The organism is Serratia sp. CY74737, assembly GCF_052166775.1.
GTDB lineage: Bacteria > Pseudomonadota > Gammaproteobacteria > Enterobacterales > Enterobacteriaceae > Serratia > Serratia ureilytica.
The window spans coordinates 562,340-790,577 of record NZ_JBJNOF010000002.1; the positions used below are offsets into that span (position 1 = coordinate 562,340).

A 228,238-nucleotide genomic window follows, 5' to 3' on the forward strand; every position below is an offset into this window, starting at 1 on the left:
GGCGGGAGGTAACATGACAGAGCGTAGGTGCGCGCTGCGGCTGGGATTTCGGGCCCCTGGCATGTAGAATGCGGCGGTCAGTTTCGCGGGTGAGTCCCTGATTATCTCCATTTTACAAAAGGTAGAAGAAATGAAGTCTGAAAATAACGCTAATAACAATGACTTAAAATCATCTCCAATCGTTGTGGCGTTAGATTACGCCGATAAGAACGCTGCGCTGGCGTTCGCCGACCGTATCGATCCGCAAGACTGCCGGCTGAAAGTGGGCAAAGAAATGTTCACGCTGTTTGGGCCGCAACTGGTGCGTGATCTGCATGGGCGCGGTTTCGACGTGTTTCTCGACCTGAAATTCCACGATATTCCCAATACCACTGCGCATGCGGTAGCCGCAGCGGCCGAACTGGGCGTTTGGATGGTTAACGTCCACGCCAGCGGCGGCGCGCGCATGATGACTGCCGCTAAAGAAGCGCTGGCGTCATTCGGGACGGATGCGCCGCTGTTGATCGCCGTAACCGTGCTCACCAGCATGGAAGCGGAAGACCTGCGCGGCATCGGCATCGAGGCCAGCCCGGCGGAACACGCAGAGCGCCTGGCGCGCCTGACCCGCGACTGCGGGCTGGACGGCGTGGTATGTTCGGCACACGAAGCGCAGCGCCTGAAGGCCGCCTGCGGGCAGGCTTTCCAACTGGTGACGCCGGGGATCCGCCCTGAAGGCAGCGCGGCGGGCGATCAGCGTCGTATTATGACGCCGGTGCAGGCGCAGGCCGCCGGCGTGGACTATATGGTGATTGGGCGTCCGATCACCCAATCTGCGGATCCGGCCGCGACGCTGCGCGCGATCCGCGCCTCTTTGGCCTGAGGAAGCGATGATGAATGACGATAACAGCCGTCTGGTGTATTCCACGGACACCGGTCGCATCAAGCAGGAAGAGGTTAAACCGCAACGCGCCAAGGGCGATGGCGTTGTGCGCATCCAGCGCCAGACCAGCGGCCGCAAGGGGAAGGGCGTGTGCCTGATTACCGGCGTCGATCTGGATGATGCCGCGCTCGACAAACTGGCGGCCGAACTGAAAAAGAAATGCGGCTGCGGCGGCTCGGTGAAAGAGGGAGTCATCGAGATCCAGGGCGATAAACGCGATCTGCTCAAACAGCTGCTGGAAGCCAAAGGCATGAAGGTCAAACTGGCGGGCGGTTGAGGCGAATCGCCATGCCGCAGTGCAATGCTGCGGCATGGCTAGAGGTTGTTGCTGCCGGGGGTTAACCCGTTAACGGCGAAAGAACCATAGACTTAAAGTAAAACAGACCTGAAATCATCGTTATTGGTTAATACGTCAAAGCGCCGAGGCGCTTTTGCCCGCCTGTCGGCGGAGGAGCATCGGGCAGGTTATTTGCCAACCTGGTGACCGATGATGCCGCCCACCGCAGCCCCACCCAGCGTGCCCAAAGCGCTGCCGTTGGTCAGCACTGCGCCGCCGACTGCGCCGGCGCCGGCGCCGATAGCGGTGTTGCGATCGCGTTTGGACATGTTGGAACAGGCGCTCAGTGAAAACGCCAGAGTCAGAGCCAGAGCGGCGGTGGCGAAACGTTTATTGATAATCATCATAATGACTTCTCCTTAGCATTGGCTATATGGAAGTGCCCTATAAGTATAGGCGTTAACCATAAATCAGGCCTGCTGTTGATTCCCATGCGGTATCGATATAAAAAATGGCATTTTTGTTAACGGCCGAATAATTAGCGGGTTACGGCCCAAAAGTTACCGAAGCTGAGTATAGGTTTCTCGGGAAGGATAAACAGGTAAATAGTCTTAAAATCCCGCTGCGCAAGGGAAACGGCGGGCGGCGTGGCCCGCGCGGCGCGTTATTCGTTGACCAGCTCCACCTGTACGCCCTGACGTTTCAGCTGATGCTGATACTCCAGCGCCAAACGTGAATCGGTGATCACCCGGCTGATTTGCCCCGGCTGCGCCAGCGGGTTAGGCTGGATCTGGCCGAATTTGCTGGAATCCGTCAGCACGATATTCTCCACGCCCTTGGCCAGCACCGCGCTGACCACATCGGCGCGCATCATGTCGCGGCCGGTAAAGCCGGTTTCGGCCTGAAAGCCGTCAATGCCGATAAACGCTTTGTTGAAATGCACCTGCTGAATGCACAGCCGTGTGAGCGGGCCGACCACGGTTTCGCTTTTCTTCTGGTACATGCCGCCCAACACAATCACGTCGCAGTCGGTTTCTTTGAGCAGGTTGGCGATGTAGTGGCTGACGGTGATCAGCGTAATGCGCTTGCGTTCGGCGATGTAGCGCGCCAGCAGGGCATTGGCGCTGCCGCTCTCGATAAAAATCGTCTCGCCGTCGTTGACCTGCGCGGCGGCGTACTGCGCCAATCGTTGCTTAAGGGTGAAATTGGACATCATGCGGGCGTCGACGTCGTCGCTTTCCAACGCCACGGCGGAGCCGTGCACCCGCTTCAGATAACTGCGTTTTTCCAGCAGGTTGAGATCCTGCCGGATGGTGACTTCCGAGACGCCCGAAGCGCGCGCCAGCTCATTGACGCTGATCCGGCGGCGATCGTTAACCAACTGCAATATGGTCTGTTGTCGTAAATTCATATCGGCCTGATGATGCGGCCGCCAAGGCGCGGCCGCTAAGAGTCAAAGGTTTAAAGAGTATGTTCTGTGCGCGCAATAATATCATCCTGCGCCTCAGGGGATAATGCGGTAAAGAAGGCGGAATAGCCAGCTACGCGAACCACTAAATCACGATATTGGTCAGGGTGTTGCTTCGCCGCCAGCAGCGTTTCGCGCGACACGATGTTGTACTGCACATGCCAGCCGCGATAGCTCTCGAAGAAGGTGCGCAACATCAGCATCAGCTTCTCCCGATCGCGCGGGTTGTCCAGCGTCGCCGGGTTCAGCTTTTGATTGAGCAACACGCCGCCGAGGATCGCCTCGGTCGGCAATTTGGCGAGCGAATTAAACACCGCCGTCGGCCCCAGGTGGTCGGTGCCGGACGCCGGGCTGGCGCCTTCCGCCAGCGGCGCGTGCGCCTTGCGGCCATCCGGCGTGGCCAGGGTGGCAGCGCCGAAGGGCACGTTGGCCGAAATCGACGAGGTGCCGGCGTAATAGCCGCCGCCGATCGGCCCACGGCCGAAGCGGGTGTTGCGGTACTGTTTCAGTTCTTCGATGTAGGTTTGGTAGGCGCGCACCAGCAGCCGATCGACCTCGTCCACATCGTTGCCGTATTTGGGCGCAGCGTTAAGCAGCCGCTGGCGCAGCTGTTCGCCATCCAGCCCGGCGAAGTCTTCGGCCAGCGCCGTCGCCAGCTGCTGCTGGCCGATCGCCCCTTGGTCGAACACCAGTTTGCGCACCGCCGCCAGGCTGTTGCCCAGGTTGGCGATGCCGACCTGCAGGCCGGAAACCCAATCGTATTTGGCGCCGCCTTGCTTGATGCTTTTGCCGCGTTCAATGCAGTCATCCACCAGCGCGGAGCAGAGGATATCGTGAGCGTTCTCCTCCAGCACGCTGTCCACCACGCATTCGATCTCAATTGACTTGCGCGTGTAGTAGCGGATTTGCCGATCCCAGGCGGTTAAGACCTGCTCGAAATCGGCGAAGTTTCCTTTGGACAGCGCCTGTTCCTGCGGCAGGAAAATCTGCCCGGACGTGGCGTCGCGGCCTTGTTCCAGCGCCGCCAGCAGCACGCGGGCGAAGTTGATGAAGCTCATGCCGGTGCAGCGATAGCCCCATTTGCCGCCGACGGCGGTCTCGATACAGCCGATGGCGGCGTAGTTGTAAGCGTCCTGCGGTTCGACCCCCAGCTTGATGAACTCGGGAATGACGATTTCGTCGTTATTGAATGCCGGCATGCCGAAACCGCAGCGGATCACCTGTACGCAGGCGTCGAGGAAATCGGCGCTCATCCCGGCGTGGTAACGCACGCTGAGGTTGGGCTGGGTGGAGCGCAGGCGGCCGCAGGATTCGAGAATGGCGTAGGACAGCGGATTGACCGCGTCGCACGGCCGGCCATCGACCAGTTTTTGCCCACCGATAGTGACGTTCTGGTACAGCGGGCTGCCGGCGGAGGCCTTGGAGTGCGAGCCGGAGCGGATCTTGTTGACCTCCAGCAGCTTCAGCCAGCAGCTGTGCAGCAGCTCGATGGCGTCTTCCCGCGCCAGGTTTTGCTCCAGCTCCACGTCGCGCCGATACCAGGGATAGAGATACTGATCGAGGCGGCCAAAGGAAACCGAATGGCCGTTGGATTCGATCTGCAACGTCAGCTGGATGAAATAGCACAGCTGCAGTGCCTGCCAGAAGGTTTGCGGCGGGCGATGGGCGATCAGGTCGCAGTTGTCTGCGATAGCCAGCAGCTCGGCGCGCCGCCAGTCGCGGGCTTCGTTTTGCGCCATGTCGCGCGCCAGGCGGGCGAAGCGCAGGATGTGCCCGCTCAGCGCCGTCAACACAATATCGATAGCGTTGAGAAACTGCGCCTTGTGCAGATCTTCCCACTCGGTCAGACGCAGGCGGCTGCGGCGCGCGCGCACTTTTTCACGCAGGCCATCGAGGCCTTGTTCCAGCAGCAGCGGGAAGTTGACCGCCAGATGGGCGTCGCCGGAGGTCATATTGCCCTCGGCCTTGATGATGCCGGTGGCCAGCAACGCCTTCTGTTCGTCGGTGAACATGCCGTAGCAGCGATCCTGCACCGTTTGGCCGCGCCACCAGGGGCACAGACGATGCAAAATTGCCTTGTTCTCGTCGCTGACCGAAAAACCGGCGCCCGGCCGGTCGGCCAACTGGTCTATTTCGTTTTCTATCCAGCCGACGGTGTATTCGGGGAAGATCGGCGCGGCGCGCAGCTCGCTGGCCTGGTTGCCGACGATCAGCTCGTCGTTGGCGATCCAGATGCTGCGTTTCGCCAGATGGTTGGCCAACGCCAGGGCGCGGCGCACCGGCAGCGGCTTGTCCTGATGCTGCTGATAGGCCTCGGTATAGTGCTGCGCGCGTTCGGTGCACACCGGCGGTTTGACGATGTGAATCAGCGCATTCTTATGCGCCTGGATACGGGCGCTCAGGGTAGTCAAATCCAACGTGGTCATAGTGTTATCCTCGCAAAATGGCGGTCAGGCCCTTGGCGCCGGCATAGTCTTCGGCGAAGGCCAGCAGGTCGGGTGCGTCCAGTGGCGTGCGGGCGGCATGGTAGGGTTCGCCGAGCAGGTGGTACTTGTTGATGCCAAGCGTGTGGTACGGCAGAAAGTGGATCTCCGACACGCCGATCTCGTCGGCGGCGAAGTCGACGATGGCACGGACAGAGCGGCGATCGGCGTTGAAATCGGGGATCAGCGGCACACGGAGGGTCATTGGTACGCCGTGCGCCGCCAGCCGACGAAAATTGTTCATCACCCGGCGGGCGGAACCGCCGGTCCAGGCTCTGAAGCGCGCTTCGTCGGTGTGTTTGAGATCGGCCAGCAGCAGATCCAGCCACGGCAGCGAAGGGGCGATATAACGCCATGGGACGTGCAGGCAGGATTCGACGGCGGTGTGGATGCCGGCATCGCGGCCGCGCCGCAGCAGGTCCGCCGTGATGTCCGGCTGCATAAAGGGTTCACCGCCGGACAGCGTTAAACCGCCGCCGCTGCGCAGGTAGAAAGGCTTATCCCGCATCACCTCGGCCATGATATCGTCAGGGTTGATCGGGCTGCCGCACAGGCTGAGCGCGCCGGTCGGGCAGGCGGCGGCCAGGGCGGCATAATCGTCTGCGCTAATCAGCTCGCGTTGCAGCGTCAGCGGCCCGTCGGTGCGTTGCAGCCCTTGCGGACAACGCTCGGCGCACAGCGTGCAGCCGCTCAGGCACAGGCGCTCGTCAAACAGCAGGTCTGCGTGGCGCGAACGGCTTTCCGGGTTCTGACACCACCGGCAGCTCAGCGGGCAGCCTTTTAAAAAGACCACGCTGCGGATGCCCGGGCCGTCATGGGTCGAGTAGCGCTGCAGATTGAAGATCATGAGTCACCCGTTTGGCGTTGCTGTATCTTTCGCCATTAAAGATGTTTCGAATGAAAGTTGAGTTGATTTTGATCAAAAGTTAGCACGGTTTTTGCCCTATGATGATCAGAGTTTGAATCCGCCTACAGAACATGACACAGGAGTCCGTGATGGAGCTTTATCTCGATACCGCCGATGTGACCGCGGTAAAACGCCTGGCGCGCATTCTGCCGCTGCACGGCGTCACCACCAACCCGAGCATCGTGGCGAAGGAAGGCAAGCCGATCTGGGAAGTGCTGCCCGCGCTGCGCGACGCCCTCGGCGGCACCGGCAAGCTGTTCGCACAGGTGATGGCGACCGATGCGGAACGTATGGTGGCGGAGGCGGCGCTGCTCAGCCAGCGGGTACCGGGGCTGGTGGTGAAAATCCCGGCGACCGCTGAAGGGCTGGCGGCGATCAAGAAGCTTAAAACGATGTCCATTCCGACGTTGGGCACCGCGGTGTACGGCGCTGCACAGGGGCTGTTGGCGGCCTTGGCCGGGGCGGAATATGTGGCGCCTTACGTCAACCGGGTGGACGCGCAGGGCGGCGACGGCATCGAAATGGTGCACGAGCTGCAGCAGCTGTTGAGCCTGCATGCGCCGTCGGCGCAGGTGCTGGCCGCCAGTTTCAAAACGCCGCGCCAGGCGCTGGAGTGCCTGTTGGCGGGCTGCCAGGCCATCACGCTGCCGGTGGACGTCGCGGAGCAGTTCCTGAATGCGCCGGCAGTGCAGGCCGCGGTCGAGAAATTCGAACAGGATTGGCAGGGGGCGTTCGGCTCCACGCGGTTAGGCTAAAGCCAGTAAAAAGGGCGCCGCGGCGCCCTTGCTTGATGCTCGGTTCGTTTAGCTGCGGCCGGCCTCTTCCCTCAGCGCGGCGCCGACCTCGTGCGCCGTCGGCTGTTCGGCGCGCAGCGCCCGGCGGATCGCGAAGAAGGCGGCGATCAGCATGGTCACCGCCACCAGCATAAAGAATCCGCACAGCGCGGCGTTGATCTGGTTGCTGAATACGATGGTTTCCATGTCTTTCAACGATTTGGCCGGCGCAATGATCGTGCCTTGCTCGATGCCGGTGGAGAACTTCTTCGCCTGCGCCAGGAAGCCGATTCTCGGTTTTTCGTGGAAGATCTTCTGCCAGCCGGCGGTCATAGAGGTCACGAACAGCCAGGCGGTCGGCAGAATAGTCACCCAGGCGTAGCGCTGCTTTTTCATCTTGAACAGCACCACGGTGCCGAGGATCAGCGCCATCGACGCCAGCATCTGGTTGCCGATACCGAACAGCGGCCACAGGGTATTGATGCCGCCGAGCGGATCGACCACGCCCTGATACACGAAGAAACCCCAACCGGCCACCGCCACCGTGGTGCCCGCCAGGTTGCCGAACCAGGAGCGGTTATTGGCCAGCTGCGGCACCGCCACGCCCACCAGATCCTGTACCATAAAGCGGCAGGCGCGGGTGCCGGCGTCGACGGCGGTCAGGATGAACAGCGCTTCGAACAGAATGGCGAAGTGGTACCAGAACGCCATCATCGCCCGGCTGTTGAACACCTCACTGATGATGTGCGCCATACCCACGGCGAAGGTCGGGGCGCCGCCAGCGCGCGACAGGATGGCGTTCTCGCCCACCTCTTTGGCGATCAGCGCCAGCGTTTCCGGCGTGACGATAAAGCCCCAGCTGTTAATGACCTGCGAAGCATTTTCCACCGTGGTGCCGATCAGCGCCGCCGGCGAGTTCATGGCGAAGTAAACGCCCGGATCCAGCACCGAGGCGCAGATCAGCGCCATGATGGCGACGAAAGACTCCATCAGCATGGCGCCGTAGCCGATAAAGCGAATGTGGCTTTCGCGCTCTATCAGCTTGGGCGTGGTGCCGCTGGAGACCAGCGCGTGGAAGCCGGAAATGGCGCCGCAGGCGATGGTGATGAACAGGAACGGGAACAGGGCGCCGGCGAACACCGGGCCGCTGCCGTCGATAAAGCGCGAAACTGCCGGCATTTTCATCTCCGGCATGGCGAAGACGATGCCGATGGCCAGGCCGATGATGACGCCGATTTTCATAAAGGTGGAAAGGTAATCGCGCGGCGCCAGCAGCAGCCACACCGGCAGCACCGAGGCGACGAAGCCGTAGATCACCAGCACCCAGGTCAGGGTGGTGCCGTGCAGCGTGAAGAACGGCCCCCAATAGGGATCTTGCGCCACGTTGCCGCCGTAAACGATCGCCAGCAGCATCAGCACGAAGCCAATCACCGAAATTTCAGCGATCTTGCCCGGCCGGATAAAGCGCATGTAGATGCCCATGAACAGGGCGATCGGGATGGTGGCGGCGATAGTGAACAGCCCCCACGGGCTGTCGGCCAACGCTTTCACCACCACCAACGCCAGCGCCGACAGGATGATGATCATCACCCCCAGCGCGCCGAGCATGGTGATCACCCCGGCGAACGCGCCCAGCTCTTGCTTGGCCATTTCCCCCAGTGAACGCCCGTCGCGGCGCGTGGAGATGAACAGCACCAGAAAATCCTGCACCGCGCCGGCCAACATAACGCCGACCAGGATCCAGATGGTTCCCGGCAGGAAGCCCATCTGCGCGGCCAGGATCGGCCCCACCAGCGGCCCGGCGCCGGCGATGGCGGCGAAGTGGTGGCCGAACAGCACCCATTTGTTGGTGGGCACGTAGTCCAGGCCGTCGTTGTGGCGTTCGGCCGGGGTCAGACGGCGGTCATCCAGTTCAAAGACCTTGTCGGCGATGAACCGGCTGTAGAAGCGGTAGGCGATGCTGTAGCAGGCGACGGCGGCGACCACCAGCCAGACGGCGTTGACGTGCTCGCCGCGGCTGAGCGCCAGCATGGCGAAGGCGAAGGCGCCGACCAACGCCACCAGCAGCCAGATAAGTCCGGACCTGATGTTTCTCATGAAATAACTCCTTGGCGTGCAGAGGTAAAATCGACGTTGTTATTAGGAATGACGTTTTAACAGTAGAAGTTTTGCCGCCGAACCGCGGCAGGTCGGATGAGAAATGTGAAGCAGGTGGGGTTTTAGTGTAAAAACAACGTGATGAAACCGCGTTGGCGCAGGCTGCCGCCCACGCAATCCTCGGCAGTTATTCATTCTGCATTTTCACGGCGCGTACAGCGAATCATCGTCGTTTTTTATTCGGGCACGGCGTCTGGCGAATTATTATTTTATCTGTCGAGGCGTGCCGAAATAAAATCATCCGTGCCGTGTTATACCTTTATTTCAACCCGCAGGTTTAATCATTCATAAAATAAATAATAAAGTCACGAAAGGAATTTAATTATGATAAATAAAATCATCGAAGGGTATTTACCGCAGCTCACGGCCATTCGGCACGATATTCATCAACACCCTGAACTGGGTTTCGAAGAGTTTCGCACCAGCGATCTGGTGGCGGATTATCTGAATTCGTGGGGCTATGAGGTGCACCGCGGATTGGCGGGCACCGGCGTGGTGGGCACGCTGCGGGTGGGCGACGGCGTTAAACGCCTAGGATTGCGTGCCGATATGGACGCCTTGCCGATCGAGGAGAACAACGGCAAGCCCTGGAGCAGCAGCGTGGCCAACCGCATGCACGCCTGTGGCCATGACGGCCATACTACTATGCTGCTCGGCGCCGCGCGCTACCTGGCGCAAACCCGCCTTTTCAACGGCACGCTGCATCTGATTTTCCAGCCGGCGGAAGAGATGCTGAACGGCGGCGCGCGCATGGTGGAACAGGGGCTGTTCGAACGCTTCCCCTGCGATGCCATCTTCGCCATGCACAACATGCCGGGGATGCCGCTCGGCGAATTCTTCTTCCGGCACGGCCCGTTCATGGCCTCGATGGATCAGTTCAACGTGCGGGTGCAGGGGCGCGGCGGCCACGGCGCCATCCCTCAGCTGGCGGTCGATCCGGTGCTGGTGGCCTCGCATATCACCGTCGCGCTGCAGAGCATCGTTTCGCGCAATATCGATCCGCTGGAAGCGGCGGTGATCACCGTTGGCAGCATCAAGGCCGGCGAGGCGGCCAACGTGATCCCGGACAGCGCGGAGATGAAGCTCAGCGTACGCTCGCTGGATCGCCAGGCGCGCGCTACGCTGCTGGCGCGCATTCCGGCGCTGATCGAAGCGCAGGCGGCAAGCTTCGGCGCCCACGCGACGGTGGAACACGTTAACGGCACGCCGGTGTTGGTCAACGACGAAGCGATGACCCGTTTCGCCCATCGCGTGGCGCAGCAGCAGTTCGGCGCCGCCCGCGCACACTACGGCGCCAGGCCGCTGATGGGCAGCGAAGACTTCGCCTTTATGCTTGATGCGCATCCGCAAGGCTGCTACCTGATCATCGGCAACGGCGACGGCGAAGGGAGCTGCATGGTGCATAACCCGGGATATGACTTTAACGATGGGTGTCTGGCGGCCGGCAGCCAGTATTGGGGAGCATTGGCGGAAGCGTATTTAAAATAAATTCGAAGAATAATAACAGGGAAGATAATGATGAGTGAAAATACGGCGGCGACGCAACCAACAATAAACGCGCCCGCGAGGGTAGGCGGCAAGAAGGTGATATTTGCCGCCTCCTTCGGCAATGCGCTGGAGTTTTTCGATTTCGGTATCTATAACTTCTTCGTTATTTATATCAGCGTATTGTTTTTTCCCCCCTCGAGCGATCCCAATTTGGCGTTGCTGTTGGCGTTCGCCACGTTTGGCGTCAGTTTTTTCATGCGGCCGCTGGGCGGCATTCTGATCGGCGCCTATGCCGATCGCCATGGCCGCAAGCCGGCGATGATCCTGACGATTTCACTGATGAGCCTTGGCACGGCGATGATCGGCTTTGCGCCGACCTACGCCAGCGCCGGCTATTGGGGAACCGTCACGCTGGTGGCGGCGCGTTTGATCCAGGGCGTGGCGGCGGGCGGCGAGGTGGGCGCATCGATGTCGTTGCTGGTGGAGTCGGCGCCACCTAACCGGCGAGGCTTCTATTCCAGCTGGTCGCTGGCGACACAGGGCATCGCCACCGTGGTCGGCGGTGTCACCGCGCTGGCGCTCAGCGCGGCGTTGCCGGCGATCTCCGGCGAGCCGAACGCCATGGCCGAGTGGGGATGGCGCATTCCGTTCTTTATCGGCGTGGCGCTGGCGCCGCTCGGTTGCTGGCTGCGTCTCGGATTGGAAAGCGACCAGCCGCCGGTGTCGAGGGCTCATGAACCGCCGGCGCAGCTGCGACGGCACTCGCGGGCGGTGGTGCTCGGCGTGATGCTGACCATTGGCGCCACCGTCGCCACTTACATCTCGATGTATTATCTCGGCACTTACGCGGTGAAATACTTAGGCATGCCGCAAGCCTACGGCTACGCCGCGATGCTGCTGGCGGGGCTGGTGACCTTCGGCGGCAGCCTGTTGGTTGGGCACTGGTGCGATCGCTATGGCCGCTTGCCACTGATCCGAGGCTCGCGCATCGCTATATTGATCGTGGCCTTGCCGGCATTTTGGTGGCTGAGCGCCGCGCCGCATCCGGCGGTGCTGCTGCTGATTGTCGCGATATTGGTCGGATTGACCACGCTCGGCTCGGTGCCGACCATGCTGATGATTTCGGAGCTGTTTCCGCAGCGCATTCGCGCATTGGGGTTTGCGTTGGTCTACAGCCTCGGCGTGGCGATTTTCGGCGGCTTCGCCCAATATATCGCCTCGCAGTCGATCGCGTTGAGCGGCTCGCTGCTGGCGCCCGCCGTCTACCTGATGCTAGCGACGCTGGCTTCGTTGGCGGTGCTGCCATTGCTGCGTGAAACCGGCGGTGATCCATTGCGCTAGCGAGCGCGGGCGAAAAAAAAAACGCCGGCGGTTTTCACCGTCGGCGTTTGGCGTCGCTACCGTTTCAGGCTGGCGTTCAGGCCGCCGGCCGGGCGATCACGCTGCGGGTTTCCATGCGCACTTCGGCGATGGTGACCTGCAAGGTATCGCTTTGGCGATAAACCACTTCGCCTTTGATCTGCACGGTGCCGGTTTCCTGGCTGCACTGCATCTCGTCACGCACCGCGTGAATAAACGGCGCCGGGATGAAGGCAACCGCGCCGTTGTCCAGCAGGCGCACGCGCAGGCCGCCGCGTGTCACGTCGATGATCTCGGCGTTGAAGCGGGTATCGGTACCGGCCTTGTCCTGCAGGAAGCGGGCGTACAGCCAGTCGCCGACGTCGCGTTCCGCCATGCGGTTCAGGCGGCGGCGTTCCGCCAGCTGCACCGTCACGTCATCCTGCGGTTTTTCCGCCGGCTGCTGGTTGATGATCGCCTTCAGCAGGCGATGATTGACCATATCGCCGTATTTACGGATCGGTGATGTCCAGGTGGCGTAAGCCTCCAGCCCCAGACCGAAGTGTGGCCCCGGCGTAGTGCTGATCTCGGCGAAGGTCTGGAAGCGGCGGATGCGGCTGTCGAGGAACTGGGTCGGCTGCGCATCCAGGTGGCGGCGCAGTTCGCAGAAACCGTCGAGGGTCAGCAGCTTCTCGGCTTCGGCTTCGACGCCGTTGGCCTGCAGTACGGTGACCGCTTGCTCAACCAGCGCAGGATCGAAACCGGTGTGCACGTTGTACACGCCGAAGCCCAGGCGATCGCGCAGCACGATGGCGGCGCAGACGTTGGCGGCGATCATGCACTCTTCAACGATGCGGTTGGCGCTGCGGCGCTGCTCGGTAACGATCTCCAGCACATCGCCTTTTTCACCCAACACGAAGCGGTAGTCCGGGCGATCTTTGAATACCAGCGCATGCTGGTGGCGCCAGGCGTTGCGCGCGTCGCAAACGCGTTTCAGCAGGGTGATCTGTTGCGCGATGGCGTCGCTCGGCGGTTGCCAGCCGGCAATGCCGTCCAGCCAGTCGGAGACTTCGTCGTACACCAGTTTGGCTTTGGATTCGATCTCGGCAGCGAAGAACTGAATATCTTCGCCCAGCGCGCCGTCGGCGGCGATGGTCACGCGGCAAGCCAGCACCTGACGGCGCTCGTTAGGCCGCAGCGAGCACAGGTTGTCCGACAGATCGCGCGGCAGCATCGGGATGTTGAAGCCCGGCAGATAGTTGGTGAAGGCGCGCACGCGGGCGATATCGTCCAGCTTGCTGCCTTGTTCTACGTAGGCAGTAGGATCGGCGATGGCGATGGTCAACTGCAGCGAACCGTCACCGTTGTCGGTCACGTACAGCGCATCGTCCATGTCTTCGGTGCTGGCGCTGTCGATGGTGACGAATTCGAGCGCGGTCAGATCTTCACGCACCAGCGCAGCGTCCGGCTCGCTGAGGGCCTGCATCTCCGGCGCCTCTTTTTCCAGGTTGTGACGCGCCAGCGTCACCCACCACGGGGCGAAATGGTCTTCACCGTCGGTGATAAACAGGGTCAGGTCGGCGTTGAAGCCGCGATCGCCTTTCAGCGGATGGCGGCGCATTTCCGCCACCGCCCAGTCGCCGGCCTGGAAGTTGTGGGTCAGTTCACGCACCGGGCGGCACGGAATCGCGTCTTTCAGCAACGGATGATCGGGCACGATGGACAGACGATCGTCGCGCTTTTGCACGCGGCCGACAAAGCGCGACAGGAACGGCTCGACCAGGGTTTCCGGCTCGGCGATTTCGCGCTCTTTCTCGGTGTGCAGGGTGGCGATAATGCGATCCCCGTGCATGACTTTCTTCATGTACGGCGGCGGAATGAAGTAGCTTTTTTGACCGTCTACTTCAAGAAAGCCAAAGCCTTTCTCAGTCCCTTTCACTACGCCTTCAACGCGCGGGGTCTGAGAGTGAAGTTGCTGTTTTAGCTGCGCCAGCAGCGGGTTATCTTGAAACATATCGTCCAGTGAATGGGTTGTGAGTGGCAAGATTTGCGGCTGACAGTTTTACGCGAATCACCCGCTGCGAGCAAGCCTAACGTCACGGAACCCCGCGTTGCCGCGCGATTTTGCGCAAGATTGGTCAATCGAAGGGCGAACGATGAAAAACCCCGGCGCGCAGGCCGGGGTGAAGGAGGGGGGCAATCAGTCCTGCAGCGGCGTCGGCTGCAGGATTTCAATCCAGTAATCGTCCGGATCGCGAATGAACGCGACGTAGTTCATGCGGCCTTCATGCAGGCGTTTCTGGAAGGTGACGCCCAGGCGCTCAAAACGCTCGCAGGCGGCGCGCACGTCCGGCACCGTGACGCACAGGTGGCCAAAGCCGCGCGGCTCGCCGTTGCCGTTGTGGTAATGGAAATCCGCCTGATTTTCGGTGCCGTGGTTATGGGTCAGCTCGAGAATGCCCGGTTGGCTCAGCGCCCAGCGTTTGCGTTCGTCGTCATCCTGCGGGATCTGCTCGCGCGGGCTGCGCGTCAGGTAGCAGATGGTGAAGGCGGCCTCTTTGAATTCTTCCAGATAGACCGGGGTAAAACCCAGTACGCGAGTGTAGAAATCCAGCGCTTTGGTCAGGTCTTTCACGCGGATCATGGTGTGGTTGAACACGTAACCGTCGGTTACCGCGTCCGGTTGGGCCGCCACGCCGGGCAGCGTCAGTAAATCATTCAGTGGCATCAGTGCTCCTCCTCAAGGTGTCGACAGACTGTAGATGAAATCGATGCTAATCTAAAGTGATTGTTTTTAACTAAAACGCTAACTAAAAGTGAATGATAGATGAAGCTGAGCCAGCTGAAGTTTTTCTGCACCGTGGTGGAACACAAAACCATCGCCGCCGCCGCCCGTGAGCTGCACTGCGTGCCTTCCAACGTCACGCTGCGGCTGCGCGAGCTGGAAGAGACGTTGGGCGGCGAGCTGTTTTTCCGCGATAAAAACCGGCTGTACGTCAATCCCAAAGGCCGGCTGTTCTATCAACAGGCGCGCGACATCGTGGCGCAGGCGGAGCGCAGCAAGCAGCTGTTCGCCGGAGAACATCAGCATGGGCTACTGAACCTCGGAGCGCTGGATTTCTCGCTGGTCAGCCATTTGCCGGCGCGCATCGCCCGGCTGCGCCATTTACAACCCCATCTGCAGATCAACGTGCTCAGCTGCGATTCATTGGTGCTGGAGCGCATGCTGATCGACAGTACCCTCGATCTGGCGATCACCGACGGCCCGATTGAACATCCGTTGCTGGCCAGCCAAAAGGCGTTTGACGAACGGCTGGTGATGCTGATGCCGGCTGATGCCGGGCAGCCCGATGCCGCCACGCTGGCGGCGCTGGAATTTTACACGTTCAGCCGCGAATGCTCGTTCCGCCTGAAGGTGGATCACTGGCTGGCCTCGCGCGGGCTGAAACCGCGTATGACGCTGGAAATGGAGTCTTATGCCGCGATGGCGGCCTGCGTGCAGGCAGGTTGCGGCGTCGCCTGCGTGCCGGGTTCTTTGCTGCCGCAGATTTTGCCCGCTCCGGGGCTGAAGGTGGTGGAAATGGGCGAGGAGGGCGTGAGCGATCTGTACTTCGTCTGGCGACGGCATCAGCTGTCCGACGAATTACAGACCATCCTGGCGATATTGAAGCGCCCGGCGTGAACCGGGCGCGCGTTTTCAGGCAATGCGCAGCGAGGGTTGCTGTTCGCTGCGGCGAATCGCCACCGGGATCGACTTCGACGTCGGGGTGCCGGTGCCGTCGCCGAAGCTGGCCAGCGGCACCAGCGGGTTGGTTTCCGGGTAGTAGGCCGCCAGGTTGCCACGCGGAATGTCGTAACTCACCAGCTTGAATCCGTCCACTTTACGCACCACGCCATCGTTCCACAGAGTCTCTATCTCAACCCGTTCGCCATCCTGCAGGCCCAGCGCCGCCAGATCTTCCGGATGGATGAACAACACTTCGCGCTGGCCGTAAACGCCGCGGTAGCGGTCATCCAGGCCATAGATGGTGGTGTTGTACTGATCGTGCGAGCGCAGCGTTTGCAGGGTAAACGGCGCTTGCACGTCGCCCAGTTGCGGGAACAGGGTCGCCGGCAGCGCGGCGGCGCTGAATTCCGCCTTGCCGCTCGGCGTGGCAAAGCGCAGTTCGGCGGCGGCATTGCCCAGGTAGAATCCGCCGGGCTGCTCGCAGCGACGGTTGAAATCCTCAAAGCCGGGAATGGTGGCGGCGATATGATCGCGGATCAGCGAGTAGTCGTCGGCCAACTCCAGCCAGTCCAGCTGCTGCGTGCCCAGCACCGCGTCGGCGATGCCGCAGACGATCGCCGTTTCCGAACGTTGGGTATCCGCCAGCGGTTTGCCGATGCCTTCCGAAGCGTGAACCATGCTGAAAGAATCTTCGACCGTGATGTACTGCGAGCCGCTGGCCTGCATGTCCAATTCGGTGCGGCCCAGCGTCGGCAGGATCAACGCGTCTTTGCCGGTCACCAGGTGGCTGCGGTTAAGTTTGGTGCTGATGTGTACCGTCAAATCGCAGTTGCGCAGGGCGCGGGCGGTGCGCTCGGTGTCCGGCGCCGCGGCGGCCAGATTGCCGCCCAGCGCGATCAGCACTTTCACTTCGCCGCGCAACATCGCTTCGATCGCTTCCACCGTGTTGTGGCCCACCGCGCGATTGGCGGTGAAGTTAAAGTGGTGTTCCAGGCTGTCGAGCAGCGCCTTGGGCGACTTCTCGTCAATCCCCATGGTGCGGTTGCCCTGGACGTTGCTGTGGCCGCGCACCGGGCACAGACCGGCGCCCGGTTTGCCCAGTTGCCCGAACAGCAGTTGCAGGTTGGTGATTTCACGCACCGTCGCAATAGAGTGCTTATGCTGAGTCACGCCCATCGCCCAGGTGCAGATCACCCGCTCGGCGCCCTGGTAAGTGGCCGCCGCCTGGCGCAATTGCGCTTCGCTCAGGCCCGATTGTGCGGTAATGGCCCGCCACTCGGTCGCATCCACTTGCGCCAGGTATGCCTCCACGCCGACGCTGTGCCGTTCGATAAACGCCAGGTCGAACAGGGGGGGCTCACCGGCGGCCAGCCGCTGGCGGTGGGTTTCCAGCAGCGCTTTCACCATGCCGCGCACCGCCGCCATATCGCCGCCCAGATTCGGTTGGTAATAGGAGGAGCTGATCGGCGAGGATTTGGGCGTCAGCATCTGCACCGGATCCTGCGGATCGGCGAATCTTTCCAGCCCGCGCTCGCGCAGGGTGTTGAAACTGACGATGCGCGCGCCGCGTCGGGCGGCGTTTTTCAGGCTGTGCAGCATGCGCGGGTGGTTGGTGCCGGGGTTTTGACCGAACACGAAGATGGCGTCGGCTTTTTCGAAGTCATCGATGCGGATGGTGCCTTTGCCGACGCCGATGCTTTGCTTCAGCCCGACGCCGCTCGCCTCGTGACACATGTTGGAGCAGTCGGGGAAATTGCTGGTGCCGAGCATGCGGCCGAACAGTTGATAAAGGTACGACGCTTCGTTGCTGGCGCGGCCCGAGGTATACAGCTCGATTTGGTTCGGGTTGTCCATTGCGTTGATGTGCCTGGCGATCAGCGCCAGCGCGTCCGGCCAATGAATAGGCTCATAGTGGTCGGTTTCGGCGTTGTAGCGCATCGGATGCGTGAGGCGCCCCTGATATTCGAGGAAATAGTCGCTCTGCTGCTGCAGGGTGCTGACGCTGTGCGCGGCGAAGAACTCAGGCTCGACGGCGCTGCGCGTCGCTTCCCAACTGACCGCCTTGGCGCCGTTTTCACAGAAGCTGAAGGTGCTGTGGTTGTCGTCGCCCCAGGCGCAACCGGGGCAGTCGAAGCCGCGCGCCTTGTTGACGCGCATCAGGTTGCGCATGTTTTTTAGGGTTTGTTTACTGTCGAGGACAAAGCGGGTGGTGGCTTCAAGCGAACCCCAGCCGCCCGCTGGGCCGGTATAAGGCTTGATTGACGGTTTGAATTTCATGGTGACACTTCGCAGGTGGTTGTAGCTAAAAAGTAAACGCTTTTTTATGCGTCTTGCGTATTTATGTCACAAGTTTAGGGGCGCGGCAGGCAGGCGTCTAATCGAATGGGGCAATGGCGGCATAGAGCATATCTATCGCAGGCGGACGCTGACCTAAACAAATGGTTGCATAAAGACACCCGCTGCAAAAGAGTAATGGTTTCACCTGAAAGTGAATTCATGCAGTCTATCTCGCGGATTATATTGGCATTTTATTTAGCCTGCGGGCCTGAGGAACACAGCGTGAAGCGTTCAGTATCAGTGGTGATCGGCGGTATCTTACTGCCTTTAGCGGCGCAGGCGGCGGAAACGGCGTCCCATTTTCCCACCATGACCCCACCGGCGATAGACGCCGCCTCTTACGTATTGATGGATTACACCACCGGCCAGGTGCTGGCTGCCGGCAATGCCGACGAGCGGCGCAATCCGGCCAGCCTGACCAAGCTGATGACCGGTTTGGTGATCGATCTTGCGCTCGATGAGCATAAGATTGGCCTCGACGATGTCGTCACCGTGGGGAAAGACGCCTGGGCGCAGGGCAACCCGGTGTTCAAAGGCTCCTCGTTGATGTTCCTGAAGCCTGGTGACAGGGTCACGGTGCGCGATCTCAGCCGCGGCATCATCATCGATTCCGGTAACGACGCCTGCGTGGCGATGGCGGACTATGTGGCGGGCAGCCAGGCCAACTTCGTCAAGCTGATGAACGAGAAGAGCGCGCAGCTGGGCCTGCAGAACACCCATTTCGAAACGGTACACGGGCTGGATGCGCCGGGCCAGTTCACCACCGCCGGCGATCTGGCGGTGATTGCGCGCGCCATCATCATGAGCGAGCCGGCGGAATACCATATGTACAGCGAGAAATCGCTGACCTGGAACGGCATCACGCAGCAGAACCGCAACGGCCTGCTGTGGGACAAGACCCTGCACGTCGACGGCCTGAAAACCGGACACACCGCCTCGGCCGGCTTCAACATCATCGCTTCCGCCACCGAAGGAGATCGCCGTCTGATCGCCGTGGTGATGGGCGGCAAAAGTTCAAAAGGCCGCGAGGAACAGGCGCGCAAGCTGCTGAGCTGGGGGCTGCGCGACTTTAGCACGGTACACCTGTTTAGCGCCGGCCAGAGCCTGGGGGAAGAGCCGATCTGGTACGGCGAAAGCCACCGCTTGCCGGTCGGCAGCGCGCAGGACCAGTCGCTCAGCCTGCCGAAAAACGAGGCGGACAAGCTGAAGGCGCAGTACGTGCTCAACGTTGCGCGGCTGGAAGCGCCGGTCAACAAAGGACAAATCGTCGGCGAGATCCGCATCAGTGACAATGGCCAGGTGGTGAAAACCCTGCCGCTGGTGGCGCTGCGGGCGGTGCCGCAGGGCGGCGTGTTCTCGCGCCTGGCGGATTACGTGAAGCTCAAACTCTGACTCACCGGGCGGGCGACGGCGCCCGGTGGTATACTGGTACGAATGCCGATCATTGAGCCGCGCTATGGATATTAAACAACTGATTTATCTGTGTAATTTAGAACGGGAGCGCCACTTCGGCCGGGCGGCGGAAGCCAGCTTCGTCAGCCAGCCGACGCTGTCCATGCGATTGAAAAATCTGGAAAAAGAACTGGGCGTTTCGCTGATTAACCGCGGCAACCATTTCGGCGGCTTTACCGCCGAGGGCGAACGGGTGTTGGCGTGGGCGCGCGAGATCGTCTCGGTCTACCAAGGGCTGAAACTGGAGGTGGAGTCGCTCAAGCACGGCTTGCACGGTACGTTGCGCCTCGGCGTGGTGCCGCAGTGCAGCATCTCGGTGGCGGAAATGCTCAAGGCGGTCAGCGAACGTTATCCCCATCTTGATTATCGGTTGGCGGTGCTGAGCGCCGATCAACTGCTGGAGGCGCTGACGGCGCACACCGTAGATATCGGCATCGGCTTTTTCGAGCTGTCGACCTTGAAAGAACTGCATTTCCAATCGCAGCCGCTGGTGGAAACCGGCGTCGAGCTGGTGTTTCATCCGCAGCATTTCCCTAAGCTGGTGGGGGATGCGCCGTTGCCGCTGGAGGCGGTGGCTGCCTTGCCGCTGTGTCTGGCCGAGCCGACGCGTTATTTCCGCCGCTATCTCGATCAGCATTTCCGCGACGCTGGATTGACGCTGCACCCGCGGCTGGAAACTACCTCTATCTTCCAACTGCTGGAGGGGATTTTCGTCGGGTTGGGCTGCGGGTTGTTCCCGCGCGGCCAACTGCAATCGCCGCTGATGCCGGCATTGCAGCGGCGTCCGGTGGCCATCGCCGCCATGCCGCGTCATGCGGCGGTGGTGGTCGATATGTCGGAGCGCGCCACGCCGTTGGCGCAGAAGTTTTTCGATGCCGCCAGCGAGTGGTTGCGGCGGCAAAATGGATAGAAAAATTTAAGTTTATCCCGTGCCCGGCAATGATTATGGCCCCTAGGGGCCATAATCATTTCTCTTCTAATGGTTGCTGAAATACGTGTTAATTGCCGACGGTAATAGTCGGATCCCAATAGAAGTAACCTAATAGTTTTTGGTCTCCGCCGTTTGGTCGATAATAAAGGCCAAATTGAATGCAATAGTTTTCCGTGCCGGTATTGGTGATGTCAGCCTGTATGAACCAATAGGTTTGGTTGGTGAAGGTGACGGGGAATACGGTATTTTGCGCAGGCATCATCGAGCTGCGCGTGTACATTTTGAATGTCGGGTTGGAGAAAACCTGGGTGCCGCTGCCAAACTGCGGCAGCCCATAGATCAGGACGCCGGCATCGAAATTTGCCGATTCGGAAGTGCCGGTCCAACGGATGACGTCGCCGACATTGGCTTTAAAATTCAGGTCCGCCGTGCCGGAGCCGCCGATCACCTGTTCGGAAGTGACGACCATATAGGCATATTGGTGGCCGATGCCCGTCGGGCTGCCGGCATCCTGACTGGGGTTTTTATTCTCGAATGCTTCTATCAGCGCATCGGTATCGATGACGACAATAACGTTAACGATATTGTTGCTGGATTTAAGTTCTTGTTCAGACATAAGTTAGCCTCACAATATTTTTTGCTGTGATAGAAAGTGAAAATAATGGGGTTGATGGCAGCCGTTTATTGAATGGATATTTAAAATGAGGAGTGGCAACGGCGCTATCGGCTTAATCATAGAGACTAAATAACAAGGCAGCCACCGGTGAAAATGTAGAGAAATTAATCGGTGTCTCTATTAATTAGCAGGGTTAAAACCTTGTTTTGATGATTCTGAGATAAATGCAGTTACAGAATGAGAGGCGAGCACGAACTGCCTATTATCCTGTTTACAGTGATAATTTTCTCGAAGTGCGACGGGAGAATAAAATAGAGAAAAATGGAGTTTAATACTAATTTAATTAAATTATTTGGTTTTAAATTTGAAATTTAAATGATTATTGATATTTATCTCTCAAAAGGACGGGCGATGAGTTAGCGGCAAAATGGGCCGCCAACTCATTGATAGATTACAGGGCAGTCTGTGCCGGTTCCGCATCGCCCAGCGTTTGGCGCAGGCGGTTTTCCCAGGCGTAGAGCGCGACGGTGAGGATCACCTCCAGCGCCTGCGCTTGATCGAGGCCGCTGTTGAACAGCGGCTGCACGCTCTGCGGGGTGAACTTCTCAGGTGCGCGAGTCAGCTCGGCGGCGGTGCGCATCACTGCGAGTTTTACCGAATCTTCGGTATACGCCAGCCCCTGAGGCAGCCCGGCGAACAGCGCCTGAACCAATCCCTCATCCTGCAATTCTTGCGCGACGGTGGCCGCGCAGTAACGGCTGCCGTTGATGCGCGAGACCGCCAGCGTCGCCAGCGCCTTGAGGCGACTCGATAACCCATATCCTTCGGCATTGATGCCGTTGAACACCCCGTTGCGCTCGCGCAGGGTGGCGGCGTCGTGGGCTAACAGCAAATAATAAGATTCGGCGCGCGCCTGCGGGTGACTTTGATCCAACACATCAAGCTGTTCGGCGGCGGCGGTTTCCGCGTCGATCGGTGGCAGGCGGGCAGACCAATTCAGTTCGTCGGCGCTGAAAGCGATGCCATCGGCGTCTTCGACGTTAGGAAAGCCGGGCACCACCACCGCCGGGCGGCCGGCCAACGCCGCGACGCCGGCGACCACGCGCGCTTGATAGCTGACAAAACCGATCACCTGCGAAAAGGTGACAATATCCGCCGGGCTCAGCCCGACGTCGGCGAGCTGTTGCAGCGCCTTGCGGCAAATCAGCGTGGGCTGGCTGGCAAGCTGGCGGGCATATTGGGTGATCTGAGCAAGGCGGATATTGCTTTCCCGGGAGGCGTCCGGGCTGTGCAGCGGGGCGAGGCGGGCGGCGTAGTGGCTACAAAGCGATTGCACGCCCGTCACCTGAGCGACGGTCAACGCGGTGCTGAGGCGATCGTAGGGTGACAATGTCACGTATCGTGACAGCGGCACCTGGTCGGGAAACAGCGCGTGGTAACCGGCCAACGAGGCGCTGAACACCCCGGCGCGAGCGCTGAGCGCATTGTTTAAGGCTTCATCGGCGAAAGCGCCCAGCCCCAGCAGAAAGCGATCGCGAAGGGGGGCCGCCTGGGGTTCCAGCGGCGCATCGCCCCGCACGCTGCTTTGGGTTTCGTGATACCACTGGGCATTATGTTGTCGACGGAGTCGTTCCATAGGGTCAATCCTTAATCATGATCAACAACCGCCGCTGCGCGCGGCAGCGTCGGCTGGACAAAGAGGCAACATGCCCGCAGGCGGGGCGAAAGGCGGTTTTAGCGCAGCTCATCACAGCAGAGGGCGTGGCCGTAAACAGAAAAACCGGCTGCCAGCGTGAGCAGAAACTGCGTAAGGCGGCGATGGCGAATGCTGTTCATCAGTGCGATATCCTGTCGTATGAGAAGTGCAACGTAGGGGATATCCTCACCGATCGCCCTGGCGAGATAAAATAATGTTACGGACTAATCAATAACTGAAAGGAATAAAATATAAGGATATATAACAAGAATGTAATTTGCATGTGCGCTTTCTTGCTAAGCGGCAGGCGCGCAAGGCGATAAAAAACCCGCCGCAGCGGGTTTGGAGGTGAAGGTGTGACTCAGAAGCGGCCGCCGTCGCGCCGCCAGGCATCGGCGGTCAGCGCCTCGCCGAAGTGGCTGGCGATAAGACGCTTGGTCAATTCGTGCAGCGGCGCCGCCAAGACCTCCGCGGTGCTGCCGCGTTCGACGATTTCCCCTTCGTGCATCACCAGCACCTGGTCGCTGATATGCTTCATCATGCCGAGGTGCTGGGTGACATAAATATAGGAAATGCCGTGTTTTTCCTGCAGCTCCAGCATCAGATTGATGATTTGCGAGCGCATCGACATGTCCAGCGACGCCAGCGCCTCATCGGCGACGATCACCTTCGGTTGCAGGATCAGCGCGCGGGCCAGCGCGACGCGCTGTTTTTGCCCGGAGGCCAGCATGTGCGGATAGTAGTAGGCGTGATCCGGCAGCATGCCGACCTGGCGCAGCGTTTGGTTGATACGCTGCTCGCGCTCGGCGGGCTCAAGATCGGTGTTCAGCCGCAGCGGCGCATCCAGCAGCTGGCCGATGCGCTGGCGCGGGTTGAGCGAGGTGCTCGGATCCTGAAAAATCATGCGAATACGCTGGCTGCGGTAACGATAATCGCCGAACGCCAGCGGATGATCGTCGATCAGCAGCTCGCCGGCGGTGGGTTCCACCATGCCGGAGAGCATCTTCGCCAGCGTGGATTTGCCGGAGCCGTTCTCGCCGATCACCGCCAGCGTCTGGCCTTCGCGCAGGGTAAAGCTGACCGATTTCACCGCCTCGACGTGCTGGCGGCGAAACAGCCCAGTGCGGTAGCGGTAGGTTTTGCTCAGGTTGCGCACTTCCAACAGCGTTTCCATGTTATTGCTCCTCCATGTTCAGCGGGAAGTGGCAGGCGAAGAAGTGGTTTTTGACCGGGCGCAGGCGCGGCGTTTCGATGCACTTCTTCTGCGCGTAAGGGCAGCGCGGCCCCAGGCGACAGCCGATCGGCAGGTGTTCCAGCGAAGGAATGGCGCCCGGCAGCGTATTCAACCGGCTTTTGTGCGGCAGCGAGCGGCCGAAGTCCGGCATGGCGCGGATCAGCGCCTGGGTGTAAGGGTGGTGCGGCGCCGCCAGCAACTCTTCGCACTGGGCGCTCTCCACCGTTTGCCCGCAGTACAGCACGTTCACTCGATCGGCCCACTTGCTCATCATCTGCAGGTCGTGGCTGATCAGCAGAATGGTGGTGTTGTTGTTCTGGTTGAGGCGCGCCAAAAGACGGAAAATCTGCGCCTGCGTGGTCGGTTCCATGGCGTTGGTCGGCTCATCGGCGATCAGCAGACGCGGTTGGTTGGCCAGCGCGATGGCGATCATCACTTTCTGGCACTCGCCTTCCGTCAGCTCGTACGGGAAGCTGCCCATGATGTCGTCATGATCCTTGATGCCGACGCGGTGCAGCAATTCGATGGCGCGGCGTTTGCGCCAGTTGAAGCGCTGCCACCAGTGGCCCTTATAGGTCCAGCCCGGGATGGCCTGCGCAAGCTGGCGGCCGATGCTCTCGGAAGGATCGAGACAGGACTGCGGCTCCTGGAAGATCATTGAGACGTTGTGGCCCACCAGCTTGCGCCGCTCGCGCGGGCTCAGCTGCAGCAGATCGATGTCGTCGAAACGAAAGCGATCGGCGGTAACGCGCCAGTTGTCTTTGGTTACGCCGCAGATGGCCTTGGCGATCAGGCTCTTGCCGGAGCCCGATTCGCCCACCAGTCCGCGCACTTCGCCCTCGGTCAGCGTCATGCTGACGCGATCGACCGCCTTGACCGGCCCTTCGGCGGTCATAAATTCAATCGTCAAATTGCGGATATCGAGTAACGGCATTATTCCACCCCGGCATTGATTGCGCGGCGCATACCGTCGCCTAACAGGTTAACCAGCAGCACGCTGACGAGGATGGCCGCGCCGGGCAGCATCACCGTCCAGGGCGCGACGTACACCAGCTCGAGCGAATCGCCGAGCATCGCTCCCCATTCCGGCGAAGGCAACTGCGCGCCGAGATCGAGGAAGCCGAGCGCGGCGATATCCAAAATGGCCATCGACAGCGCGCGGGTGAACTCGGTCACCAGCACCGCCGCGATGTTCGGCATGACCGCGTACCACAGGATCTGCAGCGTGGAAGCGCCGTCAAGCCGGGCCGCCACCACGTACTCTTTCTCCAGCTCATCGTGCACCGCGCTGTAGATGGTGCGCACCATGCGCGGCAACAAGGCGAGCCACACCGCCAGCATGGCGTGTTCAAGTTTGGGGCCGATAAACGCCACCACCACGATAGCCAGCAGCAGCGACGGAATCGACAGCAGGGTATCGAGGATGTGATTGAGCACCGCCGAGCGTAGCCCGTGGGTGACGCCGGCGAACACGCCGAGGATCACGCCGCAGAACGCCGCGGCCAGCGTCACCGCCAGCGCGGAACCGAAGGTGGCGGCGGTGCCGGTCAACAGGCGGCTGAGGATGTCGCGCCCGAGATCGTCGGTGCCGAGGAAGAACGACACGTTGCCGTAGCGCGACCAGGACGGCGGCAGCAGTTGATAGCCGAGGAACTGCTGATCCAGCGCGTAGGGCGCCAGCAGGCTGCCGAACAGCGACAGCAGCAACAGGGCGATCACGCCGTAAAAACCGATCATCGCCAGCGCGTCGCCGTAGAAAATCCGCCAGGTGTAGCGCAGCGGGCTCGGCATCTTTTTCTCGCGGTATACGTTATCGAAGGGCATACCATTCCTTATGTTTCAGCGGGTTGGTTGCCGCACCCAGAATGTCGGCCAGAACGTTAATGGTGATCACCAGCGTGCCGACCACCATCACGCCGGCGGAGATCGCCGCATAGTCCTGTTGGCGAATGGCGTTGATCAGCCAGCGGCCGAGGCCCGGCCAGCTGAAGACCACTTCGGTGATCATCGCCAGCGTGAGCATGGTGGAGAACTGCAGCCCCAGTTTGGGCACGATCGGCGGCAGCGCGTTGTGCAACACGTGGCGACGAATGATGGTGAAGCGCGACAGGCCGCGGGTGGCGGCGGCCTTGATGTAGTTTTGGCTCAGCACGTCGTCGGTGCTGATGCGCATCAGCCGCACCACTTCGGTGGTGGGCGCCACCGCCAGCGCGGCGATCGGCAGGATCATGTGGCGCAGGGCGCTGCCGATCATCTCGGCGCGATACGGCGAGTCCGACAGCCAGGCGTCGATCAGCGCGAAACCGGTGATGGGCTTCACCTGATACAGCAGATCGAAACGGCCGGAAACCGGCAGCCAGCCGAGATGCAGCGAGAAGAACAGCATCAGCAGCAGCGCCAGCCAGAACACCGGCATCGAAAAGCCCAGCAGCGCGAAGGTGCTGATGGCGGTGTCCTGCCACTTGCCGCGCAGCACGCCGGCGATGATGCCCAGCGGAATGCCGATAAACAGCGCCAGGGCGAAGGCCAGCAGGCACAGTTCCATGGTGGCCGGGAACACTTCGCGCAACTGTTCGCTGATCGCCTGGCCGTTGATGCTGGAGACGCCGAAGTCCCAGTGCAGCAGGCTGACGAAGTAGAACTGATAGGCGTCCAGCAGGGCGGCGCCGTTCAGCGGCGCGCGCGGCGTGAAATAACTCAGGCTGAAGCTGACCAGCGTCAGGAAGAACAGCGTGATCAGCAGCAGCAGAATGCGGCGCAGGGTAAAGATAATCACTTTTTCACCTCCGGCGCGGATTCACGGTACACCCCGGCGAACGAGGCGTTGCCGAACGGGCTCAGCACCAATCCCTTGATGTCGTAACGATAGGCCTGCAGGCGCAGGGAAGACGCCAACGGCAGCACCGGCAATTGCTGCTCAAGGATTTTCTGCGCCTTGCGGTAGTTGTCGATGCGCTGAGACAGCTGCTGCGACAGCAGCGCGTTCTGCAGCACTTCGTCGAAGCTCGGGTCACACCAGTGAGCATAGTTGGTTTGCGAACGGATTGCCGCGCAGCTCAGCAGCGGCCGGAAGAAGCTGTCCGGATCGTTGCTGTCGGTGGCCCAGCCGGTCAGGGTCAGATCGTGGTTCATCTCCATCAGGCGCGCTTCCTGAAAGCGGCCCTCCACCGGCACGATGGTGACGTTGATGCCCACCTGGCCGAGGTCGGCCTGGATCAGCTCGGCGGTTTTCAGCGGGCTCGGGTTGTAAGACTGCGAGGCGGTCGGCACCCACAGCTTCAGGTTCAGCTGGCCGACGCCGGCCTGCCGCAGCATCTCGCGAGATTTGGCCGGATCGTACTCGGTGACGTGCGCGTCGTTGTCATAGGCCCAGGAGGCGCGCGGCAAGATCGAGGCGGCGGTTTCCGCCGTGCCGTAATAGATCGACTGCATCAACCGCTGGTTGTTGATCGCCAGCGAGATCGCCTGGCGCACATTGAGGTTGTCGAGTGGCGGTTTGCGGGTGTTGAACGCCAGATAGGCGATGTTCATCCCCGGACGCAGCGTCAGGCGCAGGCGCGGATCGTCGCGCAGGATAGACAGCTGGCTGGCCGCCGGATAAGCCAGCACGTCGCATTCGCCGGTCAGCAGCTTGGAGAGGCGGCCGGTGCCGCCGGCGCCCAGATCGATCACCACCTGCGGCATGCGCGGCAGCCCTTTCCAGTAGGCGGCGTTGCGCGCCAGGCGAATATATTGCCCCGAGCGGTATTCGTTGAGCAGGAACGGGCCGCTGCCGACCGGCTCGCGGTCGATCAGCTCCTGATGGCCCTCACGCGTCAGCAGATCGGCGTACTCGGCGGACAGCACCGGCGCGTAGTGGGTCGCCAGGTGCCACAGGAACGAGGCGTCCGGCGACTGCAGGCGAATCTCCACCGTATAGTCGTCGAGCTTTCTCACGCTCTGCACCGAATCGCCGAACTGCAGGCTGTCGAAATAGGGGTATTCGCCGCCGTTCACGTCGTGATACGGGTGTTTCTGATCGAATACGCGGGCGAAGCTGAATACCACGTCGTCGGCGTTCATCTTGCGGGTGGGCGTGAACCAGGCGGTGGTCTGAAACGGCACGTCCTTGCGCAGATGGAAGCGGTAGGTGGCGCCGTTGTCCAGCACCTCCCAGCTCTGCGCCAGCTCGGGGATCAGGCGATAGGTGTAGGGGTCGACGTCCAGCAGGCGATCGTACAGCTGGGCGGCCAGGGTATCCACCGTCAGGCCGCTGCTGGCCATTTGCGGGTTGAAGGTATTCAGTATGCCGCTGACGCAATAAACAAAGCCGCTCTGGCGAATGTCCGGCAGCGGCGCCGCGCTGGGCGCGGGCGGTGTTGTCGCGGCCAGGGCAGAGCCCGTCAGGCACAACGACAGTATCCAAAAGGGTAAACCACGCATAGAGGCTCATGGGTTAATCAGCAATAGCGTTAGTGTATCGCACTCTGACCAGCAGCCCAATCCATTGAGCAAAATCGCTGAGTTTTCTGCGACTTGATTGATCAGCCCGTTCAGCGGCAAGAAAAAAGTTTTTCATGTTATGTTATAATATAACAAAATCATGTTACCGTTCCCCGGCAAAGTCACAATAACGCAAGGGGATGTATGAACGAAGTTGCACTTCCACCACGCCGTTCGCTGCCGGATGCTCAGGCATGGCGCGGCGAAATGAGTGATGTCGGGCTCGATTGGGTCGGGATGCAAGGGATCGCGCTGCCGCTGGAGCTGGCCGGCAAGCCATTGATGGCGAAGGTCGACGCCGGTATCAACCTGCGCGCCGAAGCGGCGGGCGAGCGCGGCATTCACATGTCGCGGCTGTATCTGGCGCTGGACGAGTTGACGCAGGGCGAGCTGACGCCGCAGCGCATCGGCCGAACGCTGCAGGCCTTTTTGGCTTCGCAGCCGGAACACAGCGATCGCGCCAGCTTGTCGATCGGCGGCGAGCTGTTGCTGTCACGCCCGGCGCTGCTGTCGCCGCAGCGCGGCTGGAAAGCCTATCCGCTGCGCATCGAGGCCACTCTGACGGATACGCTGACGCTGGCGCTGACCGTCGGCGTGCCTTATTCCTCCACCTGCCCGAGTTCGGCGGCGCTCAGCCGTCAGTTGGCGCAGCAACAGTTCCAGTTTGATTTTGAACAGGCGGCGGAGCGGGTCAGCCAACGGCAGGTGAGCGAGTGGCTGCTGGAGCAAGGGATGCCGGCCACCCCCCACAGCCAGCGCAGCTGGGCCTGGATCACCGTGACGCCTGAGAATGAACGGGCGTTTGAGCCGGTGAAACTGATTGACCGCATCGAACACGCGCTGGGCACGTCGGTACAAACGCTAGTGAAACGCTGCGACGAGCAGGCCTTCGCATTGGCCAACGGTCAGAACCTGATGTTTTGCGAGGACGCGGCGCGCCGTCTGTATCGCATGCTGCGCAGCCAGTGCGACTACCGCGCTTTTTCGCTGCGCGTCGAGCATCAGGAGAGCCTGCATGCCCACAATGCGGTGGCGGAGCTGAGCTGGCGGGGAGAACACCATGCTGCGTAAAAATCCCAGCGGCCATCTGCCGCAGGTCTCGCCGCTGGCCTACATCGATCCCACCGCCATTATTTGCGGCCGGGTGATCGTCGAAGACTTCGTTTACGTCGGCCCTTATGCGGTAATTCGCGCCGATGAGTTGAACGCCGTCGGCGACATGGAGCCGATCGTCATCGGCTCGCACTCCAATATTCAGGACGGCGTGGTGATCCATTCCAAGAGCGGGGCGGCGGTGACAATTGGCCGTTACAGCTCGATCGCCCACCGCGCCATTGTGCACGGTCCGTGCCGCATCGACGATCGGGTGTTTATCGGCTTCAACAGCGTGCTGTTCAACTGCCACGTTCAGTCCGGCTGCGTGGTGCGCTACAACGCGGTGGTGGACGGCGTGACGCTGCCGGAAAACCGCTATATCCCCTCGACCGAGCGCGTGGGGCCGGACAGCGACCTGTCGCGCTATCGCCAGGTCGATCGCAGCGCGCTGCAGTTTTCGGAAGAAGTGGCCGCCACCAACGTCGAACTGGTGCGCGGTTACCAGGCATTACGCAATGAATTTTAATGAGGTCCCCATGAAACAACTTCCCGTGACCGTGCTTTCCGGCTTTCTCGGCGCCGGCAAGACCACGGTGCTGAACCACATCCTGAACAACCGGCAGGGCATGCGCGTGGCGGTGATCGTCAACGACATGAGCGAGGTGAATATCGACGCTGCGCTGGTGGAGAATGAAGTGCGCCTCGATCGCCAGCAGGAGAAGCTGGTGGAGATGAGCAACGGCTGCATCTGCTGTACGCTGCGCGAAGACCTGCTGGTGTCGGTGCGCGAGCTGGCGCAGGAGGGGCGTTTCGATTACCTGTTGATCGAATCGAGCGGCATCTCCGAACCGCTGCCGGTGGCGGAAACCTTTACCTTTGAGGATGAAACGGGCGAAAGCCTGTCGCAGTTCGCCCGGCTGGATACCCTGGTGACGGTGGTCGACGGGGTGAATTTCATCCGGCAATACCAGCAGGCGCAAAGCCTGCAGGAGGCCGGCCAAAGCCTGGGCGAGGACGATCTGCGCAGCGTGGCGGACCTGTTGATTGAGCAAATTGAATTCTGCGACGTGATCCTGGTAAGCAAGACCGATCTGTTGACGCCAACGCAGCAGGGCGAAGTGATGGCGCTGCTGGCCAGCCTGAATCCCGACGCCCGCATTGTGCCGATCGCGCCGGGCAAACTGCCGCTGGAGGCGGTGCTGAATACCGGCAGCTTCAGCTTTGAAAAGGCGCAGCAGGCGCCCGGCTGGCTGAAAGAGCTGCGCGGCGAACACGTGCCGGAGACGGAAAGCTACGGCATCAGCAGCTTTGTCTATCAGGCGCGGCGGCCGTTTGCGCCGGACAAGTTCTACCGCGTGATCAACGGCGACTGGGGCGGCGGCAAGCTGCTGCGTTCGAAAGGCTTCTTCTGGCTGGCGACGCGGCCGCGGCAGGCCGGGCAGTGGAGCCAGGCCGGCGGCATCGCCCATTATGGCCTGGCGGGCACCTTTTGGCGCGCGATCCCGCAAGACAATTGGCCGCAAGATCCGCAAACGCGGGCGCATATTCAGGAGAAATGGGTGGAGCCGTTCGGCGACATGCGCCAGGAGCTGGTGTTTATCGGCCAGCACTTGCAACAGGCGGCGATCGTGCGTCTGCTGGACGACTGCCTGCTGAGCGACGACGAAATGGCCGCCGGCGTGGACTATTGGCTGGAGATGGCAGACCCGTTCCCTGAGTGGTAATTGCGCAATCTTCGTGTGGTAATGAGAAAAATTCTCAACAAAGTGCTTTACAGACGATACTGATAACTATTATCATCGCCTGGCAGTTCACGGAAGGCCACAGTTTGCGGCTCTGATGTGGAAGGCACGACATTGCTCACATTGCTTCCAGTGTTTTTTAAGCCAGCTCGGGTGCTGGCTTTTTTTTTGTCTGTTATTCTTCGCCTTGCTCGCCGTTTTGCAGCAGCGCATGCTTTTTCAGCATGCCGCGTAGCTGATGGTAGGTGAGCCCCAGCAGCTGCGCCGCCTTGCGCTGGTTGAATCGCCCTTGCTGCAGCGCTGCTTCGATCAGCGCCTTCTCTTGCTCCAACTGCCAGTTTTTCAGCTCGAGCGGCAGCGCCGGCAACGCGCCGGCGCCTTCAGGGGCAGGCGTAAGCGGTGTGGCCTCGCGTGGCGCAAACGGGTTGATGACGATCTCATCCAGCGGGTTGTCGCTGTCGCCGTGACGATAGACCGAACGTTCCACCACGTTTTTCAGTTCGCGCACGTTGCCCGGCCAGCCGTAGTTGAGCAACGTCTGCCTGGCGCGTTCGGTAAAGCCGGGAAACAGCGGCAGCCCCAGCTCGCGGCACATTTGAATGGCGAAATGCTCGGCCAGCAGCATGATATCGGGCCGCCGTTGGCGCAGCGGCGGCAGCTGCACCACGTCGAACGCCAGCCGATCCAGCAGATCGGCGCGGAACTTGCCCGCCGCCGCCAGCGCCGGCAGATCGTCGTTGGTGGCGCACACCAGGCGCACATCCACACGCAGCGGCTGGCTGCCGCCCACGCGCTCCAGCTGGCCGTATTCGATCACCCGCAGCAATTTCTCCTGCACCAGCATCGGCGCGGTCGCCAGCTCATCGAGAAACAGCGTGCCGCCGTCGGCGCGCTCGAAGCGGCCCAGATGACGTTTCTGCGCACCGGTAAAGGCGCCGGCCTCGTGGCCGAACAGCTCGGAGTCCAGCAGGTTTTCATTCAGCGCCGCACAGTTGAGCGAGATGAACGGCCCTTGCCAACGGTTGGAGAGGTAGTGCAGACGATGGGCGATCAGCTCTTTACCGGTGCCGCGCTCGCCGATCACCAGCACCGGTTTGTTCAGCTTTGCCACCTGGGAGACTTGCTCCAATACTTCGACAAAGGCGTTTGCTTCGCCCAACAAATTCTCTGGCTGTTCGTTCATGATGAAATTCGCCAATGTTTGGTGAAAATAATCACTCTACAGCAAGCGCGCAGAGAGTCAAAAATAAAGAGTTGTTGTTTTTCAATGATATAAAAGTTGGCACGGGTTTTGATTATCTCTTTGGGCAAGCTGTACGACTTAACGCGGCGCTTCAGACGCCATCAGAACCAAGAGGAAGTGAATTATGGGTATTTTTTCTCGTTTTGCCGACATCGTGAACGCCAACATCAACACCCTGCTGGACAAGGCGGAAGATCCGCAGAAGCTGGTGCGGTTGATGATCCAAGAAATGGAAGACACGCTGGTTGAAGTTCGCTCTACGTCGGCGCGCGCGCTGGCGGAGAAAAAGCAGTTGCTGCGTCGCATCGAGCAGGGTGAAGGCCAGGTAAGCGACTGGCAGGAAAAAGCCGAGCTGGCGCTGCGCAAAGATAAAGAAGACTTGGCCCGCGCGGCGCTGATCGAAAAACAAAAGGTTGCCGACCTGATCGCCACGCTGACGCAGGAAGTGGCGACCGTAGAAGACACGCTGGCGCGCATGAAGAGCGAAATTGGTGAGCTGGAAAACAAGCTGACCGAAACCCGCGCGCGGCAGCAGGCCCTGGCGCTGCGCCATCAGGCCGCATCTTCCTCGCGCGAGGTGCGCCGTCAGCTCGACAGCGGCAAGCTGGATGAGGCGATGGCGCGTTTCGAACAGTTCGAGCGTCGCATCGACCATATGGAAGCCGAAGCGGAAAGCATCAGCATCGGTAAAAAGAAGTCGCTGGACCAAGAGTTTGCCGAGCTGAAGGCCGACGACGCCATCAGTGAGCAACTGGCGGCGCTGAAAGCCAAGATGAACCGCTCCGAGTAAGGCGAACCGCGGCCACACGCTGGAGGTGGCCGCCTATCCAGGATCCGATAAGAAGGAATAACAATGAGTGCTTTATTACTTGCCATTCCGCTGACAATTTTCGTGCTGTTTGTCGCGCCGATTTGGCTTTGGCTGCATTACAGCAATCGGCAACATACCGGCATCCAGCTGAGTCAGCAAGAAATGCAGCGCCTGGCGCAGCTGGCGGAAGACGCCAAACGCATGCGTGAACGCATTCAGGCGCTGGAAGAGATCCTCGATGCGGAACACCCGAACTGGAGACAGTCCTGATGAGCATGACGCTGGGCAGTAAAAAGCTTTATCGCGTTCCCGAAGAAGGCATGGTGAAAGGCGTCTGCGCCGGTTTGGCCCACTATTTCGACGTGCCGGTGCGCCTGATCCGCGTGATGGTGGTGCTGTCGCTGTTCTTCGGGCTGTTCTTCTTCACGCTGGTGGCCTATATCGCGCTGGTGTTCGTGTTGGACGAAGCACCGGCCAGCCGCTTCGAAGGCGAGCATCAGAAGACGCCGCGCCAGCTGCTCGATCAGCTGGAGTATGAGCTGGGCAGCGGCGAGCAGCAGCTGCGTCAGGTCGAGCGCTACGTGACGTCCGATACCTTCGGCGTACAGAGCCGTTTCCGCAAGCTGTAACCCTTCTTGCGATGCCCGGCCTGCGCAGGCCGGGTATCTCGCCGCCGTCATCCCGTTGAAGGTCATCTTAATCGTCTTGTGCCGGAGGGCATTGTCATGAATAAAATTGATGTCGCGAACGCCACCAGAACGGGTGGATTTAAATCAGGAGCGGCGGCAATGTTGAAGACATTGGCTAAAGTCATCATCATAGCGTTATTGAACTATGGCCCGGCGGGCGCCGCCGGCTGGCTGTTGAAGACCGTCGGCCGCAAACCGGTGCGCTTCGTGCTGGCGCTGGTGCTGGAACCGCTGTTCCGTAAAGGCCTGAACAAGGCATTCGGGCGTTACGTGGCGGGAGAGAAAATGCCGCCCAAGTAGGGCGGCATGATATCGTTCATTCAACTCGCTTCGGTGACTTTTGTCCCCGGGGTTGCCAAATAGACCCAATTCGAACCGTTGCTTATGATTGCCTGTGCCGATGGATTTGCTGCGGTATTGGTGCAAAAAATAGCGGTGCCTTTGCAAACATTCGCAGCAGGAAGTTGAGCAAACGTCATGGAAGATAAGCTCGTGCCGAAACGACTGATGCGACTGGAGGGGCGCCACCCGGTAGTCGTTTTCACCCAGCTATAGATGGCGCCTTCTTCGTCACCGGCCACAGCAGTATTGAACCATTCGGAACCAATGGGGCGCATTACGCCGCCGAGCTCTTTGGGGCCGTCGGCGATCCGTACTGCGGTATAGTTGGATTTTCCAGGCTGATATGAACAGCCGTAACTGGTGCTGATGGTCGTGTTGCCTTCAACGTCAACGTCAATGACCGAGCCAGCCCCCGATCGCGAGACATAGTAAAAATCTCCCGAGCAACGCCCGCCGAGGAAACGTAGATTGCTGGTATTGCTTTTCACGCTGCCATACTGGCAGTCGACCAAATCGATACGTGGGTTGGCTCCATCTTCTGTCAGAGCAACGTTGCCGGAAAAGTGGGTGTCCGAAATAGTACTTGGATAAGCAGGGTATCGCCAGGTCAAACTGGCTAGTCGGCAATTGCTGATCATGGCTTTTACACTGGATGAAAAGTCCATATCCTGAAGCCAGCACCCATTCATGAAAACATTGAATTTTTTGCCTGATGCTGCGTGAGTAATGTTCCCTCCTCGATTAATATTTGTAGCATATAAAACACCGTATCCAGAGCTATAGACTAAGTGTTTTATCTCTGATGCCTGAATTTCATTGAGGTAAACTTCGCCAGAATTATTCATATATAATAGACAGCTGGCATTGGGATTGTTGCCGATCAATTTTTGAAGCGGGCCGGTTCGATGTTCCATATGTAGGTTTTTAAACCAAAGTCCTATTCCGCCATTAACATAGATAGTCGGGCTTATCAAATTGGCTTCCCATTGACAGTCTTCGAATCGTAACATGTTGCAGTGGTCATTTTGCATTGTTGATGTTAAATGAATGGGGGCAAGAAGCATCTTATTGAAGTCAGTGATGTCCAGGTAGTTATCATAATCTCCCGACGTTCTGCCGCAGCCTTGAACCTCGACGAATTTGAAGTAACTATCCTGAACCTTATCTAAATAAAGACCGGCTCCCCGACAGTAAAGAATGCTTACATTCTGGGCGTGCACATAGCTTGCGTATTTTATACTCAGTCCGCAAATCGTCTTGTTATTTCCCCTTAGCTGGAAGTTTCTGAAACTGACACCGCTATAGGTTATTTCTCCCTGAGCGGCGTCGATGGTTATAATCCCTGTTATATCAGTCTGTTTTGCCAAGTCTTGTCCGTTGTAGACGAGCACGGCACGACCGTTGTAACTGCTTTCACCGTAAAGGGAAATTCCACTGTTGGCTGGAAAGACGACCGGTGTTTTAATATTCCAATAGCCGCTTGGAATCTTTACGGAGCGTTCACCTCTGATCAGTGCAATGTTTTGAATCAGGGGGCCATTATCGTCAAGAGTAAGATCACATCCCCCGTCGTATAAAGAAAGCTGGGTTAAGTCATTACGATACCACGCTGCTGGGGATTGATTGACTTTAAGCGTCGAATAGCCACCGTCGTCAATGGCATTTACCGCGTTGGTATGTCCTGTAAATACACCGCCACCTTTACCCTTTCCTTGATAATACTCGGTTAAGATTATGCGTTGACCGTCATATTCTGGTTGGGTGTTTTTAAGTGTTGCCATCGAATTTATAATGGTCAGGCCGCGCTCGAAATTAATTGTGCTCATCGGATTCTCCGGTTAGTATTCGTATTGACATAAACGTTTTGATGAAGGGGTTGTATCGTTAGTACGAGTGATTGTGATTATTCCTGTGGGGGTAATACTATCTCGTCTTTGTATAGGGGGCGATATTAGGTTGCTCGGCTATGTCTTACACAAAGCGTTGTCGGTTAAGTTGAGAAGGTGGCAATTTTCATCTGTGGCAAATCTCACTCTGCTTGTGGCTATAATAGTGAGCATAGGCCATGTGGTTAGCGAAGTGTTACCGTGTAACTGCATGTTTTAGTGAATAAAAGGATGCGACTCCAGGCAAAATGAAACGACTGCAAAATGAGTTAACCTCGCTGGTCAACCGCGGAATGGATCGCCATCTGCGCCTGGCGGTGACCGGCCTGAGCCGCAGCGGCAAAACCGCCTTTATCACCGCCTTCGTCAATCAACTGCTGCATGTGCACAGCGGCGCGCGCATGCCGCTGTTTTCACCGGTGCGCGAAGAACGCCTGCTGGGCGTCAAGCGCATCCCGCAGCGCGATCTCGGCATCCAACGTTTCACCTACGACGAAGGGCTGGCGCAGCTGTACGGCGCGCCGCCGTCCTGGCCGACGCCGACGCGCGGCGTCAGCGAAATCCGACTGGCGCTGCGTTACCGCTCCAACGACTCGTTGCTGCGCCATTTCAAAGACACCTCGACGCTGTACCTGGAGATCGTCGACTATCCGGGCGAATGGTTGCTGGATCTGCCGATGCTCGAGCAGGATTACCTGGCCTGGTCGCGGCAGATGACCGGGCTGCTGCAGGGGGAACGCGCCGAATGGGCCAAGCCCTGGCTTGACCTGTGTAAAACCTGCGATCCGCTGGCCCCGGCCGACGAAAATCGCCTGGCGGCGATCGCCCAGGCCTACACCGATTATCTGTTGCGCTGCAAAAGCGAAGGTCTGCACTTCATTCAACCGGGCCGTTTTGTGCTGCCGGGCGACATGGCCGGCGCGCCGGCGCTGCAGTTTTTCCCGTGGCCCGATGTTGCCGCGGTGGGCGAGTCGAAACTGGCGCAGGCCGACAGACACACCAATATCGGCATGCTGCGCGCTCGGTTCAATTATTACTGCCAGTCGATCGTCAAAAACTTCTATAAAGAGCATTTCGTCCGTTTCGATCGGCAAATCGTGCTGGTTGACTGCCTGCAGCCGCTCAACAGCGGCCCGCAGGCGTTCAACGACATGCGCCTGGCGCTGACCCAACTGATGCAGAGTTTCCATTACGGCAAACGCACGCTGTTTCGCCGCTTGTTCTCGCCGACCATCGACAAACTGATGTTCGCCGCCACCAAGGCGGACCACATCACCGCCGATCAGCACGCCAATCTGGTGTCGTTGCTGCAGCAGCTGGTGCAAGAGGCGTGGCAGAACGCGGCGTTCGAAGGCATCAGCATGGATTGCGTCGGCCTGGCCTCGGTGCAGGCGACCGAGAGCGGCATTGTCGATCATCAGGGGCAGCGTATTCCGGCGCTGAAGGGCAATCGCCTCAGCGACGGCGTGCCGCTGACGGTGTTCCCCGGCGAAGTGCCGGCCCGTTTGCCGGGGCCGGCGTTCTGGCAGAGCCAGGGATTCCACTTCGATGAGTTTCGCCCGCGCGCCATGAGCGTGGACAGCCCGTTGCCGCATATCCGTCTGGATGCGGTGATGGAATTTTTACTGGGAGACAAATTGCGATGAGCGAGCCGATCAAACCGCGTATCGATTTTGACGAGCCGTTGCAGCCGCCGCAGGAACCGACGTTGCGCGCCGGCGTCGCTTTCGACGCCGAGCAGGCGGAGAGCTTCTTTCCGGCGGCGCCGGAGCTGCAGCAGGAGGAGGAAGAAGGGCGCGCCGAGGGCATCATCAACGCTGCGCTGAAGCCGAAACGCAGCCTGTGGCGCAAAATGGTCACCGCCGGGCTGGCGCTGTTCGGCGTCAGCGTGGTGGCGCAGGGCGTGCAGTGGGTGCATACCGCCTGGGTGCAGCAGGACTGGATCGCCATGGGCGGCGGCGTGGCCGGCGGCCTGATCGTGTTCGCCGGCGTCGGTTCGGTGGTCACCGAGTGGCGGCGTTTGTATCGGCTGCGCCAGCGCGCGGAAGAGCGCGACGTGGCGCGCGAGCTGTTGCACAGCCACGGACTGGGGCAAGGGCGCGAATTCTGCGAGAAGCTGGCGCGCCAGGCCGGGCTGGATCAGGGGCATCCGGCGCTGCAGCGTTGGCAGGCCTCGCTGCATGAAACCCAAAATGACCGTGAAGTGGTGGAGCTGTACGCCAAACTGGTGCAGCCGGTGCTCGACAACCAAGCGCGGCGCGAAATCAGCCGCTCCGCCGCCGAATCGACGCTGATGATTGCCGTCAGCCCGTTGGCGCTGGTGGATATGGCGTTTATCGCCTGGCGCAACATCCGTTTGATTAACCGTATCGCCGCGCTGTACGGCATCGAACTGGGCTACTTCAGCCGCATTCGTTTGTTCCGGCTGGTGCTGCTCAACATCGCCTTCGCCGGCGCCTCCGAACTGGTGCGCGAAGTGGGCATGGACTGGATGTCGCAGGATCTGGCGGCGCGGCTGTCGGCGCGCGCGGCGCAGGGCATCGGCGCCGGGTTGTTGACCGCGCGGCTGGGCATCAAGGCGATGGAACTGTGTCGCCCGCTGCCGTGGCTGGAAGGGGAGAAACCGAAGCTTGGCGATTTCCGCAGCCAGCTGATCGGCCAATTGAAAGACACGCTGAAAAAGAGCGACGGCAAGGCCAAATAACCCCGCGACGGCGCTCCTGGCAGCGCCGTTATTTCACCGGCACCAACGCCGGACGTAATCGAGACTTGACGATAGTCGATCCCCCTGTGCTTGCGTGATAAATACCTGCAAAATTAAATCTGTTTGTGATAACTCTCTGTTTGTGGGCTAAAATGACGCCGATGCTGTTATTCGCTTGCGTTTAAAATCAGCAACCACGGCAATAAATCAGAGTTCTGTCAACTTTTGCTGACAGATCGCTTCTACCGCCCGGTGCGAGGGAGTATCATCATCGCTAACGATCCCCGCACCTGCAGAGATAAGGCCAACACTGATGCGTTTGGAAGTATTTTGCGAAGACCGCCTCGGTCTCACTCGAGAATTACTCGATCTTTTGGTATCGCGCAGCATTGACTTACGTGGCATCGAGATTGATCCCATCGGCCGCATTTACCTCAATTTCTCCCAGCTGGACTTCGATACTTTCCGCGCGCTGATGGCGGAGATCCGCCGCATCGCCGGCGTGACCGACGTGCGCACCGTCAGCTTTATGCCTTCCGAACGCGAGCATCGCGCGCTGCGTGCGCTGCTGGAGTCGATGCCGGAGCCGGTGTTCTCTATCGACATGAAGGGCAAGGTCGAGCTGGCCAATCCGGCGGCGCTGGCGTTGTTCAGCCTGAACGAAGACAAGATCCGCAACCAGACCGCCGGGGCGTTGATCGGCGGCTATAACTTCAGCCGCTGGCTGGAGAGTGAGCATACGGCGCCGCACTCAGAACGGGTGGTGATCCGCAGCCAGGACTTCCTGATGGACATTACGCCTATCTATCTGGAGGACGAACAGCAACAGCCGGCTGCGGTCGGCGCGGTGGTGATGTTGAAGTCCACCGCGCGCATGGGCCGCCAACTGCAAAATCTGTCGGTGAACGACGATACCGAATTCGATCACATCGTCGCGGTGAGCGCCAAGATGCGTCACGTGCTGGAGCAGGCGCGCAAACTGGCGATGCTCGATGCGCCGCTGCTGATCGTGGGCGATACCGGCACCGGCAAGGATATTCTGGCTCGCGCCTGCCACCTGCGCAGCCCGCGCGGCAAACAGCCGTTCCTGGCGCTGAACTGCGCCGCGTTGCCGGATGACGTGGTGGAGAGCGAGCTGTTCGGCCATGCGCCGGGCGCTTATCCCAACGCGCTGGAAGGCAAAAAGGGCTTCTTCGAGCAGGCCAACGGCGGTTCGGTGCTGCTGGATGAGATTGGCGAAATGTCGCCGCGCATGCAGACCAAACTGTTGCGTTTTCTCAATGACGGCACGTTCCGCCGGGTCGGCGAAGAGCATGAGGTGCACGTCGACGTGCGCGTGATCTGCGCCACCCAGAAGAACCTGACCGAGCTGGTGCAGCGCGGCGAATTCCGCGAAGACCTCTATTATCGCCTCAACGTGCTGACCATCACCATTCCGCCGCTGCGCGAACGTCCGCAGGACATCATGCCGCTGACCGAGCTGTTCGTGGCGCGCTTCGCCGATGAGCAGGGCGTGGCGCGGCCCAAGCTGGCGAACGATCTGGGCAGCTTCCTCAGCAAATACGGCTGGCCGGGCAACGTGCGCCAGCTGAAAAACGCCATCTACCGCGCGCTGACGCAAACCGAAGGCTACGAACTGCGGCCGCAGGATATCGTGTTGCCGGAGTTCGAGGTGGAGATGTCGCTGGGCGACGAGGTGCTGGACGGTTCACTGGACGACATCAGCAAGCGTTTCGAGCGCTCGGTGCTGACGCGCCTGTATCGCACCTATCCCAGCACCCGCAAGCTGGCGAAGCGGTTGGGCGTTTCCCATACCGCCATCGCCAACAAGCTGCGCGAGTATGGCCTGAGCAGCCGCAAAGGCGGCGCTGAGGGCGAAGAATAAAAAAGGCGCCTTGCGGCGCCTTCCAGTGTATCCAAAGCCGGCGTTCGCCGGCTTTATTATTTCAGCGCTGCCAGCGCCGCGTCGTAATCCGGCTCGGTGGTGATTTCGTTCACCAGCTCGCTGTACAGCACGTTGTCCTGGCCATCCAGCACCACGACCGCACGCGCGGTCAGGCCCGCCAATGGACCTTCGGCGATTTCAACGCCGTACGCCTGTTTGAACTCGGCGCCGCGCAGGGTGGACAGCGTGACCACGTTGCTCAGGCCTTCCGCGCCGCAGAAACGAGACTGGGCGAACGGCAGATCGGCGGAGATGCACAGCACCACGGTGTTATCCAGGCCGCTGGCCAACTGGTTGAATTTACGCACCGACGTCGCGCAGACGCCGGTATCGATGCTTGGGAAGATGTTCAGGACTTTGCGTTTACCCGCGAAGCTGCTCAGCGCTACGTCTGACAGGTCTTTGGCAACCAGCGAGAAGGCCTTGGCCTGTTCGCCCTGCTGTGGCAGTTTGCCCGCTACGCTGACCGGATTGCCTTGAAAATGTACTGTCTGAGTCATTGCTAGATTCCTTTTACAGGTGTTTATACAAAGGGTATGAACCTGATGAAACGGCGCGCCGGCGGCGGCTGTTAACATCAGGTTCACACCCTGACGCCAGTTTATGACAAGCGGGGCGGATTGGATATCAAAGTTTGCTAAATAGTTGTATATATTAGGCTGTTCTATAAAACATCACCGGCGCATCAGCCTGCCTGGATGCGCAGTTTTCGCTCAGGAGCCGTTATGAGAGACATGCGTTTTTACCCGGAAGCCTGGCCACTGCACACCGCCTTCGTGATCGCGCGCGGCAGCCGCACCGAAGCCAGGGTGGTGGTGGTCGAAATCGAACAGCAGGGCGTGCGCGGCGTCGGCGAATGCACGCCGTATCCGCGCTATGGCGAGAGCGAGGAATCGGTGATGACGCAGCTGGCTGAGATGGCGCCGGCGATCGCGCAAGGCATCACCCGCGAGCAGCTACTGACGCAGATGCCGGCGGGCGCGGCCCGCAACGCGCTGGACTCGGCGCTGTGGGATTTGGAGTGTGGTCTGCACGGGCAGAGCCTGTGGCAGCGCAGCGGCGTGACGGCGCCGGCGCAGATCCGCATGGCGCAGACCGTCAGCATCGGAACGCCGGAAGCGATGGCCTTCGCCGCGCGTGAGCTGGAGCGGCAGGGCGCCACGCTGCTGAAGATCAAACTCGACGATCACTATATCAGCGAGCGGCTGGTGGCGATCCGCGCCGCGGTGCCGCAGGCGACGCTGATTGTCGACGCCAATGAATCCTGGCAGGCGGAAGGGCTGGCGGCGCGCTGCCAGCTGTTGGCCGATCTCGGCGTAGCGATGCTGGAGCAGCCGCTGCCGGCCGGTGACGACGCCGCATTGGAACACTTTATTCATCCGCTGCCGATCTGCGCCGATGAGAGCTGCCACACCCGCGCCGATCTGCCGCGGCTGGCGCAACGCTATCAGATGGTCAACATCAAACTGGACAAAACCGGCGGCTTGACCGAGGCGCTGGCACTGGCGCAGGCCGCGCGCGAACAGGGATTCGCCATCATGCTCGGCTGCATGTTGTGCACGTCGCGGGCGATATCCGCCGCCTTGCCGCTGGCGCCGGCGGCGCGTTTCGTCGATCTGGACGGCCCGACCTGGCTGGCGCGGGACGTCGAACCGGGTCTGGCGTTCGAATGCGGGGCGATCGTCGATCTCGCCCCGTAGGGATTAATTCGGGTAGGTCAGCAGTTCGGTCATGGCGTCGATGTAGCGCTCGCTGGCGGCATCGGCGGAGATCGGCGGGAATTCGGCGGTGATGCACGGCAGCGACAGATCCGCGCACCAGCTGCCGAACGAACCGGGCGTCTCATAGCCGACGCTGGTCACTAGCGGGAGTTCGAACTTGTGCGACAGCCAAACGCCGAGCCGCGAGCTGGCGGGATCTTCGATGCAGGCCAGCGGCTCATGGAACGACACCACCCAATGCGGCTTCAGGCGATGGATCAGATGACACAGCGCCTGGGTTTCCGGTTCGGAGCCGGGGCGCCCGCCGGTGGAGAGCCTGACGTCGCGCACCGGCGCCGCGCTGTTCCAGCGATAGACGGTGTCCCCGGAGCGCCAGTTGGCGGCCGGGAAGTTGCGGTTCAGATCGACGCCGTTGGCATTGGCGCGCAGCCCCAGCTGACAGCCGTCGGGGTTGACCGCCAGCACCACGTGGTGGCGCAACTGTTCGGGGGCGATGCTGCGCAGCGCGCAGGACAGGGTTACGATGGCGGCGCTCTCATCGCCGTGGGTGCCGGCGATGATCAGCCCGGTTTCCGGGCCGCTGACCGCCGCCGGGAAATAGAGCAGCGGCGCGCCCAGCAGCGAGCTGCCGTAGTTCTCTCCTGCGACGGCCAACTGGCCACGTTCACTGCGCGGTCGATGTTCGGTCATGGTGTTGTCCCTGAGTTAAAGGCCGAGAGTCATTGTCATTTTATTCAGTGTATTACGCTTTGAGACATCTTTCCCATCGCAATTGTGCGGCGTTTGCGCGATCTGTGATGCGGTAGCGGTGAAAACGCCAATTAAACCGCACCTGGCCTGAGGCTGTTGTTATACTAACGGCAGAGCTAAGCCAATCACCCGCAAGAGGATTTAACATGCCAGTAGCCAGAATCATCGCCAGCTATAGCGAAAATGAAAATGACACCATCACGCTGCTGTGCGGCGTAGACGCTGAAAACCAGATCCGTCAGGGGGAATGGTTCGGCGTGGTGAAAAATGACGACGGGCGCGGGGACGAATCGAACTATCCGTTCACCCTGCATATCGATTACCAGAAAGATGCCTTCTATCTCGACTACGGCTACGACGACGCGGATGCGCGTCAGCTGCAAAAAACCGATATCTCGGCCCGTCCGCTGGCTGAGAAAGGCTTTTTCACCGTGTTCGATGAAGAAGAGGGTGAAGAGTTCAGCTACCGCATCAACAGCATCCACTTGTACGACTGACGGTCGCTGCCGTAATCCCACCCGTGCCGCCCTGCGCCGCACGGGTTTTTTATCGCCTGAATCGCACTTTTTGCAACTTCTCGCCCGCGGGCTCTAGGCCGGATGGATCTTGTGCTATATGATAAAAAATTCAGATGGTTAACGGGGGACAAATCATAATGACGGGAAAAAAAATGCAACGGGGTTTTCGTTTGGCGCTTTGCGCGGCGGCGATCGGCGCCTGTATGAGCAGCGCCATGGCGGCGCAGGTTCCCCCGGGCACCGCGCTGGCGGACAAACAGGAAATCGTGCGCCACATTAAAGACGAACCGGCCTCGCTCGATCCGATCAAAGCGGTTGGCTTGCCGGAGGCTCAGCTGGCGCGCGATCTGTTCGAAGGGCTGGTCAATCAGGACGCCAACGGCAAAGTGATCCCCGGCGTCGCCACCCGCTGGCAGACCAGCGACAATCAGACTTATATTTTCCATCTGCGTAAAGACGCGCGCTGGTCAAACGGTGACCCTGTCACGGCAAAAGACTTCGTTTACAGCTGGCAGCGGCTGGTAGAACCGAAAAATCTGTCGCCTTTCGCCTGGTTCGCGCAGCTGGCGGGGATCCAGAACGCCGAGCAGATCATCAGCGGCAAACTGCCGGCCGATCGCTTGGGCGTATCGGCGCCGGATGACTACACGCTCAAGGTGCAGTTGGACAAGCCGGTGCCGTACTTCGTCAGCCTGACGGCCAACTTCAGCCTGTTCCCGGTGAACAAGGCGGTGGTGGAAAAATACGGCAATGACTGGACCAAGGTCGGCAATCTGGTGGGCAACGGCGCGTTCAAACTGCAGGAGCGGGTGGTGAACGAGAAGCTGGTGCTGACGCCTAATGACCATTACTGGGATCATGCGCGCACCGTGCTGACCAAAGTGACCTTCGTGCCGATCAACCAGGAATCCAACGCCACCAAGCGTTACCTGGCGGGTGACATCGACATCACCGAATCCTTCCCGAAAAACATGTATCAGAAGCTGCTGAAAGATATCCCGGGGCAGGTGTACACCCCGGATCAGCTCGGCACCTATTATTACGCGTTCAACACCCAGCGTGCGCCGACCAACGACGTGCGGGTGCGTCAGGCCTTGTCCTACGCCATCGATCGCAAGATTATCGCGGAGAAAGTGTTGGGCACCGGTGAAAAACCGGCTTATCACTTCACGCCGGACGTCACCGCCGGGTTCAAACCCGAGGCGAGTTTGCTGCAACAGCAGCCGCAGGCGGAGCTGGATGCGCAGGCCAAGGCATTGCTGCAGGCGGCCGGTTACGGCCCGAACAACCCGCTGAAGCTGACGCTGCTGTATAACACCTCGGAGAGCCACCAGAAGATCGCCATCGCCGTGGCCTCGATGTGGAAGAAAAAGCTGGGGATTGACGTCAAGTTGCAAAACCAAGAGTGGAAAACTTACATCGACAGCCGCAATACCGGCAATTTTGATGTGATCCGCGCCTCCTGGGTGGGTGACTATAACGAGGCGTCGACCTTCCTGTCGCTGCTGACCTCCACCCACAGCGGCAATATCGCCAAGTTCAAGAACGCGGACTACGACAAGCTGCTGGCGCAGGCGGGGCGGGAAACCAACCCGGCGGCGGTGACCGCCGATTACAACAAGATGGAACAGATCATTGCCGATCAGGCGCCAATCGCGCCGATATACCAATACACCAACGGCCGCCTGATCAAACCGTGGGTAAAAGGCTACCCGATCACCAATCCGGAAGACGTGGCCTATAGCCAAACGATGTATATCATCAAACACTGAGTGGGCTTATTTATCGCCCCCGCGCAATGCGGGGGCGTTATTTTCTCGGCGGCGAAACCACGAGGCTAATTAATTTTTCCACGCGATAAACCCCGTTTAATAATAAACAGGGTTGCCATCATCACATTAATATTGTCTATTTCAGAGAGCGGTTACGCTTACAGACAGTCCCGCATGGCGTCCACCACTACGCGGCCGCTCATATCGGTCTGAGTAATGCGGTAGCTGGTGGGATAAGAACGACGGGTACTGAAACGATCGTGGACGGAGACCTTGCCAATCTGCAGGCCGGCGGCGTTTTTCACCACAAACTCACTGATCTCTTCCTGGCCCTGGTTTTGCAAATGGATATTGCTGATTTTTTCCAGCGTATCGCTGGCGTTTATTTTTAAATGGTCGCGTAACATAACTACCTCCTCGTAGTGAGAAAAGTATATGCCCCTAAAATTTGCGCTGAAACAGCTTTGTGTTGATTTATTATTATCATTTTGAATTAAAATTGATAGCAATATGTTAAGTCATAATAATAACGGCATTACCAGCGCTTTATCGGCGATATTGTCTGATTTATCGGCAATGGTTTATTTCAATGCCGTTATTATTAGTCTGCATTAATGGAGAACAGCGCTTGCCTGGCCGCCGGCGCGTGAAAGACGCAGGCGACGTTGTGTCCGCAGCCGGGAACGAGGGTTAACCGATGCGGCTTCTCCGGCGCCAGATAGCGCCGGTCATAGTCTGCATAGGCCAGGGCGCGCTGCAACCGGTAGGGGCCCTGCAGCTGGGCGGCGCAGGATTTGTCGAGTATGCGATAGTAGGCGCCCGGCGCGGTGCCGGTATCACCGTCTGCGGCCAGGTAGGTGATATCCGCCGCCGCATAGCGCCGGCGGGCTGCGTCGGCGGTGCGCTGCAGGTGAGCGGGAAGCGCTTCCGGACCATATTTCCACTGGTTAGCCTGTGGGCACTGGCCGGCGTCCAGCGTTTGCCAGCGGAAGCGACAGGTTTTTTCACTGCCGCAGCGCTCCGGATGAAGGGGCTGGGGACGCAGGTTGTCAAAATAGAGCCAGCTGCCCGGATCGGCGACGACATAGCGCAGGCGCACTCCGTCCGGCGGGTCGGCGAAGCCGACATAATGCTGCACGAATTGGGCGCCGGCGGAGAAACCGGCGACGGTGATCGACTGCAACGACGGCCAGCGCCGTTTCAGATCGGCCAGCAGGTTATCCATGGCGTTGAACGAGCCGGTGTTCTCGCCATTATCCAAACCACCTTCGATCCAGGAGCCGCAGCGCCACAGGGCGTCCCCCTCTTGCGGCGCCGGTAGCCCGGCGGAACGGCAGCGGGCGGCAAGCGTTTCCGGCACCTGGAACAGCGGGGCGACCAGCAAGCTGTTGTCTCCCGCTCCCTGCGCGGCGTCGATCGCCGCTTGCAATGTCTTGGCGACATCGCGCGGGTGGCCGTGCATCACCACCAGCGCGGTGCGCGGCTGGGGGGAGTGAGCGTGCGCGACAAAATAAGGCAGTGAACCCGCCGCCGTCGGCGCGTGATAGGGCGTGGCGAGGCGTTCTAACACCGGCTCTGCACGAGCCGATTGGGCGAACAGCAGCAGGGCGGCCATTGCGATGCAACGCAGGCGGCGCATTCTCGTCAGGTTCGGCGCAGCGCAGCGCGCAGTTGTCTCAGGACTTCCCGGCATCGTTGTTCCTCACGCGCTCGTTGATAGTAGCGATAAAAGGCGCGTTCCGAACTGAGGTTGCCCGCGCGTGCCAGCTGCCTGAAGGTCAGGTATGCCAGGCTGAACATAATGATAATAAATAATAAACCGGGGAACAGCAGCTGCCAGCCGTCGATGATGCGCGCATTAGGCAGATAGCGGAGTGAATAGGGCGTAATCAATACCCCTAACTGCTGCAGTCCCCATTGAGTCAACGCAGGGAACAGCACCAGCAACGTAACGAACACCAAATACAGCAAGAAATAGCGACAGGAAAGCAAGAAACGCTTGAACGCGTTATTGGCGCTTGGCCGCAAAACGAAGCCTGCGGGCGTGGCGCGCAAGATTTGCTGACGGCCACCGGTGAAACGATAGCGTTCCAGTGCCGCTACGCTATCCGGCAATGCCAGCAGCAGCTGCAGTGTAACAAGGCCGGCGCTGCGGTTGCCGATATAGTCGCGAAATCGCAACAGACGTATGGGGGCGCTTTGGGGCTTCTCGACGGATTCGAGCAGGTTTAACAGCTTATCGTGGTTTTCCCGCCGAATGCGAAAAGGCGTTTTGACCACGGCGATAAACAGCGTAATGACGGTCGGTAAGACGATTTTCAAGATATCTGCGGTGCTGATTTGTAACATGCGAGTTTCCTCTCGGGCTGTCTTGCGTTCCTTTCGGCAGAAGTATAGACCACGCTTATGGGACAACATGAAAACTGGCGTTACAGCTTGGTCTTTGATCTCCAAGGCGTTAACGCTAGACTCAGCAACATAAGCAAGACTGAGGGGATAAATGAATGGATGTGATTGAGGGGAGCGAGCTGCAGGTCGCCGACGCGGTTTACGCCTACCAGCTGGATGGCAAGGGCGGCGTCACGCCGATCGAGCGGGATGACAAGATCACCTGCGACGCGCCTTGCTGGCTGCATCTTGATTACGCGCACCCGGCCAGCGCCGAATGGCTGAGCACCACGCCGCTGCTGCCGGACTCGGTGCGCGAAGCGCTCTCCGGCGAAAGCTCACGGCCGCGCGTCAGCCGCCAGGGCGAAGGCACCATGATCACGCTGCGCAGCATCAACTTTAACGCCAACTCACGGCCGGACCAGTTGGTCACCATTCGCGTGTACATCACCGATAAACTGATTATCTCCACGCGGCACCGCAAGGTGTATTCCATCGATCAGGTGGTGAACGATTTGCAAAGCGGCGCCGGGCCGACCAACAGCGGCAACTGGCTGGTGGAGATTTCCGATGCGTTGACCGATCACACCAGCGAATTCATTGAGGATCTGCACGACAAGATTATCGATCTGGAGGACGCCTTGCTGGAACAGCAGGTGCCGGAGCGTGGCCAGCTGGCGTTGATCCGTAAACAGCTTATCGTGCTGCGCCGTTACATGGCGCCGCAGCGTGACGTTTTCGCACGGCTGGCCAGCGACCGCCTGCCGTGGATGAGCGACGACGATCGCCGCCGCATGCAGGACATCGCGGATCGCCTGGGGCGCGGGTTGGACGATCTGGACGGCAGCATCGCGCGCACCGCCATCTTGTCCGACGAAATTACCACGGTGATGGCCGACGCGATGAACCGCCGCACTTACACCATGTCGCTGTTGGCGATGGTATTTTTGCCGACCACCTTCCTGACCGGGCTGTTTGGCGTCAACCTTGGCGGCATACCGGGCGGCGGCAACCCCTTCGGTTTCGCGGCATTTTGCCTGATGCTGGTCGGGTTGGTGCTTGGCGTCGCCTGGTGGCTGAAGCGCAGCCGCTGGCTGTAGGCGAAAATGACGAAAACCCGGTTAACATTGAGCAAAATCAACATTTAGCCGGGGGAAATGGGGCATGATCTCTCTCGCAGGTGAATGCAACGTCAAGCGATGGGCGTTGCGCTCCATAATTGTCTTACTTTCTTATTTTTGAATTACTGCATAGCACATTTGATTCGTACAATGCCGGTTTAATCACCGGCATTTTTTTTATTCGATTTCTCTCTTCCTCAGGCCGCGCTTTCATCCCAGAAGCTGGCTTCAATCTTGTGCCCATCCAAATCACGGACAAAGCAGCCGTAGTAAGCCTCACCGTAGTGCGGCCGCGAACCGGGCGCGCCTTCATCGACGGCGCCGGCCAGCAGCGCCTGGCGATGGAATTCATCCACCTGCTGCTTGCTGGTCGCGAAAAAACCGACGTGCGTGCCGTTGCCGGGTGAAGCGGGCTGGCCGTCGATCGGCACCTGCAGCCAGAACTCCGGGTAGTCGCGGCCATAACCGATCGCGCCGGGATGCTCCAGCACCCGTCGGCAACCCAAGGCGGCCAGCGTGCGATCGTAAAAGGCCGCGGCGGCGACGAAATCGTTCGAGCCCAGCGAGACGTGGGACAGGCAGGGGGTGATATTCATTGCGCGATCTCCATATGACTGTATAAATGCACAGTATAGGGTAAAAACGGCATCGCCCAGCAAATTATGCGCAAACTGTGAACAGGATCGAGATCGTCGAGAGAGGGAAAAGGTCGCCGCTCGCAGGGTGGCGAGCGGCGAGGGGACTTATTTGATTTCCAGCACGTCCAAACGCGCCGGCGCAGGCGCCGCGTCGTCCGAATCTTCCGGCTGCCAGCCGACCGGCTGCATCGGAATGTCTTCGCGATCGAAGGCCAAATCGCCGCCGTCCACCACCGCGCTGCCGTGGTGAATGCCTTTGAAATCAAATAGATTGATATCGCTCAGGTGCGAAGGCACTACGTTTTGCATGGCGCTGAACATGGTTTCCAGCCGGCCTGGGTAACGTTTGTCCCAGTCGCGCAGCATGTCGCCGATCACCTGGCGCTGCAAATTAGGCTGAGATCCGCACAGATTGCATGGAATGATCGGGAACGCTTTGGCGATCGAGAAACGCTCGATGTCTTTCTCGCGGCAATAGGCCAGCGGGCGAATGACCACGTGCTTGCCGTCGTCGCTCATCAGTTTGGGCGGCATGCCTTTCATCTTGCCGCCGTAGAACATGTTGAGGAACAGCGTCTGCAGAATATCGTCGCGGTGGTGGCCCAGCGCGATCTTGGTGGCGCCCAGTTCGGTGGCGGTGCGATACAGAATGCCGCGGCGCAGGCGCGAGCACAGTGAACAGGTGGTTTTGCCTTCCGGGATCTTGTCTTTAACGATGCTGTAGGTGTTTTCTTCGACGATCTTGTACTCCACCCCCAAGCCTTCCAGGTAAGCAGGCAGAATATGCTCAGGGAAGCCGGGCTGTTTCTGGTCGAGATTCACCGCCACCAGCGAGAAATTGATCGGCGCGCTCTGCTGCAGATTGCGCAGGATCTCCAGCATGGTGTAGCTGTCTTTGCCGCCGGACAGACAGACCATGATGCGGTCGCCTTCTTCAATCATATTGAAATCGGCGATCGCTTCGCCCACGTTGCGGCGCAGGCGCTTTTGCAATTTGTTCAGGTTGTACTGCTCTTTTTGGCTAACGGATTGCTTTTCTGACATTTAAATCGTGCTCATTCTCAATGGGGGGCACTAGGGGCATGGCGTTGTAGACCGCGAGTTTACCATTCAACCGGCCGATTTTGATCATTATTCATCATCCAGCTTCCACGCGCCCGACGCGAGGCCTGTATGGTACGGATTGCGCGCAGGAATGCCAGCAGGTTTTATTGCCACGCCTTACGTCAACGGTAAAAGATCAGGGCGCGAATCGCTCGCGCCTTGAGGGAGGTTACTCAGCGGCGGACTTTTCCGCCTTGCCGGCCAGCAGGCTGAGGAAATCGTATTTCTCCTTCAGCTCTTTCTCGGCGGCCTGATACAGCGCGCTGGCTACCTCCGGCTGCTGCGCGTTCAGGCGACGGAAACGCTGTTCTTTCAGCAGCGTTTCCGACAGGTTGCTGTTCGGCGGCCGCGAATCCAACGCCAATGCGGCCTTGCCCTCGGCGCTGCGGCGCGGATCGAAGCGGTACAGCGGCCAGAAGCCGGTGGCGGTCAGCTGTTTCATCTGATCGTGGCTGAGCGCCAGATCGTAGCCGTGCTCTTCGCACGGGCTGTAGGCGATGATCAGCGACGGCCCCGGATAGGCCTCGGCCTCCTGAATCGCTTTCACCGTCTGGTTGAGTTGCGCCCCCAGCGAGATCTGCGCGACGTAGACATGGCCGTACATCATCATGCTGACGCCCAGATCCTTGCGCGCCTTGCGCTTGCCGTGCTCGCCGAATTTGGTCACCGCGCCGAGCGGCGTGGCCTTCGACTGCTGGCCGCCGGTGTTAGAGTAGCACTGGGTGTCGAGCACCAGCACGTTGACGTTCTCCGTCAGGCTGAGGACGTGATCCAAACCGCCGAAGCCGATGTCGTAGGCCCAGCCGTCACCGCCGATCAGCCAGATGGATTTATCCACCAGATAGTCGGCGTCGGTCGCCAGCTGGCGCGCATCTTCACCTTCAATACTCGCCAGCAGCGCGCGCAGTTCGGCGATTTGCTTGCGGCGCGGCTCCGGCGCCACGTCTTCCATCTGCAGGGCATTGACCAACTGCTCCGGCAGCTGCGGCGCCAGCGAATTCAGCAGGCGCAGCACCCGCGCGCGATGTTGATCGACCGTCAAACGGAAGCCCAGGCCGAATTCGGCGTTGTCTTCGAACAGCGAGTTGGCCCATGCCGGCCCGCGCCCTTCGGCGTTGGTGGTGTACGGCGTGGTCGGCAGGTTGCCGCCGTAGATCGACGAACAGCCGGTGGCGTTGGCGATCAGCAAACGGTCGCCATAGAGCTGGGTCAACAGCTTGATGTACGGCGTTTCGCCGCAGCCGGAGCAGGCGCCGGAGTACTCGAACAGCGGCGTGATCAGCTGAGAGGTGCGAATGTCGATGCGTTCCAGCTGCGCCGTATCGATTTCCGGCAGCTGCAGGAAGAAATCGTAGTTGTCTTTTTCCGCCGTCAGATTATCGAGGCGTGAGGCCATATTGATGGCCTTGATCTCCGGGTTCTGGCGATCTTTCGCCGGGCAGACCTCGACGCACAGGTTACAGCCGGTGCAATCCTCCGGCGCCACTTGCAGCACGTATTTTTGCCCGCGCATATCGCGCGCTTTGACATCCAGCGACTGCAGGGAGGCGGGGGCGTATTCCATCTCCGCCGGCTGCACGACCTTGGCGCGAATGGCGGAGTGCGGACAGGCGGCGACGCAATGGTTGCACTGGGTGCACAGGTCGGGCTGCCAGACCGGGATCGCTTCGGCGATGTTGCGCTTTTCCCACTGGGTGGTGCCCACCGGCCAGGTGCCGTCCGGCGGGAAGGCGGAAACCGGCAGCGCATCGCCCAGTCCGGCCAGCATCGCGGCGGTAACGGTTTTGACGAAGTCAGGCGCGGCGTCCGAGACCACCGGCGGGCGCATCGGGCTGCTGTCGTCGACCGGCTGCAGCGGGATTTCAATCAGCGCGCCGCGGGTGGCGCCCAGCGCCTGCCAGTTGCGCTCGACGATCTCCTGGCCTTTGCTGCTGTAGCTGCGGGCGATGGCGTCCTGCAGCTGTTGCAGCGCCACGTCGCTCGGCAGGATCTGCGTCAGATGGAAAAACGCCATCTGCATGACGGTGTTGATGCGCGCGCCGAGCCGGCATTCACGCGCCAGCTTGGCGGCGTTGATGATGTAGAAACGCGCCTGGCGTTGATGTAACAGCGCCTGTACCTCCTGCGGCAGGCGCGACCAGACTTCGTCGGCGCCGTAAGGGGTATTGAGCAGGAAGGTGCCGCCGGGTTTGAGGCGCTCAACCATCTGGTACTTATCGATAAACTGCAGCTGGTGGCAGCCGACGAAATCCGCCTGGCTGACCAGATAGGCCGAATTGATCGGCTGCTCGCTGACGCGCAGGTGCGAGACCGTCAGGCCGCCGGCCTTTTTGGAGTCGTAGACGAAATAGCCCTGCGCATACAGCGGCGTGGCGTTGCCGATGATTTTGATGTTGTTCTTGGTGGCCGAGACCGAGCCGTCGCTGCCCAAACCGTAGAATAGCGCTTCCAGCGAGGCGCGCTGCGGCAGGATTTCGTCGCTCAGCGGCAGCGAAAGGCCGGTGACGTCATCGAAGATGCCGACGGTGAAGCGCGGGCGCGGCTGCGGCTGGGCCAGCTCGCGAAACACCGCCAGCGCGCAGTCCGGGCCGAACTCCTTCGACGACAGGCCGTAACGGCCGCCGATCACTCGCGGCAGCGTGGTGCGCTCGCCCCGGCTGTAGGCTTCCGCCAGCGCGGTCATCACGTCCAGATACAGCGGCTCGGCCAGCGCGCCCGGTTCTTTGGTGCGATCGAGCACCGCGACGCTGCGCACGCTGTCCGGCAGCGCGCCGAGCAGGTGTTTGGCGGAGAACGGCCGGAACAGCCGCACTTTCAGCACGCCGACTTTTTCGCCGCGGGTCAGCAGGGTGTCGATCACCTCTTCGCAGGTGCCGGCGGCGGAGCCCATCACCACCACCACGCGTTCGGCTTGCGGGTGGCCATAATAGTCGAACGGCCGGTAGTGGCGGCCGGTGAGGGCGGCGAAGGCCTCCATGGCGTCGATCACGTGCTGGTCGGCGGCGTCATACCAAGGGTTGGTGGCCTCCCGCGACTGGAAATAGGTGTCAGGGTTGGCGGAAGTGCCGCGCACCACCGGATGATCCGGCGAAAGCGCCCGGCGGCGGTGGGCGTCGATCGCCGCCTGCGGCAGCATGTGCCGCAACGTATCGTCGCTGAGCGGTACGATTTTATTGATCTCGTGCGAGGTGCGGAACCCGTCGAAAAAGTGGATGAACGGCAGGCGCGCGTTGAGGCTGGCGGTCTGCGAGATCAGCGCGAAATCCTGCGCTTCCTGCACGCTGCCGGCGCACAGCATGGCGCAGCCGGTCTGGCGCACCGCCATCACGTCAGAGTGATCGCCGAAGATTGACAACGCGTGCGTGGCCACGGTGCGCGCGGCGACGTGCAGCACAAACGGCGTCAGCTCGCCGGCCAGTTTGTACAGCGTCGGGATCATCAGCAGCAGACCCTGCGATGAGGTGAACGAGGTGGACAGCGCGCCGGTCTGCAAGGCGCCGTGCACGGTGGCGATCGCGCCGCCCTCCGACTGCATTTCCACCACTCGCGGGATATCACCCCAGATGTTTTGCCGGCCATCGCCGGACCAGGCGTCCGCCTGCTCCGCCATGGTGGAACTTGGCGTGATAGGGTAGATGGCAATCACTTCGTTGGTGCGATAGGCCACGGAAGCGACTGCATTATTACCATCTGTAGTTATCATCGACATTACCTTTTCATTGCTCACAAAGCCGCGAAAGCGCACTTTCGCAGTAATGGAAAAAAGTCTAACAGAGGGTTTGAACGCGGCTTTATCGCGTTTGTGTGGCGGGCGATAAATCGGCAAGCGTATCCGGCATCGCTATTTGCATCGCCGGTTGAGATCACTTCAATAAATTGTTTTCGCCGTTTAAAGACAATTTATTTCCGGCGCGTCATAATTACGCATCGGTAAACTGACAGAAGAAAACCATGAGCGGATTTATGTATTTGACGATGGCGATAGTCGCGGAAGTGATCGCCACCACCATGTTGAAAGCCTCCGAGGGCTTTACCCGTCTGTGGCCGTCGCTGCTGGTGGTGCTGGGCTACGGCGTGGCGTTTTGGGGGCTGTCGATGGTGGTCAAGAGCATGCCGCTGGGCATTGTGTATGCGATTTGGTCGGGCATGGGGATCGTGCTGGTGTCGGTCGCGGCGGTATTCGTTTATCAGCAAAAATTGGATTGGCCGGCGATTGTCGGCATGGGATTAATTATTGCCGGCGTGCTGGTAATTAATTTACTGTCGAAAGCCTCTGTGCACTGAATGTTATTTTGATGTAAAAAAAACCGGCGTGACAGCAAGTCGCGCCGGTTGAAGAATTCAGCCATCATTCACTGAAAATAGTGGAATGCTAATTAGTTAGCGCCGTCAGCATAGACGCAAATATCATCCTCTCCGGTAGCAAAAAATGCGCCGTCACGCCGAAAGCACGCGGGGTTAATTAATACCGATATCATGCGAAGAAACCCCGTCGCCGGCAACGGTGACGTTATCACTTTCTCTCTGCGGCCGGGGCGGGCGGTGGGGGCCGCTGTCACGTTTAACCTCCCGTATTGGAGGCGGAAATATTCTGCAAACAAAATAAATGTCCGGCCGGTGCAAAAAAACCACAAATAATGGCCGGAATATATTTTCATTATTTATATATCGAGCTAGATTAAACAAGTTTGCATCAAAGATAGCGAAACGTGTCCGCCAAGTGACGCGCGTTATCGGCAATGGCGATTTTACACAGCGCAGTTCCGGGTTCAGGAGTGGGATAATGACGACATCAAAATGGCTGCTTGCCAGCGCCGTGCTGCTTTTAGCCGCCTGCAGCAGCAACAACGAAGAGCCAGTACAGCAGGGCAACAGTGCCAGAATCAATACGTTGCAGACCAGCGCCGGTTGCGCGGCGGTCGGCGGCGTCACCACCATCGCGCACAACTTGAACGGTGAAGCGTTGCGCATGTGCCAGATGCCGAACGGCAAACAGTGTGAGGAACGCACGCTGGGCCTGGGCAGCTGCGCCGGGTAAGCCCACGGCGCCAGGCCTGGCGTTCAGAATCAATATACCCAGTCGCGCAGGGCATAAACCAGCGTGTGGCCGCTGCCGTTGAGCGTCAGCTGCTGCGCGCTCAGCGTCACTTCGGCGCCGTTTTCCAGCACGGTGCCGATCACCCGATCCCAGCGATTGCGCTGCTCATCAGGGCACAGCCTGCGCGTCGAGGCCAACGGTTTTACCGTCAGTACGCCGTCGCGTAATTGCCCCTGGCCGAAAAAGCGGTTGCACATCGCGCCGGACACATGCAGGTTCTCGCCGAACTCCAGATTGAGCAGGACGCCGCCCGTTGGGGATTTTGCCGCTTCGCCATCGACGCTCTGCAACACGAAATTATGATGCATCAGATCGCCGGGCGTAACGGTCGCGGGTGGTTTCATGCTGCATCCCCCCAAGACCAGCGCCGCAAGGGCGGCCATCGTTGTTCTCATCGTCGCGCTCTCAAATAAACAGGGCGCCGCAGGGGGCGCCCCGAGATGACGTTCACGCGTTCAACTGGTTCGGGCAGGCTTCGCCGCGATCCAACTGGCTGATGTTCTGCAGCGTGGTTTGCGAAATGCTGGTCAGCGCCTCTTCGGTCAGGAAAGCCTGATGGCCGGTGAACAGCACGTTGTGGCAGGCCGACAGGCGGCGGAACACGTCATCCTGAATCACGTCGTTAGACTTGTCTTCAAAGAACAGATCGCGTTCGTTCTCGTAGACGTCCATCCCGAGCGCGCCGATTTTTTGCTGCTTCAACGCGTCGATGGCGGCGGTAGAGTCGATCAGCGCGCCGCGGCTGGTGTTGATCACCATTACGCCGTTTTTCATCATTGCGAAGGCGTCGGCATTCAGCAGATGGTGGTTTTCCGGCGTCAGCGGGCAATGCAGGGTGATTACGTCGGATTGCGCGTACAGCGTTTTCAGGTCGACATACTCTGCGCCCAGTTCCAGCGCCTGTTCGCTGGGGAACGGATCGTAAGCCAGCAGCTTCATGCCGAAGCCTTTGAGAATGCGCATCGTCGCCACGCCGATTTTACCGGTGCCGATCACGCCGGCGGTGCGATTGTGCATGTTAAAGCCAATCAGCCCTTCGAGAGAGAAATTGGCGTCGCGGGTGCGTTGATATGCGCGGTGAATACGGCGGTTCAGGCACATCATCATGCCTACCGCGTGTTCCGCCACGGCTTCCGGCGAGTAGGCCGGCACGCGCACTACCTTGATGCCCAGCGCTTTGGCGGCGTCCAGATCGACGTTATTAAAACCGGCGCAGCGCAGGGCGAGAATTTCGACGCCCAGCGCCGCCAGTTCTTCGAGCACTTCACGGCTACCGTCGTCGTTGACGAAGATACACACCGCCTTGCAACCGGCGGCCGTTTTGGCGGTTTTTTTACTGAGTAAAAAGTCGAAGAATTCCAGCTCATAGCCAAACTGCTGATTCACCAGTTCGAGATATTTACGGTCATACTGTTTGGTGCTGTATATCGCCAATTTCATCGTGGTTTCTCCACCGTGATTTTGTGATCAATTTAACAGATTTTAGTAAATTCGACAATTGGTTAGCCACGCTGCAAGGCTGCTGTGGGCTGGCGGCGGTGAAGGGAAGGCGACGGTGAGGCGGGCGACAAAAAAATCCCCACGGGGGTGTGGGGAATGGCTTCTCTAGTACACAGTTAGCTAGCAGCTAAACTTTTATTAGAATGCTTGCAAGACTATTAATCATCAACGGTAACAACAATAACAAAAGTCTGAAAACTGTCCTATTTATGTGATGTATATGTAACGAAAATCTACAACTCCGCGCGCGCTTGCGCCAAAAGGGTGCAAATCGCCTCTGCGACCGCGCTCAGCTTCACCCTATGTCAAATTCGTGCCATCATTATTGTCAATTCAGGCATAGACTTAACCAATGCCTAACACAGGAACGAAGCAATCATTTAATGACCAGGCGATTGAAAGTATTCATAGGGACGGTGGCGGGCTGCGCAATCCTGGTGCTGGCGTTGTGGCAAACCTTGCCGCGCTGGCTGCCGGGGGTGTTATCGCATTGGTTGCCGGCGGGAAGCCGACTGGAGTTGCAGGGCAAATTGCATTGGCGCCAGGGCGGCCTGACGTTGGCGGGGGCGCGTTTCACCGCGCAAGATTGTCTGCTGGCCAGCGTCGGGCCGACGCGGCTGGCTTATCGGCAAGGCCGCTGGCAGCTGTCGAGCGATAAGGTCAGCGTCGATAGCGCCTGTTTGTCAAAACTGCCGGGCGGCGACGCCAACAGCGCGCCGCTTGCGCTCGATCAACTGCAGCGGCAGCTGCCGCCGCTGGATCTCACCATTCATGACCTCACGCTCATTCCCTGGCAGCGTTATGCCGGGAAGCTGCAGCTTTCCTCCGGCTCTGACGGGCAACATCTGCATTATCGGGGGCCGAATATCAGCGCCGAGGCGCAGCTGGATGAAAAACAACAGCTGACGTTGCACAGCCTGACCGTCATTCCGCCCAACAGCGCGCAACCGCTGCGCCTCGCTGGCAAGATAACCATTCCGCTGGATCTGGCCAGCCTGCCGACGCAGGGCGCGCTGCAGGGTGAAATGCAGACGGCCTATCTGGAAAAACCGGTTTTGCTGGATATGCGCTGGCAACAGCAGCAGGGCGTGTTGACGGTGAGCGAGAAAGGCGACGATCGGCCGCTGGCGGTGCTGCCGTGGGAAGTGACCCCGCAGCGGGTCAGCATCAAGCAGGGCGAGTGGCGTTGGCCCTACAGCGGACAGCCGTTGAACGGCGGCCTCAGCATCGCGCTGCACGACTGGAGCAAGGGACTGGATGAAACGGAGATCAGCGCGCGGCTGAACGTGATCACGGCCGGCCACAACGGCAAGGGCAATGCGGTGCTGACGCTTGGGCCGGGCAAGGTGGGGCTGACAGACAGCGATCTGCGGTTCCAACTGACCGGCCAGGCCAATCTGGCCGACTTCTCCGCTACCGCGTCGATCCCGGGCGTGCTCGGCGGCAGCATTCTCAACCCGACGCTGGTTCTGCATCCGGGTTCGTTGCTGCGCCTGTGGGGCAAGGTGACGCCGGAAATGACGCTGGAAGAGGCGCGTTTGCCGCTGGCGGGCGTGAAGGTGACCGCTGCCGGTATTACCGGCCGCCTGCAGGCGATTTTGAGCGCCAGCGACAGTTACTGGGGCCGCTTCAAGCTGCATCTGGACGGCCAGGCGCAGGATTTCTGGCCGGACAAGGGCCACTGGCAATGGCGCTACTGGGGCAATGGCCGCTTGCCGCCGCTGCAGGCCGCCTGGGACGTGGCCGGCAGCGGCAGCTGGCGCGACAGCGAGTTGGTGCTCGATAAACTCTCCACCGGCTTCGATAAGTTGAAGTACGGCCTGGTGACGGTCGCCGCGCCGCGCTTGAGCCTCAACCAGCCGCTGCGCTGGCGGCGTGATGAACAAAGCCCGCAGTTCAACGGTGAGCTGCAGCTGGCGGCGGATAAGGTCAGCTTCAGCGATGGCGGTTATCTGCCGGCGCCGGTGCTGGCGCTGCAGATGAACGGCCGTTCGCCGGACAGTTTCCAGATGCAGGGCAAGCTGCAGGCGCAACAGATCGGTCCGATCGCGCTGCGCGGCCGTTGGGACGGCGAACGTCTGCGCGGCGAAGGCTGGTGGCCGAAACAGTCGCTGAAGGTCTTCCAACCGCTGCTGGCGCCGGATCTCAATCTCACGCTGCGCGACGGCGAGTTTTACGCGCAGTCGGCGTTTTCCGCCGCCCGCGAACAAGGGTTCGAGGCCGGTGGCCACTGGGTGGTGAAAAACGGCGGCATGTGGCTGAAGGACGGGGAGATGAGCGGCCTGGATTTCATCCTGTCGTACCGGTTCAAGCAGCATCACTGGCAATTGGGAGCTAAACAGCCGGTATCGCTGCGCATCAAGTCTTTCACCAACCTGTTCGAGATGCAGAACATTTCCGCCGATTTGCAGGGCACCTATCCTTATAGCGAAGGGCAGCCACTGACGTTGAGCAACGTCGGCGTGGACATGCTCAACGGGCATATCAGCCTGTCGGCGCTGCGGTTGCCGCAGCATGAAGCCGCAGTGCTGAAGCTGGACAAGGTCGATCTCAGCGCGCTGTTTACCGCCCTGAAACCGAAGCAGTTCGCCATGTCCGGCCGCGTCGACGGCGAGTTGCCGCTGTTCCTGAACCATCCGAAGTGGCTGGTGCAAAACGGCTGGATCGCCAACGCCGGCACGTTGACGCTGCGCCTGGACAAAGACATGGCCGACGCCATCGGCAGCAACAACCTGGCGACCGGCGCGGCGATCGACTGGCTGCGCTACATGGAAATCAACCGTTCGCATGCCCGGGTCGATCTCGACAACCTGGGCGAGCTGACGCTGAGCGCGCGCATCGACGGCATCAACCCGCAGAAAAGCGCCAAGCGCGAGGTGATCCTGAACTATCGCCATCAGGAAAACGTGTTTCAGCTGTGGCGCAGTTTGCGCTTCGGCGACAATTTACAGGAGTGGCTGGAGCAGGCCCTCTCACAACCTGGGGAGCAACAATGAAAATCATGAGTGTGTCGACGCTGGCAGCGGTGCTGTGCGTTTCGCTGCTGAGCGGCTGCGTGCCGCGCATCGAGGTGGCGACGCCTAAGGATCCGATCACCATCAATATGAACGTCAAGATCGAACATGAAATTCATATCAAGGTGGATAAGGACGTCGAAAACCTGCTGAAAACCCAAAGCGGTCTGTTCTAGGAGCCGACATGAAAAAACGTTATTTGTGGCTGGCCGGCTCCGCCTGGCTGTTCAGCGGCCTGGCGATGGCGCTGACGCTGGATGAGGCGAAGCAGCAAGGGCGGGTGGGGGAAACCCTGAGCGGCTACATCGCGCCGGTGCAGCAGGACGCCGAAACTTTGGCGCTGGTGAAGCGCATCAACGCCGGCCGCGCCGAGAAGTATCAGGAAGTGGCGGACGGCAACCATATCGCCGTCGATGAAGTGGCGCGCATGGCCGGCCAGAAGCTGGTGACGCGGGCGCAGAGCGGCGAGTATGTGCGCGGCATCAACGGCCAGTGGCTGAAGAAGTAAAAAAAAGCGCGCCGTCTGGCGCGCTGAATGATACGGATAGATGATTATTATGAGGGTAGTGCAGGTTTGACAAGGCTTGCCTCTTGTCCGGCAGGGGCATGGCGCCCCTGCGCAGGCTCTTACGCGGCAACCACCTGAGACAGGGCCGCTTTGGCGTCTTCCTGTGCTTTGGTCGCCACTTCCGGACCGTAGGCGATGCCTTCCGCGAAGACGAACTCCACGTCGGTGATGCCGATGAAGCCCAGGAACAGACGCAGGTAAGGTTCCACCAGGTCGGTTGGGGTGCCTTTATGAATGCCGCCGCGGCTGGTCAGGATCACGGCGCGTTTGTTTTTCACCAGGCCTTCCGGACCGTTTTCGGTGTAACGGAAAGTCACGCCGGCGCGGGCGACCAGATCGAAATAGTTTTTCAGCTGGGTCGGGATGTTGAAGTTGTACATCGGTGCGGCGATCACGATGACGTCATTGGCCTGCAGCTCGGCGATCAGTTCGTCCGACAGGGCCAGCGCTTCTTGTTGACGCGGAGTCAACGGAGCATCGGAAGGACGCAGCGCGCCAACCAGCTCGCCGTCCAGCACCGGGATTGGCTGTGCGGCCAGATCGCGCACGGTGATGGTGTCGCCGCTGTGGGCGTTGCTCCATTGCTCTACGAAGAAATCGGCCAGTTGGTTAGACTGAGAGTAGGTCGCCAGGATGCTTGATTTCAGAACCAATACGTTGCTCATCGATAATTCCTTACGTTGTGACAGTGACATCAGGACTCAGCGTCCCTTGCATGAACTACATGCTATTCACATTCCCCCAACAGTGATAGCGCAATATTTCGAGATCTTCGTTCGATTTTATTGAATAACCTGCCGAGGCGTTACTCGCGAAAGTAGGGGGAAAACGCCGTTTGTGATAGGCTGTGCGGCTAAAGCAAAAAAATCGCTAAAAAAACATTAAACCGTTGCTAAGCCTGGTCTTGGCCACGATGAAACAAGGAACACCGAACGTGAAATCTCCGCTCGAGGCACTGCCGGCCCAACTGGGCGAGCTGATGCTCCGCGATCAACAACGCCTGCGTCGTCGCCTGCAGGGCGCACGAAAAATCAAAAATCCCGATGCCCAGCTGGCGGTCGCCGCCGAAGTGGAAAGCGACATCGCGACGGCGCGGCAAAAAGTGCAGGCGCGCGCCGCGTCTTGCCCGCGCATTACCTATCCGGAAAGCCTGCCGGTCAGCCAGAAAAAGCAGGACATCTTAAACGCTGTCCGCGACCACCAGGTGGTGATCGTCGCCGGGGAGACCGGCTCGGGGAAAACCACCCAGTTGCCGAAGATCTGTCTGGAGCTGGGGCGTGGGGTGAAAGGGCTGATCGGCCATACCCAGCCGCGCCGCCTGGCGGCGCGCACCGTCGCCAACCGCATCGCCGACGAGCTGGAAACCCCGCTCGGCGGCAGCGTGGGCTACAAGGTGCGCTTCAACGATCAGGTAGGGGAAAACACCCTGGTCAAGCTGATGACCGACGGTATCTTGCTGGCGGAGATTCAGCAGGATCGCCTGCTGATGCAGTACGACACGCTGATCATCGATGAAGCGCACGAGCGCAGCCTGAATATCGACTTTATTCTTGGTTACCTGCGCGAACTGCTGCCGAAGCGCCCAGATCTCAAGGTGATCATCACCTCGGCGACCATCGATCCGCAGCGTTTCTCGCGCCACTTCAACAATGCGCCGATCATCGAGGTTTCCGGCCGCACCTACCCGGTGGAGGTGCGCTACCGTCCGGTGGTCGACGACGGCGACGATACCGACCGCGACCAGCTGCAGGCGATTTTCGATGCGGTAGATGAGCTTGGGCGTGAGGGGCCGGGCGACATTCTGATCTTCATGAGCGGCGAGCGCGAGATCCGCGATACCGCCGACGCTTTGAACCGTCTCCATTTGCCGCACACCGAGGTGCTGCCGCTGTATGCGCGCCTGTCGAACAGCGAGCAAAACCGGGTGTTCCAGTCGCACCACGGCCGCCGCATCGTGCTGGCCACCAACGTGGCGGAAACCTCGCTGACGGTGCCGGGCATCAAATACGTCATCGATCCGGGCACCGCGCGCATCAGCCGCTACAGCTTCCGCACCAAGGTGCAGCGCCTGCCGATCGAGCCGGTGTCACAGGCCTCCGCCAATCAGCGTAAAGGGCGCTGCGGCCGCGTGTCGGAGGGGGTGTGCATCCGTCTGTACTCCGAACAGGATTTCCTCTCGCGGCCGGCATTTACCGATCCGGAAATTCTGCGCACCAACCTGGCGTCGGTCATTCTGCAGATGACCTCGCTGGGGCTGGGCGACATCGCCGCGTTTCCGTTCGTCGAGGCGCCGGACAAACGCAACATTCAAGATGGCGTGCGCCTGCTGGAAGAGCTGGGGGCGATCACCACCGCCGATAACGGCCACTATCAGCTGACGCCTCAGGGCCGGCAGCTGGCGCAGTTGCCGATCGACCCGCGTCTGGCGCGCATGGTGCTGGAAGCGCAGAAGAGCGGCAGCGTGCGCGAGGTGATGATCATCACCGCCGCGCTGTCGATTCAGGATCCGCGTGAGCGCCCGATGGACAAGCAGCAGGCCTCGGATGAAAAACACCGCCGCTTCGCCGACAAAGACTCGGACTTCCTGGCGTTCGTCAACCTGTGGGATTATCTGCAGGAGCAGCAAAAGGCGAACTCCTCCAGCCAGTTCCGCCGGCTGTGCCGCAACGATTTTCTCAACTACCTGCGGGTGCGCGAGTGGCAGGATATCTATACCCAGCTGCGCCAGGTGGTGAAAGAGCTGGGGCTGCCGATCAACAGCACGCCTTCCGACTACCGCAGCGTCCACACCGCGCTGCTGACCGGCCTGTTGTCGCACATCGGCCAGAAGGATGCGGACAAGCAGGAATACACCGGCGCGCGCAACGCCCGCTTCTCGATCTTCCCCGGCTCCGGCCTGTTCAAGAAGCCGCCGAAGTGGACCATGGTGGCCGAACTGGTGGAAACCAGCCGCCTGTGGGGGCGCATCGCCGCGCGCATCGAACCGGAATGGATCGAGCCGCTGGCTCAGCACCTGGTGAAACACAGCTACAGCGAACCGCACTGGTCGAAGTCGCAGGGGGCGGTGATGGCCAGCGAAAAGGTCACGTTGTTCGGTCTGCCGATCGTCGCGGCGCGCCAGGTCAATTACGGCGCCATCGATCCGCTGCTGTGCCGCGAGCTGTTTATCCGCCATGCGCTGGTGGAGGGCGACTGGCAGACGCGCCATGCTTTCTTCCGCGATAACCAAAAGCTGCGCGCCGAAGTGGAAGAGCTGGAGCATAAATCGCGCCGCCGCGATATTCTGGTAGACGACGAAACGTTGTTCGGCTTCTACGATCGCCGTCTCCCCAACGACGTGGTGTCCGGCCGTCATTTCGACAGCTGGTGGAAGACCGCCGCCAAACAGCAGCCCGACCTGCTGAACTTCGAAAAAGAGATGCTGATCAAGGATGGCGCCAACAAGATCAGCGCGCTGGATTACCCGAACTTCTGGCATCAGGGCAACCTCAAACTGCGGCTGAGCTATCAGTTCGAACCAGGGACCGACGCCGACGGCGTGACGGTGCACATCCCGCTGCCGATCCTCAATCAGGTGGAGGAGCAGGGGTTCGAATGGCAGATCCCCGGCATCCGCCGTGAGCTGGTGATCGCGCTGATCAAATCGTTGCCGAAACCGGTGCGTCGCAACTTCGTGCCGGCGCCGAACTACGCCGAAGCGTTCCTTGGCCGCGTAACGGCGCTGGAATTGCCGCTGCTTGACGCGCTGGAGCGCGAGCTGCGGCGTATGACTGGCGTGACCGTGTCACGTGATGACTGGCAGTGGGATCAGGTGCCCGATCACCTGAAAATGACTTTCCGCGTGGTGGGCGAGAAAAACCAGACGCTGCGCGAAGGCAAAGATCTGGCCGCCCTGCGCCTGCAGTTGAAAGAGAAGGTGCAGGAGACGCTGTCGGCGGTGGCCGATGACGGACTGGAGCAGAGCAACCTGCATGTCTGGAGCTTTGGCCAATTGCCGGCGTTCTACGAGCAGAAGCGCGGCGGCTATTCGATGAAAGCCTATCCTGCGCTGGTGGATGAAAAGGACAGCGTGGCAATCCGCCTGTTCGACAGCGAAAGCGAACAGCAACAGGCGATGTGGCAGGGCACGCGCCGCCTACTGTTGTTGAATATTCCTTCGCCGATCAAATATCTGCATGAAAAGCTGCCGAACAAGGCCAAGCTGGGGCTTTATTTCAACCCGTACGGCAAGGTGCTGGAGCTGATCGACGACTGCATTTCGTGCGGCATCGACAAACTGATCGCCGAACACGGCGGCCCGGTTTGGCAGGAGGAAGACTTTGCACGGTTGCAGGAGCAGATCCGCGCCGAGCTGAACGACACGGTCGTTGAGGTGGCCAAGCAGGTTGAACAGATCCTGACGGCGGTCTTCAACATCAACAAACGGCTGAAAGGCCGGGTGGACATGTCGTTGGCGCTGGCGCTGTCGGACATCAAGACCCAGCTCGGCGGGCTGGTCTACCGCGGCTTCGTCACCGGCAATGGATGGAAACGGCTGCCGGACACGCTGCGCTACCTGCAGGCGATCGAACGGCGATTGGAGAAACTGGCTATCGATCCGCACCGCGATCGCGCGCAGATGCTGCGGGTGGAGCAGGTGCAGCAGGCGTGGCAGCAGTGGCTGAACAAGCTGCCGCCGAAGCGACAGCAGGAGGAAGAGGTGAAAGCGGTGCGCTGGATGATTGAAGAACTGCGTGTCAGCCTGTTCGCGCAGCAGCTGGGCACACCTTACCCGATCTCCGACAAGCGCATTCTGCAAACCATCGAACAGCTTTCGGGCTAAGCTCAGGCTCGCCGGCCGGCAAACGGCCGGCGCAGCGCAAGTTGAAATTCAGGGAACAGAGAAACAGCAACGGCGCTTAATGCGCCGTTGAGCTACTTGCCTGCCGCCAGGGCGTCCAGCGCCTCGCGGATGCCGGGCACTGCCAGAGCGCGGTTATCGGCGCGGTAACGATCTTTCGCCGCCGGTGCCGAACTCTGGATGGCGATCAGCTGCCAGCCGTCGGCGGTTTTCAGCAGCAGCGGTGAGCCGCTGTCGCCGGGCAGGGTATCACACTGGTGCGACAGCACCCCTTGCTGGGCCCAGCCGGTCACCTTGCAGTTTTGGTGGCTGTAGAGGTCATCAAGATGGTCCTCCGGGTAGCCCGCCTGGGTGATCAGCCGTTTGGCCTGTTTCAGGGCCTGAGTCAACGCCTTGCTGTCGCCTTGCCACAGCGGCAGCGGGGCGATCGGCAGCGGCGTTTTGTCTTTCAGCCGGATCAGCGCAAAGTCATAAGCGGCGGCGGCGGGCGGCACGATCCAGCCGTCGCCGTCCGGTTTCAGCTTTTTGCCCAGTTTGCTGTCGACCAGGGTTTCAATATTGTCGGTTTGATACTGCCATGATTTATCGCTCGCCACGAAGCGCAGGGCGACGGCTTTATCCAATTGTCCCGGCGGCGCCAGCACGCAATGGCCGGCGGTCAGCGCCAGGTGTGGGGAGATCAGCGTGGCGGTACACAGATTGCCGCTGGCGGTTTCGACCTGGCCGATGGCTTGCCACGGCTGGGCGGCGGTATCCGTGACCTTGATTCGTTCATCTTTGCCGAAAAACAGACGCGTTTGCTCGGCCTTGGACGGGCCGTCGGCGCGTGCCGCCTGGGAGGCGATGAGCGGGAGTGAGCACAGCAACAGTAAAACGGATATGCGCATAGATCTCTTGCCTGACAAATACGGATCATCCATAAACACACTGAATGCTAACTATAGACTGATTTAGCAGCCATGTGGATGGGCAATAACTGATTTTTCAATAATTTCCCGCCGGCGAGGCGACAGGCTACAGATAAAAAAAGACGGCGATCAGTCCACAGAGGATCAGGGCGGTCAGAATGATCTCGAACAGGTAGCGGCGCAGCATCAATGAGAACCCCCCGGATGAAAAAACACCCGGTGAACCGGGTGTCGTGCACGTCAAGCCTGAAGCGGTGAGGGGAACCTCACGACATTACGCTTTTTTGTGGCTGGCTTTCTTGTGGTGCTTTTTAGCCGCCTGAGCTTTTTGCGCCGGGGCTTTTTTGCCGGCTTTCTTGTGATGCTTTTTGGCCGCCTGAGCTTTCTGTACCGGGGCTTTCTTGCCGTGGTGTTTCACCTGAGCTTTAGCCGGCGCAGCGGTGGCGGTGGTTGCGGTAGCCGCAGGTGCGGTAGTGGTGGCAGCCTCGGCAGCGAAAGCCACGGAAGACAGACCCATTGCAGCGGCAACAACCAGAGCTAATACTTTTTTCATCGCAGAATCCTCAACATGACTTTTGGGTATCAACCCCACTGCGGGGCCGTTGAGATGATAGTAGGCAAACGGCGTCCGGCTTTCCGTGAGTGATTGGTTTCGGCTTGTAACCTAATGTACAGGGCGGCGGCGGCAGCGGCAGGAGGGATTGCTGCTATAATGACCGTCAGGCTCGATAAAAGGGATTTAAAATGAACGAGATAACGGTTCGTTGTGGCGTGACGGAACAGGGTGAGGTGCCGCTGGCCTATGAAGACTGGGGCGATGAGGCGCATCCGCCGCTGTTGTTAATCATGGGCATCGGCGCGCAGCTTTTGCTGTGGCCTGACGATTTCTGCCGCGCTCTGGTCGCCAAGGGATTTCGGGTGATCCGCTACGACAACCGCGACGTCGGCCTTTCCGGTAAAACGCGGGCGCAGCGCAAGACGCCGCTGTGGCTGTTGATGTTGCGTGCCCAGTTCGGCTGGCAAACGCCGGTGCCTTATACCCTGGCGGATATGGCGACGGACGCAGCGCATCTGCTCGATCATTTACGCATTCCTCAGGCTCATGTCCTTGGCGCCTCGATGGGGGGGATGATCGCCCAGGTGTTGGCCGCCGAATACCCGCAGCGCGTCGCCTCGTTATGCATCTTGTTTTCCAGCACCAATCAACCGCTGTTACCGCCGCCGGCGCCTTCGCTGCTGTGGTTGCTGGTGCGCCGGCCTGCCGCCGATATGACGCTGCAGCAGCGCCAGGAAGGGATGAAGGCCTTTCTGCGCGCGCTTGGCACCGCGACTTATCCGCCGGAGGAGGCGGAGCTGGATGCCCTGGTGAAGCGGTTGCTGAAGCGGGGCGTGGATCCGGAGGGCATGCAGCGGCAACTTTCCGCGCTGCTCGGCAGCGGCGATCTGCGGCGTTACAGTCGGCGCATCGCCGCGCCGACGCTGGTGATTCACGGCGATCGCGATCGGCTGGTGCGCAAGGCCGGCGGGGTGGCGATCGCTCGGGCCGTCGCCAACGCCAGATTGCAGATTATGCCGGGCATGGGGCATGATCTGCCCGCCGCGTTGAGACCACAACTGGTGACGATGATCGCTCGTCATGCGCTGGGATGAGAGGCAGATAGGGGCGCTGCTGTTTATGGTTTTAGTTACAACATACTGTTGGTGAGTAGCAACCCGCCACCCTGTAGCCAAGGCGTTGCCGGCAAGGAAAACGCGCTATGTAACATTATTAAGTCAAGCAGGGGAAAAAGGGCGCGGCCGTGGCCGCGCACGGGGAGAGATTACAGGTAGCGGTTTTTCAAATGCTGGCGGAAGTAGCGCGGATTGAGCTCTTCACCGGTTGCATTGGCGATCAGCGTGTCGGTCGGGAAACGGCTGCCGTGGCGCCAGATGTTATGCTGCAACCAGTGGAACAACGGCTGCAGATTGCCGGCGGCGATGTCCTCATTCAGCGAAGGCAGAGCCTGACGCACGCTGTGGAACAGCTGCGCGGCGTACATCGCGCCGAGGGTATAAGTCGGGAAGTAGCCGAAGGCGCCGTCGGTCCAGTGGATATCCTGCATGCAACCGTTGCGGTAGTTGCCGATGGTATCGAGGCCCAGGTAAGCGTGCATCTTTTCATTCCACAGCGCCGGAATGTCCTCCACTTCGATCTCGCCTTCGATCAGCGCTTTTTCAATTTCGTAGCGCAGGATGACGTGAGCGGGATAGCTCACCTCGTCGGCGTCGACGCGGATCAGGCCCGGTTTCACCCGCTGGTTGAGGCGAATGAAGTTGGCTTCTTCCAGCGCTGGCTGTTCGCCAAACTGCGCGGTAACCAACGGACGCAAGATTTTCAGGAATTCATTGCCGCGCGCCAGCTGCATTTCGAACAGCAGGCTCTGCGATTCGTGGATGGCGGTGGAGCGAGCCAGGGCGACCGGTTGGCCGAGCAGATCGCGCGGCAAGTTCTGTTCGTAACGGGCGTGGCCAGTCTCGTGTACGATCCCGAGCAGCGCGGTCAGGAACTCTTTCTCGTTGTAACGCGTGGTGATGCGCACATCCTCCGGCACGCCGCCGCAGAACGGGTGGGCGCTGACGTCGACGCGGCCGTTGTCGAAGTTGAAACCGAGCAGCTTCATCACGCTCAGGCTCAGCTGGCGCTGGGTGTCCACATTGAACGGGCCCTGCGGCGCCAGGCAGGGTTCATTGGCCTGTTTGGCCACCACGCGCTGCAGCAAATCCGGCAGCCAGGTTTTCAAATCGCCGAAGATGCGATCGAGATCGCTGCTGCGCATGCCCGGCTCATACAGGTTGAGCAGGGCATCGTAACGGCTGGTGCCGGCCGCCTGCGCGCGGATCTGCGCCTCTTCCCGGCTGAGTTTGACCACGTCGCGCAGATTCTCCGCGAAGCCATCCCAGTCGTTGGCCGGGCGCTGGGCGCGCCAGGCGTGTTCACAGCGGGCGCCGGCCAGCGATTTGGCTTCGACCAGCGACGCCGGCAGCAGCACCGCGTCTTCATACTGGCGGCGCATTTCGCGCAGGTTGGCGCGGTCGATCTCGTCCAGCGTCTCTTGCTGCGCGCGATCCAACAGCGCGCCGGTGCTTTGTGCCGTTAAAATCTGGTGCTGCAGCACGCTCAATTCGGCCAGGGCTTCGGAGCGCGCCTTGCTGCCGCCAGGCGGCATCATGGTTTGCATGTCCCAACCGGCGATGGCGGACAGGTGGCCGAAACGCGACAGCCGGCTAAAAAGCGCGCGCAGGTGATCGTAAGCAGACGTGTTGGAAGGTGCAGATGTCATTATTATTCGGCTCCAATGAGAAGGGTCCGGCGGTATTACGCCAGATCGGCTTTTAAACTGAATGTCGGCTTCACCGGCCAGCAGAAACGGAAGCTGGCGCCGCCGAGCGAACTGCCTTCGACGAACACCTGTCCCTGGTAGGCGACGGCGATGGAATGGACGATGGCCAGCCCCAGCCCGCAGCCGCCGGTGGCGCGATCGCGGCTGGGATCGAGGCGAACGAAAGGCTCGAACACCCGCTCGCGCTCTTCCGGCGGGATACCCGGCCCGTCATCTTCGACCTGCAAACAGGCGAGGTCACCGTCGAACCACAACCCAACGCGCAGGCGCTGCTCGGAATAGCGCAGCGCGTTGTTGACCAGGTTATCGAGCACGCGCTCCATCAGGCGCAGATCGACGCCGCCGAAATCGCCGACGTGCGGGATGTCGAGCTGGATGTCGCGTTCCTGATGGATAAGGCGGATATCATCGACCTTGTCCTCCAGCCACTTTGGCAGATCGATGGGTTCAATGTTTAACGCAACCTGCGGCCGATCCAGGCGGGCATAGGTCAGCAGCTCGTCGATCAGCGACTCCAGTTGGCCGATATCGCGGTTCAGCGCCTGCTGCTCGCCTTCGGACAGGTTATCGCTCATCTCGAGCCGATAGCGCAGGCGCACCAGCGGCGTGCGCAGCTCGTGGGCGATGCCGTCGATCAGCTGTTTCTTGCTGGCGATCAGGGTGTTGACGTTGTCGGCCATCTGGTTGAACGCCACGCCGAGCCGGCTCAGGCTGGAAGTGGGATCGAAGTGGGTGCGTTCATCCAGATGCCCGGCGCCGAGCCGCTGAGCGGCGTTTTCCAGTTTGAGCAGGTCTTGCCAGTGCGGCCGCATCCACAGAAACACCGGCAGCGCCAGCGACATGCCGATAAACACCAGCAACACCAGATCCAGCAGACGCATCTGGTGCAGATAGAACAGATAAGGAATGGGGCCGACCACCAACACATAGTGGCTGCGCGGAATGCGTTGCATAAAAGTGTACTGATCGTCGAGGGCGATGATTTCACCCAGCCGCAGCCGCTTTTTCAGATCCTCGCTCAGTTCCTGTTTGCCGAGCGGTTCGATATGAAGCTTGAACGACAGATTGAGATCCAGCGTGGCGATAGTTTTGTTCCAGTCCTTCAGCGGAATTTCGCGCAGCTCGCTGCGCATCAGGTACAGCGAGCTTTTCATCAAATCGTCCATCGACTGGCGGCCGGCGCGCTCGGCGGTCACCTTGTACACCAGGCCGACCAGCATCGCCATCACCAGAAAACAGACGAACAGCAACAGGAAGAACTGGACGAAAAGTTTTCTCATTGTTGCACCGATGCCCAGGCGTTAGGGGCGAACAGATAGCCCTTGTTGCGCACCGTCTTGATACGGAAAGGCTCCAGCGCGTTGTCGTACAGTTTGCGGCGCAGGCGGGAGATCGCCACGTCGATGCTGCGGTCCATGCCGTCGTAGCTCACGCCGCGCAGGTTTTGCAGCAGCGCCTCGCGATCCATGATCTGCCCGGCGTGGGTCGCCAGCTCCCACAGCAGATCGAAATCTGAGGTGGACAGGGTGATGGTTTCCTCGCCCAGCGTAACCTGACGGTTGACCGGATCGATGCACAGCAGCCCGAAATGCAGCGCGTTATGCTGGGTAAGCGGCTGAACCGACTCTTCTTTCGGCTGCTGGCTGTGTTGACGCAGATGCAAACGCAGGCGCGCCAGCAACACCGCCGGCGGCGTGGTTTTCAGGATATAGTCGTTGGCGCCCATCTCCAGCGACAGGATATGGTTCATGTCGCTGTCGAGCGAGGTCAGCAGCACGATCGGGCCGGGGAAGGTGGGGCGCAGATCGCGGCACAGCGTCATGCCGTCTTTGCCGGGCAACATGATGTCCAGCAGCACCAGATCGGGTTGCTCGCGCTCGATGCGCGCTTGCGCGCTGTCGCCGCGCGGTTCGATCAGCACCTCGATATCGTGTTTGCCCAGATAGGCGGCGATCAGTTTGCCGACTTCAGGATCGTCTTCCACAAAAACAATTTTATGCATATGCCCGTGTTTTAATAAGAAAAGCGGATTTCAGCATAGCGCGGCCCGCGAGGTTGCGCCAAGCGGATCTTTGCGTCAGCGCAGCGGCCGCCCGCCGTCGACGCCGTGGGTGCGGCCGGTGACGTAGCGGCTCTCCAGCAGGTAGTTCACCAGATTGACCACTTCGCTCTCGCCCGGCGCGACCTTCATCAGCGATTTCGCCAGCGCCTGCCGACGATAAGCTTCGTCGTCGCCCGGATTGAAGATGATCAGCGCCGGCGCGATGGCGTTGACTTTGACTTCAGGCGCCAATTTGCGGGCGAACGACCGGGTCATGTTGTCCAGCGCGGCTTTGCTGGCGGCGTAGGCGATATGCTTGTCGCTGCCTTTTTCCACCACATAGTCGGTCAGATGGATAATGTCGGCGCCGGCCTGGCCCTGGCCTGTCAGGCAGGACTCGAGCAGTTGATTGAGCAAATAGGGCGTGTAGACGTGAATTTGCAGCATCGCCGCCATGACCTGTTCCGGCGGCACCTCCGGTGACTCCGCCTGCCAGGCGCTGGCGTTGTGGATCACCGCGCGCAGCTTGGGCGCGGCCTGCCGCACCTGATCGGCGAAACGATAAATGCCTTCATGGGTGGAAAAATCGCCCTGAATGCAGCAGGCGCCCAAGGCTTTCAACTCGGCCATCGCCGGATATTCGCTGCGGTAGGCGATGATGACCGGAACGCCGCGCTGGAGAAACGCTCTGGCGAGCGCCAGCCCTATGCGCCGTGCGCCGCCGGTAATCAGCACCGGGGCGGAGTTGTGGTGTTCCATTGATTAAAGCTCCTGGACAGACTGGCAAACAATAGGGGAATTATGCCATCATACGGCGGAAAGTCGTTAAAGCTTCGCATGATTATCCATTTCTGGATATAAGATCCCCAATGCATTTCAGGTTGCCCCCGGCGGCGGCTTGAAAGACCACGGGTTAACACTGGCCATGAGAGGAATGAGGGGATGAACAGCAATCACCTTGCATCCATCGCGCGCAGTGAGAAAATCTGTTTCGACTATATGGATTTTCTGTCCGCATCGTGCAGGAAGCACTGGCGCTTTGTTGATGCTATTTATGGTGTGATGCCGATCTTCGGCATGGTGTTGAAATCGCGCGTGACCACCTCGCAAACGCGCAAAGAGCAGTTAAAAGAGTTGGCGCTGCAGGTGGTGTCGACGCAGGTCAGCGATGAAACCAACATCGTGCGCCTGATTGACCTGGCGCAGCAGCAGGGCCTGGCGGTGTTTGATATTCAGTTGCCTTATGCGCTGGAGGCTCAACAACTGGCGGCCATTCAGAAAGAGTGTGCGGAAGGCATTGCGATTACTCTGGTGGGTGAACGCATGACCGTCGCGATCCCTCCCAAAAGCTGACCGGGCATCAACCCGGCCGCCCGTTCATGGTTAGGCAATTGACTCGTCGCGATGGCCTAACCATGAACGTGATGTCTCACGCCGCATGACGGCCGGCGTCTAGAGCTGGGTCCCGGCATTCGGGCCGGAGCGCAGGGTATAAATACTGTCTATATGAATTAACACCGCGTACTTCGGCGGCTTCATTCCGTTTTTTTCCGCAAACGTCAACGCATCGTCAAACGGCTTGCCCGCCAGAAACAGTTCGGGCGTGCCAACGAAGCGGTAACCGTCCAGCGCCTCGCGATCGATGACCACAACGGCCATTTTCGAGCCGGCCTTGATGTTTTTCAGCGTTTGGCCACCGGTATTTTCGTTGTAAATCAGCGTACGGTCATCATAGAGGCGCAAAGAGCGCTTGGGGCCGATATCGGGAACGCCGTTCGGGCTGCTGGTCGCCTGCACAGGCAGCTGTTTAGCCAGCATCTTCTTCATCTCGTCATTCAATTCATTCATTACAGATGGCCCTCAGATTGGTGTGTCACTTTTAATGCAAGGTAGCGGAAGCGTTGGCCGCCGGTGCGCAGACGCTGGTTTCCGGCAACCGGTGTTCGCGCAGCAGGTGCAGGGTTTCAATCCTGAAACGCAGCAGGTGCCGTTCGGCGATCTGCTGCATCTGTTCGCACAGCGACGTATCGTCCAACAGTTGCTCGATAGCGACTCGGGCCTGATGAACATGCAGCTCGACGCCGCGCAGAGGCTTCTGCCGCAGGCGCAGATGGGTAATGTTGTTGAACGTGACGATCAGCGCGGCAAGGGCAGACTCGAAAATATTCAGCGCTTCAAATCTGGCGGTATAGTCCGCATTCAGCCAGGGCTTCTCGGCGATGATCGCCTGAGCCCCCTCCAGCGCCTGTTGATAGCGCGCCATCGCCTGGCGATCGTGCCGCTGATTAAACGCCATATTGCCCTCGGCGATCAGCGCCTCCCAGGCGGTAAACAAAGGTAATGCGTGCAGCAGTTTCTCAGCCATGAAATGCCTTCCATTTTCAACCTGTCTTCATCCGCCGCCTGACGCCTCTCGCCAGGGGCACTCGCGTCTTACCATTAACCAATAAATGATAATGATAATTAATTGCATTTGAGATCGCAAGCGTGGCGCATGGCTGACTGTGCAAAGGGGGGAACGCGGTAGCAGGGGAAAAAGAGGAAGCAAAATGCGGCTGACGGGCAGCCGCATTGACGGGACACTTTAGTGCAGCATAAACCAGCCGGCGGGCAGCGTGGCCACCAGCAGCAGTAAGATGCTGCCTTTTTCCAGGCGATTCAGCAGATTGATATCCTGATGGCCGCGGCGGGCGTACATGAACACCAACAGGCCCGGCGCATACAGCAGCACCGACATCAGCAGGTGCATCAGCCCGGAAGCGTACAGCAGCCATAAACCATAGACGCAGGCGCCGGTGGCGGCGAAGATCAGGCGCTTGTCGCGACGACGGTAAGCCACCTTGAACAGAAATGCGCCGACCAGGAAGTAAGGCACCAGGATCATTTCCGACGCGATGGTCAACAGCGAGTTGTAGTTGCTGCCGGTCAACCAGATCAGCACCAACGCCAGCTGCACCGCGATGTTGGTCAGCCACAGCGAAGACGATGGGGCGTGATGGCGGTTCTGTTTGCCGAACACGCGTGGAAATGCGCCGTGCTGTGCGGCCAGCAGGGGGACTTCCGCCGCCATGATGGTCCAGCTGAGGTAGGCGCCGCACACGGAAATGATAAGACCGGCGGCGATGATTACGTCTCCCCACGGGCCAATCAGTTCCACCATCAGCACTGCCATCGACGGGTTGCGCATGTCGGCCAGTTCGCTGCGCGGCACCACGCCCAGCGACAGCAAGGTGACCATCAGATACACCGCCAGCGCCGACAGCACCGCCAACATGGTCGCGCGGCCTACGTCCTTCTTATTGCGCGCGCGCGCGGAAACCACCACGGCACCTTCCACGCCGATAAACACCCACAGGGTGATCAGCATGGTGTCCTTGACCTGTTCCCATACCGGCTTGCCGAGGGCGATCCCCTGGAAGTCCAGCGTGAACACGTCCATTTTAAAGGCAATCGCCGCCAGAACGGCGAACATCCCCAGCGGCAGCAGCTTGGCGAGAGTGGCCGCAAGATTGATGCTGGCGGCGGTTTGCACGCCGCGCAGCACCAGGGCGTGCACGATCCACAGCAGGGCGGATTCGGCGATCAGCGCCTGCCAGGTATTGCCGTCACCGAGAATAACGTTGCCGCCGCGATCGGTGAAAATGCTCAATGCCGCGAACACGATCACCAGATACGAGACGTTGGCGATCACGGCGCACAGCCAGTAACCCCAAGCCGAGCAGAAGCCCATCAGCTCGCCGAATCCCTCTTTGGCGTAGGTGAAGATGCCGCCGTCCAGATCCGGGCGCAGACGCGTAAGCAACAGCATGGCAAACGCCAAAAACAGAATGCCGACGCCGGTGATCCCCCAACCCAGCAGCAGCGCGGCGGGGCTGGCGACCTGCGCCATGTTTTGCGGCAGACTGAACACGCCGGCGCCCAGCATTGAGCTGAGCACCAAAGCGGTTAGCGCGGTAAGACCGAGTTTTTTTTCCAATGACGGATCCTGAACGCAGAATAAACAACTGGAAGGGAACTGCTTGGCGGCAACAATGTGTTAACAACCATTGCGCTAATAGACAATAGCCCTAAAAATTGGCGCAAATTCTACGGAGGGATGATTAGAGATGCAATGATTGAATATGCGGAATTTACAAAAAACTATTCAACGAGCGGCGAAAAGAGCGGCAATAAAAACGGGCAGCTCAAGGGCTGCCCGATGGTAAACCGAAAAGCGGGTTTTATTTGAACAGATCGGCGCTGACGGTCAGGTTGCCGCCGCTCTTGTTCTGCCACTGGCGAGTGACGTGGTAGTACTTGGCGCCTTTCTCGGCCGCGCGTTTCGCCACTTCGGTGGACACGTCAGTCATGCTGTTGAAGTGGCCGGTGAAGGTGACGGAATCGAATGGCACCATCTGCGCGGCGGTGACGTTGTTCACTTCCTGAATCTTGGTGCCGTTAGGCAGCGTGACGGTATAGCGTTGGCCGGTAGAGGACTGGGTTTCGAAGAAACGGCCCACTTCGCGGCTTGGTGAACCGGAAGACGCGACGCCAGGAATTTCGACTTTCGCGGCTGCGGCGCCGCCGGCGGCCAGCGCGGCGCGGCCGGCGTCAGAATCGGCCGGGATGGCGTCCGGGCTCTGCACGCGGCGTTTCGGCGCATCGGCCTTATAGATGTAGGCGGTGACGAACTGGTTGCCGCCGGAGTTGGCGTCAACCTGGCGCACGATGAAGAACGAGGCGGCGCCTTTTTTCTGCGCTTCTTTGGAGATGGCGTCGTTAATGTCCGGCTGGCTGCGGTAGAAACCGCTGACGCTCACGGTATCGTAAGGCTCCAGCAGGTAGGCTTCCTCTTTAGGCAGTTCATTCACGCCGTTAAATACGCGGTATTTTGGTGTTTTGCTCACTTCTGGCGCATCTTTATGGTAAAGGTCTGCGGTGACGCGCCAGTTGCCGCCGTTATTGCTGTTGTTGCTGTCCTGGATATAGAAGGAATCGGCACCCAGTTTGTCTGCACGGCGGGATACGGCGTCGACGGCTTCATTGATCGCATTGAAGCGGCCGGTAATCGTGATGCGATCAAACGGCTTCAGCGCCGCTGCTTTCTCAGGAGTTAACTCTTGCGCCGCATGAGCGGACAGCGCGGTGAGTGATAACAAGGCTGACGCGATGATCGTGGTCTTCAGCTTCATAAAAAATCCTTTCGCCTAGCGCATTAACGTTTATAACGTACTGAACTGTTTAAGTGTAATTCAGCCGTCAATTATTACATGTAATTCTGAAAACTGTCTCAGCATTTTATGTTATCCCGTGCGACAAATCCTTGACGGTGACGCGGGTCGCACGGATGGCGCCGCCGCCATAAGTTTCCATAATAAAGGCTTTGGTGTCATTAGTGTTAATTATTCACAAAATGATAACTTTTATGCGTATCCTCCCCGCATGGCGATAAATCGTTACGCCGGGCGCAAACCTCTAACCATGCAGAATGTGCTGTTCTGTATGCATTTTTTCACTGTAAATTGCGATTTGTCATATCGCGCCCGGCGTTTTTATGTAAAAACAGGGCTGAATGCGTAAGCAATTATGGATCATCGACCTTATTTTCAGTAGGTTATAGTTGGCGTCTGAAATCAGTGCGGGCAAGTTGACGCCTCGCTCGCCGATGGCGCCGTTCTATGGGCAGGAAAATAATAAACATCATCCAAGACAGGTGAGAAGGGAACATTATGCGTATTGGTGTACCAAGAGAGCGGTTGGCCAATGAAGCCCGGGTCGCAGCCACGCCGAAAACGGTGGAACAACTGCTGAAGCTGGGTTTTACCGTCGCGATTGAACGCGGGGCGGGCAAACTGGCCAGTTTTGACGACGTCGCCTACGAAGCCGCCGGCGCGGCGCTGGTCGACGAAAACGACGTGTGGCAGTCGGATCTGATCCTGAAAGTCAACGCGCCGCAAGACGACGAGATCGCCTTGATGCGCGAAGGCAGCACGCTGGTCAGCTTTATCTGGCCGGCGCAAAACCCCGAGCTGATGGCCAAGCTGGCGGCGCGCAACGTCACCGCGCTGGCGATGGACTCGGTGCCGCGCATCTCGCGCGCCCAGTCGATGGATGCGCTGAGCTCGATGGCCAACATCGCCGGCTACCGCGCCATCGTCGAGGCGGCGCATGAGTTCGGCCGCTTCTTCACCGGCCAGATCACCGCCGCCGGCAAAGTGCCGCCGGCCAAGGTGATGATCATCGGCGCCGGCGTGGCCGGCCTGGCGGCGATCGGCGCTGCGGGCAGCCTCGGCGCCATCGTGCGCGCCTTCGACACCCGCCCGGAAGTGAAAGAGCAGGTGCAGAGCATGGGCGCGGAATTCCTCGAGCTGGATTTTGAAGAGGAAGCGGGCAGCGGCGACGGTTACGCCAAAGTGATGTCCGAAGCCTTTATCAAGGCAGAGATGGCGCTGTTCGCCGCACAGGCGGCGGAGGTTGACATCATCGTCACCACCGCGCTGATCCCGGGTAAACCGGCGCCGAAGCTGATCACCAAAGAGATGGTGGCGTCGATGAAGCCGGGCAGCGTGATCGTCGATCTGGCGGCGCAAACCGGCGGCAACTGCGAACTGACCGTGGCCGACACCATTACCATGACCGACAACGGCGTGAAAATCATCGGCTATACCGATCTGCCGAGCCGCTTGCCGACACAATCTTCGCAGCTGTACGGCACCAACCTGGTCAACCTGCTGAAGCTGCTGTCGAAAGAGAAGAACGGCGAGATCGATATCGATTTCGACGATACGGTGATCCGCGGCGTTACCGTGGTGCGCAGCGGTGAAATCACCTGGCCGGCGCCGCCGATCCAGGTTTCCGCCCAGCCGAAAGCGGCGCCCGCCGCCGCACCGGTCGCCAAACCTGAAGCCAAGCCGACCTCGCCGTGGCTGAAGTACGGCCTGATGGCTCTGGCGATCCTGCTGTTCGGCTGGCTGGCGGACGCAGCCCCGAAAGAGTTCCTGTCGCACTTTACCGTGTTCGCGCTGGCCTGCGTGGTCGGGTACTACGTGGTCTGGAACGTCAGCCATGCGCTGCATACCCCGTTGATGTCGGTCACCAACGCGATCTCAGGGATTATCGTGGTCGGTGCGCTGCTGCAAATTGGCCACGGCGGCTGGGTGAGTTTCCTCTCCTTTATCGCCGTGCTGATCGCCAGCATCAATATTTTCGGTGGGTTCACCGTCACTCAGCGCATGCTGAAGATGTTCCGCAAGAACTAAGGGGTAACAAATGTCTGGAGGATTGGTTACAGCTGCATACATTGTTGCCGCTATTTTGTTTATTTTCAGCCTGGCGGGCCTGTCGCGTCATGAAACGTCGAAGCAGGGCAACCTGTTCGGCGTCGCCGGCATGGCGATCGCGCTGATCGCGACCATTCTGGGGCCGGATTCCGGCAACGTCGGCTGGATCATCATCGCCATGATCATCGGCGGCTCGATCGGCGTCTATCTGGCGAAGAAGGTCGAGATGACCGAAATGCCGGAGCTGGTGGCGGTGCTGCACAGCTTCGTTGGCCTGGCCGCGGTGCTGGTCGGTTTCAACAGTTATCTGGATCACGGTGCGCCGATGGAGCCGGTGATGGCGAATATCCATCTGACCGAAGTGTTCCTCGGCATCTTTATCGGTGCGGTGACCTTCACCGGGTCGATCGTCGCCTTCGGCAAACTGCGCGGCATCATTTCTTCCAAGCCGTTGATGCTGCCGAATCGCCACAAGCTGAACCTGGCGGCGCTGGTGATCTCGTTCCTGCTGCTGGTGGCGTTCGTGCGCACCGACAGCGTGGGCTGGCAGGTGGTGACGCTGCTGCTGATGACGGCGATCGCGCTGGCGTTCGGCTGGCATCTGGTCGCCTCGATCGGCGGCGCCGACATGCCGGTGGTGGTGTCGATGCTCAACTCCTACTCGGGGTGGGCGGCGGCCGCGGCGGGCTTCATGCTGAGCAACGATCTGCTGATCGTCACCGGCGCGCTGGTGGGCTCTTCGGGTGCGATCCTGTCTTACATCATGTGCAAGGCGATGAACCGCTCGTTTATCAGCGTGATCGCCGGCGGTTTCGGCAGCGACGGTTCATCCACCGGCGATGCCGAAGAGATGGGCGAATACCGTGAAACCACGGCGGAAGAGGTGGCCGAGCAGTTGAAAAACTCCACCTCGGTGATCATCACCCCGGGCTACGGCATGGCGGTGGCGCAGGCGCAGTATCCGGTGGCGGAAATCACTGAAAAACTGCGGGCGCGCGGCGTGAAGGTGCGCTTCGGCATTCACCCGGTCGCGGGGCGCTTGCCGGGCCACATGAACGTGCTGCTGGCAGAGGCGAAGGTGCCGTACGACGTGGTGCTGGAGATGGATGAAATCAACGACGATTTCCCGGATACCGACACCGTGCTGGTGATCGGCGCCAACGATACGGTGAACCCGGCGGCGCTGGAAGATCCGCGCAGCCCGATCGCCGGCATGCCGGTATTGGAAGTGTGGAAAGCGCAGAACGTGATCGCGTTCAAACGGTCGATGAACACCGGCTACGCCGGCGTGCAGAATCCGCTGTTCTTCAAGGAGAACACCCAAATGCTGTTTGGCGACGCCAAAGACAGCGTGGAAGCGATTTTGCGGGCGTTGCAGAAGTAAAATTGGGCAACCAAAGAAAAACGGGCCGCTTTTCAGCGGCCCGTTTCTTTATGCGCGAAGCCTAATCTTCGTCGTCGTGTTCGTCGTCTTCATCCGCCTCGATCGGGCAGTTGAAGTTTTCCGGTTTAATCACCAGCAGGTCGCATTTCAGATGATCGATCACATGTTCCGCCGTGTTGCCGATAAAGGCGGCTGAAATACCGGTGCGGCCCAGGGTGCCCAGCACCACCACGCCGGCCTGCAGATGTTCGGCCAGATCGGGGATCACCTCTTCCGGCAGGCCTTTTTCCACGTGGGTGAACTCTTCCTTAATGCAGAATTTTTGCCGCAGCGCCTTCATGGCGATCAGATGCTGGCCGCGAATGGCGTCGTTGTAGACGCTCGGGTCGAAGTCGGGCAATTCGATGGCGATGTTGATCGGGGTAACGGGATAGGCGCCGACCAGGTGAACCTCGGTCTGGTTGACGTTTTGCGCCAGTTCGACGGTTTCTTGCACCAGTTTGATATTGAGCGGGTCGTGATAGGGTTCTTCGCTGGCCAGATTGACCGCCACCAGCGCCTTGCCGCCTTCCGGCCAGGGCTGGTCTTTCACCATCCACACCGGGCAAGGGCATTTGCGCAGCAGGTGCCAGTCGGTGGGGGTAAAGATCACCGACTCCAACCGGTCGTGTTGGTGCGCCATTTTCAGCAGCAGGTCATGTTGGCCGGAAAGCACTTCCTGAATGATGGCTTCGAAGGGGCGGTTATGCCAGACCACTTTGATTTCGATCGGCACGCCGTCGTTGAGATAGAAGCGGCACTGCTCGTTGATCCAGGCGGCGCGTTGGCTGATCACACCTTGCCGCATCGCCGTTCTTTCATCCGGGGAGAGCAGGGTCGTCATTTCGTAAGAGAAGTCATAGATGGGCAGGAAGGCCTTGATGCGCCCGCCGTTCCGTTTTACCAGGTACACGGCGCGGCGCAATGCCGGCTGATCGTCCTGATTGGGGTCAATAGCCACCAGAAGATTCTGATACTTCGCCATAGGGCCTCCTTACAGCTGAAATCAACAGTCTGTTAATTTACAGAGTAACCCAACATTGAAAAACAGAACAACAACAGAAGCGTGCCGGATCAACAATTTCGGGGAAATGGTGATCCGGCAGGAGAATCAGGCGTTGACGGTCACGTTGATACGCGGCGTACCGGCCAGCACCGACAGGGCGTCGGCGTTTTCGATGGTGATGTATTTGCCTTTCACGCTGAGGATTTCGCTTTTCTGGAAGCGGCCCAGCAGGCGGCTGATGGTTTCCACCGTCAGCCCAAGGTAGTTGCCGATGTCGCCGCGGGTCATGGTCAACCGGAACTCACGCGGTGAGAAGCCGCGCTCCGCAAAGCGGCGCGACAGGTTGTAAACGAACGCCGCCAGGCGCTCTTCGGCGTTTTTCTTCGACAACAGCAGGATCATGTCCTGGTCGCCTTTGATCTCGCCGCTCATCAACCGCATGATCTGCTGACGCAGGTTCGGCATTTTGCCGGACAGATCGTCGAGGGTTTCGAATGGGATCTCGCACACCATCGAGGTTTCCAGCGCCTGAGCGAAGCTTGGGTGCTTCAGACCGCCGATGGCGTCGAAGCCCACCAGGTCACCCGCCAGGTGGAAACCGGTGATCTGCTCGTCGCCTTGCTCGGTGATGGTGTAGCTTTTGATGGTCCCGGAACGGATCGCGTACAGCGATTTCAGCTCGTCGCCGGCCTTGAACAGGGTCTGGCCTTTCTGGATGGGCTTTTTCCTCTCGATAATGTTGTCGAGCTGGTCCAGCTCGTGGGCATTAAGGGTGAAAGGAATGCACAGCTGGCTGATGCTGCAGTCCTGGCAATGGATCGCACAACCACCAGACTGGATACGACGAATCACGCGTTTTTCCGGGATCATAGATTACGCTCATTCAATAATTGATATGAGTCAATTTTAACATCTTTTGCCGCAGCTGATAAGGGTAGCATTAGTCTGAATAGGGGCATTGTGTGCGAATTTTACGCACACATGCCGCCGATTATTCTGTAGGGGACTGAAGTTATGAGTATTATTTGTGACTTATGCGTTTTATTCACACAAGTTATTCATGGGGCCCAGCGGCCGGCGAGCGTGGCGTTGAGCAATGGGCTTTATTAAGCGTCGCCAAACAATGGCGCCGGATAATCGCCTGGCGCGGCTACAGCAGGCTTTTAGGCAAGTAGCCTTCGTGCTGCAGCAGCCATTGTTTGCGCTGTACGCCGCCGGCATAGCCGGTCAGTGCGCCTTGCGAACCGATCACTCGGTGGCAGGGCACGACGATGCTGATCGGATTTGAACCGTTGGCCATGCCGACTGCGCGCGAGGCGGTCGGACGGCCGATGCGTTGCGCGAGCTGGCCGTAGGTCAGGATCTCGCCGCAGGGAATTTGGCGCAGCTGTTGCCAGACGGTGCGTTGGAACTCGGTGCCGGCGGTCATCACCGGTAACCGATCGATAATGCTCAGTTCACCGGCGAAATAGCGCTGCATGGCGTCGGTCAGCCCGCTGGGATCGCGCTGTTCGCGCAGGGTGAACCGATCGGCGCGGTAGTGGGTATTCAGCAGCTTCATCAGGCGCGCTTCGTGATCGGTCCAGTCAATCGCCCGCAGGCGCCCCTGTTCATCGGCAATCAGCACCAGTTCTCCCACCGGCGTGGCGGTACGATCAATCAAAAAAGTCTGCATCTGGATCACTCCTCGGTTTGGTAGGGCGATTATCGCATGAAATGGAAGGGAGCGATGGCGGATTTCGGACATGCTGATGGGCGACCGCAGGGTCGCCCGAATAGCCGGCTTACGGTAAGGCGGGGAGTTATTGTGCGATAAATTTATAAAATAAATTTATAAGTCATCAAGACAAGTTGTGTCTTGTTTATTATTTCAGCAGGCAGTAACGCTTTGTGGTTACTTATAGCTGATGGTCACGCGCTTTAAATGGGGATCGTTATTCACCATCTCAGTGCTGACGGCAGAAACTAATTCTTTTGGCATCGCTTTTAACGAAGAGGATATATACCCGTTCTGATATTCCGTCACTTTACCGAAGCAGCTGGAGATAAGTTTTTCATCCTGATGTTTGACGGTGCATGCAGGCGTGGTAATGGCGCCGGTGAAGCGGACGACGCCAGAGGCGACCTGGCTGCCGGAAAGCGGTTTTGCTTGCAGAGCGAAGGGCAGAATGACCAATGCGCTTAATACGGCTAAGTAATGGTTCATACGCTGTTCCTTTCAGAGTAAAAACACTGCCAATTAAAAAACAAGCGCGCTTGTTTTCATCAAATAAGCTATTTCGCTTGGCGAAATAAAAACGAATGGGCAAAAATCCTACTGCCTGCATTCAATGAATTTGATAATAGAGAGGTAGGATGAGTAAAACCATGATTTGGATCATAGTGAAGACCGGTTAATGGTTTCAGGCGCGGGCGGGATAACAGGCTGTGATCGTTCTCTCAGGAAAGCGGAAAATGGCGGGATGTTTTCGCCCCCGTGGTGCAGCCACTGAAACCGGGGGCGGGCGTGGGGTTACAGCATGCCGCTGCTGCCGCAGATGCGGATCTTTTCCGCCACCACTTCTTTCATCGCCAGCTTGCCGGGGACGATGTATTTGCGCGGATCGTTGGCGTCCGGGTGCTGTGAAAAGTAGCTTTTTACCGCATCGGCGAAGGCGATTTTCAATTCGGTGGCGACGTTGACCTTGCAAACGCCGAGCGAAATCGCGCGCTTGACCATTGCTTCCGGAATGCCGGAGGCGCCATGCAGCACCAACGGCACGTCCACCTGTTCGCGGATCAGCGCCAGGCGTTCGAAGTCCAGCTTCGGTTCGCCGTGATACAGGCCGTGGGCGGAACCGATCGCCACCGCCAGCGAATCGATGCCGGTGGCGGCGACAAACTCGCGTGCCGCCACCGGGTCGGTATAGAAGCTGTCCGCCGTATCGACGATCAGATCGTCCTCTTGCCCGCCCAGGCGGCCCAGCTCCGCCTCCACGCTGGCACCGTAGCGATGGCACAGGGCCACTGCGGCGGCCACCTTGGCGATATTCTGCTCGAACGGCAAATGGGAGCCGTCGATCATTACCGAGCGGATGCCGCTTTTCACCTTGTGCTCGATGTCATCGAGCTCTTCGTGATGATCCAGATGCAGCGCCAGCGGCAGATCGTAGCGGTGCGCGGCCGCCTGACAGATACCGATCAGGTAGTCGGTGCCGGCATAGCTGAAGGTGCCGGGCGTGCCGGCCATGATCACCGGCGAGCGCAGTTCGGCGGCGGTCTCCGCCACCACCTGCACGGTTTCCAGATTGTGAACGTTAAACGCCGGAACGGCGTAACCCTGGCGCTGCGCCTTGAGCAGCATGTCTCGGTTGGCTATCAGATACATGGGATCTCCTTACAGCTCGGGGGAAGGAAAACGGTAAATCGTCACGCCTTTCACCACCCGGTTAACCTCGCCGGTCGGGCAAGGGTTGTCTGGGGTCAGCCCCAGCGCCAGCGAACTCTCGAAGGCCAGCATTTGGGTGAACAGCAGATACGGGAACAGCAGCCAGATATCGTCTGCCGCATCGTGCATATGCAGCAGGGTATCGGCGAGGGGGTGGCGCTCGCCGGTCAATCCGACCAGCTGCATCGCCTGCCCATCGCGCTGCAGTTCGTTCCATAGATCGCGGTCATACTGGCGGGCGTAGTCGTCGCGCGAGAACATCAACACCACCAGCGTCTGGCCGTCGACCATAAATTTCGGACCATGACGCAGGCCGAGCGGCGAGTCGTAGCGCGTAACGATGCGCCCGGCGGTCAGCTCCAGCATCTTGAGCGAGGCCTCTTCGGCGAGGCCGGTAAAGCAGCTGCCGCCGAGGGTGATGTAGCGGCGGAAACCGCCGGCGGCCAGCGCCTTCACCTGCGGCTGCAGCGTTTCTCGCAGAGCGCGGCAGCGCTGCACCATGGCATGCAGCGGCGCCTGGGCGGCCTCGAGCGACAGGGGGCCGAGCAGCAGCGCGGCGCTCAGCATCATGCAGCTGAAGCTGGAGGTCATGGCGAAGCTCTGATCGTTAGAACCTTGCGGCATCACCAGCGAACAGACGTTGTCGCGCCGATGCGCATACTGCGCCAGCTTGCTGTCCGGGTTGCACACCAGCATCAGGTGGTAGCTTTCCGGCAGCAGTTGGTCGGCCAGCTCCACCGTCGCCACGCTCTCCGGGCTGTTGCCCGAGCGGGCGAAGGAGACCAGCAGCGTCGGCCGCTCAGGGTCGAGATACTGCAGCGGGTTGGCGACGATATCGGTAGTGCCGTAGGCCACCACGTTGCGGCCGGTGCGTTCGCGCAGCCAGGGGGCCAGGGCGCGGCCGGCGAACGCCGAGCTGCCGGCGCCGCACAGCACGATCTGCAGGCGCGGATTGGCCAGCAGCGGCGCCAGAAACGGCTGCCATTGCGCCTGTTGATCCTGCAGCTGCCGGTGCAGCGCCGCCCACAGATCCGGCTGTTGCCAAATTTCTGCGGCGGTGTGCCAGGCGTTGCGCTGCTTCAGCCAATTCGCCTCGTAAGAGAAATACGCGTTCATGATGACAGCTCCTTAAAAAGCCTCGGTTAACGGTCGGCGATAATCACGTCGATCCCTAAAGGGTGTAGCGCCTGCAGACAGTGTTCCGGAATGCGGCTGTCGGTGACCAGGCGGTGGATCTGGCCGATGTCGCGATCGTGCAAAACTTGTGCGGCCAAATTTGCTGGCGTCGGCGAGGGTGTGTTTGACGTCGCGATTGATGCGGATGGTGACGCTGGAGACCGAAAGCAGCTGGCTGAGCGGTTCCACGCGCACCGCGCCTTCGCGGCACAGCGGGCCGATAATTAATTCCCGGTGTTTTGCGGTAGTGATCATTAACGCAGACTCCTGATTTACCTGTAGCCGTGCCCGACCGCGGCTTAATAAGCCGCAGCGATACCGACCGGAGCGCTTTCAGTTGTTCGTGGCGAATTACAGCAAACGAAACACTGAAATGCAATCGATTAATTTTAAAATATCTATATCTATCAGTTGGTTATATTTGTTCTTGCTTTCATTTGAGCGCCAACCGAAAGCTGCGTCAACGCAAAGTGAAAACGGCAAATTCGTTATTTTTCAGTCGACAATTCCCGGCATTTAATTATTCAGTCCGTCGAGGCCGAAAGCCGCAGCGATAATTCGGCAGCCGCCGGGCTTTCACTGTTTTTTTATGCCGGCGCGTGTAATAGCGCCGCATTGCAGCGGGTGAGGGTGAACGACAGCGGCCATGCGTTTCCCTCCGGCGATCCGTTCGTGGCCCATCCCGGCGAGGATCTGCAGCCGATAGCGCCTGCGTGAGGCGGTGAACCGCCGCATTGAAGCGTTGCTGGCGCCGATGTGAGGGGAAGTGGGGGCGAAAATGCGTCTTTCGCTCCCAAATCGCCATTACTTTGCTATACCTGATAGTCGATGGATTCATTTTATTGTCATGTGACTGACATGTCAGAGTCATGGCTCTGGCTTAAGTTTGCAGCGACTACGTCAGGAGATAACGCGATGTTCAGCCTGGATTCTCTGTTGCAAGATGCATTTCCACACCGCAATACCCCTGCCTGGCAGCGCAGCCTGCTAAGAACCCTTCTCTTCGAAAAAGAATTCAAACAGTTCGCCGCCGACTATCCCCACCTGAAAGGGCTCGATCTGATCGAGCAGGTGGTGGACTACTTTAACCTCAGCTGCGAGCTGGTGGACGGCGATCTGGAAAACATCCCCAGCCAGGGGCCGGTGGTGCTCGTGGCCAATCACCCGATCGGCTCGCTCGACGGACTGGTGCTGTTGCGCGCCGTCGCGGCGGTGCGGCCGGATGTGAAAGTGGTGGCCAGCCAACTGCTGACCTACATCGAACCGCTGCGCAACCTGTTCGTGCCGGTGGATAACGTCGCTTATAAAACCAGCCGCAAACAGATAGAAGGCATGCAGCAGCAGCTAGACAATCAGGGCGCGCTGATCCTGTTCCCGGCCGGCGAAGTGTCGCGCATGAGCCCGAAAGGCATCCGCGACGGCCACTGGCATACCGGTTTTCTGCGTCTGGCCGCCAAGGCGCGCGCGCCGATCGTGCCGATTCATATCAGCGCGCGCAACAGCAACCTGTTCTACTTTACGTCGCTGGTCTACCGTCCGCTGTCGACGCTGCTGCTGGTGCGTGAAATGTTCCAGCAGCGGGGCGGGCGCATCAGGATCCGCATCGGCGGCCGCGTGCCGTTCGCCAACTGGCACGACGGCCACACCAGCGCCAAGGATCTGGCGGAGCGCTTTCGCCGCCACGTGTATCGCCTGGGCCAAGGCAAACCGGGGCTGTTCGCCAGCGAATCGCCGATCGCGTTGCCGGAAGAGCGTCTGGAGCTGAAAAAGGCGCTGGCGAACTGCGAACGACTGGGGGTGACGCCGGACGGCAAAACCATCTATCTCTATCGCCGTCACGATGAAGCGCGCACGCCGATCCTGCGCGAGCTGGGGCGCCTGCGCGAGATCGCTTTCCGCGCGGTGGGGGAAGGTTCCGGCCGCCGCCGCGATCTGGACAGCTACGACGACGATTATTATCACCTGGTGCTGTGGGATGAAGAGGAGCTGGAGATCGTCGGCGCCTATCGTTTTATCCCCACCGCCGAACAAATCGCGCGTAAGGGCCTAGAGAGCATCTACAGCAACAGCCTGTTCCACTATGACCGCGATATGGAACCGATCCTGGCGCAGGGCATCGAACTGGGGCGCAGCTTCATTCAGCCGGCCTATTGGGGCAAGCGCGGGCTGGACTATTTGTGGCTGGGCATCGGCGCCTATCTGTCGAAATACCCGCAGTATCGCTATCTGTTCGGCCCGGTATCCATTTCCGGCGGCATGCCGCTGGCGGCGCGGGATCTGTTGATCGCCTTCTATCGGCTCTATTTCTCGCCGGACCACGCCTTCGCGCAGTCGCGTCGTCCTTATCCGGCGTCGTTGCCGCAGGTGCTGGCGCAGTTTGCCGGGGATAACTACCAGGAAGATCTGGTGCGGCTGAAGAGCCTGCTCAGCAACATCGGCTGCTCGATCCCGACGCTGTACAAACAGTACACCGAGCTGTGCGAACCGGGCGGGGTGCAGTTTATCGACTTTGGCACCGATCCGGCCTTCAACAACTGCATCGACGGCCTGGTGCTGGTGGATACCTCGCGGCTCAAGCCGTCGCGTTATCAACGTTATATTGCGGTGCATCAGCCGCAGGAAGCCGAGACGGCATGATCGGCGTCTGACTCATGCCTTTTTGATCTAAGCACGACCTTGGGGCCGGCGATGGGATAGCGCTACGATAAACGTTTTGCTTTCCACCGCCGGAGCCTTTCATGCCTCATTCGTTTATCCCGCCGTTATTGTCCGCCGATGAACCGCCCGCCGCCGCCGTTGAAACCCCGCGCGGCAAAGCGCCATTTTTGCTGCTGTGCGATCACGCCGGCAAGGCGATACCGCAATCCCTCGGGGATCTCGGCTTACCGCCGGGGGAGATCGAGCGCCACATCGGTTGGGATATCGGCGCGCTGGGCGTATCGCGCCATCTGAGCCGCCAACTGGACGCCACGCTGATTCATCAGCGTTACTCACGGTTGGTGATCGACTGCAACCGGGCACCCGGCATCGCCAGCTCGATCCCTCACTTGTCTGAACTGACGCCCATCCCCGGCAATATCAGCATCGACGCCGAACACGCGCTGGCGCGTGAGCGCGAGGTATTTTTACCGTATCACCACGCTATCGACGAGTATCTGGGGCAACGCCAACTGCGCGAACTGCCGACGGCGGTGATCGCCATGCACAGCTTCACGCCGGTGTTCAAGGGCCAATCGCGCCCCTGGCAGGTGGGGCTGCTGTTTAACCGCTACCCGGAATTTGCGCTGCTGTTGGCTGAACTGCTGCGTGAAGAGGGGGATCTGCAGGTGGGTATTAACGAACCTTATGCGATGACGGACGCCACCGATTACACGTTGCCGGTGCACGCGGAGCGCCGCGGTTTGCCTTACGTCGGCATCGAAATTCGCCAGGATTTGGTCGCTGACGAACACGGGCAACAGGCATGGGCGAAACGTTTCGCGCGCCTGCTGCCGCAGGCCTGGCAACGCTGGCAAATTTGACTTTAGGAATATTCCCAGAGATGATAACCGTAAGGAATACGTAAGACGTCATTAGAAAAAAAGTCAGGAGACACGTGTGGAGCACAGCGATAACGGACTGTTTATCAAACGGGAGCGTTTTGAAGTTCTGGCGATTCTGCGAGAAATTTGCAAACAACGCACGCCGCTGCGCGTAGAAAATCAGCAGCACCGGTTTCAAAGTCTGTTATTGAGCGTCGGGCCGGACAATATCGTGTTTAGCGGTGAGGAAGCCTCGAGCGCCATCGACGGCGCTTGCACCATCGTGATTGAAAGCAACGACGCCAAAATCGAGTTTTCCGTCCCCCAGGCGGAGCTGACCGAACATCAGGGCGTACAGGCCTGTTCGACCCGTCTGCCGCAGGAGCTGGTCTACATTCAGCGCCGTCGCCAGTTCCGCATCACTACGCCGCACTGGCGCCAATTCTTTTGTACCGGCGAATACCCGGACGGCACGCCGTACGAGCTGCGGATCCACGATCTCTCCGCCGGCGGCGTCGGTTTACGCTTCGACGGCCCGCTGCCGGATTTCTTCCAGCCAGGCTTGCAGTTCAAGAAAGCGGAGCTGGATCTGGGCAGCTACGGCAGCTTCAAGGTCAACATGGAGCTGGTGGTGGTCAACGACGATCAGGAAACCGACGATAACGACCAGGTGGTGCACTTCTCGCGCCTGTCATGCCGCTTTCTTAAGCTCGGATTGGCGATGGAGCGCAAAATTCAGAGCGCCGTGTTCGCCTTCGAGCTGGATTTCAACAAAAAGAAAAAACGCTGATAGTTATCAGGGGCAGTGCGCTGCCCCTCTGACTCGCCTGCGGCCTTAGGGGTTAAGCGCCCGCAGGCTGCCGATCTCTTCCCAACCGAAATGCGCCGCTTCGGCCAGTACGCCGCAGACTTCATCGCTGGCGGCAACCACTGCCGCGTCGAGCGCAGCGCCCTGCAGCAGATGGCTGACCAGCAACGCGGTGAACAAATCGCCGGTGCCTTTGACCGCCGATTTGACCTTCGGATGAGTAAAGCACTGCGTTTCCTGCCGGGTGACCAGCATCAATCCCACTTCGTCTTCGTGTTGCGCTACGCCCGGTGCGCTGGTGACCAACACCCATTCGGTGGTGTCGTTCAACAGCGCCTGCGCGGCGTGTTGCGTCTGCTCGCGGCTGCTCAGTTGCCGGCCGCACAGCTGCTCCAGTTCGAAACCGTTCGGCGTCAGGCCGTTGGCCAGCCGCAGGAACGGCGAGCGATAGCAGTTGACGATGCGTTCATCCACGTAGATCCCTTCACCGTAATCGCCCATCACCGGATCGATATAGATTTTTATCTGCGGATTGAGCGAGCGCACCCGCTGCAGCCAGTTGGCCAGAATATGGCACTGCATCACGTCGCCCAGGTAGCCAACGATCACCGCCCGTGCGCGCTTCATGACGCCGCGGGCGATCAGGTCGTCGAGAAAACCGCAGAACCAATCGCCGGAGATGACGCCGCCGTGCGGTTTGCCGTAATAGGGTGGGCAGCCGAACAGCACGCTGGGCACCTGCAGCGCCTCCAGTCCCTTTTTCAGCAGAGCGCGGTAGGCGATGCCGTTGCCGACGCTGCCGTAGACCACCTGAGATTGAATGCTGATCACGTCGATAGACGGTGACCGCAAAGGTGAAGCCTGTTGCATGAGTTACTTCCTTGGTTCGTTGTTATCCAGCCAGCGCGCGAACACCTGCCGCGCGCGCTGTTCCAGCTGCGCGCCGTGGCGCGCGGCCTGGTCGCGCAGGGTCTGGGGCGCGATGCCGGCCAGTTCCAGCTCGCAGGCATGGCCAATCAGCCAGCGTTCGATATCGCGATAATCCGCCTCTAAATGGAACTGCAGGCCGAGCGCGAACCCCTGATAGTCGAAGGCCTGATGCGGGCATACCGCCGTGCTGGCCAGGCAGCGGGCGCCGTCCGGGATCATGAACATATCCCCGTGCCAGTGCAGCACCGGCGTGTCGGCCAGCGGCGCCAGCACCGACTCCTCTTCCGCCGGCGGCGTGGTCAGCGGGGCGAAGCCTATCTCTTTCACACCGAGCGAAATAACCTCAGCGCCCAGCGCCTGGGCGATCACTTGTGCGCCGAGGCAAACCCCAAGGGTCGGCCGCCGCTGCCCCAGGCGCTGTTTGACCAGCGCGAATTCATGGTCGAGAAAATCATACCGCTGCTCGCCGGAAAAGTGCTGAGCGGCGCTGATCGGCCCGCCGAGCACCACCAACAGATCGGTCTCTTCATTATTGATAGCACGAATATCATCGCGGCCGGCATCGTAATAATCGATCTGATAGCCGCGCAGTGACAGCAGGGAACCGAGGATGCCCAGGTTTTCAAAGTTGACGTGCCGAATGGCGACGGCTTTTTTCATTGTTTAACCTCGCTAGCGTGAGTGAAGGGGATCAGCGCCAGCGACTCGCCCAGCACCGTGATGCCCTGCGCGCCGCTCTGGTAGACGATGCGGCGTTCGCTGACCTGGCTGAGCTGCACCTGATAACCCTGTGCGGCCGGGAACAGCGCGCAGGCCTGCTCCAGCTGATCGGCTGCCCACGGGGTGAACAGCTGCAGGCGGGCAAAGGCTTTTCCTGCATACTGAATGTCGAGCACGTAATGTTTATCCATGGAACCCCTTACTTTTGGCCGCAGAAGCTGCTAATCTTATTTGAACTAGTACAAAAGGATTTATGTATGACTTCATTGTATGCAAAAGGCTGCGGCGCTGTCCAGATTGCCGAGCAGATCGCCGCACGCATCAAAAACGGCGCGCTGCGGCCGGACGAACTGTTGCCACCGGTACGCCAGCTGGCGGCGGAGCTGGAGGTCAATCCGAATACCGTGGCCAGCGCATACGCCAGATTGCGCGATGCCGGCCTGGTGGCGACGCGCGGGCGGGCGGGTACGGTGGTGCTGGAGCGGCCGCTGGCGGCGGTGAGTGCGGCCTATGCGCCGCGCCAGGTGCCGGCGGGGATGTGCGATCTGGCCAGCGGCAACCTGGATGCCGCTTTGCTGCCGGCGCTGAGGCTTGGCGCGGCGGAGGTGTTCCCGCAGCAAAACGGCTATGACATCAGCGGCGACCTGCCGGTATTGACCGGTCTCGGGTGTGAGTGGCTCGGGCGCCAGGGCGTGGCCCTGGGGGAACCGGCGGTGTTTTCCGGCGCGTTGGACGCGATGGAAAAGGCGCTGCGCTGCCATGCGCAGCCTGGGGCGGCGGTGTGGGTGGAAGATCCCTGCTGGCCGCCGCTATTGACGCTGCTGCGTCACCTGCGCCTGCGGCCGCTGCCGCTGGCGGTGGATGAACAGGGCTGTCGGCTACCGGAGAGTGGCGCGGCTGACGCGGTGATCCTGACGCCGCGCGCCCATAATCCGACCGGCGCTTCGCTTTCAGCGCAACGTGCGCAGCAGTGGCGAGGTTTTCTGCGCGGCCATCCGCAGTGTCTGGCGATCGTCGACGATTTCTGGGGGCCGTTGTCGCAACAGCCGCTGCATCTGCCGTTCGACGGCGATCGCGGCCTGTACGTGCTGTCGCTCAGCAAGTTTCTCAGCCCGGATCTGCGCATCGCGTTGGCCTGCGGCAGCCCGACCTTGCTGCAGGCGATGCGCGCCGATCAGTACATCAGCGAACGCTGGGTCAGCCATATCTTGCAGCAGATCGCCGCCAGACTGTGGGAACAAGCCTTGCAGGAAGGGCAATTGCAGCGGGCGCAACAGGCGTATCAGGCCAGACGGGATGAGCTGGTCCAGCGGCTCAATGCGTTGAATCACACGGCGCTCGCGGTAGGTGAAGGGCTGCATCTGTGGGTGCCGGTGCGCTCGGAAACCGCCGCCGCGCAACTGATGGCGCAGCGGGGGTGGCTGGTGCAGGGCGGTGAACCTTTCCGCCTGAAGTGTGGTCCGGCGCTCCGCGTCAGCCTGGCGAACGTCACGCCGTCGCAGTTGGCGCCGCTGGCACAGGATCTGTCCGAAGCCATGCGGGCGGCGGCGGCGATCAACTAAGCCGGCGTCAAACTCTCCTCCGCCAGTAACTGCAGCGAGGCTAACCGGGCGGCCGGTTCGGCGATCGGCGTGTCGATGATGAACTCTTCCACGCCGTACTGTTGTTGCAGCTGCGCCAGTTGCTGATGCACCTGCTGCGCGGTGCCGAGCAGAATATGGCTTTCCCGCGGCTCGATGCGGTAGTCGGTGGCGGCGGCCTGCTGCACGAAACTCTCCGCCTGCGCCAGGCTGCCGACGGTCACACTCTGCTCACCGGCAATGTGCACGCGGTATTGCCGAATGTCGGCCGCCAATGCCGCTGCCTGTTCCTCGCTGGGGGCCACGATCGCCGCCACCGCCAGCAGCGCCTTGCGGCCGCCGCTGTGTGCGGCGTAGTGCTCCAGCGCGTCGCGGATATCCTGCGGATTGCCGTTCAAATGCGCGGCGAACACGAAGGCCCAGCCGGACTCGGCCGCCAGCGTTGCGCTTTCTTTACTGGCACCGAGCAGAAAACGCTGCGCGCCCTGCGGCGGCAGCGGTGTGGCGCTCAGGCCGGGCTCGGCGTCGTCGTTCAGATAGGCGGTCAACTGCGACAGCTGCTGAGGAAAGTCCGGCTTGCGTTGCCGATCGTGGGCGGCTTGCAGCGCCTGGGTTGCGAGCGGCAGCCCGCCGGGCGCTTTGCCCACCCCGAGATCGACGCGTCCCGGCGCCAGCGCCGCCAGCAGGTTGAAGTTTTCGGCCACCTTGTAGGCGCTGTAGTGCTGCAGCATCACGCCGCCGGAGCCGATGCGAATGCGCGTCGTCTGGCCGAGCAGGTAGCCGATCAGCACTTCCGGCGACGGGCAGGCGAGCTGCGGCGTGTTGTGGTGCTCAGCCAGCCAGAAACGCCGATACCCCCAGCGTTCCGCCCGTTGCGCCAGCTGCAGCGTGCGCGCCAGCGCCTGCGCGGCGCTTTCCCCGTCGGCGATCGGGCTTTTTTCCAATATGCTCAAGGCATAAGCCATTTTTCCCGCTCCTTTCATCATTAGATATGCCTGACAAATACCATGCGGGCGGCGCGCGGCTTAATACTGATTGGCGATAGGATATTCCATTGATCCAAAACGGATTTGGATATGCGCAGAACGGTAAAGCGCCGCGATTTTACCGCTCCAGCCAGGCCTTCAGACGAATGGCGTCACGGTAGTGGCCGTAGCGCGGCTGCGCGCCAAGCAAGATCATCACCACCGGCTGCCCTTTGATGGTGGTGCGCATCACCAGGCAGTGACCGGCCTCGTCGGTAAAGCCGGTTTTCTGCAGCTGGATCTTCCAGGCCGGGTTGTTGATCAGACCGTTGGAACTGCGATAGACCAGCTGGCCGCGGCCAGGATGCACGATCTGCTGCTTGTCGGTGCTGAAGCGGCGAATCAATGGATAGCGATAGGCGTGATTGACCATTTTCAGCAGATCGCTGGCGGTGGCTACGTTGCGCGGCGTTAGCCCGGTCGGATCGTAGAAACGGGCGCGTTTCATGCCGATGGCGCGCGCTTTCTGATTCATTTTCGCCACGAAGGCCTTGCGCCCGCCGGGATAACTGCGGCTCAGCGCCGCGGCGGCGCGGTTTTCCGAAGACATCAGGGCGATGTGCAGCATGTCGCGGCGGCTGAGCACCGAGCCGATGGTCAGCCGCGAATGGGTTTTTTTCAGCAGATCGCGATCGGCGGCGGTGACTTTGAGTTGACTGCCCATGGGGCGTTTGCTGTCCAGGGCGACCATGGCGGTCATCAGCTTGGACAGAGACGCGATCGGCAGCACGCGGTTCGGTTGCTTCTGATAGAGCGTTTTTCCGGTACGCTGATTGACGACCAGCACCGATTTGGCATTCAACACCAATGGCGGCGCGGCGGCATGGGCGGGTGCCAAAACGAACAGCAGGCTGAACAGGGCGGCGGCGCCGAAGCGCCGGACGGACAGACGGAGAACAGGGAGAAATAAAAGCATAGCGACGGCAATAGTGACCCTAAGTGATTAAAAAATATCAAAAGAGTCTGCCCGGCAAATGTGAAGGAAATAGGGTGATAATCGCTCAAACTGTTACAGCAATCCCTTTTGCCGCAGCGTGAAGCGGGTGGCTTCGTTCAGATCGTAGTCCGCCAGGCGTTCGCGCGGCACCCAGGCGTAGTCGTCGAATTCATCGTTGATCGTCACGTCGCGGTTGGCGGCGTGGCAGTCGAAAATCAGGTAAATCATGTAGATTTGTTCCCGGCTGCCGTCGGCGTAGGTTTTGATGCGCACGTCGTCGCGGAAGGTCCAGGGCGTGATGCTGTCGAGGATCAGCGCGGGGCCCAGCTCTTCGCGCACTTCGCGCCGCAGCGCTTGCTCTATCCGCTCACCCGGCTCGACGCCGCCGCCGGACAGCGCCCACTGGCCGGGAAATACGCCCTTGTGCGCGGCCATTTTGCACAGCAGGAAGGCGTTATCGTTTTCAATCAGCGGGCAGACAATGATGCGTTGGCGCATGGAGGACTCCTGTCAGAAAGCAAAGCCGCAGGATAGCAGATTTGGCGGCGCAGGGCGGGAAGGTCGATCGCATTCTGTGCGGCGGCGGGAAATCCGGTCGGTGTCTGTCATGGGGTTGCCTCCGGCTTTGTTTTCTTCAACGGGAAATCAATCGCAGATGTTATTAAGTATCAATTCGAATAATTTCGCGTCAGGATAAAGCAGGGATTTTAACCTATCATGGAGTTGATAACGTATGCCTAATGGAATAAAACCGCTGTGCCTGATGACTCTTCTGCTGCTGTCGGCCTGCCACAGTGCGCCGGTCAGCCAGCCCCCTCAAGACGCCACGGCGACAGCCCCTATCGATGCCACCAAATCGCTGTTCCCGCTGGGGAACTATTCGCAGTCTGTCGATAAATGGTTGCCGCCCGGTCCGCAGCGGCGGGTGCCCGTGATGGATGCCGCCACGCAGCAACGTCATTTTTCCGCCCTCAAATCTCACTATTTTGGCATGGGGCCGAACGATGAATCCCCCTGGAATCCGCATTACATCGCTGCTGTCCTGAACCGCGAAGCGGAAAGCCACCGTGATGCCGCAATGGATAAATACCTTGGCAGTGGCAGTGTCTCCTGGGGGGAAAACTTCAGGACTCACACCGACCGCTGGAAACAGCAAGTCAGAGATAACGCTTCTACGGACATTAGCCAGGTTTATCATTCTTCGGCCCGAGGCATTGCGGTCAGGGAGACGCTGGTCAGGATCCTGCCGACGGACGATCCGGCTTATGACGACCCTCGCCTGGCTGGACAAGGTTATCCCTTTGATAATTTGCAGGATTCGTCTATCCGCCCCGGCACTCCGGTATACGTTATTACGCAAAGCCGCGATAAACGCTGGAAATACGTCATGTCGCCTACGGTGATCGGTTGGGTGCATAGCGAAGACATCGCGGCGGCGGATCAGCGGTTTGTCTCCGAATGGCTGGCGCTGGCGGGGAAAAATCTGGGGGCATTCATTAAACAGCCGGTTTCGGTGCAATCGGGCGGCCAGTTTTATTTTACGGCGCGCCACGGCACGATTCTGCCATTTTACCGTCACCGACAGGGCCTTTTTGTGGTCGCCGTGCCGGTACGCCGAGAGGATGGCCGCGCACAGATGCGCCGGGTCGTTGTCAAGAAGGGGGAATTTGCCGCCATGCCGTGGAAAATGACGCCCGAACATCTTGCCGTACTGATGCGGTCAATGAGCGGCAGGCCTTATGGCTGGGGGAACTATAACTTCAATAATGACTGCTCCGCCGAACTGCGCAGTCTGTTGATGCCTTTTGGCCTCTTTCTTCCCAGAAATTCCGCCGCGCAGATACAGGCGGCCACCCGGGTGGTTGATCTTGCTCAAGCGAACACCAGTGAACGGCTGCGCTATCTCAAAGATCACGGCAAACCCTTTACCACGCTGGTTTACATTCCGGGCCATATCATGCTGTATATCGGCAATGCGCTCGTTGACGGCCAGGTTGTGCCGATGACGTACCAGAATATCTGGGGGCTGCGCCCGGCAGATTCAAAGCGCCGCAGCATTATCGGCGGCGCAGTCTTTTTCCCGCTGCTGGCGACCTATCCTGAAGATGCGAGCCTGATGTCGCTGGCGGGCAAGGCGCAGTTCAAACTGGGATTTATTGAATAGCCCATTCTTTAGCTGATAAAGCGACCGCGAATGCGGCCGCTTGTTGTGCGGCGACAAATCGAACTGTGCTAATTGCCTAGCCGGCGCTGGATAATTTTATCGTGCTCATCCGTCAGGTTAGCGTAATTCCAAATAAATAATCCGCCAAGGTTAAAGTCCAAAACCTGATCGATAAAGTAATTTAAATTCCAGTCGGTCAATCCTTTGGTCGTCAGGGCCAGAATGCATTTTTTATTTTCGGCCCCGTTCGCCAACGATTGTTTTAATGCCGGGATCACATTAGCGAGAATATCGTCATTGCTCCACATCGCTGCCGCATAACAGTAATGGATAAAGCGGTCGCATTGGTCTGATTGAATGATTTTTCTGACTTTCTCGTTGAGCTTGTTGCCATTTTCCGTATTGGGGTGGTTGTAAGAATAACCGGCAATAAAACCAAAGCTGGTCTCTTTCCCGGCCTCTTTTAGCCGTTTCATGGCTTCGATGACCCGTTCGGTGTTCATATTGCATTCGTCATCAAAATCGACGCCATCCCAGCCCCGATCGACCGTGGCCGCGACGATCCTCAACACTTCATCCTCATTGGCCGGCTTTTGCTGCGGGGAGCATCCGCCGCCGCCGTAAACCCATAGCGTCTTTCCGTTAAAGCCGGGAAGCGTATCGGGTTTGTTTTGTTTTTCCGGGCTCCATCCTGGCTGGGCTGAGGTGCCTGTGGTTAAGCCATCAAGGTTGGTTACCATGCCGTACATCATGACATCGAACGCTTTATGCGGTTGGCCAGCCAGAGACTGGCTCCATCCGCCCGTAATAAACTTGTTCATTGTCGTTATCTCCTTATTGAGCGTGTTCCTTAAATGAATGTGTCTTGCATGATGGAGGGTATCAGCCGCTATATTCATTTAGCCATTGTGCGGTTGCTGAACGGGCAAGGGATGAAAACTTTTTAAAATGAAATGACGTTTTTATGACGGAAATATTAATGAGCAAGAGCGTTGAAAATCATTAACGCCGAGCGATAAAGATTGTTATAACAGCGTGGACGATCTGGGCTAACGGCAATAGGCAGGATAAGGCGTTATGGTGCAAAGGGCAGCGGAAAAGATGCACAAGCTGGATTTTGATGATGAAGTGACCGGGCTGATCTACGGCCATGCGTTTCGCTCCGGCGAGCCGCCGGCGCGCCTGAACTCGCAGCAGGTTTGCCTGGCTTACCAAACGTTGTCGCCCGGCGACGGTTTTATCTGGCTGCACCTCAATCTCAACCACGCGGCGGCGGAGAAGTGGCTGAAAAACCATTTCGCCATTTCCGATTTTTTCTTTCACGAAATTCGTCACGGTTCCCACACTACGCGCATCGAGCGGCAGGGCGACGATCTGTTCGCCGTCCTCAACGACGTGATCTTCCACCCTGAAGACAACAACCCGGAAACGGCGACGCTGTGGCTGTATTGCCGCCGTGGGCTGGTGGTGACCGTGCGTCATAAACCGGTGCGATTGATAGAGCGGTTGCTGGGCCGCCTGACGGCGCTGCAGCTGGCGTCGTCCACCGAACTGCTGGCGCATCTGCTGGAAGAGCAGGAGGATGTGCTGGAGCAGGTGGTGCGGCAGGCCAACCAGTATGTCGATACCATCGAGGATCGTCTGCTGACGAGCCGCGTTAAACGCAACCGCGCCGAGCTGGGGCGCATGCGCCGCATGCTATTGCGCTTTCAGCGCCTGTTGGCGCCGGAGCCGGCCGCGTTGTTTCGCCTGTTGAACCGGCCGCCGAGCTGGCTGAGCCGTGAGGTGGTGCAGGATCTGCGGCAGTTTACCGAAGAGTTCACCGTGGTGTTGAACGATCTCGCCAGTCTGACCGAACGCATTCGGCTGCTGCAGGAAGAGCTGGGCGCCAAACTGATGGAGCAGAATAACCGCACGCTTTACACCCTGACGGTGATCACCGTGCTGGCGTTGCCTATCAACATCGTCGCCGGTTTTTTCGGCATGAACGTCGGAGGGATACCGCTGGCCAGCAATCACCACGGTTTTATCCTGCTGGTGTTGCTGGTCGGCAGTTTCACGCTGATCGCCGGTTATCTGGCGTTCAGGCGCAGGGACGAGTCGTAATTACAGGCGGGCGCGGTACTCTTCTTCCAGCCGGGCATGGGTGCTCCAGAACGGCTGCGGCGCCCGATCGTGCAGGCGATCCAGCAGAATATCCAGATGGGTATGCCAGCCGCCGGCGACGCTGAGCATCTCGTCGCGGTTAGCCAGGCGCCGGTGGGTGACCGTCAGCAGCACCGCGTTTCCCTGTTCCGTCAACTCGAAGGTCACTTCGGAAGGGCGCCCCTGCTCCTGTTCGGCCCAGGTAAAGCTCAGCAGGCGCGGCGGGAACAGGCAGGTGATGTGGCCGCGGTTGCTGACACAGCCGCCATGCTGTTTGTACTTGGCCGGCGGTTGCTCGTGCTCGCCCGCCAGATCGGAGTTGCGAAACTCCAGCTCCAGCGGCGCGCCGTTTTCCAACTTCATGGCGCCGGCAGCCAGCCAGGTGGCGCGCTTGTCGGATTCGGTCAGGTAAGCCCACACCCGCTCGATGGGGCCGGGCAGCAGCCGCTGGATGCGCAGCGTGCCGGGTTCGATAATCATGCCGTAATCATTCATGGTTCACTCCTTGGGAGGAAGCTGTTCGGGCTGCAGCAGCGCCTGTTCGAGCGCATCCAGCCGTTCAGTCCAGAAATGTTCATAGGTTTGCAGCCAGTGCATGGCCTGCGCCATAGGCTCGGGTTCGAGCCGGCAGATATGGTTTCTTCCTTGCACGGTGCGTTGCACCAGGCCCGCATGTTCCAGTGCTTTCACGTGCTTGGAGGCGCCGGCGAACGACATCTGCAACGGCGCGGCCAGTTCGCCGATGCTGCGTTCACCGCCGGCCAGCGCGCGTAACATCGAGCGGCGGGTCGGGTCGGCCAGCGCATGAAAAATGGCGTCCAGCTGTGAGGAAGATAATTCAACCATATGGTTGAATATAGATCAGGCGGGCTAATATTCAACCGTTTTGTTGAATATTTTTTGCCCCGGCGCCAAACCGGGGCGAGGATCAGGCGTCGGCGTGCGCCAGCAGGGCGTTGAGCAACACGTCGGCGCCGGCGGCGGCCCAGGCGGGAGTGATATCTTCCCGTTCGTTGTGGCTGATGCCGTCCACGCAGGGAATGAAAATCATGGCGGTCGGGGCGACGCGGTTAAGGTAACAGGCGTCGTGGCCGGCGCCGGAAATCATGTCGCGATGGCGATAGCCCAATGCCTGCGCGGCGTGACGCACGCTGCCAATACACCCCGGATCGAAGGCGATCGGGGGATACTGGAAGATGCGCTCGGCCCGGGCGGCCAGGCCGCCGCCGTTGACCTCGTTTACCGCCGCCAGTAGGCGCTGCTCCATCTGCGCCAGAATAGCCTCCTGCGGATGGCGGAATTCGACACTGAAAAAGACGCGCCCCGGCACCACGTTACGCGAATTGGGGGTGATTTGCGCCATGCCCACCGTGGCGCGCGCGTCGGGCGCGAAATCCCAACCGATGCGGTTGACCGCCGTGACCAGCGCCGCAAAGCCGAGCAGGGCGTCGCGGCGCCGATCCATCGGCGTGGTGCCGGCATGGGCGCTGAAGCCGACGACCTCCAGTTCATACCAGCGCTGCCCTTGTGCGGCGGTGACTACGCCGATGTCGAGATGCTCCGCTTCCAGAATCGGCCCCTGTTCGATGTGCAACTCGAAGGCGGCATGGATCGGCGTACCGCCCACCGGATACTCGCCGGCGTAGCCGATGCGCTCCAGCGCGTCGCCGAGGCTGACGCCGTGCTCGTCGCGGCGCGTCAGGCCGTATTCCAGGTTGAATACCCCGGCGAACACGCCCGAGGCGATCATCGCCGGCGCGAAGCGCGCGCCTTCTTCGTTGGTCCAGTTGATCACTTCAATCGGGCGTTCGGTGACGATCTGCCGATCGTTAAGGGTACGAATAACCTCTAATCCGGCCAGCACGCCGTAGATGCCGTCGAAACGGCCGCCGCGGGGCTGGGAATCACCGTGCGAGCCGGTGACGACCGGCGCCAGCTCGGGGCGAGCGCCTTCACGCCGCAGGAACATGTTGCCCATTTTGTCGACGCGTACGCTGCAACCCGCCTCCAGCGCCCAGGCGCGCAGCTGATCGCGCGCTTGCCGATCTTCTTCACTCAGCGCCAGCCGGGTGACGCCGTTATTGGCGATGGCGCCGAACTGCGCCATCGTCTGCAGGCTTTGCCACAGGCGCTCGCCGTTGACTCGATACGTCATTGATCTTCTCCCGGCGTTTTAGCGGTGTAGCGGAAATCGCAGCAGGGGGCGCCGGACATGATGGTCTGGCTGCGCTGCAGGTCGACGTCAGGGGCATAGCCAACGATAAACTGACTGTCGCGGGCGCAGGAGAGCAGGTGGCCGATCTCCCCCAGCCCCATCTCGTGATACATCTCGGCGTAGCGGCAGCGGGTGACGTTATAGTCGAAGTGCTGCGCGTCCTGATTGATCACCTCGACGCGCAGCGCATCGTCTTTTTCCCACAGGTACTGCAAGGCGGCGAAGCTGCGCAGATCCGCGCCGTTCGGTTCCTGGGCGGCGAACTGTTTGCCCGCCTCGATGGCGGCATTCTCGATGGCTTCGCCGATCACCGCCTGAGCGCGCGCCTTGCCGATTTCACGCACCAGAATCTGGTAGATCGGCTTGATGATCTCCGCCTCGATCTTTCTGCGGGCCAAAATGCCCAATTCGTTTTTTGCACAGCTCATCGCCTTGCTCCTCTTGATTTATTGTGACTTGGCGCCGCCCAACACGGTTTGCGGCTGCCATTTGCCGTCAACCACCCGGTACAGGGTGAAGCTCGGCTGTTGCAGGTTGCCTTGCGCATCGAAGGCGATGTCGCCGGTGACGCCCTGGTAATGTATGGCGCGCAGTTTCGGCAGATAATCGGCCGGATTGGCCGAATCGGCTTGCTCAATGGCGGCGATCAGCACCCGGGTGGCGTCGTAGGCGAAGGGCGCATGCAGTTCGATGTGGGTGTGATAACGATCGCGGTAGGCTTGTTCAAACGCCTTGCCGCCCGGCATCTGTTCCAGCGGCAGCCCCGGCTCCAGCGCGACGACGCCTTCGCCTTCCCGCTGCGCCAGCGTCAGGAAGGTTTGGCTGACGAAGCCGCCGGCGCCCATCAGCTGCGCGTTCATGCCCAGCTGTTTCAGTTTGCGCGCCAGCGGCGCCGCCTGCGAATCCACGCCGCCGAAGAAGATCAGATCGGCGTTTTTACTGCGGACGGTGGTCAGTACGGCGCTGAAATCAACGGTCTTGTCATCCACAAACTCACGGGTGACCGGCTGCACGCCCTGGGCCTGCAGCGATTTGATAAACTCGTCCGCCAGCCCCTGGCCGAAAGCGGTGCGATCGTCTATCACTGCGATGCGCTTGGCTTTCAGCGTCTTCACCGCATATTGCCCGGCGTAGTTGCCGCCGTCGTCGTCGTGGCCCATCACGCGAAAGCTGGTGTCAAAACCTTGCTGCGTGTAGCCGTGACCGGTCGCCACCGGCGCCACCTGAGCGATGCCGGCGTCGTGATAGATGCGCGCCGCCGGGATGCTGGTGCCGGTGTTCCAGTGGCCGACCACGCCGGCGACGCCTTCGTCGACCAAACGCTGCGCCACGGCCACGGCGGTGCGCGGGTCGGACTGATCGTCCTCGGACACCAGCTTGAAGGTGACCGGTTTGCCGTTCAGCGTCGGTTTCTGTGCGTTAGCGTCGGCGATCGCCAGCCGTGCGCCGTTTTCGAGATCTTTGCCGATGCGCGCGGAAGGGCCGGTCAGCGGCCCGGCAAGACCGATCAACACGGTGTCGTCCGCCAGCGCCGGGAGGCTCAGGATCATTGTCATGGCGGCCAGCGCCAACGGCTTGATGCGAATGTTCTGCTGCATGTCATACTCCTGGTGCGGTTAAAGGTAACAACGGTTATTCACCCAAATAGATCCGTTTGATTTTTTCATCGTCCAGCATGTCGGCGGAGCGGCCGCTGTGGCTCAGGCTGCCGCTGTCCAATACGTAGGCGCGATCGGTGGACGCCAGCGCCAGGCGGGCGTTCTGCTCGACCAACAGCAGCGTGACGCCGTCACGGGCTAACTGCTTGATGACCGAGAAAATGGCCTCCACCACAATCGGCGCCAGCCCCATCGACGGTTCGTCCAATATCAGCAGCCGCGGGCGGCTGAGCAGCGCGCGGCCCATCGCCACCATCTGTTGTTCACCGCCGGAAAGCAGCCCGGCCGGTTGATGCAGGCGCTCGCTCAGCCGTGGGAAGGTGGCGCACACGCGTTCGAAATCTTGCCGCACCGCCGATGCGTCACGCCGCGCATAGGCACCCAGCTGCAGGTTTTCTCGCACCGTCAGGCGGGTGAAAATGCCGCGTCCCTCCGGCACCATCACCAGCCCTTGTTGCAGCAAGCGGTGCGGCGGCATGCCGCGAATCGAACGGCCGTCGAACAGGATGTCGCCCTCAAACGGCTGCAGGCCGGTCAGCGCCCGCAGGCTCGAGGTTTTGCCCGCGCCATTGGCGCCGATCAGCGTCACCTGTTCGCCGGCGCTCACCGTGAAATCGATGCCTTTGACCGCATGAATGCCGCCATAAGACACTTTGAGTCGTTTAACGCTCAGCAGGGCTTCAGACATGCGCGCCGCCTCCCAGATAGGCTTGAATGACCGCCGGTTCGCGCCGCACCTGAGCCGGTTCGCCTTCGGCGATCGCTTTGCCGTAATCCAGCACCGTCAGCCGATCGCACAGACCCATCACCAGCTTGACGTCGTGTTCGATCAGCAGCAGCGTTTTGCCGCTGTCGCGGATGCGCAGCAGCAGTTCGCGCAGCGCCACTTTTTCTCCGGCGTTCATGCCGGCCGCCGGTTCGTCCAGCGCCAGCAACCGGGGCTCGGTCGCCAGCGCGCGGGCGATCTCCAGCCGCCGCTGATGGCCGTAGGCGAGATCGCCGGCGCGGTAATGGGCGAATTGGCTGATGCCGACGTACTCCAGCAGCGCATGAGATTTATCGCGCACCGACTGTTCCTCCTCTTTCGCGCGCCGGTGCCGGGCGATCGCTGCCCACAGGCCGTTGCGGGTGCGCACGTGGCAGCCGACCATCACGTTTTCCAGCACGCTCATTTCATTGAACAACCGCAGGTTTTGGAAGGTGCGGGCAATGCCGGCCTGCGCCACTTTGTCGATCGCCTGGGGCTTATAGCGCTGGCCCGCCAGGCGGAACTCGCCCGCGTCGGCGCGATACAGGCCGGTGATCAGGTTGAAGCAGGTGGTCTTACCGGCGCCGTTCGGCCCGATCAGGCCGTAGATTTCCCCCTGGCGGATGCTCATGCTGACGTCATCCACCGCCGTCAGGCCGCCGAAGCGTTTGCTGATATGGTGTAAAGCGAGCAGCGGCGTCATGCGGCGTTCCCCCGTGCGTGGCGGGCCGGCCACAGGCCCGCCGGGCGATACAGCATCACCAGGATCAGCGCCAGGCCGTAAAACAGTTGGCGGATGATTTCCGGGTCGATCAGCACCTGGCCGAACAGCGCCTGCTGCAGCGGCCCCATGCTGCTGCGCAGCAGCTCCGGCAGGGCGGCCAGCAGCAGCGCGCCCAGGATCACGCCGGGGATGTGCCCCATGCCGCCGAGTACCACCATCGCCAGTACGGCGATCGATTCCTGCAGGGTGAACGATTCCGGCGACACGAAGCCCTGAAACGCGGCGAACAGCGCGCCGGCCACGCCGCCGAAGGTGGCGCCGATGGCAAAGGCCAGCAGCTTGAAGTTGCGGGTGTTGATGCCCATCGCCCGCGCGGCGTCCTCGTCTTCGCGGATCGCCGTCCATGCGCGGCCGATGCGCGAGTTCTGCAGCCGCAGGCTGATGAACAGGATCGCCAGCAGCAGGGCGGCGAACAGGTAGTAATACAGGTACAGGCCGGAAAAACGCACGCCGAACCACTCATGCATGCCGGAAAACTTCAGGCCGAACAGGCTGGCCGGATCGATGCCGGAAATGCCTTTGGGGCCGTTGGTGAGGTTGACCGGGCGATCCAGATTGCGCATCAGAATGCGCACGATTTCGCCGAAACCGAGCGTGACGATCGCCAGATAATCGCCGCGCAGCCGCAGCGTCGGCGCGCCGAGCAGGATGCCGCAGGCCGCCGCCAGCAGCGCCGCCAGCGGGATCAGACCCAGCATCGACAGGTGCAGCCCGCCGGGGAACCACTGCAGCAGCAGCGGGAATTGCTGTGTCAGATGCGGTGACGACAGCAGCGCGGCCAAATAGGCACCGACGGCGTAAAAGGCGATAAAGCCCATGTCCAGCAACCCGGTCATGCCCACCACGATGTTCAGCCCGAGCGCCAGCATCAGGTACAGCAGGGCGAAGTCGACGACCCGCACCCAGTAGTTGCCCCCGGCGGCGCCCGCCACCCAGGGCGCCAGCAGCAGCGCGAGAATGAACAGCGTCAGCCCCAGCCTGGCGCGGCGCGGCGTGGCCAGAGGAACGGGAGGAGTCAAAACGGTCATGGTGATGTCCTTATGCGCGCGTGGCGATGCGTTCGCCCAAGAGCCCGGAGGGGCGGAAGACCAGCACGGCGATCAGCACCAGAAACGCGAACACGTCCTGGTAGTTGCTGCCGAACACGCCGCCGGTCAGCTCGCCGAGATAGCCGGTGCCCAGCGATTCGAACAGCCCCAGCAGTAAACCGCCGAGCATTGCGCCGCGCAGGTTGCCGATGCCGCCGAGCACGGCGGCGGTAAAGGCTTTGATGCCGGGTAAAAAGCCCATCGAGAAGCCGGCGTTGCCGTAGTTGCTGGCCATCATGATGCCGGCTACCGCCGCCAGCGCGCCGCCGAGCGCGAAGGTCAGAACGATGATGCGGTCAGGACTGATGCCCATCAGGCCGGCGACCTGCGGGTTTTCCGCCGTGGCGCGCATGGCGCGGCCGAAACGGCTGTGTTCGACCAGCAGCCAGAGGCCGGCCATGACCGTCACGGCCACCGCCAGCGTGACGATCGCCGTGCCGGTGATCACTGCCGGCGCATGCCCGCCGCTGCCTGCGGTCAGGGCGATGGGCGTCATCGGCAACAGCTGCGGAAACATCAGGGGATTGCGTGACCAGATCAGCATCGCCAGGGTTTGCAACAGCAGCGAGACGCCGATGCCGCTGATCAGCGGGGCCAGGCGCGGTGCATTGCGCAACCGGCGATAGGCCAGACGTTCGATCGCCATCGAGGTGATGGCGCAGACGGCCATGGCGAACAGGGCCGCCAGCAGCAGCGTGGCGTAGGGCGGTAACGCGGGAAAGTGATGTTGCAACACGCTTATCGCCGACAGCGCGCTCAGCGCACCGACCATCAGCACGTCGCCGTGCGCGAAATTGATGATGCGCAGGATGCCGTACACCATGGTGTAACCGAGCGCGATCAGCGCATAGATGCTGCCGAGCATCAAACCGTTGACGGTTTGCTGTACCAGCGTATCCATAGAGAGAGTCCGGAGATAATGAGTCAGGAGGGTCACAGTAGAGAATTTAAAAAAATTGTAAAATACGGAAAAATACTTTCTTATACAAAAAACGAGTGATTTTAATGTTTTGATTTTTATGTATATTGAATCCATTCCTTCAGTGTCGATTTCCCAAAAACAGTCAATATATGAAAAAAACAGAACAGTACGATGAGCCATTGCCGATGCTGCCGAACGATCCGCCGCTGCGCGCCGTGCGGGCGTTCGAAGCCATCGCGCGCCTGGGGGGCATCAGCGCGGCGGCTAACGAGCTGATGATTTCGCCTTCGGCGGTCAGTCATCAACTCAAAACGCTGGAGGCATTTTTGCAGATGCCGTTGACCGAACGGCAGGGGCGTAACCTGGTGCTGCGCAGCGAGGGGCGGGAGTATTACCGTTCGATTCGCTCGGCGTTCAACGTGCTGCGCCAGGCGACCGAACACGTGCGCGAGCAATCCGCGTCGCGGCAGGTGACCATCAGCCTGATCCCGCTGTTCGGCATGGGCTGGTTCATTCCGCGGCTGCGCGGTTTTCTGCGCGAAAATCCGGATATCGACATCAATGTGGTCTACGCCAACCACCGCAATTACCTGAGCGACGCCGCCGATCTGTCGATCCGCTTCGGGGTCGGGCAGTGGACCGGCTATCGCAGCGAGAAGCTGATGTCCGGCAAAATGGTGCCGGTGTGCAGCCGGGCATTCAGTAAGCTGCATGGTTTGCTCGATACGCCGGAGCAGCTGGCGACGCTGCCGCTGCTGCACGACGAGGAGCGCAATACCTGGATGCAATGGTTTCAGCAGGCCGGCGTCAAGCGCCCGCTGCGCAGTATCGGCCCGATGTTTGAGGACGGATTGTTGACGTTGGCGGCGGTGCAGGCGGGGCTAGGGTGCGCGTTGATGCGTGAACCGTTAATCGCCCAGTACCTTGAAAGCGGTGAGTTGATCAAAATGTTCGATCTGCCGATCGACGACGGCCGCGATTATTACCTATGCGCTCGACTGGATAGCGAGCTGTCGCAGGAAGGCGAAAATCTGCGGCAGTGGCTGCGCCGCGAAGCCGATGAGAGCCGGTTCGGGTAACGCCGGGCGGAAACAGGGGGAGCCGGACGTTCATTTCACTTTCCCACGACGCACGCCGCGCCAACAGGAAAGTGCTAGGCCCTTCAGGGTGGGCGTTTTTAAACCGTTGCTCACCGGCGATGATTGCTGAAGCTTCAACGCGCGCTACTGTCACTGGCGAAGATGACGGCTATGCTTAACTTGCCGATCACGTGGCGCGACGGCCATAAAGTGACAATAATTCCCACTCTCAGCGCAACGTCAAGGAGCGAGCAGATGTCTGTCGGCAATGATACGGAAACCGTGAATAAGACGGGGCTGGCACCGCTGGCGTTGGGCGCATTGGGCGTGGTGTTCGGCGATATCGGCACCAGCCCCCTGTACACCCTGAAAACCGTGCTGTTTCTCTCTGGCGATGCGCCTTCGGCGCCGGTGATCCTTGGCCTGCTGTCGCTGATATTCTGGACGCTGGTGATCGTCACTTCTCTCAAATACGCCATGTTCGCCATGCGCATCGGCAACCGCGGCGAGGGCGGCATCATGGCGCTGATGTCGCTGCTGGTCAGCAAGCGAAAATCCCGGCCGCTGGTACTGTTCGCCGGCCTGTTCGGCGCCGCGCTCATTTACGGCGACGGCGCCATCACGCCGGCCATTTCGGTGCTCTCGGCCCTCGAAGGGCTGAACATCGTGCTGCCGGCGTCGCAGCCCTATATTCTGCCGGCGGCGGTGGTGATTTTGCTCAGTCTGTTCGCCATTCAGCCGCTGGGTACAGCGCGCATCGGCCGCGTGTTCGGGCCGATCATGGCGCTGTGGTTCCTGTCGATCGCTGCGTTGGGCGTGTGGGGCATCATCCAGCATCCGGCGGTATTGCTGGCGCTGAACCCGCTCTACGGCATTCACTTCCTGTTCTCCAACGGACTGACCAGCTTCCTGGTGCTGGGCGGCGTGTTTTTGTGCGTCACCGGCGCCGAAGCGCTGTATGCCGATATGGGGCATTTCGGCAAACGGCCGATTTGGCTGGCCTGGTTCGGCATCGTTTTTCCCAGCCTGTTGCTTAACTACGCCGGTCAGGCCGCGCTGATCCTGAGCGGCGCCGATGTCACGCAGAACATCTTCTTCCGTTTATGCCCGCCGGCGCTGCTGATCCCGCTGGTGATCCTGGCCTGGCTGGCGACGATCATCGCCAGCCAGGCGATCATCAGTGGTGCGTTTTCCATGACCCGGCAGGCGATCCAACTGGGGTGGCTACCGCGGCTGCGGGTCAGGCAAACCACCGAGGAAAGTTACGGGCAGATCTACATTGGCGCCATCAACTGGTTGCTGATGGTGGTGACGCTGTTCCTGACCGTGTTCTTTAAATCGTCGGACAATCTGGCCGCCGCCTACGGCATCGCCGTCTCGTTGACCATGATCATGACCACCGGCCTGCTGTTCGTCGCCATGCGCGAGGTGTGGCGCTGGGGGCCGATCGCCAGCCTGATGGTGGCGGGCGGTTTCTTCGTGGTCGATTTGAGCTTCCTGACGGCCAACATGACTAAAGTACTGCAGGGCGGTTATATCCCGCTGCTGTTGGCCGCCGCGGTCTATACCGTGATGCTGGTCTGGCATCGCGGGGTGCTGGCGGCCGCGCGCACCCTCGGTGAAACGACAGTGCCGGTAGAGGATTTCCTGGAGAAAATCCGCCGCGAATCCGTGCCGCGCGTGCCGGGCACCGCGGTATTCCTGACTCGCAGCCTGCAGGGGACGCCGCCGGTGATGAAATGGCAGGTCAAGCGTAACGGTTCGCTGCACGCCAACGTGCTGGCGCTCACCATTGCCATCGTCAATGAGCCGCGGGTCTCGAATGCTGAACGGTTGGTGATGCGCGAGCTGTCGCCGGGATTTTGGTGCGGCGTGGCCAGCTATGGCTTTATGGAGCGGCCTAACATCCCGCAGCTGTTGCAGCACGTCGAGGCGCAGAAATCCGGTCTGAACTTCGACGAGGCGACCTACTATCTCGGGCACGAGACCGTGGTGCGCCGCGAAGCGAACGATCGGTTGCCATCCTGGCAGCGCAACCTGTTCGCGCTGATGGTGCGCAACGGCATGCACGTCACGGATTATTACTACCTGCCCAGCGATCAGGTGGTGGAGATTAGCCGCCGCGTGCCGGTATAGGGCGCGAAAAAGGCATCGCCGCAATTGCGGCTTGCATCACACAACGCGGTTTGCATTTCATTCCTGGCCGCCATAACCTGACAAGAAACGGATTGTTACTGACGCGATCAGGCAAAACCTAACTTCTCTCCCGGCATCGAACATGGCCGGATGGGCGGTTAGGTTTTTTTTTGCAAAAAGGAGAAGGGAATGAAACTTGTCGTCGCTAATGATTACCAGGAAATGAGTGAGTTGGCCGCCAGCCTGTTGTTGAGTTACATGCTGCGCCCGCAGCGCGTCAATCTGGCTATCACCGCCGGCTCGACGCCTAAACGGATGTATGAGTTGTTGGCTCCGCGCATCAAGGGCCACGCGGAATTCGCCAACGCGCATTACTATAATTTCGATGAAATTCCTTACGCTGGCCGATCGGGCTATGGCGTCACCATGGAGAATCTGCACCGTATGTTCTTTGGCCCGGCGGCGATCCCCGAGCGGCAACTGCACGTTTTGAATTCGGACAACTACCTGCAGCACGATCGGCGTATCGCCGAAGATGGCGGGCTGGATGCAATCGTGATGGGCGTCGGAGCGGACGGGCATTTCTGCGGCAATCTGCCGGGCACCACCGCCTTCGAAGACCGCACCTGTCGGGTGCCGGTTTCCGCCAGGCCGGATCTGGCGGACATTTTGCTCAAAGAGGTGGGCGGCCGCACTGAATGGTTGCCCGATCATTACGTCACCCTGGGGCCTGCAAGCGTGATGGCCGCCAAAAAGCTGGTGCTGCTCGTCAACGGTTCGCACAAAGCGGACATTTTGCTGCGCATTGTCAGCGGGCCGGTGGAGAGCGGGGTGCCCGCCAGCATTTTGATGCTGCATCCGGACCTGTTGATTATCGCCGATCGGGAGGCCGCGGCGCTGCTGCCTTAAGCGTTCACCCGGCGCGTCTCGCCTCAGAACCAACGGTCATAACCTGCAACCAAAGCGTCTTTCCCTGCGGCGCAGAATCAGGCTAGAGTGCGTTTTTTCATGCGCCTGGGGGATTCCGATGCTGTTCGATTTAAACCAGCAGGCGGCCGAACTGCCTGAGGCCTGGCGCTCTGCCGTGCTGGGCCGCGTCGGTGCGGCCAATATCAAAGTGCTGCGCATGGACGCGCGCAGCATTGCGGATGAAGTGCATGATTACAGCGAAGGGTTGCTGGTGATCAGCGGCCACCTGCGGCTGCAGGTGGCGGGGGAAGAAGTGGTGGTGCGGGCCGGTCAGCTGTATCAGGCCGCGGCCGGCGTGCCGCACCGCGTGTTGCCGGGCAGCGAAGGCACGCTGGTGATTGTCGATTTGCCGGAAGATTAAGCGTCGCCCAACGCCGTCAGCGCCACGTTTACCGCCGCCAATAACCGCGCCTCGGTGACGCCGTCACGCGCCTGAATCGACAGGCCGTGCAGGAAGACGGCGAAATAGTCACCCAGGCTGTCGGCGTCGGTGTCGGCCGGCAATTCGCCGGTTTGCACCGCCTGCCGCAGCCGTTCGACGATCTGCTGCGTGCGCTGCAGCCGATGCTCTGCCAGCCAGGCTTTGAGCCCGTCGTTTTCCGCGCTGACGCTGGCGGCGGCGGAGACCACCATGCAGCCTTGCGGCAGATCGGGCCGACTATAGAGCCGCACGGCGTCTTCCAGCAGGCGTTTGAGCGCCGGGCGAATGCCGCTTTCCGTCGCGAAGGCGCGATCGGCGAAGCCCCCTTCGGCGGTTTCATAACAGGCAATCGCCTCGCGAAACAGCTGCTCTTTGGAGCCGAACGCTTTGTAGATGCGCGCGGAAGCGATGCCCAACTCCGCCACCAGATCCGACATCGAAGTGCCTTCGTAACCTTGCCGCCAGAATAAGTTTCGCGCCTTCAATAGCGCCTGTTCGCGATCGAACTCGCGCGGTCTGCCTGCCATTCGCTGCTCCAATTTACCTGCCATTCAGCGACATAGGATCGCTTAAATCGGCGGGAATACCAATGCCTTTATAAATTTCGCTTGCGGTCGCCGCGCTTTGCTCCTATTGTTTGTCAATCGACAACCAATAGGGGTTTACGATGAAAACCCTCAAAGGTCCAAGCCTGCATCTCGCGCAATTCAGCGATGACGCGGCGCCGTTCAACAGCTTGCCCGCCATTGCCGAGTGGGCGGCGCGGACCGGTTTTACCGCCTTGCAGATCCCGGCCTGGGATCGGCGTTTATTCGACGTGGCCACCGCAGCGGAAAGCCAAACCTACTGCGACGATTTGACCGGCATGTTGGCGGAGCAGGGGTTGGTGGTCAGCGAACTGACCAGCCATATCTTCGGCCAGCTGATGGCGGTGCACCCGGCTTACGATGCGCTGTGCGACAGCTTTGCGCCGCCGGCGCTGCAGGGCGATCCCAAGGCCCGAGACGAGTGGGCACGGCAGCAAATGCTGCTGGCGGTGAAGGCGTCGGCGCGGCTGGGGCTCAGCGAACTGGGCACCTTTTCCGGTTCGCTGGCCTGGCCCTATCTATTCCCGTTCCCGCAGCGCCCTGAAGGATTGATTGACACCGCGTTCAACGAGCTCGCCAAACGCTGGCTGCCGGTGCTCGACGCCTGCGAGGAGCAGGGCATCAATCTGTGTTATGAAATTCACCCGAGTGAGGATCTGCACGACGGCGTGACGTTTGAGATGTTTCTGCAGCGCGTCGGCAACCATCCGCGTTGCCGGGTGTTGTTCGATCCGAGCCACATGGTGCTGCAGCAGCTTAACTATCTGGAGTTTATCGATATCTATAAGGACGTTATCGGCATGTTCCACGTTAAGGACGCCGAGTTCAATCCGACCGGTCGGCAGGGCATATACGGCGGTTATCAGTCCTGGATCGATCGCGCCGGCCGTTTCCGCTCGCTGGGCGACGGCCAGGTCGATTTCAACGGCATTTTCTCCCGTTTGACGCAGTATGGCTATCAGGGCTGGGCGACGCTGGAGTGGGAATGCTGCCTGAAAAATCCGCAGGACGGCGCTCGCGAAGGCGCGGCCTTCATTCGCGATCGCATTATCCGCGTCACCGACAAAGTGTTTGATGACTTCGCCGGTGCGCCGGTCAATCCTCAGCAGATCAATGCGTTGCTCGGCATTCGCTGAGCCTGACCCCACAGGGAGTTAACCCCATGAAACACAGTCAAAACGAGATCCTGTTGCAGGATCTCGCGGCGGAACACGTCTATACCCAGGTCAACGGCCGGCGCCTTCACTGCGTGGTGGCCGGCGAAGGGCGGCCGGTGCTGCTGATCCCCGGCTGGCCGCAAACCTGGTACACCTGGCGTTATGTGATGCGCGCCTTGGCGGCGGCCGGTTTTCAGGCGATCGCCGTCGATCCGCCGGGCATCGGCGACTCTGACAAGCCCGCGGGCGGCTACGACACCGGCAGCATCGGTGCGGCGTTGCACGCGATGATGGCGCAGCTGGGCCATCAACGTTACCAACTGGTCGGCCACGATATCGGCATGTGGATCGGTTACGCCATGGCGAGCGATTTCCCGCAGGCGGTGGAGCGTCTGGTACTGACGGAGGCGGTGATCCCCGGTCTGGCGCCGCCGCCGCCGATTTTCGTCGCGCCGGAGGAGAATATCTTCCTGTGGCATTTCATGTTCAACCAGCTGGCGGATTTGCCGGAGACCCTGACCCAGGGGCGCGAGCGGGAGTATCTTGGCTATATCTTCAACCGCTGGTCTTATCGGCGCGATCGGGTGGCGGCTGAGGTCTATATCGCCGCCTATTCGGCGCCGGGCGGCCTGCGCGCCGGATTCGACTATTACCGGGCGATCCCGGAGACCGTTCGCCAGAACCGGCTGCGCGCCGCCACGCCGTTGACGATGCCGGTGTTGACGGTGGGAGCGGAGCACGCCACCGGCGACGCGCCGCTGACGACGCTACGGGGTAATGCGCGCGATCTGCGGGGCGAAACGGTCGCCGGCTGCGGCCATTTCATCACCGAGGAGTGTCATGAGGCGTTTATCGCACTGATTACGCCGTTCCTGGCGGGAGAGCAACATGCCGCTTGATGAACGCATCGCCGCCTTTTTGGCGGCGTCGGCCGACGCGCTGCCACCCGCGTCGTTGGCGGACATGCGGGCGGCCACGGAAAGCGGTTTGCGTCTGCTGCAGGGCGCACCGCAACCGAGCGGCGGCGTCAGGGATTTTACGCTGGTCGCCACCGATGGGCACCGGATTGCGCTGCGCGCCTATCTACCGGCGGGGGAAAGGTGCGCTGCCGCACAACCGGCGATGCTGTTCGCCCACGGCGGCGGCTGGTGCCTCGGTTCGCTGTCGCTGTATGACCAGCCCTGTCAGGCGCTGGCTAACGCCACTGATCGGGTGATCCTGTCGGTCGATTATCGACTGGCGCCGGAGTTTCCTTTTCCACAGCCGCTGGAAGATGTCTATCAGGCGCTCTGTTGGGCGGCGCAACAGGCGCCGCAGTTAGGGATTGACGCTGACCGTCTGGCGGTGGGTGGTGACAGCGCCGGAGGCAATCTGGCGGCGGCGGTCGCGCTGTTGGCGCGGGATCGCGGCGGCCCGCACATTGAACGTCAACTGCTGCTGTATCCGGCGCTCAGCCGCGAAATGGCGACGAAGAGCTATCGCGAATTCGCCGAGGGGCATTTTTTGACGCGCGACGCGATGGTGTTTTGTTGGCAGCAGTACCTGGCCCAGCGACGCGATCCGAGCGCCGAGCCGCTGCACGCCGCCACGCTGCGCGGATTGCCGCCGGCCACTATCCTGAGCTGCGAATATGATCCGCTGCGCGATGAGGCCGAACTGTATGCGCAGCGGCTGCGTGAGGCGGGTGTGGCGGTTCGCTGTGAACGGTTGCCGGGCATGGTGCATGCCTGCATTCACATGTTGGGGCTGACCCCGGCGGCGCGGCGCCTGTTCGAGTTGGCCGGTGAGTAAAAAAAAGCCCCGCATTGCGGGGCTTCTGGCTATTCATCCGACGTGCGATTAACGGCCGGCGACGGTGACAAAGCGCGTTTCCAGGTAGGATTCGATCGCTTCGCTGCCGCCTTCGGTGCCGTGGCCGGAGTCCTTCACGCCGCCAAACGGCGTTTCCGGCAGGCCGAAACCGATGTGGTTGATGCTCAGCATGCCGCTCTCCACGTCTTGCCCCAGCGCATTGACGGTGGCGATGTTGCGGCTGTAAGCGTAGGCGGCCAGCCCGTACGGCAGGCGATTGGCTTCGGCGATCGCCTCGTCGTAGGTGGCGAACGGGCGTAGCAGGGCGACCGGGCCAAACGGCTCTTCCGACATGGCGCGCGCGCTCAGCGGCACGTCACGCAGCACCGTCGGCTCGAAGAAGTTGCCTTTGCCCGCCACGCGTTTGCCGCCGGTGCTGGCCTTCGCCCCGTCGGCGATAGCGTCTTGCACCAGCGCCTCGATATTGTCGACGCTGCGGCCCAGCACCATCGGCCCCATCGTCACGCCGTCTTCCAGCCCGTTGCCGAGCTTGAGTTCACGCACCGCGGCGGTGAATTTCTCCACGAAGACTTCATAAACGCCTTGCTGGATCAGGAAGCGGGTCGGGGCGATACAGACCTGGCCGGCGTTGCGGAACTTGGATTGCGCCAGCTCTTTGGCCGCCGCGTCGAGATCGGCGTCGTCGAAGATCAGCACCGGCGCGTGGCCGCCCAGCTCCATGGTGGCCTTTTTCATATGCTGGCCGGCCAGCGCAGCCAGATGCTTGCCCACGCGGGTGGAGCCGGTGAAGGAGATCTTGCGAATGGTCGGATGCGGGATCAGGTATTCCGAGATTTCCGCCGGGGTGCCGTACACCAACGCGATCACCCCGGCCGGAATGCCGGCGTCGGCGAAGGCTTTGATCAGCTCAGCCGGTGAGGCCGGCGTTTCTTCCGGGCCTTTGACGATGATTGAACAACCCGCCGCCAGCGCGGCGGACAGCTTGCGCACGATCTGGTTGATCGGGAAGTTCCACGGCGTGAAGGCGGCCACCGGGCCGACCGGCAGTTTCAGGGTTTGCTGCTGCACGTCGCGAGCGCGGGACGGAATAATCTGCCCGTAGGTGCGGGTGGCTTCGCCGGCGAACCACTCGATCACGTCGGCGGCGTTGAGAATTTCGATTTTGGCCTGCGCCACCGGCTTACCCTGTTCCTGCGTCATGATGGCGGCGATGGCGTCGGCGCGTTCGCGCAGCAGCGCAGCGGCTTTGCGCATCAGGTTGGCGCGCTGGTGTGCGGCGGTGTTTCGCCAAACGTTAAACCCGCGTTCGGTGGCGGCCAGCGCCAGATCGAGATCCTCTGCGGCGGCGTGCGCCACTTGACCGATGATCTCGTCGGTAGCGGGGTTGGAGACCGGCAGGGTTTTTCCGGCCAGCGCGCTGCGCCATTGTCCATCGATATACAGTTGAGTATCCGGATACATTGTTGCCTCTTGTTTGCGGAGTGTCAGGGGCCGATGAGCTTCGCGATGCGGCCCGTCTGAAAGGGACAGGGACTTTAACCCTACGCCGAATGGCGCCGATCGTCCAGGCGAGGGGCACGAAAGGACCAGGGCGGCTACTCAACCGGCGATGTTTTGGCTATGCTGAGCAGATTGTCAGCACGGATGAGGAGGTCGGGTGCAAGGGGTTCCACAACAGTTTCCGTTCGAGAAGGACTGCGCGCAGTTCCGGCATTTGTCGCATCTGCCTGGCGTCGAACTCTATCAGGCGCATATCGAACGCTATGCCTTCGAGCCGCATACCCACGACGCCTTCGCCATCGGCACCGTGGACACCGGGGCGGAGCGTTTTCGCTATCGCGGGGCGCAGCACCTGGCGGCGCCGGGCGCGCTGGTGCTGATGAATCCTGACGAGCTGCATACCGGCGAAGCCGAAACGCCGGGCGGTTGGTGTTACCGCATGCTCTATCTGGCGCCCGAGGCGCTGGAGCAGCTGTCCGGCGATCGGAGCCAGTGGTTCACCGATGCGGTGCGCCACGATCCGCGGGCGGCGCAGCGCCTGTCCGCCATTCTCGCCGCGCTGTGGCAAACCGACGATCCGCTTACGCTCGACGGCCTGCTGTTGGAAGCGGTGGCGTTGCTGCAACCGCACATCCGCACCGGGCGCCGGGAGAAAGCCGAGGCGGCGCACCGTTTCGAGGTGGTGAAAAGCTACCTGCACGATAACTTCGCCGAGGCCATAACGCTCCACCAACTGGCCGAGCTGGTGTCGCTCAGCCCGTACCATTTCCTGCGCAAGTTCAAGGCCGAATATCACGTCTCGCCGCAGCAGATGCTGATGGCGATCCGGCTGTCGCAGGCCAAACGCATGCTGGAGCGCGGCATGCCCGCCGCACAGGTGGCGGCGGCGGCGGGGCTGACCGATCAGGCGCACCTGACGCGCGCCTTCGCCAACCGTTACGGCGTCACGCCAGTGCGTTTCCAGAAACAGGTGAAATTGGGCTAAAACAGCAACCTGCTACAATAATTCCTCCCCGCGTTTTCGTTACTCTGCCGCTGTCTTGTCGGGCGGGTTGGCCGCACCGACCGTTTGTCGGAGTCGTTATGTTCATTGGCGTTGTATTTGCCCTGGCCGCCGGGCTGATGTGGGGATTGATTTTCGTCGGTCCGTTGCTGGTGCCGGACTATCCCGCCGCGCTGCAGTCCACCGGGCGCTATCTGGCCTTTGGGCTGATCGCCTTGCCGCTGGCGTGGTTCGATCGCCGCCGCCTGCATAAGCTGCGGCGCCAGGATTGGTGGGAAGCGCTCAAGCTGACGGCTATCGGCAATCTGCTGTACTACCTGTGCCTGGCCAGCGCCATTCAGCGCACCGGTGCGCCGGTGTCGACCATGATCATCGGCACCTTGCCGGTCGTGATCGCCATTTGCGCCAATCTGTTTTACGGCCGGCACGACGGGCGCCTGGCCTGGGGCAAACTGGCGCCCGCACTGCTGTTGATCGTCTGTGGATTGGCGTGCGTGAACGTCGCCGAGCTGCGCGGCAATGCGGTGCCGATCGACGGCTGGCGCTATCTCAGCGGTCTTGGGCTGGCCGTGTTGGCGGTGGCGTGCTGGACCTGGTTCCCGCTGCGAAATTCACGCTGGCTGCGGGAGAACCCGACGCAGCGTCCGGCCACCTGGGCCACGGCCCAAGGGCTGGTGACGCTGCCGCTGGCGCTGCTGGGCTATCTGGCGGTCTGCGGTCAGTTGGCGTTGAGCGAGCCGGCGTTCGCCTTGCCGTTCGGCCCGCGCCCTGAGGTGTTTATCCCTCTGATGCTGATCATCGGCGTGTTCTGCTCCTGGCTGGGGGCGCTGTGCTGGAACGAAGCCAGCCAGCGGCTGCCGACGGTGTTGGTGGGGCCGCTCATCGTGTTCGAAATTCTGGCGGGGCTGGCGTATACCTTTCTGTTGCGCCAGGCCTGGCCGCCGCTGCTGACGCTGGCGGGCATCGTCTGTCTGATCGCCGGCGTGGTGTACGCCATGCGCATCAAACCGCAGCCAGTGGTGGTGGCACTGGAGGACAAGCCGAGGTGACGCCCGCCGTGGCGGCGGGCGTAAGGGTTAACGCTTGCTGTGGTGAATGATCTCTTCGGCCACGTTGCGCGGCGCTTCGGCGTAGTGGCTGAATTCCATGGTGTAGGTGGCGCGGCCCTGCGACATCGAACGCAGGGTGGTCGAGTAGCCGAACATCTCGGACAGCGGCACCTTGGCGCGAATTTCCTTGCCGCCGCCGCCCGGGATCTCTTCCATGCCCTGCACCAGACCGCGGCGTGAGGAGAGATCGCCCATCACGTTGCCGGCATAATCCTCCGGCGTTTCCACTTCCACCGACATGATCGGCTCGAGGATCACCGGATCCGCCAGGCGGCAGGCGTCCTTGAAGCCGAAGATCGCCGCCATGCGGAACGCCTGTTCCGACGAGTCGACGTCATGGTAAGAACCGAAGGTCAGGTGCACCTTGACGTCCACCACCTGATAACCGGCCAGCACGCCGTTATTCAGCGCCTCGAGCACGCCTTTTTTCACCGCCGGGATAAACTCGCCGGGAATGACGCCGCCCTTGATCTCATCGAAGAACTCGAAGCCTTTGCCGGGTTCGTTCGGCTCGACGGTCAGCACCACGTGGCCGTATTGCCCTTTACCGCCGGATTGGCGCACGAACTTGCCTTCCACGTCGGCCACCCGTTTGCGGATGGTTTCGCGGTAAGACACCTGCGGTTTGCCGGTGGTGGTCTCCACCCCGAACTCGCGGCGCATGCGATCGACGATAATCTCCAGGTGCAGCTCGCCCATGCCGTAGATAATGGTTTGGCCGGATTCTTCATCGGTGCGCACGCGGAACGACGGATCTTCCGAAGAGAGCCGCTGCAGCGCGATGCCCATTTTCTCCTGATCGCCCTTGGTCTTCGGCTCGATCGCCTGGGCGATCACCGGCTCGGGGAAGGTCATGCGCTCCAGCGTAATGATGGCGCCGGGATCGCACAGCGTATCGCCGGTGGTGACGTCCTTCAGGCCGACGCAGGCGGCAATGTCGCCGGCGTGCAGTTCGTCGATGTCCTTACGATCGTTGGCGTGCATCTGCACGATGCGGCCGATACGCTCCTTTTTGCCCTTGATTGGGTTATAAACGCTGCTGCCTTTGGCCAGCACCCCGGAGTAGACGCGCACAAAGGTGAGTTGGCCGACGAACGGGTCGGTCATCAGCTTAAACGCCAGAGCCGAGAATTTTTCGTTGTCGTCGGCTTTGCGAGTGATGATTTCATCGTGTTCGCCGTGGCCCTCCATCGGCGGCACGTCGAGCGGCGAGGGCATCAGCTCGATCACCGCGTCCAGCATGCGCTGCACGCCTTTGTTGCGGAACGCCGATCCGCACAGCATCGGCTGGATTTCGCCGGCGACGGTGCGCACCCGCAGCCCGTGAACGATCTCCTCTTCGCTCAGCGGCACCTGATTGAGGTATTTCTCCATCAGTTCTTCCGACGCTTCGGCGGCCGCTTCAATCATGTTTTCACGCCACTCCTGCGCCGATTCGCGCAGGTCGGCCGGGATCTCTTCGAAGCTGAAGTTCATGCCCTGCGAGGCTTCGTCCCACAGAATGGCTTTCATCCGCACCAGATCCACCACGCCGCTGAAGCGGTCTTCGGCGCCGATAGGAATAACGATCGGCACCGGGTTGGCTTTGAGGCGCTCGATCATCATTTTGCGCACGCGGAAAAAATCCGCGCCGATGCGGTCCATCTTGTTGACGAACGCCAGCCGCGGCACTTTGTATTTGTTGGCCTGGCGCCAGACGGTTTCCGACTGCGGCTGGACGCCGCCCACCGAGTCATAGACCATGACGGCGCCGTCCAGCACGCGCATCGAGCGCTCCACTTCAATGGTGAAATCGACGTGCCCGGGGGTGTCGATGATATTGATGCGGTGCTGCGGATAATTATGCTGCATGCCGTTCCAGAAGCAGGTAGTGGCCGCCGAGGTGATGGTGATGCCGCGCTCTTGTTCCTGCGCCATCCAGTCCATGGTCGCCGCGCCGTCATGCACTTCGCCCAGCTTGTGGCTGACCCCGGTGTAAAACAGAATCCGCTCGGTGGTGGTGGTCTTGCCGGCATCGATATGCGCGGAGATGCCGATATTGCGGTAACGTTCGATAGGGGTGGTGCGAGCCATAATCAACCTTTCTTAGCCGCGTGAAGGAGAGCGGCTTAAACAGCATGGATAATGATGATAATCCTCATAGGGTTATCCGTCGGATCGCAGAGCCTTGCTCTGGTCACAAACTAATCGTAGTTGAAGGCGTTGGTTTTTTTAAGCGATGGTTGTGATAGATGAAAGTTTGCACGCACAACGGCGCCGGCGCAGAAAAGGGCGAAAAAAAGGCCCGTAACGGGCCTATTGTCGAACGGCGCATTCGCCGCTTATTTGCGTCCCAGCAGGAAGCCGAAAACGATGCCGACTGCCGCCGCAACGGCCACGCCGGCCAGCGGGTTGGCTTCCACCTGCGTTCTTACGCTGTCCGCTGCATCACGGGCGGCATAGCTGGCCTGGGAGGCGTACTTGCGCGCCGCGCCGCGCACCTGATGCTCCGGCGAATCGACGGCTTTACCGAACGCTTCTTCTACCGCGCCTGCGGCTTCATTGGCTTTGTCTTCCGCTTTACCAAACATGCTGCTCTCCTGTTCCTTGTGGGTTAACGAACTCTAAGCCTAGCAGGTGAACGGCGTTTTTTGCAGCATTCTGTGCGTTATAAGATCAATCCGAGCAAAGAAAAGTCTTTCCATACGCACGGCGTCGGCTTCACCCGCGCGTTTTTTTATGTTCTATTGGCTAGCGGTTTAACCGAGTATCGTTACCCTTTGACCGATTCGTTGAGTTGAAAGGACTCCCCATGTCAGTACTGCGTATTCTGGCGCTGCTCGCCGCGACCGCCGCCGCGTTGCCCGCCCAGGCCAAACCTGCGGCTCACGGCGCGGCACCCGAGAACGGCGTTCGTTGGCAATCTTGTCTCAACAGCGGCTTTCAGCGTTGGTTCGATGAAGCGCCGCCGGCGGGGCTGCGCTGCGGCTACCTCGACGTGCCGTTGGCTTACGCTACGCCTCCCGCCCATTCGGCGCAGGCGGGGGAACCGACCGTGCGTCTGGCGCTGACCCTGCTGCCCGCCACCGGGCCGAAAAAGGGCAGCGTCGTGGTGATCAGCGGCGGGCCGGGCCTGCAGGGGATCAATCCTTATCTCGGCAACGACGCCCACGTCGCCAAACTGCGTAAATCCTACGACATCATCGGTTACGATCCGCGCGGCGTCGGTCAATCGACGCCAAAAATTTCCTGCCAGGTGGCCGAAGGTGACGAACTCCCTGAACCGGACGACAACGACGTGGCCGGCGCGGAGAACCAGACGCGCACCCTGATCGCCGCCTGCATCAAACAGACCGGCGCGGACGTGCTGCAACACATCGGCACCGACGAGGCGGTCAACGATCTGAACGCGATCCGCCATGCGCTGGGCGAACCGGGGCTGACGGCGGTGGCGTACTCTTACGGCACCAAGGTGGCGGCGCTGTATGCCGAACGTTTTCCGAAGAAAACGCGCGCGCTGGTGCTGGACGGGGTGGTGGATCTGGCGGAGGACGATTTCACCCAGCGCATGAATCAGGAGCGAGGCTTCCAGCAAAGTTTCCTGCGTTTCGCCGCCTATTGCGGAAAAACCGACAGCTGCCAGCTTGGCGGCGGCGCCAATCAGGCGCTTCAGCGTTATCACGCTTTGCTGCGCAAGCTGCATGAGCAGCCGTTCGTCACTGCGGCGGGCTATGAAATCTCCGCCGACGATGTGCTGACGGTGACGCGTTCGCTGCTGTTGTGGCCGGAGCGCTGGCATGAACTGGCCACCGTACTGCGCCAGCTCGATGCCGGCATCGCCGGGCAACAGGTTTCCGATCTGATCGACGAAAGCTATTCTCCGGATGCCGATGATGCCCTGAACGTCATCACCTGCGCCGACGTCGCCAACCCAACGGCCGATCCGCAGCTGTTGCGCAGGCAGCGGCAGGAGATCAATACCGCCGCTTTATATGCCCACTATCTGCCGCTGCACGAGTATCCGCTGGAAATGTGCGATCTGTGGCCGTACCGCGGCAAAGATCGGCCGCACATGCCGGTGGCGTCCGCCGCGCTGCCGCCGCTGCTGTTCGTCGCCCAGCGCTACGATCCAACCACGCCGTACCGCAATGCCCAGGTGATGGCCGCCGCCTTTAAAAGCCCGCTGATCACCCGCGAACGCGACGGACATACGTTGGCGCTGAACGGCATCGACAGCTGCGTCGACGAAAGCGTGGTGGAGTATCTGCTGGCGCCGAAAAAGCCGCGCCGCGACAAGGTTTGCCGCTGAGGAGGCCGGGCGTTGGCCCGGCCTGACAAGCCAAGTCGCGCGTGTTTTAGAATTTCACCTCTTCCGCCAGCGCCAGCGTCACGAACGGCCCCGACAGGGTCTGGTTATGGTGACGAATAATGGCGTCGGCGCCGAGCGCCGCCGTGTCCGAACAGCTATGGGCATCGGCGGCCAACACCAGGTCAAATCCCAACTCCGCGCCGCGCCGACACGCGGTGTCTACGCAGTATTGCGTTTTCATTCCCGAAATCACCAACCGACCGATGCCGGCTTGCTTAAGCCGCTCCGCCAGGCCAGTCCGGTAAAAACAGCTGGGATGGGTTTTATCGATGAACCAGTCGGCTTGCGCATCGGTGTCGAGATCGGGGTGAACTTGCCACAGTGGACTGTTTACGGCGATAGGTGAACCTGCCGGGCCGGTGTGGCGAATAAACACCACGAGCGCATTCGCCACGCGTGCGGCGCGTATCAACGCATGGGTCTTCGCCAGAAGGGTTTCGGCGGCGAACGGCGGATCGTCCGGCGAGGCGAACAGGCCGACTTGCATGTCGATAACCAGCAGGGCGCTGCGTGGTGCGGGGATAGTTGGCATAGGTCTTCTCCGTAATGAAATTGCCGGCGGGCACGGAGAAATAAAAAACCCCGGCCATGGCTGGCGGGGCTTGGGGATACGTCGTTAGCTGTTGCGCACCCGTGCAGCCCGCCATTGCGTGGCGGTTGCGGTGGTGGTGGTGAGGGCGTGCGCGATGCGATTCATGCCATTGATAATGCGCGGTGGCGAGGGGAACGTCAAGGGTCGCTCCCACACTCTCAGCCGGTGAAAATATGCGCTTGCCCCATCACGTTGAGACTGACCTGCGCCCCGGGCCGCAGGCCTTCGCGGCTGACGGTTTTGATCTCGAGCTGCGCGCCGTCGGCGGCCATTTGCAGATTGAGGGTGGAGACGAAGCCGGCGAAATCGATGCCGGTGATCACCGCCTGGCCGCGCTGCGCCGGATCGGACAAACCGATTTGAATCTGCTCCGGACGCAGCATGATGCGCGCCGAGCCGCTGCGTTGGCGATCGTCGACGGCGATGCGCCCCAGTGCGCAGTCGGCCCAGCCGTGCGCCAGCTCGGCGGTCAGCACCAGCGTTTCGCCAAGGAAACTGGCGGTCGGTTCATCGACCGGGCGCAGATAAAGATCCTGCGGCGCGCCCACCTGCGCCAGCCTACCGTTGCGCATGACCGCCACCTGATCGGCGAACGACAGCGCCTCGCTCTGATCGTGGGTGACCAGGATCGACGCGACTTTGGCCTCCGTCAGCAGTTCGGCCACCGCTTTGCGGGTGGCGGCGCGCAGGCCGGTATCCAGCGCCGAGAACGGCTCATCCAGTAACATCAGCCGCGGTTGCTGCGACAAGGCGCGCGCCAATGCGACCCGCTGTTGCTGTCCGCCGGACAGCTCGTGCGGCCACAGGGCGGCCAGGCGACGATCCAGCGCCACCATCTCCATCAGCGCCTCGATGCGACGCTGTTTCTCGCGCTTGCTGCCTTTGAGGCCAAAACCGATGTTGCCGGCGACGGTAAAATGCGGGAACAGCGCGCCATCCTGCGGGACGAAGCCGATGCCACGCAGGTGCGCCGGCACCCAGCCGCCGCCGTTGCCCATCGCTTGCCCCTGCAGCAGAATTTGTCCGCCGTCGGGGATTTCAAAACCGGCGATGATGCGCAGCAGGGTGGTTTTGCCGGAGCCGGAAGGGCCGACGATCGCCGTGCGGCTGCCGGCGGCAACCTGCAGGTCGATGTGTTCCAGCACCCTGATGGCATTGTAAGATTTTCCGATACCGTGCAGTTCGAGCGTGCTCATAGTCCCGCCGTACGTTTAGATTGAGAGTAAAGAAGCCAGGTGAGCGGCAGCGACAGCGCCACCATAATCAGCGCATAAGGCGCGGCGGCGACATAGTCTATCTCGCTGGTCAGCGCCCAGAAACCGGTGGCCAGCGTGCGGGTGCCGTTCGGCGCCAGCAGCAGCGTGGCGGTCAATTCATTGGCGATCGCCAGGAACACCAGCGCGGCGCCTGCGGCGGCGCCCGGTGCCGCCAGCCGCAACGTGGTGCTCCACAGCGCCTGCGCCGGCGACTTGCCCAGGCTGCGCGCCACGTTTTCCAATTCCACCGGCGCCTGCGCGATGCCGGCGCGCAGGTTGATCAACGCTCGCGGCATAAACATCAGCAGATACGCCAGCAGCAGGGTGATCTCGGTTTGGTAAATCGGCCGGAAGCTGTGAATGGTGATGGTCACCAGCGCCAGCGCCACCACGATGCCGGGCAGCGAACTGGTCACGTAGTTGCAGCCTTCCAGCACCCGGTACAGGCGGGCCGGATAGCGCACCGACAGCCAGGCCATCGGAATGGCGCACAGCGTAATCAGCAGCGCGCCAGAGGCGGACAGCGACAGCGTTTGCCACAGCGCGGGCCACAGATCGGCGTTGCGCCATACGTCGAGGCCGCCCAGCCATAGCCAGCGGACCAGGGTGATGAAAGGCACGCCCAGCGCCAGCGCGGTCAGCGCGATAGGCAGCAGCAGCGCCAGCGCGGCGAGCGGCGCTGAGAGGCGACGCGGCGTTTGGCTGCGGGCGCTGCCGGAACCGACGCGGGCATAGCGGGCGCGGCCGCGGCTTATCGCCTCAAGCAACAGCAGCCCCAGGCAGCACAGCACCAATACGCCGGCCAGCATGTTGGCCGCCGGGCCGTTGAAGGTCGACTGGAACTGATCGAAGATGGCGGTGGTGAAGGTATCGAAACGGATCATGGCGTACAGGCCGTACTCCGCCAGCAGGTGCAGCGCGATCAGCAGCGAACCGCCCCAGACCGCCAGCTTCAGCTGCGGCAACACCACGCGGAAAAACACCGCCGGCGGCCGGGAGCCGAGCGAGGTGGCGACGTCTTCGATACCGGGATCCAGACGGCGCAAGACCGCGGCGGCCGGCAGGTAGATAAACGGAAAATAGGCGAGCACCGAGATGAAAACGCCGGCGCCCAGGCCGTGCATCGACGGCACCAGACTGATCCAGGCATAGCTTTGCACAAAGGCCGGCACCGCCAGCGGCGCGGTCGCCAATACCGCCCAGAGACGGCGGCCCGGCAGCGTGGTGCGTTCGGTCAACCAGGCCAGGGCCACCCCCAGCACGGCGCAGATCGGCAGCGTCAGCACCACCAACAGCAGGGTATTCAACAGCAGTTCCGCCACGAGCGGGCGGAAAACCAGAGCTTTGACCGTTTGCCAGCCGGTTTCAAACGCCACGCCGATAACGAATCCCAGCGGCAGCAGCGCCAGCAACGACAGCAACACGGCGCAGGCCACCACGATCGGCCCCGGCCGCAGGTGACGAGGGATAGTGGAATAACGCCGCGCGGTCTGCGCGGCGTGGGTACTCAGGTTTGACATAACGATCAAAAACTCTCGGTTTGCCGGCGGGCCTTACAGCAGGCCGGCCTCGGTCATCAGTTCGACAACTTTCTTACTGTTCAACTGCGCGGCATCTACCTTCGGCGCGTCCAGATCTTTCAGCGGCACCAGTTTCGGGTTGGAGGCCGCACCGACGCCGACGGCGTATTCGAAGGCATTGTTGGTGCGCAGGATCTCCTGGCCCTGTTTGCCGGTGATCCACTTGATGAACGCCTGCGCCTGCTGCTGATGCTTGCTGGAAGCCAGCACGCCGCCGCCGGAGATGCTGACGAATGCGCCCGGATCCTGATGTTTGAAGTAGTACAGCTTGATGTTTTTGCTGTTCTCGCCGGTTTTAGCGCCGTCGACGAACGGGTAGTAATGATAGATCACGCCGCTGTCGATCTGGCCGGCATTGACCGCTTTCATCACCGTGCTGTTGCCTTTATAGGCGGTAAAGTTGGTTTTCATCGCTTTCAGCCAGTCCAGCGTTGCTTTCTCGCCTTTCAGCGCCAGCAGCGCGCTGACGATCGCCTGGAAATCGGCGCCCGATGGCGAAGCGGCCCAGCGGCCTTTCCATTCCGGCTTGGCCAAATCCAGCAGCGACTTCGGCAACTGCGCGTCGGTCAGCTTGGCTGGGTTATAGACGAATACGGTAGAGCGGGCGGCGATGCCGATCCAGCGGCCGTGGCTTGGGCGATATTGCGGCTCTACCTGGGCCAGCGTGGCGGCGTCGAGCGGGGCGAACAGCTTGGCGTTATCCACCAACACCATCGCCGGGGAGTTTTCCGTCAGGAACACGTCGGCAGGCGAGGCGCTGCCTTCCTGCACCAGCTGATTGCCCAGTTCGCTGTCGCCGCCGTTGCGCAGCGTGACTTTGATGCCGGTGTCTTTGGTAAAACCGTCGACCCAGGATTTCACCAGATTTTCGTGCTGGGCGTTGTAAATAACGATGCCCTGGTCGGCGGGGGCCGCCTGAGCGCCGAAGGCCAGCATCATCGAGGAGGCGAGCAGGGCCACGGGGCCGAGGGATGAAATACGCAGCTTCATGCAGTTATCCTTTTTAGCGTTCGAATGAGGAAAACGAATATCGCCTGGCAAGCGCAAGCAGCCCGATTTTAGCCAAGAACATCCATAATGATAGTGAAAACGATTCGTATTAAATTATTTTTGACGATCGCTCACAAAATGAATTGCCCTAAGGATACGTTAAGCTTCGGCTGGAATAATCTGTACTGATTGCCCGCATTATTTCTCTCCCTGCTTTCAAGATGTTGGTTCGGCCATGCCGGCCCTTGCACCCGCGCTGTTGCTTATCGTCATCCTTTATCCAGTACTTTCTTGATAATGAAAGAAATTCAACACCGCTTTTGGTTATGACTCATAGCGATTAATGATTTAATGTATTCCACTGCCACATTGCATATTGAACGCGATAAAACACTCATCAGGGATATCGACGTGAAATATTCATTCAATGGCAAGAAACTGGCTGGTTTAATCCTCCTGGCTTTAAACGCAACGATCGCTCAGGCGGCGGAGGTGCCGGCGGGCGCTAAACTGGCGCCGGTACAGGAATTGGTGCGCGCCAACGGGTATGAACCGGCGACGCTGGATCCGAACCTGGCCGAGAGCAATGTGGAGTTCTACATCTTCAACGATCTGTTCGAAGGTCTGCTGCGAGTCGGAAAAGAGGGCGAAGTGATCCCGGCGCTGGCGCAGAAATGGGAGCACCAGGGCAACGTCTGGACTTTCCATCTGCGGCCGCAGGCCAAATGGTCGAACGGCGATCCGGTGACCGCCGACGATTTCGTTTACAGCTGGCGGCGCCTCACCGATCCGAAAACCGCGTCGCCTTACGGCAGCTATCTGGCCTCGGCCTATGTGCTGAATGCGGCGGCGATCAACGCCGGCAGCAAACCGCCGAGCGAGCTGGGCGTTAAAGCGCTGGACGCGCACACCTTGCAGGTGACGCTGTCTGAGCCCAACGCCTACCTGCTCAAACAACTGGTGCATTTTCCGGTTCTGCCGGTCAACCGCAAGGTGGTTGAGCAATATGGCAAAAACTGGACTCAACCGGCGCATTTTGTCGGCAACGGCGCGTTTCGCCTCAGCGAGTGGGTGGTGAACGAAAAAGTGGTGGTGGAACGCAATCCGCTGTATTGGGATAACGCCAACACCGTGCTCAGCAAGGTGACCTTCCTGCCGATCCAGGGGTTCCCGGAGGTGGCGCGTTTCCGCGCCGGCGAGGTGGAATTGGGCTATACCACGCCGCCGGAACTGTATCAGCAGCTGAAAAAAACGCTCGGGGATCAACAGTTGGTGACCTATCCGCTGCTCTCCACCAGCTATTTTGCCTTCAATAACCGGCAGACGCCGTTTAACGACGTGCGGGTGCGCCAGGCGCTGAACCTGGCGCTGGACAAAGAGATTATCGCCGGCAAGGTGCTGGGATACGGCCAGCAGCCGGCCTGGACCTTTACCCCAACGGGGGCGGGCGGCTATCGCCTGCAGGCCGGCGCAGCGGCCGGTTTGACGCCGGAACAACGCCACGCCCAGGCGAAAAAGTTGTTGGCGGAGGCCGGTTTCAACGCCGAGCATCCGCTGCGCTTTACCGTGTTGTACAGCAATGACGCCACCATCAAGAAGATCGTCATCGCCGCCGCCGCCATGTGGAAAAAGAACCTCGGGGTGGAGGCCGGCTTGCAAAGTCAGGAGCGTAAAGTGACGCTGGATAATATCAACCGCGGCCAGTACAGCGTAGCCTTTACCCGCTGGCTGGCGGATTACGACGATCCTTCTACCTTCCTGAATGTGTTCCGCGCCGACAGCAGCGAGAACAGCCCCAAATACCGCAACCCGGAATACGATCGCATTCTGCATCAGGCGACGGCGGCGCCGACACCGCAGCAGGTGCAGCAGTATTTTCAGCAGGCCGAGGCGGTGCTGGCCGTCGATACGCCGGTCGCGCCGGTGTACTACGAAGCCAACGCCACGCTCATCAAACCCTACGTCAAGGGGATTGACTTCACCCGACAGGGCGCCCTATACGATAAAAACGTCTACATTCTCACGCACTGATAAATATAAAAACGGCTGATTTATATCAGCCGTTTTTATAGATTCGCGTTTAATAAAAATATCCTAAATACTCCATAAACGACGGGCAATCTTTTCTTCCCGCCGGATAAAACAACGCCTATACTGCGCCGGTAGTTTATATGCAGTATCTCGTTTGGCGAGGCTCCTATACAAACACAGGTTACTGATCTGACGACATCGAGAGATGCCCAAGGTTAAGACAGGCTTTATCGGATTAAGGTTCAGCCCAAAGTAACTTCCGAGCAACAATTCGGATACGTTGTATAGTGCTAAAACCTGGACGCGGAGATAGGCAGTCTGCACTCCCTCTGTGGTTACGCCCCTATGCGATTCGCTGTTGAAGTTCACAACAGAAATAGGGACTGACAAAATGATCAAGTCACATCAATACTCTTCTTCTCCGGCGCTGCGCGCGACTGAAACGCTCGATGAAACTTCGGTCGCCGGTTATATGAACGCCGATTTTATTACCGTTCCCGCGACGATGACGGTCACGCATGCCCGGGAATATTTACTTTCACAGCTAAAAACGGACGAAATTCCTACCCGGGTCTTTATTACCGCGGACGATTATCATTTGCGCGGCACGCTGTCGGTGAAAAAACTGCTGCAGTGCGAAGAACAGGATAAAGCGGTCGGCGTAATGATGGATTACAGCTATTTCCAGGTTTCACCCGATGACGATCGCAACGACGTGGCGCATCTGCTGGGCAAAGGCGGTTTGGACGTGGTGCCGGTCGTGGCCAACAACACGCTGGTCGGCGTGCTGGGCGAGCGCGAGATCGCTCGGCTGGTCGAAGATGAAAACACCGAAGACGCGCAGCGTCAGGGCGCGAGCCTGCCGCTGGACAAGCCTTATCTGGAGACCAGCCCGTGGGCGCTGTGGCGCAAACGCTCGGTGTGGCTGCTGATGCTGTTCGTGGCCGAAGCATACACCGGCAACGTGCTGAAAGCGTTTGAAGATCAGCTCGAAGCGGCGATTGCGCTGGCGTTCTTCATCCCGCTGCTGATCGGCACCGGCGGCAACAGCGGCACCCAGATCACCTCGACGCTGGTGCGCGCCATGGCGCTGGGCGAAGTCAGCCTGCGCAATCTGGGCGCGGTGATCCGCAAAGAGGTCACGACCTCGCTACTGATCGCCGTCACCATTGGTCTGGCGGCCTGGGTGCGCGCCTGGATCATGGGCGTCGGCATGGAGGTGACGCTGGTGCTCAGCCTGTCGCTGGTGGCGATCACCGTATGGAGCGCCATTGTTTCGTCGATCATCCCGATGCTGCTGAAACGGCTCGGTATCGATCCGGCGGTGGTGTCGGCGCCGTTTATCGCCACCTTTATCGACGGCACCGGCCTGATTATCTATTTCAAAATTGCCCAGCACGTCCTGGGAATTTAAACGGGTTCCGCGCTTGAAAGCGCGGGAATGTTGAAAAAAGAGGAGGACGTTAAAAAACCATGGATACCTACCAACCCCGATATTTAACGCAAGGGGATTTTATCGATAACATTTAACCTGAGGACAAAACAATGGGAAACATGACTATTTTTATGGGATTCCTGGCAATGATCAGCTCACTGGGCCTGTTGGCGGCCTATATGAGCACCAAATGGGATGATTGATGAACGCTAAAGATCCGCCTAGATGCATCCTCCCCATAACCGCTATTTATTATGGGGAGGATTTAGCGGCGCGCTGAACGCGCGGCCTGATACGGGAGTTGATAATAATGACGATTCTTATTCTGGGATTGCTCTACGCCATTTTAATGATTTCGGTGGGTGTGAATGAGATTTATTTTTATTCCACCGGAAAATCCAATTTTCTGACTAGCCTCATGCTGACTTTCTCTGGCAGTATGCTGCTGATCGCCTTTGTCTGGCAATTATCCTCTAAAGTAAAAAAATAAATCACCGTCCGAATGTGAGCAGCATAATGCAAAATGAAAAACAGGCCGTGGCCAGAAACTCGATGATCGCCAGCGGGTTGCTGGCCACGGGCAAATTCGTCGCCGGCATTTTTACCGGCAGTATTGGCCTGATATCCGAAGGGATCCACTCTTTCACCGATTTTATCGCCACCAGCATCACCTGGCTGGCGGTGCGCATCAGCGATAAACCCGCTGATGACGATCACCACTTCGGCCACGGCAAGGTGGAAAACCTGGCGGCGCTGTTCGAGGTGTTGCTGTTGCTCGGCGCCGCCGGTTGGATCGTCTACGAGGCGGGCGGCAGCCTGCTCGGACAACCGCATGAGATAGTCGCGGCGCCGGTGGTGATCGCGGTGCTGCTGATTTCCATCTGCGTCGATTTTTTCCGCGTGCGGGCGCTCAACCGCGTCGCCAAGGCGACCGACAGCGCGGCGCTGGAGGCGGATGCGCTGCATTTCTTCTCCGACATGCTTTCGTCCGGCGTGGTGCTGCTGGGCATGGTGTTTGTGCTGCTGGGCTTTGGCCGTGCGGACGCCATCGCCGCGCTGATCGTCGCCGGTTTTATCTTTGTCGCGGCAATCAAACTGGGTAAACGTTCCTTCGACTCGCTGATGGATGCTGCGCCCGCCGGGGCCACCGAGGCGATTCGCGCCACGCTGGACAGCTTCCCGGCGGTGCTGGCCTGCGACAGCGTGCGTATTCGCAACGCCGGCGCCGTACTGTTTGTCGAGATCACGGTGGCGGTGTGCCGCACCTTGCCGCTGGAGCGCATCGATGCGTTGAAGCGAGAAATCGTCGAACGGCTGCGGCAGCAGTATGCCAAGGCGGAGTTTACCGTCATCGCGGTGCCGCAGACCCGCAGCGACGAAGACATGGCGACGCGCATTCGGGCGATCGCCGCCAATCACGGCGCGCAGGTGCAGAACGTCACCTTGCAGCAGTTGCCGACGCACATGGCGATCGGCATGGATCTGGCGGTGCCGGCCAACGCCAGCGTGGCGCAGGCGCATGATATTGCCACGGAGATAGAAGGGATCCTGCGTCAGGCGATCGGCGAGGACACCGAGATAGAGACCCATCTGGAGCCGCAGACGCCGCACTGGCTGGCCAGCGAGGATGTTTCCGCCGCCGAGCTGGCCGATATCCGGCTGATTTTGCAGTCGGCGCTGGAGCAGGGGGATAAGGTGCAAGACGTGCACAACATCCGGGCGCGCAGAACCGACGGCGGCATCATCGTCAACTTCCACTGCCGGGTGTCGCCGGCGGTAACCATCGCCGCCGCGCACGATGCGGTCGATCGGGTCGAGCGGCGGCTGCGCGCGCTTTATCCGGCCATCTCACGCGCGATAGGGCACGTCGAGCCGATCAAGCCCGGCGTTTGAATCAGCTCGGCCAATTGCGGATAGAGCGCCGCGTTGGCCAGCAGCAGCGGGTTGCCGCGCCGCAGCCCGTTGTGATGCATAAAGTCATTCGCCACGCCGCCGGCTTCGCGCGTCAGCACCAGTCCAGGCAGGCTGTCCCAGGCGTTCATATGCGGTTCGTAATAGCCCAGCAGCCGACCGGCGGCCACCTGGGCGGTCATCAACGCGCCGGAGCCGCTGCGCACAAACATGCCGCCCGCCTGCAGCAGGCGACAGAGAAAACCGCTGAATTCCGCCGCCGAGGCGCGAGGTGATATCCCGACGCCCATCACGCCATCCGCGACGCTGCGCCCGGCATGCACGCCGATCGGTTCCCCGTTGAGGAAAGCGCCTTGGCCGCGGCAGGCGCGGAACATCTCGCGGTGATTGGGATCGTAAACCACGCCGATCGTCGGCTCACCGTCGATCACCACGCTTATCGCGATACACCAGGTATGCAGCCCGTTCAGGAAGCAGGCGGTGCCGTCGATCGGATCGACGACCCAAAGGCAGGCCGCGCTATCGTTGGTGCCGCCGCTCTCTTCGCCGAGAAACCCATCCAGGGGAAACCGCCGGTTAATCATGCGGCGGATCAGCGCCTCGACGCGGCGGTCGGCCTCGCTGACCACGTCCTGCAGGCCCTGTTTAAACTCGACGGCCAGGCTTTGCCGGCGTTGGTAAAAGCTGAAGGCGAGATCGGCGGCGGCGCGGGCGATCTCACGCGCGAAGCGGTAGCGCGCCTCGATGTCCCGTGGAGAGAGTGACGTCATGGAGTGCCTGATAACGAAAAAAAGGAATGGCAGTAGCCTGCCAGAGAATGATGAAAGTAATGTGTCGCTCAGCGCTGCGGATAACAAAAGCGCTGCGTGTCGCGCCTCAAGCCGCCGGCGGCACACGGTTTTGCAAAGAGGAAAAAACAGGCCGCCGGGCGGCCTGTGAGATTGATGACAAACCTTATACCCTTGCCGGGTTGGCAGAGAGCACCGAATAAAAAACAAGGAAAATCAATTTATTGATTTTCGACTGATCACCACAAAGAGGGGAAAAACCACGCTTTTTCCCCTCTTTGTCAATAGCCTGACAGGCCGCCGGGCGGCGGCCTGTGGGATTAGCCCAGATGCAACCGGGCGGTGATGTCGGCAATCTCGCGGCGCCAGCGCGCCTGAAGCTCCGGTTTTTGATGCTTCGGTTTACGCGCCAGGTCGGCCTCCAGTTTGCTTTCGAGGGCAAACAGGGCGGTCAGCAACGCCTCTTCGCCTTCCAACTGCGGGTTTGGCGTCGGGGCGTCTGCGTTGGCCTCGTGCGCCGTCGGCAGCGCCGGCGTTTCACCCGCCAGACGCTGGTACACCGGCGCCAGATCGTGCCACTCCTCCAGTTTTTGTTGGTCTATCAGCCAAAAGCGGTTGCAGCTCTGTTCGATCAGCATCCGATCGTGGGTGACCAGCATGACGGCGCCGGGGAACTGACGCAGCGTTTCCGCCAGCTCCTCTTTGCCCGCCATATCCAGGTGGTTGGTGGGCTCGTCCAGCAGCAGCAACGAATGGTTGGCCAGCGTCAGGCCGACAAACAGCAGCCGTGAACGCTCGCCGCCGCTCAACGAACGGATCTGCTGATGGTGGCGCAGGTAAGGGAACCCGGCGCCGATCAGCGCCATTTTCCGCTGTTCCTCGGTCAGCGGCGCAAACTGCGCCAGCGCTTCGCTCAACGTGTCTTCATCGCGCAGCTGTTGCAGGCTCTGATCGTAATAGCCGATACGCACGCGCGGATGGAACAGCGCCGGGCGCTGCGTTTGTTGCTGATACTCGCGCCACAGCAGGCGCAACAGCGACGATTTTCCGCAGCCGTTGCGCCCGACGATGGCGATGCGATCGCCGCTTTTCACGCGCAGATGTTCCAGGCTGAACAGCACCGGCGCATCCGGTGCCGGGCGCACCGCCCAGTGCGGCAGCGCCAGCAGGCGATCGGCGTCCAGCGCTTCTCCCTGCAGCCGCAGCCGCCATGGACTGCCGGCGGTCAGGGTGGTCTGTTCTTCCTTCAACCGATCGACGCGCTTCTCCATTTGCTTGGCCTTGCGCGCCAGATCTTCGTTGTCGTAGACCTTGCCCCAGGTCGCCAGGCGCTTGGCGCTTTTTTCCACCCGGTCGATTTCCTTTTGCTCGGCGTGGCGCCGCTGTTCGTCCGCGGCGTCCTGTTCCGCCAGCGCGGTGCGCGCCGCAGAGCAGGGCAAACGGAAGAACTGCAGCGTTTTGTCGCGCAGGATCCAGGTGCAGTTGGTTACCTGGTCGAGCAGATAGCGATCGTGCGACACCAGCACGAAGCTGCCGGTCCAGTTACGCAAGAACTGTTCCAGCCACAGCAGCGTGGGCAGGTCCAGGTGGTTGCTGGGTTCGTCGAGCAGCAGCAGATCGGGCTGGCGGATCAGCGCGCGCGCCAACAACAGCCGCGTATGCTGGCCGCCGCTGAGGGTGCCGGCGGTCAGCATCCAGCTCGCCGGTTCAAACCCCAGCTCGGCCAGTAGCGCTTCGCAGCGCCAGCGTTCGCTGAGGTGTTGGCCCGCAGGCAGCCGCGCCAGAACCGTATCCAGCAGGGTGCTGGCGTGCAGTTCCGGCGGCAGGTGCTGCTCGATGCGCGCCATCAGACATTGATGTGACAATGTCACCGTTCCGGTGTGCGCAGGCAGGTCGCCGCTGAGAATTTGCAGCAGGGTGCTTTTGCCGCAGCCGTTATCGCCGATCAAACCGATGCGGTCGCCTTTTTTCAGGCTGAAGGAAATCTCGCTCAGCAGGACGCCGAACGCGTTGTCGTAACCGACAGATTGTGCAGACAGTAATGTGCTCATTGCTTACTCAAGAGTTACAGGCATGACAATGCCTATCGTCAAATATTGCTGACGATAACCCGGTAAGCCGGAGGGAAGATCCTGGATTTTAGTAAGCTTCGCTCAAGCTGGGTTATCGCAGCGCGATACCGGTAATGCTTGAGCGGCGACGATTACCAAAGAAGTGTGAGTGAAAAACCAATTCACACGTCAGCATAGTAAGTCTCCTTTTGTTGGTTTCAGGTTAATCGGTGGCTGGATTATAGAGCGCTTCATGCCGTATCGCCAGTGTAAAAGCGCCTGAATAATCAGCAAGCTAAGGCGAGCGCGGGCGCGTGGCACACAATGGGAATAATTACTGTATTTCGGCCGACATTAAGCAGCTATTATAATTAGCGTTTATGGTTAAGCGACGGTTCATCCGCCGCCTGTTCGTCTGTCTATCAGATAATGATGCTGAGCACTGAATTTATGTTAAAGCCTCGCCCGTTCCTGCTGTTGTTATTATTGCTGTTGGGTATGCAACTGACGCCGTTCGCCGCCGTCGCCGCTACCCAGGATGATCCCGCCGCCGAAAGCGCGCCCGATCCCGCTACGCAGTTGAAAGCCGCGCAAAAGCAGTTGGACAGCATGAAGCAGCTGGTTTCCAAAGCGACGACCGACACCCAGCTCAGCAAGCTGCGGTTGGCGACGGACGATCTGGTCGCCAGCATGGATAAATTGTCCGCCGATCTGCAGCCGGTTCAGGAAAAACTGCAGGCGCAGCTGGACGTGCTGGGGCCGGCCCCGGCGGCCGGTGCGCTGCCGGAAACCCCGGCCGTCGCCCAGCAGCGCAATGCGCTGAACAGCAGCAAGAAGCAGTTGGACGATGCGGTAAAACGCGCGCAGGCCATCAAGACCAGCGCCTTCGACCTGGGCCAGCAGATCAGCGATCTGCGTCGGGTGGCGTTCAAAACCCAACTGGCGCTGAACACCGGCAGCATTTTGGGCGTCAAATTCTGGACGCCGGTCGTGCAGCCGTCAGCGGATGACGTGCAGCGGCTGAACCAGTTCAACGCTGAGATGAAAGCGGCCTGGGACGCCAGTTGGCAGGACGAATGGCGGTACGGCACCCTGGCGTTGCTGGCGCTGGCGGTGATCGTCTGGTCCTGGGGGCGCTATTTGTCCGAGCGTTTCCTCGCCTGGGTCAGCATTCGCTTCCTGCCGGACGGGCGCCTGCGCCGCAGCTTTATGGCCATCATCACCGTGGCGGTGACGGTGATCACCACCTCGATTGCGCTGAACCTGCTGTATTACGTCTTTATCCGCGTGCAGCCGCTGCCGGTCATGTTGGAAGACTTCGCCGAAGGCTTTAACCGTCTGGGGATTTTCTGCGCGCTGATCGCCGGGCTGGGGCGTGCGGCGCTGTCGCTGAATCGCCCGTCCTGGCGTTTGGCTTCGCTGGACAATGAAGTGGCCGCCGGGCTGCGTTACTTCTCGCCGCTGCTGGCCGGCCTGGCGCTGGCGTTCGGCACCGTGGAGCTGATCAACAACGTCGTCAGCGCCTCATTGGCCACCACCATCTTCGGCAACGGCCTGGTGGCGGGGCTGATCGGCATGGTGCTGCTGGCGGCGCCGCTGCGCGGCCAGCGCATTCGTCGCCGTCTGGAGCAGCAGGGCGCGCACCTGGAAAAACGCACGCTGGTCGGCGGGCTGGTGCATATCGTCACCCTGGTGTGTTCGGTGGTGATCCTGCTTTCACTGCTCGTGGGCTATATCGCTTTTGCCCGCTTCCTGACCTACCAGCTCATCTGGGTGGTGCTGGTGCTGATGGCGTTCTACTTCATGGTGCTGTTCGCCACTGACCTGTGTGCCGCGCTGTTTTCGCCGCAGACCGTCAGCGGCAAGATGCTGAAGAAAACGCTCAGCTTCAAGGATCGCCATCTGGAGCAGGTGGCGATCATCACCACCGCGCTGGCCAAATGTTCGCTGTTGCTGTTGATGATCGTCGCGTTGTTCAACGGCTCGTTCGGCAGCACCACGCCGGGCTCGCTGATGGAGAAAATCGTCTCGATCCTGACCGGCGAAGGCTTGCAGCGTTTCAACATCGTGCCAGGCAACCTGCTCAACGCCGTGATCTGCCTGGCGATCGGCATCTACATTCTGCGCGCGGTGCGGCGCTGGCTGGGCTCTGAGCTGCTGCCGAAGACCATTTCGGACGTCGGCATTCGTGCCTCGCTGGTGACGCTGTTCAGCAATATCGGCTATGTGCTGGTCATTCTGATCACCCTGGCGGCGCTGGGCATCCAGTGGAGCAACCTGGCGTGGATCGTCAGCGCCCTGTCGGTCGGTATCGGTTTTGGTTTGCAGGAGATTGTGAAGAACTTTATTTCCGGCCTGATCCTGCTGACCGAACGCCCGGTGAAGGTCGGGGATATGATCGGCATCGGCGGCGTGGAAGGCGACGTGCGGCGCATCAACGTACGCGCCACCGAAATTCAGCTCAGCGACCGCTCCACCATGATCGTACCGAACTCGCAGCTGATCTCACAGAACGTGCGTAACGCCACCATGGGCAACGCGCAAGGCGTGGTGACCATTGCGCTGACGTTCCCGACCTCGATCGATCCGGAGCAGGTGCGCAATATCCTGCTGAGCGCTTACAACGAGTACGAAACCATTCTGGAGACGCCGGCGCCTTACGTGCGCTTCAGCCAGTTGGGGCCGGACGGCATTATCCTGAGCGTGACTGGCTATGTGCCGAGCCCGCGCATGGTCGGCGCCACCAAGAGTGAACTGCTGTTTAACATCCTCAAGCTGTTGCGCGCTCAGGAAGTGAGCCTGTCCAGCCCGCAGGAGGTGGTGTTCATGAAGCAGCAGGCGACGCGATATCAGGCTAACGAAGAGGAACACTCTTCCTAGTTCTGCCATGAGGCGGCGGGTCGTTCATCAACGGCCCGCCGAACGCGGCTAGTACATCGACGGCTCCACGGACTGCGAACAGTCGCTGTTGGCGCCGGAGTTGCTGCAGGTGTAGGGCTCATTCGGCGACGCCGGCGGCGCATTCGACGGGCCGCCGCCGCCGATACAGCCGCTCAGCAACAACGTCAAAAGCACCAGCGTTATCTTTTTCATCTCTCCGTCCTCCATTGCGATTCCTCCTTTAAGTATATGTCGGGAAAGCGAACGCTACCGCCCGCCAGTGCGATCTATACTCCTTGGATGCCGTTTCGCCGCACCGCGCCGGCGAACGAGGGGGGAAAGATGCACATCGACGACGATTTGACGCGCTTTGCCGCGTTAGGGGCGCCGCCCTTACCGCCGGGAGCCCGGCAGGGTTATATTGACCACGACGGCGCGCGTATTTGGTATGCCGCTTATGGCGACGGACCGGCGGTGATCCTGTTGCACGGCGGCCTGGGCCACAGCGGCAACTGGGGGTATCAGCTGCCGGCATTGCTGGCCGCCGGATACGGGGTGTTGCTCATCGATAGCCGCGGGCACGGGCGCAGCACGCGCGACGCCCGGCCGTATCGTTACGATCGGATGGCCGATGATCTGTTGGCGGTGATGGCGGCGCTGCAAATACCCCACGCCGCGCTGGCGGGCTGGAGCGACGGCGCTTGCGTCGCGCTCATCGCCGCCCATCAGGCGCCCGGGCAGGTGGACGGCGTTTTTTTCTTCGGCTGCAATATGGACGCCAGCGGCGTTAAACCGTTGGCGCCCAGCCCGATCGTCGAGCGCTGTTTTGCGCGCCATGCGCAGGACTATGCCGCCTTGTCGCCGACGCCGGACGATTTCGAGGCGTTCGTCGCCGCCGTGAGCCTGATGATGAGCAGCCAGCCGGACTACCGCGCACAGGAATTGGCGGCCATTCGCGTGCCGGTGACGATCGTTCACAGCGAACACGATGAATTTATCCGCGCCGAACATGCCGCCTATCTTAGCCGCAGCATTCCCGGCGCCCGTTTGACGACGCTGCCGGGCGTCAGCCATTTCGCGCCGCTGCAGCGGCCCGCGCTGTTCAACCGCGCGTTGCTGGATTTTCTCGCCGATGTGATGTGCCGCAAGACGTTTTGAGGGCCAGCGCAAAGAAAACGGGCGCCAAACGGCGCCCACGGCATAACAGGTTAGAAATCGACCGTCGCCTGCAGGCTCAGGCTGCGCGGTTCACCCTCAATCACGCGTAAATTACCGGCGCTGGAGGCATAGTACTCGCGGTTGAACAGGTTTTTCACATTCAGTTTCAGCTGGGTATGTTTCCCAAGCAGCTTGCTGTCCCAGGCGACAAAGGCATCCGCCACGGTATAGGCCGGCATGGTGAAACTGTTCTCCGGATCGCCGGCTCGGCGACCGACGTAGCGCGCGCCGCCGCCAATGCGCACCTCGCCGGGCACCACCGGCAATGTCATGCGGCGGCTGAGGTACAGGCCGCCCATGTTGGTTGGGGCGTTGACCAGCCGATTGCCGACGTTGTCCGGGTTGAGGTTGTCTTCGACAATTTCGGTCTTGTCGTAGCTGTAGTTGGCGGTGAGATCCCAGTTGCGCGCCACTTCCCCGTTCAACTCCAGTTCGACGCCGGTGGAGCGCGCTTTGGGGATGCTGCGGGTCACGCCGTTGATAAAGATCGACATGTTGCTTTCATCAATGCGATAGAGCGCCAGCGTGGCGTCAAACGCCGGGGTGATCTGCCATTTTCCGCCCACCTCATAGGTGGTGCCGGTTTCCGGCGTGGCGACGTTGGCATTGTCGTCGATGGCGGTGGACGGCGTGAACGAACGGCTGTAATTGCCGTACAGCGACAGGCTCGGCGTCAGCTTATACACCAACCCCGCCTGCGGCAAAAACTGGTCGTCTTTGTCATTGAGCGTATTTTTTGGTTTCTGGAAACCGTTGCTGTTGTTCTGGTAATACGACTGATAGCGCGCGCCCAGCACCGCGATCCATTGATCGGTAAGATGAATGCTGTCCTTGGCGTACAGGGAACGGCTGAACAGCGTGGCGCGCAGGTTGCTTGACGCGTCGCTGTAGGTGGTGCTGTCGGTGATCGGCGTTTCGCCATACACCGGGTCGTACATGTTGAAGGTCTTCGAGACCTTGCCGCGGTAGGAATAGGCCTTGTAGGTCTGATTTTTCTCGTAGTCCACGCCCAGCAGCAGATCGTGCTGCATGCCGAACAGCTGCGGCGAACCGGTCAGATCCCAGGAGTAATAGTGGGTTTGATGATTGAAACCGCGGTTGGCGTCGGCGCGGCGCGAGACGATGCCGGTCGTGGTGTCGACCGCGGTGGCGCGCACTTCGTTGCTGTCGTAACGGCGTTGCAGCCAGGCGTAGTTGAAGCGGGTCGTCCAGATCGGATCGAGCGCGTACTCATAATGGGCGTTCAGACGTTTGTTCTTGCCCCAGGCATGGTTCGCGTAGTCATCCAAGCGGCGGTTATAGGGCACATCGACCGGTTTGCCGTCGATAAATGCGGTGCCGCGATCGTAAGGAATGTCGTACTTGTATTCGCTGTAGGCGATGTTAAAGGAAGCCTGGTCGCCGAACCAACTGAGCGAGGGGGCGATCAGCGTGTGTTCGTCGCTGCCGAAATTGCGCCAGTAATCTGCGTGCTGGCGTTCGGCGATCAGGCGAAAGGCGAAGCCGCCGCCCAGCGGGCCGGTCACATCGACGCTGCCGCTGCCACCGCCAAAACTGTTGGTGGCGCCGCTGATGCGGGTGTTCCAGTCATACTGCGGTTTTTTGCTGATCAGATTGATGACGCCGCCGGGGCTGAGGATGCCATACAGCAGCGACGCGGAACCTTTCAGGACCTCGACGCGATCGGTGGTGGCGTCCATGCTCAACCCTTGGTTGCTGCGCACACCGTCGATGAAGACCGAGCCGTCGGAGTTAACCCCGAACCCGCGTTTGACGAAGCCATCCTCCGTGCCGCCGAGCGTGTTGCCCTGGGTGACGCCGCTGACGAACTTCATCGCATCATTGACGCTTTTGACCTGGAAGTCGTCAATGACCTGAGAGGTGACGACGCTGACCGATTGCGGCACCTCGGCGATCGGCGCGGCGGTTTTGCCGGCGGTCGAGGCGGTGTCGGCGCTATAGCTGCCGGAAGGTTGGGCCGCGGCGGTCACCGTAATGGATTCCTCCGTTTTTGCGCCGGGCGCGGCGGCGATCGCCAGCGCGGGGAATAAACCGGCAATCAGGGGCAGCGTGCGAAGAACGTGATTTTTATTTCTTTTAGTGGGGTGGCGAAGAACTGACTGGTGCATATAATTCCATGAAAAAATAATAAATAGTAACGATTATCATTATAATTATCATTTATAGGTTTTGAATAGAGGGGAATGCCGGTATCCCTTCATTGCACGATTTAATTTTGTTATTAGGGAAAAAGACGGCGATTTTGCCGGTAAAAAGTCGGATGGATGGCAATAACGATCGCAGTGACGGGAGGGGCGCGGCAGTTTGTTCGCCGGAATGGTGATTCCTGTCAATATATTGATACACAAATATATTTTCCCTTGATGAATAAACAGGTGTCCGGGCAGGCAAAACTGGCAATAATAGGCGGGTCGGCCGTTTATCTTCGCCTCACCGCCGACGGTTGTGACGCGAACAGACTGTCACTTTATGCTAGCGGAAGTCTCTGGATCCAAGATGCAAACCACCTCGTTGTCCGATACCCGGAAAATCTGGCCCGCGCTCATCATTTTTTTGTTGGTGTTCACCCTGTGTCTGCTGGGCATCGTGAGTCGCCCCGGCAGCTTTCTGGCGATATTCTGGCCGGTGAACGCCGTACTGCTGGCCGTTTTGGTGCGTCGGCCACAGTGGGCTACGCGAGCCGGCTGGGGCATGGCGGTGCTGGGCTATCTGGCGGCGGATCTGTTGACCGGCAGTTCGCTGCAAAAGACGCTGCTGCTGAACGTCGCCAATCTGACCGGCGTCGTGGTGGGGTATCTGTTGTTCATGCGGCTGTCGCCGCCGGCGCGCATGTTGCAACGCGGCACGTCCAGCATGTACCTGTTCGGCATCTGCCTGGCCGCCGCCGCCGCGACCGGCGCGGTGGGCGCCGTAACTTCGCAGTGGCTGTTCGGCAGACCCTATCTGACCTCGCTGGCGCTGTGGTTCTCGTCCGAGTTCACCAATTACGTCACGCTGATGCCGTTTATTCTGGCGTTTCCCGGCGATTGGCGACGTCGCCTTGCGGCGGCCGGCGCCATGTTCACCCAGCGCAGCCAATGGCCGCGGGCGGGGCGAAAACTCACGGTGTTGGCGCTGCTGTTGCTGGCGGCGGTGTGCAGCGTGCTGATCGGCGGCCCCGGGGCGGTGATCTTTCCCATGCCGGTGCTGCTGTGGCTGGCGATGTCCTTCTCACTGTTCTGCACCATGATTGCGGTGCTGATCTATGTGCTGTGGTGCCATCTGGCTATCGATTTCGGGCTGTTGAGTTCGACGCTTGACATGAAGGTGTTGCAAAACGCGGTATCGATGCGTTTGGGCATCGCGTTGCTGGCGCTGGGGCCTATCGCCGTGGCCAGCATGAACTATGCGCGCAATGCGCTGCTGCGCACGCTGGAGCACGTGGCGAATCACGATGCGTTGACGCACGTGCTGACGCGCAATGCGTTTATGCAGCGCGGCGAACGGTTGATAGACCAAAAGGGCGAGTTGGTGTGCGTCATGATGCTCGATATCGACTATTTCAAATCGATTAATGACCGTTTCGGCCATGCCGGCGGCGATCAGGCGCTGATGGCTTTTACCCGCGCGATCGCCGCCGATCTGAGCGTCGGTGACCTGTTCGGCCGCATGGGGGGCGAAGAGTTCGCCATCGTTTCGACGCTCGGCCAGCCGCAGCAGGGATGGCAATTGGCCGAACGCCTGCGGCAACGCATCGAAACGGAGTCTATCCTCATGCCGGCCGGGCATCCGCTGCAGATCACCGTCAGCATCGGCATGGTGACCTGCCCGGGCGGTTCCGGCCAAAGCCTGGCGGATCTGCTGAAGCTGGCGGATCTGGCGGTGTACAAAGCGAAAAACGCCGGCCGCAACCGGGTCGCCACACCGGAATCGTCTCCGCCGGCCTGTCACGGCCGCTGAACTTCCGATCCGCGCAGCGTGCCTGCGGTCTAAACTGGTAAGGGACGCGGGCATTTCCGCCTGCGCCGAACCGACTGTCCTTAATCAGACAAGAGGATGCCAGAATGAAATACGTAGACGGGTTTGTGGTGGCGGTGCCGGCCGCCAATAAGGAGGCTTATCACCGGTTGGCGGCGGCGGCAGCGCCGCTGTTCAAAGAGTTTGGCGCCACGCGCATCGTGGAGTGCTGGGGCGATGACGTGCCCGATGGCAAGCTCACCGACTTTCGCGGCGCGGTGAAAGCCCAGGAAGACGAAGTGGTGGTGTTCAGCTGGATAGAGTACCCCTCCAAAGCGGTGCGCGACGCCGCCAATGAGAAAATGATGAACGATCCGCGCATGAAAGCGCTGGGCGAGATGCCGTTCGACGGCAAACGCATGATCTTCGGCGGTTTCGCGCCGATCCTCGATGCGTAAAGGAGACGCAGATGGCCAGAATTACGCAACATCTGTGGTTTGAAAAAGACATGGAAGCGGCGCTGAATTGCTATGTCGCGCTGATCCCCGGATCATCCGTGAACTGGTTTTCCGACCTGCCGGCGGATACGCCGAGCGGCCCGGCCGGCAGTGTGAAGCTGGCCGCCTTCACGCTGGGGGACCAGCGCTACGCGGCGATCGAAGCCGGGCCGCTGGATCCGTTCAATCACAGTTTCTCCGTGATGGTGGAATGTGACGATCAGGCGGAAGTCGACAGGCTGTGGGATGCGTTGAGCGAGGGCGGCGAGGCGGAGCAGTGCGGCTGGCTGCGCGATCGCTGGGGGCTGTGCTGGCAAATTGTGCCGCGGCGCCTGACGGAGTTGATGAACGATCCCGACGCCGCCCGCGTGCGGCGGGTAACGGAAGCGATGCTGCTGATGGGCAAAATCGACATCGCCGGGCTGGAAGCGGCGGCGCGCGAGTAGCGCAACAGTCACAGAGGGAGAGAACGGATGCACCGAGAACGGCACAGTATTGAACGCATCGGCTGGCTGCGGGCGGCGGTGCTCGGCGCCAACGACGGCATCGTTTCAACGGCCAGCCTGCTGCTGGGCGTCGCGGCGGCCAGCGCCTCGCATTCCGCGCTGATGATCGCCGGCGTCGCCGGGTGGGTGGCCGGCGCGATGTCGATGGCCACCGGCGAGTATGTGTCGGTCTCGTCTCAGGCGGATACCGAAAAGGCCGCGCTGGCGGAAGAGCAGGCGGAGCTGCTTGAAGACTACCCGGGGGAGTTTCGCGAACTGACGTCAATCTACGTGCATCGCGGTCTGGATCCGGCGCTGGCCCGGCAGGTGGCGGAAAAGCTGATGGCGCATGATGCGCTGGAGGCGCACGCGCGCGACGAACTGGGCATTTCCTCCACCACCCGCGCCCGGCCGCTGCAGGCTGCGTTGGCGTCGGCCCTGAGTTTCTCCCTTGGCGCGCTGTTGCCGCTGCTGGTGGCGATGTGGGTACCGGTTGCCTGGACGCGGCCGGCGCTGGTGGCGTCGGCGCTGATTTCCCTCGGCGTTCTCGGCGGCATCGCCGCGAAAACCGGCGGGGCGCCGATCTTGCCGGGCGTGGCGCGCATCCTCATCTGGAGCGCACTGGCGATGGCGGTTTCTTCCGGCGTCGGCCTGCTGTTTGGCGTGACGGCCGGCTAACGTCGCGCTTGCATCAATCTAGTGCACCTCAAGCTCAGAATTTATCATTTGTCAGCCGCCGGCGTTCGCGGCAAGGTGACGGCAACGCCAACATCAGTCAGGGACACTTATGCAGAAATCACAGATCCTATCGTGGGTCGCCCAGCATCCGCTGTTGCAACGCATGGTCGCGCTAGAGCCGATCACCTGGTTCAATCCGCGCGCGACAACGCTGGCCGCAGGGTTGCCCCACGTCGGGTTGACCGCCGCCGACGTCGCCGACGCGGAGCAGCGCCTGGCGCGTTTCGCGCCTTATCTTGCCGCGGCCTTCCCGGAAACCCAACCGACAAAGGGGATCATCGAATCCGAGCTGGTGGCGATCCCGGCCATGCAGCTCGCGTTGGATCGGCGCTATGGGCAGACGTTGGGCGGGCGCCTGCTGTTGAAAAAGGACAGCCATCTGCCGATTTCCGGCTCAATCAAGGCACGCGGCGGCATCTATGAGGTGCTGACGCACGCGGAAAAGCTGGCGCTGGAGGCGGGGCTGCTGCACACCGGCGACGACTACGCCCGGCTGTTTTCCGACGAGTTCCGTCAATTCTTCAGCCAGTACCGCATCGCCGTCGGATCGACCGGCAATCTGGGATTATCCATCGGCATCATCAGCGCCCGGTTGGGGTTTGACGTCAGCGTGCACATGTCGGCGGACGCGCGGGCGTGGAAAAAACAGAAGCTGCGCGACAATGGCGTGACGGTGGTGGAGTACGCCGACGATTACGGCGTGGCGGTCGAACAAGGGCGCAAACAGGCGGCGGACGATCCGAGTTGCTTCTTTATCGATGATGAAAACTCGCAAACCCTGTTCCTCGGCTACGCGGTGGCCGGCGGCCGCCTGAAGCGGCAGTTTGCCGAACAGGGCATCGTGGTGGACGCGCAGCATCCGCTGTTCGTTTATCTGCCGTGCGGCGTCGGCGGCGGGCCGGGCGGAGTCGCCTTTGGCCTCAAGCTGGCGTTCGGCGATCATGTTCACTGCATTTTCGCCGAACCGACCCATTCCCCTTGCATGCTGCTCGGCGTCTACAGCGGGTTGCATGACGGCATTGCGGTGCAAGATCTCGGCATCGACAACCGCACGGCGGCGGACGGACTGGCGGTGGGGCGCGCCTCCGGTTTTGTCGGCCGGGCGATGGAGCGCCTGCTAAGCGCGTTTTACACCCTGAGCGACGAAGAGATGTTCGCGCTGCTCGGGTTGTTGGACAGGCACGAGCATATCCAGCTGGAACCCTCCGCCCTGGCCGGCATGGCCGGGCCGTGGCGCGTTACCGCTCATGCGCGGCAGCTCAGCGAGCAGGGCGTGAGCGCCGAGCACCTGGCCCAGGCGACGCATCTGGTATGGGCGACCGGCGGCGGCATGGTGCCGACGGCGGAAATGGCGAAATACCTCGCGGCCGCGCAAACGGCACCGTGAGCCAATAGCGCCGAGGCTTGCGCTCGCTTCCTGTTTTTAGGCGGCGAGCGCGGTTTGACAAGCGCCGGTTCCCTCCGGCCCAGGGTCAACGTCAGACCGGGCGCTCATGATGTTTGTAAAATGTTAACAAAATCACAACTCCCCACGCCGTAGTCACGGCTTAAATCTCCATATCCAACTAATAGTAAATAAAATTATTTTATTTACCGTTTTCTGATGTTCGTTTATCGCACGCTTATTTTTTTAACAATATTGAAGCATTCGCCGTGGGGTGGTTTGATTTGATTGTCGATTAACGAACTATATTCCGATAATCGCACAAATTAACCCTCTCGCCGGCTCGCAGCCGGCTGTTCCGTGCGGTGAGGTTTGCCGCACTCTCTGAGGAGCAAGCCATGTCGCATGATAACAACGTAGAAATTCGAGGGTTTATCGATAACCAGCCATTTTCTCGCTACCAGTGGTTGATACTGGCTTTGTGTTTTTTGGCGGTCGCGCTGGACGGTTTCGATACCGCCATTATCGGCTTCATCGCCACGTCGCTGGTGCAGGAGTGGGGAATAGACAAAACCGCGCTGGGGCCGGTAATGAGCGCCGCGCTGGTCGGTCTGGCGGTAGGCGCGTTGGCCGCCGGCCCGTTGGCGGATCGCATCGGCCGCAAGAAAGTGCTGGTGATTTCGCTGCTGCTGTTCGGCGGCTTCAGCCTGCTGACCGCCTTCGCCGGCTCGCTTTCGACGCTGACGCTGCTGCGTTTTTTGACCGGGCTGGGACTGGGGGCGGCCATGCCGAACGCCGCCACGCTGATGTCGGAATATGCCCCTCAGCGCTGCCGAGCCCTGATGGTGAATCTGATGTTTTGCGGTTTCCCTCTCGGTTCGTCGCTGGGCGGTTTTTCTTCCGCCTGGCTGATCCCGCATTTCGGCTGGCAGAGCGTGCTGGTGCTGGGCGGCGTTATGCCGTTGCTGCTGGCGCTGGTCCTGATCGCCGCCTTGCCTGAATCCGTGCGCTTCATGGTCGCGCGTGGCTATGCCGCAGAGCGCATCGCCAAGGTGCTGAAGCGCATTGCGCCGATCCGAATGACGCCGCCGCCGCGCTTCATGTTGCAGGAAGAGGGGCTGGTAAAGGCAGCGTCGCCGCTGGGCATGATCTTTTCGCGTCGCTATCTGCTGGGCACGTTGATGCTGTGTCTGACTTACTTCATGGGATTGATGATCTTCTATCTGTTGACCAGTTGGCTGCCGCTGCTGATCCGTGAAACCGGCGCCTCCGTTACGCAGGCGTCGCTGATCACCGCGCTGTTTCCGCTCGGCGGGGGGCTTGGCGTATTGATTATCGGTTGGTTGATGGATCGCATGAACCCGCACAAGGTGGTGGCCGTCGGCTATTTGCTGACCGGTTTGTTCGTCGGCATCATCGGCTATGTCTATACCTCTCCGCTGCTGATGGCGCTCACGGTGTTCATCGCCGGCACCTGCATGAACGGCGCCCAGTCATCCATGCCGGCCCTGGCGGCCGGGTTCTATCCCACCCAGAGCCGGGCGACCGGCGTAGCCTGGATGCTCGGTCTCGGGCGTTTTGGCGGCATTCTGGGGGCGATGAGCGGTGGCGTGCTGATGCAGATGCAGCTGTCGTTCAGCACCATTTTCACGTTGTTGGCCATCCCGGCGCTGATCGCGGCGCTGGCGCTGCTCGCCAAACACCTTTCCGGCGGCTACCCGGCGCTGCCGGCGCCGCTCAACAAAATGCTATGAGGGAGTCATGCTATGCGCACACAGGTTGTGATCATCGGCGCCGGTCCGGCCGGCTTGATGTTGTCCCATCTGCTGCACCTGCAAGGTGTGGAATCGGTGGTGTTGGAAACGCGCAGCCGGGAGGCGGTGGAATCGACCATTCGCGCCGGGGTGCTCGAACAGGGGACCGTCGATCTGCTCGAGCAGACCGGATTGGGGGAGCGGATGCGGCGGGAAGGGGCGCGGCATCAGGGGATCCGCTTGGCGTTCGGCGGCCGGCAGCACCGCATCGATCTGGCCGGATTGACCGAGCGCGCCGTCACCGTTTATGCCCAGCACGAAGTATTGAAAGACCTGATCGCCGCGCGTCTGGCGGCGCAGGGCCATCTGTTTTTCGAGGTGGAGAAGGTTGAATTGAAGGCGCTGGACAGCGCGCAGCCCGAGGTTCACTACCGTCATGGCGACCAGCCGCGCCGGCTGCGCTGCGACTTTGTCATCGGATGCGACGGATTCCACGGCATCAGCCGCGCGGCGATGCCCGGCGGGCTGCGGCAGGATTACACCCGTACCTATCCGTTCGGCTGGTTCGGCATTCTGGTCGAAGCGCCGCCGTCCAGCGAAGAGCTGATCTACGCCTGCCATCCGCGCGGTTTTGCGTTGATCAGCACCCGTTCGCCCGGCGTGCAGCGCATGTATTTTCAGTGCGATCCTGCGGAACAGGTCGATCAATGGTCGGACGATCGTATCTGGCGCGAGTTGGAGCAGCGGCTGGAAAACCATGAGGGCTGGACGCTGAAAAAGGGCCGCATATTTCAGAAAAACGTGGTGGGCATGCGCAGCTTCGTTACCGAACCGATGCGCTACCGGCGCCTGCTGTTGGCGGGCGACGCGGCGCATATCGTGCCGCCGACCGGCGCCAAAGGGTTGAATCTGGCCATGGCCGATGTTTGCCTGTTGTCCCAGGCGCTGGAGACGTTTTACCGGCGAGGCGACTGGCAACGGCTGGACGATTACAGCGACACCGCCTTGCAGCGGGTCTGGCGCGCCGAGCATTTTTCCTGGTGGATGACCCACATGCTGCACACCCGGCGGGAAGACACGCCTTTCGAACACCGACTGCAACTCTCAGAGCTGCAGTACACGGTGAAATCGCGCAGCGCCATGACGATGCTGGCGGAAAATTATGTCGGGGCGCCATTCCCGGCGATATAAGCGAAAACGCCCATGCCGTTCGGCATGGGCGAGAAGGGGCGGTGACGCCCCTGAGCTGCGGCGGTTACAGCTGTTCGCCGTTGCTGGCGATCACCCGACGATACCAGTCGAAGCTTTTCTTGCGCGACCGTTCCAGCGAGCCGGTGCCGTCGTCATGTTTATCGACGTAGATGAAGCCGTAGCGCTTGCTGTACTCGCCGGTAGTGAACGACACGCAGTCGATGCAGCCCCACGGCGTATAGCCGATCAGGTCTACGCCGTCTTCAATCACCGCTTTTTTCATCTCTTCGATATGGGCGCGCAGATAGTCGATGCGATAGTCATCGTTAATCTGGCCATCCGCTTCCACCTTGTCGAAGGCGCCAAAGCCGTTTTCCACGATAAACAGCGGCTTCTGGTAACGTTCATACAGCACGTTCAGCGAATAGCGCAGCCCGACCGGATCGATCTGCCAGCCCCAGTCGGAGGCTTTGACGTGCGGGTTCGGCACGTTGCCCGGGAAGCCGAACATGCCGTCGCTGCCGTCCACCGCGTTGGCCTGCAGCGCATTGCTCATGTAATAGCTGAAGCCGATGTAATCGGTGCAGCCCTCGCGCAGGATCTGCGCGTCCTGCGGCTGCATCTCGATCTTCAGCCCTTTGCGTTCCCAGTCACGCAGCAGGTAGCTGGGGTAGTAGCCGCGCATCTGCACGTCGGTATACAGATAGCGCTGGTGCATCGCTTCCACGGCGTACATCACGTCGTCCGGCTTGCAGGAATAAGGGTAGAACGGCACGCAGGCCAGCATGCAGCCGATCTTGAATTCCGGGTTGATCTGATGGCCGAGTTTGACCACCTGCGCGCTGGCGACGAACTGGTGGTGCAACACCTGGTACAGCGTCTGCTCGGGGTTGTCTTCCTGGGTATAGTCCACGCCGGAACAGCAGTAGCCGAACAGCGGGTAGCGGTAGTTGCTCTGGTTGTTGATTTCGTTGAAGGTCATCCAGTACTTCACTTTTTCGCGGTAGCGGCGCATCACCACTTCGCTAAAGCGCACGAAGAACTCCACCACCCGGCGATTTTTCCAGCCGCCGTAGGCTTTTACCAAATGGTAAGGCATTTCGAAGTGGGACAGGGTGATCACCGGCTGGATGCCGTATTTCAGCAATTCGTCGAACAGGTCGTCGTAAAACTGCAGGCCGGCTTCGTTCGGCGTTGCTTCGTCGCCGTTCGGGAAAATGCGCGTCCAGGCGATCGAGGTACGAAAACACTTGAAGCCCATCTCGGCGAACAGCGCCACGTCCTGCTTGTAGCGGCCGTAGAAGTCCACCGCTTCGTGGTTGGGATAGCGATAGCCGTCGAGCACGCCGTCGGTCATCACGCGATCCACGCCGTGCGAACCGCCGGACAGCACGTCGGCGATGCTTGGCCCTTTGCCGCCCTGATCCCAACCGCCTTCAACCTGGTGCGCGGCGACCGCGCCTCCCCACAGAAAATCTTTCGGCAACTGTTTCATCGTCAATGTCTCATCTTATTTAATGAAGGGTAATAACGTTCGCGTTGCCAATAGAGTAACAAGACCGAAAGAAATGTCACGATATAACAAATCGCCGTAAAACGTGATTTGTCACAATAAAAAAACAGCCTGTTTTATTTTATCGCGTTCATTCTTCCCAGGCGCTTGCCGATGGTTTCAATAATATAAAGCACGGGAATTTGCGTAGTAATATTATGATGATCGCCGATCAAGTGTTGCGGGACATGATAAGACAGATTGAAGTCCGCCAGCCGCGCCAGCGAAGAGGTTTCGTTGTTGGTGATGCTGATGATTTTACAGTGGTGCAGGCTGAACTGGCTGGCCAGCCGCAGGATTTCTTCGGTTTCGCCGGAAACCGACAGCATGATCGCCACTGCGCTTTTATACATATCGCTGTTGACGGGATAATAAGGATCGTCGATATGGGTGCTGAATTTTCCGACGTTGGAAAAGAAACGCGCGCCATATTTCCCCAGGGCGCCGGAGGTACTGATGCCGACGAAAATAATTCGCTCGGCGGCGGCGATATGCCGCACCGCTTCATCGAGCAACTGATTAAATTCATCGTTGCTGACGCTTTTAAAAAAACTGAGAATTTCGCCGATGCCGGAATCGACCGGCGGCGCATCGGTTTGCTCCAGGTACAGTTTGAAACGGATGCGAAATTCGGAATAGCCGTCACACCCCATTTTTTTGCAAAATCGCAGCACGGTGGTGGTGGACACGCCGGCGGCCTCGGCCAGTTCGCGGATGGTCATGTACATCACTTGATTCTTGTGTTTGCTGACGTAGTTATAAACCATCAGCTCCAGGGCGTTGAGCGCGGCGATTGCTTTGTGGGTAAACATGAGTCGATCCGGCGGCTGAAAACGGGAAGCGTATCTGCGGGTTAACATAGCAAAATTCCCCGCCGCTGGCACTGCCGAACAAAAAAGAAAAGCCGCACCAGTCAGGGGCGGCCCAGGGTTCACGACGAACAAATAAAGCAAAACGTTCCGGAAGACATGCCATGAAAACGCGTTTCATCACACAGGGTTAGCATAGGTCAGCTTACTCCGGCGGCAAAATGCCGGTTTCTGCTTTCTAAAGCCAAAGCGCGGCAAAGGCTACGGCGCCTCGGGCTTATCTTCGGACCAGCGGGCGGCATTGACGTCCACCTTACCCGGCAGCAGTCCGATGGCGGTGAATTTATCCGCCAACTGCTGCTGCTGTCTGAACACCTCCGGCGACATGCGCTGGCTGCCGAACGGCATGCGGGCGATGGCTCTGGCCCAAATGGCCTGATCCAGGCCGGTGCTCTGAGCGAGGATCGCCGCCGCTTCCTGCGGATGGCCGTTGGCCCAGTCGCTCAGCGCGCCGAGCTGTTGAATCACCTGCTTGGCGCTGTCCGGGTAGGTTTCGGCAAAGCGGCGGCTGGCGAGATAGAAGGTGTAGTGCGGCACCAGACCTTCCGCGTCTTTCAGCCGGCGGGCGTTGGCATGGGTTTCCACCTCGGCGTAGTAGGGATCCCAAATCACCCAGGCGTCGACGCTGCCGCGCTGGAAGGCGGCGCGGGCATCGCTCGGCGGCAGATAGACCGGCGTGATGTCCTTGTAGCTCAAGCCGGCCTGTTCCAGCGCGCTCACCAGCAGGTAATTGACGTCAGACCCTTTGTTCAACGCCACGCGTTTGCCTTTCAGATCGGCCACGGAGCGGATCGCCGAATCCTGCGGCACCACGATGGCTTCGGTTTTCGGGCTGGGCGGCGAATGCGCCAAATAAACCAGATCGGCCTTGGCGGCTTGCGCGAAGGCCGGCGGGGCGTCGCCGGTCGCCGCCAGATCGATGCTGCCGACGTTCAACCCTTCCAACATCTGCGGGCCGGCGGGGAATTCTATCCAGCGGACCTTGACGCCCTGCGGCTCCAGGGTTTTCTCCAGCGTGCCGCGGTATTTCAGCAGCGCAAAAATGTTGGCTTTCTGGTAACCGATGGTGATTTGTTGCGGTTTCTCCTGCGCGCCGGCCGGCAGGCTAAACAGGCCGAGCAGCAGGGCGGCGATCAGCGGCGTTGTGAGTTTTCTCATCCTGATTTTCCGATAGGCGAAGTGAACGGTAGCGATGACGCGCTGTGCGTAACGCCATGAAACGGCATTTAAATTTTCCTGCGGCGGGATAAGGGCGATGATAATGAGCGGCGCAGTGGCGTGTAAAGCGCCCGCTTATGCTGAATAATGCCTTGCTTAGCCATAAATCAGCTTAAGCGGGAGAGGGGGAGCTCGACGTTATGCCGCGTCACGCTCGCGCGAACGCGCCAGCAACAGTGGAACTAACAGATAGAGGGCGGCGGCCAACGCCCAGACCAGACCCGGCCAGACATCGCGCGTGGCGGCGTACAGCGCCGTCGCCACCAGCGGCCCCGCGACGCCGATCAGGCTGCCCATGCTGGCCAGCGTCCCTTGCAGCTCGCCCTGATGATCGTCGTCCACCTTTTGCGCCATTAACGCCTGCAGCGCGGGCAGCGCCATACCGCCTGCCGCGAAGAACGGCAGCAAGGCGAAAGGTGCCCAGCCGCGCGTGGCGATCGACAGCAGCGCCAGGCCCATTGCGTCGGCGGCCAGGCCGATCAGCAGCGCCTTGCGTTCGCCGAGCCGCGCGACCAGCGGGCCGATGGCGAAGGCCTGCGACAGCGCATGGCAGGCGCCGTAACCGGCCAGCGACAGGCCCGCCACCATCATGCTCCAGCCGAAACGATCCTGACCGTATAAAATCCACAATGTGGCCGGCGCCTGCGAAACCAGCGCCATGATCAGGTAAATGCCGGCCAGCGGCAGCAGGCCAGGCTTGCCGTGCAGCCGTCGCAATGACGAAAAGGGATTGAGGCGGATTTTCTCGGCGGCGCGGGCGCGGGGTTTACGCGATTCCGGCAGCAGGAAAAACGCCATCGCCAGGTTGACGGCGTTCATCGCCGCCGCCGCCAGGAAGGGCGCATGCAGATGCCACTCGCCCAGCGAACCGCCGAGCAGCGGGCCGACGATAAAACCGACGCCAAATACCGCGCCCACCAGGCCGAAACGCCGCGCGCGTTGACCGGCCGGCGTAATGTCGGTGACGTAAGCGGTGGCGACCGCCATGTTGGCGCCGGTGATGCCCGCCAGCAACCGGCCCAGATAGAGCCAGGCCAGCGTCGGCGCGAACGCCATCAGCAGATAGTCGGCCGCCGCGCCAGCGAGCGAGATGAGCAGCACCGGCCGCCGGCCGAAACGATCGCTCAGCGCGCCGAGGATCGGCGAGAACAGAAATTGCATTAACGCATAGGCCGCCAGCAGGGCGCCGTAGTGCAGGCTGCCGGCGTCAAGACCGCCCAGCGAACGCAACAACGCCGGCAGAATCGGCATGATCAGACCGATGCCCACCGCATCCAGCAACACCGTCAACAAAATAACCAGCATGGTTTTTTTCAAAATTGTGACTCTAACAGTGATAGAGTATTGAGTATTCCACAGTTACCCTATCAGTGATAGAGAGATGAGCGAAAAAAATACTGCGACACGTTTAACGCGAGAAACCGTCCTGCGCGGGGCGCTGGCGTTGCTGAACGACATCGGCATCGATGCCCTGAGCACCCGCCGCCTGGCGCAACATTTGGGCGTGCAATCTCCCACGCTCTATTGGCATTTCAAGAACAAGGCCGAGCTGCTGAAGGCGATGGCGGAAACCATCATGCTGGATCACCGTGAAGAGGTGCCCGCCGACATGCCCTGGCAGGATTGGGTTGTCACCAATGCCGGCAACTTCCGTCGGGCGCTGCTGGCTTACCGCGACGGCGCGCGTCTGCATGCCGGCACCCGGCCGCAGGAGCCGCAATTCGCCGTCATTGAGGCCAAGGTGGCGCTGCTGTGCCGGGCGGGGTTGACGCCGGAGCGCGCGGTAAACCTGCTGTTCGCCGTCGGGCGTTTCGTGGTGGGCTGGGTGCTGGAGGAACAGCAAATGCAGCCTGACGATCCGCTCAATGACGCCGACCGCCGCCGTTATCCGCTGCTGTGCCAAGGCTGGGAAACATTGCAGGACAAGGGCGCGGATGCGCTGTTCGAAGCCGGGGTGCGGCTGTTGGTCGACGGCGCCGAGGCCGGACTGGCGATCGACAATAATCACGGGCGGCAATCATAAAAGCGCGCTTATCTATCGGAAATTTATAGAAAATACCCACTTTTCGTTAAAGCCATGGCGGCTACATTCCCTTAACATCGTCAAGTCTTTTGATGATAATTATTAGCACGCTGCGCAATTATTCACCGCAGTGATGTTACGGATTAAATCCGTTTGTTTAAGGGATAGTTTCACCATGGAAATAAACGTTAATGGCCGGGTGGTTCCACTCGGCAATCTCGCGCCCGACACGCCGCTGCTGTACGTTTTACGCAACGATCTGCACTTGAATGGCCCCAAATATGGCTGCGGCCTGGGGGAGTGCGGCGCCTGCACGGTGCTGATCGACGGCGTCGCCGCGCGTTCTTGCTCAATGCCGCTGGCCGCCGTAGGAAGCAAGTCCGTCACCACGCTGGAAGGCCTGGGCACGCCGGAGGCAATGCATCCGGTTCAGCAGGGGTTTATCGATGAGCAGGCGGCGCAGTGCGGTTACTGCGCCAACGGCATGATCATGACGCTGGTCGCGTTGTTCGAACGCGAGCCGGATGCAGATGAACAAACCATCAAGAAAGAGCTGGCCTACAACCTGTGCCGCTGCGGCACCCACCTTGAGATCTTGCGCGCCGCCGAGCGCGCCCGCGAGCTGCTGGCTGCGCGGAGGCAAGCATGAGCCGCCTCGAACTGACCCGCCGACAGTTGTTGCAAGCCGGCGGTGTGGTGATGGTCAGCAGTCTGCTGCCCGCGCCGTTTAACGCCTTCGCCGCCGAGACGGTTGCATCGCCTGCCGATCTGCCGCTGGATCGGGTGGACAGCTTTATCAGCCTCACCGCCGACGGCCGGGTGACGGCCTTCAATGGCCATGTCGATCTCGGCACCGGCATTCGCACCGCGCTGGCGCAGATCGTCGCCGACGAAATTTGCGTGCCGTTCGAGCACGTCACGATGATCCTCGGTGATACGCAACGCACGCCGGATCAGGGGCCGACCATCGCCAGCGCCACCATCCAGGTCACGTCGGTGCCTCTGCGGCAGGCGGCGGCGCAAGTGCGACATATGCTGACGGCGCTGGCGGCCAAAGCCTTCGAACTGCCGGCCGACCAGCTGACGGCGGCGGCGGGACAGGTGTTTGTGACCAAGCACCCGGGACGTTCCTTGAGCTATGCGCAGCTGGCGAGCGGGCAAAATCTGCATGTGACGCTGGATAAAAACGTGCCGCTGAACGGTGAACAGCAGGGCCGCTATGTCGGCCGCGCCGTCGCCCGGGTCGATATTCCGGCCAAGGTCAGCGGGGAGCTGACCTACGTGCACGACCTGCGCTTGCCCGGCATGCTGCATGGCCGGGTGGTGCGCCCGCCTTACGCAGGCGCCGACAGCAGCGCGCCGCTGGGCGGCGGCCTGTTGTCGGTGGATGAAAGTTCGATCGCGCATCTGCCAGGCATCGTGAAACTGGTGGTGATCAACGATTTCATCGGCATTGTGGCCGAGCGCGAAGAGCAGGCAATCGCCGCCATGCGCCGGCTGAAAACCGAATGGAAACCCTGGGCCGGCCTGCCGGACCTGTCGCCGGAGGCGCTGCCCGCCGCGCTGGAAGCCAACCCGAAAACCGACCGCGTGCTGCGCGATGATGCGGGCACGGACGAGGCGTTGGCATTGCTGCATACCGAAGTGCAGGCGGACTATGTCTGGCCTTACCATCAGCACGCCTCAATCGGCCCCTCCTGCGCGGTAGCGGAGGTCAAAGACGGGCGGGCGCAGGTGTGGTCCGGCACGCAAAACCCGCACGATCTGCGCAAAGATATCGCCAGGCTGCTCGAGTTGCCGTCTGAGCAGGTGCACATCACCCGCATGGAAGCCTCCGGCTGCTATGGCCGCAACTGCGCCGACGACGTCTCGGCGGACGCGGCGCTGTTGGCGCGGGCCACCGGCCGCCCGGTGCGGGTGCAGCTGATGCGTGAACAGGAATCCGGCTGGGAGCCGAAGGGCACCGGCCAACTGATCCGGGTGCGCGGCGGCCTCGACGCGCAAAATCGGGTGGCGGCTTACGAGTTGAAAACCAGCTATCCCTCCAACAATGCGGTGACCTTGCCGCTGGTGTTGACCGGCAAGGTGGCCAACCGGGCCGACGTGCAACAGATGGGCGATCGCACCGCCATTCCGCAATACGCGTATCCGCACATGCGGGTGATCTGTCAGGACGCCGCGCCGATCGTGCGGGCGTCGTGGATGCGCGGCGTTTCGGCACTGCCCAACGTGTTCGCCCATGAATCCTGGATCGACGAGCTGGCCTGGCGCGCCGGCGAGGACCCGATCGCGTTTCGCCTGCGTTACCTGAACGATCCGCGCGCGGTGGCCTTGATTGAGGCCCTGAAGCGCCAGGCTAACTGGCAAGACGGCCCGGCGCACCGCTCGCGCGCCGCCGGGGCCGAAGTGGTGAGCGGCCGCGGCTTCGCCTATGCGCGCTATTTCCACAGCAAATTCCCCGGCTTCGGCGCCGCCTGGGCGGCCTGGGTGTGCGATCTCAGCGTCAATCGCCTTTCCGGGCAGATCACGCTCAATAAAATCTTCGTGGCGCATGATTGCGGCCGGATGATCAATCCGGCCGGGGTACGCCATCAGGTGCACGGCAACATTATCCAATCCGCCAGCCGGGTGCTGAAAGAGTTTGTGACCTTTAACGAGACGGGGGTGACGTCATTGGACTGGGGCGGCTATCCGATCCTGCGCTTTGACGAATTGCCGCAGATCGATATCCAACTGATCGACCGCCCGGACGAAGCGCCGATGGGCGCAGGAGAGTCCGCCTCGGTGCCGAGTGCGGCGGCGATCGGCAACGCGCTGTTTGACGCCCTCGGCGTGCGCCTGCGCGAGGTGCCGTTCACACCGGCGCGGGTGCTCGCCGCGCTGCGCGCTCAGGCCGGCCATTAACCCCCCGTTACGAACAAGGACAGCAAAGATGAGTAAGATGAAAAAAATCGTCGGGTGGGGCGGCGTCACGGTGATCGCCGTTGTGGTCGCCGGCGTGGTCGCCAGTTGGCAGCCGGAGATTGCGCCGCTCGCCGCCGATGCGACCCACAGTTTCAGCGAGGCGCAGATCGCGCGTGGCAAAACGTTGGCCGATCTCGGCGACTGCGCTGTGTGCCACACCCGTGCGGGCGGCGAGCGCAACACCGGCGGGTTGGCGATGGAGATCCCCTTCGGCACCATTTACACCACCAACATCACACCGGACGTGGAAACCGGCATCGGCAGCTGGAGCTACGCGGCGTTCGAACGCGCCATGCGCCACGGCGTCGATCGCCAGGGCCGCTATCTCTATCCGGCGTTTCCCTATACCGCCTTTACCCGCACCCGCGACGACGATCTGCAGGCGCTGTATGCCTATCTGATGTCGCAGCCGCCGGTCAAGTACCGGCCGCCGGCCACCGCTCTGCACTTTCCGTTCAACATTCGCCAGGGCATCTTTGCCTGGAACCTGCTGTTCCTGACGCCGGGCGCGATGCCGGAACAGGCGACCCAAAGCGCCGACTGGAACCGCGGCGCGTACCTGGTCGAAGGGCTGGGGCACTGCAGCGCCTGCCACTCGCCGCGCAACGTGTTGTTCGGCGAGAAAATCGGCGGCGAGCACCTGGCCGGCGGCGTGGCGGAGGGATGGACGGCGCCGGCGTTGACCGGCCGCTCGCCCGCGCCGCTCGCGTGGACGCAGCAGGATCTGGTCGATTTCATGCGCACCGGCTACTCGGCCAACCACGGCGTCGCCGCCGGCCCGATGGCGCCGGTGATCGAAGAAGGGCTGTCGCGCTTGCCGCAGGCCGATCTGCAGGCGATCGCCGTCTATCTGCGCAGCTATCATCCTGAAACGGCGGCGGGTGCTACGGCGACAACGTTAAACGCTCAGGCGGAACGCCAGGTGGAGCCTCTGAGTTCGGCAGGGGCGCGGCTGTTTTCCGGCGCCTGCATGGCTTGCCATGCGCAGGAAAAAGGCGCGCAGATGGCGGGGGTGCGGCCGTCTCTGGCGCTAAACACCAACCTGTTCGCCGACGTGCCGGACAACGCCATTCGCGTGGTGCTGGACGGCATACAGCGGCCGGCGAACGCCGAGCTGGGCTATATGCCGGGCTTTCGCCATAACCTGAATGACGCGCAGATCGCCATCCTGCTCAACTACCTGCGGCAGCATTACGCCGGTCAGGCGCCGTGGCCGGACTTGGCGGCGCAGGTCAGCCGTTTGCGCGCCGAAACCGCGCAGAAATAGCCGCCTGGGGCTGGACAGCCGCGCCGCGTTGACGACAATAGACCTTTTCACATGGACAGAGGCAGTAAAATGAATACGTTAGACGCGATCCGCCAACGCCGCGCCACCAAGCAGTTCGATACGCAGCACGTGATGACGCTCGAAGAGAAAAAAGCGCTGTTGAACATTGCGCTGCAGGGCGCTCCCAGCGCGTTTAACCTGCAGCACTGGCGCCCGCTGCTGATCGAAGATCGCGCGCAGCGCGAGAAAATTCGCGAGGCGGCGTGGGGGCAGGCGCAGGTGACCGACGCGTCGATGCTGGTCGTGCTGTGCGGCGATCTGTCGAGTTGGGAATCGAAGGTAAAAACCGTTTGGGCCGACGCGGCGGAGCCGGTGCAGCAATTCATGATCCCGGCCGTCGATCAGTATTATCGCGGTAAGCCGCAGGTGCAGCGCGACGAAGTGATGCGCAGCAGCGGCATCTTCGCCCAGACGCTGATGCTGGCGGCCAAGGCGCAGGGCTACGACTCTTGCCCGATGGACGGTTTTGATTTCGACGCGGTGGGAGAGATTATCAATAAGCCGGCGCATTATCAGATCGCGCTGATGGTCGCTATCGGCAAGGCGGCGGGGCAACCTTACCCGCGCATCGGCAAGCTGCCGTTCGACGAGGTGGTGAAAACCGATCGCTTCTGAGCTGAACGGTGAATGACAAAAGGGAAGGCTTGCGCCTTCCCTTATTTTTTTATGACGCACAGTTCGTTCCAGTAACTGAAACGGATGCGCCGTTGCAGGCGGTGATGCCACATAGAACACTCCTTCTACCCTACACGGTTTAAATAAATAGCACCGCGCCGAACACAAGGCGAATGCCTTATTGTGCATAGCTTGCCCGTCGGACGGGATTAACCGATTTTACCGGCCCGGTGCGCGGCGGGCGCCCATCGCCAGCCGAAGTTCATGCCCGCGGCCGCGCCGAGAATGGCCAGCGTGCCCAGCAGCTGCAACAGGCTGAGACGGTGCCCGAACGCCGCCCAGTCCACCACGATCGCCACTGCCGGGTAGATAAACGACAGCGCGCCAACCAGAGCGGTGGGGATTTTCTGGATAGCGCCATAGAGCAACGTGGACATCACCCCGGTATGCACCAGGCCGAGGGTCGCCAGCAGCAGCCAGTCGAACGGTTCTGCGGGAAGGCGGGCCAGACCGGCGAACGGCGCCATCGCCAGCGCGCCGACGGTCAGTTGAATCAACACGATGAGCTGCGGCGGTAACGCGGCCAGCTGTTTGACGATCGCCGCCGCCAGGGCGTACATCAGGGCCGCACCGAGCGCCAGCGCTACGCCCAGCAGATAGTCGCCATCGCCGCCACCGCTCTGCCGGCCGGTGACGATCAACACCATCCCGGCGAACGCCAGCATAAGCCAGCCCAGCCGATTAGCCGTCAGTTTTTCGCCGAACAGCAGCGCTCCCAGCGCCACCAACATAAACGGTTGAACATGGTAGGTCACGGTGGCGACAGCGATCGAGGCATGCGCATAGGCGGCAAACAATAGCGTCCAGTTGAGCACCAGCGCGAGGCCCCCCAGGACGGCGAAAGCCAGCTGCCGCCGGTTGATGGCGCCTGATTTCAGTTGCCCAAGCGCGGCGCAGGTGGCCAGCATCGCCAGCGCGCCGAACGCGCAGCGCCAAAACACCACCGTGGCGGGCGGCTGCCCTAACACGATCACCGGCCAACCGACGGTGCCGGAGATCGTCATGGCGAGGATCATTTGCACTGCGCCGCGCGTTTTCGTTTTCATGTCGTTTCCCTCGCGGCCTGACCGTACTTGTGGTGAAGTCGCTTAATCATTAAAATGAACAATCGAACATTATGATGAACATGGTTGACGGTGTTCGTCAAGTCGAACAAATGAATGGTATAACGAACAATGAGCGAGGGCCTAATGCAGAACATCACGCCGATCGGCCTCTTGTCGGCGGCAATCCGCCGTGAGCGGGAGCGATTGAACCTGTCCGTCACCGAACTGGCGAAGCGTGCGGGTATCGCCAAGTCCACGTTGTCGCAGCTCGAAGCCGGCAGCGGTAATCCCAGTCTGGAAACGCTGTGGGCGTTGGCGATGGCGCTGGATGTGCCGGTCAGCCGACTGATTTCGCAACCCAGCAGGCAGGTGCAAGTGATCCGCGCTCATGAGGGGACCGCGGCGGTGTCAGAGCAGGGCAACTACGCCGCCACGTTGCTGGCCACTTGTCCACCGGGCGCGCAGCGCGACATTTACCGGCTGCGGGTGCAGCCCGGCGAAGTCAAACTTTCCCGGCCGCATCCGCCGGGCACCGTCGAGCATGTGATCATCAGCAGTGGACGGGCGCGCCTCGGGCCGGCGGATCAGCCGCTGGAGCTGAGCGCCGGGGATTACATCAGTTACTCCGCCGATCGCGAGCACGTTTTCGAGGCCCTGGAGCCGGAGACCACCGCTGTGATGCTGATCGAGCAGGGCTAGCACGGCGTTGACGGTTCGTTTATTGAAAATGATTCTCAATTATATTAGTGTGCCCGCCTGTTTTGACGCCGGGGCAGGCGCGTAGCCCGGCGTCGCCGTTTGTTGCCCTTCAAGGACCGAAGATGAAAATCGCTATTCCTTCCATACTGTTACTCGCCGGTTTGACGGCGACGCACCCGGCCACCGTGTTGGCCGCTGCACCGCCCGCCACGGCGGATCAGGGCCAGAACGACACGGCCAACAACGATTTCAGCTTCGTGCGCTATCGCGCGGATTACCGCGTTAACGCCAACGCCACCAACGTGAAGACGGAAAGCTACGAAGTGCTGCTGAAAACCAAGGCGGCGGTCGAAAAATTCAGCCAGATCCGCCTGAGCTACAGCGAGAAAATGGAAACGCTGGAGGTGGTCGCCGCCTATACGCTGACCGCCGACGGCCAGCGCCACGATGTGGCGCCCGATCGCATTTATACCCAGGAAAGCTATTCCAGCGCCACGGCGCCGCTGTATGCCGATCGCAAGGTGCGCGTCATCGTGTTCTCCAACCTGGCGCCGGGCTCGCGCGTGGTGTACGAACTGCGCCGCACGCAGAACACCCCGTATTTCCCTGACTATTTCGGCCTGTGGGAGACGTTCAGCGTTTTCGATCAGTTCGACGACGCCGAAGTGACCCTGCAGGCGCCGGCCAAGCTGCCGATGCATATCTTCACGCGCGGCGTCGAGGGCGGGGACCAACCGCAAATCCGCAACGGCCAGGCGCACTGGCGCTGGCATTATTCGCGCAGCGCGCCGATGAAGGCGCAAAACTGGGCGGCGGACAGCTGGACCTTCAGCCCGACCATCATGGCCAGCACCTACCGCGAGTGGCCGCAGTTGGCCAAGGCCTACCAGCTGAAGGCCGGCGCGGCGGCGAAGGTGACGCCGGGCATTCAGGCGCTGGCGGACAATATCACCGCCGGTATCAGCGATCGGCGCGAGCAGGCGGAGGCCCTCTATCGCTGGGTGGCGCAAAACATTCGCTACGTGGCGGTGTACCTGGGCAACGGTGGGCTGGAGCCGAATTCGGCGCAGAGCATTCTCGATAACCATTACGGCGACTGTAAGGATCACGTGGTGATCCTGGAGGCGCTGCTCGCCGCCAAAGGCATTGAAAGCTCGCCGGTGCTGATCGGCATGGATGAAGGCCCGATCCTGCCTAAAGTGCCGCTGCTTGGCCGCTTCAATCACGCCATCACCTACGTGCCGGAATTCAAACTGTACCTCGATTCCACCAATCCTTGGGCGCGTTTCGGGCAACTGCCTGAGGGCGATTTGGGCGCGCCGGTGCTGCTGACGCGCGACGCCAGGCTGGCGCGCACGCCGGGCAGCGATGAGCAGCCGGTCAAGAGCGCGCTGAACGTCGATTTCGTGTTCGACAAGGCGGGCAATCTGCGCGGACAGACCGAGCGCCGGCTGAGCGAAGTGGAAGAAATTGACCTGCGGGGCTACTTCTCGCAGATCAACCGCCAGAACCGGGCGCAGGCCGAAGCGACGATCATGTCCGCTTCCGGCATCGACGGCAACGGCGAAGTGGCGATGAACAGCGATCCGCTGGATCTCAAAAAGCAGTTCGGCTATCGCTTCCGCTTCAAGGCGGACGACTACGTCGATTTCGGCGTGGTGGGCGGCATGACGTTGCCCAACCCGCCCGGCGGCAAATCGTTCCGCACGCTGTATACCACCACGGCGGCGCCGGGCAACGAAACGCCGTTCTACTGCACCGCGCAGCGCTACGACGAAACCTACCGTCTGCAGCTGCCGGCCAACGTGCCGATCATCGCCATTCCGAAAGATCGGCAATTCCGCAATGCGGCGGGCGACTATCGCGTCGAGTGGCGGCGCGACGGGCAGCAGGTGACCGTCAATCACCGCCTGCAGGTGAACGCCATTCGTGGCAAGGAAGCGCTGTGCCAGGCGCAGGATTACCCGGCGTTCCGCGAGCTGTTCCAGCAGGTGCGGCGCGGTTTCCGCGGCCAGGTGGTGTACGGTGAATTGGCCAACGGCAAATAGGCCGCTGTTCTTACTCTGATAAAAATGGCCCCCAACCAGACGCCGGTTTGGGGGCCGTAGTGTGCCCGTCAGGCGATATCGACCGCGCGCACCTCTTTGGATCTCAACTTCACGCGGATCGGCACCGATTTATACGAAGGCGTGCCGCTTTCCTCATCGATGTAATGCAGCGGCACCAGCACGTTGGCCTCCGGATAGTAGGCGCCGACCGAACCGGCTGAGATGTTGTAGGCGATCACCGTGATGCCTTCCAGGCGCTGGGTGCTGCCGGGCAGCGCCGTTTCCAGATCGACCACGTCGCCATGCTCCAGCCCCAAACGTTGCAGATCGCTGTCATTCATGAACAAGACGTCGCGCCGGCCAAAAACCCCGCGGTAGCGATCGTCCAGAGCATAGATGGTGGTGTTGTACTGATCGTGGCTGCGCAGCGTGATCAGCCGCAGCGTGTCTTTGTCTGCCGTTGTCTCGTCCTCATGCAGCCCGCTGAATACGGAAAACATCGCCTTGCCCGTCGCCGTCGGCCACTGGCGCTCGGTCGGCGGCAGCGGCATGCGGAAACCGCCGGGTTGACGAATGCGCGCGTTGTAATCGTCGAAGCCGGGGATGGTTTTTTCGATCAAATCGCGGATCACGTCGTAATCTTCGATCAGCTCATCCCAGGGCACCTTGCTGGCGGACATCGCCGCTTTGGCCATGCCGGCCACAATGGCGGGTTCCGAACGCAACAGCTCCGACGCCGGTTTTAATTTGCCGGACGAGGCGTGAACCATCGACATCGAATCCTCCACCGTCACCGATTGTCGCCCGCCGGCCTGCATGTCCAGTTCGGTACGGCCCAGGCAGGGCAGAATGAGGGTTTCTTTCGCCACCAACAAATGGCTGCGGTTGAGTTTGGTGCCGATATGCACGCTTAATTCCAGCGCTTTCATCGCCGGGAAACTCTGCTCGGGGTCCGGCAGCGCCACGGCGAAGTTGCCGCCCAGGCAGATCAACGCCTTCGAGGCGCCGTCGATCATCGCCTGCATGCATTTCACGGCATCGTGACCGTGGGCTTTGGGCGGCGTGAAGCCAAACACCGTTTCCAGCTTCGCCAAAAAATCGGCCGAGGGTTTTTCGGTGATGCCGACGGTGCGGTTGCCCTGCACGTTGGAGTGGCCGCGCAGCGGGCAGATGCCGGCGCCCGGTTTGCCGATGTTGCCGCGCAGCAACAGCAGATCGGCAATCAGGCGTACGTTGGCGGTGCCTTTATTGTGCTGCGTAATGCCCATGCCGTAGGTCACGATGGTGGCGTTGGATTTCGCGTAAGCGGCGGCGACCTGTTCCAGATCCTGGCGCGCCAGGCCGCTCTCCGCCTCAATCGCATCCCAACCGGTGGTCTTCAGATCGGCGGCAAAATCCGCAAAACCGTCCGTGTGCTCGGCAATAAAGGCGTGGTCCAGCGCATTGCCATGTTCGTCATCCAACTGCAGCAGCGCTTTGGCGATGCCTTTGAGCGCTGCGGCGTCGCCGCCGGCCTTGACCTGATAGTAGGTGGAGGCGATAGGGGTCGAACTGTAGGTCGCCATTTCGATGACGTTTTGCGGATCGGTGAAACGCTCGAGCGCCCGCTCGCGCAGCGGATTGAACACGATAATCGGCACTTTTTTGCGCGCCAGTTCATGCAGCGTGCCCATCATGCGCGGGTGATTGGTGCCCGGATTGTGCCCGATGGAGATAATCAGCTCCGCGCTGTCAAAGTCATCCAGCGACACGGTGCCTTTGCCGATGCCGATCGACTGGGGCAGACCAACGCTGGTCGGCTCATGGCACATATTGGAACAGTCGGGGAAGTTATTGCTGCCAAATTCCCGCGCAAACAGCTGGAACAGATAGGCAGCCTCATTGGACGCCCGGCCGGAGGTATAAAACTCCACCTGCTCCGGCGGCAGCGTCTGCAAAACGGCGGCAATGCGTTGAAACGCCTCATCCCAGGCCAGCGGTCGCAGCGTGTCGGTCCCGGCGTCATAGAACAGGGGCGTGGTCAGGCGACCATAATCCTCCAGTTCATAGTCGGTTTTCCGCAGCAGTGAGGTCACGGTATTTTGCGCCAGGAATTCGGCCGTCACGCGTTTGCTGGTCGCTTCCCAGGTCACGGCTTTGGCGCCGTTTTCGCAAAACTGGAAGGTGGATCGATGTTCTTTATCCGGCCATGCGCATCCCGGGCAATCAAACCCGTCGGGCTGATTGGTGCGCATCAGCGTTACCGGCGCCTCCAGGGTATCCATCTGTGTGCGCACGGCGATGGCCGTCGCTTTCAGCGCGCCCCAACCGCCGGCGGGCCCATCGTAGGGATGAACACCGGGCACTGCTCGTCTTTTCGCCATTATTGATTGCCTCCGACACCGCTTACGATAAATGCAGGTGATTGATTTACTATGAATATTATCCTTATCGTCCAAGGCGGACCGCAGGCGTCGCCGTCGTTGAACGCAGGCCTGTCGATTCAGTATAGATGAGTGAAAAAGGAGACAGCGGTCATCTGTGCGGGGAGAGCGGCGGCCCGTCTAATCGGAGGCAGGCCGCCGGAGGGTTACTTTTTCACCACCAGCCCCACGCCGCGGCCGCGCGGATCGGACGCGGTTTCCGGCGTGCGGCCATCGATGCGGATGACCTGAATATCCCCCATGTTCCAGCCCTGGTCTTCGAGGGTGTAGCCCATGGTTTTCAGCTCGTCCGCCGGTTTGCCGGTCAGCGGCGCGAAGCTGTCGTAATAAACGGTGTCCTTCGGCAACAGTTGGTGATGCACGCGCTGGGCGGCCACCGCCTGCGCCAGCGGCAGATGGTAATCGTAGAGGTTGTTGATCACCTGAAAGATCGAGGTAAAGATGCGCGATCCGCCCGGCGTGCCGATCACCAGGGTGACGTCGCCGTCGCGGGTGATGATGGTCGGGCTCATCGAGGAGAGCATGCGTTTGCCCGGCTCGATGGCGTTGGCGTCGCTGCCCACCACGCCAAAGGCGTTGGCGACGCCGGGTTTGGCGCTGAAGTCGTCCATCTCGTCGTTGAGCAGGAAACCGGCGCCTTTGACCACCACGCCGCTGCCGAAGTCCCAGTTAAGCGTATAGGTGTTGCTGACCGCGTTGCCGGCCGCATCGACGATCGAGAAGTGGGTGGTTTGGTGGCTTTCCAGCCCCGGCCGCACCTGCTCGGTCGGCGAGATCGCCATCGGGTTGATCTCGGCGGCGCGTTTTTGCAGGTAGTCGGGGGCGATCAGCTGCGCTTCCGGCACGTTAGTGAAATCCGGGTCGCCGAGGTAGTCGGCGCGATCGGCGAACACGCGTTTTTCGATTTCCGCCAGTAGGTGGATATAGCGCGCCGAGTTCAGCGGTACGCCCTTGAAGTCGGCGGCGCGATCTTCTTTTATCCCCAGCAGCTGCGCCAGCGCGATGCCGCCGGAGCTGGGTAGCGGGGCGGTATACACGGTGTTGCCGCGCCAGCTGATGCGCATCGGCTCACGCCATTTCACCCGATAGTCGGCCAAATCCGCTGCGCCGATCAGCCCGTTATCGCGCTGCATTTGCGCCACCAGCAGGCGGGCGGTTTCGCCGTGATAAAAATCGTCGGCGCCCGATTTGGCGATGCGCTCAAGGGTGGCGGCCAGCTCCGGCTGTTTGAACACCGTGCCGGGCTTCATGGCGCCGAAATAGTCGCCGAAGTTGGTTTTACCGGCAAACAGCTTGTTGGCGTCTTCGCGGTACTGATACTGCTGATCCGCCACGGTGAAACCTTGCCGGGCGTAGCCGATCGCCGGCGTCAGCAGTTCGGCCCACGGCAGCTTGCCGAAGCGTTTATGGGCTTCCCACAGCCCCAGCACGGTGCCCGGCACGCCGGCGGCGCGACTGCCCACCAGGCTGAGATTCTCGATCACTTCGCCTTTCTCGTTCAGATACATAGTTTTGCCGGCGGCCTTGGGCGCCACTTCGCGGTAGTCGAGGAAATAGGGTTTGCCGTCGACGTACAGCGTCATAAAGCCGCCGCCGCCGATATTGCCGGCTTCAGGGTAGGTCACCGCCAGGGTAAAGGCGGTGGCGACCGCCGCATCAACCGCGTTGCCGCCGGCCTGCAGAATATGCGCGGCGACTTTTGCGCCATACTGATCCGGAGCGGCGACCGCGCCGGCGGTCAGATCGGCGGCACAGGCGACGGGGACGGCGCAGGCCAGGGCCACGCTCAGAGCTATCGTTTTCAATAAACCGGCAGACATAGAAGATCCTTTTAGCGATGTTCAGTTATCAGGTGAGTTCAACTAATTATTTTTGAAACAGCAGGTTAGCGCGTTTTATTCGGGCTGTTGCGGCGCTTTATTGAAGGTAGCAGCGGTCAGGCGGGGCCGCCTGACCAGAGTAGCAAATCGTGATGTGGCGCGTTATGCGTCGGCCGGCAGCATCGATTGCAGCCATTGGCAGAAGTGCCGGGCGAGCGGATTGTGTTCGCTGTCGCGATGCAGCAGCCACGCCCAGTTGGCGCCGCGCACGCGTTGCTCGGTTAACGGATGCAGTAACCCGGCGTCACGCGCTTGCTGCGCCAGCAGCTGACTGACCAACGCGATGCCCAGCCCCTGGCAGACGGCGTCCAGCAGCAGGCCGGGATCGGAGAAATTCAGCCCGCTGTCGCGCTGGCCGACGTGCGCGCCGCCCGCCACCGTCCAGTGGCTCCAGTCCATTTCGCGTTCGCCGTGCAGCGTGACGCGCTGCTCCGCCGCCAGCGCCAATAGGCTGGGGTGACAGGCGGGATAAAGCCGGTCGGTGCAGAGAACCTTAAAGGTGCAGTCCGCCTGCGCGCTGAGATCGTCACGGATCGCCAGATCGATACTGTCCGTCGCCATATTCGGCGGTTCAAAGCTGGTGAACAGCCACAGGTCGACCTGCGGATGCTGCCGATTGAAGTCGCCCAGCCGCGGCATCAGCCAGTGCCGGGCGAAAGCCGGAGTGGTGTTGACGATCAGCTGATTGGGTTTGCGGTACTGATCCAAACGGCGAATGCCGACGGCCAGCTGTTGCAGCATCACCTGTGCGGTGCTGAACAGATCGTGGCCGGCGTCGGTCAGCGTTACGCTGCGGCCGGTGCGGAAGAACAGCGGCTGTTCCAGAAATGCCTCGAGGCTGCGGATCTGCTGGCTGATCGCCGATTGGGTCAGGTGCAATTCTTCGGCGGCCTGATGAAAACTGCCCAGGCGCGCCGCCGCTTCAAAACCGCGCAATGCGCTTAACGGGGGCCAGTGTTTTAACATTATCAATAAGCCTGTCTAATCAGATATCCACTAAATATATCGTTTGTCGCAGCGGCAGGGGAAGACTAGCATGAGATTCAATTCCCGGAGAGCGAAAAAACCGGTTAACCAGTTGAATTTAAATTAATTAAAAGAGGGTGTTTATGTCAACGCGCCGCACCTTTATCAAGCAGCTTTCGGCGGTGGCCGGCGTCGGCTTGACGGCATCATTGGGTATTTCGTTACGCGGTCACGCAAAAGCTGCGCTTAATCCGGCCTGGCGGATGCCTGACGAAGGGGAACCGCAGCAGCGGGCATTTCTCGCCTTCGGCGCGCAGCGCGCGATTTGGGGCGACTTCACGGCGGACGTGCGGGCGGCGCAGGGGCGTATCGCCCGCGCCATTGCCGAGTTTCAGCCGGTGACGGTATTTTGCCGCGAGCATGAACGGCAATTGGCCGAGGCCACCTGCGGCAGTCACAACGTTAGCTATGTCGTCACCGAGCTGGATGACATCTGGGTGCGCGACATCGGCGCCAATTTCGTCGTCAACGGCGCCGGCGAACTCGGGGCGGTGGATTTCAACTTCAACGGCTGGGGCGATAAACAGCAGCATACCAGGGATGCGCACCTGGCGGCGTTTGCCGCCAACCGCTACGGTGCCGCCCAACTGCGCCGCAGCGCACTGATAGGCGAAGGCGGCGGTATCGAAGTGGACGGGCACGGCACCGGCATCATGACCGAAAGCAGCTGGGTGAATGCGAACCGTAATCCAGGCTGGAGCCGGGACCGGGTGGAGCAGGAGCTGAAGGCGATGCTCGGCCTGCGCAAAATTATCTGGCTGCCGGGCATTAAAGGCCGGGACATCACCGACGCCCACGTCGATTTTTACGCCCGCTTCGTGCGGCCGGGCGTGGTGGTGGCCAATCTGGACACCGACCCGGCCTCTTACGATCATGCGGTCACCCAGACGCATCTGGCGATCCTCAAGACAGCGACCGACGTCGACGGCCGCACGCTGCAGGTGCATACGCTCTCGCCGCCGCAGGCACCGCGCGACAGCCGATTCAGCCGCAACAATCCGGATTTTGCGGCGGGCTACATCAACTATTTCGTCATCAACGGCGCGGTGATCGCCCCGGAGTTTGGCGATCCGCAGGCGGACCGGGCGGCGCTTGAGCTGCTGACGGCGCTCTATCCGCAGCGCAAGGTGGTGCAGCTGGAGATCGACGCCATCGCCGCCGGCGGCGGCGGCATTCACTGCGCGACCAACCAACTGCCGGTGCATGGCAAACCAGACCCGTGAATGTTCAAAAAATGCGCACGCGGTTGTTTGTCGCCATAGGCTATGGTTGGCTGAGTGGAAACATAAGGAGGCCATAATGAACGACTCACCCTTGAGCATTCCCACCTGGTATCGCGATCCGCACGCAGAGCAGGCCATGGCCGAAGGCCATGCGCCCATCTGGCGGCATCTGCTGAGCCTGGTGCCGGAACGCGAACTGTCCGGCGTCAGGGTGCTGGACTTCGGCTGCAATCAGGGCGGTTTTCTGCGCCTGTTGCATCAAATTCGGCCATTTAGTGAGGGGATCGGCGTTGATATCGCCCGCCAATCCGTCGAACAAGCCAACCGCCTGAAAGGAAACCTGCCGATCGTTTATCAGACCGACACGCGGTTGACGGGCTATGAGAATCACTTCGATATCGCCTTCAGTCATGAAGTCATCTACCTGATTGAAGATATCGCGCAGCATGCCGCCGATATGCTGCGGGTGCTGAAGCCGGGCGGCGTTTATTATGCGGTGACCGGTTGCCACACCGACAACCCGCTGTGGCCGCAATGGCGCGAAAGGGTGGCTGAACAGACGCATACCGTGGTGCAGGATCGTTCTCTGGACGATTATGCGCGTATTTTCTCCGCCGCGGGGTTCCAGGTCTCTGCCCGCAGGCTGGGCTTTTCCGGCTTCGTGCCCTATGAGCCGGACGGCTGGATGCCGACTATTTCGGCAGCGATCGACTACTATTGGCACACCAAAACGGTGTTTAGGCTGGTTAAACCCTAAAAATCCCACGCGGCGCCGCCCCCGGCTGAAGTGGAACGCTTTATTGCATTGGCTAAAAACCCTGCGCCAATGTGCTGAAACCACGCTGAATGAGATTGCGCCACCGTTTTCCGCTTCGAAAAGATTTTACGCAATCCTTACGCAACCCTTTCAGAAGCGCATTCCGGCATTCGATATATTGAGAATAGTCATTCTCAATAGGATCGTATTGCAATGCAGAGGAAAACGCTTTTGGCGCTGGGGCTTTCGCTGTCGCTGGCCGCCTGCGATGGGCAAAACGCCGGCGCGCCGACGGGCGCAGGCGGTGAACGGGAGGTCGGCGTCGTCACGTTGCGCGGCCAGTCTGTAACCCTGAGCAGCGAGTTGACCGGCCGGGTTAACGCCACCATGACCTCCGACGTGCGGCCGCAGGTCGACGGCATCATCAAGCAGCGGCTGTTTACCGAAGGGGCCGAGGTGAAAGCCGGGCAGGTCTTGTATCAAATTGACCCCGCCAGCTATCAGGCCAGCTACGACCAGGCCGCCGCCCAGCTGAAAAACGCTCAGGCCACGGTGCAATCCACCCGGCTCAAATCGCAGCGCTATGCGGCGCTGGTGAAAGAGAACGGCGTTTCCAAACAGGACGCAGACGACGCCAAAGCCGCGTATCTGCAGGCCGTGGCGTCGGTGGCGCAGTATCAGGCGGCGCTGGAAACGGCGCGCATCAATCTCGCCTATACCCAGGTGCGGGCGCCGATCGCCGGCCGCATCGGCATTTCGTCGGTGACGCCGGGCGCGCTGGTCACCGCCAGCCAGACTGATGCGTTGGCCACCATCCGTGCGTTGGATCCCATCTATGTCGATCTGACCCAGTCCAGCGCCCAGTTGCTTAAACTGCGCCGTCAGCAGGCCGCTTTGCAGCGCGGTGCGGTCACGCCGGTCGCCATCAAGCTGGAGGACGGCACGCCTTATGCCCACGCCGGCAAGCTGGAGTTGACCGAGGTGGCGGTGGATGAGGCCACCGGTTCGGTCACGCTGCGCGCGGTGTTCCCCAACCCCGAACATGAGCTGTTACCCGGCATGTACGTCCACGCCACGGTGGATAACGGCGTCGATCCCAAAGCCATCCTGGCGCCGCAGCAGGGCATCACCCGCAACGCCAAAGGGGAAGCCACCGCGTTGGTGGTAAACGCGCAAAACAAAGTGGCGCAACGCACCGTCAGCGCCGAACGGGTGGTGGGCAGCAACTGGCTGATCGACAGCGGGCTGAACGACGGCGATCGCCTGATCGTCGAAGGCACCAGCAAGGTGACGATCGGCGCCGCGGTGAAGCCGGTAGACGTCTCGGTCGACAAAACCCAACGCGGGGAGCAGTGATATGGCGCAGTTCTTTATCCGGCGTCCGGTATTCGCCTGGGTGATCGCCATCATCATCATGCTGTGCGGTCTGATGTCGATCAATTCATTGCCCGTCTCGCAGTACCCGGACGTCTCACCGCCGCAGATCGCCATCTCCGCCACCTACCCGGGCGCGGACGCGGAAACGCTGGAAAACAGCGTCACCCAGGTGATTGAGCAGCAGCTCACCGGCCTGGACGGCCTGCTGTATTTCTCGTCGACCAGCAGCGCCAGCGGCTCGGTCAGCATCAACGTTACCTTTGAGCAGGGCACCGATCCGGATATCGCTCAGGTGCAGGTGCAAAACAAGGTGCAGCAGGCGGAAAGTCGTCTGCCGAGCGCCGTCACCGCGCAGGGCGTGACGGTCAAAAAATCCCAGAGCAGCTTTCTGCTGATCGTCGGGCTGTATGACGAAAGCGACAAGGCGACGATGGCCGATATCTCCGACTATCTGGTCAGCAACCTGCAGGATCCGCTGTCGCGCATCGAGGGCGTCGGGGACGTGCAGGTGTTCGGCTCGGAATACGCGATGCGCATCTGGCTGGATCCGACCAAACTGGCGAGCTTTTCGCTGATGCCTTCCGACGTGCAGACGGCGATCGAGGCGCAAAACACCCAGGTGTCCGCCGGCAAGATAGGCGATCTGCCGGCCGCCGCCGACCAGCAGCTGACCGCCACGGTGAAGGCGCAGTCGCGGCTGCAAACGCCGGAACAGTTCCGCAATATCATCCTGAAAAGCGACAGCAGCGGGGCGCTGGTGCGGCTGGGCGACGTGGCGCGGGTTGAGCTGGGCAACGAAGACTACTCCGCCAGCGCGCACCTCAACGGCCACCCGGCGGCGGGGATCGCGGTCAAGCTGGCGGCGGGCGCCAACGCCCTGAGCACCGCCAAGCTGGTAAAGGCCAAGGTGGCGGAATACCAAAGCGCCATGCCGCAGGGCTACAAGGTGGCCTACCCGAAAGACAGCACCGACTTCATCAACATCTCGATCGAAGAGGTGGTGAAAACGCTGTTTGAAGCGGTGGCGTTAGTGGTGGTGGTGATGTTCGTGTTCCTGCAAAACCTGCGCACCACGCTGATCCCGACCATTACCGTGCCGGTGGTGTTGCTGGGCACCTTCGGCGTGCTGGCGGCGTTCGGCTATTCGATCAATACCCTGACGCTGTTCGGCATGGTGTTGGCGATCGGGCTATTGGTGGATGACGCCATCGTGGTGGTGGAAAACGTCGAACGGGTGATGCGCGAGGATAAGCTGCCGCCGCGCGAGGCGACGGAGAAATCGATGCGCGAAATCACCGGCGCGCTGGTCGGCATCGCGTTAGTGCTGTCGGCGGTGTTTCTGCCGATGGCGTTCTTCGGCGGTTCCACCGGGGTGATCTACCGCCAGTTTTCGATCACCGTCGTCTCCTCGATGGTGTTGTCGGTGGTGCTGGCGTTGACGCTGGCACCGGCCTTGTGCGCCACGTTGCTGAAACCCGCGCACGACGCGCAGACCGACAAAGGCTTGCTGGGCAAATTCAACTGCGGCTATGACCGGCTGCAGGCGAAGTACGCCGATAAGGTCGGCGCAGTGATCCACCGGCCAACGCGCTATCTGCTGCTGTACTGCTTGCTGTTGATCGCCGCCGCCGTAATGTATCTGCGTTTGCCGACCGGCTTCCTGCCCAACGAGGATCAGGGCTCGGTGATGGTGCAGTACACCTTGCCGGCCGGCGCCACCAACGCGCGCACCTCGGCGGTGAGCGAGGCGGTGACCGCCTATTTTCTCGACCAGGAAAAGGCCAACGTCAGCACCATTTTCACCATCAACGGTTTCGGCTTCAGCGGCAGCGGTCAAAACGCCGGCATGGCGTTCGTCAGCCTCAAAGACTGGAGTCAACGCCGCGGCAGCGAAAACACCGCCGACGCCATCGCCAAACGCGCCATGGCGCACTTTGCCTCGCTGCGCGACGCCCAGGTGTTCTCCATGAGCCCGCCGGCGATCGACGGCTTTGGCCAATCCGACGGCTTTACCTTCGAGCTGCAGGCCAAGGGGGCGACCACCCGCGCCGAGCTGCAGGCGATGCGCGATCAGATCGTCGCTGCCGCCGGCAACAACCCGGCGCTGCTGGCGGTGCGCGCCAACACCTTGCCAGACACCCCGCAGCTGCAGGTGGCGATCGACAACGGCAAACTGCAGGCACTCGGCCTGAGCGCCGCGGACGTCAACAGCACCCTCAGCAGCGCGTTCGGCAGCACCTACATCAACGACTTTATCGACCGCAACCGGGTGAAAAAAGTCTATATGCAGGGCGACGTACAGTACCGCGCCAAGCCGGAAGACCTCGACCGCTGGTTTGTGCGCGGCACCAATGCATCGGGCGCCAGCAGCATGACGCCGTTCTCCGCCTTTGCGTCTTCGCACTGGATCTACGGCCCGGAGAACCTGTCGCGCTATAACGGGCTGTCGTCGTTCGAGATCACCGGGCAGGGCGCCGCCGGCGTCAGTTCCGGTACGGCAATGAGCGAGATGGAGAAACTGGCGGCGAAATACTCCGCCGGCAGCAGCTATTCCTGGAGCGGGCTGTCCTATCAGGAACGGCTGACCAGCGGCCAGGCGTCGTCGCTGTACGCCATTTCGCTCATCGTGGTGTTCCTGTGCCTGGCGGCGCTGTATGAGAGCTGGTCGATTCCATTCGCGGTGATGTTGGTGGTGCCGATGGGCGTGGTGGGCTCACTGCTTGCGATCACGCTGCGCGGGCTGGAAAACGACATCTACTTCCAGGTGGCGCTGCTCACCATCATCGGGCTGTCGGCGAAGAATGCCATTTTGATCGTCGAGTTCGCCGAGGAGATGCACCAGCGGGGGGAAACGCTGATTGGCGCGGCGGTTCACGCGGCGCGCATGCGCCTGCGGCCGATCCTGATGACCTCGCTGGCGTTCACCGCCGGGGTGCTGCCGCTGGCGGTATCCAGCGGCGCCGGCGCTAACAGCCGAATCGCCATCGGCACCGGCATTATCGGCGGCACGATCACCGCCACCGCCTTGGCGATCTTTTTCGTACCGCTGTTTTATGTGTTGGTACGCCGCATGTTTACCCGTCGGCCCACCAACTCGCCGTCGCAGGCAGGAGAATAACGTGTTGCAACGAGTCATGATGTTAACTTTACCGCTGCTGCTGAGCGGGTGTCTGTCGCTGGATCCGCACTACCAGCGCCCGGCGGCGCCGGTGCCCGCCAACCTGCCGCAGGGCGAGGCCGCAGGCAAGCAGGCGTTGAGCTACCCGGACGTCGCCTGGCGCGACTATGTGCAGGACGCCAGGCTGCGGCAGGTGGTGGCGATGGGGCTGAACAGTAGCCGCGATCTGCGTGAGGCGATCGCCAATATCGCCTCGGCGCGCGCCCTGTACGGTGAGCAGCGCTCGGCGCTGTTCCCGACGATCAACGCCACCGCCGACGGCAGCCGCGGGCGTTCGCTGACCGGCAACGGCAATGCCACCGCCATCAACCAGAGCTACGAAGCGCAGGGCGGCGTCAGCGCGTTCGAGCTGGATCTGTTCGGCAAGAACGCCAGCCTGTCGCGGGCGGCGTTCGAAACCTATCTGGCCAACTCGGAAGCGGCGAAAAGCACCCGTCTGACGCTGATCGCCGATATCGTCACCGACTGGGTGGCGGTGGCGGCCGAGCGCAGCAATCTGACGATAGCGCAGCAGACGATGGAAAGCGCCAAACGTTCGCTGGACGTGACGCGCAACAATCAACAGCACGGCATTTCGTCGCTGGTCGACGTGGCGTCGGCGGAAACCGTTTATCAGCAGGCGCGTTCGGACGCCGCCAGCTACGCCACCCTCGCCGCGCAGGCGAAAAACGCGCTGGATTTGGCGGTGGGGCAAAGCGTGCCGGAAAACCTGCTGCCCGGCGGTATCGATGCGCTCGGCGAAATCATGCGCAATCTGCCGGCCGGGGTGTCTTCGCAGGTGCTGCTGATGCGGCCGGACGTGCTGCAGGCCGAGCATAACCTCAAATCCGCCAATGCCAACATCGGCTCGGCGCGGGCGGCATTCTTCCCGTCGATCAGCCTGACCGCCAGCGGCGGCGTGGGCAGCGGTGAACTCTCGTCGCTGTTCAGCCACGGCGCCGGCGTCTGGTCGTTCGCCCCGAGCATCAGCCTGCCGATCTTCAGCGGCGGCTACAACACGGCTCAGCTCAACTACACCCAGGCGCAGAAAGACCTGTATGTCGCCACCTATGAGAAAGCGGTGCAGACGGCATTTCAGGAAACCGCCGACGCGCTGGCGCGCAAAGCCACGCTGCAGGAACAGCTGGCGGCACAGACCGGCTATGTGGCGGCGGCGCAGCAATATTATCGCCTGGCCGAACTGCGTTACCGCCAGGGCGTGGACAGCTACCTGACGCTGCTGGACGCGCAGCGCACGCTGTATACGGCGCAGCAGTCGCTGATCGCCGCACAGCAGACTGCGTACGACAATCAGGCGACCCTGTATAAAGTGTTGGGCGGCGGGGTTGCCGCCGAGCGGCAGGGGGACGGCGTCATCGCCGATAAGGCGGCGCTCAGCCTCTAACCGTCGACCGCGCGCGCCGCGAGTTGGGCGGCGCGCGGTTTACTTATGGAAAGTGTAAAGAAACGGAAAACCCGCGCGGCGGCCCGAACTCGCCGCGGCGGGCAGAGTCAGACAGATAATTGCATTCACCTTTTCTTCATATCGGCTCGAGGTCGTCATGGCAGAAGACATTCAGCAACAGGTCATCGCGCTTATCGCCGCATTCAACGCACCAGGGCGGCAGAAGAAGGGGGCGGTCATCACCCCGGAAACCGAGATTAACACCGCGCTCAACCTGTCGTTCAGCGACTCCAACACGCTGATGCGCCGCTACTTCGATACCTTCGGCGTCGACAGCAGCAACTACAACCACGAGCTGTATTTCCAGCCGCCGAGCAATACCGGGCGCTGGTTTTCCCCCTCCGCCTGTAAAGAACACACCCGGCCGCTGTGCGTATCGATGCTGGTGCGCTCGGCGCGCGCCAAACGCTGGCTGTACGACATCCATTTTCTTATCGAGCAATTGCGCTAGCGCCAGGTTACTGCTCCAGCAGCTCGGCGAATTTCGCCAGCCACTGCGGATGCGCCGGCCAGGCCGGGGCGGTGACCAGGTTGCCGTCGACGTGCGCCTGATCGATGCCGATCTCCGCATAGTGGCCGCCGCCGAGCCGCACCTCCGGGGCGCAAGCCGGGTAGGCGCTGCAGGTGCGGCCCTTCAACACCCCGGCCGCCGCCAGCAGCTGCGGGCCGTGGCATACGGCAGCGATCGGTTTTTTGGCGGCGTCGAACGCCTGCACCAGCGCGATCACGTCGGGATTCAGGCGCAGGTATTCGGGCGCACGACCGCCGGGGATCAACAGCGCGTCATAGTGTTCTTCTTTGGCGGCGGCAAAGTCGGCGTTCAGGGTGAAACGATGACCGGGTTTCTCGCTGTAGGTCTGCGCGCCGTCAAAGTCGTGGATCGCGGTCTGGATGTAGTCGCCGACGGCTTTGTCGGGGCACACGGCATCCACCCAATGGCCAAGCATTTGCAATGCCTGAAACGGCACCATGGTTTCGTAATCTTCGGCGTAGTCGCCGACCAGCATCAGGATTTTTTTCTTGCTCATGATCACAACTCCTGCAGGAGGGGGAATGCCTAAGGTATAGCCCAGCGCCCCTGGGAATGCGAACCGCAAAGCGCCTATCTATACTCGTGATACTGCGGCGCTTTCTCGCCGCTCAACCCAGGGAGGATCCCCGATGCTGAATCTGGCTACCTTGCTTGAAGAAAGTGCGCGCACCTGGCCGGAACGGCCGGCGGTGATACAGGACGATATACCGCTCAGCTATCGGGCGCTGAATGAAATGGCCAACCGGGTGGCGAATTTACTGGTCGCGCGCGGCGTGCAGCCCGGTGAGCGAGTGGCGCTGGCCTGCCCCAATCGGCCGGAGTTTCCGGCTATCTATTACGGCATTCTCAAAAGCGGCGCGGTGGTGGTGCCGCTCAATATTCTGCTTAAGAGCGCAGAGTTCGACTATTACCTGGCGGACTCGGCGGCGGTGGCGTTGTTTTGCTTCGAAGGCAGCAGCGGCCTGCCGTTGGGGGAAGAGGCGCTGCGGGCGGCGGCGAAGGCGGAGCAATGCCGTGAGGTGTTTATCATCGGCGATCGGCTGCCGCTCGAAGGCGAACGTTTCAGCACGGCGATAGCCGCACAGGCCACCGAGTTCGCTTCGGCCGCGACGCTCGAAAGCGACACGGCGGTGGTGCTGTATACCAGCGGCACCACCGGCCGGGCCAAAGGGGCTGAGTTGACCCACGCCAACCTGGTGCTTAACGCGCTGGGATCGGTGAGGCTGTTCGACGGCTCGGAAACGGATCCCGATCGCCATCTGGTGACGTTGCCGCTGTTCCACACGTTTGGTTCGACGGTGCAGATGAATGCCGGATTTTCCGCCGCCGCCACCCTGGTGCTGGTCGAACGCTTCGACGCCGCGCAGGCCATCGCGCTGATGCAGCGGCACGGCATTACCTTTTTTGCCGGCGTGCCGACCATGTATTGGGCGTTGTTGAATGCGCTGGATGAGCATACGGATATCGAGCGCCTGCGCAGCACGCTGCGTATGGCGGTGTCCGGCGGGGCCAGCCTGCCGGTGCAGATCCTGGAGGATTTCTCGCGCCGCTTCGGCGTCAACATTCTCGAAGGGTATGGTCTGTCGGAAACCAGCCCGGTCGCCACCTTTAACCATCCGCACCGCGTGACCAAACCCGGCTCTATCGGCCAACCGATCTGGGGCGTGGAGGTTCGCTTGCTCGACGTCACCGGGCAACCGATCGACGGTGTCGATCAGGTGGGAGAGATCGCGGTGCGCGGCTACAACATCATGAAAGGCTATCTGAACCGTCCCGAGGCGACGGCGGAAGTGCTGGAAAACGGCTGGTTCCGCACCGGCGATCTGGCGCGCCGCGATGCCGACGGCTTCTATTTCATCGTCGATCGGGCCAAGGACATGATCATTCGCGGCGGGTTCAACGTCTATCCGCGCGAGATTGAAGAGGCGCTGATTCGCCATCCGGCGGTGTCGTTGGTGGCGGTGATCGGTGTCGAGCATCCTTCGCTGGGTGAAGAGATCAAAGCGGTGGTGGTGTTGAAAGAGACGGAGGAGCCGATCGAGGAAGAGGCGCTGATCGCCTGGAGCCGGGAGAGGCTGGCGGCGTTCAAGTATCCGCGTATCGTCGAGTTTGTCGAACGCTTGCCGATGACCAGTACCGGTAAGGTGTTGAAACGCTGTTTGCGCTGAGGAAAATCCGGCCTGCCGGGGCAGGCCGGGAAACGGGCATCAACCTGGGTAGATGCCACGCTCTTTACGTGCGGTCAGGATGCGCTCGCAAGCCACGATATAAGCGGCGGTGCGCAGGCTGCACTCTTTCTCTGCGGCCTTGTTCCAGACGTGGACCATCGCGTCGGTCATGATCTTGTCCATACGCTCGTTGATCTCGGACTCGCTCCAGAAGTAACTCGCCATGTCCTGCACCCACTCGAAGTAACTGACCGTTACGCCGCCGGCGTTACAGATAACGTCCGGAACCACGGTGATGTTACGGGAACGCAGAATGTCGTCCGCTTCTGGGAAGGTTGGGCCGTTAGCCCCTTCCAGCACCAGCTTGGCGCTGAGGATTTCGGCGCGCTGACGGGTGATCTGGCCTTCCAGCGCCGCAGGGATCAGGATGTCCATGTCAACCGACCAGAACGCTTCGCTTTCGATCTCGCTGGCGCCTGGGAAACCGGCGATCTGCTTGTGCTTGGCCTGGTATTCGGTCAGCGCGGCCAGATCGATGCCGTTGGCGTTGAACAGGGTTGCGGAGTGGTCCTGGATGGTGACGACGCGAGCGCCGACGCCGACGAACAGGCGAGCCGCTTCGCTGCCCACGTTACCGAAGCCTTGCACCGCCACTTTGGCGCCTTCGATCTGCACGCCCAGACGCTTGGCCACTTCGCTGCCGGTCACGAACACGCCGCGGCCAGTCGCTTTCTCACGGCCCAGGGAGCCGCCGAGGTGGATTGGCTTACCGGTTACCACGCCGGTGATGGTGGTGCCGTGGTTCATGGAGTAGGTATCCATCATCCAGGCCATCACTTTGGCGTTGGTGCCGACGTCCGGCGCAGGAATGTCTTTCTGTGGCCCGATGATGAAGCCGATTTCGCTGGTGTAGCGGCGGGTCAGTCGCTCCAGTTCACCTTCAGACAGTTTGAACGGATCGACGCGGATGCCGCCCTTGGCGCCGCCGTACGGCAGGTTGACCGCGGCGCACTTGATGGTCATCCAGGCGGACAGGGCCATCACTTCGTTCAGATCGACGTCAGGGTGGAAGCGGATACCGCCTTTACCCGGCCCGCGCGACAGGTTGTGCTGTACGCGGAAGCCTTCGAAGTGACGGATGGTGCCATCGTCCATCTGCAGCGGGATATCGACAATCAAAGCGCGTTTAGGGTGACGCAGCGTATCAACCCAGCGTGAGAGGTCGCCGAGGTAAGGGGCGACGCGATCGATTTGTTGCAGATATGTAGCCCAAGCGGTGGTGCTGCTGTCTGAAGCGTAGGATAGCTTTTCCATAACCAACCTTTATATTTTAGAGGTATTTATTTCGTTTAACCGTGGATTAGCAAGCGCATAACACTTTGCGCCGCTAAATTTACCACTAATTATGCCGGTTGTTAGCCCCCCGCTCATCGGGCCAGCGGACGGTTTTTCGCCGCCTGCAGGGCGGTAAATGAATAGTTAATTACTTTTCGCCGGGCGTTAGCGGACACATGCATACTTTATGCATATAAAACGCATAAAAACCCTTTATATCTATTTTTCAGAAGCTTGAATGTGATCAAAAAGTTTCATTTTATTTAACTGCTATGTTGACAATGGCGTTTCCCCTCGGCAGCGTTAAAATCCTGTTAAAACGCCGTCTGCCGCCGCGTTTTGCCTGGGCAGCGAGAAGCATGATTCGGGGTTGTTTTACCGTATTGCGGCAGAGAGTGGGCTGAAAAGCGTGTTCACCTGAAACGGACGGGTGACCGCGAGCGGCCGGCCACCCGTTCTGGTTTGGCGAATCAGCGTTTCGTTTAAAGAAGACCGCGCCGCGGTGGCGTGGTCATCCGATACGCATTAGGCGCCGGTATGCTGATAGCGTTGTAATTCCACCGGTTCAGCGCCGATACTCGCCAGATATTCTTTGACGGACGCCGGCGCGGAAGCTTGCGTAAATTGGTAGATGTTTTCATCCGCATCCAACAGCGTCTCCCATTTTACAATGTTCACCCAGCGAGGCTCATTGTCTACGCTGATGCCCGAGTCACGCGAAATAAACCCGTTTTGGTTCGAGATAAATTCCTCTTCAACGCGCTTGTCCAATACGGCAAACGCTTCAGGGCTGAGTGAGGCCGGCAGTTTAAAACTTGAAATTTCAATAATGTAGCTGTTGGCGGAACAGTCCGCCTTGGATTCATAATTCATAATAAAAGTCCTTTAAATTAAATTGCTTATACAACTCAAATTAAGCTGCATCCTTATTGCAGTACTGCAGGTTAAATTTATTCCTGATGTCTGAAATAAATAATTAGGAATAATCTGAATCGGCGCTTTGCTTTATGCAAAACATGATGATTTGCATGAGATTTTTCTTGCATAAGGGAGTTTGCTAATCAACTTGCCAACGGCCTTAAGCAATAATTCAATAACGATGGTGCGGTTATTAATGTCATTGGCAAAGGGGCGGTTTTTAAATAAAAAAACGGTAGATGAACGGCGTGGTTAACCTATTTCCTTTTCCACTTTGAAGGGGCGGGCGTTATTTCGCCGGCGACCGGCAATGGCCAATCATGCCCCCCCGTCGGGATAAAAGGTCACTTGCGGCGCAGCCGGTGGTGAGGGGGAACCAACGCCATCCGCTCGGCAAGCGGCGGCAACTGCGGTATGCTAAGCGGCTGAACAACAAACCAAACCGGGCTATACGGAGACACCCCAGCGTGGCGAATTCTTCTTCTCAACTTGAACTGTTGCGGTCGGTCGCCGACGGCATCGCGGCCCTGTTTTTCCCGAATGCGGAAGTGGTGATCCACGATTTGGCTGCCAACAAGATAGCCTACCTGGCGAACAACCTGTCGAAGCGCAAACCGGGCGACGACGCGGGGCTGGAGGATTTCACGTTTGATGGCGGCGCCAACGTGACCGGCCCCTACGAAAAGCTGAACTGGGACGGCAAAAAGATGCGCTCGGTGAGCATCGCCGCGCGCGACGAGCAGGGTAACCCCAGCTATCTGCTGTGCATCAACCTGAGCACCGCGATGTTCGAGGACGCCCGCAACGCGCTGGATATGTTCCTGTCGGTCACGCGATTGCAGCCGCAGCCGCAACAGCTGTTCAAAGACGACTGGCAAGAGAAGATCAATACCTTCCTGCATGACTGGCTGCGGCGCGAGAACGCTGCGCTCGGCGCGCTGAGCCGCGAACAGAAACGGCGGCTGGTCAGCGATCTCTATCATCAGGGGGCGTTCAAGGCCAAAAGCGCGGCGGACTATATCGCCAACGTGCTGTCGATGGGGCGCGCTACGGTGTACAAGCATCTGCGGGAATTGAAGCAAGAGTAAACGCGGCGGGAAAGGTGGAAGAAAGGGGCGGCGCTGGCCGCCCCTTTTCGTTACCAGCGGTAGTTCACCGAGGCGATGACGCTGCGGCCGCTGCCGTAGAAGCAGGCGTACTCGCCGCTGCAGGATGAAACGTATTTCTTGTCCGTCAGGTTCTGCACGTTGAGCTGCAGCGCCGCACCGCGCAGCGCCGGCGAGGCCTGGCCGAGATCATATTTCACCATGGCGTCGTACAGCGTGTAGTGCGGCACGTCGTACTGGCCGGTGGCGTCGGCCGGCGCATCGCCGATGTAACGCACGCCGCTGCCGACGGTCAGGCCGTTGAGCGCACCGCTCAGGAAGCTGTAGCTGCCCCAGGCGGACGCCGCGTGGCGCGGAATACCCGCCGGGCTGTGGCCGATTTCGTCCGCCGAGTTGGAGTCTTTGGTCACCACGTCGGTGTAGGTGTAGGCGGCGATCAGCTTGATCTCCGGCGTCGGCTGAGCGTGCACTTCCGCCTCAATCCCTTTGGATTTCACCTCACCGATCTGCTCGTAGGCGGAGGTGAGACGGTTGTAAGACGCCACATTGCGTTGGGTGATGTCGAACCAGGAGAGGGTCAGCAGGGTGTTGCCGCCCGGGATCTGGTACTTCACGCCCACCTCGGTTTGTTTGCCGGTGGTCGGCTTGAGCGGGTCGGCGCCCGGCGCGCTCGGGTACAGGTTAGGATCGAACGAGGTGCTGTAGCTGACGTACGGCGAAATGCCGTTGTCGAAGGCGTAGAGCAGGCCCGCACGGCCGGTAAACTGGGCATCGTTGTAGGTCTGCTCTTTGCCGCCGCTGGTGCGATCGCGGGTGTTGACCTGCGACCAGTCCTGACGGCCGGACAGCAGCAGGTTCCAGTTATTCCACGCCAGCTGGTCCTGCAGATACACCCCGACCTGATTCAGCGTCTTCAAATCGCTGGAAGCCAGCGCCAGCGTGCTGCCATCGATGCTGGGGCGAACCGGGTTGGCCCAGTCGATCGGGTAATCGTTGCCGCGATCGCGATACATCTTCGAATCGATATGGCTGTAGCGGTAATCCAATCCGCCCAGCACCGTGTGCTTCACCTCGCCGGTGTCGAACAGGCCCTTCAGTTGGTTATCCACGCCAAACTCGTTGGTCATCTGCGTTTCATGCTGCGCCATGCGGGTGACGGTGTGGTCGTTGACCTTCGAGTTTACGTTATAAACCAGATATTTATAGTCCTCATCACGGTGGGTGAAGCGCAGATTCTGGGTAAACGACAGCGCATCGCTGAAGTTGTGCTCGAGGCTGTAGCCGATCGACGCCTGCTCGCGCCGCGACTTGTTGAAGCTGGGTTCGCTGATGTTGAAGTCATAGGGCACATAGCCCGCGCTGGTCGGGAACAGCGTGCCGGCGCGCGGCAGGAAGTTGCGCGATCCGGCTTTCGGATCGTTCTGGTAGCTGGTCAGCAGCGTAAAACTGGTGTCTTCGTTCGGCAGCCAGGTGAAGGCCGGGGCGATGGCCACCCGTTGCTGCTTGCTGTCTTTGACAAACTCATGTTCGGTTCTGGCGATACCGTTCAGGCGATAGAACAGGGTGTTGTCGTCGTTGAGTTTGCCGCCGAAGTCGAACGCCGTTTCCGCCAGATGACGGTTGCCGGTGCTGAATTTAACTTCGTGAATGCTCTGGGCAGTAGGGCGTTTGCTGGTCATCACCACCACGCCGCCGGGGCTGACCTGGCCGTAAAGCACGCCGGCCGGGCCGTGCACCATTTCCACGCGCTCCAGCAACCAGGGATCGATCTGCCCGGCGCCGCCGTTTTGGCTAGAGAGGCCAAAGTGCAGGCCGTCGAGCAGCTTGGGCGCGTAGCGGAAGCCGCGGCTGATCACTTCGTCATTGCGGTTGGAATTGCCGCGATAGGTGGTGATCACCCCGCTGGTGTAGTTCAAGGCGTCGGCGACCGACGCCGGTTCCTGGTCGTTCATTTGCTCGCGCGTCACCACCGAGATGGACTGCGGGGTTTTGCTCAGCGGGGCGGCGGTTTTGGTGCCGGCGGCGCTCTCTTTGGCGACGATCCCTTTGACGGGAGCGGTCACGCTGCTCTGCGCGTCGGCGGTCACCACCATCGTCTCGTCCGCCGCGGCAAAAGCGTTTTGCGCGAAGGGCAGTAGCGCCAGCGTCGCCCCCAGCAACAGCCGGTTGGCGGACATCGCCTCTGCACTATCGTTTTCTATCCCTTTGTTTCTAATATTCATTATCTCTCCTGCATGCCTACTTTTGTGTGTAATGCCACCCTGATAAACCCCGCAATGCCGATGAATACGGTTTCCCTCGTCGACGCGGAGACGTCGCGTTTGCACGACGGCAAAAATCCGACAAATAGTATTGAAAATGATAATGAGTATCAATACGATTGTCAGGTTTTGTAAAAGTCACGCACGTTATGTAAGGGGCGCTATGGAGTTTTTGCCGGAAAAGAGGCCAGAACACGGCCATGAGGGATTGGCGGCGCACTGGCTGCGTGAGGCGGCGGCGGGGCAACCCGCATGGTGGCAGAAGGTTGCCGCTCATGGCACGCCTGTCGTCGACGCGCACGATGAACAGCACGTCAGAATGACCTGGCTATGGCGCGATCCTGCCGGCGACGAGCGGCTCTCGCCGATATGCCGCGTCTATGCCGATATCAACGGCATTACCGACCATCACAGCACGTCCCCCAGCAGCCTGAAAAGGCTCCCCGGCACCGACGTTTGGTACGGCGCGGCCGTTGTCGATCGCCGCTGGCGCGGCAGTTACAGCCTGATCCCGATTACAGCGCGGGATCTTCCTCCCGTCTTCAGCGACGACGAAACGTTGCGCGATCGCCAGCAGCGCGCCTGGTGGGTATCGCTGTTCTCGTTGGCGATCGCCGATCCGCTGAATCGCACCTCGCTGGGGCCGGCTTATCGCCCGCGCGCCGTTTCCCTGGCTCAGGGGCCGGACGCGGACGACCAAAGCGCCTGGCAGGCCGCCGATCGGCCGTTGGATGAAGCGCGGCTACAGCTTTTTCACTGGCACAGCGCACGGCTGGGCACCCGGCGGCGCGTGTGGCTGTATGCCGGCGGCGAGGCGGCGGACAACGCGAACCGCCCGCTGGTGCTGCTGCTCGACGGCCAGAACTGGATCGAAAGGCACGCATTGCTGCCGGTGATTGAGAACGAGACCGCAAAAGGGCATCTGCCGCCCGCGTGCTGGCTGCTGATCGATGCGATCGATGGCGAACACCGGGAAAACGAACTGCCTTGCAACGCCGCCTTTTGGCAGGCGGTGATCGACGAACTGCTGCCGCAGGCGCAGCGGCGCGAACCGTTCAGCGAAGAGGGGGCGCGCACCGTGGTCGCCGGCCAGAGCTACGGCGGGCTGGCGGCGTTATACGCCGGCCTGCACTGGCCCGAGCGCTTCGGCCATGTGCTGAGCCAGTCCGGCTCCTTCTGGTGGCCCACGGTGCAATTCGTTACCCAGTTCGAAAAACGCCACGAGTTGGAGGAAGGCTGGTTGATACGCCAGGTTCGGCAGCGCGGCGCGACCACGCCGACGCTCACCGTGATTCAGCAAGCCGGCGATCGGGAGGCGGACATCGAATTCGTTAATCGCCAGATGCACCAGGCGCTGACGGCGGCCGGACACCGTGCCGACTACCGCGTGTATTCCGGCGGACATGACGCGCTCTGCTGGCGCGGCGGTCTGGTGGACGGCGTGCGCCGGCTGCTTTCCGCAATGAAGTAATCCCACATTTTGACAGACAGGTAAGGCAAATGACTCAGGAACAACAAAACCCGTTCGATGACGAAAGTCTCCGTTTCTCCGTGTTGGTCAACGCGCAACAGCAGTACTCGCTGTGGCCGCAGTTTGCCGACACGCCGCCGGGATGGCGCGTGTTGATGGGGCCGGCGTCGCGCGGTGAATGTATCGACTATATCGAAGCGCACTGGCAGGACATGCGGCCGGCGTCGTTGAAAGCGGCGGATGCGCCGCGTTAATCGCCGCACAGCCACATCGCTACATTCCGTTTGAGGAAAAGGACAGACACCATGTCAGAAACGCTTTCTTTGCCGGATACTCAGGTCGAGTATCGGGATTATCCGCTGGTTGCGGCGCAACCGGGGATCTGGATTGCCGACCAAATCGCGCTGCGGCGCAACAGCTTTGCCGTGGCGCACTACACCGAACTGCACGGCGATATCGATCGTTCGGCGCTGGAGCGCGCGATTCGCCAGGGGCTGGCGGAGGCGGATACGGTTCAGGCGCGCTTCTTTGAGGCGCAGGACGGCCAGCCGGTGCAACGTTTACCGCTGAACGCGGATCCCGCGCGGGTGCTGGCGCCGGAGTGGTTTGACTTCAGCGCGCGGCCAGACGCCGAGCAGGCGGCGCTGGCGCTGATGCACGACGATCTGGCGCAGGATCTGCCCGCGGACGGCGAGCGCCCGCTCTATCGCCATGCGGTGATCCGCATCAGCGCCGATCGCTGGTTCTGGTACCAGCGCTTTCATCATCTGACCCTGGACGGCTTCAGCTTCGAGGCCATCACCCGCCGGATCGCCGATATCTACCGCGCGCTGCGCCACGGGCTGTCGCCGGCGGCCTCGCCGTTTACCCCGTTCGGCAAGGTGGTGGAAGAGTTTCAGCAATGGCAAACGTCGCCCGCACGCCAGCGGGCGGCCGAATTCTGGCGGCAGCATCTGCGCGATCTGCCGTCGCCGCTGTCATTGGCGACGGAAAACCGCGAGGTCGAACCGGGCGCTCGGCCGCTCAAACAGGCGCTGGTGCTGCCGGAGTCGCTGTTTGACGAAGCGCTGTGCGATGCGGCGCTGCAGTCGTTGCAACCGGCCGATATCGTCACGGCGGCGCTGGCGATGTATCTGGCGCGCATGAGCGGCGAAACCCGGCTCTCCATCGGTTTTCCTTTCATGCGCCGCATGGGCTCGCAGGCGCTGGCGGCGATCGGCCCGGTGGTTAACGTGCTGCCGCTGCTGCTGAACGTGACGCCTGAGATGTCGCTGGCGGACGTCTGCCAGGCCACCGCGGCGGAAATCAAACAGGTGCGGCGCCATCAACGCTATGAGGCGGAGCAGATCAAACGCGATCTCGGCCTGGTCGGCGGCCATCAGGAGCTGTACGGCCCGGTGGTCAACGTCAAGGTTTACCACAGCGCCTTGTCCTTCGACGGTCAAGCGGCCGTTACCCATACGCTGGCGATGGGGCCGGTCGACGACCTCGAGTTTGAGATCGGTTTTCGAAGCGGCGTGCTGACGCTGTCGTTGGTGGCCAACCCGGCCAAATACGCGCCGCGCACCTTGCAAGGCCATGCGGAGCGCATTGGCCATTGGCTGCAGCAACTGGCGCGGCGGCCGCATCAGCCGAACGGTCAACTGGCGCTGGTCAGCGAAGGGGAGCTGCGCCAACTCGCGGCCTGGGGGCGCGGCGCTGAGCTGACGCCACCGGCGGGCATGGTGTCGATCATGGACGCTTTCCAGCGTCAGGTTGAGCGACAGCCCGAGGCGTTGGCGGTGACCTGCGGCGATGTGCGCCTCAGCTACCGTCAACTCAGTGAACGGGTGATGCAACTGGGGCGCGTGCTGATCGAAAGCGGCATCGGCGCCGAAGACGTGGTCGCCATCGGCATTCCGCGCTCGGTGGACACGCTGGTCGCGCTGTTTGGCGTGTTGGCCAGCGGCGCGGCCTATATGCCGCTCGATCTGGATTATCCGCGTGAACGTCTGGCGCTGATGTGCGACGACGCGCGGCCGGTGATGCTGCTGACCCACAGCGACACGCGGGCCAACATGCCGGATCTACCGCAGGTCATGTGCCTCGATGAGGCGCAATGCCGGGCGCGCTGCGCGGCCGCCGAGGCCGCGCCGATATCGGACGAAGAGCGGCGCGCGCCGCTGAACGAGGCGCATCTGGCCTACATGATCTACACCTCCGGTTCGACCGGCAAACCCAAAGGCGTGATGTCCACGCACCGCGGGCTGCTGAACCTGTTCTTGTCGCATCAGGCCTCGCTGTTCGGCCCGGCGATTGAAAAATTCCAGGCTCGCCGCGGGCGGCGTTTGCGCGCCGGGCATACCGCTTCGTTCTCTTTCGACTCCTCCTGGGAGCCGCTGTTCTGCATGATGATGGGCAGCGAACTGGTTATCTTCGATGAAGAGCTGCGCCGCGACCCCTGGGCGCTGCTCGAACAGACCCAACAGACCCCGATCGATCTGCTGGACATCACGCCGTCGTTCCTCTCGCAGTTGGTGGATTGCGGCCTGCTGAAGGGACAGTTTCCGCTGCCGGCGTTTGTGATGATCGGCGGCGAGGCGGCGACGCCGACGCTGTGGAACCTGATGCGGCAGCATCCGGAAGTCGAGATCCATAACTATTACGGCCCGTCCGAATACACCGTCGATACCCTCGGCGCACCGGTCACGGCCGCAGACCAGCCGGTGATCGGGCGCCCCCTGGCCAATACCGAAGTCTGGCTGCTCGACAGTCGCCTGCAGCCGGTGCCGATCGGCGCGGCGGGGGAACTGTACATTTCAGGCAAGGGCATCGCGCGCGGTTACCTGCGCCGCCCGGATCTGACGGCGGCGCGCTTTGTCGCCAATCCGTTCGCCGACGGCGAGGTGATGTACCGCAGCGGCGATCTGATGCGTTGGAGCGCGGACGGCCAGCTGGTGTTCATTGGCCGTACCGATCACCAAATCAAGGTGCGCGGCTTCCGCGTCGAGCTGGGTGAAGTGGAGAGCGCGCTGGCTGCCTTGCCGGACGTGGGGCGGGCGGTGGTGATCGCCGAACGGATCGGCGCCACCTATCGCCTGATCGGTTACTGCTCGGTGCAGGATGACGCGCGGCGCGCCTCACCCGCGCTGCAGAGCGAGCTGCTGGGGCAGTTGGCGCAGCGTCTGCCGGATTACATGGTGCCGGCGATCCTGGTGGTGATGCCGGAGCTGCCGCTTAACGTTAACGGCAAGATTGACCGTCAGGCGCTGCCCAAACCGCAGGAGACGCTGGCGCAAAGCCTGCGCGAGCCGGCCACCGAGCAGGAAAGGCTGATTTGCCGCGCCATGGCGCAGCTGTTGGGGATGGAACGCGTCGGCGCCGACGACGATTTCTTCGCGCTCGGCGGCGACAGCATCTCGGCGATGGGGCTGGGCACCGCCCTGCGGCGCAACGGGTATCTGCTGCGGCCGCGTGAGATCTTCGCGCTGCACACCCCCGCGCGTATGGCGCAGGCGATGCAGCCGCTGGCCGTTGGATCTCAGGCCGCGCGCAGCGTGCAGCAAGGCCCGATCGACGGGCTGCCGATCCTGCACTGGTTTGCCGAGACTGGCGACATGCATCGTCTCTTCGCGCACGGCGTTTTCCTGCGCGTGCCTGCCGAATTGCAACCGGCACAGCTGCGTTATGCGTTGGAACAGCTGCGTACGGCACACCCGGCGCTGGGCGCGCGGATCCGCGACGGCCAGTTGGTGGTTGAAACCGCCGCCGCCGGTGAATTGATGCAGCGTCATCCCGTATCCGGCGATCTGGAAACCGCGGCGGAACAGGCGTTTGATGCCGCGCTGGCGCGCCTCAATCCGGCCGAGGGCAGCATGATGCAGGCCATCTTGTTGCAGCGTGACGGGCAGAGCCTCGGGCTGGTTCTGGCGATCCACCACCTGGTGGTTGACGGCGTTTCCTGGCGCATCCTGCTCGACGAACTGCGGCAAGCGGCCGACAGCGCCATGCAGGGGCAGCCGAGCGCGCTGCCGCCGGAGGAAACCTCGCTCTATGAGTGGTCCGCGTGTTTACGGGCCGACGCCGAACGCCGGGAAACCGAGCTGCCGTTCTGGCGGCAGATGCTGGCGGACGGCGTGCCGCGCTTGGGGCGACGCGCGCTGGATCCGCAGACCGATCGTCTCGCTTCGGTGAGCGAACGGCGCACGCTGCTCGACAGCCGGCTGACCGCCGCGCTGCTGGGCGCCTTGCCGCAGGGATACCGCGCTCAGGTCGAAGAGATCATGCTGTGCGCGCTGGCGCTGGCCTGCCGGCGTCATTTCCAGGCCGCTTCGCTGCGTTTTTCGCTGGAGTCGCACGGCCGCGCCGAACTGGACGATAGCCTCGATCTGGCGCGCACCGTCGGGTGGCTGACGGCGGAGTACCCGCTGTGCATCGAACTGCATGACGCCGAACACCACGAGGCCGTGCGTGCGGTGAAACGGGTGACGCGCGCGGTGGCCGATCGCGGCATCGGCTATGGTCAACTGCGCTATTTGCATCCGCAGCGTGACGAACTGGCGGCGCTGGCGCAGCGCAATGCGCCGGAGATCTTGTTCAACTACCTCGGGCGTTTCAGCCAGGATGAGGGGCACTGGACGCCGCAACGCAGCCAAACCCGCTTCCGCGACGCCTTCGCCGTGGCGCAGGATGCGCAACAGGCGCTGTCGTATGGCCTGGAGGTGAATATCTTTGTCGAAGAGCGGCGCGACGGCGCCTGCCTGGCGATCAACTGGAGCTGGCTGGAGGCGATTTTCAGCGAGAGCGACATTGCGCAGCTGCACAGCGGCATCGAGCAAGCGGTGCGTTCACTGTGCGAGTTTGCCGAGCGTCATCCCGAACGCGCGGCGGCAACGTTGGTGGCGGCCGAGATCGCCCAGCCGAACGTTGACGATGAGACGGTGCGCGCCTGGGAGCAAGAGTGCGGGCCGTTGGCGGCGGCGCTGCCGCTGTTGCCGTTGCAACATGGCCTGCTGTTCCATGCGCAGACGGCGCAGCAGGGCGGCAGCTATAACTCGCTGACGCGCCTGAGCCTCTGCGGCGAGCTGGACGAACATCAACTCCAGCAAGCGCTGAATGCGGTGATCCGCCGCCATCCGCAGCTGGCCGCCCGGTTCAACCGCGAGGGGGAACCGCTGCAGCTGATACCGCAGGAAAGCCATTGGCCGCTGGACAGTCGTAAGCTGTCGCCGCTGTCCGAAGAGCAAGAAGCGCAGGCGCTGCATGAACTGGAACAGGAAGAGTTGCGGCGCGATCTGTTTAACCAGTCGGGCGCGATGCTGCATGCGCTGTGGATCAAACACGGCGATAGCGAACGCTACACGCTGTTCCTTAACGCACACCATCTGATTGTCGACGGCTGGTCGACGCCGGTGGTGCTCAACGATCTGATGCTGGCCCTGCGTGAAGGCGAGCAGGCGTTGCCGCCGCTGCGCTCGAACTACGCCGATATCGTGCGCCGCCTGACCGCGCGGGATGCCGACGCCTCGCGCCGCCTCTGGCGTGAGACGCTGCAGGATGTGCGCCCGACGTTGTTGTTCGGTGAATCGCATAACGATCGCGTGCATGAGCTGGAAATGACGCTGCCGCCGGCCGAGGAAAGGCGCTTGCTGACCCTGTGCCGCGAACGCGGGTTGACGCTCAATACCCTGATGCAGGGCATCTGGGCGCTGCAGCTGGCCAGCTGTTGCGGCCATCAGGACGTGGTGTTCGGCTCGCCGGTTTCCGGCCGCTTTGGCCAGATAGAAGGGATTGAGGAACACGTTGGCCTGTTCAGCAACACGCTGCCGGTGCGGGTTCGTCTGCAGCATGACCGTTCGTTGACGGATCAACTGACCGAACTGCAGCATCGGCAGATTGAACTGCTGGAGCACGACGATTTGGGCTTGGGGGAGATCCAGCATCTGGCCGGGGCGGGCACGCTGTTCGACACGCTGTTGGTGGTGGAAAACTATCCGGACAACGACGCTCTGCTGGGCGGCGAAGGGTCGCTGCGCTGCAACGCTATCCGTAACAAAGGCTATACCCACTATCCGCTGACGCTGCTGGTGCTGCCGGGCGAGCGCCTGCGTCTGCTGATGGAGTACCGCGATTCGGTGCCGCAGCCTGAACGCTTCGCCGCGCGGCTGATGGCGCTGCTGCAACAGTGGATTGCCCAGCCGGATCTGCCGCTGCCGCGCTGGCAATTGCAAACGCCGCAGGAGCAGGCGCTGATCGCGGCGGTCAACCGCACCGGGCAGGCGGTGGCGGACACCACCTTGCATCAGGCGATCGCCGATCAAGCGCGGCGCACGCCGGAACGCATCGCGCTGCAGGACGCCGGGCACAGCCTCAGCTACCGTGACATGCAGCGCCAGGCCGCGCTGTTGGCCGAACGGCTGACGGCGGCCGGCATTCAGCCGGGCGATATCGTCGCGGTGGCGTTGCCGCGTTCCGTGCGCCTCAGCCTGGCGCTGACGGCGATTGTGCAAACCGGCGCCGCCTGGCTGCCGCTGGATACCGGTTACCCGGATGAGCGTCTGGCCTACATGGTGGCAGACGCCAAGCCACGGCTGATTATCACCGAGAGCGCCTTGGATGCCCGTTTTGCCGCGCTGGCGCCGACGTTGCGGTTCGATGCGCTGGACGACAGCGGGCGCGAACCGATGCAGCGCGCACCGGCGGGGAACGGCGATTATCCCGCCTACGTCCTGTATACCTCGGGCTCTACCGGGCGGCCGAAAGGGGTGGTGGTGAACCACCGGGCGATCGTCAACCGTCTGTTCTGGATGCAGCATGAGTATTCGCTCGATGCGCAGGATGTGGTATTGCAGAAAACGCCGTGCAGCTTCGACGTTTCCGTCTGGGAGTTCTTCTGGCCGCTGATGGTCGGCGCGCGCCTGGTGATGGCGCCGCCGGAGGCGCACCGCGATCCGCAGGCACTGACGACGTTGATCGACGACTATGGCGTAACCACGCTGCATTTCGTTCCGTCCATGTTGGCTATCTGGGTTGAGGCGCTGAACGAACGTGCGCCGCAGCGCGCCGCCGCCAGCCTGAAACGCGTGTTCTGCAGCGGTGAGGCGTTGTCGTGTGAACTGGCATCCCGCTACCAGGCGTTGGTCGCCGCGCCGCTGCATAACCTGTATGGCCCGACGGAGGCGGCGGTTGATGTCACCTATCAACCGGCGTCCGGCGAGGCATTGGCGGCGGTGAGCGGCGCCGGCGTGCCGATCGGCAAACCGGTCTGGAACACCCAACTGAGCATTCTCGACGCCATGCTGCGGCCGGTGCCCGTCGGCTGCGCCGGCGATCTCTACCTGCGCGGCATTCAGCTGGCCGACGGCTATCTGCATCGGCCGGGATTGACGGCGCAGCGGTTTGTCGCCGATCCCGCCGGCAACGGGGCGCGCATGTATCGCACCGGCGATATCGCCCGCTGGCTGGAAGACGGCAGCGTCGAGTATTTGGGGCGCAGCGACGATCAGCTGAAGATCCGCGGCCAGCGCATCGAACTGGGCGAAATCGAACAGGCGCTGCTGGCGCAGCCGGGAGTAGCGCAGGCGGCGGTGCACGCCATCGAACTGGGTGAGGGCGCGACGGGGCTGGGCGGCGCCGATATGCGGCAGTTGGTCGCCTGGCTGATCGCCCAGCCGGGCGTGACGCTGGATACCGCCGTCCTGCATCAGGCGCTGGAGGCGCGTTTGCCGGCGCACATGATGCCGGTCAGCTATGTCATGACCGACAGCTTCCCGCTCAGCGCCAGCGGCAAGCTGGATCGCAAAGCGTTGCCTCGGCCGCAGCTGAGCCCGCAGAGCGGCCGCGTGCCGCACAGCGACAGCGAGCGCCTGCTGGCGGCGCTGTTCAGCGAACTGCTGGGGCGCGAGACGGTGTATGCCGACGACGACTTCTTCGCGTTGGGCGGCCACTCGCTGCTGGCGATGCGCCTGGCAGCGGAGCTGCGTCGGCGCGTCACCCGGCCGTTGAGCGTCGGGCAGATCATGTTCGCCCGCAGTCTGGAGAAAATGGCGCACCTGCTCGATGATGCGCAGGCCGCCGGCTCGGCCGAGAGCCGCGGCGTCGGCGAGTGCCTGCAGCTGCGGGCGGGCCAAGGCCCGGCGCTGTTCTGCCTGCATCCGGCTTCCGGTTTCGCCTGGCAGTACTCGGGGCTGAGCCGGTATCTGCCGGGGAGTTACCCGATCATCGGTCTGCAGTCGCCAAGACCGGACGGCGTCATCGCCACCTGTGAGGACATTGAGCAGATGGTCGATCGTCATCTCGCCACTCTGCGCCGCCTGCAGCCGCAGGGGCCTTACTACCTGCTGGGCTATTCGCTCGGCGGCACGCTGGCGCATTCGATGGCCGCGCGTCTGCAGCAGCAGGGTGAAGAGGTGGCGTTCCTCGGCATGCTGGATACCTATCCGCCGGAAGGCCAGGACTGGACCGGCCCCACCGAGGAAGAGGCGCAGAAGGAGGTGGCGCAGGAACAGGCCGAGTTTATGGCGGAAGATCATGGCGATCCGACGCTGATGGCGGAGAAGGCGGCGATGTTCGACAGCATCGTCGCCAACTATCGTGACGCGGTGCGCCTTCTTTCTCAGGCGCGCAGTCAGCGTTTCCACGGCACGGCGACGCTGTTTGTCGCCGATCGGACGCTGCCGCCATTGATGGACATCAACGCCGTGTGGGCGCCGTATCTGGATCGGCTGATCTGTCATCACCAAGGTTGCGAGCACGCGGACATTCTGTCGCCGGCCTCGCTGGAGACGCTAGGGCCGCTATTGCATTCGCTGCTGACGCGGCAATACGGGTTGGTATAACGCAACCGGGCCGGGGCGTGCGCCACGGCCCGTACTAAAACATGATATGCAGGACACTATGGCCAGACCTTCTTTTTTTCTTGATTTCAGTTTGCTGAGAAGCAATGCGCATTTTCGTGCGATTTTCTGCGCCCGCATGCTGTCGGTGTTTTCACTCGGCATGCTGGCGGTGGGGGTGCCGATTCAGATCCAGGCGATGACCGGCTCCACGTTGCAGGTGGGCGTCGCGGTAGCGCTGGACGGCGTAGGCATGTTTATCGGCCTGATGTTGGGCGGGGTGCTCGCCGATCGCTACGATCGCCGCAAGCTGATCCTGTTCGCGCGCGGCACCTGCGGGCTGGGCTTTGTCGCCCTGAGTCTGAATGCCTTCGCGCCGGCCCCGTCGCTGTGGGCGCTCTATCTGCTGGCGGCCTGGGACGGGTTCTTCGGCGCGCTCGGCATGACGGCGCTGATGGCGGTGATCCCGCTGCTGGTCGGGCGCGAAAACCTGGCGGCGGCGGGGGCCTTGAGCATGGTGACGGTGCGCATCGGCGCGATCCTGGCGCCGGCGCTGGGGGGGATCATCATCGTGTTCGGCGGCGTCGGTCTCGCTTTCGCCGTCGCGGCGGCAGGGACGCTGGGCACCCTGGTCCCGCTGGTGCGCCTGCCGACGCTGCTGCCGCAGCAGCAGGAGCCGGAACACCCGCTGCGCGCGCTCGCCAGCGGCTTCCAGTTTGTCTGGCGCAATAAGGTGGTCGGCTCGGTGGTGTTGCTGGGGATGTTGATGAGCATCGTCGGCGCCGTCAGGGTACTGTTTCCGGCGCTGGCGCAGGACGCTTACCACGTCGGCGCGTCCTCTATTGGCCTGATGTACTCCGCAGTGCCGCTCGGTGCGATGCTGGGCGCGCTGACCAGCGGCTGGGTGGGGCGTTTCCCTCGCCCTGGGGTGCTGATCCTGATCGCCGCTATCGTCGCGTTCACCGCCATCGCGTCACTGGGGCTGTTCAGCCATCTGGCGCCGGCGCTGCTGGCGCTGGTGTGCTACGGCTACGCGAATGCCATCGCCTCGCTCTTGCAGTTCATGCTGATCCAGAGCAATACGCCGGATCATCTGCTGGGGCGGGTGAATAGCCTCGGCACCGCGCAGGACGTGACCGGCGATTCGATCGGCGCGCTGGGGCTCGGCGTACTGGGCAGGGTATTTACCCCGTTGATGAGCGTGCTGTCGTTTGGCGCATTCGCCGCCTTGCTGGGCGTGCTGGTGGCCTTCAGCGTGCGCACGCTGCGCCAGTGCCGGCCGGCGGACGCGTTGGTTGAGCACGATGAGCCGGCTCCGGCAACCTCAGCAGCGGCGGACAACTGACCCCTCACGGCGCCGGCTGTTCCGGCCGGTGCCGCTCCCCCCAGTCGCACATCATGTCGATCACCGGGATCAGCGAACGCCCGCGCTCGGACAGGCTGTACTCCACCTTGGGCGGGATCTGCGGATACTCCTTTCTCACCACCAGACGGTCTTTTTCCAGCTCTTTCAACGTCGAGCTCAGCGTCTTATACGAAATGGTGCCGATGCAGCGCTGCAGTTCGTTGAAGCGCAATACCGGCTTATACAACGCCAGCCAGTAGAGAATAATCATTTTGTATTTACCGTTGATCACCGACAGGGTGTAGCCATAACCGGTGTCTTCAAGGCTGATGCCCGTAGGGCTGCAGTGGGATTCGGCGGTCATTTACACTTTCTCCAGGGTAAGTATGTGTCGTGAGTGTGCGTATTTTACATTCTGTCAGCATACCCTAAGATGCGTCGAAACACCTGACTGGAGAGATCAGTATGAAAACGTTGGTGGTAGTGACACATCCCGATATGGCGAACTCGGTGGTCAACAAACGTTGGCTGGAGGAACTGCGGCGCTATCCGGCGCTGTATACCGTGCACGAACTGCATCAGGCCTATCCGGACTGGCAGATAGACGTCGCCAAAGAACAGCAGTTGATTGAAGCGCATGACAACATCGTGCTGCAGTTCCCGATTTACTGGTTCAGCAGCCCGCCGCTGCTGAAAAAATGGCTGGACGACGTGCTCACCTACGGCTGGGCCTACGGTTCTCGCAGTGGCTATAAGATGCAGAACAAGAAACTGGCGCTGGCGGTCACGGCGGGCGTGCGCGCAGAAGATTACGCGCGTGAAGGGCGTTATCGCTACTCGCTGGAGGAGATCTTCCGGCCGTTTGAAGTGACCGCCGATTATGTGCGGGCCGACTATGCTTCGTTCTTTGCCTTTTACGGCAAGGAAGCCGCTTCGGACGGGACGGCAGAGCAGGTTCAGCAACACGAGTTGGACAGCAGCGCGCAGGGCTATCGGGCATTTCTCGCCGCCCTGAATTAACGAGACTCCCCGGATGCGCCAGGGAGTGCGCATCCGGTCACTCGATGTGAACGCCGAAACCGTCTTGCCCCGGCGCGAGATGCGCTTTCAGGGGCAGCTGATTAAACGGAAAAGCGCTTTTTGATTCTGTCGACCGGCGTGCCATCGCTGAGCGGCACCTGCAGCAGACGATCGTAATCGCGAAAGCCCATTTTTTGATAATAGGCGAGGCCGCCCACGTTATCCGCCCGGATGGTGGCGTTGATGTGCTTGAAACCGTGCGACTTCGCTGCCGCTAACGTGACGGGAAACAGCGCGCTGCCAACGCCACGTACCTTCGGCGACAGGCGGGAAAATGTGGCAATATCTGCGGTATCGGGTGGCAGTGCATCGTCAACGCTCAGCGACTGAAAGCCCACCAACACGCCATCCACCTCCGCGACCTGGCAACTCAGCGCATTGTCGCCGCTGATGAACCATTCGCTGAACTCGGCTGGGGTGAGGGGCGTTTCTATCGCGGTCGTGCCGCCGGCTCTGATCACCTCATTCAATAACTGCGTCAGCGCTTCAGCGTCTTGCGGGGTTATCGTTCTGATCTTCATTGCGTTGCTATCTCCTCCACAGGGGTTTCAGGCGTAAGGAATCTGCTGGAACCATCGAAAGAAGATAGACGCAGGCGTCCGGTAATGAAATACCGGAACGTGCGGGACAAAAAACAGCGCGGGAATTACATGAACAGGAAGCGGTCGGCCAGCGCAACGCCACGCTCGAGGCGCGGTGGCAGCGCGTCGTCGCGATCGTCAGGCTGAGCAGCCTGCGACGCGGCGTCTTCGGCTTTTTCAATCATCAGCTCGCCGAGCAGGGCCAGAAAACGAGTGAGCTTTTGCATATTCCCTCCGGATCGTTGATTACGTTGAGAGTGATAGTAATCGCCGCTAAACCGAATGGGAAAAACTTAAAACTCATATCCTAAGAACCGGATCGCATATCGCGTAACCGGGCGACGGTTGCCCATCGCCCGGTGGATGGCTTAGAAGGTGACGTTAACCTTAGCCCACAGGGTGCGGCCCGGTTCATTCACCGCGCTGTTGGCCGAATAGCCGAAGGCGCTGTTGCCCGCCAGGTTGAGGTGCTCGCTGTAGGTCTTGTTCAGGATATTATCCAGACCGGCGCTCAGCTTGACGTTTTTATTCACCTTGTAGGCGGCGTTGGCGGAGAGCACGCCGAAGCCGGCGCTTTCGGCAAAGTCTTTGCCTACTACGTTGCCTTCGTTGATCGCCACGCGGTGCTGGCTGCTGACCAGACGCCACAGGCCGGTGCCGCTCCAGTCGCCGTACTCGTAGGTCAGCCCCAAGCGTGCCTCCAGAGGCGGGATCTGCGGCAGCGGGCGACCGTCGCTGGTGTTTTTCCCCCAGGAGTAGGCCAGGCTGGCGTCGGTTTTCCAGTGCTCGCTCAGTTGATAACCCATGCCCATTTCGCCGCCCATAATGTTGGCGTTGACGTTATCGGCCTGGCTGAGACGCGCATTGTGCGGATCGTATTTGAACAGGATGAAATCATCGACGCGGCCCACATACGCGGAGACCCAGCCGTTGAAGCGCTTGCCGTTGTACTGCGCGCCGATGTCGAGCTGCGTGGTTTTCTCGCTCTTGACGCTGGAGAACGGATCCTTGCTGCCGTTCGGACCCAGCTTCGGCGAGAACAGCTCCCAGTAATCCGGGAAGCGCTCGGTATAGCCGACGCCGGCATACAGCATCAGCGGCAGCTCGGCCAGCGTATGCTCCAGGCGCATAAAGCCGCTCGGCAGGGTGTCTGAACGTTCCACATCGCTGCCGCTGCGGAAGTTCTCCACCAGGGTGCGATCGAGACGCGCGCCGCCGATCAGCTTATCCTGCTCGCTGGTGGACCACGTCAGCTCGCCGAAGGCGCCGTAGCTGTTGAACTGGGCGTCTTTTTCCCAGCTGCCGCGGCTCATGCTGCGGTGGGTATTGGTCTGCGTGTCCAGGCCGCTTTCAAGCTTCACGTCCTGCCACTGCCAGGTGCCCATCACGCGGCCGCCGACGGTGCGGCGATCGAGCTGCATCGTCATGCCGGAAGACATCATGTGCCCGCCGTGGCCCCCCATGCTCATGCCGCCATGCCCACCGTGGCCGCCCATGCCGCCGCTGCCCGGCGAGCGCAGGGTCACGTTGTCCATCACGTGGTTGGCGTAGTTGTAGTAGACCTGCGCTTCCAACTTATCCAGCACCTCGCCGATGTTGGATTTCTCCACCCGCATGCCCAGGCTTTCGCGTTTGAACTGCGAACCGTCCATGCTGCGGCCGGCATAGCGCGCTTCGCCGTTACCGCGCCCCATCGTCACTTCCAGCAGCGTGTCGGCATCCGGCGTCCAGCCGAGCGCCAGATCGCCGTTCCATTTGTCCCAGCGCGACGGCACGCGCGTATTCGTTCCGTCCTGGTAATCATTGGCGCGCGACTTGTTGGCCATCACCCGCAGGTAACCTTGTTCGGCGCCGAGGCTGGCGTCGATATTCTCGTCCCAGCGGCCATTGGAGCCGGTCAGCACGCTGGCGTTGCCCTTGATGCCCGGTTTGTCGAAGCGCGGACGTTCACGTTCGAAACGCACCGTGCCCGCCGACGAACCCGGCCCCCACAGCACCGTCTGTGGCCCTTTAGTGATGGTCAGCAGATCGAAGCTTTCCGGCGAGATGTAAGAGGTGGGCGCATCCATTCTCGATGGGCAGGCGCCGAGCATCTCCGAACCGTCAGTGAGAATTTTCAGCCGCGAACCGAACATGCCGCGAAATACCGGATCGCCGTTGGTGCCGCCGTTGCGGATCTGCGAAAAACCGGGAATGGTTTTCAGATAGTCCGAACCGTCGCTGGCGGGCACCGGCTGACGCGGGGTCTTCGGTGATGTCACGATGGTCAGCGGAGAGTAGAGCGGTGCGGTGACGGTGATCACGTCGCCATCATTAACCTGTGCGTCGGTAGGGTGCTGATGCGCCTGCGCCGCGTGGCCGGCCAGCAGGAACAGCGGCATGGCGGTGGTGATTGCGCGGGTGACGGCGTTCTTTTTATAAGCGGGTTTAAACATCATCTTTCCTTAAGCTAACTTTTTTCCATTATTCTCCGGCGATTTATTCAGGCGTGGGGATGCCTGGCGAAAATCACCATCGGAAAATACGGGGGTTAATTCCCTCAACGTGGAAATAACCGGGCTAATAATGTCGTCTCAATGCATAACCATTGGGCGTATTAATTCCGCCATGTTGAAACGATCAACGGCAATACAGAAACGGCAATGGGGTATTGTTAAATCAGAGGAAAGAGACGGGCGGCGCGCGCGGCTGTAATTCGGTATGAACGACGTGGGCAAACAGGGGAACGAGATAATGAGTCGGCGGCGGGCGCGAGGCCAGAGATTGAGACCAGAACAGCGGGGCGTGGCTCACGTCCAGCAGCGGCGCGTGCAGCAACAGCACGCAGTAGCCGCAGGCGCTGTCGTCCATCATCATCGCCATGTTGTGGTGGCCGCCGCCGTGCTGCATCATCGGCGATGCGGCCTTTTCCGGCGCGGCCGGCGGCGAATGCATGTCATGATGCATCGGCATCGCCATGCCGCAGTCCGCCATGACGGTCGTTTCAGCACTTCCGGCGCGCGCATGCTCCAGGGATCGCGAGACCACCGGCGCAATGAACAACATCAGAATGGCGAACATCCCTAACCAGGCGGCGGCCCGGTTACGTGATGCAGGGGGCTGAATTAACGACACAATCAACCTAAAAAAGGGTTAACACAGGGGAGGGAATTGTACTGGTTTATGTCGAAATGTTAAAACCTTTTATTTCTGGTCAACGCTCTGTTGATGAATATATTATCGGATAAGCGCTTTAATTCTGACCAGCGGCTATTTTTTTTGCGCCAATAACGTGACGGGGATAATATTAATGACGGAAAAAATGGCGAGCACGATTATTCCGCTTTATGACGATCTGGCTGGCGCAGAGGAGTGAGTGACAATGTCATGGGCGAGTTCACCGGAACCCGCCCGTAACCTTAATTCGCGCTGACGCGCCAGACCGTGTTGCCGACGTCATCCGCAACCAGCAAAGCGCCGGTCTTATCGACAGCCAGCCCCACCGGGGCGCCATAGAGTTCCTTCTCATCATCGGAGACAAAACCTGTCACCACGGCCTTGAGCTTGCCGACCGGTTTGCCTTGCTCAAACGCCACATAGCTGACCCGATAGCCGTTCAGCGGCGAGCGATCCCAACTGCCGTGCTCGCTGATAAAAGCGCCGCCGTGATAGTCGGCCGGCAGAGCGCTCGCGGTGTAGAACAGCAACCCCAGCGGCGCGACGTGCGAGCTGAGCGCGTAATCCGGCTTGATGGCTTTCGCCACCAGGTCCGGCCGCGGCGGCTGTACCCGTCGATCGACGTGCTGGCCGAAATAGCTGTAAGGCCAGCCGTAGAAACCGCCGTCTTGCACCGAGGTCAGGTAATCCGGCACCAGATCGGCGCCGATTTCGTCACGCTCGTTGACAATCGCCCACAGCTTGCCGCTTTGCGGCTCCCACTGCAGCCCGGTCGGGTTGCGCAGGCCGCTGGCGAAGATGCGGCTGGCGCCGGAGGCGGTGTCCACTTCCAGCACGGCGGCACGCCGGTACTCTACGGCCAGGCCGTTTTCGGTGATGTTGCTGTTGGAACCGACGCCGACATACAGCTTTTTCCCGTCAGGGCTGGCCAGCAGGGCCTTGGTCCAGTGATGGTTGATGGTGTCCGGCAGGTCGGCCAGTTCTTTGCCCGGATCGCTGATGCGCGTTTCGCCTGGCTGATAGGCGTACTGCATGATATTGCCGGTATTGGCCACGTACAGCGTATTGCCAATCAACTGGACGCCTAACGGGGAATCGAGCCCCTCGAGGAAGACGTGCTTTTCCCAGTTGCCGCCGGCGGTCGGGCGCAGCAGGGTGATGCGATTGCCCCCTTTGCCGCCTTTACCGGATTGGCCTTTCACCAGGCCGGCGATCAGCTGCTTGGGCGTGCTCACCGCTTCCGTGCCCGGCCCGTTGGCCTCCACGACCAACACATCGCCATTGGGCAGCGTGAGCAACTGACGCGGATGAAGCAAATCGTCTGCCACCTTATCGATTTTCAAGCCTTCTGCCACTTTCGGCGTCTGATCTTGTTGCCAGCCAATGCCCTTGGGTACCTGCATCGGCGGGATCAGGAAGTCTTGCGCCGCCGGCAACGTCGGATCCGGGCCCATTTGTTGCTCTGGCGAAATGACGGCGCTGTTATCGCAGCCGGCCAAGGCCAAAACGGCGGAAAGGGTGAGCGCCAGAGATGAGAGCTTCATGAAAACCTCCTTATTTTGCGCGGGCGCCAAGGGCCAGCAGAATATTCGCCAGGCTGAGCAGCGCGACCACGATCGCAGACAGCACCAGGCCTTGGGGCACCACGGCATACGCATCCCGGCTATGCACGAAAGCGTTGATAATGGCGAGAACGATGGCCAGCAAATTCAGCCAGAAATGGAGTTTGACCGACGATCCCCGCAGCCGAGCGCTGCCGAACCATACCTGTACCAGGTTAATCAGGCGGGGAATGATGGCAAAAATCAGGCCGATGGCAATTAGCCAACTTGCGCCATTGACCCACTGAATATTAGCGGTACAGGCATAAATGATGTCGAAAATCAGCGCCGCGGTGAAAAATCCGTAAGGTATCGGGTTGAGCCATTCATAGACGGCCACTGCGGCCGCTGAGGGCCTTGCTGTCGTTTGCGTGGTCATGCAGGCATCTCCATGAAAAATGATGGGTAAAAAGGCCATTGGCCCCTTAAAGCTTTGTTCAGATCCAGCGATTTGAACAATTTTGATTCTCATTTTTAGCATGCGATGTTAAAACCGAAACCATCACTTCGGCATTATCAATGGTTTAGCAATATCAGGAGGCAGGGCATGAGCATAGAACGCGTTCAGCGTTTTCTGGCCGAGCACGCACCGGAGACGACGGTGACGGTGCTGGCAAAGAACACCGCAACGGTGGCGCTGGCGGCAGAAGCCTTTGGCGTAGAGAGCGGGCAGATCGCCAAGACGCTTTCGTTTCGCGTTAACGGCGATGTGGTGCTGCTGGTGATGGCGGGAACTGCCAGAATCGACAACAAGAAGTACAAGCAATTCTTCGGCGTGAAGGCGCGTATGTTGCCGGCGGAAGAGGTTGAATCATTAACCGGCTATCCGCCCGGCGGCGTTTGTCCCTTTGCCGCACCGGAGGCGGTGAGGATCTACTGCGATCATAGCCTGCGCGCTTTCGATGAAGTGCTTCCGGCAGGCGGCAGCGATAACTCTGGCGTGAGAATTGCGCCACAGCGGCTGGCCGGCATCACGGGAGCGGAGTGGATTGACGTGACGGGGTAACTAATAGTGACGCCGTCACTATGCATTATGTTAAATTTAGAGTCTTTACCTCTTGTAATTTTCTGTTTTAAAAGGGAAAACCTAGTCGTTCGCGTTGTGGCAAACCGCCTCGATATTATAGCCATCCGGACCAATGACAAACGCCGCATAGTAGTGGGCATGATAATTGGGGCGTAAACCGGGCGCGCCATTGTCTTTGCCGCCGGCGCTTAACGCGGCGTGATAGAACGCATCGACCTGTTCACGGCTGCTTGCGGTAAATGCCAGGTGCAGATGCGCCGGTTTTTCATCGGTCTGAAACAGGCATAATGACACGTTACCCCGATCGGGACACAGCTCAACGCCATAATCGGGTTCACCTTCGGCAACGATCTTTACGCCCAGCGGCGCCAGCGCATTAAGGAAAAACGCTTTGCTCAGAGCAAAGTCGCTGACGCCAAATTTCACATGGTCAAACATGGGGATATCCTGGAGTGTGGAAGAATGTTCCCATTCAGTATAGCCAACGCCATGAAGGCCACCGGAAACGGTGAAGACGAACGCCAGTACGCATTTGGCAGGCAGAAGTTGTTCATTTTTATGGCGCGTTTTGGTGAAATCTGCAGTATCGCAGTAGCCATGTTTTATCAGATTTCACGTAGCGCGATCAAAAAAACGGGGGGATTTCGCCTCAATATCCCCAGAGATGCGTCAACATAAACATGCCCGGTCATCATTAATGGCAGAACGCATTTATCTATGATCCTCAGTGGGTGGAACGTGATAAAGCTGAAACTTCGCGAGATACTGGCTGGCGTGTTAACGGCAGTCCATCACATCGGCAGAGTTGGCTGGCGGCCAAACCAACGATTGATAATTTTGCTGGGAGGTTAAGCGGCGTTGGAATGCCAAGTGCCGAAATCCTGGGAAGCGGCAAGCGCACGCCTCACATGCATGCATTTACTGCAGGAAGTGAACAGGCGACAGGCATTGGGTGTTCAGAGATTTTTGCGCAAACATCATGGTGTCGCTCAGCAATAAGCGGCAATGGCAATGAAGCCTGCAGCGAAAACTCGACGGCTTAAGACCAGCTGAAAAACGAATTCGTTCAACGGCATGAGCAACGTGCGTTGAAATGGTTGGCCACAGAAGAAAACCCATGATCAAGCCAGGACGCCAGAATCCACGTATAACCAAATGAGTGCGCATAATGTATATTATGTTAAATTGCATTATTGGGTACGCACCGCCGTTAGCCTGGCCGTCCTTTCTCACCTCACCTTCAAGCCTCATCAGGCTGCTATCCTTTTTTATGTTTAAGCCCATCATCAGCCCGTTCAGTTTCAGCACCTCAGTTTAATCCTCGGTCGGTGTGCCCTGATGAAACCGCATTTGCCAACCGGCCTTTTCCGTCAGCATCCAAATTGACGACCGTTCTGTGCAACGAATGGCGTTGCCCTGCGCGTTGCGTTGAAAACTCTTATACGTCAGCAACACGGCGCCTTCACTGATTTTCGCCAGCGTAAAACCTTCGGCAACAATCTGCGGATGCTCAGTTTCCATTTCCAGCGCCGCAACGGTCTGGCGTTTGTCATAACGCAGACCTGAGCGAGCAATCTCTTCAAAGTCTTCATGCAGCAATGCCGCGACGCGCTGCGGATCGCGGCGCACCGATGGCTGATGCAGTTCAACCTCAAGCGTCTGGATTTGGCTAAACAACTTTGCAGAATGCGTCAAAATGCCCTCCTTTTTGATCGCGCTACGTGAAATCTGGCAAACTTCGGCAGTCAATCTACACCAGAATGACTCTCGTGAAACCTGACTATTCCCAGGATTCCTTCTCATAGGGTTTTTGCCAGTTCTTTTCCGTGACGGGCACGAGTTCCCCGTTGAACGAACGGCATCTCACCGGCACATCTTCTGCGGTCGGCGTGTAATCCATGCCATGTTGTATCCGCCCATGCATACTTTCACGCAGCGGCAACTGCTCATCGTCCGCCTGTTTGCCATGGCGCCCCCAGCGGTACTCGCCACCGCTGGCGATGGGGCCTCTGGAGGTAACACTTTCTCTTCTATAGAGTTTTTTCTTTTATCTCGATGCGCTCTCATCAAACTTCAATAGTGACATTGTCACGTAAAGCGCCACCCAGTGAATTGCCAACCGCTTACAAACACCATACCGGCCGGGCGCCCACCGTCGCACTGGCATGCCCAGCGCCATGGCTCAGGCACAGCGTTCTCAGCCCGGCACCCGCACCGGAATACCAGGCGCCGCCTCGCATCAGCATGCGTTCGCCGTAGTTGCGCAGATAAACCTGATCGCCGTCCGCACACCGGTGATGCGGTGCAACGCCGAGGATTTTCAATATATCCGGCACCGACTCTCCACTTGCCGCACCAATACGCCCGAACTCATCATCCATCAAACCAGGCGGATATCCATTGTCTTGCGGATCGCCGTTGAAATGCCGGATACGGTCCGAAATGCGCGGCGTGCCGGCATTGCCGGTAAGACTCGGCGATGAAGCATCGAATTTTGCGGTTCCCGGGCTGCCGGGAGGTAGCCACTCGCCTGTTGCCAGGTCGACCGCGCGCCAGCGTTCGTCTTCATCGTCGGTCATTGGCATCGCGGCGTCATTATCCGGCAAGAGCAGAATTTCCCCCGCGACCAATTTCAGCCCGTGTTGCCATTCCCAAAGGTTGCCGCAGAGATCGCCAATACCGTGCGGCGTACCGTCATGATACCAGGCGGCCGGGCCGGATGCGGTAAACGTTGTCGGATCGCCCTGCCCATCGCCCACGGCACCGCCGTCACATCGCTTGCCATACTGGCGTCGATCGCGATGCGATCGCCCACTCTCGGTATTGCCTAACTCCGGCCATCCATGATGACGGCACCAGAACATCAACGCGGCCCATTCGGCGTTGGTGCCAATGTGCCAGCCGCGTCCATTGCGAGCCGCCGCCTGTCGAAATGCGGCCAGGTCATGCCAGCTGGCCGGGGCCGTCTCAGGTTGGCTGACCAGTTCGCCATGGATCAGCGTGCCGGGGTAACAGCCGTAGAAGAAAGCCTCTTTTCGCTGACCGTTGACGATAAACGCAGGATGAACCGCCTCACCTAACCCTGATGTGACCTCTTGCAGCGTAAAACGAGGTATCACATGCATATAGCTGGGCTGCCCACTTGCGGTGTAAAGCACGGTGCGACGCCCTTGCGATTCGGCCTCTACTTTGCAACGCAAAGCGTCTTTTACAATAATCATGGAGTTATGTGCCCGTTAAAAAAGCCGAGGCCGGGAAAGCGCAGGCTCCCCGGCCCATTTCTTACGCCACCATGGCGGCGGATTTGATCGGTTGCAACAATTGTCCAATATCGCAATTGAGCAGTTGAGCGCGCTGCAACAACTCCTCCGTCTTGGCGCCAATCACGGAGTGAACATAGGCGTTGACCTGCTCCTGGTTCATTTGGTTATAACGGTCGGTAAACGCCATTTCGATGCTGTCGCAGATCACTGCACCGGCGTTGCTGACGTAGTCCGGCAGATAGTGAATACCGCGCGCCAACAGCCGCTGTTCAGCCTGTGGCGTATTAAACGGTGAGTTGGCGCTGCTCACCACCCAGCGGGTATTCAGCTGTTCAATATTCTGTGCATTCAATACGTTGGACATTGACGCGATGCACAGCACCTCGCTGGGTTGCGCCCAAAGTTCCTCTTCGCTCACGCGGCGCACCCCCGCAGGAAATTGCGCTGTGGGGTTGATGTCATAGGCCGTCACCTCACAACCGAACAGCAGGCTTTGTTTCGCCACTTCAGTGCCGACCTTGCCCATACCGTGAATGGCAATGCGTGCGCGAGGCAAATGATTGAGCCTCATCGTCAACACCTTTTTCATCGAACTCCAGACGCCGTAGCCGGTTGCCACCGATGTATCGACTTGTGGGCTGTCCATGGCATTCAGGATCCACGGCGTAAACTGCCGCAGATAGTCCATCTCTCTATTGCCGGTATTGATATCGCATCCCGTAAACATGGTGCCGCCATAGCGATTGAGCAGAGCGCCTATCGCTTCAAGCACTGCCGGTTGCTCTTGGGGAGAACGTTTGCTGTTCACCACGATTTTGCCGCCGCTGAAGCCGGTATTGTACAGCCCGTGCTTCAGCGACATGCGCTGCGCCAGCATGATCGCCTCCTCTTCCTGCTGCTGCCGGGACGCATAGTTTCGCCAACGGATACCGCCATTGGCCGGTAGCAGCTTGATCTGCGACGAGTAAGCCAGGGTGAATGACGTTTCGTCATCGATTACGACCGTTTCTATCTGGTATTGGTTATGTGTATTCAGCAATTCATTGTTAACTGACATAATTTGCCATCCTGTTTTAATGAGAATCTTGCTCGAATGCTCCAGCCTGGTCCAACTGTTGTTTAATGCCCCACGGCGTAGGCCGCTTAAGAAAATCGGCCATCCCTATTGCCTTGCCAAACTCTTGCTCCAACATCGCCAGCAGGCGCAGCGCCATCAGCGACTGTCCGCCGGCGTCAAAAAAGTCACAGTGGTTAGAATCGGGGTTCACGCCGGTCACATCCCCCCAAACGCGCCAGATATGCGCCATCTGAGGATCTGACTGACTTGTTGCCGCCGGCGTTCGCTCGGCTTGCGGCCCCTGCCTGTCCCGTTCGCCCAACCACCAGTGCGCCGGATTGAAGGGATACATCGGCAATGCGATGCGCGAAGGCGGCCGTTGCCACAGGCGGCGCCAGTTAACGTTGACGCTGGCGCGCCAGATTTTTTGCAGCGCCTGGATCCATACGGCGCCTTCATTCTGCGCTTCGTCGCGACGCGGCAAGGTTCGCACCGCGGTCACAGAACCGGCAGATTTCAGCTGTGCAACCAACGCCGTGAGCGTCGAACCCGGCCCAACTTCGATAAACAACGTCTTGCCGCGCTGCGGTAGCTGCTGCAAGGCGCGGTGGTAATTGACCGGTTCACGGGCATGACGCGCCCAATATCGGCCGTCAAGCGCCGAACATTCGACTTCGGTCGCCAGCAAGGCGGAGACGTAACGTACCCCCGTCGCCGATTCACGCGGCGGCGGCGCTATATCGGCCAGCTCGTCAAGAATGGGATCCATCAGGGTCGAATGAAACGCATGTGAAACATTCAAGGCTTTGCATCGCACGCCTCGGTCTCGCATCTGGCGTTCGCAAGCGCGAATGGCTTCAGCGGTGCCGGACAGCACGCAGCCGTCATCACTGTTTTCTGCCGCCAGCGATAGCTGATGACTCAACCAGGGCTGAACCTGTTGAACGCTCAGCTCTACCGCCAACATCATCCCGGACGGCAACCCGGCCATCAGACGCCCACGATGAGCGGCGAAAACCAGCGCCTCTTGCACCGAGAACACCCCAGCGGCCCAGGCCGCCGCAATTTCGCCGAGGCTGTGCCCAATGACCCAATCCGGCTCGACGCCGTAATGCATCAGCAGTTCGGCCACGGAGATTTCGACGGCGATCAGCGCGGGCTGCGTCAACGCGGTATCGTTAATCGACTCGGGCGCGGCCTCTCCGGTAAATAACGCCGAGAGATCCAGTGCGGCTTGCGTTTGCACTATCTGCAGTTTGTCGTTCATCAGTTTTCTGAAGGTCGCGTCCTGCGCCATCAAATCGCTGGCCATACCGATAAACTGGCTTCCCTGGCCAGGGAATTGGAAAACTATCGACAAGCGCCCTTTCCCCGTATCCATCATGTTTTCTTTCACGCTCAACGCGCCCCGATCGTCTATCTGCAAGGTGCCGCGATAGCGCAGCGACTTTCTTCCGCTTTGCGCGCTCCAGGCCAAGCGTTCGTCGTTTTCGCCGTGCGGTCGCTGCAGATAGCGTTTTACCAGCCGATGCCAGGCCTGTTCTGACTGTGCGCTGATCGGTACGACGGTGGAGGACAATGAGGCCGCTGTTCGCGCCGGCGGCATGACAGGCGGCCTCGCCAGTACGACATGCGCATTCGTACCGCCAATACCGAATGCGCTGACGCCGATGGCCTGGCGCGGATCCTCGCGATCCCACCGTTGAGCGGAACAGATAAACTCAAACGGACTCTCCGCCAATGCCATTTCCGGATTCGGTGAGCCAACGTTGATCTGCGGCGTGAGCCAGCCATGCTGAATTTGCAGGGCGGCCTTAATCAATCCCGCCATGCCGGCGCAGGTTTCCAGGTGCCCGACGTTAGCCTTGACTGCGCCGATGGCGCAGAACCCCCGTCGTGTCGTATGCTCTCGGAAAACGCCGTTCAGCGCCTCGAATTCGATGGGATCGCCGGCCAGAGTGCCCGTACCGTGGGCTTCGATGGCGCGAAAATCCTCAGGCGTCAACCGGGCATCGTCCATCGCCTGGCGCAGCAGGCGTTGCTGGCCATGCAAACTGGTGGTGGTAAAACTGACTTTGCGCGCGCCGTCATTATTCATCGCCACGCCTTTGATCACCGCGACGACGTTATCGCCGGCCGCCAGCGCATCACTCAGGCGCTTCAACACCACCACACCGACGCCGCTGCCGAATACCGTACCGCTGGCATCTGCGGAAAATGGCCGGCAGTGCCCATCGGTGGAAAACACCATGCCTTGCTGCGCAAAATAGCCGTCGTTTTGCGGGATCCTTAGGGTACAAGCGCCTGCTAACGCCAGGTTGCAACGGCCGCTGCGCAAGGCGTGGACCGCTTCGTATACCGCCACCAGCGAAGTGGCGCAGGCGGCTTGCACGTTGCACACCGGCCCCCCGATGCCCAGATGCCAGGCCACCCTGCTGGTGAGGTAATCTTTATCGCTCATTATTTGCCGCTCGAACGGCGAAGGATTGAGTTTATCGAGTAGCTCGGATCCTTGCACCTGACGTAAATAGTCAGAGCTGCTACAGCCGGCGAACAGCCCGGTATCCTCAAGTTCCCCCGGTGTCACACCGGCGCTTTCCAGCGCGTGCCAGGCGCATTCCAAAAAGAGCCGCTGCTGGGGATCCATCAGCAGCGCATCGCGCGCGCTAATACCGAAGAATCCTGCATCAAAGCGAGATATGTCGCCGGCCACAGGCGCGGCGACGGGAATATATCCCTTGTCGACGGCATCATCCCGATCGTTATCGACGCGAACCAGGGATTCGACACCGTTGATCAAATTATGCCACCAGCTTTCGATGTCCTCGGCGCCCGGGAAACGGCAGGCCATGCCAACCAGGGCGATATCCCGTTCATTGCTGTTCACCTGCTGCATGAAGGTTCTCCGCTCAGAAACGCAATGCGCTGATGTCCCAACGGGGCTCTCGTTCCGCCAGCAGATCGGCGCAAATTTGCCCCATCAGAGGCGTAAATTTGAACGCCCATCCCCCTGCCGAGACCACCAGATGTTCGCCACCGTGGCAGCGGCCCTTGGCGCTGTCGAGATAGAATTGGCGCGCCGGATCGGTGGGCAACACGGCCAGACAGCTTGCAGCGGAATGCTGTTTATCCGGTTCGAGGAACGGCATATGCCGGCGGGCAAACTCCAACGCGCGCTCCACGTGCTGCGGGTTTGCCCTATAGCCAGGCGCATTGGCTTCGGTGATCGGATCCACTTCGAAATCGGTCCCCAGCCGATCAAACCCGTTGACGGACCAAGGGTTGGGCGGGAAGCCATAAAACAGGTTGCTGTCGCTCTCCACCGGCGGTTGGAAGGCAAACCAGAAGGGATCGTTGGCTCCCAGGCGCTGGCTGCGCAGCATGCTGATGCAGGCCATCTCATAGGTAGAAAGCGCAAGTTCAATATCCAACTGGCGCAGCAGTTTCTTGCTGCCCGGCCCACTGGCAACCAGGACTTTACGGGCGCGATAACGGTTTTGCGTCGTCAGCACCGTTGCGCCCCGAGCATCGGGCTCCACGGCCTTCACGCATTGCTGGAACTGGAACTCCACGCCGGCTTCGCTGGCCAGCGAGTAAAGCGACGCCAGGGTGCCTTTAACGTCGATCACGCCGCCGTCTTGCTGCAAGAAACCTTCATAGTTGCTGTCCAAGCCGGTGAAACCATAGCGCCGTTCGATTTCACTCATCGTCAGACGTTCATAAGGCAACCTCATTTCATCCATTGAAAGCATGGTTTGGCGGATTTGCCCCTCATTGGTCCAGACATCCGCATCGCCGAACCATAGGCTGCCAATGCGGTGGATCAGTTTTCTGTCCGCCTGTTGTTCCAGCTGCCGCCACAATTTGTCGGCCTCCAGGGTAAGGCGGAATATTTCCAGCTCCGAATATTGCAAACGCCAATGGCGCTCCTCCCCGCTGGTGCCGGCCAGTTGCGTAAATAGCGCATGTTGTTCCAGAACCAAAACCTTATGGTCGCGATGCTCTCGCGCATAATTCCATGCGGCGGCCAGCCCGATGGGGCCAGCGCCGATAATAATGACATCCCAGTGTACCGACGTGTGCATACCTATCCCTCGTAATGGATATTGTGTGTGTTTGATAAAATTATTTTTTAATTAAGCTTTTAATCTGATCCAGCGGCAACAGGACGATCAGCGTCAGATATTTTTCTCGCGGAATATCCTGATAGAGCTGACGAACGCCGATCTTCCCCATGACATCCCCGCTAACGCCGGCGGCGAACAACGATTGCCATTGCCCCGCCCAAATCGCACTGGAATTCCAAATGCCGGCGGTTTCGATTCGCCCCAGCGGCGTCTCGGCCGTCTCGTGGTACCAGGAAACCACGCTGTCGTCCGGCAGTGAGGCGATTTTCCACCCCTGGCCCTTCATCGTGCCGATATCATGCCCCTGCTTATCCACCAACCGATCGATATGTGAATTGGCATCGCCAACGTTAGGGACATTATCCGCTTTTGCTTTAAAGGTAATATTTGCCATTTCGATAACGGAAAGCACGGTGGCATTGTTATAGCCGTCTTTCGTCGCCAAAATATGCTCAATATCGTCGGCCTCTTTACCTGAACTTATTAACTGGCGAACATAATCGCCAAGCGCGATCAGCTCAGACAATACATTATTATTGCCCTGTATAATTTCCATGAAATATTCCTTTTAGACGTTGTTAAACGGTCAAGGCTTCAGATTGTTTGAACCATTCGCGCCCTTTTTCTCGATCGATATCGGAACCGGCGTCGGCAAAGAGTGTGACAACCCGTTGATCCGCACTCAGCGTTTCTGCCAGCTTACAGGCCGTTTTCCAGTTGGCAGCGGAAGATGCGCCGATTTTAACGCCGGTCAACTGATGGAACTCGTGCATCGCGCTGAGCGCTTCCCGATAGGAAACCGGATTGAAAGGCGGTTCCTGCGGCATCAACTTACTGATGAAAGGCTGACGGAAACCGAAGCCCAACCCGCCGGCTCCGGCAAATTTAGGTTCACCGTTCGGCGCAGACAGCGTACCGTAAGGCAGTTCGCGCGGCGTGCTGCCCCACACGATCAGCTGTGGGTTATCCTGACGCAACGCGGCGGCCACCCCTGACAAGGTCCCGCCGGTCCCTACCGCCGATACCCAACCGTCGATGCGTTCACCCTCCAGCTGCCGACGAATCTCTGCGCCCGTCGCATGCTGATGTACGGCGGTGTTGACCAGGTTAAGATGCTGAGAAAGCAGCGTCCAACTGCCATCTTCATGCGCAATCTGCTGGCTGCGGGCAATGACGCCGAGCAGGAACTGATGGCGATCGACCAGAGTAACGATGGCTTTATCGGCTTTTAACGTGTCGATAAGCGGTTGCGGAGACGAATCCGGGATCACCACTTGCACCGCTATCCCGCACATATTGCCGAGCTTGGCCAGGGCTTTCGCCATATTGCCCCCCGAGGAATCGAGCAACTTCAATTCACCGGCAGCGAAGTCGTGTTGATTGATGGCATCGCAAAACAGACCGAACGCGGTGCGGTCTTTCACCGAGCCAAACGGATTCTCAAACTCAAACTTGGCGTAAATCGACGCCTTTCCCTTTGGCGACGGCACTTCAACCAGCGGGGTATTGCCTAACGTCGCATAGAATTTTTTCAACTGGGGGAACAGAGCGAAGGCTTTCTCCGTATCCGGTGCGCAATCCTGTGGGTTAAACAGCTCAAAATTCATCAGAGGTTCCTTTAAAGCCATACGTTGACAAATAAGCCAGCGTTACCGGAGCAGCTGGCGGAGAAACGCAGCGGTGTCCTGCGCGAAATAAAAGTGATCGCCCGCGAGGAATTGCACCCGGCTGCCGGGGAGTTCTTTTTCCCACAGCGACAGCGCGGCGCGGCTAACCAACGGATCGTTATCGCCGCCCAAAATGCGTGGCTGCATGTCGGGCAAAGGTTCTGCGCTGAGCGCGCCCAACAGCTGTAGATCTTGCTGTATCAAGCGGGTGACAAGCGGGCGAGTGATCTCATCCAGCGACAGTGCGCCGCTGCTTTCACTGAATGTCAGGATGTCGCCCAACACCTCTTGCCGCAGGCTTTCCTGTTGAAGTATTTTCAGTTCAGAGGGCGCGCGCTGGGCCGACAACACGGCGTCGATGTTAAAACGCGACGCTTGTAACGCCGCGGCAACCTGCAGGGCAAACAGCGCGCCCATGCTATGACCGAAAATCACCACCGGCGCGATGCCCAGCGAAGAATGCAGCGCATCAACGCAGCGTGTAATGGCTCGCTGCGCCGTTTCCCAAGCCGGCGCGTCTTGCGCGTCTTCTCGCCCGGGGTACTGCACGATGAACAGATCCACCTCGTCCGGCAGCAGATCACGCCAGTGCTGGTAGAACGCAACGCCGCCGCCGGCATGTGGAAATACGACCAATTGTTTGCTGACCGGTGAACTGCATGGGCGGCTGAGCCTCACCACGCAACCGAGAGACGTGCGCAATGGCGTCATGAGTTCAACCCCGCCGTATTTTTGACCGTCTGTTCCTGGCGCAGCATGTCGCGCAACGTCACGCGATCTATCTTGCCGATCCCTTTCATCGGAATGGTATCGATGACAATCAGCCGCTCCGGCGCCTTGAACGCCGCCAGCCCTTCTTTCTCAAAGAAGCGGCGCAATGCGCTGAGAGTCAGAGTGGTATCTGTGCTGGTGACAAACAGACAAGGCACCTCACCGTAGAGATCGTCCGGCATACCAACGCAGGCGGCTCGCACCACGGCAGGATGCTGTTCAGCCAACTCCTCTATCTCATTGGGACTGAATTTCTCTCCCCCGCGGTTGATCGAGTCGTTTACGCGGCCGTCGATGAAAATGTTGCCCGCGGCATCGACGTGCGCCAGGTCGCCGGTACGGTAGAAGCCGTCCGCCGTAAACGCGCTACGATTAGCCTGGGGATTTTGGTAATACTCTGTGAGCGTATAAGGGCCGCGGGTGATCAGTTCGCCTGATTTGCCCACGGGCAAAGGACGGCCGTTTTCGTCGACGATCAGCACTTCATCATGCGGGCTCAACGGCCGGCCCTGAGAGCTGAATCGCAGAGTGTCATCATCGTCAATCGAGTTAAAACACAGCAGCCCTTCACTCATGCCATAGCACTGCTGCAGGGTAATGCCGAGGTTGCGGGAGGCGGAGGCCGCTAGCTCAGGCGTCACCCTGGCGCCACCCACCTGGACATGCCACAAAGACGTCAGGTCGCGCGGGGTTTGCCGCTGCAGTTCGCTCCATTGAGACAGCAACGCAGGCACCAGCGTGGTGTGCGTCACGCCGCATTGCTCGATCACGTCCAACGCCGTTTCCGCCGACGGGGCGTCGACGAGCGCAACGGCGCCGCCGCGGGAAAGCGTACCGAGTATACCGGGGCAATTGATGACAAACCCATGCGAAACCGGCATCGCGGCGAAATAGACCGAATGGCTGTCTAAAGCAAACACGTCACAGCCGCACTCGATCATATAGCTGTAGCCGCCATTTTTACGGGCAATCGCTTTAGGTAAACCGGTGGTGCCGCTCGAGAGCAACATGACGGCGGTATCCGACGGCGTCATGGTGGCGGCGTGAAGTGGCGGCGCGGGCGTCAAAGGCGAACAGAAATGTTGCAGGTTTAGGTAACGAGTGTCGTGCCCGGCGTCATCGTAGTCTTCGACCAATATCACATCGATATTGAGACCTTCGGCCAACAGCGTCTGCAAAGCGGCAAGTGGGTTATAGCGACGGGAACCTCGCTGCAGGGCAAATACTTTTGGCGCCGTCAGATGCAGAATGTGCCTCAGCTCTTTTTCTCGATAAGAGGGTAATATCGGCACCGGGATCGCACCGAGCATCAACGAAGAGAGCATGATGACAACCGCTTCACGGGTGTTGCGCAATTGATAGGCGATCCGATCGCCCTTCACCACGCCCAATTGACACAGCTTCAAAGCGGCTGAAGCCACCGCACCGTTCAGCCAGTCGTAAGTGTAAACCTCCCCGTGTTCAAAAAGCGCCGGGCGCTGTCCATGTTGTTGAAGGGCCAGCAATAAACGTTGGTTGATCGAATCCTCAACACTAACCATAGCGACTCCATAATGAGTTAACTCACTGTTTGACTGTTATCTTTCTCAATCACAATTCGTTAAACAAACAGCTTTCGGCACCTCGGTCAGGCGGCGCCATCACTTCTGTATTGGCTCAGAATGAAAAGCAAAACGGACTCAAAAACACTTCATTTTCTGGCCGACATCAAACACCATGACCGACCGTCAGTCAATTACCTTGGCGTTAATTATTTGTAGATCTTATGTTTCACCCCTATCATGTCGTTTTAATCTCCTTTATAAACAACACATTATAAATAATACTTTTTTTATACTTGCTTATGACATTTCAGAAATAAGCTGTTCTAATGAATAGTCTCGCCCTCCCCACAGCGATGGCGCGTTAACACAGCGGGCTTTCAGCAGGGCTTGCAATGCCACCGTTTCCGCCGAACTGAGTGCTAAATCTTGACGCAACTGCCAGCTGCCATCCGCCTCTTGCAGCACATCTTCAGGTACCCCCACCTCAGCCAACAGCGCCAACAAATCATCCAGAGTCTTCATAATGTTATCCAATCGTTAAATGGTATTGATAATTATTCATATTGACCGTCAGTCGGTCAATGAGTATTTTAACGCTTGCCTGAGATGACCAGACTCCCGCCCTCGCAGCGAGACTCTTACTTAAAGAGGGATTTTTTTTGAATAAATTCAACGGATTTCGCCTGCGGAAGGCTTATCTTTGCCCGTTGTTGCTGGGCATGATGCCCTGCCTGACCCTGGCGGCCGATGAAGAGTCGATCTGGGTGGTTGCAGAGGGTTCATCCTTAGACAATGCTCCACGGGGTTATGCCGCACAGCAAGCGACGGTGGCGACCAAAACCCGGTCACCGTTGGTCGATGTGCCGCAATTTGTCTCGGTGGTCAATCGCCAGCAAATGGACGTGCAGTCGACCGACACGGTTAGCCAGGCGTTACGCTACAGCGCCGGCGTTGCCGTGGAACGTTTCGGCGCCTTTTCCAGCGGCGTGGACTTCGCCAAAATGCGCGGTTTTGAGGCCGACTACTACCTGGATGGATTGCGCGTCATCGGCAATACCGGCATTTGGGGACCGCAAATTGAAACCTGGGGAGTGCAAAGCGTTGAAGTCTTGCATGGCCCTTCATCCTCGTTATACGGCCAGGGGGGTGCCGGCGGCGTAATTAATATGATTTCCCGACGCCCTTCCACCGCCGAGTCGAATCAGCTTAAATGGGATGTCGGCAATGACCGCTCGCACTCCCTCAGCTTCGATTCCACCGGCGCGCTGACCGATGACGAACAGTGGGTGTACCGCTTCGATGGCCTGGCGGCCACGCGCGGTTCGCAGATCGAAGACACCAGGCAAAAGCGCCTCTTTCTGGCGCCCGCAATCACCTGGCAACCCAATGATCGCACGCGCTGGACCGTGTTGGCTCACTATCTTCGCGAACCCCAATCAGGCTATTACAACACCCTTCCTGCCCAGGTTTTGGGGCTGTTGCCCAATCCGCACGGCAAGATAGATACCGATAGAAATTACAGCGATCCCGCGCACGAGCACTCGAGCCGTACGCAATACGATATGACCTCGCTGCTTGAATTCGAATTGAACGATCGCTGGCGCCTAAAGCAAAACCTGCGCTATTCCCACGTAGACTCGACGGTGCGGCGCGATTTTACGCGCGCCATCACGCCGGACGAGGGACTTTTGACGGCGGTTTATCAGGACGCACCGAGTCAGGCGGACAGCATCGTGATGGATAACCAGGCCGAGACGACATTCGTTACCGGCGCCATCGTCCATCAGGGATTGGCCGGGATCGACTTTCAGGCCGGTAAATTGGATAAAGACTGGTGGGGATCGCAAACCGTGACGTTTGATCCCTGGTCCGAACAGTACCGCCCTTCATTCGAACCTATCCCGGTTTCACGCACGTCGACAACGCAACGCTTCCAGCGCACGGGTTTATACGGACAGGACGAAGCCAGCTGGCGCGGATGGCATTTGTTGTTGGGCGGCCGTCATGACTGGTCACGCATGCGTACCAGTGACAATCTGGCCCATACTCAAACGCAAACCAATGACGCAGCCTGGAGCTATCGCGCCGGGTTGAGCTACCCGTTCGACAATGGCCTGGCGCCGTGGGCCAGCGTCTCTACCGCCTTCGATCCGTTGACCGGCACAAACGCTCAAGGCACGCCTTTCAAGCCAACCCATTCCACTCAGTATGAGATGGGGATGAAACTGCAGCCACCCGGCAGCGCAACGATGACCAGCCTGGCGGTCTACCAACTGACGCAGCGCGATGTGAACACCATCGATCCCCTTAATCCCAGTTATTACACCCAAACGGGTGAAGTGCGTTCTCGCGGCGTGGAGCTGGAATCACGGGCGGCGGTGACCGATAACCTTAATCTGATGCTGTCCTATGCCTGGGTCAACAACGTCGTGACTGAGGCTAACGATAGCACGCAGGGGAAACATCCGGTGGGGGTTCCGGCGCAGACCGGCTCGATGTGGCTGGACTATCGCTTTACTAAAGGGCCGCTGCAGGGACTGCTGATCGGTGGCGGTACCCGCTACCTGGGGGCCAGTTGGGGAGATGGCGCCAACACCTTCAAAGTGCCCGCCGTTTGGCTCGGCGATATGACCGTCCGCTATACGCCGGGTGCCTGGGATCCTCGTCTGTATAATCTGGAGCTGGGATTGACGGTCAACAACCTGACCAACAAATCTTACATCGCCAGTTGCACCAGTGCGCCTTACTGCAGCATCGGCATCGAACGCCGCATTATCGGTTCGATAAGCTGGTATTTCTGATGCACAGACGACGTTTTCTTCAGGCGGCCGCTTTGCTGGCACTTTCTTCGCCTTCACGCTCTCTGCGCGCCCAGGCTGATACACAGATCGTGACCGATATCGTCGGGCGTACGGTGACTTTACGCTATCCTCTGCGGCGTATTTTTCTGGCGGAAGGCAACCTGTTTTATACCGTCGCGGCGCTCAACCCACGCGCGCCGATGGAAAAACTGGTGGGTTGGCGAGACAATTTCCGCACCGCCGACCTGGACAGCTACCGGCTGTATCTGCGTTATTTTCCCGAACTGGCCAAGCTGCCGGCCTTCGCCGGCGTGCAGCAAATGCAATTCGATCTGGAAAGGTTGATCGCCTTGCGGCCCGAAGCCATGTTGCTCAACGCGAATACGCGTTCTGTGCTGGAAACGAGCGGCCTGATGGCTAAGCTGACGGCGGCGAACATCCCCGTGGTGTTTGTCGATATGAGCATCGGCCTGATGAACAACAGCGCCAGAAGCATCGCCATCATGGGGCAGCTGTTTGATAATCCGCAAAGTGCACATAGCCTGATTCGCTTCCGCCAGCGTCATCTCGATACGATCCGCGACACGCTGATGAAACGGGCTCCGCCGCGCCCACGCATAATGATGGAGCGCGCCGCCGGATTATACGAGGATTGCTGCCTGTCTTGGGGCAATGGCAACTACGGCGAGATGGTGGATAGCGCAGGAGGATTCAATTTGGCTCAGACGCATATTCACGGCGTTTACGGCGCATTGAGTCAGGAAACGGTGATCGCTTCCCGGCCCGATAAAATCGTCGTGACCGGCAGCAACTGGAGTCATTACTCGCCCCACGGTGACTGGATCAACCTTGGGCCAGGCGCAGATTTGACGCTGGCAAAAACGCGGCTGGAAAAATTGATGCGACGCCCGGCTTATCGCACCCTGGCCGCGGCAAAGAACGGACAGGCGTACGCCATCTGGCACCCGTTTTACGATCATCCTTTTAATTTCGTCGCGATCGAACGTCTGGCCACTTGGTTCCATCCGTCGCTGTTCGCCGGCGTTGATCCCGAAGCGACTTTTGCTGAACTCTTCGCCCGCTTTCTTCCCATTCCGTATCAGCCCGGTTACTGGGTGTCGCTCAAGGCGGCGCCGTAAACGATCAGCGACATCCCAGCAAACGCATGAACTCCTGCGCCAGCGCGGGCCCCAACCCTTGGCGGTCGGCGTCGGGGTTGACCATGACGTCATCTACGGCACCATGCATGCCGTGATACATCAAGATGGCGGTCAGATGCGGATTCTCCAGACGCCAGGCGCCCGCCGCTGCGCCATCGTTTAAAATCGTCAGGATCTGCTCCAGCACGGCATCACGATCCTGATTGCCTCGGGTATGATAATGATGATCGTGATACAACGCATCGTGCAGTTCCATGCCTTCAAAATAGGTCGCCACGCCGGCATCACACCAGGCTCTCAGACGCGCCAACCAGTCATCCGGCGCGCATTCATCGATAGCCAGCTGAATTTTCTCGATAAAGTGATTGGTGAAACGTATACGTAAAGCGGACAACATTTCATTTTTGGACGGGAAATAGTGGTAGAAGGTCCCTTTGGCGACGTTGGCGTCGCGGACGATATCGCTGATGGTGGTCGCTTCAAACCCTTTTTCGATAAACAGCTTCTGCGCCGCATCCATCAATTCATCCAAGCGCACTTCCGCCGGTTTGGTTCGAGGCTGTGTTTCTTTCATCTTCTCTTTTGTCTTCATATCAACATCCACTAGGAGTCCAGCGGCCATCGTAACCAATGTTGTTGCCATTGACCAGCCGGCCTATCTCAGTGAAATCAATATTTACGCTCAATTGACCGACGGTCAGTCATAATATAGGATGAGAATAGTTTTCACTATCACCCCCATCTCAATAAGGAGCCCCACTATGTCCGGTATGCGCAGGATTTCGCTCGTTGCCGCCATCTGTCTGGGTACATTTATGGCGTCGCTTGATATCAGCATTGTCAATGTGGCGCTGCCCACGATGCTGGAATCGCTACAAACCGACATGTCGGGCCTGCAGTGGGTCGTTGACGCCTATGCCCTTTGCCTTTCCGCGTTAATCCTTTCCTCCGGTCCGCTGGGCGACAGATTTGGCCGCAAGCGTATTTGGCTGTACGGCGTTGCATTGTTTACCGTCGGTTCGATCGTTTGCGCATTCGCCTCCTCTCTCGGCATGCTGCTGACGGGCCGGGTGATACAAGGGATCGCCGGCGCAGCCGTTATCCCTGGGGCATTGTCGTTATTGACTCATGCTTTTCCGGAGGAACAGTTGCGCACCCGCGCGATCGGGATCTGGTCTTCGGTCAATGCCCTTTCGCTGGTGATTGGCCCGGTTTTGGGCGGCTTGCTGGTGCATACCACCGGTTGGCCAGGCATATTCTGGATCAATATTCCGGTTGGGATCGTCGCGTTGATATTGGGCGGCTGGGGGCTGCGAGAAAGCTCGCATCCTGAGCACGCGGCGCTTGACCCGCTGGGGCAAGGGTTGAGCATCTTGTGGCTTGGCGCGTTGACCTACGGGCTGATTGCCGCCGGAGAATTCGGTTGGCACAGTGTGCAATCGCGTTTTCCGTTGTACGCCGCCCTGGCGCTGTTTGCGCTGTTTCTCTGGGTGGAAACGCGGGTCAAACGCCCCTTGCTGCAGCTGAGCCTGTTCCGCAACGCCGATTTTAGCGGCTATAACCTCGCCTCTTTTGTACTCGGTTTTTCCGCTTACAGCAGCGTCTTCTTCGTCTCGCTATTTCTGCAACAGGCCCAGGGCTGGAGCCCCGCCGACACCGGTTGGCGCATGGCGCCGGAATTTCTCGCCATGGCGCTGGCCGCTTCCGGTTTTGGCCGCCTGTCCGCCAAACTGAGCGTGAACTCGCTGATGATCGTCGGTTATGGCCTGATGGGCGTTGCCCTGCTGTTGCTGACGCAGCTGCACGCCGATTCGCCTTACGCTCTGGTGGCGCTCTATTTGGCCCTGCTCGGTTTCGGCATGGGGCTGTCCATGCCGGCGACAAGCGCCTTGGTGATGCGCACCGTCGCGCCGCAACGTTCCGGGATGGCGTCGGCAACGATGAACGCGCTGCGACAAACCGGCATGACGCTGGGCATCGCCTTGCTGGGCACGCTGATGAGCATGAAAGCGGTGACCACCTTGACTGCGGCTTTGCAAACGCAAGGCGTGGAACAGGCCGCCGCAATCGCCCGGACGGCGGTCATCGAACAACAGCAAACGGCCGTTGATGCATTGAGCGCGAGCCGCATGCAAGCGCTGACGCACAGCGCCTTCGCCGATGGTTTCGGGATCGCCATGCTGTGTGCCGGATTACTCAGCATCGTGATGACCGTGTGGCTGCTGATCATGCTGCATCCGCGTTTCCGTCTGCATCCTCAGGCCGGAAACGCCGTGCTGAACAAGTCACCTGAACGACTGAACGAGGAATGAACATGACAAAATTATCGGTCGACCCGATCGAAGAATTGATCGCTTTCGCTTCGCAGGTAGATGCGTGCATGATTCCCCCCGCCGTCCTGGCATTCCAGTGTAAACGGCTCATGGATAATCTTGGCTGTCTCGCCGCCGGTTACGATCAAAGCGGCGTTGACGCGGCGCTGTCGCTGGCCAGACGCTGGAGCGGCAGCGCCGAAGCCAGCATTATCGGCAGCGAAGAACGGCTCGCCGCGCCGCAGGCGGCGTTTGTCAACGCCGTACGCGCTCGCGCGCTCGATTATTGCGACGTGCTTTCTCCTGGCTGGCACCCCAGCTCCTCGGATATTCCTGTGGCCTTGGCGGCTGCGGAACTGTCGGGCGCTTCCGGCCTCGACACCTTGGCTGCGTTGGCCGTTGGGCAAGACTTCGCTCAACGCATCAACCTCGCCGCGCAGGCGAACGGCTTTTTCTACCGCGGATTCGACTCGAACATCCTCGGCCTGTTTTCCGGCGCAGCGATCGCCGCCCGCCTGTTGCGCCTGGACCCGCATGCCTTTACCGACGCTATCGGCCTGGCGTTCGATTTTGGCATCGGCACCTTCCAACACTATCAGGACAAGACGCTGGCGGTACGTATCAGCCAGGGATTGGTGGCTCGCCATGCGCTGGAAGCGGTTTTAATGGCGCAGGCTGGAATAAGTGGTCCTAAACGCGTCCTGAGCGGCGAGAACGGATTTTTCAATCTCTATGCCCCGGGCGAACCCGATCTGGGATTGCTGACCCACCAGTTGGGCACCGCCTTTCTGGGGGAAGAAGCGACCTGTTTCAAACTCTACCCACACTGCAGCATTCTGCTGGCGCTGACCGAAGCGCTGTTGAACGACGGACCGCATCGGCAGTTGCCCGATCCCGCACGGGCGAAGATCACTCTGCATGCCTCGCCGACCATGCGCATGGTCTGCGGCGCGCCATACGAACCGCAGAAAACGGCCGAAATCGATGCGCAGTTCAGCGCACGTTACATCATCGCCAACGCGCTGCTGCGCGGCCAGGCCAGCGCACGTGAATTCAGCGCGGCTTCAGCGACAGAACCTACGGTCGTTGCTCTGGCGCAGCGTATCGAAGTTCATGAACAACATGCCTTCGATAGGTTTGACCGCTTCGAACTACACATCACGCCGGAGCATGGTGATACGCTGCGGCTCGAGGCCGAGTTCGGCCGCGGCTGGCCGGAGAATCCGGCCGACATGCAGGATATTCGTGAGAAATTTCTTCACTGCTGTGCGCAATCACCCAGTGAGGGATTACGCCTTAATGCGCGAAAACTGATGGCCTGCATCGAGAATCTGGTCGAAGCGCCTTCGTTACAAGCCTTGTTGGCCGCAACGCGAGAAGTGCGCTAGTCCCGACGTACTCCGCCAGCGTCAAAGCGGCGATCGCCGGCCCCCTCACTTCGGCGCGTAAATCTCTCTGAGCGTGGCGATCACTTTCGCCACGTTTGGGTCATCGGTTACACCGGGTGGCGACGGCCTTCGCCGGCGTTACAGCATCCACTCGATAGGCAGCCAGCCGGCCACGGTAAGAACGATGCGTTTTACCCAGCCGGCACCGGGTTCTTGCTGGTGCACCTCGGTGTGGCCGTCTTCGAAGGCTTCTTTCCACACCATTTTGCCTTCGGGCGTCAATACCGGCCGATAGGCGGCGTATTCGAGCGGGCCATCAAACAGTTGGCGGGTGTCGGCCGCCAGCGACGGGCTGTCGATCAAGAATCCCATTTCGCAGTTCAGGTGCGCCGAGCGCGGATCGAAATTGAACGAGCCGATAAACACCCGTTTGTCATCGATGGCGAAGGTTTTGGCATGCAGCGCCGCACCGGACAGCCCCAGCGGCTTGAGTTCCTTGCGCCCCGTCGGTTGCCCGGCGCGCAGCTTCAGCTCGAACAGCTCGACGCCCGCCTGCAGCAGCTCACGCCGGTATTTGGCGTAGCCGGCGTGGACCACCAGCACGTCGGTGGTGTTCATCGCGTTGGTCAGCACGCGGATGGATTTTCCCTGTTTGGCAAGCGATTCAAAGAAGGTTGCCCCTTCCCGCCCCGGCACGAAATAGGCGGAGACCAGATCCAATTGCCGGCTGACGCCGCCGATGATCTTGCCCAGCTGCGTCACCATCAAGCGATCGCGCGACGCTTTGCCCAATCCCTTCGCCGGATCGTCGGCCACCAGCTCTACCTGGGTGAATTCCGGCTGCACGGCGCCATCGCGAAAGCGCACCGCACTGGTTTCCAGCTGCACCGCCAATTTACGGGCGCGCTCGCTGGTTTCGGTTGCGGCAGCCTGCGTCAGGAATGCCGAGAGGTTGCCCTGGCCCCGGATAATTTGCTCAACGCCGAATACCGAGGCGCTGTTCCAGTAGCGATCGAAGACATCGGCGGTCTCCGCCACCACGCTGCCGACGCTCAACACGTCGAGATCGAGGAAATAGTTCTCGTCGCCGACCTGGAAATACTCATCGCCAATGTTGCGGCCGCCGATGATCGCCACGGCGCCGTCGACGATGTAGGACTTGTTATGCATACGCCGGTTCATGCGCATAAAGTCGAAGGCGTAACCGGCCAGCTTCGGCGTACGTACGGTAGACGGGTTGAACAGACGGATCTCGACGTTTTTCTGCGCGTTCAGCGCCGCCAGCGTCTCATCCATGGCGACGCCGTTATCGTCCAGCAGCAGCCGCACACGCACGCCGCGTTGGGCCGCGTCATACAGGGTTTTCAGCAAGATCTGCCCGGAGGTGTCGTTATGCCAGATATAGTACTGGGCATCGATCGACCTTTCCGCCATCCGTGCCAACGCCAGGCGGCTGGCGAACGCATCGTGGCCGCTGACCAGCGGCACCACGCCGCTCAGACCGGGATGCGCCGCCATCTGTTCGGCGGCCCGCGCCGGCAATAGCGCGGCAGGATCCGCCGGCAATGCCGCCTGCGGTAGACGCTGCGAAATATCCGGCAAACGAAAGATGACTCTTGCCGCAATAATGGCGATCGTCACGGCGATAATCAGGTACACGACAATTTTTATCACGGGAAGCGGCCTCGGAGGTTGACTGCTTTGCTTTATACGTCATTAGGTTGCTTCAATCTATAGGAGAAGCGCGCTCTGCAATACGGCTATAGCGTAAAGCGCGAAGGCGAAACGCCAAACAGTTTTTTAAACGCCACCGAATAGGCGCTGTGGCTCTCATAACCGCTTTCGAAAGCGGCGTGTATGATGGAGTGGCCGGCCAACAGCAGCGGAATGGACGACAGCAGCCGCAGACGCTGTTTCCACTGGCCAAAGGTGATGCCGGTTTGTTGAGTAAAGTGACGCTGGAAGGTTTTCGCGCTGATCGACAGTGAATCCGCCCAGATCTCAATGCCGCGATCGTCGGCCGGCGTGATGACCAACTGCCGGCAAATGTCGGCCATTCTCGCTTCCATCGGCCAGGGGAGATGCAGCGCCAGCTGCGGCTGCAGGCTCAGTTCCTCGAGGAACAGCGCTCTGAGCAGCGCATGGCGTTTGGTTTCCTCGCCCTCGGGCGCCAGCGTCGCCAGTTGGGCGATCAGCTCCCGCAGCAGCGGTGACACCTGCAAAACGCCGTCGCGCAGCGGCAAACGCGCGGCGGTGAATTCATCGACAAAAATCCCGTAAACGCAGATATTGCTCTGCATGACCAGTTGATGCTCCACCCCCGGCCGCAGCCAGACTGCGGTGGTTGGCGGCACGATCCAACGCCCGCTGCCCGCCTCGACCGCCATCACTCCCTGTTGCGAATAGAGCAAATGGCAACGTTTATGCGAGTGGAAAGGAACGACAAAGCCTGCCGGATAGTGTTTCACCAGCCCTGTCACCTCGAACGAGGAGTTTTCGTGGCTGCTGAGGTTGATGCGTTTCGTTT

The 228,238-nt window shown here is 60.5% G+C and carries 196 protein-coding genes, 1 pseudogene and 1 riboswitch (1 of these 198 only partly in view); of the genes and pseudogenes, 90 read left to right on the forward strand and 107 right to left on the reverse strand.

Annotated elements, in window-relative coordinates:
- Nucleotides 1-130 precede the first annotated feature (130 nt).
- Both pyrF and yciH read left to right on the forward strand, forming a co-directional pair.
- Complete coding sequence (pyrF, locus tag ACJ8PE_RS04720; RefSeq protein ID WP_004930640.1) at nt 131-859, forward strand: orotidine-5'-phosphate decarboxylase; 729 nt, start codon at nt 131-133, stop codon at nt 857-859.
- A 10-nt stretch (nt 860-869) separates the two neighbouring features.
- Nucleotides 870-1,196 carry a stress response translation initiation inhibitor YciH gene (gene yciH, locus ACJ8PE_RS04725; protein WP_004930637.1) on the forward strand — a complete coding sequence of 109 codons (327 nt, stop codon included), beginning with the start codon at nt 870-872 and terminating at the stop codon, nt 1,194-1,196.
- 188 nt (nt 1,197-1,384) lie between these two features.
- Here yciH and osmB read toward each other — a convergent pair whose 3' ends face one another.
- The 4 genes from osmB to ACJ8PE_RS04745 all read right to left on the reverse strand — a co-directional run bounded on the left by osmB (nt 1,385) and on the right by ACJ8PE_RS04745 (nt 5,994).
- Entirely contained in the window at nt 1,385-1,603 is a 219-nt protein-coding gene (gene osmB / locus ACJ8PE_RS04730; RefSeq protein WP_004930634.1) for an osmotically-inducible lipoprotein OsmB, read from the reverse strand.
- A gap of 257 nt (nt 1,604-1,860) precedes the next feature.
- Entirely contained in the window at nt 1,861-2,607 is a 747-nt protein-coding gene (locus tag ACJ8PE_RS04735) for a DeoR/GlpR family DNA-binding transcription regulator (RefSeq protein WP_004930631.1), read from the reverse strand.
- 50 nt (nt 2,608-2,657) lie between these two features.
- On the reverse strand, nt 2,658-5,090 hold the full coding sequence (locus tag ACJ8PE_RS04740) for a formate C-acetyltransferase/glycerol dehydratase family glycyl radical enzyme (RefSeq protein WP_197792555.1): 2,433 nt from the start codon (nt 5,088-5,090) through the stop codon (nt 2,658-2,660).
- A 4-nt stretch (nt 5,091-5,094) separates the two neighbouring features.
- The gene (locus ACJ8PE_RS04745) at nt 5,095-5,994 is read right to left on the reverse strand and encodes a glycyl-radical enzyme activating protein (protein ID WP_273973803.1); all 900 of its coding nucleotides are present in this window, start codon (nt 5,992-5,994) and stop codon (nt 5,095-5,097) included.
- 149 nt (nt 5,995-6,143) lie between these two features.
- On the opposite strand from ACJ8PE_RS04745, the gene fsa reads away from it, so the two are divergent.
- On the forward strand, nt 6,144-6,809 hold the full coding sequence (fsa, locus tag ACJ8PE_RS04750; protein ID WP_197792553.1) for a fructose-6-phosphate aldolase: 666 nt from the start codon (nt 6,144-6,146) through the stop codon (nt 6,807-6,809).
- A 48-nt stretch (nt 6,810-6,857) separates the two neighbouring features.
- On the opposite strand, the gene ACJ8PE_RS04755 is transcribed toward fsa, so the two are convergent.
- Nucleotides 6,858-8,924: a carbon starvation CstA family protein gene (locus ACJ8PE_RS04755; protein ID WP_442536717.1), complete on the reverse strand. Its 2,067-nt coding sequence runs from the start codon at nt 8,922-8,924 to the stop codon at nt 6,858-6,860.
- Between the two features lie 384 nt (nt 8,925-9,308).
- Between ACJ8PE_RS04755 and ACJ8PE_RS04760 the strand changes: the two genes are divergently transcribed.
- Both ACJ8PE_RS04760 and ACJ8PE_RS04765 read left to right on the forward strand, forming a co-directional pair.
- A complete protein-coding gene (locus tag ACJ8PE_RS04760; RefSeq protein ID WP_197792552.1) occupies nt 9,309-10,472 on the forward strand; it encodes a M20 aminoacylase family protein in 1,164 nt (387 codons plus the stop codon).
- 30 nt (nt 10,473-10,502) lie between these two features.
- Nucleotides 10,503-11,813: an MFS transporter gene (locus ACJ8PE_RS04765; RefSeq protein ID WP_197759857.1), complete on the forward strand. Its 1,311-nt coding sequence runs from the start codon at nt 10,503-10,505 to the stop codon at nt 11,811-11,813.
- 76 nt (nt 11,814-11,889) lie between these two features.
- Here the strand turns inward: ACJ8PE_RS04765 and ACJ8PE_RS04770 are convergent, their stop codons facing one another.
- Both ACJ8PE_RS04770 and gloA read right to left on the reverse strand, forming a co-directional pair.
- Nucleotides 11,890-13,824: an exoribonuclease II gene (locus tag ACJ8PE_RS04770; RefSeq protein WP_197795199.1), complete on the reverse strand. Its 1,935-nt coding sequence runs from the start codon at nt 13,822-13,824 to the stop codon at nt 11,890-11,892.
- A 186-nt stretch (nt 13,825-14,010) separates the two neighbouring features.
- Nucleotides 14,011-14,538 (reverse strand): lactoylglutathione lyase, encoded by a 528-nt coding sequence (gloA, locus tag ACJ8PE_RS04775; RefSeq protein WP_019452681.1) that lies wholly within the window; start codon nt 14,536-14,538, stop codon nt 14,011-14,013.
- 99 nt (nt 14,539-14,637) lie between these two features.
- On the opposite strand from gloA, the gene ACJ8PE_RS04780 reads away from it, so the two are divergent.
- Entirely contained in the window at nt 14,638-15,492 is an 855-nt protein-coding gene (locus ACJ8PE_RS04780) for a LysR family transcriptional regulator (RefSeq protein WP_197792550.1), read from the forward strand.
- Nucleotides 15,493-15,507: 15 nt separating this feature from the next.
- Here ACJ8PE_RS04780 and ACJ8PE_RS04785 read toward each other — a convergent pair whose 3' ends face one another.
- On the reverse strand, nt 15,508-17,814 hold the full coding sequence (locus ACJ8PE_RS04785) for an FdhF/YdeP family oxidoreductase (protein WP_193160187.1): 2,307 nt from the start codon (nt 17,812-17,814) through the stop codon (nt 15,508-15,510).
- A gap of 282 nt (nt 17,815-18,096) precedes the next feature.
- Here ACJ8PE_RS04785 and dacD point away from each other — a divergent pair, with 282 nt between their 5' ends.
- Together dacD and ACJ8PE_RS04795 are read left to right on the forward strand one after the other, a co-directional pair.
- Entirely contained in the window at nt 18,097-19,266 is a 1,170-nt protein-coding gene (gene dacD, locus ACJ8PE_RS04790) for a serine-type D-Ala-D-Ala carboxypeptidase DacD (protein ID WP_197792549.1), read from the forward strand.
- Between the two features lie 64 nt (nt 19,267-19,330).
- Entirely contained in the window at nt 19,331-20,236 is a 906-nt protein-coding gene (locus ACJ8PE_RS04795; protein WP_033643241.1) for a LysR family transcriptional regulator, read from the forward strand.
- 88 nt (nt 20,237-20,324) lie between these two features.
- Here ACJ8PE_RS04795 and ACJ8PE_RS04800 read toward each other — a convergent pair whose 3' ends face one another.
- Together ACJ8PE_RS04800 and ACJ8PE_RS04805 are read right to left on the reverse strand one after the other, a co-directional pair.
- Complete coding sequence (locus ACJ8PE_RS04800; RefSeq protein WP_033643240.1) at nt 20,325-20,873, reverse strand: inclusion body family protein; 549 nt, start codon at nt 20,871-20,873, stop codon at nt 20,325-20,327.
- A 451-nt stretch (nt 20,874-21,324) separates the two neighbouring features.
- Nucleotides 21,325-22,509, reverse strand: a complete 1,185-nt coding sequence (locus ACJ8PE_RS04805) for a CMD domain-containing protein (protein ID WP_197792547.1) — start codon at nt 22,507-22,509, stop codon at nt 21,325-21,327.
- A 17-nt stretch (nt 22,510-22,526) separates the two neighbouring features.
- On the opposite strand from ACJ8PE_RS04805, the gene ACJ8PE_RS04810 reads away from it, so the two are divergent.
- Complete coding sequence (locus ACJ8PE_RS04810) at nt 22,527-22,784, forward strand: hypothetical protein (protein ID WP_046898217.1); 258 nt, start codon at nt 22,527-22,529, stop codon at nt 22,782-22,784.
- Nucleotides 22,785-22,930: 146 nt separating this feature from the next.
- Here ACJ8PE_RS04810 and sapF read toward each other — a convergent pair whose 3' ends face one another.
- From sapF to sapA, 5 genes are read right to left on the reverse strand one after another with little or no spacing between them, the layout of a single operon-like run.
- On the reverse strand, nt 22,931-23,743 hold the full coding sequence (gene sapF / locus ACJ8PE_RS04815) for a putrescine export ABC transporter ATP-binding protein SapF (protein ID WP_016927550.1): 813 nt from the start codon (nt 23,741-23,743) through the stop codon (nt 22,931-22,933).
- Nucleotide 23,744: 1 nt separating this feature from the next.
- Entirely contained in the window at nt 23,745-24,737 is a 993-nt protein-coding gene (gene sapD / locus ACJ8PE_RS04820; RefSeq protein ID WP_016927551.1) for a putrescine export ABC transporter ATP-binding protein SapD, read from the reverse strand.
- Nucleotides 24,737-25,627, reverse strand: a complete 891-nt coding sequence (gene sapC / locus ACJ8PE_RS04825; protein WP_004930580.1) for a putrescine export ABC transporter permease SapC — start codon at nt 25,625-25,627, stop codon at nt 24,737-24,739. Before sapC ends, sapD begins: the two co-directional genes overlap by 1 nt.
- Complete coding sequence (sapB, locus tag ACJ8PE_RS04830; protein WP_004930575.1) at nt 25,614-26,579, reverse strand: putrescine export ABC transporter permease SapB; 966 nt, start codon at nt 26,577-26,579, stop codon at nt 25,614-25,616. Before sapB ends, sapC begins: the two co-directional genes overlap by 14 nt.
- Nucleotides 26,576-28,225 (reverse strand): ABC transporter substrate-binding protein SapA, encoded by a 1,650-nt coding sequence (gene sapA / locus ACJ8PE_RS04835; protein ID WP_033643238.1) that lies wholly within the window; start codon nt 28,223-28,225, stop codon nt 26,576-26,578. Before sapA ends, sapB begins: the two co-directional genes overlap by 4 nt.
- A gap of 204 nt (nt 28,226-28,429) precedes the next feature.
- Here sapA and folE2 point away from each other — a divergent pair, with 204 nt between their 5' ends.
- The 3 genes from folE2 to zigA are packed head-to-tail and all read left to right on the forward strand — an operon-like array spanning nt 28,430 to nt 31,104.
- Nucleotides 28,430-29,356, forward strand: a complete 927-nt coding sequence (folE2, locus tag ACJ8PE_RS04840; RefSeq protein ID WP_197759786.1) for a GTP cyclohydrolase FolE2 — start codon at nt 28,430-28,432, stop codon at nt 29,354-29,356.
- Nucleotides 29,346-29,906 carry a carbonate dehydratase gene (locus ACJ8PE_RS04845; protein WP_060660657.1) on the forward strand — a complete coding sequence of 187 codons (561 nt, stop codon included), beginning with the start codon at nt 29,346-29,348 and terminating at the stop codon, nt 29,904-29,906. Before folE2 ends, ACJ8PE_RS04845 begins: the two co-directional genes overlap by 11 nt.
- 10 nt (nt 29,907-29,916) lie before the next feature.
- Nucleotides 29,917-31,104 carry a zinc metallochaperone GTPase ZigA gene (zigA, locus tag ACJ8PE_RS04850; protein WP_197759787.1) on the forward strand — a complete coding sequence of 396 codons (1,188 nt, stop codon included), beginning with the start codon at nt 29,917-29,919 and terminating at the stop codon, nt 31,102-31,104.
- A 193-nt stretch (nt 31,105-31,297) separates the two neighbouring features.
- Here zigA and pspF read toward each other — a convergent pair whose 3' ends face one another.
- Complete coding sequence (pspF, locus tag ACJ8PE_RS04855) at nt 31,298-32,305, reverse strand: phage shock protein operon transcriptional activator (protein WP_197759788.1); 1,008 nt, start codon at nt 32,303-32,305, stop codon at nt 31,298-31,300.
- Nucleotides 32,306-32,489: 184 nt separating this feature from the next.
- On the opposite strand from pspF, the gene pspA reads away from it, so the two are divergent.
- The 4 genes from pspA to pspD all read left to right on the forward strand — a co-directional run bounded on the left by pspA (nt 32,490) and on the right by pspD (nt 34,165).
- Nucleotides 32,490-33,155, forward strand: a complete 666-nt coding sequence (gene pspA / locus ACJ8PE_RS04860) for a phage shock protein PspA (protein WP_197795211.1) — start codon at nt 32,490-32,492, stop codon at nt 33,153-33,155.
- A gap of 63 nt (nt 33,156-33,218) precedes the next feature.
- Nucleotides 33,219-33,446, forward strand: coding sequence for an envelope stress response membrane protein PspB (pspB, locus tag ACJ8PE_RS04865; RefSeq protein WP_442536718.1), 228 nt, complete (start codon nt 33,219-33,221; stop codon nt 33,444-33,446).
- The gene (gene pspC, locus ACJ8PE_RS04870; RefSeq protein WP_033643233.1) at nt 33,446-33,805 is read left to right on the forward strand and encodes an envelope stress response membrane protein PspC; all 360 of its coding nucleotides are present in this window, start codon (nt 33,446-33,448) and stop codon (nt 33,803-33,805) included. The genes pspB and pspC overlap by 1 nt, the downstream gene beginning before the upstream one ends.
- A gap of 96 nt (nt 33,806-33,901) precedes the next feature.
- On the forward strand, nt 33,902-34,165 hold the full coding sequence (gene pspD, locus ACJ8PE_RS04875) for a phage shock protein PspD (protein ID WP_071883554.1): 264 nt from the start codon (nt 33,902-33,904) through the stop codon (nt 34,163-34,165).
- A gap of 20 nt (nt 34,166-34,185) precedes the next feature.
- On the opposite strand, the gene ACJ8PE_RS04880 is transcribed toward pspD, so the two are convergent.
- Nucleotides 34,186-36,033: a hypothetical protein gene (locus ACJ8PE_RS04880; protein WP_197792535.1), complete on the reverse strand. Its 1,848-nt coding sequence runs from the start codon at nt 36,031-36,033 to the stop codon at nt 34,186-34,188.
- Between the two features lie 308 nt (nt 36,034-36,341).
- Between ACJ8PE_RS04880 and ACJ8PE_RS04885 the strand changes: the two genes are divergently transcribed.
- The 3 genes from ACJ8PE_RS04885 to tyrR all read left to right on the forward strand — a co-directional run bounded on the left by ACJ8PE_RS04885 (nt 36,342) and on the right by tyrR (nt 40,682).
- Nucleotides 36,342-37,739 carry a YcjX family protein gene (locus ACJ8PE_RS04885; protein ID WP_197792533.1) on the forward strand — a complete coding sequence of 466 codons (1,398 nt, stop codon included), beginning with the start codon at nt 36,342-36,344 and terminating at the stop codon, nt 37,737-37,739.
- Complete coding sequence (locus tag ACJ8PE_RS04890; RefSeq protein ID WP_033650280.1) at nt 37,736-38,797, forward strand: YcjF family protein; 1,062 nt, start codon at nt 37,736-37,738, stop codon at nt 38,795-38,797. Before ACJ8PE_RS04885 ends, ACJ8PE_RS04890 begins: the two co-directional genes overlap by 4 nt.
- A 313-nt stretch (nt 38,798-39,110) precedes the next feature.
- Nucleotides 39,111-40,682, forward strand: a complete 1,572-nt coding sequence (gene tyrR / locus ACJ8PE_RS04895; RefSeq protein WP_033643230.1) for a transcriptional regulator TyrR — start codon at nt 39,111-39,113, stop codon at nt 40,680-40,682.
- A 56-nt stretch (nt 40,683-40,738) separates the two neighbouring features.
- Here tyrR and tpx read toward each other — a convergent pair whose 3' ends face one another.
- Complete coding sequence (tpx, locus tag ACJ8PE_RS04900; RefSeq protein WP_004930536.1) at nt 40,739-41,242, reverse strand: thiol peroxidase; 504 nt, start codon at nt 41,240-41,242, stop codon at nt 40,739-40,741.
- 225 nt (nt 41,243-41,467) lie between these two features.
- On the opposite strand from tpx, the gene ycjG reads away from it, so the two are divergent.
- A complete protein-coding gene (gene ycjG, locus ACJ8PE_RS04905; RefSeq protein WP_046687132.1) occupies nt 41,468-42,442 on the forward strand; it encodes an L-Ala-D/L-Glu epimerase in 975 nt (324 codons plus the stop codon).
- A 3-nt stretch (nt 42,443-42,445) separates the two neighbouring features.
- Here the strand turns inward: ycjG and mpaA are convergent, their stop codons facing one another.
- Nucleotides 42,446-43,153, reverse strand: a complete 708-nt coding sequence (gene mpaA / locus ACJ8PE_RS04910) for a murein tripeptide amidase MpaA (protein ID WP_033643228.1) — start codon at nt 43,151-43,153, stop codon at nt 42,446-42,448.
- 206 nt (nt 43,154-43,359) lie between these two features.
- Here mpaA and ACJ8PE_RS04915 point away from each other — a divergent pair, with 206 nt between their 5' ends.
- Nucleotides 43,360-43,710, forward strand: coding sequence for a hypothetical protein (locus ACJ8PE_RS04915; RefSeq protein ID WP_015378006.1), 351 nt, complete (start codon nt 43,360-43,362; stop codon nt 43,708-43,710).
- A gap of 158 nt (nt 43,711-43,868) precedes the next feature.
- On the forward strand, nt 43,869-45,503 hold the full coding sequence (locus tag ACJ8PE_RS04920) for a peptide ABC transporter substrate-binding protein (RefSeq protein WP_033650282.1): 1,635 nt from the start codon (nt 43,869-43,871) through the stop codon (nt 45,501-45,503).
- A 158-nt stretch (nt 45,504-45,661) separates the two neighbouring features.
- Here ACJ8PE_RS04920 and ACJ8PE_RS04925 read toward each other — a convergent pair whose 3' ends face one another.
- The 3 genes from ACJ8PE_RS04925 to ACJ8PE_RS04935 form a co-directional block, all read right to left on the reverse strand.
- Entirely contained in the window at nt 45,662-45,910 is a 249-nt protein-coding gene (locus tag ACJ8PE_RS04925; protein WP_004930507.1) for a hypothetical protein, read from the reverse strand.
- A gap of 194 nt (nt 45,911-46,104) precedes the next feature.
- Nucleotides 46,105-47,196, reverse strand: coding sequence for a hypothetical protein (locus ACJ8PE_RS04930; protein WP_197792529.1), 1,092 nt, complete (start codon nt 47,194-47,196; stop codon nt 46,105-46,107).
- Nucleotides 47,148-47,957, reverse strand: coding sequence for a hypothetical protein (locus tag ACJ8PE_RS04935; RefSeq protein WP_232099363.1), 810 nt, complete (start codon nt 47,955-47,957; stop codon nt 47,148-47,150). Before ACJ8PE_RS04935 ends, ACJ8PE_RS04930 begins: the two co-directional genes overlap by 49 nt.
- A gap of 50 nt (nt 47,958-48,007) precedes the next feature.
- Here ACJ8PE_RS04935 and zntB point away from each other — a divergent pair, with 50 nt between their 5' ends.
- Entirely contained in the window at nt 48,008-48,991 is a 984-nt protein-coding gene (gene zntB / locus ACJ8PE_RS04940) for a zinc transporter ZntB (protein ID WP_033643224.1), read from the forward strand.
- Nucleotides 48,992-49,209: 218 nt separating this feature from the next.
- Here zntB and ACJ8PE_RS04945 read toward each other — a convergent pair whose 3' ends face one another.
- From ACJ8PE_RS04945 to nifJ, 3 genes are all read right to left on the reverse strand, one after another.
- On the reverse strand, nt 49,210-49,608 hold the full coding sequence (locus ACJ8PE_RS04945; RefSeq protein ID WP_033643223.1) for a VOC family protein: 399 nt from the start codon (nt 49,606-49,608) through the stop codon (nt 49,210-49,212).
- Between the two features lie 147 nt (nt 49,609-49,755).
- Nucleotides 49,756-50,694 (reverse strand): tRNA 2-thiocytidine(32) synthetase TtcA, encoded by a 939-nt coding sequence (gene ttcA, locus ACJ8PE_RS04950; protein ID WP_033643222.1) that lies wholly within the window; start codon nt 50,692-50,694, stop codon nt 49,756-49,758.
- Nucleotides 50,695-50,923: 229 nt separating this feature from the next.
- Nucleotides 50,924-54,457 (reverse strand): pyruvate:ferredoxin (flavodoxin) oxidoreductase, encoded by a 3,534-nt coding sequence (gene nifJ / locus ACJ8PE_RS04955; RefSeq protein WP_197792527.1) that lies wholly within the window; start codon nt 54,455-54,457, stop codon nt 50,924-50,926.
- 248 nt (nt 54,458-54,705) lie between these two features.
- On the opposite strand from nifJ, the gene ssmE reads away from it, so the two are divergent.
- Together ssmE and ACJ8PE_RS04965 are read left to right on the forward strand one after the other, a co-directional pair.
- Nucleotides 54,706-55,038, forward strand: a complete 333-nt coding sequence (gene ssmE / locus ACJ8PE_RS04960; RefSeq protein ID WP_033632935.1) for a multidrug efflux SMR transporter SsmE — start codon at nt 54,706-54,708, stop codon at nt 55,036-55,038.
- Nucleotides 55,039-55,537: 499 nt separating this feature from the next.
- Nucleotides 55,538-55,792 carry a DUF333 domain-containing protein gene (locus ACJ8PE_RS04965; RefSeq protein ID WP_015377999.1) on the forward strand — a complete coding sequence of 85 codons (255 nt, stop codon included), beginning with the start codon at nt 55,538-55,540 and terminating at the stop codon, nt 55,790-55,792.
- A 29-nt stretch (nt 55,793-55,821) separates the two neighbouring features.
- Here ACJ8PE_RS04965 and hslJ read toward each other — a convergent pair whose 3' ends face one another.
- Together hslJ and ACJ8PE_RS04975 are read right to left on the reverse strand one after the other, a co-directional pair.
- A complete protein-coding gene (gene hslJ / locus ACJ8PE_RS04970) occupies nt 55,822-56,247 on the reverse strand; it encodes a heat shock protein HslJ (protein ID WP_033643221.1) in 426 nt (141 codons plus the stop codon).
- Nucleotides 56,248-56,299: 52 nt separating this feature from the next.
- Nucleotides 56,300-57,292: a 2-hydroxyacid dehydrogenase gene (locus ACJ8PE_RS04975; protein WP_033650287.1), complete on the reverse strand. Its 993-nt coding sequence runs from the start codon at nt 57,290-57,292 to the stop codon at nt 56,300-56,302.
- A gap of 443 nt (nt 57,293-57,735) precedes the next feature.
- On the opposite strand from ACJ8PE_RS04975, the gene ACJ8PE_RS04980 reads away from it, so the two are divergent.
- From ACJ8PE_RS04980 to ACJ8PE_RS04990, 3 genes are read left to right on the forward strand one after another with little or no spacing between them, the layout of a single operon-like run.
- Nucleotides 57,736-60,348, forward strand: a complete 2,613-nt coding sequence (locus ACJ8PE_RS04980) for a YdbH family protein (protein WP_442536719.1) — start codon at nt 57,736-57,738, stop codon at nt 60,346-60,348.
- On the forward strand, nt 60,345-60,542 hold the full coding sequence (locus tag ACJ8PE_RS04985) for a YnbE family lipoprotein (RefSeq protein ID WP_025302979.1): 198 nt from the start codon (nt 60,345-60,347) through the stop codon (nt 60,540-60,542). Before ACJ8PE_RS04980 ends, ACJ8PE_RS04985 begins: the two co-directional genes overlap by 4 nt.
- Nucleotides 60,543-60,550: 8 nt before the next feature.
- A complete protein-coding gene (locus ACJ8PE_RS04990; RefSeq protein WP_197792523.1) occupies nt 60,551-60,874 on the forward strand; it encodes a YdbL family protein in 324 nt (107 codons plus the stop codon).
- A gap of 119 nt (nt 60,875-60,993) precedes the next feature.
- On the opposite strand, the gene azoR is transcribed toward ACJ8PE_RS04990, so the two are convergent.
- Entirely contained in the window at nt 60,994-61,599 is a 606-nt protein-coding gene (gene azoR, locus ACJ8PE_RS04995; protein WP_015377994.1) for an FMN-dependent NADH-azoreductase, read from the reverse strand.
- 269 nt (nt 61,600-61,868) lie between these two features.
- On the opposite strand from azoR, the gene hrpA reads away from it, so the two are divergent.
- Nucleotides 61,869-65,756 (forward strand): ATP-dependent RNA helicase HrpA, encoded by a 3,888-nt coding sequence (gene hrpA, locus ACJ8PE_RS05000; protein ID WP_197792521.1) that lies wholly within the window; start codon nt 61,869-61,871, stop codon nt 65,754-65,756.
- Nucleotides 65,757-65,848: 92 nt separating this feature from the next.
- Here hrpA and ACJ8PE_RS05005 read toward each other — a convergent pair whose 3' ends face one another.
- Together ACJ8PE_RS05005 and asr are read right to left on the reverse strand one after the other, a co-directional pair.
- Complete coding sequence (locus ACJ8PE_RS05005; RefSeq protein ID WP_193160178.1) at nt 65,849-66,661, reverse strand: trypsin-like serine peptidase; 813 nt, start codon at nt 66,659-66,661, stop codon at nt 65,849-65,851.
- Nucleotides 66,662-66,956: 295 nt separating this feature from the next.
- Nucleotides 66,957-67,235 (reverse strand): acid resistance repetitive basic protein Asr, encoded by a 279-nt coding sequence (gene asr / locus ACJ8PE_RS05010; protein WP_033643216.1) that lies wholly within the window; start codon nt 67,233-67,235, stop codon nt 66,957-66,959.
- Between the two features lie 191 nt (nt 67,236-67,426).
- On the opposite strand from asr, the gene ACJ8PE_RS05015 reads away from it, so the two are divergent.
- A complete protein-coding gene (locus ACJ8PE_RS05015) occupies nt 67,427-68,332 on the forward strand; it encodes an alpha/beta fold hydrolase (RefSeq protein WP_042784629.1) in 906 nt (301 codons plus the stop codon).
- Nucleotides 68,333-68,502: 170 nt separating this feature from the next.
- Here the strand turns inward: ACJ8PE_RS05015 and ACJ8PE_RS05020 are convergent, their stop codons facing one another.
- The 4 genes from ACJ8PE_RS05020 to folM form a co-directional block, all read right to left on the reverse strand.
- Nucleotides 68,503-70,002 carry a carboxypeptidase M32 gene (locus ACJ8PE_RS05020; protein ID WP_442536720.1) on the reverse strand — a complete coding sequence of 500 codons (1,500 nt, stop codon included), beginning with the start codon at nt 70,000-70,002 and terminating at the stop codon, nt 68,503-68,505.
- Between the two features lie 35 nt (nt 70,003-70,037).
- On the reverse strand, nt 70,038-71,342 hold the full coding sequence (gene rstB / locus ACJ8PE_RS05025; protein WP_033643213.1) for a two-component system sensor histidine kinase RstB: 1,305 nt from the start codon (nt 71,340-71,342) through the stop codon (nt 70,038-70,040).
- Complete coding sequence (rstA, locus tag ACJ8PE_RS05030) at nt 71,339-72,064, reverse strand: two-component system response regulator RstA (RefSeq protein ID WP_004938307.1); 726 nt, start codon at nt 72,062-72,064, stop codon at nt 71,339-71,341. The genes rstB and rstA overlap by 4 nt, the downstream gene beginning before the upstream one ends.
- A 75-nt stretch (nt 72,065-72,139) precedes the next feature.
- Complete coding sequence (folM, locus tag ACJ8PE_RS05035; RefSeq protein WP_033643212.1) at nt 72,140-72,862, reverse strand: dihydromonapterin reductase; 723 nt, start codon at nt 72,860-72,862, stop codon at nt 72,140-72,142.
- A gap of 183 nt (nt 72,863-73,045) precedes the next feature.
- Between folM and ACJ8PE_RS05040 the strand changes: the two genes are divergently transcribed.
- A complete protein-coding gene (locus ACJ8PE_RS05040; RefSeq protein WP_033643211.1) occupies nt 73,046-73,456 on the forward strand; it encodes a hypothetical protein in 411 nt (136 codons plus the stop codon).
- Nucleotides 73,457-73,555: 99 nt separating this feature from the next.
- On the opposite strand, the gene ACJ8PE_RS05045 is transcribed toward ACJ8PE_RS05040, so the two are convergent.
- From ACJ8PE_RS05045 to ACJ8PE_RS05055, 3 genes are all read right to left on the reverse strand, one after another.
- Nucleotides 73,556-73,930 carry a pyridoxamine 5'-phosphate oxidase family protein gene (locus tag ACJ8PE_RS05045; protein ID WP_226886078.1) on the reverse strand — a complete coding sequence of 125 codons (375 nt, stop codon included), beginning with the start codon at nt 73,928-73,930 and terminating at the stop codon, nt 73,556-73,558.
- A 52-nt stretch (nt 73,931-73,982) separates the two neighbouring features.
- The gene (locus tag ACJ8PE_RS05050) at nt 73,983-74,468 is read right to left on the reverse strand and encodes a hypothetical protein (RefSeq protein ID WP_046687122.1); all 486 of its coding nucleotides are present in this window, start codon (nt 74,466-74,468) and stop codon (nt 73,983-73,985) included.
- Between the two features lie 219 nt (nt 74,469-74,687).
- Complete coding sequence (locus ACJ8PE_RS05055; RefSeq protein ID WP_033643208.1) at nt 74,688-76,079, reverse strand: amino acid permease; 1,392 nt, start codon at nt 76,077-76,079, stop codon at nt 74,688-74,690.
- A 57-nt stretch (nt 76,080-76,136) separates the two neighbouring features.
- Between ACJ8PE_RS05055 and ACJ8PE_RS05060 the strand changes: the two genes are divergently transcribed.
- Nucleotides 76,137-76,331 carry a hypothetical protein gene (locus ACJ8PE_RS05060; protein ID WP_127897184.1) on the forward strand — a complete coding sequence of 65 codons (195 nt, stop codon included), beginning with the start codon at nt 76,137-76,139 and terminating at the stop codon, nt 76,329-76,331.
- Here ACJ8PE_RS05060 and ydgH read toward each other — a convergent pair.
- Nucleotides 76,324-77,274: a DUF1471 family protein YdgH gene (gene ydgH, locus ACJ8PE_RS05065; protein ID WP_025302966.1), complete on the reverse strand. Its 951-nt coding sequence runs from the start codon at nt 77,272-77,274 to the stop codon at nt 76,324-76,326. The two genes, ACJ8PE_RS05060 and ydgH, sit on opposite strands and share 8 nt — an antisense overlap.
- Nucleotides 77,275-77,811: 537 nt before the next feature.
- Between ydgH and pntA the strand changes: the two genes are divergently transcribed.
- A complete protein-coding gene (gene pntA, locus ACJ8PE_RS05070) occupies nt 77,812-79,341 on the forward strand; it encodes a Re/Si-specific NAD(P)(+) transhydrogenase subunit alpha (protein WP_197759797.1) in 1,530 nt (509 codons plus the stop codon).
- A gap of 10 nt (nt 79,342-79,351) precedes the next feature.
- Nucleotides 79,352-80,746 (forward strand): Re/Si-specific NAD(P)(+) transhydrogenase subunit beta, encoded by a 1,395-nt coding sequence (gene pntB, locus ACJ8PE_RS05075; protein ID WP_025159771.1) that lies wholly within the window; start codon nt 79,352-79,354, stop codon nt 80,744-80,746.
- A gap of 61 nt (nt 80,747-80,807) precedes the next feature.
- Here the strand turns inward: pntB and uspE are convergent, their stop codons facing one another.
- The 7 genes and pseudogenes from uspE to ACJ8PE_RS05110 all read right to left on the reverse strand — a co-directional run.
- On the reverse strand, nt 80,808-81,770 hold the full coding sequence (gene uspE / locus ACJ8PE_RS05080) for a universal stress protein UspE (protein ID WP_004938281.1): 963 nt from the start codon (nt 81,768-81,770) through the stop codon (nt 80,808-80,810).
- Nucleotides 81,771-81,896: 126 nt separating this feature from the next.
- On the reverse strand, nt 81,897-82,661 hold the full coding sequence (locus ACJ8PE_RS05085) for an FNR family transcription factor (protein WP_004938278.1): 765 nt from the start codon (nt 82,659-82,661) through the stop codon (nt 81,897-81,899).
- A 280-nt stretch (nt 82,662-82,941) separates the two neighbouring features.
- Nucleotides 82,942-83,466 (reverse strand): methylated-DNA--[protein]-cysteine S-methyltransferase, encoded by a 525-nt coding sequence (gene ogt, locus ACJ8PE_RS05090; RefSeq protein ID WP_004938274.1) that lies wholly within the window; start codon nt 83,464-83,466, stop codon nt 82,942-82,944.
- A gap of 219 nt (nt 83,467-83,685) precedes the next feature.
- Entirely contained in the window at nt 83,686-83,997 is a 312-nt protein-coding gene (locus ACJ8PE_RS05095) for a hypothetical protein (protein ID WP_197759798.1), read from the reverse strand.
- Nucleotides 83,998-84,303: 306 nt separating this feature from the next.
- The gene (locus tag ACJ8PE_RS05100; protein ID WP_033650298.1) at nt 84,304-85,158 is read right to left on the reverse strand and encodes a tagatose bisphosphate family class II aldolase; all 855 of its coding nucleotides are present in this window, start codon (nt 85,156-85,158) and stop codon (nt 84,304-84,306) included.
- A gap of 9 nt (nt 85,159-85,167) precedes the next feature.
- On the reverse strand, nt 85,168-86,334 hold the full coding sequence (locus ACJ8PE_RS05105; protein ID WP_197792515.1) for an SIS domain-containing protein: 1,167 nt from the start codon (nt 86,332-86,334) through the stop codon (nt 85,168-85,170).
- 26 nt (nt 86,335-86,360) lie between these two features.
- Nucleotides 86,361-86,511 (reverse strand): annotated as a pseudogene (locus ACJ8PE_RS05110) (transcriptional repressor AgaR); the annotation flags it as partial.
- A 798-nt stretch (nt 86,512-87,309) separates the two neighbouring features.
- Between ACJ8PE_RS05110 and ACJ8PE_RS05115 the strand changes: the two are divergent.
- The 3 genes from ACJ8PE_RS05115 to ACJ8PE_RS05125 all read left to right on the forward strand — a co-directional run bounded on the left by ACJ8PE_RS05115 (nt 87,310) and on the right by ACJ8PE_RS05125 (nt 90,705).
- Complete coding sequence (locus ACJ8PE_RS05115) at nt 87,310-89,031, forward strand: lysophospholipid acyltransferase family protein (protein ID WP_033643203.1); 1,722 nt, start codon at nt 87,310-87,312, stop codon at nt 89,029-89,031.
- Between the two features lie 101 nt (nt 89,032-89,132).
- Nucleotides 89,133-89,915, forward strand: coding sequence for an N-formylglutamate amidohydrolase (locus ACJ8PE_RS05120; protein WP_197759801.1), 783 nt, complete (start codon nt 89,133-89,135; stop codon nt 89,913-89,915).
- 76 nt (nt 89,916-89,991) lie between these two features.
- On the forward strand, nt 89,992-90,705 hold the full coding sequence (locus ACJ8PE_RS05125; RefSeq protein ID WP_033643201.1) for a flagellar brake protein: 714 nt from the start codon (nt 89,992-89,994) through the stop codon (nt 90,703-90,705).
- 45 nt (nt 90,706-90,750) lie between these two features.
- On the opposite strand, the gene pdxY is transcribed toward ACJ8PE_RS05125, so the two are convergent.
- From pdxY to ACJ8PE_RS05140, 3 genes are read right to left on the reverse strand one after another with little or no spacing between them, the layout of a single operon-like run.
- Nucleotides 90,751-91,593 (reverse strand): pyridoxal kinase, encoded by an 843-nt coding sequence (gene pdxY / locus ACJ8PE_RS05130; RefSeq protein WP_197792499.1) that lies wholly within the window; start codon nt 91,591-91,593, stop codon nt 90,751-90,753.
- A 3-nt stretch (nt 91,594-91,596) separates the two neighbouring features.
- Nucleotides 91,597-92,313, reverse strand: a complete 717-nt coding sequence (locus ACJ8PE_RS05135; RefSeq protein ID WP_197759803.1) for a glutamine amidotransferase — start codon at nt 92,311-92,313, stop codon at nt 91,597-91,599.
- A complete protein-coding gene (locus ACJ8PE_RS05140; protein WP_033643198.1) occupies nt 92,310-92,564 on the reverse strand; it encodes a hypothetical protein in 255 nt (84 codons plus the stop codon). The genes ACJ8PE_RS05135 and ACJ8PE_RS05140 overlap by 4 nt, the downstream gene beginning before the upstream one ends.
- Nucleotides 92,565-92,630: 66 nt before the next feature.
- Here ACJ8PE_RS05140 and ACJ8PE_RS05145 point away from each other — a divergent pair, with 66 nt between their 5' ends.
- Nucleotides 92,631-93,935 (forward strand): aminotransferase class I/II-fold pyridoxal phosphate-dependent enzyme, encoded by a 1,305-nt coding sequence (locus ACJ8PE_RS05145; RefSeq protein WP_404768902.1) that lies wholly within the window; start codon nt 92,631-92,633, stop codon nt 93,933-93,935.
- Here ACJ8PE_RS05145 and ACJ8PE_RS05150 read toward each other — a convergent pair.
- From ACJ8PE_RS05150 to nudI, 3 genes are all read right to left on the reverse strand, one after another.
- Nucleotides 93,932-94,918, reverse strand: coding sequence for an MsnO8 family LLM class oxidoreductase (locus ACJ8PE_RS05150; RefSeq protein WP_197792481.1), 987 nt, complete (start codon nt 94,916-94,918; stop codon nt 93,932-93,934). The genes ACJ8PE_RS05145 and ACJ8PE_RS05150 overlap by 4 nt on opposite strands.
- Nucleotides 94,919-95,057: 139 nt before the next feature.
- A complete protein-coding gene (gene pbpG / locus ACJ8PE_RS05155) occupies nt 95,058-95,894 on the reverse strand; it encodes a D-alanyl-D-alanine endopeptidase (RefSeq protein ID WP_197759805.1) in 837 nt (278 codons plus the stop codon).
- A 93-nt stretch (nt 95,895-95,987) separates the two neighbouring features.
- Nucleotides 95,988-96,413 carry a nucleoside triphosphatase NudI gene (nudI, locus tag ACJ8PE_RS05160; protein WP_046687112.1) on the reverse strand — a complete coding sequence of 142 codons (426 nt, stop codon included), beginning with the start codon at nt 96,411-96,413 and terminating at the stop codon, nt 95,988-95,990.
- A gap of 235 nt (nt 96,414-96,648) precedes the next feature.
- On the opposite strand from nudI, the gene ACJ8PE_RS05165 reads away from it, so the two are divergent.
- The gene (locus tag ACJ8PE_RS05165) at nt 96,649-98,079 is read left to right on the forward strand and encodes an SH3 domain-containing C40 family peptidase (protein ID WP_404768903.1); all 1,431 of its coding nucleotides are present in this window, start codon (nt 96,649-96,651) and stop codon (nt 98,077-98,079) included.
- A 68-nt stretch (nt 98,080-98,147) separates the two neighbouring features.
- Here the strand turns inward: ACJ8PE_RS05165 and ACJ8PE_RS05170 are convergent, their stop codons facing one another.
- Nucleotides 98,148-98,900: a hypothetical protein gene (locus tag ACJ8PE_RS05170; RefSeq protein WP_033643192.1), complete on the reverse strand. Its 753-nt coding sequence runs from the start codon at nt 98,898-98,900 to the stop codon at nt 98,148-98,150.
- 256 nt (nt 98,901-99,156) lie between these two features.
- Between ACJ8PE_RS05170 and ACJ8PE_RS05175 the strand changes: the two genes are divergently transcribed.
- A complete protein-coding gene (locus ACJ8PE_RS05175) occupies nt 99,157-100,185 on the forward strand; it encodes a transporter (RefSeq protein WP_033643191.1) in 1,029 nt (342 codons plus the stop codon).
- Here the strand turns inward: ACJ8PE_RS05175 and ACJ8PE_RS05180 are convergent, their stop codons facing one another.
- The 9 genes from ACJ8PE_RS05180 to ACJ8PE_RS05220 all read right to left on the reverse strand — a co-directional run bounded on the left by ACJ8PE_RS05180 (nt 100,186) and on the right by ACJ8PE_RS05220 (nt 107,618).
- Nucleotides 100,186-100,719 (reverse strand): SRPBCC family protein, encoded by a 534-nt coding sequence (locus tag ACJ8PE_RS05180; RefSeq protein WP_033643190.1) that lies wholly within the window; start codon nt 100,717-100,719, stop codon nt 100,186-100,188.
- Nucleotides 100,720-100,722: 3 nt separating this feature from the next.
- Entirely contained in the window at nt 100,723-101,070 is a 348-nt protein-coding gene (locus tag ACJ8PE_RS05185) for an ArsR/SmtB family transcription factor (protein WP_004938187.1), read from the reverse strand.
- 82 nt (nt 101,071-101,152) lie between these two features.
- Entirely contained in the window at nt 101,153-102,379 is a 1,227-nt protein-coding gene (locus ACJ8PE_RS05190) for a M20 family metallo-hydrolase (RefSeq protein ID WP_404768904.1), read from the reverse strand.
- Entirely contained in the window at nt 102,376-102,867 is a 492-nt protein-coding gene (locus ACJ8PE_RS05195; RefSeq protein WP_033643188.1) for an L-2-amino-thiazoline-4-carboxylic acid hydrolase, read from the reverse strand. Before ACJ8PE_RS05195 ends, ACJ8PE_RS05190 begins: the two co-directional genes overlap by 4 nt.
- 18 nt (nt 102,868-102,885) lie before the next feature.
- A complete protein-coding gene (locus ACJ8PE_RS05200) occupies nt 102,886-103,995 on the reverse strand; it encodes a branched-chain amino acid ABC transporter substrate-binding protein (protein ID WP_373275660.1) in 1,110 nt (369 codons plus the stop codon).
- A 76-nt stretch (nt 103,996-104,071) separates the two neighbouring features.
- Nucleotides 104,072-104,785 carry an ABC transporter ATP-binding protein gene (locus tag ACJ8PE_RS05205; protein ID WP_033643186.1) on the reverse strand — a complete coding sequence of 238 codons (714 nt, stop codon included), beginning with the start codon at nt 104,783-104,785 and terminating at the stop codon, nt 104,072-104,074.
- Nucleotides 104,778-105,548 (reverse strand): ABC transporter ATP-binding protein, encoded by a 771-nt coding sequence (locus ACJ8PE_RS05210; protein WP_197759811.1) that lies wholly within the window; start codon nt 105,546-105,548, stop codon nt 104,778-104,780. The genes ACJ8PE_RS05205 and ACJ8PE_RS05210 overlap by 8 nt, the downstream gene beginning before the upstream one ends.
- On the reverse strand, nt 105,545-106,657 hold the full coding sequence (locus tag ACJ8PE_RS05215) for an ABC transporter permease subunit (protein WP_404768905.1): 1,113 nt from the start codon (nt 106,655-106,657) through the stop codon (nt 105,545-105,547). Before ACJ8PE_RS05215 ends, ACJ8PE_RS05210 begins: the two co-directional genes overlap by 4 nt.
- A 10-nt stretch (nt 106,658-106,667) precedes the next feature.
- Entirely contained in the window at nt 106,668-107,618 is a 951-nt protein-coding gene (locus ACJ8PE_RS05220; RefSeq protein WP_197795243.1) for a branched-chain amino acid ABC transporter permease, read from the reverse strand.
- 170 nt (nt 107,619-107,788) lie between these two features.
- Between ACJ8PE_RS05220 and ACJ8PE_RS05225 the strand changes: the two genes are divergently transcribed.
- The 4 genes from ACJ8PE_RS05225 (at nt 107,789) to ACJ8PE_RS05240 (ending at nt 112,184) form a co-directional block, all read left to right on the forward strand.
- Entirely contained in the window at nt 107,789-108,718 is a 930-nt protein-coding gene (locus ACJ8PE_RS05225) for a LysR substrate-binding domain-containing protein (protein WP_197792463.1), read from the forward strand.
- Nucleotides 108,719-108,973: 255 nt separating this feature from the next.
- Nucleotides 108,974-110,854 carry a potassium transporter Kup gene (locus ACJ8PE_RS05230; protein WP_197792462.1) on the forward strand — a complete coding sequence of 627 codons (1,881 nt, stop codon included), beginning with the start codon at nt 108,974-108,976 and terminating at the stop codon, nt 110,852-110,854.
- A 189-nt stretch (nt 110,855-111,043) separates the two neighbouring features.
- Nucleotides 111,044-111,763 carry a glucosamine-6-phosphate deaminase gene (locus tag ACJ8PE_RS05235; RefSeq protein ID WP_197792461.1) on the forward strand — a complete coding sequence of 240 codons (720 nt, stop codon included), beginning with the start codon at nt 111,044-111,046 and terminating at the stop codon, nt 111,761-111,763.
- A gap of 118 nt (nt 111,764-111,881) precedes the next feature.
- Nucleotides 111,882-112,184: a cupin domain-containing protein gene (locus ACJ8PE_RS05240; RefSeq protein ID WP_047026060.1), complete on the forward strand. Its 303-nt coding sequence runs from the start codon at nt 111,882-111,884 to the stop codon at nt 112,182-112,184.
- Here the strand turns inward: ACJ8PE_RS05240 and ACJ8PE_RS05245 are convergent.
- Nucleotides 112,181-112,771 carry a TetR/AcrR family transcriptional regulator gene (locus ACJ8PE_RS05245; RefSeq protein WP_033650324.1) on the reverse strand — a complete coding sequence of 197 codons (591 nt, stop codon included), beginning with the start codon at nt 112,769-112,771 and terminating at the stop codon, nt 112,181-112,183. The two genes, ACJ8PE_RS05240 and ACJ8PE_RS05245, sit on opposite strands and share 4 nt — an antisense overlap.
- 140 nt (nt 112,772-112,911) lie before the next feature.
- Between ACJ8PE_RS05245 and ACJ8PE_RS05250 the strand changes: the two genes are divergently transcribed.
- The 3 genes from ACJ8PE_RS05250 to ACJ8PE_RS05260 are packed head-to-tail and all read left to right on the forward strand — an operon-like array spanning nt 112,912 to nt 115,779.
- Nucleotides 112,912-113,967: a sugar phosphate isomerase/epimerase family protein gene (locus ACJ8PE_RS05250; protein ID WP_197792459.1), complete on the forward strand. Its 1,056-nt coding sequence runs from the start codon at nt 112,912-112,914 to the stop codon at nt 113,965-113,967.
- A 26-nt stretch (nt 113,968-113,993) separates the two neighbouring features.
- The gene (locus tag ACJ8PE_RS05255; protein WP_197792458.1) at nt 113,994-114,887 is read left to right on the forward strand and encodes an alpha/beta fold hydrolase; all 894 of its coding nucleotides are present in this window, start codon (nt 113,994-113,996) and stop codon (nt 114,885-114,887) included.
- Nucleotides 114,877-115,779 (forward strand): alpha/beta hydrolase, encoded by a 903-nt coding sequence (locus tag ACJ8PE_RS05260; RefSeq protein WP_197759817.1) that lies wholly within the window; start codon nt 114,877-114,879, stop codon nt 115,777-115,779. The genes ACJ8PE_RS05255 and ACJ8PE_RS05260 overlap by 11 nt, the downstream gene beginning before the upstream one ends.
- Before the next feature lie 48 nt (nt 115,780-115,827).
- Here ACJ8PE_RS05260 and ACJ8PE_RS05265 read toward each other — a convergent pair whose 3' ends face one another.
- A complete protein-coding gene (locus tag ACJ8PE_RS05265; protein ID WP_404768906.1) occupies nt 115,828-117,261 on the reverse strand; it encodes an NAD-dependent succinate-semialdehyde dehydrogenase in 1,434 nt (477 codons plus the stop codon).
- Nucleotides 117,262-117,457: 196 nt separating this feature from the next.
- Between ACJ8PE_RS05265 and ACJ8PE_RS05270 the strand changes: the two genes are divergently transcribed.
- A complete protein-coding gene (locus tag ACJ8PE_RS05270; protein ID WP_142075590.1) occupies nt 117,458-118,285 on the forward strand; it encodes an AraC family transcriptional regulator in 828 nt (275 codons plus the stop codon).
- A gap of 98 nt (nt 118,286-118,383) precedes the next feature.
- A complete protein-coding gene (locus ACJ8PE_RS05275; RefSeq protein ID WP_197759818.1) occupies nt 118,384-119,352 on the forward strand; it encodes a DMT family transporter in 969 nt (322 codons plus the stop codon).
- A 27-nt stretch (nt 119,353-119,379) separates the two neighbouring features.
- Here ACJ8PE_RS05275 and fusA read toward each other — a convergent pair whose 3' ends face one another.
- Nucleotides 119,380-121,485 carry an elongation factor G gene (gene fusA / locus ACJ8PE_RS05280; protein ID WP_033650331.1) on the reverse strand — a complete coding sequence of 702 codons (2,106 nt, stop codon included), beginning with the start codon at nt 121,483-121,485 and terminating at the stop codon, nt 119,380-119,382.
- A 248-nt stretch (nt 121,486-121,733) separates the two neighbouring features.
- The gene (locus ACJ8PE_RS05285) at nt 121,734-121,982 is read right to left on the reverse strand and encodes a glycine zipper domain-containing protein (RefSeq protein ID WP_004938127.1); all 249 of its coding nucleotides are present in this window, start codon (nt 121,980-121,982) and stop codon (nt 121,734-121,736) included.
- Nucleotides 121,983-122,203: 221 nt separating this feature from the next.
- Here ACJ8PE_RS05285 and ACJ8PE_RS05290 point away from each other — a divergent pair, with 221 nt between their 5' ends.
- Entirely contained in the window at nt 122,204-123,700 is a 1,497-nt protein-coding gene (locus ACJ8PE_RS05290; RefSeq protein ID WP_197792453.1) for an alpha/beta hydrolase, read from the forward strand.
- Nucleotides 123,701-123,746: 46 nt separating this feature from the next.
- Here ACJ8PE_RS05290 and ACJ8PE_RS05295 read toward each other — a convergent pair whose 3' ends face one another.
- The 4 genes from ACJ8PE_RS05295 to ACJ8PE_RS05310 form a co-directional block, all read right to left on the reverse strand.
- A complete protein-coding gene (locus tag ACJ8PE_RS05295; protein WP_033650334.1) occupies nt 123,747-124,292 on the reverse strand; it encodes a cysteine hydrolase family protein in 546 nt (181 codons plus the stop codon).
- Between the two features lie 218 nt (nt 124,293-124,510).
- Entirely contained in the window at nt 124,511-125,548 is a 1,038-nt protein-coding gene (locus ACJ8PE_RS05300; protein ID WP_047575113.1) for an ABC transporter ATP-binding protein, read from the reverse strand.
- Nucleotides 125,545-127,128, reverse strand: a complete 1,584-nt coding sequence (locus ACJ8PE_RS05305; RefSeq protein ID WP_197792449.1) for an ABC transporter permease — start codon at nt 127,126-127,128, stop codon at nt 125,545-125,547. Before ACJ8PE_RS05305 ends, ACJ8PE_RS05300 begins: the two co-directional genes overlap by 4 nt.
- 33 nt (nt 127,129-127,161) lie before the next feature.
- A complete protein-coding gene (locus tag ACJ8PE_RS05310; RefSeq protein ID WP_033650336.1) occupies nt 127,162-128,178 on the reverse strand; it encodes an iron ABC transporter substrate-binding protein in 1,017 nt (338 codons plus the stop codon).
- Between the two features lie 351 nt (nt 128,179-128,529).
- Between ACJ8PE_RS05310 and ACJ8PE_RS05315 the strand changes: the two genes are divergently transcribed.
- The 5 genes from ACJ8PE_RS05315 (at nt 128,530) to ACJ8PE_RS05335 (ending at nt 133,537) form a co-directional block, all read left to right on the forward strand.
- Nucleotides 128,530-130,209, forward strand: a complete 1,680-nt coding sequence (locus ACJ8PE_RS05315; RefSeq protein ID WP_232099362.1) for an ABC transporter substrate-binding protein — start codon at nt 128,530-128,532, stop codon at nt 130,207-130,209.
- A gap of 142 nt (nt 130,210-130,351) precedes the next feature.
- Nucleotides 130,352-130,525, forward strand: a riboswitch (M-box (ykoK) riboswitch).
- A 75-nt stretch (nt 130,526-130,600) separates the two neighbouring features.
- Nucleotides 130,601-131,623, forward strand: coding sequence for a magnesium transporter (locus tag ACJ8PE_RS05320; protein ID WP_442536721.1), 1,023 nt, complete (start codon nt 130,601-130,603; stop codon nt 131,621-131,623).
- A gap of 140 nt (nt 131,624-131,763) precedes the next feature.
- Nucleotides 131,764-131,847 (forward strand): protein MgtS, encoded by an 84-nt coding sequence (mgtS, locus tag ACJ8PE_RS05325; RefSeq protein WP_369803928.1) that lies wholly within the window; start codon nt 131,764-131,766, stop codon nt 131,845-131,847.
- Nucleotides 131,848-131,954: 107 nt separating this feature from the next.
- Nucleotides 131,955-132,134: a hypothetical protein gene (locus tag ACJ8PE_RS05330; protein ID WP_004938106.1), complete on the forward strand. Its 180-nt coding sequence runs from the start codon at nt 131,955-131,957 to the stop codon at nt 132,132-132,134.
- Between the two features lie 26 nt (nt 132,135-132,160).
- Entirely contained in the window at nt 132,161-133,537 is a 1,377-nt protein-coding gene (locus ACJ8PE_RS05335) for a cation diffusion facilitator family transporter (protein WP_042784582.1), read from the forward strand.
- On the opposite strand, the gene ACJ8PE_RS05340 is transcribed toward ACJ8PE_RS05335, so the two are convergent.
- Both ACJ8PE_RS05340 and ACJ8PE_RS05345 read right to left on the reverse strand, forming a co-directional pair.
- Nucleotides 133,480-134,325, reverse strand: a complete 846-nt coding sequence (locus ACJ8PE_RS05340; RefSeq protein WP_033650338.1) for an inositol monophosphatase family protein — start codon at nt 134,323-134,325, stop codon at nt 133,480-133,482. The two genes, ACJ8PE_RS05335 and ACJ8PE_RS05340, sit on opposite strands and share 58 nt — an antisense overlap.
- Nucleotides 134,326-134,663: 338 nt before the next feature.
- Nucleotides 134,664-136,394, reverse strand: coding sequence for an ABC-F family ATP-binding cassette domain-containing protein (locus ACJ8PE_RS05345; RefSeq protein WP_197795261.1), 1,731 nt, complete (start codon nt 136,392-136,394; stop codon nt 134,664-134,666).
- A 450-nt stretch (nt 136,395-136,844) separates the two neighbouring features.
- Here ACJ8PE_RS05345 and ACJ8PE_RS05350 point away from each other — a divergent pair, with 450 nt between their 5' ends.
- A complete protein-coding gene (locus ACJ8PE_RS05350; RefSeq protein ID WP_404768911.1) occupies nt 136,845-139,274 on the forward strand; it encodes a DUF3772 domain-containing protein in 2,430 nt (809 codons plus the stop codon).
- Nucleotides 139,275-139,322: 48 nt separating this feature from the next.
- Here the strand turns inward: ACJ8PE_RS05350 and ACJ8PE_RS05355 are convergent, their stop codons facing one another.
- The gene (locus ACJ8PE_RS05355) at nt 139,323-139,487 is read right to left on the reverse strand and encodes a hypothetical protein (RefSeq protein WP_176445936.1); all 165 of its coding nucleotides are present in this window, start codon (nt 139,485-139,487) and stop codon (nt 139,323-139,325) included.
- Between the two features lie 129 nt (nt 139,488-139,616).
- Between ACJ8PE_RS05355 and ACJ8PE_RS05360 the strand changes: the two genes are divergently transcribed.
- Complete coding sequence (locus ACJ8PE_RS05360) at nt 139,617-140,432, forward strand: alpha/beta fold hydrolase (protein ID WP_197795263.1); 816 nt, start codon at nt 139,617-139,619, stop codon at nt 140,430-140,432.
- A gap of 50 nt (nt 140,433-140,482) precedes the next feature.
- Here the strand turns inward: ACJ8PE_RS05360 and ACJ8PE_RS05365 are convergent, their stop codons facing one another.
- Complete coding sequence (locus ACJ8PE_RS05365) at nt 140,483-142,621, reverse strand: TonB-dependent siderophore receptor (RefSeq protein WP_232099361.1); 2,139 nt, start codon at nt 142,619-142,621, stop codon at nt 140,483-140,485.
- 388 nt (nt 142,622-143,009) lie between these two features.
- On the opposite strand from ACJ8PE_RS05365, the gene ACJ8PE_RS05370 reads away from it, so the two are divergent.
- The 7 genes from ACJ8PE_RS05370 (at nt 143,010) to ACJ8PE_RS05400 (ending at nt 150,498) form a co-directional block, all read left to right on the forward strand.
- Nucleotides 143,010-144,452 (forward strand): GGDEF domain-containing protein, encoded by a 1,443-nt coding sequence (locus tag ACJ8PE_RS05370; protein WP_033650342.1) that lies wholly within the window; start codon nt 143,010-143,012, stop codon nt 144,450-144,452.
- Between the two features lie 104 nt (nt 144,453-144,556).
- Entirely contained in the window at nt 144,557-144,907 is a 351-nt protein-coding gene (locus tag ACJ8PE_RS05375) for a DUF1428 domain-containing protein (protein WP_025302905.1), read from the forward strand.
- 11 nt (nt 144,908-144,918) lie between these two features.
- Nucleotides 144,919-145,392 carry a VOC family protein gene (locus ACJ8PE_RS05380; protein WP_042784572.1) on the forward strand — a complete coding sequence of 158 codons (474 nt, stop codon included), beginning with the start codon at nt 144,919-144,921 and terminating at the stop codon, nt 145,390-145,392.
- Nucleotides 145,393-145,419: 27 nt separating this feature from the next.
- On the forward strand, nt 145,420-146,109 hold the full coding sequence (locus tag ACJ8PE_RS05385) for a VIT1/CCC1 transporter family protein (RefSeq protein ID WP_033650345.1): 690 nt from the start codon (nt 145,420-145,422) through the stop codon (nt 146,107-146,109).
- A gap of 109 nt (nt 146,110-146,218) precedes the next feature.
- The gene (locus tag ACJ8PE_RS05390) at nt 146,219-147,556 is read left to right on the forward strand and encodes a D-serine ammonia-lyase (protein ID WP_182074788.1); all 1,338 of its coding nucleotides are present in this window, start codon (nt 146,219-146,221) and stop codon (nt 147,554-147,556) included.
- 395 nt (nt 147,557-147,951) lie between these two features.
- Nucleotides 147,952-149,307, forward strand: a complete 1,356-nt coding sequence (locus ACJ8PE_RS05395; RefSeq protein ID WP_197792435.1) for an MFS transporter — start codon at nt 147,952-147,954, stop codon at nt 149,305-149,307.
- Nucleotides 149,308-149,319: 12 nt separating this feature from the next.
- Nucleotides 149,320-150,498 (forward strand): 4-hydroxybenzoate 3-monooxygenase, encoded by a 1,179-nt coding sequence (locus tag ACJ8PE_RS05400; RefSeq protein ID WP_197792433.1) that lies wholly within the window; start codon nt 149,320-149,322, stop codon nt 150,496-150,498.
- A gap of 64 nt (nt 150,499-150,562) precedes the next feature.
- Here ACJ8PE_RS05400 and ACJ8PE_RS05405 read toward each other — a convergent pair whose 3' ends face one another.
- From ACJ8PE_RS05405 to tet(41), 4 genes are all read right to left on the reverse strand, one after another.
- Nucleotides 150,563-151,999, reverse strand: a complete 1,437-nt coding sequence (locus ACJ8PE_RS05405; RefSeq protein ID WP_269474284.1) for a 6-phospho-beta-glucosidase — start codon at nt 151,997-151,999, stop codon at nt 150,563-150,565.
- A gap of 128 nt (nt 152,000-152,127) precedes the next feature.
- Nucleotides 152,128-152,862, reverse strand: a complete 735-nt coding sequence (locus tag ACJ8PE_RS05410) for a MurR/RpiR family transcriptional regulator (RefSeq protein ID WP_033643147.1) — start codon at nt 152,860-152,862, stop codon at nt 152,128-152,130.
- A gap of 258 nt (nt 152,863-153,120) precedes the next feature.
- Complete coding sequence (locus ACJ8PE_RS05415) at nt 153,121-154,077, reverse strand: sulfonate ABC transporter substrate-binding protein (RefSeq protein ID WP_033643146.1); 957 nt, start codon at nt 154,075-154,077, stop codon at nt 153,121-153,123.
- A 198-nt stretch (nt 154,078-154,275) separates the two neighbouring features.
- Entirely contained in the window at nt 154,276-155,454 is a 1,179-nt protein-coding gene (gene tet(41), locus ACJ8PE_RS05420) for a tetracycline efflux MFS transporter Tet(41) (RefSeq protein ID WP_197792432.1), read from the reverse strand.
- Between the two features lie 64 nt (nt 155,455-155,518).
- Between tet(41) and tetR the strand changes: the two genes are divergently transcribed.
- The 5 genes from tetR to ACJ8PE_RS05445 all read left to right on the forward strand — a co-directional run bounded on the left by tetR (nt 155,519) and on the right by ACJ8PE_RS05445 (nt 161,066).
- Nucleotides 155,519-156,160 (forward strand): tetracycline resistance transcriptional repressor TetR, encoded by a 642-nt coding sequence (tetR, locus tag ACJ8PE_RS05425; protein ID WP_197792431.1) that lies wholly within the window; start codon nt 155,519-155,521, stop codon nt 156,158-156,160.
- Between the two features lie 175 nt (nt 156,161-156,335).
- Complete coding sequence (locus ACJ8PE_RS05430; protein ID WP_197759834.1) at nt 156,336-156,809, forward strand: (2Fe-2S)-binding protein; 474 nt, start codon at nt 156,336-156,338, stop codon at nt 156,807-156,809.
- Entirely contained in the window at nt 156,806-159,064 is a 2,259-nt protein-coding gene (locus ACJ8PE_RS05435; RefSeq protein WP_197795276.1) for a xanthine dehydrogenase family protein molybdopterin-binding subunit, read from the forward strand. The genes ACJ8PE_RS05430 and ACJ8PE_RS05435 overlap by 4 nt, the downstream gene beginning before the upstream one ends.
- Before the next feature lie 28 nt (nt 159,065-159,092).
- Nucleotides 159,093-160,391: a c-type cytochrome gene (locus ACJ8PE_RS05440; protein WP_197792429.1), complete on the forward strand. Its 1,299-nt coding sequence runs from the start codon at nt 159,093-159,095 to the stop codon at nt 160,389-160,391.
- 69 nt (nt 160,392-160,460) lie between these two features.
- Nucleotides 160,461-161,066: a nitroreductase family protein gene (locus ACJ8PE_RS05445; RefSeq protein WP_033643140.1), complete on the forward strand. Its 606-nt coding sequence runs from the start codon at nt 160,461-160,463 to the stop codon at nt 161,064-161,066.
- Between the two features lie 209 nt (nt 161,067-161,275).
- On the opposite strand, the gene ACJ8PE_RS05450 is transcribed toward ACJ8PE_RS05445, so the two are convergent.
- Nucleotides 161,276-162,172, reverse strand: a complete 897-nt coding sequence (locus tag ACJ8PE_RS05450) for a DMT family transporter (protein ID WP_197759838.1) — start codon at nt 162,170-162,172, stop codon at nt 161,276-161,278.
- A 144-nt stretch (nt 162,173-162,316) separates the two neighbouring features.
- On the opposite strand from ACJ8PE_RS05450, the gene ACJ8PE_RS05455 reads away from it, so the two are divergent.
- Complete coding sequence (locus ACJ8PE_RS05455; protein WP_099783137.1) at nt 162,317-162,871, forward strand: helix-turn-helix domain-containing protein; 555 nt, start codon at nt 162,317-162,319, stop codon at nt 162,869-162,871.
- 122 nt (nt 162,872-162,993) lie between these two features.
- Nucleotides 162,994-164,919, forward strand: coding sequence for a DUF3857 domain-containing protein (locus ACJ8PE_RS05460; protein WP_089191781.1), 1,926 nt, complete (start codon nt 162,994-162,996; stop codon nt 164,917-164,919).
- 68 nt (nt 164,920-164,987) lie between these two features.
- Here the strand turns inward: ACJ8PE_RS05460 and ACJ8PE_RS05465 are convergent, their stop codons facing one another.
- The 3 genes from ACJ8PE_RS05465 to ACJ8PE_RS05475 form a co-directional block, all read right to left on the reverse strand.
- On the reverse strand, nt 164,988-167,285 hold the full coding sequence (locus tag ACJ8PE_RS05465; protein ID WP_197792565.1) for an FdhF/YdeP family oxidoreductase: 2,298 nt from the start codon (nt 167,283-167,285) through the stop codon (nt 164,988-164,990).
- A gap of 203 nt (nt 167,286-167,488) precedes the next feature.
- The gene (gene ggt, locus ACJ8PE_RS05470; RefSeq protein ID WP_197792427.1) at nt 167,489-169,162 is read right to left on the reverse strand and encodes a gamma-glutamyltransferase; all 1,674 of its coding nucleotides are present in this window, start codon (nt 169,160-169,162) and stop codon (nt 167,489-167,491) included.
- 162 nt (nt 169,163-169,324) lie between these two features.
- Nucleotides 169,325-170,188: a LysR substrate-binding domain-containing protein gene (locus ACJ8PE_RS05475; RefSeq protein WP_197792426.1), complete on the reverse strand. Its 864-nt coding sequence runs from the start codon at nt 170,186-170,188 to the stop codon at nt 169,325-169,327.
- A 143-nt stretch (nt 170,189-170,331) separates the two neighbouring features.
- Here ACJ8PE_RS05475 and ACJ8PE_RS05480 point away from each other — a divergent pair, with 143 nt between their 5' ends.
- The 6 genes from ACJ8PE_RS05480 to ACJ8PE_RS05505 all read left to right on the forward strand — a co-directional run bounded on the left by ACJ8PE_RS05480 (nt 170,332) and on the right by ACJ8PE_RS05505 (nt 178,678).
- Nucleotides 170,332-171,471, forward strand: coding sequence for an agmatine deiminase family protein (locus tag ACJ8PE_RS05480; RefSeq protein ID WP_197792424.1), 1,140 nt, complete (start codon nt 170,332-170,334; stop codon nt 171,469-171,471).
- A 76-nt stretch (nt 171,472-171,547) separates the two neighbouring features.
- Nucleotides 171,548-172,228: a class I SAM-dependent methyltransferase gene (locus tag ACJ8PE_RS05485; RefSeq protein WP_197759842.1), complete on the forward strand. Its 681-nt coding sequence runs from the start codon at nt 171,548-171,550 to the stop codon at nt 172,226-172,228.
- Nucleotides 172,229-172,441: 213 nt separating this feature from the next.
- Nucleotides 172,442-173,584: an efflux RND transporter periplasmic adaptor subunit gene (locus tag ACJ8PE_RS05490; RefSeq protein WP_096242264.1), complete on the forward strand. Its 1,143-nt coding sequence runs from the start codon at nt 172,442-172,444 to the stop codon at nt 173,582-173,584.
- A gap of 1 nt (nt 173,585) precedes the next feature.
- On the forward strand, nt 173,586-176,723 hold the full coding sequence (locus ACJ8PE_RS05495) for an efflux RND transporter permease subunit (RefSeq protein ID WP_442536722.1): 3,138 nt from the start codon (nt 173,586-173,588) through the stop codon (nt 176,721-176,723).
- A 1-nt stretch (nt 176,724) separates the two neighbouring features.
- On the forward strand, nt 176,725-178,167 hold the full coding sequence (locus ACJ8PE_RS05500; RefSeq protein WP_273973775.1) for an efflux transporter outer membrane subunit: 1,443 nt from the start codon (nt 176,725-176,727) through the stop codon (nt 178,165-178,167).
- A gap of 157 nt (nt 178,168-178,324) precedes the next feature.
- Nucleotides 178,325-178,678, forward strand: coding sequence for a DUF1493 family protein (locus ACJ8PE_RS05505; RefSeq protein WP_033643122.1), 354 nt, complete (start codon nt 178,325-178,327; stop codon nt 178,676-178,678).
- 7 nt (nt 178,679-178,685) lie between these two features.
- On the opposite strand, the gene ACJ8PE_RS05510 is transcribed toward ACJ8PE_RS05505, so the two are convergent.
- Nucleotides 178,686-179,255 carry a DJ-1/PfpI family protein gene (locus ACJ8PE_RS05510; RefSeq protein ID WP_033643121.1) on the reverse strand — a complete coding sequence of 190 codons (570 nt, stop codon included), beginning with the start codon at nt 179,253-179,255 and terminating at the stop codon, nt 178,686-178,688.
- 133 nt (nt 179,256-179,388) lie between these two features.
- Here ACJ8PE_RS05510 and ACJ8PE_RS05515 point away from each other — a divergent pair, with 133 nt between their 5' ends.
- Nucleotides 179,389-180,927, forward strand: a complete 1,539-nt coding sequence (locus tag ACJ8PE_RS05515; protein WP_046898328.1) for a long-chain-fatty-acid--CoA ligase — start codon at nt 179,389-179,391, stop codon at nt 180,925-180,927.
- Between the two features lie 39 nt (nt 180,928-180,966).
- On the opposite strand, the gene ACJ8PE_RS05520 is transcribed toward ACJ8PE_RS05515, so the two are convergent.
- Nucleotides 180,967-182,241, reverse strand: coding sequence for a Glu/Leu/Phe/Val family dehydrogenase (locus ACJ8PE_RS05520; protein WP_033643119.1), 1,275 nt, complete (start codon nt 182,239-182,241; stop codon nt 180,967-180,969).
- A 546-nt stretch (nt 182,242-182,787) separates the two neighbouring features.
- Nucleotides 182,788-183,135: an antibiotic biosynthesis monooxygenase family protein gene (locus tag ACJ8PE_RS05525; protein ID WP_033643118.1), complete on the reverse strand. Its 348-nt coding sequence runs from the start codon at nt 183,133-183,135 to the stop codon at nt 182,788-182,790.
- Between the two features lie 512 nt (nt 183,136-183,647).
- On the opposite strand from ACJ8PE_RS05525, the gene ACJ8PE_RS05530 reads away from it, so the two are divergent.
- Entirely contained in the window at nt 183,648-184,268 is a 621-nt protein-coding gene (locus tag ACJ8PE_RS05530) for a helix-turn-helix transcriptional regulator (RefSeq protein ID WP_042784528.1), read from the forward strand.
- A gap of 50 nt (nt 184,269-184,318) precedes the next feature.
- On the opposite strand, the gene ACJ8PE_RS05535 is transcribed toward ACJ8PE_RS05530, so the two are convergent.
- Nucleotides 184,319-186,508 carry a TonB-dependent siderophore receptor gene (locus ACJ8PE_RS05535; RefSeq protein ID WP_042784526.1) on the reverse strand — a complete coding sequence of 730 codons (2,190 nt, stop codon included), beginning with the start codon at nt 186,506-186,508 and terminating at the stop codon, nt 184,319-184,321.
- Nucleotides 186,509-186,710: 202 nt separating this feature from the next.
- Here ACJ8PE_RS05535 and fes point away from each other — a divergent pair, with 202 nt between their 5' ends.
- The 4 genes from fes to entS are packed head-to-tail and all read left to right on the forward strand — an operon-like array spanning nt 186,711 to nt 198,176.
- Nucleotides 186,711-188,018, forward strand: coding sequence for an enterochelin esterase (fes, locus tag ACJ8PE_RS05540; protein ID WP_232098686.1), 1,308 nt, complete (start codon nt 186,711-186,713; stop codon nt 188,016-188,018).
- Between the two features lie 29 nt (nt 188,019-188,047).
- The gene (locus tag ACJ8PE_RS05545) at nt 188,048-188,272 is read left to right on the forward strand and encodes an MbtH family protein (protein WP_033643114.1); all 225 of its coding nucleotides are present in this window, start codon (nt 188,048-188,050) and stop codon (nt 188,270-188,272) included.
- Nucleotides 188,273-188,323: 51 nt separating this feature from the next.
- Complete coding sequence (locus tag ACJ8PE_RS05550; protein ID WP_404768913.1) at nt 188,324-196,834, forward strand: amino acid adenylation domain-containing protein; 8,511 nt, start codon at nt 188,324-188,326, stop codon at nt 196,832-196,834.
- Nucleotides 196,835-196,892: 58 nt separating this feature from the next.
- Nucleotides 196,893-198,176, forward strand: a complete 1,284-nt coding sequence (gene entS, locus ACJ8PE_RS05555) for an enterobactin transporter EntS (RefSeq protein WP_033650373.1) — start codon at nt 196,893-196,895, stop codon at nt 198,174-198,176.
- Between the two features lie 4 nt (nt 198,177-198,180).
- Here entS and ACJ8PE_RS05560 read toward each other — a convergent pair whose 3' ends face one another.
- Entirely contained in the window at nt 198,181-198,540 is a 360-nt protein-coding gene (locus tag ACJ8PE_RS05560; protein ID WP_033643111.1) for a winged helix-turn-helix transcriptional regulator, read from the reverse strand.
- Between the two features lie 101 nt (nt 198,541-198,641).
- Here ACJ8PE_RS05560 and ACJ8PE_RS05565 point away from each other — a divergent pair, with 101 nt between their 5' ends.
- Nucleotides 198,642-199,196 (forward strand): NAD(P)H-dependent oxidoreductase, encoded by a 555-nt coding sequence (locus ACJ8PE_RS05565; protein WP_033643110.1) that lies wholly within the window; start codon nt 198,642-198,644, stop codon nt 199,194-199,196.
- Between the two features lie 101 nt (nt 199,197-199,297).
- On the opposite strand, the gene ACJ8PE_RS05570 is transcribed toward ACJ8PE_RS05565, so the two are convergent.
- The 6 genes from ACJ8PE_RS05570 to ACJ8PE_RS05595 form a co-directional block, all read right to left on the reverse strand.
- Nucleotides 199,298-199,777, reverse strand: a complete 480-nt coding sequence (locus ACJ8PE_RS05570) for a GNAT family N-acetyltransferase (protein ID WP_072627640.1) — start codon at nt 199,775-199,777, stop codon at nt 199,298-199,300.
- A gap of 125 nt (nt 199,778-199,902) precedes the next feature.
- Nucleotides 199,903-200,064, reverse strand: a complete 162-nt coding sequence (locus ACJ8PE_RS05575; RefSeq protein ID WP_197759848.1) for a hypothetical protein — start codon at nt 200,062-200,064, stop codon at nt 199,903-199,905.
- A gap of 141 nt (nt 200,065-200,205) precedes the next feature.
- Nucleotides 200,206-202,272: a TonB-dependent copper receptor gene (locus ACJ8PE_RS05580; RefSeq protein ID WP_108680744.1), complete on the reverse strand. Its 2,067-nt coding sequence runs from the start codon at nt 202,270-202,272 to the stop codon at nt 200,206-200,208.
- 223 nt (nt 202,273-202,495) lie between these two features.
- Complete coding sequence (locus ACJ8PE_RS05585) at nt 202,496-202,897, reverse strand: DUF2946 domain-containing protein (protein WP_197759849.1); 402 nt, start codon at nt 202,895-202,897, stop codon at nt 202,496-202,498.
- A 338-nt stretch (nt 202,898-203,235) separates the two neighbouring features.
- A complete protein-coding gene (locus ACJ8PE_RS05590; RefSeq protein WP_404768914.1) occupies nt 203,236-204,537 on the reverse strand; it encodes a PQQ-dependent sugar dehydrogenase in 1,302 nt (433 codons plus the stop codon).
- 10 nt (nt 204,538-204,547) lie between these two features.
- A complete protein-coding gene (locus ACJ8PE_RS05595; RefSeq protein ID WP_033650381.1) occupies nt 204,548-204,973 on the reverse strand; it encodes a DUF2231 domain-containing protein in 426 nt (141 codons plus the stop codon).
- A 168-nt stretch (nt 204,974-205,141) separates the two neighbouring features.
- Between ACJ8PE_RS05595 and ACJ8PE_RS05600 the strand changes: the two genes are divergently transcribed.
- Nucleotides 205,142-205,600: a YbaK/EbsC family protein gene (locus tag ACJ8PE_RS05600; RefSeq protein ID WP_197792416.1), complete on the forward strand. Its 459-nt coding sequence runs from the start codon at nt 205,142-205,144 to the stop codon at nt 205,598-205,600.
- 81 nt (nt 205,601-205,681) lie between these two features.
- On the opposite strand, the gene ACJ8PE_RS05605 is transcribed toward ACJ8PE_RS05600, so the two are convergent.
- Nucleotides 205,682-206,059: a VOC family protein gene (locus ACJ8PE_RS05605; protein ID WP_197792414.1), complete on the reverse strand. Its 378-nt coding sequence runs from the start codon at nt 206,057-206,059 to the stop codon at nt 205,682-205,684.
- A gap of 24 nt (nt 206,060-206,083) precedes the next feature.
- On the opposite strand from ACJ8PE_RS05605, the gene ACJ8PE_RS05610 reads away from it, so the two are divergent.
- On the forward strand, nt 206,084-206,299 hold the full coding sequence (locus ACJ8PE_RS05610; RefSeq protein ID WP_197792412.1) for a hypothetical protein: 216 nt from the start codon (nt 206,084-206,086) through the stop codon (nt 206,297-206,299).
- A 240-nt stretch (nt 206,300-206,539) separates the two neighbouring features.
- Here ACJ8PE_RS05610 and ACJ8PE_RS05615 read toward each other — a convergent pair whose 3' ends face one another.
- From ACJ8PE_RS05615 to ACJ8PE_RS05665, 11 genes are all read right to left on the reverse strand, one after another.
- Nucleotides 206,540-206,929, reverse strand: a complete 390-nt coding sequence (locus ACJ8PE_RS05615; RefSeq protein ID WP_197792410.1) for a hypothetical protein — start codon at nt 206,927-206,929, stop codon at nt 206,540-206,542.
- Between the two features lie 6 nt (nt 206,930-206,935).
- Nucleotides 206,936-207,316 (reverse strand): nuclear transport factor 2 family protein, encoded by a 381-nt coding sequence (locus ACJ8PE_RS05620; protein WP_033643099.1) that lies wholly within the window; start codon nt 207,314-207,316, stop codon nt 206,936-206,938.
- Between the two features lie 428 nt (nt 207,317-207,744).
- Nucleotides 207,745-208,842, reverse strand: coding sequence for a hypothetical protein (locus tag ACJ8PE_RS05625; protein ID WP_197792408.1), 1,098 nt, complete (start codon nt 208,840-208,842; stop codon nt 207,745-207,747).
- Nucleotides 208,843-208,903: 61 nt separating this feature from the next.
- The gene (locus ACJ8PE_RS05630) at nt 208,904-209,941 is read right to left on the reverse strand and encodes a Glu/Leu/Phe/Val dehydrogenase (RefSeq protein ID WP_197792406.1); all 1,038 of its coding nucleotides are present in this window, start codon (nt 209,939-209,941) and stop codon (nt 208,904-208,906) included.
- 16 nt (nt 209,942-209,957) lie between these two features.
- Nucleotides 209,958-212,837, reverse strand: coding sequence for a type I polyketide synthase (locus ACJ8PE_RS05635; RefSeq protein WP_442536723.1), 2,880 nt, complete (start codon nt 212,835-212,837; stop codon nt 209,958-209,960).
- Nucleotides 212,838-212,850: 13 nt separating this feature from the next.
- Nucleotides 212,851-214,026: an NAD(P)/FAD-dependent oxidoreductase gene (locus ACJ8PE_RS05640; RefSeq protein WP_197795307.1), complete on the reverse strand. Its 1,176-nt coding sequence runs from the start codon at nt 214,024-214,026 to the stop codon at nt 212,851-212,853.
- 40 nt (nt 214,027-214,066) lie between these two features.
- A complete protein-coding gene (locus tag ACJ8PE_RS05645) occupies nt 214,067-214,624 on the reverse strand; it encodes an allene oxide cyclase barrel-like domain-containing protein (protein WP_197792400.1) in 558 nt (185 codons plus the stop codon).
- 22 nt (nt 214,625-214,646) lie between these two features.
- The gene (locus ACJ8PE_RS05650) at nt 214,647-215,675 is read right to left on the reverse strand and encodes a PLP-dependent cysteine synthase family protein (RefSeq protein ID WP_197792398.1); all 1,029 of its coding nucleotides are present in this window, start codon (nt 215,673-215,675) and stop codon (nt 214,647-214,649) included.
- 42 nt (nt 215,676-215,717) lie between these two features.
- Nucleotides 215,718-216,446 carry a thioesterase II family protein gene (locus ACJ8PE_RS05655; protein WP_033643089.1) on the reverse strand — a complete coding sequence of 243 codons (729 nt, stop codon included), beginning with the start codon at nt 216,444-216,446 and terminating at the stop codon, nt 215,718-215,720.
- The gene (locus ACJ8PE_RS05660; RefSeq protein ID WP_197760498.1) at nt 216,443-218,047 is read right to left on the reverse strand and encodes an AMP-binding protein; all 1,605 of its coding nucleotides are present in this window, start codon (nt 218,045-218,047) and stop codon (nt 216,443-216,445) included. Before ACJ8PE_RS05660 ends, ACJ8PE_RS05655 begins: the two co-directional genes overlap by 4 nt.
- A gap of 300 nt (nt 218,048-218,347) precedes the next feature.
- Entirely contained in the window at nt 218,348-218,572 is a 225-nt protein-coding gene (locus ACJ8PE_RS05665) for a hypothetical protein (RefSeq protein WP_033643087.1), read from the reverse strand.
- Nucleotides 218,573-218,709: 137 nt separating this feature from the next.
- On the opposite strand from ACJ8PE_RS05665, the gene ACJ8PE_RS05670 reads away from it, so the two are divergent.
- Both ACJ8PE_RS05670 and ACJ8PE_RS05675 read left to right on the forward strand, forming a co-directional pair.
- On the forward strand, nt 218,710-220,851 hold the full coding sequence (locus ACJ8PE_RS05670; RefSeq protein WP_197792396.1) for a TonB-dependent siderophore receptor: 2,142 nt from the start codon (nt 218,710-218,712) through the stop codon (nt 220,849-220,851).
- Nucleotides 220,851-221,990 (forward strand): ABC transporter substrate-binding protein, encoded by a 1,140-nt coding sequence (locus ACJ8PE_RS05675; RefSeq protein WP_033643086.1) that lies wholly within the window; start codon nt 220,851-220,853, stop codon nt 221,988-221,990. The genes ACJ8PE_RS05670 and ACJ8PE_RS05675 overlap by 1 nt, the downstream gene beginning before the upstream one ends.
- Nucleotides 221,991-221,994: 4 nt before the next feature.
- Here ACJ8PE_RS05675 and ACJ8PE_RS05680 read toward each other — a convergent pair whose 3' ends face one another.
- A complete protein-coding gene (locus ACJ8PE_RS05680; protein ID WP_033643085.1) occupies nt 221,995-222,603 on the reverse strand; it encodes a TetR/AcrR family transcriptional regulator in 609 nt (202 codons plus the stop codon).
- A 178-nt stretch (nt 222,604-222,781) separates the two neighbouring features.
- On the opposite strand from ACJ8PE_RS05680, the gene ACJ8PE_RS05685 reads away from it, so the two are divergent.
- Together ACJ8PE_RS05685 and ACJ8PE_RS05690 are read left to right on the forward strand one after the other, a co-directional pair.
- The gene (locus ACJ8PE_RS05685; protein WP_227711507.1) at nt 222,782-224,323 is read left to right on the forward strand and encodes an MFS transporter; all 1,542 of its coding nucleotides are present in this window, start codon (nt 222,782-222,784) and stop codon (nt 224,321-224,323) included.
- 2 nt (nt 224,324-224,325) lie between these two features.
- Entirely contained in the window at nt 224,326-225,711 is a 1,386-nt protein-coding gene (locus ACJ8PE_RS05690; protein WP_197760500.1) for an MmgE/PrpD family protein, read from the forward strand.
- 138 nt (nt 225,712-225,849) lie between these two features.
- Here ACJ8PE_RS05690 and ACJ8PE_RS05695 read toward each other — a convergent pair whose 3' ends face one another.
- Both ACJ8PE_RS05695 and ACJ8PE_RS05700 read right to left on the reverse strand, forming a co-directional pair.
- On the reverse strand, nt 225,850-227,385 hold the full coding sequence (locus ACJ8PE_RS05695) for a phospholipase D family protein (RefSeq protein WP_033643080.1): 1,536 nt from the start codon (nt 227,383-227,385) through the stop codon (nt 225,850-225,852).
- Nucleotides 227,386-227,471: 86 nt separating this feature from the next.
- Nucleotides 227,472-228,238 carry the 3' portion of an AraC family transcriptional regulator gene (locus ACJ8PE_RS05700; RefSeq protein ID WP_033650400.1) on the reverse strand. Its footprint extends 25 nt past the window's final position, so the window shows 767 of its 792 coding nt (coding positions 26-792); its start codon lies off the right edge, out of view — the gene reads right to left on this strand; it ends in the stop codon at nt 227,472-227,474.

Excerpts from the sequence above, each read along its gene's own strand:
- pyrF (WP_004930640.1), top strand. The coding sequence starts at position 131 with ATGAAGTCTGAAAATAACGCTAATAACAATGACTTAAAATCATCTCCA.
- yciH (WP_004930637.1), top strand. The coding sequence starts at position 870 with ATGAATGACGATAACAGCCGTCTGGTGTATTCCACGGACACCGGTCGC.
- osmB (WP_004930634.1), bottom strand. The coding sequence starts at position 1,603 with ATGATGATTATCAATAAACGTTTCGCCACCGCCGCTCTGGCTCTGACT.
- ACJ8PE_RS04735 (WP_004930631.1), bottom strand. The coding sequence starts at position 2,607 with ATGAATTTACGACAACAGACCATATTGCAGTTGGTTAACGATCGCCGC.
- ACJ8PE_RS04740 (WP_197792555.1), bottom strand. The coding sequence starts at position 5,090 with ATGACCACGTTGGATTTGACTACCCTGAGCGCCCGTATCCAGGCGCAT.
- ACJ8PE_RS04745 (WP_273973803.1), bottom strand. The coding sequence starts at position 5,994 with ATGATCTTCAATCTGCAGCGCTACTCGACCCATGACGGCCCGGGCATC.
- fsa (WP_197792553.1), top strand. The coding sequence starts at position 6,144 with ATGGAGCTTTATCTCGATACCGCCGATGTGACCGCGGTAAAACGCCTG.
- ACJ8PE_RS04755 (WP_442536717.1), bottom strand. The coding sequence starts at position 8,924 with ATGAGAAACATCAGGTCCGGACTTATCTGGCTGCTGGTGGCGTTGGTC.
- ACJ8PE_RS04760 (WP_197792552.1), top strand. The coding sequence starts at position 9,309 with ATGATAAATAAAATCATCGAAGGGTATTTACCGCAGCTCACGGCCATT.
- ACJ8PE_RS04765 (WP_197759857.1), top strand. The coding sequence starts at position 10,503 with ATGAGTGAAAATACGGCGGCGACGCAACCAACAATAAACGCGCCCGCG.
- ACJ8PE_RS04770 (WP_197795199.1), bottom strand. The coding sequence starts at position 13,824 with ATGTTTCAAGATAACCCGCTGCTGGCGCAGCTAAAACAGCAACTTCAC.
- gloA (WP_019452681.1), bottom strand. The coding sequence starts at position 14,538 with ATGCCACTGAATGATTTACTGACGCTGCCCGGCGTGGCGGCCCAACCG.
- ACJ8PE_RS04780 (WP_197792550.1), top strand. The coding sequence starts at position 14,638 with ATGAAGCTGAGCCAGCTGAAGTTTTTCTGCACCGTGGTGGAACACAAA.
- ACJ8PE_RS04785 (WP_193160187.1), bottom strand. The coding sequence starts at position 17,814 with ATGAAATTCAAACCGTCAATCAAGCCTTATACCGGCCCAGCGGGCGGC.
- ACJ8PE_RS04795 (WP_033643241.1), top strand. The coding sequence starts at position 19,331 with ATGGATATTAAACAACTGATTTATCTGTGTAATTTAGAACGGGAGCGC.
- ACJ8PE_RS04800 (WP_033643240.1), bottom strand. The coding sequence starts at position 20,873 with ATGTCTGAACAAGAACTTAAATCCAGCAACAATATCGTTAACGTTATT.
- ACJ8PE_RS04805 (WP_197792547.1), bottom strand. The coding sequence starts at position 22,509 with ATGGAACGACTCCGTCGACAACATAATGCCCAGTGGTATCACGAAACC.
- ACJ8PE_RS04810 (WP_046898217.1), top strand. The coding sequence starts at position 22,527 with ATGATCAACAACCGCCGCTGCGCGCGGCAGCGTCGGCTGGACAAAGAG.
- sapF (WP_016927550.1), bottom strand. The coding sequence starts at position 23,743 with ATGGAAACGCTGTTGGAAGTGCGCAACCTGAGCAAAACCTACCGCTAC.
- sapD (WP_016927551.1), bottom strand. The coding sequence starts at position 24,737 with ATGCCGTTACTCGATATCCGCAATTTGACGATTGAATTTATGACCGCC.
- sapC (WP_004930580.1), bottom strand. The coding sequence starts at position 25,627 with ATGCCCTTCGATAACGTATACCGCGAGAAAAAGATGCCGAGCCCGCTG.
- sapA (WP_033643238.1), bottom strand. The coding sequence starts at position 28,225 with ATGCGTGGTTTACCCTTTTGGATACTGTCGTTGTGCCTGACGGGCTCT.
- folE2 (WP_197759786.1), top strand. The coding sequence starts at position 28,430 with ATGAACGAAGTTGCACTTCCACCACGCCGTTCGCTGCCGGATGCTCAG.
- ACJ8PE_RS04845 (WP_060660657.1), top strand. The coding sequence starts at position 29,346 with ATGCTGCGTAAAAATCCCAGCGGCCATCTGCCGCAGGTCTCGCCGCTG.
- zigA (WP_197759787.1), top strand. The coding sequence starts at position 29,917 with ATGAAACAACTTCCCGTGACCGTGCTTTCCGGCTTTCTCGGCGCCGGC.
- pspF (WP_197759788.1), bottom strand. The coding sequence starts at position 32,305 with ATGAACGAACAGCCAGAGAATTTGTTGGGCGAAGCAAACGCCTTTGTC.
- pspA (WP_197795211.1), top strand. The coding sequence starts at position 32,490 with ATGGGTATTTTTTCTCGTTTTGCCGACATCGTGAACGCCAACATCAAC.
- pspB (WP_442536718.1), top strand. The coding sequence starts at position 33,219 with ATGAGTGCTTTATTACTTGCCATTCCGCTGACAATTTTCGTGCTGTTT.
- pspC (WP_033643233.1), top strand. The coding sequence starts at position 33,446 with ATGAGCATGACGCTGGGCAGTAAAAAGCTTTATCGCGTTCCCGAAGAA.
- pspD (WP_071883554.1), top strand. The coding sequence starts at position 33,902 with ATGAATAAAATTGATGTCGCGAACGCCACCAGAACGGGTGGATTTAAA.
- ACJ8PE_RS04880 (WP_197792535.1), bottom strand. The coding sequence starts at position 36,033 with ATGAGCACAATTAATTTCGAGCGCGGCCTGACCATTATAAATTCGATG.
- ACJ8PE_RS04885 (WP_197792533.1), top strand. The coding sequence starts at position 36,342 with ATGAAACGACTGCAAAATGAGTTAACCTCGCTGGTCAACCGCGGAATG.
- ACJ8PE_RS04890 (WP_033650280.1), top strand. The coding sequence starts at position 37,736 with ATGAGCGAGCCGATCAAACCGCGTATCGATTTTGACGAGCCGTTGCAG.
- tyrR (WP_033643230.1), top strand. The coding sequence starts at position 39,111 with ATGCGTTTGGAAGTATTTTGCGAAGACCGCCTCGGTCTCACTCGAGAA.
- tpx (WP_004930536.1), bottom strand. The coding sequence starts at position 41,242 with ATGACTCAGACAGTACATTTTCAAGGCAATCCGGTCAGCGTAGCGGGC.
- ycjG (WP_046687132.1), top strand. The coding sequence starts at position 41,468 with ATGAGAGACATGCGTTTTTACCCGGAAGCCTGGCCACTGCACACCGCC.
- mpaA (WP_033643228.1), bottom strand. The coding sequence starts at position 43,153 with ATGACCGAACATCGACCGCGCAGTGAACGTGGCCAGTTGGCCGTCGCA.
- ACJ8PE_RS04915 (WP_015378006.1), top strand. The coding sequence starts at position 43,360 with ATGCCAGTAGCCAGAATCATCGCCAGCTATAGCGAAAATGAAAATGAC.
- ACJ8PE_RS04920 (WP_033650282.1), top strand. The coding sequence starts at position 43,869 with ATGACGGGAAAAAAAATGCAACGGGGTTTTCGTTTGGCGCTTTGCGCG.
- ACJ8PE_RS04925 (WP_004930507.1), bottom strand. The coding sequence starts at position 45,910 with ATGTTACGCGACCATTTAAAAATAAACGCCAGCGATACGCTGGAAAAA.
- ACJ8PE_RS04930 (WP_197792529.1), bottom strand. The coding sequence starts at position 47,196 with ATGCCGGGAAGTCCTGAGACAACTGCGCGCTGCGCTGCGCCGAACCTG.
- zntB (WP_033643224.1), top strand. The coding sequence starts at position 48,008 with ATGGATGTGATTGAGGGGAGCGAGCTGCAGGTCGCCGACGCGGTTTAC.
- ACJ8PE_RS04945 (WP_033643223.1), bottom strand. The coding sequence starts at position 49,608 with ATGAATATCACCCCCTGCCTGTCCCACGTCTCGCTGGGCTCGAACGAT.
- ttcA (WP_033643222.1), bottom strand. The coding sequence starts at position 50,694 with ATGTCAGAAAAGCAATCCGTTAGCCAAAAAGAGCAGTACAACCTGAAC.
- nifJ (WP_197792527.1), bottom strand. The coding sequence starts at position 54,457 with ATGATAACTACAGATGGTAATAATGCAGTCGCTTCCGTGGCCTATCGC.
- ssmE (WP_033632935.1), top strand. The coding sequence starts at position 54,706 with ATGAGCGGATTTATGTATTTGACGATGGCGATAGTCGCGGAAGTGATC.
- ACJ8PE_RS04965 (WP_015377999.1), top strand. The coding sequence starts at position 55,538 with ATGACGACATCAAAATGGCTGCTTGCCAGCGCCGTGCTGCTTTTAGCC.
- hslJ (WP_033643221.1), bottom strand. The coding sequence starts at position 56,247 with ATGAGAACAACGATGGCCGCCCTTGCGGCGCTGGTCTTGGGGGGATGC.
- ACJ8PE_RS04975 (WP_033650287.1), bottom strand. The coding sequence starts at position 57,292 with ATGAAATTGGCGATATACAGCACCAAACAGTATGACCGTAAATATCTC.
- ACJ8PE_RS04980 (WP_442536719.1), top strand. The coding sequence starts at position 57,736 with ATGACCAGGCGATTGAAAGTATTCATAGGGACGGTGGCGGGCTGCGCA.
- ACJ8PE_RS04985 (WP_025302979.1), top strand. The coding sequence starts at position 60,345 with ATGAAAATCATGAGTGTGTCGACGCTGGCAGCGGTGCTGTGCGTTTCG.
- ACJ8PE_RS04990 (WP_197792523.1), top strand. The coding sequence starts at position 60,551 with ATGAAAAAACGTTATTTGTGGCTGGCCGGCTCCGCCTGGCTGTTCAGC.
- azoR (WP_015377994.1), bottom strand. The coding sequence starts at position 61,599 with ATGAGCAACGTATTGGTTCTGAAATCAAGCATCCTGGCGACCTACTCT.
- ACJ8PE_RS05005 (WP_193160178.1), bottom strand. The coding sequence starts at position 66,661 with ATGCGCATATCCGTTTTACTGTTGCTGTGCTCACTCCCGCTCATCGCC.
- asr (WP_033643216.1), bottom strand. The coding sequence starts at position 67,235 with ATGAAAAAAGTATTAGCTCTGGTTGTTGCCGCTGCAATGGGTCTGTCT.
- ACJ8PE_RS05015 (WP_042784629.1), top strand. The coding sequence starts at position 67,427 with ATGAACGAGATAACGGTTCGTTGTGGCGTGACGGAACAGGGTGAGGTG.
- ACJ8PE_RS05020 (WP_442536720.1), bottom strand. The coding sequence starts at position 70,002 with ATGACATCTGCACCTTCCAACACGTCTGCTTACGATCACCTGCGCGCG.
- rstB (WP_033643213.1), bottom strand. The coding sequence starts at position 71,342 with ATGAGAAAACTTTTCGTCCAGTTCTTCCTGTTGCTGTTCGTCTGTTTT.
- rstA (WP_004938307.1), bottom strand. The coding sequence starts at position 72,064 with ATGCATAAAATTGTTTTTGTGGAAGACGATCCTGAAGTCGGCAAACTG.
- folM (WP_033643212.1), bottom strand. The coding sequence starts at position 72,862 with ATGGAACACCACAACTCCGCCCCGGTGCTGATTACCGGCGGCGCACGG.
- ACJ8PE_RS05040 (WP_033643211.1), top strand. The coding sequence starts at position 73,046 with ATGAACAGCAATCACCTTGCATCCATCGCGCGCAGTGAGAAAATCTGT.
- ACJ8PE_RS05045 (WP_226886078.1), bottom strand. The coding sequence starts at position 73,930 with ATGAAGAAGATGCTGGCTAAACAGCTGCCTGTGCAGGCGACCAGCAGC.
- ACJ8PE_RS05050 (WP_046687122.1), bottom strand. The coding sequence starts at position 74,468 with ATGGCTGAGAAACTGCTGCACGCATTACCTTTGTTTACCGCCTGGGAG.
- ydgH (WP_025302966.1), bottom strand. The coding sequence starts at position 77,274 with ATGAAGCTGAAGACCACGATCATCGCGTCAGCCTTGTTATCACTCACC.
- pntA (WP_197759797.1), top strand. The coding sequence starts at position 77,812 with ATGCGTATTGGTGTACCAAGAGAGCGGTTGGCCAATGAAGCCCGGGTC.
- pntB (WP_025159771.1), top strand. The coding sequence starts at position 79,352 with ATGTCTGGAGGATTGGTTACAGCTGCATACATTGTTGCCGCTATTTTG.
- uspE (WP_004938281.1), bottom strand. The coding sequence starts at position 81,770 with ATGGCGAAGTATCAGAATCTTCTGGTGGCTATTGACCCCAATCAGGAC.
- ACJ8PE_RS05085 (WP_004938278.1), bottom strand. The coding sequence starts at position 82,661 with ATGATCCCGGAAAAACGCGTGATTCGTCGTATCCAGTCTGGTGGTTGT.
- ogt (WP_004938274.1), bottom strand. The coding sequence starts at position 83,466 with ATGCAGACTTTTTTGATTGATCGTACCGCCACGCCGGTGGGAGAACTG.
- ACJ8PE_RS05095 (WP_197759798.1), bottom strand. The coding sequence starts at position 83,997 with ATGAACCATTACTTAGCCGTATTAAGCGCATTGGTCATTCTGCCCTTC.
- ACJ8PE_RS05100 (WP_033650298.1), bottom strand. The coding sequence starts at position 85,158 with ATGTATCTGATAGCCAACCGAGACATGCTGCTCAAGGCGCAGCGCCAG.
- ACJ8PE_RS05105 (WP_197792515.1), bottom strand. The coding sequence starts at position 86,334 with ATGAACGCGTATTTCTCTTACGAGGCGAATTGGCTGAAGCAGCGCAAC.
- ACJ8PE_RS05115 (WP_033643203.1), top strand. The coding sequence starts at position 87,310 with ATGTTCAGCCTGGATTCTCTGTTGCAAGATGCATTTCCACACCGCAAT.
- ACJ8PE_RS05120 (WP_197759801.1), top strand. The coding sequence starts at position 89,133 with ATGCCTCATTCGTTTATCCCGCCGTTATTGTCCGCCGATGAACCGCCC.
- pdxY (WP_197792499.1), bottom strand. The coding sequence starts at position 91,593 with ATGCAACAGGCTTCACCTTTGCGGTCACCGTCTATCGACGTGATCAGC.
- ACJ8PE_RS05135 (WP_197759803.1), bottom strand. The coding sequence starts at position 92,313 with ATGAAAAAAGCCGTCGCCATTCGGCACGTCAACTTTGAAAACCTGGGC.
- ACJ8PE_RS05140 (WP_033643198.1), bottom strand. The coding sequence starts at position 92,564 with ATGGATAAACATTACGTGCTCGACATTCAGTATGCAGGAAAAGCCTTT.
- ACJ8PE_RS05145 (WP_404768902.1), top strand. The coding sequence starts at position 92,631 with ATGACTTCATTGTATGCAAAAGGCTGCGGCGCTGTCCAGATTGCCGAG.
- ACJ8PE_RS05150 (WP_197792481.1), bottom strand. The coding sequence starts at position 94,918 with ATGGCTTATGCCTTGAGCATATTGGAAAAAAGCCCGATCGCCGACGGG.
- pbpG (WP_197759805.1), bottom strand. The coding sequence starts at position 95,894 with ATGCTTTTATTTCTCCCTGTTCTCCGTCTGTCCGTCCGGCGCTTCGGC.
- nudI (WP_046687112.1), bottom strand. The coding sequence starts at position 96,413 with ATGCGCCAACGCATCATTGTCTGCCCGCTGATTGAAAACGATAACGCC.
- ACJ8PE_RS05165 (WP_404768903.1), top strand. The coding sequence starts at position 96,649 with ATGCCTAATGGAATAAAACCGCTGTGCCTGATGACTCTTCTGCTGCTG.
- ACJ8PE_RS05170 (WP_033643192.1), bottom strand. The coding sequence starts at position 98,900 with ATGAACAAGTTTATTACGGGCGGATGGAGCCAGTCTCTGGCTGGCCAA.
- ACJ8PE_RS05175 (WP_033643191.1), top strand. The coding sequence starts at position 99,157 with ATGGTGCAAAGGGCAGCGGAAAAGATGCACAAGCTGGATTTTGATGAT.
- ACJ8PE_RS05180 (WP_033643190.1), bottom strand. The coding sequence starts at position 100,719 with ATGAATGATTACGGCATGATTATCGAACCCGGCACGCTGCGCATCCAG.
- ACJ8PE_RS05185 (WP_004938187.1), bottom strand. The coding sequence starts at position 101,070 with ATGGTTGAATTATCTTCCTCACAGCTGGACGCCATTTTTCATGCGCTG.
- ACJ8PE_RS05190 (WP_404768904.1), bottom strand. The coding sequence starts at position 102,379 with ATGACGTATCGAGTCAACGGCGAGCGCCTGTGGCAAAGCCTGCAGACG.
- ACJ8PE_RS05195 (WP_033643188.1), bottom strand. The coding sequence starts at position 102,867 with ATGAGCTGTGCAAAAAACGAATTGGGCATTTTGGCCCGCAGAAAGATC.
- ACJ8PE_RS05200 (WP_373275660.1), bottom strand. The coding sequence starts at position 103,995 with ATGACAATGATCCTGAGCCTCCCGGCGCTGGCGGACGACACCGTGTTG.
- ACJ8PE_RS05205 (WP_033643186.1), bottom strand. The coding sequence starts at position 104,785 with ATGTCTGAAGCCCTGCTGAGCGTTAAACGACTCAAAGTGTCTTATGGC.
- ACJ8PE_RS05210 (WP_197759811.1), bottom strand. The coding sequence starts at position 105,548 with ATGACGCCGCTGCTCGCTTTACACCATATCAGCAAACGCTTCGGCGGC.
- ACJ8PE_RS05215 (WP_404768905.1), bottom strand. The coding sequence starts at position 106,657 with ATGACCGTTTTGACTCCTCCCGTTCCTCTGGCCACGCCGCGCCGCGCC.
- ACJ8PE_RS05220 (WP_197795243.1), bottom strand. The coding sequence starts at position 107,618 with ATGGATACGCTGGTACAGCAAACCGTCAACGGTTTGATGCTCGGCAGC.
- ACJ8PE_RS05225 (WP_197792463.1), top strand. The coding sequence starts at position 107,789 with ATGAAAAAAACAGAACAGTACGATGAGCCATTGCCGATGCTGCCGAAC.
- ACJ8PE_RS05230 (WP_197792462.1), top strand. The coding sequence starts at position 108,974 with ATGTCTGTCGGCAATGATACGGAAACCGTGAATAAGACGGGGCTGGCA.
- ACJ8PE_RS05235 (WP_197792461.1), top strand. The coding sequence starts at position 111,044 with ATGAAACTTGTCGTCGCTAATGATTACCAGGAAATGAGTGAGTTGGCC.
- ACJ8PE_RS05240 (WP_047026060.1), top strand. The coding sequence starts at position 111,882 with ATGCTGTTCGATTTAAACCAGCAGGCGGCCGAACTGCCTGAGGCCTGG.
- ACJ8PE_RS05245 (WP_033650324.1), bottom strand. The coding sequence starts at position 112,771 with ATGGCAGGCAGACCGCGCGAGTTCGATCGCGAACAGGCGCTATTGAAG.
- ACJ8PE_RS05250 (WP_197792459.1), top strand. The coding sequence starts at position 112,912 with ATGAAAACCCTCAAAGGTCCAAGCCTGCATCTCGCGCAATTCAGCGAT.
- ACJ8PE_RS05255 (WP_197792458.1), top strand. The coding sequence starts at position 113,994 with ATGAAACACAGTCAAAACGAGATCCTGTTGCAGGATCTCGCGGCGGAA.
- ACJ8PE_RS05260 (WP_197759817.1), top strand. The coding sequence starts at position 114,877 with ATGCCGCTTGATGAACGCATCGCCGCCTTTTTGGCGGCGTCGGCCGAC.
- ACJ8PE_RS05265 (WP_404768906.1), bottom strand. The coding sequence starts at position 117,261 with ATGTATCCGGATACTCAACTGTATATCGATGGACAATGGCGCAGCGCG.
- ACJ8PE_RS05275 (WP_197759818.1), top strand. The coding sequence starts at position 118,384 with ATGTTCATTGGCGTTGTATTTGCCCTGGCCGCCGGGCTGATGTGGGGA.
- fusA (WP_033650331.1), bottom strand. The coding sequence starts at position 121,485 with ATGGCTCGCACCACCCCTATCGAACGTTACCGCAATATCGGCATCTCC.
- ACJ8PE_RS05285 (WP_004938127.1), bottom strand. The coding sequence starts at position 121,982 with ATGTTTGGTAAAGCGGAAGACAAAGCCAATGAAGCCGCAGGCGCGGTA.
- ACJ8PE_RS05290 (WP_197792453.1), top strand. The coding sequence starts at position 122,204 with ATGTCAGTACTGCGTATTCTGGCGCTGCTCGCCGCGACCGCCGCCGCG.
- ACJ8PE_RS05295 (WP_033650334.1), bottom strand. The coding sequence starts at position 124,292 with ATGCCAACTATCCCCGCACCACGCAGCGCCCTGCTGGTTATCGACATG.
- ACJ8PE_RS05300 (WP_047575113.1), bottom strand. The coding sequence starts at position 125,548 with ATGAGCACGCTCGAACTGCACGGTATCGGAAAATCTTACAATGCCATC.
- ACJ8PE_RS05305 (WP_197792449.1), bottom strand. The coding sequence starts at position 127,128 with ATGTCAAACCTGAGTACCCACGCCGCGCAGACCGCGCGGCGTTATTCC.
- ACJ8PE_RS05310 (WP_033650336.1), bottom strand. The coding sequence starts at position 128,178 with ATGAAGCTGCGTATTTCATCCCTCGGCCCCGTGGCCCTGCTCGCCTCC.
- ACJ8PE_RS05315 (WP_232099362.1), top strand. The coding sequence starts at position 128,530 with ATGTATTCCACTGCCACATTGCATATTGAACGCGATAAAACACTCATC.
- ACJ8PE_RS05320 (WP_442536721.1), top strand. The coding sequence starts at position 130,601 with ATGATCAAGTCACATCAATACTCTTCTTCTCCGGCGCTGCGCGCGACT.
- mgtS (WP_369803928.1), top strand. The coding sequence starts at position 131,764 with ATGACTATTTTTATGGGATTCCTGGCAATGATCAGCTCACTGGGCCTG.
- ACJ8PE_RS05330 (WP_004938106.1), top strand. The coding sequence starts at position 131,955 with ATGACGATTCTTATTCTGGGATTGCTCTACGCCATTTTAATGATTTCG.
- ACJ8PE_RS05335 (WP_042784582.1), top strand. The coding sequence starts at position 132,161 with ATGCAAAATGAAAAACAGGCCGTGGCCAGAAACTCGATGATCGCCAGC.
- ACJ8PE_RS05340 (WP_033650338.1), bottom strand. The coding sequence starts at position 134,325 with ATGACGTCACTCTCTCCACGGGACATCGAGGCGCGCTACCGCTTCGCG.
- ACJ8PE_RS05345 (WP_197795261.1), bottom strand. The coding sequence starts at position 136,394 with ATGAGCACATTACTGTCTGCACAATCTGTCGGTTACGACAACGCGTTC.
- ACJ8PE_RS05350 (WP_404768911.1), top strand. The coding sequence starts at position 136,845 with ATGTTAAAGCCTCGCCCGTTCCTGCTGTTGTTATTATTGCTGTTGGGT.
- ACJ8PE_RS05355 (WP_176445936.1), bottom strand. The coding sequence starts at position 139,487 with ATGAAAAAGATAACGCTGGTGCTTTTGACGTTGTTGCTGAGCGGCTGT.
- ACJ8PE_RS05360 (WP_197795263.1), top strand. The coding sequence starts at position 139,617 with ATGCACATCGACGACGATTTGACGCGCTTTGCCGCGTTAGGGGCGCCG.
- ACJ8PE_RS05365 (WP_232099361.1), bottom strand. The coding sequence starts at position 142,621 with ATGCACCAGTCAGTTCTTCGCCACCCCACTAAAAGAAATAAAAATCAC.
- ACJ8PE_RS05370 (WP_033650342.1), top strand. The coding sequence starts at position 143,010 with ATGCAAACCACCTCGTTGTCCGATACCCGGAAAATCTGGCCCGCGCTC.
- ACJ8PE_RS05375 (WP_025302905.1), top strand. The coding sequence starts at position 144,557 with ATGAAATACGTAGACGGGTTTGTGGTGGCGGTGCCGGCCGCCAATAAG.
- ACJ8PE_RS05380 (WP_042784572.1), top strand. The coding sequence starts at position 144,919 with ATGGCCAGAATTACGCAACATCTGTGGTTTGAAAAAGACATGGAAGCG.
- ACJ8PE_RS05385 (WP_033650345.1), top strand. The coding sequence starts at position 145,420 with ATGCACCGAGAACGGCACAGTATTGAACGCATCGGCTGGCTGCGGGCG.
- ACJ8PE_RS05390 (WP_182074788.1), top strand. The coding sequence starts at position 146,219 with ATGCAGAAATCACAGATCCTATCGTGGGTCGCCCAGCATCCGCTGTTG.
- ACJ8PE_RS05395 (WP_197792435.1), top strand. The coding sequence starts at position 147,952 with ATGTCGCATGATAACAACGTAGAAATTCGAGGGTTTATCGATAACCAG.
- ACJ8PE_RS05400 (WP_197792433.1), top strand. The coding sequence starts at position 149,320 with ATGCGCACACAGGTTGTGATCATCGGCGCCGGTCCGGCCGGCTTGATG.
- ACJ8PE_RS05410 (WP_033643147.1), bottom strand. The coding sequence starts at position 152,862 with ATGTTTACCCACAAAGCAATCGCCGCGCTCAACGCCCTGGAGCTGATG.
- ACJ8PE_RS05415 (WP_033643146.1), bottom strand. The coding sequence starts at position 154,077 with ATGAGAAAACTCACAACGCCGCTGATCGCCGCCCTGCTGCTCGGCCTG.
- tetR (WP_197792431.1), top strand. The coding sequence starts at position 155,519 with ATGAGCGAAAAAAATACTGCGACACGTTTAACGCGAGAAACCGTCCTG.
- ACJ8PE_RS05430 (WP_197759834.1), top strand. The coding sequence starts at position 156,336 with ATGGAAATAAACGTTAATGGCCGGGTGGTTCCACTCGGCAATCTCGCG.
- ACJ8PE_RS05435 (WP_197795276.1), top strand. The coding sequence starts at position 156,806 with ATGAGCCGCCTCGAACTGACCCGCCGACAGTTGTTGCAAGCCGGCGGT.
- ACJ8PE_RS05440 (WP_197792429.1), top strand. The coding sequence starts at position 159,093 with ATGAGTAAGATGAAAAAAATCGTCGGGTGGGGCGGCGTCACGGTGATC.
- ACJ8PE_RS05445 (WP_033643140.1), top strand. The coding sequence starts at position 160,461 with ATGAATACGTTAGACGCGATCCGCCAACGCCGCGCCACCAAGCAGTTC.
- ACJ8PE_RS05450 (WP_197759838.1), bottom strand. The coding sequence starts at position 162,172 with ATGAAAACGAAAACGCGCGGCGCAGTGCAAATGATCCTCGCCATGACG.
- ACJ8PE_RS05455 (WP_099783137.1), top strand. The coding sequence starts at position 162,317 with ATGCAGAACATCACGCCGATCGGCCTCTTGTCGGCGGCAATCCGCCGT.
- ACJ8PE_RS05460 (WP_089191781.1), top strand. The coding sequence starts at position 162,994 with ATGAAAATCGCTATTCCTTCCATACTGTTACTCGCCGGTTTGACGGCG.
- ggt (WP_197792427.1), bottom strand. The coding sequence starts at position 169,162 with ATGTCTGCCGGTTTATTGAAAACGATAGCTCTGAGCGTGGCCCTGGCC.
- ACJ8PE_RS05475 (WP_197792426.1), bottom strand. The coding sequence starts at position 170,188 with ATGTTAAAACACTGGCCCCCGTTAAGCGCATTGCGCGGTTTTGAAGCG.
- ACJ8PE_RS05480 (WP_197792424.1), top strand. The coding sequence starts at position 170,332 with ATGTCAACGCGCCGCACCTTTATCAAGCAGCTTTCGGCGGTGGCCGGC.
- ACJ8PE_RS05485 (WP_197759842.1), top strand. The coding sequence starts at position 171,548 with ATGAACGACTCACCCTTGAGCATTCCCACCTGGTATCGCGATCCGCAC.
- ACJ8PE_RS05490 (WP_096242264.1), top strand. The coding sequence starts at position 172,442 with ATGCAGAGGAAAACGCTTTTGGCGCTGGGGCTTTCGCTGTCGCTGGCC.
- ACJ8PE_RS05495 (WP_442536722.1), top strand. The coding sequence starts at position 173,586 with ATGGCGCAGTTCTTTATCCGGCGTCCGGTATTCGCCTGGGTGATCGCC.
- ACJ8PE_RS05505 (WP_033643122.1), top strand. The coding sequence starts at position 178,325 with ATGGCAGAAGACATTCAGCAACAGGTCATCGCGCTTATCGCCGCATTC.
- ACJ8PE_RS05510 (WP_033643121.1), bottom strand. The coding sequence starts at position 179,255 with ATGAGCAAGAAAAAAATCCTGATGCTGGTCGGCGACTACGCCGAAGAT.
- ACJ8PE_RS05515 (WP_046898328.1), top strand. The coding sequence starts at position 179,389 with ATGCTGAATCTGGCTACCTTGCTTGAAGAAAGTGCGCGCACCTGGCCG.
- ACJ8PE_RS05520 (WP_033643119.1), bottom strand. The coding sequence starts at position 182,241 with ATGGAAAAGCTATCCTACGCTTCAGACAGCAGCACCACCGCTTGGGCT.
- ACJ8PE_RS05525 (WP_033643118.1), bottom strand. The coding sequence starts at position 183,135 with ATGAATTATGAATCCAAGGCGGACTGTTCCGCCAACAGCTACATTATT.
- ACJ8PE_RS05535 (WP_042784526.1), bottom strand. The coding sequence starts at position 186,508 with ATGAATATTAGAAACAAAGGGATAGAAAACGATAGTGCAGAGGCGATG.
- fes (WP_232098686.1), top strand. The coding sequence starts at position 186,711 with ATGGAGTTTTTGCCGGAAAAGAGGCCAGAACACGGCCATGAGGGATTG.
- ACJ8PE_RS05545 (WP_033643114.1), top strand. The coding sequence starts at position 188,048 with ATGACTCAGGAACAACAAAACCCGTTCGATGACGAAAGTCTCCGTTTC.
- ACJ8PE_RS05550 (WP_404768913.1), top strand. The coding sequence starts at position 188,324 with ATGTCAGAAACGCTTTCTTTGCCGGATACTCAGGTCGAGTATCGGGAT.
- entS (WP_033650373.1), top strand. The coding sequence starts at position 196,893 with ATGGCCAGACCTTCTTTTTTTCTTGATTTCAGTTTGCTGAGAAGCAAT.
- ACJ8PE_RS05560 (WP_033643111.1), bottom strand. The coding sequence starts at position 198,540 with ATGACCGCCGAATCCCACTGCAGCCCTACGGGCATCAGCCTTGAAGAC.
- ACJ8PE_RS05565 (WP_033643110.1), top strand. The coding sequence starts at position 198,642 with ATGAAAACGTTGGTGGTAGTGACACATCCCGATATGGCGAACTCGGTG.
- ACJ8PE_RS05570 (WP_072627640.1), bottom strand. The coding sequence starts at position 199,777 with ATGAAGATCAGAACGATAACCCCGCAAGACGCTGAAGCGCTGACGCAG.
- ACJ8PE_RS05575 (WP_197759848.1), bottom strand. The coding sequence starts at position 200,064 with ATGCAAAAGCTCACTCGTTTTCTGGCCCTGCTCGGCGAGCTGATGATT.
- ACJ8PE_RS05580 (WP_108680744.1), bottom strand. The coding sequence starts at position 202,272 with ATGTTTAAACCCGCTTATAAAAAGAACGCCGTCACCCGCGCAATCACC.
- ACJ8PE_RS05585 (WP_197759849.1), bottom strand. The coding sequence starts at position 202,897 with ATGTTCGCCATTCTGATGTTGTTCATTGCGCCGGTGGTCTCGCGATCC.
- ACJ8PE_RS05590 (WP_404768914.1), bottom strand. The coding sequence starts at position 204,537 with ATGAAGCTCTCATCTCTGGCGCTCACCCTTTCCGCCGTTTTGGCCTTG.
- ACJ8PE_RS05595 (WP_033650381.1), bottom strand. The coding sequence starts at position 204,973 with ATGACCACGCAAACGACAGCAAGGCCCTCAGCGGCCGCAGTGGCCGTC.
- ACJ8PE_RS05600 (WP_197792416.1), top strand. The coding sequence starts at position 205,142 with ATGAGCATAGAACGCGTTCAGCGTTTTCTGGCCGAGCACGCACCGGAG.
- ACJ8PE_RS05605 (WP_197792414.1), bottom strand. The coding sequence starts at position 206,059 with ATGTTTGACCATGTGAAATTTGGCGTCAGCGACTTTGCTCTGAGCAAA.
- ACJ8PE_RS05610 (WP_197792412.1), top strand. The coding sequence starts at position 206,084 with ATGTTCCCATTCAGTATAGCCAACGCCATGAAGGCCACCGGAAACGGT.
- ACJ8PE_RS05625 (WP_197792408.1), bottom strand. The coding sequence starts at position 208,842 with ATGATTATTGTAAAAGACGCTTTGCGTTGCAAAGTAGAGGCCGAATCG.
- ACJ8PE_RS05630 (WP_197792406.1), bottom strand. The coding sequence starts at position 209,941 with ATGTCAGTTAACAATGAATTGCTGAATACACATAACCAATACCAGATA.
- ACJ8PE_RS05635 (WP_442536723.1), bottom strand. The coding sequence starts at position 212,837 with ATGCAGCAGGTGAACAGCAATGAACGGGATATCGCCCTGGTTGGCATG.
- ACJ8PE_RS05640 (WP_197795307.1), bottom strand. The coding sequence starts at position 214,026 with ATGCACACGTCGGTACACTGGGATGTCATTATTATCGGCGCTGGCCCC.
- ACJ8PE_RS05645 (WP_197792400.1), bottom strand. The coding sequence starts at position 214,624 with ATGGAAATTATACAGGGCAATAATAATGTATTGTCTGAGCTGATCGCG.
- ACJ8PE_RS05650 (WP_197792398.1), bottom strand. The coding sequence starts at position 215,675 with ATGAATTTTGAGCTGTTTAACCCACAGGATTGCGCACCGGATACGGAG.
- ACJ8PE_RS05655 (WP_033643089.1), bottom strand. The coding sequence starts at position 216,446 with ATGACGCCATTGCGCACGTCTCTCGGTTGCGTGGTGAGGCTCAGCCGC.
- ACJ8PE_RS05660 (WP_197760498.1), bottom strand. The coding sequence starts at position 218,047 with ATGGTTAGTGTTGAGGATTCGATCAACCAACGTTTATTGCTGGCCCTT.
- ACJ8PE_RS05665 (WP_033643087.1), bottom strand. The coding sequence starts at position 218,572 with ATGAAGACTCTGGATGATTTGTTGGCGCTGTTGGCTGAGGTGGGGGTA.
- ACJ8PE_RS05675 (WP_033643086.1), top strand. The coding sequence starts at position 220,851 with ATGCACAGACGACGTTTTCTTCAGGCGGCCGCTTTGCTGGCACTTTCT.
- ACJ8PE_RS05680 (WP_033643085.1), bottom strand. The coding sequence starts at position 222,603 with ATGAAGACAAAAGAGAAGATGAAAGAAACACAGCCTCGAACCAAACCG.
- ACJ8PE_RS05685 (WP_227711507.1), top strand. The coding sequence starts at position 222,782 with ATGCGCAGGATTTCGCTCGTTGCCGCCATCTGTCTGGGTACATTTATG.
- ACJ8PE_RS05690 (WP_197760500.1), top strand. The coding sequence starts at position 224,326 with ATGACAAAATTATCGGTCGACCCGATCGAAGAATTGATCGCTTTCGCT.